Source organism: Aequorivita sp. 609 (assembly GCF_014212065.1).
Classification (GTDB): Bacteria; Bacteroidota; Bacteroidia; order Flavobacteriales; family Flavobacteriaceae; genus Aequorivita; species Aequorivita sinensis.
In genome coordinates this window covers 1-230,686 of the sequence record NZ_JACJVM010000006.1, presented here as the reverse complement: position 1 = coordinate 230,686, position 230,686 = coordinate 1, and the positions used below count along the sequence as shown (strand labels likewise).

Annotated in this window: 211 protein-coding genes, 2 tRNA genes and 1 pseudogene (1 of these 214 cut by a window edge); 95 read left to right on the top strand and 119 right to left on the bottom strand. The window is 35.0% G+C overall.

The features are described 5' to 3' along the window. The 8 genes from H4O20_RS04435 to H4O20_RS04400 all read left to right on the top strand — a co-directional run. A protein-coding gene (locus H4O20_RS04435; RefSeq protein WP_185098410.1) for a BamA/TamA family outer membrane protein crosses the window boundary here: on the top strand, positions 1-1,548 show its 3' portion. It extends 1,050 nt beyond the left edge of the window; the window shows 1,548 of its 2,598 coding nt (coding positions 1,051-2,598); its start codon lies beyond the left edge, outside the window; its stop codon occupies positions 1,546-1,548. 94 nt (positions 1,549-1,642) lie between these two features. Further along, positions 1,643-2,710: a class II fructose-bisphosphate aldolase gene (gene fbaA / locus H4O20_RS04430; protein WP_139855784.1), complete on the top strand. Its 1,068-nt coding sequence runs from the start codon at positions 1,643-1,645 to the stop codon at positions 2,708-2,710. A gap of 113 nt (positions 2,711-2,823) precedes the next feature. Beyond that, positions 2,824-3,690, top strand: a complete 867-nt coding sequence (gene accD / locus H4O20_RS04425; protein WP_139855783.1) for an acetyl-CoA carboxylase, carboxyltransferase subunit beta — start codon at positions 2,824-2,826, stop codon at positions 3,688-3,690. Between the two features lie 121 nt (positions 3,691-3,811). After that, the gene (gene rpsO, locus H4O20_RS04420) at positions 3,812-4,081 is read left to right on the top strand and encodes a 30S ribosomal protein S15 (protein WP_139855782.1); all 270 of its coding nucleotides are present in this window, start codon (positions 3,812-3,814) and stop codon (positions 4,079-4,081) included. Between the two features lie 206 nt (positions 4,082-4,287). Beyond that, complete coding sequence (locus H4O20_RS04415; RefSeq protein ID WP_139855781.1) at positions 4,288-6,531, top strand: polyribonucleotide nucleotidyltransferase; 2,244 nt, start codon at positions 4,288-4,290, stop codon at positions 6,529-6,531. A 282-nt stretch (positions 6,532-6,813) separates the two neighbouring features. Continuing rightward, positions 6,814-7,614, top strand: a complete 801-nt coding sequence (gene proC / locus H4O20_RS04410; protein ID WP_185098409.1) for a pyrroline-5-carboxylate reductase — start codon at positions 6,814-6,816, stop codon at positions 7,612-7,614. 15 nt (positions 7,615-7,629) lie between these two features. Further along, the gene (gene proB / locus H4O20_RS04405) at positions 7,630-8,400 is read left to right on the top strand and encodes a glutamate 5-kinase (RefSeq protein WP_185098408.1); all 771 of its coding nucleotides are present in this window, start codon (positions 7,630-7,632) and stop codon (positions 8,398-8,400) included. 20 nt (positions 8,401-8,420) lie between these two features. Further along, positions 8,421-9,620 carry a glutamate-5-semialdehyde dehydrogenase gene (locus H4O20_RS04400; protein ID WP_185098407.1) on the top strand — a complete coding sequence of 400 codons (1,200 nt, stop codon included), beginning with the start codon at positions 8,421-8,423 and terminating at the stop codon, positions 9,618-9,620. Positions 9,621-9,686: 66 nt separating this feature from the next. On the opposite strand, the gene H4O20_RS04395 is transcribed toward H4O20_RS04400, so the two are convergent. Together H4O20_RS04395 and H4O20_RS04390 are read right to left on the bottom strand one after the other, a co-directional pair. Further along, entirely contained in the window at positions 9,687-10,241 is a 555-nt protein-coding gene (locus tag H4O20_RS04395) for a hypothetical protein (RefSeq protein WP_185098406.1), read from the bottom strand. A gap of 78 nt (positions 10,242-10,319) precedes the next feature. Beyond that, positions 10,320-10,880: a DUF3575 domain-containing protein gene (locus tag H4O20_RS04390; RefSeq protein WP_185098405.1), complete on the bottom strand. Its 561-nt coding sequence runs from the start codon at positions 10,878-10,880 to the stop codon at positions 10,320-10,322. Positions 10,881-11,011: 131 nt separating this feature from the next. Between H4O20_RS04390 and H4O20_RS04385 the strand changes: the two genes are divergently transcribed. The 7 genes from H4O20_RS04385 to H4O20_RS04355 all read left to right on the top strand — a co-directional run bounded on the left by H4O20_RS04385 (position 11,012) and on the right by H4O20_RS04355 (position 16,514). Beyond that, positions 11,012-12,049, top strand: coding sequence for a hypothetical protein (locus H4O20_RS04385; RefSeq protein ID WP_185098404.1), 1,038 nt, complete (start codon positions 11,012-11,014; stop codon positions 12,047-12,049). Positions 12,050-12,063: 14 nt separating this feature from the next. Next, a complete protein-coding gene (locus H4O20_RS04380; RefSeq protein ID WP_185098403.1) occupies positions 12,064-12,615 on the top strand; it encodes an RNA polymerase sigma factor in 552 nt (183 codons plus the stop codon). Position 12,616: 1 nt separating this feature from the next. Continuing rightward, the gene (locus H4O20_RS04375; RefSeq protein WP_185098402.1) at positions 12,617-13,249 is read left to right on the top strand and encodes a hypothetical protein; all 633 of its coding nucleotides are present in this window, start codon (positions 12,617-12,619) and stop codon (positions 13,247-13,249) included. Between the two features lie 127 nt (positions 13,250-13,376). Beyond that, complete coding sequence (locus H4O20_RS04370) at positions 13,377-14,240, top strand: RNA polymerase sigma factor RpoD/SigA (RefSeq protein ID WP_139855772.1); 864 nt, start codon at positions 13,377-13,379, stop codon at positions 14,238-14,240. Positions 14,241-14,459: 219 nt separating this feature from the next. Continuing rightward, positions 14,460-14,858, top strand: coding sequence for a BLUF domain-containing protein (locus H4O20_RS04365; protein WP_139855771.1), 399 nt, complete (start codon positions 14,460-14,462; stop codon positions 14,856-14,858). Between the two features lie 6 nt (positions 14,859-14,864). Then, positions 14,865-15,524 carry a ribulose-phosphate 3-epimerase gene (rpe, locus tag H4O20_RS04360; RefSeq protein ID WP_185098401.1) on the top strand — a complete coding sequence of 220 codons (660 nt, stop codon included), beginning with the start codon at positions 14,865-14,867 and terminating at the stop codon, positions 15,522-15,524. 9 nt (positions 15,525-15,533) lie between these two features. Then, a complete protein-coding gene (locus H4O20_RS04355) occupies positions 15,534-16,514 on the top strand; it encodes a YpdA family putative bacillithiol disulfide reductase (RefSeq protein ID WP_185098400.1) in 981 nt (326 codons plus the stop codon). A gap of 431 nt (positions 16,515-16,945) precedes the next feature. On the opposite strand, the gene H4O20_RS04350 is transcribed toward H4O20_RS04355, so the two are convergent. From H4O20_RS04350 to xrtF, 11 genes are all read right to left on the bottom strand, one after another. Then, complete coding sequence (locus H4O20_RS04350; protein ID WP_185098399.1) at positions 16,946-18,403, bottom strand: SusD/RagB family nutrient-binding outer membrane lipoprotein; 1,458 nt, start codon at positions 18,401-18,403, stop codon at positions 16,946-16,948. An 11-nt stretch (positions 18,404-18,414) separates the two neighbouring features. Beyond that, positions 18,415-21,624 (bottom strand): SusC/RagA family TonB-linked outer membrane protein, encoded by a 3,210-nt coding sequence (locus H4O20_RS04345; protein WP_185098398.1) that lies wholly within the window; start codon positions 21,622-21,624, stop codon positions 18,415-18,417. 393 nt (positions 21,625-22,017) lie between these two features. Continuing rightward, a complete protein-coding gene (locus H4O20_RS04340) occupies positions 22,018-22,551 on the bottom strand; it encodes a hypothetical protein (protein ID WP_185098397.1) in 534 nt (177 codons plus the stop codon). Positions 22,552-22,909: 358 nt separating this feature from the next. Further along, entirely contained in the window at positions 22,910-23,230 is a 321-nt protein-coding gene (locus tag H4O20_RS04335) for a four-helix bundle copper-binding protein (protein WP_185098396.1), read from the bottom strand. 93 nt (positions 23,231-23,323) lie between these two features. After that, positions 23,324-23,677: a heavy-metal-associated domain-containing protein gene (locus H4O20_RS04330; protein WP_185098395.1), complete on the bottom strand. Its 354-nt coding sequence runs from the start codon at positions 23,675-23,677 to the stop codon at positions 23,324-23,326. A 94-nt stretch (positions 23,678-23,771) separates the two neighbouring features. Next, complete coding sequence (locus H4O20_RS04325) at positions 23,772-26,012, bottom strand: TonB-dependent receptor (protein WP_185098394.1); 2,241 nt, start codon at positions 26,010-26,012, stop codon at positions 23,772-23,774. A 91-nt stretch (positions 26,013-26,103) separates the two neighbouring features. Next, complete coding sequence (locus H4O20_RS04320; RefSeq protein WP_185098393.1) at positions 26,104-28,914, bottom strand: heavy metal translocating P-type ATPase; 2,811 nt, start codon at positions 28,912-28,914, stop codon at positions 26,104-26,106. 110 nt (positions 28,915-29,024) lie between these two features. Beyond that, positions 29,025-29,444: a hypothetical protein gene (locus H4O20_RS04315; RefSeq protein ID WP_185098392.1), complete on the bottom strand. Its 420-nt coding sequence runs from the start codon at positions 29,442-29,444 to the stop codon at positions 29,025-29,027. A gap of 56 nt (positions 29,445-29,500) precedes the next feature. Continuing rightward, the gene (locus H4O20_RS04310) at positions 29,501-30,052 is read right to left on the bottom strand and encodes a DUF3347 domain-containing protein (RefSeq protein ID WP_185098391.1); all 552 of its coding nucleotides are present in this window, start codon (positions 30,050-30,052) and stop codon (positions 29,501-29,503) included. Between the two features lie 36 nt (positions 30,053-30,088). After that, positions 30,089-30,523 (bottom strand): exosortase F system-associated protein, encoded by a 435-nt coding sequence (locus tag H4O20_RS04305; RefSeq protein ID WP_271392595.1) that lies wholly within the window; start codon positions 30,521-30,523, stop codon positions 30,089-30,091. Continuing rightward, positions 30,520-31,077 carry an exosortase family protein XrtF gene (xrtF, locus tag H4O20_RS04300; RefSeq protein ID WP_185098389.1) on the bottom strand — a complete coding sequence of 186 codons (558 nt, stop codon included), beginning with the start codon at positions 31,075-31,077 and terminating at the stop codon, positions 30,520-30,522. The genes H4O20_RS04305 and xrtF overlap by 4 nt, the downstream gene beginning before the upstream one ends. Before the next feature lie 135 nt (positions 31,078-31,212). Between xrtF and H4O20_RS04295 the strand changes: the two genes are divergently transcribed. Next, the gene (locus tag H4O20_RS04295) at positions 31,213-31,668 is read left to right on the top strand and encodes a GAF domain-containing protein (RefSeq protein WP_185098388.1); all 456 of its coding nucleotides are present in this window, start codon (positions 31,213-31,215) and stop codon (positions 31,666-31,668) included. Between the two features lie 119 nt (positions 31,669-31,787). Here H4O20_RS04295 and H4O20_RS04290 read toward each other — a convergent pair whose 3' ends face one another. Beyond that, positions 31,788-33,044 carry an ABC transporter permease gene (locus H4O20_RS04290; RefSeq protein WP_139855757.1) on the bottom strand — a complete coding sequence of 419 codons (1,257 nt, stop codon included), beginning with the start codon at positions 33,042-33,044 and terminating at the stop codon, positions 31,788-31,790. Positions 33,045-33,179: 135 nt separating this feature from the next. On the opposite strand from H4O20_RS04290, the gene purH reads away from it, so the two are divergent. The 6 genes from purH (at position 33,180) to rodA (ending at position 40,343) form a co-directional block, all read left to right on the top strand. After that, the gene (gene purH, locus H4O20_RS04285; protein ID WP_185098387.1) at positions 33,180-34,712 is read left to right on the top strand and encodes a bifunctional phosphoribosylaminoimidazolecarboxamide formyltransferase/IMP cyclohydrolase; all 1,533 of its coding nucleotides are present in this window, start codon (positions 33,180-33,182) and stop codon (positions 34,710-34,712) included. Positions 34,713-34,777: 65 nt separating this feature from the next. Next, positions 34,778-35,806: a rod shape-determining protein gene (locus H4O20_RS04280; RefSeq protein WP_185098386.1), complete on the top strand. Its 1,029-nt coding sequence runs from the start codon at positions 34,778-34,780 to the stop codon at positions 35,804-35,806. Positions 35,807-35,895: 89 nt separating this feature from the next. Beyond that, positions 35,896-36,723 carry a rod shape-determining protein MreC gene (mreC, locus tag H4O20_RS04275; protein WP_185098385.1) on the top strand — a complete coding sequence of 276 codons (828 nt, stop codon included), beginning with the start codon at positions 35,896-35,898 and terminating at the stop codon, positions 36,721-36,723. Beyond that, positions 36,713-37,222, top strand: a complete 510-nt coding sequence (locus tag H4O20_RS04270; protein WP_185098384.1) for a rod shape-determining protein MreD — start codon at positions 36,713-36,715, stop codon at positions 37,220-37,222. Before mreC ends, H4O20_RS04270 begins: the two co-directional genes overlap by 11 nt. Continuing rightward, entirely contained in the window at positions 37,219-39,087 is a 1,869-nt protein-coding gene (gene mrdA, locus H4O20_RS04265; RefSeq protein ID WP_165146848.1) for a penicillin-binding protein 2, read from the top strand. Before H4O20_RS04270 ends, mrdA begins: the two co-directional genes overlap by 4 nt. After that, positions 39,087-40,343 carry a rod shape-determining protein RodA gene (gene rodA / locus H4O20_RS04260; protein WP_185098383.1) on the top strand — a complete coding sequence of 419 codons (1,257 nt, stop codon included), beginning with the start codon at positions 39,087-39,089 and terminating at the stop codon, positions 40,341-40,343. The genes mrdA and rodA overlap by 1 nt, the downstream gene beginning before the upstream one ends. A 47-nt stretch (positions 40,344-40,390) precedes the next feature. On the opposite strand, the gene H4O20_RS04255 is transcribed toward rodA, so the two are convergent. The 3 genes from H4O20_RS04255 to H4O20_RS04245 all read right to left on the bottom strand — a co-directional run bounded on the left by H4O20_RS04255 (position 40,391) and on the right by H4O20_RS04245 (position 44,706). Beyond that, entirely contained in the window at positions 40,391-41,206 is an 816-nt protein-coding gene (locus H4O20_RS04255) for a DNA/RNA non-specific endonuclease (protein ID WP_185098382.1), read from the bottom strand. Positions 41,207-41,286: 80 nt separating this feature from the next. Further along, on the bottom strand, positions 41,287-42,390 hold the full coding sequence (locus H4O20_RS04250) for an ABC transporter permease (RefSeq protein WP_185098381.1): 1,104 nt from the start codon (positions 42,388-42,390) through the stop codon (positions 41,287-41,289). Positions 42,391-42,495: 105 nt separating this feature from the next. Further along, complete coding sequence (locus H4O20_RS04245) at positions 42,496-44,706, bottom strand: carboxy terminal-processing peptidase (protein WP_185098380.1); 2,211 nt, start codon at positions 44,704-44,706, stop codon at positions 42,496-42,498. Between the two features lie 170 nt (positions 44,707-44,876). Here H4O20_RS04245 and surE point away from each other — a divergent pair, with 170 nt between their 5' ends. The 4 genes from surE (at position 44,877) to H4O20_RS04225 (ending at position 47,690) form a co-directional block, all read left to right on the top strand. Then, positions 44,877-45,656 carry a 5'/3'-nucleotidase SurE gene (gene surE / locus H4O20_RS04240; protein WP_185098379.1) on the top strand — a complete coding sequence of 260 codons (780 nt, stop codon included), beginning with the start codon at positions 44,877-44,879 and terminating at the stop codon, positions 45,654-45,656. Positions 45,657-45,724: 68 nt separating this feature from the next. After that, positions 45,725-46,012 carry a hypothetical protein gene (locus H4O20_RS04235; RefSeq protein WP_139855746.1) on the top strand — a complete coding sequence of 96 codons (288 nt, stop codon included), beginning with the start codon at positions 45,725-45,727 and terminating at the stop codon, positions 46,010-46,012. Positions 46,013-46,081: 69 nt separating this feature from the next. Beyond that, positions 46,082-46,537 carry a pantetheine-phosphate adenylyltransferase gene (gene coaD / locus H4O20_RS04230; RefSeq protein WP_139855745.1) on the top strand — a complete coding sequence of 152 codons (456 nt, stop codon included), beginning with the start codon at positions 46,082-46,084 and terminating at the stop codon, positions 46,535-46,537. An 82-nt stretch (positions 46,538-46,619) separates the two neighbouring features. Next, positions 46,620-47,690, top strand: a complete 1,071-nt coding sequence (locus H4O20_RS04225; RefSeq protein WP_185098378.1) for a hypothetical protein — start codon at positions 46,620-46,622, stop codon at positions 47,688-47,690. Positions 47,691-47,804: 114 nt separating this feature from the next. Here the strand turns inward: H4O20_RS04225 and rpsT are convergent, their stop codons facing one another. The 3 genes from rpsT to proS all read right to left on the bottom strand — a co-directional run bounded on the left by rpsT (position 47,805) and on the right by proS (position 49,879). Continuing rightward, positions 47,805-48,056 (bottom strand): 30S ribosomal protein S20, encoded by a 252-nt coding sequence (gene rpsT, locus H4O20_RS04220; protein WP_139855298.1) that lies wholly within the window; start codon positions 48,054-48,056, stop codon positions 47,805-47,807. Between the two features lie 28 nt (positions 48,057-48,084). Next, positions 48,085-48,156, bottom strand: a tRNA-Glu gene (locus H4O20_RS04215). Between the two features lie 247 nt (positions 48,157-48,403). Next, complete coding sequence (gene proS, locus H4O20_RS04210) at positions 48,404-49,879, bottom strand: proline--tRNA ligase (RefSeq protein ID WP_185098377.1); 1,476 nt, start codon at positions 49,877-49,879, stop codon at positions 48,404-48,406. A gap of 102 nt (positions 49,880-49,981) precedes the next feature. On the opposite strand from proS, the gene H4O20_RS04205 reads away from it, so the two are divergent. Beyond that, a complete protein-coding gene (locus H4O20_RS04205) occupies positions 49,982-51,040 on the top strand; it encodes a hypothetical protein (protein WP_185098376.1) in 1,059 nt (352 codons plus the stop codon). Positions 51,041-51,222: 182 nt separating this feature from the next. Continuing rightward, on the top strand, positions 51,223-52,752 hold the full coding sequence (locus H4O20_RS04200) for an OmpP1/FadL family transporter (protein WP_185098375.1): 1,530 nt from the start codon (positions 51,223-51,225) through the stop codon (positions 52,750-52,752). A 101-nt stretch (positions 52,753-52,853) separates the two neighbouring features. Here H4O20_RS04200 and H4O20_RS04195 read toward each other — a convergent pair whose 3' ends face one another. After that, on the bottom strand, positions 52,854-58,670 hold the full coding sequence (locus tag H4O20_RS04195) for a T9SS type B sorting domain-containing protein (protein ID WP_185098374.1): 5,817 nt from the start codon (positions 58,668-58,670) through the stop codon (positions 52,854-52,856). Between the two features lie 148 nt (positions 58,671-58,818). Here H4O20_RS04195 and folE point away from each other — a divergent pair, with 148 nt between their 5' ends. The 5 genes from folE (at position 58,819) to H4O20_RS04170 (ending at position 63,119) form a co-directional block, all read left to right on the top strand. Beyond that, the gene (gene folE / locus H4O20_RS04190) at positions 58,819-59,496 is read left to right on the top strand and encodes a GTP cyclohydrolase I FolE (RefSeq protein WP_139855308.1); all 678 of its coding nucleotides are present in this window, start codon (positions 58,819-58,821) and stop codon (positions 59,494-59,496) included. A gap of 286 nt (positions 59,497-59,782) precedes the next feature. Then, a complete protein-coding gene (gene cysS / locus H4O20_RS04185; RefSeq protein WP_185098373.1) occupies positions 59,783-61,255 on the top strand; it encodes a cysteine--tRNA ligase in 1,473 nt (490 codons plus the stop codon). A gap of 25 nt (positions 61,256-61,280) precedes the next feature. Continuing rightward, positions 61,281-61,514 carry a membrane protein insertion efficiency factor YidD gene (gene yidD / locus H4O20_RS04180; RefSeq protein WP_139855312.1) on the top strand — a complete coding sequence of 78 codons (234 nt, stop codon included), beginning with the start codon at positions 61,281-61,283 and terminating at the stop codon, positions 61,512-61,514. A gap of 61 nt (positions 61,515-61,575) precedes the next feature. Then, positions 61,576-62,505: a prolipoprotein diacylglyceryl transferase gene (lgt, locus tag H4O20_RS04175; RefSeq protein WP_185098372.1), complete on the top strand. Its 930-nt coding sequence runs from the start codon at positions 61,576-61,578 to the stop codon at positions 62,503-62,505. A gap of 119 nt (positions 62,506-62,624) precedes the next feature. Continuing rightward, the gene (locus tag H4O20_RS04170; protein ID WP_139855316.1) at positions 62,625-63,119 is read left to right on the top strand and encodes a DUF192 domain-containing protein; all 495 of its coding nucleotides are present in this window, start codon (positions 62,625-62,627) and stop codon (positions 63,117-63,119) included. A gap of 145 nt (positions 63,120-63,264) precedes the next feature. On the opposite strand, the gene secDF is transcribed toward H4O20_RS04170, so the two are convergent. The 5 genes from secDF to H4O20_RS04145 all read right to left on the bottom strand — a co-directional run bounded on the left by secDF (position 63,265) and on the right by H4O20_RS04145 (position 70,543). Then, positions 63,265-66,303, bottom strand: coding sequence for a protein translocase subunit SecDF (gene secDF / locus H4O20_RS04165; RefSeq protein WP_185098371.1), 3,039 nt, complete (start codon positions 66,301-66,303; stop codon positions 63,265-63,267). Between the two features lie 196 nt (positions 66,304-66,499). Continuing rightward, positions 66,500-67,147, bottom strand: coding sequence for a hypothetical protein (locus H4O20_RS04160; protein ID WP_185098370.1), 648 nt, complete (start codon positions 67,145-67,147; stop codon positions 66,500-66,502). 62 nt (positions 67,148-67,209) lie between these two features. Then, positions 67,210-68,064, bottom strand: a complete 855-nt coding sequence (locus H4O20_RS04155) for a hypothetical protein (protein WP_185098369.1) — start codon at positions 68,062-68,064, stop codon at positions 67,210-67,212. Positions 68,065-68,084: 20 nt separating this feature from the next. Next, on the bottom strand, positions 68,085-70,121 hold the full coding sequence (locus H4O20_RS04150) for a TonB-dependent receptor (protein ID WP_185098368.1): 2,037 nt from the start codon (positions 70,119-70,121) through the stop codon (positions 68,085-68,087). Positions 70,122-70,201: 80 nt separating this feature from the next. After that, positions 70,202-70,543 carry a hypothetical protein gene (locus H4O20_RS04145; RefSeq protein ID WP_139855326.1) on the bottom strand — a complete coding sequence of 114 codons (342 nt, stop codon included), beginning with the start codon at positions 70,541-70,543 and terminating at the stop codon, positions 70,202-70,204. A 323-nt stretch (positions 70,544-70,866) separates the two neighbouring features. On the opposite strand from H4O20_RS04145, the gene H4O20_RS04140 reads away from it, so the two are divergent. Continuing rightward, positions 70,867-73,422: an adenosylcobalamin-dependent ribonucleoside-diphosphate reductase gene (locus H4O20_RS04140; RefSeq protein ID WP_185098367.1), complete on the top strand. Its 2,556-nt coding sequence runs from the start codon at positions 70,867-70,869 to the stop codon at positions 73,420-73,422. Between the two features lie 336 nt (positions 73,423-73,758). Here the strand turns inward: H4O20_RS04140 and mdh are convergent, their stop codons facing one another. Both mdh and gyrB read right to left on the bottom strand, forming a co-directional pair. Then, on the bottom strand, positions 73,759-74,685 hold the full coding sequence (gene mdh, locus H4O20_RS04135) for a malate dehydrogenase (RefSeq protein WP_185098366.1): 927 nt from the start codon (positions 74,683-74,685) through the stop codon (positions 73,759-73,761). 220 nt (positions 74,686-74,905) lie between these two features. After that, complete coding sequence (gyrB, locus tag H4O20_RS04130) at positions 74,906-76,846, bottom strand: DNA topoisomerase (ATP-hydrolyzing) subunit B (RefSeq protein WP_139855332.1); 1,941 nt, start codon at positions 76,844-76,846, stop codon at positions 74,906-74,908. Between the two features lie 310 nt (positions 76,847-77,156). Here gyrB and H4O20_RS04125 point away from each other — a divergent pair, with 310 nt between their 5' ends. Further along, positions 77,157-77,699, top strand: a complete 543-nt coding sequence (locus H4O20_RS04125) for a DUF2911 domain-containing protein (protein WP_185098365.1) — start codon at positions 77,157-77,159, stop codon at positions 77,697-77,699. Positions 77,700-77,781: 82 nt separating this feature from the next. Here the strand turns inward: H4O20_RS04125 and H4O20_RS04120 are convergent, their stop codons facing one another. Further along, positions 77,782-78,411, bottom strand: coding sequence for a 7-carboxy-7-deazaguanine synthase QueE (locus tag H4O20_RS04120; protein ID WP_185098364.1), 630 nt, complete (start codon positions 78,409-78,411; stop codon positions 77,782-77,784). Positions 78,412-78,583: 172 nt separating this feature from the next. Here H4O20_RS04120 and H4O20_RS04115 point away from each other — a divergent pair, with 172 nt between their 5' ends. The 5 genes from H4O20_RS04115 to H4O20_RS04095 all read left to right on the top strand — a co-directional run bounded on the left by H4O20_RS04115 (position 78,584) and on the right by H4O20_RS04095 (position 82,745). After that, entirely contained in the window at positions 78,584-80,113 is a 1,530-nt protein-coding gene (locus H4O20_RS04115; RefSeq protein WP_139855338.1) for a helicase HerA-like domain-containing protein, read from the top strand. Between the two features lie 58 nt (positions 80,114-80,171). Beyond that, entirely contained in the window at positions 80,172-80,738 is a 567-nt protein-coding gene (locus tag H4O20_RS04110; RefSeq protein ID WP_139855340.1) for a hypothetical protein, read from the top strand. Between the two features lie 89 nt (positions 80,739-80,827). Beyond that, entirely contained in the window at positions 80,828-81,013 is a 186-nt protein-coding gene (locus H4O20_RS04105) for a hypothetical protein (RefSeq protein WP_139855342.1), read from the top strand. Between the two features lie 150 nt (positions 81,014-81,163). After that, positions 81,164-82,213, top strand: a complete 1,050-nt coding sequence (locus H4O20_RS04100; protein WP_185098363.1) for an AI-2E family transporter — start codon at positions 81,164-81,166, stop codon at positions 82,211-82,213. 91 nt (positions 82,214-82,304) lie between these two features. Then, on the top strand, positions 82,305-82,745 hold the full coding sequence (locus tag H4O20_RS04095) for a YkvA family protein (protein WP_139855346.1): 441 nt from the start codon (positions 82,305-82,307) through the stop codon (positions 82,743-82,745). Positions 82,746-82,748: 3 nt separating this feature from the next. Here the strand turns inward: H4O20_RS04095 and H4O20_RS04090 are convergent, their stop codons facing one another. Further along, on the bottom strand, positions 82,749-83,630 hold the full coding sequence (locus H4O20_RS04090; protein WP_139855348.1) for a bifunctional 5,10-methylenetetrahydrofolate dehydrogenase/5,10-methenyltetrahydrofolate cyclohydrolase: 882 nt from the start codon (positions 83,628-83,630) through the stop codon (positions 82,749-82,751). 262 nt (positions 83,631-83,892) lie between these two features. Continuing rightward, positions 83,893-85,221 carry a signal recognition particle protein gene (gene ffh / locus H4O20_RS04085; RefSeq protein WP_139855350.1) on the bottom strand — a complete coding sequence of 443 codons (1,329 nt, stop codon included), beginning with the start codon at positions 85,219-85,221 and terminating at the stop codon, positions 83,893-83,895. Between the two features lie 268 nt (positions 85,222-85,489). On the opposite strand from ffh, the gene nhaA reads away from it, so the two are divergent. Continuing rightward, positions 85,490-86,830, top strand: a complete 1,341-nt coding sequence (gene nhaA, locus H4O20_RS04080) for a Na+/H+ antiporter NhaA (RefSeq protein WP_185098362.1) — start codon at positions 85,490-85,492, stop codon at positions 86,828-86,830. 52 nt (positions 86,831-86,882) lie between these two features. On the opposite strand, the gene H4O20_RS04075 is transcribed toward nhaA, so the two are convergent. Together H4O20_RS04075 and H4O20_RS04070 are read right to left on the bottom strand one after the other, a co-directional pair. After that, positions 86,883-87,989, bottom strand: coding sequence for a sensor histidine kinase (locus H4O20_RS04075; protein WP_185098361.1), 1,107 nt, complete (start codon positions 87,987-87,989; stop codon positions 86,883-86,885). Next, entirely contained in the window at positions 87,989-88,768 is a 780-nt protein-coding gene (locus H4O20_RS04070; RefSeq protein WP_185098360.1) for a LytTR family DNA-binding domain-containing protein, read from the bottom strand. The genes H4O20_RS04075 and H4O20_RS04070 overlap by 1 nt, the downstream gene beginning before the upstream one ends. Positions 88,769-89,122: 354 nt before the next feature. Between H4O20_RS04070 and H4O20_RS04065 the strand changes: the two genes are divergently transcribed. The 5 genes from H4O20_RS04065 to H4O20_RS04045 all read left to right on the top strand — a co-directional run bounded on the left by H4O20_RS04065 (position 89,123) and on the right by H4O20_RS04045 (position 95,284). After that, positions 89,123-90,865: an FG-GAP-like repeat-containing protein gene (locus tag H4O20_RS04065; RefSeq protein WP_185098359.1), complete on the top strand. Its 1,743-nt coding sequence runs from the start codon at positions 89,123-89,125 to the stop codon at positions 90,863-90,865. Between the two features lie 179 nt (positions 90,866-91,044). Continuing rightward, entirely contained in the window at positions 91,045-91,374 is a 330-nt protein-coding gene (locus tag H4O20_RS04060) for a helix-turn-helix transcriptional regulator (RefSeq protein ID WP_185098358.1), read from the top strand. A 34-nt stretch (positions 91,375-91,408) separates the two neighbouring features. Next, the gene (locus tag H4O20_RS04055; protein WP_185098357.1) at positions 91,409-92,299 is read left to right on the top strand and encodes an arsenite methyltransferase; all 891 of its coding nucleotides are present in this window, start codon (positions 91,409-91,411) and stop codon (positions 92,297-92,299) included. Between the two features lie 254 nt (positions 92,300-92,553). Continuing rightward, entirely contained in the window at positions 92,554-93,273 is a 720-nt protein-coding gene (locus H4O20_RS04050) for a carboxypeptidase-like regulatory domain-containing protein (protein ID WP_185098356.1), read from the top strand. A gap of 169 nt (positions 93,274-93,442) precedes the next feature. Then, positions 93,443-95,284 (top strand): PLP-dependent transferase, encoded by a 1,842-nt coding sequence (locus tag H4O20_RS04045; protein WP_185098355.1) that lies wholly within the window; start codon positions 93,443-93,445, stop codon positions 95,282-95,284. A gap of 75 nt (positions 95,285-95,359) precedes the next feature. On the opposite strand, the gene H4O20_RS15305 is transcribed toward H4O20_RS04045, so the two are convergent. From H4O20_RS15305 to H4O20_RS04030, 3 genes are all read right to left on the bottom strand, one after another. Beyond that, positions 95,360-95,830: a GtrA family protein gene (locus H4O20_RS15305; RefSeq protein WP_139855363.1), complete on the bottom strand. Its 471-nt coding sequence runs from the start codon at positions 95,828-95,830 to the stop codon at positions 95,360-95,362. A gap of 100 nt (positions 95,831-95,930) precedes the next feature. Beyond that, positions 95,931-97,199, bottom strand: a complete 1,269-nt coding sequence (locus H4O20_RS04035) for a DEAD/DEAH box helicase (RefSeq protein WP_185098354.1) — start codon at positions 97,197-97,199, stop codon at positions 95,931-95,933. Between the two features lie 275 nt (positions 97,200-97,474). After that, positions 97,475-98,152 (bottom strand): RNA polymerase sigma factor, encoded by a 678-nt coding sequence (locus H4O20_RS04030; RefSeq protein ID WP_185098353.1) that lies wholly within the window; start codon positions 98,150-98,152, stop codon positions 97,475-97,477. A gap of 104 nt (positions 98,153-98,256) precedes the next feature. Between H4O20_RS04030 and H4O20_RS04025 the strand changes: the two genes are divergently transcribed. The 12 genes from H4O20_RS04025 (at position 98,257) to H4O20_RS03970 (ending at position 110,162) form a co-directional block, all read left to right on the top strand. Then, the gene (locus tag H4O20_RS04025) at positions 98,257-98,640 is read left to right on the top strand and encodes a hypothetical protein (protein WP_185098352.1); all 384 of its coding nucleotides are present in this window, start codon (positions 98,257-98,259) and stop codon (positions 98,638-98,640) included. 185 nt (positions 98,641-98,825) lie between these two features. Continuing rightward, positions 98,826-100,712, top strand: a complete 1,887-nt coding sequence (locus H4O20_RS04020) for a tetratricopeptide repeat protein (protein ID WP_185098351.1) — start codon at positions 98,826-98,828, stop codon at positions 100,710-100,712. Continuing rightward, on the top strand, positions 100,713-101,480 hold the full coding sequence (locus H4O20_RS04015) for a LytTR family DNA-binding domain-containing protein (RefSeq protein ID WP_185098350.1): 768 nt from the start codon (positions 100,713-100,715) through the stop codon (positions 101,478-101,480). It abuts the gene before it with no gap. 170 nt (positions 101,481-101,650) lie between these two features. Continuing rightward, positions 101,651-102,178 (top strand): nuclear transport factor 2 family protein, encoded by a 528-nt coding sequence (locus H4O20_RS04010; RefSeq protein ID WP_185098349.1) that lies wholly within the window; start codon positions 101,651-101,653, stop codon positions 102,176-102,178. Between the two features lie 87 nt (positions 102,179-102,265). Then, the gene (locus H4O20_RS04005; RefSeq protein WP_185098348.1) at positions 102,266-103,204 is read left to right on the top strand and encodes an NAD-dependent epimerase/dehydratase family protein; all 939 of its coding nucleotides are present in this window, start codon (positions 102,266-102,268) and stop codon (positions 103,202-103,204) included. Between the two features lie 148 nt (positions 103,205-103,352). Continuing rightward, positions 103,353-104,174 carry a nuclear transport factor 2 family protein gene (locus H4O20_RS04000; RefSeq protein ID WP_260402632.1) on the top strand — a complete coding sequence of 274 codons (822 nt, stop codon included), beginning with the start codon at positions 103,353-103,355 and terminating at the stop codon, positions 104,172-104,174. A gap of 84 nt (positions 104,175-104,258) precedes the next feature. Continuing rightward, positions 104,259-105,029 carry a hypothetical protein gene (locus tag H4O20_RS03995; protein WP_221442707.1) on the top strand — a complete coding sequence of 257 codons (771 nt, stop codon included), beginning with the start codon at positions 104,259-104,261 and terminating at the stop codon, positions 105,027-105,029. 255 nt (positions 105,030-105,284) lie between these two features. Then, complete coding sequence (locus tag H4O20_RS03990) at positions 105,285-105,680, top strand: RidA family protein (protein WP_139855484.1); 396 nt, start codon at positions 105,285-105,287, stop codon at positions 105,678-105,680. Positions 105,681-105,786: 106 nt separating this feature from the next. Continuing rightward, positions 105,787-106,059: a DUF3764 family protein gene (locus H4O20_RS03985; protein ID WP_139855372.1), complete on the top strand. Its 273-nt coding sequence runs from the start codon at positions 105,787-105,789 to the stop codon at positions 106,057-106,059. A gap of 189 nt (positions 106,060-106,248) precedes the next feature. Continuing rightward, positions 106,249-106,374: a hypothetical protein gene (locus tag H4O20_RS15115; protein WP_260402631.1), complete on the top strand. Its 126-nt coding sequence runs from the start codon at positions 106,249-106,251 to the stop codon at positions 106,372-106,374. Between the two features lie 137 nt (positions 106,375-106,511). After that, a complete protein-coding gene (locus tag H4O20_RS03975; RefSeq protein ID WP_185098347.1) occupies positions 106,512-108,032 on the top strand; it encodes a lipopolysaccharide assembly protein LapB in 1,521 nt (506 codons plus the stop codon). Positions 108,033-108,137: 105 nt separating this feature from the next. Beyond that, on the top strand, positions 108,138-110,162 hold the full coding sequence (locus H4O20_RS03970; protein ID WP_185098346.1) for a ComEC/Rec2 family competence protein: 2,025 nt from the start codon (positions 108,138-108,140) through the stop codon (positions 110,160-110,162). Between the two features lie 26 nt (positions 110,163-110,188). Here H4O20_RS03970 and H4O20_RS03965 read toward each other — a convergent pair whose 3' ends face one another. The 5 genes from H4O20_RS03965 to H4O20_RS03945 all read right to left on the bottom strand — a co-directional run bounded on the left by H4O20_RS03965 (position 110,189) and on the right by H4O20_RS03945 (position 117,911). Beyond that, positions 110,189-110,722 (bottom strand): thioredoxin fold domain-containing protein, encoded by a 534-nt coding sequence (locus H4O20_RS03965; protein ID WP_185098345.1) that lies wholly within the window; start codon positions 110,720-110,722, stop codon positions 110,189-110,191. 85 nt (positions 110,723-110,807) lie between these two features. Next, the gene (locus H4O20_RS03960) at positions 110,808-112,592 is read right to left on the bottom strand and encodes a peptide MFS transporter (RefSeq protein WP_139855377.1); all 1,785 of its coding nucleotides are present in this window, start codon (positions 112,590-112,592) and stop codon (positions 110,808-110,810) included. A 35-nt stretch (positions 112,593-112,627) separates the two neighbouring features. Then, a complete protein-coding gene (locus H4O20_RS03955) occupies positions 112,628-114,031 on the bottom strand; it encodes a peptide MFS transporter (protein WP_185098344.1) in 1,404 nt (467 codons plus the stop codon). Between the two features lie 88 nt (positions 114,032-114,119). Then, complete coding sequence (locus tag H4O20_RS03950; RefSeq protein ID WP_185098343.1) at positions 114,120-115,709, bottom strand: peptide MFS transporter; 1,590 nt, start codon at positions 115,707-115,709, stop codon at positions 114,120-114,122. A gap of 21 nt (positions 115,710-115,730) precedes the next feature. Beyond that, the gene (locus H4O20_RS03945) at positions 115,731-117,911 is read right to left on the bottom strand and encodes a S9 family peptidase (RefSeq protein ID WP_185098342.1); all 2,181 of its coding nucleotides are present in this window, start codon (positions 117,909-117,911) and stop codon (positions 115,731-115,733) included. 354 nt (positions 117,912-118,265) lie between these two features. On the opposite strand from H4O20_RS03945, the pseudogene mgtE reads away from it, so the two are divergent. After that, positions 118,266-119,579 (top strand): annotated as a pseudogene (gene mgtE, locus H4O20_RS03940) (magnesium transporter). An 85-nt stretch (positions 119,580-119,664) separates the two neighbouring features. Here mgtE and H4O20_RS03935 read toward each other — a convergent pair. From H4O20_RS03935 to rpsL, 36 genes are all read right to left on the bottom strand, one after another. After that, a complete protein-coding gene (locus tag H4O20_RS03935; RefSeq protein WP_185098341.1) occupies positions 119,665-120,579 on the bottom strand; it encodes a dimethylarginine dimethylaminohydrolase family protein in 915 nt (304 codons plus the stop codon). 63 nt (positions 120,580-120,642) lie between these two features. Then, the gene (locus H4O20_RS03930) at positions 120,643-121,929 is read right to left on the bottom strand and encodes a citrate synthase (protein ID WP_185098340.1); all 1,287 of its coding nucleotides are present in this window, start codon (positions 121,927-121,929) and stop codon (positions 120,643-120,645) included. 180 nt (positions 121,930-122,109) lie between these two features. After that, complete coding sequence (gene eno, locus H4O20_RS03925) at positions 122,110-123,396, bottom strand: phosphopyruvate hydratase (protein ID WP_139855383.1); 1,287 nt, start codon at positions 123,394-123,396, stop codon at positions 122,110-122,112. 43 nt (positions 123,397-123,439) lie between these two features. Beyond that, complete coding sequence (gene carA / locus H4O20_RS03920; protein ID WP_185098339.1) at positions 123,440-124,549, bottom strand: glutamine-hydrolyzing carbamoyl-phosphate synthase small subunit; 1,110 nt, start codon at positions 124,547-124,549, stop codon at positions 123,440-123,442. A gap of 138 nt (positions 124,550-124,687) precedes the next feature. Next, a complete protein-coding gene (gene rplQ, locus H4O20_RS03915; protein WP_139855385.1) occupies positions 124,688-125,164 on the bottom strand; it encodes a 50S ribosomal protein L17 in 477 nt (158 codons plus the stop codon). A 143-nt stretch (positions 125,165-125,307) separates the two neighbouring features. Further along, the gene (locus H4O20_RS03910; protein WP_139855386.1) at positions 125,308-126,300 is read right to left on the bottom strand and encodes a DNA-directed RNA polymerase subunit alpha; all 993 of its coding nucleotides are present in this window, start codon (positions 126,298-126,300) and stop codon (positions 125,308-125,310) included. Between the two features lie 22 nt (positions 126,301-126,322). Beyond that, positions 126,323-126,928 (bottom strand): 30S ribosomal protein S4, encoded by a 606-nt coding sequence (gene rpsD / locus H4O20_RS03905; protein WP_139855387.1) that lies wholly within the window; start codon positions 126,926-126,928, stop codon positions 126,323-126,325. A gap of 132 nt (positions 126,929-127,060) precedes the next feature. Further along, positions 127,061-127,462, bottom strand: coding sequence for a 30S ribosomal protein S11 (gene rpsK / locus H4O20_RS03900; protein WP_139855388.1), 402 nt, complete (start codon positions 127,460-127,462; stop codon positions 127,061-127,063). 11 nt (positions 127,463-127,473) lie between these two features. Continuing rightward, a complete protein-coding gene (gene rpsM / locus H4O20_RS03895) occupies positions 127,474-127,848 on the bottom strand; it encodes a 30S ribosomal protein S13 (protein WP_139855389.1) in 375 nt (124 codons plus the stop codon). A gap of 3 nt (positions 127,849-127,851) precedes the next feature. Continuing rightward, positions 127,852-127,968 (bottom strand): type B 50S ribosomal protein L36, encoded by a 117-nt coding sequence (gene ykgO / locus H4O20_RS03890; protein ID WP_009779203.1) that lies wholly within the window; start codon positions 127,966-127,968, stop codon positions 127,852-127,854. A 48-nt stretch (positions 127,969-128,016) separates the two neighbouring features. Then, positions 128,017-128,232, bottom strand: coding sequence for a translation initiation factor IF-1 (gene infA, locus H4O20_RS03885; RefSeq protein WP_139855390.1), 216 nt, complete (start codon positions 128,230-128,232; stop codon positions 128,017-128,019). A gap of 104 nt (positions 128,233-128,336) precedes the next feature. Next, entirely contained in the window at positions 128,337-129,680 is a 1,344-nt protein-coding gene (secY, locus tag H4O20_RS03880; protein ID WP_139855391.1) for a preprotein translocase subunit SecY, read from the bottom strand. A 12-nt stretch (positions 129,681-129,692) separates the two neighbouring features. Further along, on the bottom strand, positions 129,693-130,145 hold the full coding sequence (gene rplO, locus H4O20_RS03875; protein WP_139855392.1) for a 50S ribosomal protein L15: 453 nt from the start codon (positions 130,143-130,145) through the stop codon (positions 129,693-129,695). Positions 130,146-130,159: 14 nt separating this feature from the next. Then, positions 130,160-130,339 (bottom strand): 50S ribosomal protein L30, encoded by a 180-nt coding sequence (gene rpmD / locus H4O20_RS03870; RefSeq protein ID WP_139855393.1) that lies wholly within the window; start codon positions 130,337-130,339, stop codon positions 130,160-130,162. Between the two features lie 11 nt (positions 130,340-130,350). Further along, positions 130,351-130,875, bottom strand: coding sequence for a 30S ribosomal protein S5 (rpsE, locus tag H4O20_RS03865; protein WP_139855394.1), 525 nt, complete (start codon positions 130,873-130,875; stop codon positions 130,351-130,353). Between the two features lie 8 nt (positions 130,876-130,883). Then, entirely contained in the window at positions 130,884-131,240 is a 357-nt protein-coding gene (gene rplR / locus H4O20_RS03860) for a 50S ribosomal protein L18 (RefSeq protein WP_139855395.1), read from the bottom strand. Between the two features lie 11 nt (positions 131,241-131,251). Then, on the bottom strand, positions 131,252-131,794 hold the full coding sequence (rplF, locus tag H4O20_RS03855; RefSeq protein ID WP_139855396.1) for a 50S ribosomal protein L6: 543 nt from the start codon (positions 131,792-131,794) through the stop codon (positions 131,252-131,254). A gap of 15 nt (positions 131,795-131,809) precedes the next feature. Beyond that, a complete protein-coding gene (gene rpsH, locus H4O20_RS03850; RefSeq protein ID WP_139855397.1) occupies positions 131,810-132,211 on the bottom strand; it encodes a 30S ribosomal protein S8 in 402 nt (133 codons plus the stop codon). Between the two features lie 89 nt (positions 132,212-132,300). Next, complete coding sequence (gene rpsN, locus H4O20_RS03845) at positions 132,301-132,570, bottom strand: 30S ribosomal protein S14 (protein ID WP_139855398.1); 270 nt, start codon at positions 132,568-132,570, stop codon at positions 132,301-132,303. 3 nt (positions 132,571-132,573) lie between these two features. Beyond that, the gene (gene rplE / locus H4O20_RS03840; RefSeq protein WP_139855399.1) at positions 132,574-133,125 is read right to left on the bottom strand and encodes a 50S ribosomal protein L5; all 552 of its coding nucleotides are present in this window, start codon (positions 133,123-133,125) and stop codon (positions 132,574-132,576) included. A gap of 2 nt (positions 133,126-133,127) precedes the next feature. After that, entirely contained in the window at positions 133,128-133,442 is a 315-nt protein-coding gene (gene rplX, locus H4O20_RS03835) for a 50S ribosomal protein L24 (RefSeq protein ID WP_139855400.1), read from the bottom strand. A 13-nt stretch (positions 133,443-133,455) separates the two neighbouring features. Further along, positions 133,456-133,824: a 50S ribosomal protein L14 gene (rplN, locus tag H4O20_RS03830; RefSeq protein WP_045079247.1), complete on the bottom strand. Its 369-nt coding sequence runs from the start codon at positions 133,822-133,824 to the stop codon at positions 133,456-133,458. Between the two features lie 2 nt (positions 133,825-133,826). Continuing rightward, complete coding sequence (gene rpsQ, locus H4O20_RS03825; protein WP_139855401.1) at positions 133,827-134,090, bottom strand: 30S ribosomal protein S17; 264 nt, start codon at positions 134,088-134,090, stop codon at positions 133,827-133,829. Between the two features lie 15 nt (positions 134,091-134,105). Beyond that, complete coding sequence (gene rpmC, locus H4O20_RS03820) at positions 134,106-134,297, bottom strand: 50S ribosomal protein L29 (RefSeq protein WP_139855402.1); 192 nt, start codon at positions 134,295-134,297, stop codon at positions 134,106-134,108. Between the two features lie 11 nt (positions 134,298-134,308). After that, positions 134,309-134,728: a 50S ribosomal protein L16 gene (rplP, locus tag H4O20_RS03815; protein ID WP_062622470.1), complete on the bottom strand. Its 420-nt coding sequence runs from the start codon at positions 134,726-134,728 to the stop codon at positions 134,309-134,311. 18 nt (positions 134,729-134,746) lie between these two features. After that, the gene (gene rpsC, locus H4O20_RS03810; protein ID WP_139855403.1) at positions 134,747-135,469 is read right to left on the bottom strand and encodes a 30S ribosomal protein S3; all 723 of its coding nucleotides are present in this window, start codon (positions 135,467-135,469) and stop codon (positions 134,747-134,749) included. A gap of 4 nt (positions 135,470-135,473) precedes the next feature. Next, complete coding sequence (gene rplV / locus H4O20_RS03805) at positions 135,474-135,884, bottom strand: 50S ribosomal protein L22 (RefSeq protein WP_139855404.1); 411 nt, start codon at positions 135,882-135,884, stop codon at positions 135,474-135,476. A 6-nt stretch (positions 135,885-135,890) separates the two neighbouring features. Beyond that, the gene (rpsS, locus tag H4O20_RS03800; protein WP_139855405.1) at positions 135,891-136,169 is read right to left on the bottom strand and encodes a 30S ribosomal protein S19; all 279 of its coding nucleotides are present in this window, start codon (positions 136,167-136,169) and stop codon (positions 135,891-135,893) included. 3 nt (positions 136,170-136,172) lie between these two features. After that, positions 136,173-136,997, bottom strand: coding sequence for a 50S ribosomal protein L2 (gene rplB / locus H4O20_RS03795; RefSeq protein WP_139855406.1), 825 nt, complete (start codon positions 136,995-136,997; stop codon positions 136,173-136,175). Between the two features lie 26 nt (positions 136,998-137,023). Beyond that, positions 137,024-137,314, bottom strand: a complete 291-nt coding sequence (gene rplW, locus H4O20_RS03790) for a 50S ribosomal protein L23 (RefSeq protein ID WP_185098338.1) — start codon at positions 137,312-137,314, stop codon at positions 137,024-137,026. 7 nt (positions 137,315-137,321) lie between these two features. Continuing rightward, positions 137,322-137,951 (bottom strand): 50S ribosomal protein L4, encoded by a 630-nt coding sequence (gene rplD, locus H4O20_RS03785; RefSeq protein WP_139855408.1) that lies wholly within the window; start codon positions 137,949-137,951, stop codon positions 137,322-137,324. After that, positions 137,951-138,562: a 50S ribosomal protein L3 gene (gene rplC, locus H4O20_RS03780; protein ID WP_139855409.1), complete on the bottom strand. Its 612-nt coding sequence runs from the start codon at positions 138,560-138,562 to the stop codon at positions 137,951-137,953. Before rplC ends, rplD begins: the two co-directional genes overlap by 1 nt. A gap of 207 nt (positions 138,563-138,769) precedes the next feature. Beyond that, positions 138,770-139,075 (bottom strand): 30S ribosomal protein S10, encoded by a 306-nt coding sequence (gene rpsJ, locus H4O20_RS03775; RefSeq protein ID WP_010181931.1) that lies wholly within the window; start codon positions 139,073-139,075, stop codon positions 138,770-138,772. Between the two features lie 11 nt (positions 139,076-139,086). Beyond that, a complete protein-coding gene (fusA, locus tag H4O20_RS03770) occupies positions 139,087-141,216 on the bottom strand; it encodes an elongation factor G (protein ID WP_139855410.1) in 2,130 nt (709 codons plus the stop codon). Between the two features lie 3 nt (positions 141,217-141,219). Beyond that, positions 141,220-141,696: a 30S ribosomal protein S7 gene (gene rpsG / locus H4O20_RS03765; protein WP_139855411.1), complete on the bottom strand. Its 477-nt coding sequence runs from the start codon at positions 141,694-141,696 to the stop codon at positions 141,220-141,222. An 81-nt stretch (positions 141,697-141,777) separates the two neighbouring features. After that, positions 141,778-142,152: a 30S ribosomal protein S12 gene (gene rpsL, locus H4O20_RS03760; protein ID WP_073215344.1), complete on the bottom strand. Its 375-nt coding sequence runs from the start codon at positions 142,150-142,152 to the stop codon at positions 141,778-141,780. A 423-nt stretch (positions 142,153-142,575) separates the two neighbouring features. Here rpsL and H4O20_RS03755 point away from each other — a divergent pair, with 423 nt between their 5' ends. From H4O20_RS03755 to rlmB, 5 genes are all read left to right on the top strand, one after another. After that, on the top strand, positions 142,576-144,273 hold the full coding sequence (locus tag H4O20_RS03755) for a POTRA domain-containing protein (protein ID WP_185098337.1): 1,698 nt from the start codon (positions 142,576-142,578) through the stop codon (positions 144,271-144,273). Positions 144,274-144,394: 121 nt separating this feature from the next. Next, the gene (locus tag H4O20_RS03750; RefSeq protein ID WP_185098336.1) at positions 144,395-147,466 is read left to right on the top strand and encodes a SusC/RagA family TonB-linked outer membrane protein; all 3,072 of its coding nucleotides are present in this window, start codon (positions 144,395-144,397) and stop codon (positions 147,464-147,466) included. A gap of 22 nt (positions 147,467-147,488) precedes the next feature. Then, complete coding sequence (locus H4O20_RS03745) at positions 147,489-148,919, top strand: RagB/SusD family nutrient uptake outer membrane protein (protein WP_185098335.1); 1,431 nt, start codon at positions 147,489-147,491, stop codon at positions 148,917-148,919. A 19-nt stretch (positions 148,920-148,938) separates the two neighbouring features. Beyond that, on the top strand, positions 148,939-149,367 hold the full coding sequence (locus tag H4O20_RS03740; protein ID WP_185098334.1) for a hypothetical protein: 429 nt from the start codon (positions 148,939-148,941) through the stop codon (positions 149,365-149,367). A 202-nt stretch (positions 149,368-149,569) separates the two neighbouring features. Then, positions 149,570-150,307 carry a 23S rRNA (guanosine(2251)-2'-O)-methyltransferase RlmB gene (rlmB, locus tag H4O20_RS03735; RefSeq protein WP_185098333.1) on the top strand — a complete coding sequence of 246 codons (738 nt, stop codon included), beginning with the start codon at positions 149,570-149,572 and terminating at the stop codon, positions 150,305-150,307. 138 nt (positions 150,308-150,445) lie between these two features. On the opposite strand, the gene H4O20_RS03730 is transcribed toward rlmB, so the two are convergent. After that, positions 150,446-151,225, bottom strand: coding sequence for a rhomboid family intramembrane serine protease (locus H4O20_RS03730; protein ID WP_185098332.1), 780 nt, complete (start codon positions 151,223-151,225; stop codon positions 150,446-150,448). A gap of 93 nt (positions 151,226-151,318) precedes the next feature. Between H4O20_RS03730 and H4O20_RS03725 the strand changes: the two genes are divergently transcribed. Then, positions 151,319-152,596 carry a replication-associated recombination protein A gene (locus H4O20_RS03725; RefSeq protein ID WP_185098331.1) on the top strand — a complete coding sequence of 426 codons (1,278 nt, stop codon included), beginning with the start codon at positions 151,319-151,321 and terminating at the stop codon, positions 152,594-152,596. On the opposite strand, the gene H4O20_RS03720 is transcribed toward H4O20_RS03725, so the two are convergent. The 6 genes from H4O20_RS03720 to radC are packed head-to-tail and all read right to left on the bottom strand — an operon-like array spanning position 152,593 to position 158,087. Continuing rightward, entirely contained in the window at positions 152,593-153,399 is an 807-nt protein-coding gene (locus tag H4O20_RS03720) for a hypothetical protein (protein ID WP_185098330.1), read from the bottom strand. The two genes, H4O20_RS03725 and H4O20_RS03720, sit on opposite strands and share 4 nt — an antisense overlap. Continuing rightward, positions 153,399-154,790 carry a DUF5723 family protein gene (locus H4O20_RS03715; RefSeq protein WP_185098329.1) on the bottom strand — a complete coding sequence of 464 codons (1,392 nt, stop codon included), beginning with the start codon at positions 154,788-154,790 and terminating at the stop codon, positions 153,399-153,401. Before H4O20_RS03715 ends, H4O20_RS03720 begins: the two co-directional genes overlap by 1 nt. A gap of 25 nt (positions 154,791-154,815) precedes the next feature. After that, positions 154,816-155,361: a hypothetical protein gene (locus H4O20_RS03710; RefSeq protein ID WP_185098328.1), complete on the bottom strand. Its 546-nt coding sequence runs from the start codon at positions 155,359-155,361 to the stop codon at positions 154,816-154,818. Positions 155,362-155,410: 49 nt separating this feature from the next. Continuing rightward, positions 155,411-156,100, bottom strand: coding sequence for a YjjG family noncanonical pyrimidine nucleotidase (locus H4O20_RS03705; RefSeq protein WP_139855422.1), 690 nt, complete (start codon positions 156,098-156,100; stop codon positions 155,411-155,413). Beyond that, complete coding sequence (locus tag H4O20_RS03700; protein ID WP_185098327.1) at positions 156,090-157,385, bottom strand: hypothetical protein; 1,296 nt, start codon at positions 157,383-157,385, stop codon at positions 156,090-156,092. The genes H4O20_RS03705 and H4O20_RS03700 overlap by 11 nt, the downstream gene beginning before the upstream one ends. Before the next feature lie 6 nt (positions 157,386-157,391). Continuing rightward, the gene (radC, locus tag H4O20_RS03695) at positions 157,392-158,087 is read right to left on the bottom strand and encodes a DNA repair protein RadC (RefSeq protein ID WP_139855424.1); all 696 of its coding nucleotides are present in this window, start codon (positions 158,085-158,087) and stop codon (positions 157,392-157,394) included. 353 nt (positions 158,088-158,440) lie between these two features. On the opposite strand from radC, the gene H4O20_RS03690 reads away from it, so the two are divergent. The 6 genes from H4O20_RS03690 (at position 158,441) to H4O20_RS03665 (ending at position 162,808) form a co-directional block, all read left to right on the top strand. Further along, complete coding sequence (locus H4O20_RS03690) at positions 158,441-158,953, top strand: YceI family protein (protein WP_185098533.1); 513 nt, start codon at positions 158,441-158,443, stop codon at positions 158,951-158,953. 113 nt (positions 158,954-159,066) lie between these two features. Further along, positions 159,067-159,945: a pirin family protein gene (locus H4O20_RS03685; protein ID WP_185098326.1), complete on the top strand. Its 879-nt coding sequence runs from the start codon at positions 159,067-159,069 to the stop codon at positions 159,943-159,945. Between the two features lie 54 nt (positions 159,946-159,999). After that, a complete protein-coding gene (locus tag H4O20_RS03680) occupies positions 160,000-160,977 on the top strand; it encodes a zinc-binding alcohol dehydrogenase family protein (protein ID WP_185098325.1) in 978 nt (325 codons plus the stop codon). Between the two features lie 153 nt (positions 160,978-161,130). Further along, positions 161,131-162,024 carry a pirin family protein gene (locus H4O20_RS03675; RefSeq protein ID WP_185098324.1) on the top strand — a complete coding sequence of 298 codons (894 nt, stop codon included), beginning with the start codon at positions 161,131-161,133 and terminating at the stop codon, positions 162,022-162,024. Then, positions 162,021-162,521, top strand: coding sequence for a TMEM175 family protein (locus H4O20_RS03670; protein WP_306785639.1), 501 nt, complete (start codon positions 162,021-162,023; stop codon positions 162,519-162,521). Before H4O20_RS03675 ends, H4O20_RS03670 begins: the two co-directional genes overlap by 4 nt. A gap of 80 nt (positions 162,522-162,601) precedes the next feature. Next, positions 162,602-162,808: a (4Fe-4S)-binding protein gene (locus H4O20_RS03665; protein WP_185098323.1), complete on the top strand. Its 207-nt coding sequence runs from the start codon at positions 162,602-162,604 to the stop codon at positions 162,806-162,808. A gap of 132 nt (positions 162,809-162,940) precedes the next feature. Here the strand turns inward: H4O20_RS03665 and H4O20_RS03660 are convergent. The 15 genes from H4O20_RS03660 to mraZ form a co-directional block, all read right to left on the bottom strand. Beyond that, a tRNA-Arg gene (locus tag H4O20_RS03660) sits at positions 162,941-163,014 on the bottom strand. 183 nt (positions 163,015-163,197) lie between these two features. Next, positions 163,198-163,647, bottom strand: coding sequence for a GatB/YqeY domain-containing protein (locus H4O20_RS03655; RefSeq protein WP_185098322.1), 450 nt, complete (start codon positions 163,645-163,647; stop codon positions 163,198-163,200). A 158-nt stretch (positions 163,648-163,805) separates the two neighbouring features. Next, complete coding sequence (gene ftsZ / locus H4O20_RS03650; protein ID WP_139855434.1) at positions 163,806-165,782, bottom strand: cell division protein FtsZ; 1,977 nt, start codon at positions 165,780-165,782, stop codon at positions 163,806-163,808. Between the two features lie 46 nt (positions 165,783-165,828). Next, positions 165,829-167,187 (bottom strand): cell division protein FtsA, encoded by a 1,359-nt coding sequence (ftsA, locus tag H4O20_RS03645; RefSeq protein WP_139855435.1) that lies wholly within the window; start codon positions 167,185-167,187, stop codon positions 165,829-165,831. Between the two features lie 4 nt (positions 167,188-167,191). Continuing rightward, a complete protein-coding gene (locus tag H4O20_RS03640; protein ID WP_139855436.1) occupies positions 167,192-167,908 on the bottom strand; it encodes a cell division protein FtsQ/DivIB in 717 nt (238 codons plus the stop codon). Then, positions 167,898-169,253 carry a UDP-N-acetylmuramate--L-alanine ligase gene (gene murC, locus H4O20_RS03635; protein WP_185098321.1) on the bottom strand — a complete coding sequence of 452 codons (1,356 nt, stop codon included), beginning with the start codon at positions 169,251-169,253 and terminating at the stop codon, positions 167,898-167,900. The genes H4O20_RS03640 and murC (H4O20_RS03635) overlap by 11 nt, the downstream gene beginning before the upstream one ends. After that, a complete protein-coding gene (murG, locus tag H4O20_RS03630; RefSeq protein ID WP_139855438.1) occupies positions 169,253-170,350 on the bottom strand; it encodes an undecaprenyldiphospho-muramoylpentapeptide beta-N-acetylglucosaminyltransferase in 1,098 nt (365 codons plus the stop codon). The genes murC (H4O20_RS03635) and murG overlap by 1 nt, the downstream gene beginning before the upstream one ends. A gap of 44 nt (positions 170,351-170,394) precedes the next feature. After that, on the bottom strand, positions 170,395-171,588 hold the full coding sequence (locus tag H4O20_RS03625) for an FtsW/RodA/SpoVE family cell cycle protein (RefSeq protein ID WP_139855439.1): 1,194 nt from the start codon (positions 171,586-171,588) through the stop codon (positions 170,395-170,397). Positions 171,589-171,638: 50 nt separating this feature from the next. After that, on the bottom strand, positions 171,639-172,976 hold the full coding sequence (murD, locus tag H4O20_RS03620; RefSeq protein WP_185098320.1) for a UDP-N-acetylmuramoyl-L-alanine--D-glutamate ligase: 1,338 nt from the start codon (positions 172,974-172,976) through the stop codon (positions 171,639-171,641). Between the two features lie 40 nt (positions 172,977-173,016). Continuing rightward, a complete protein-coding gene (gene mraY, locus H4O20_RS03615) occupies positions 173,017-174,249 on the bottom strand; it encodes a phospho-N-acetylmuramoyl-pentapeptide-transferase (RefSeq protein WP_185098319.1) in 1,233 nt (410 codons plus the stop codon). Positions 174,250-174,253: 4 nt separating this feature from the next. Further along, complete coding sequence (locus tag H4O20_RS03610) at positions 174,254-175,717, bottom strand: UDP-N-acetylmuramoyl-L-alanyl-D-glutamate--2,6-diaminopimelate ligase (RefSeq protein WP_185098318.1); 1,464 nt, start codon at positions 175,715-175,717, stop codon at positions 174,254-174,256. Further along, a complete protein-coding gene (locus tag H4O20_RS03605) occupies positions 175,714-177,714 on the bottom strand; it encodes a penicillin-binding protein (protein ID WP_185098317.1) in 2,001 nt (666 codons plus the stop codon). The genes H4O20_RS03610 and H4O20_RS03605 overlap by 4 nt, the downstream gene beginning before the upstream one ends. Before the next feature lie 42 nt (positions 177,715-177,756). Beyond that, positions 177,757-178,077 (bottom strand): FtsL-like putative cell division protein, encoded by a 321-nt coding sequence (locus H4O20_RS03600; protein WP_139855444.1) that lies wholly within the window; start codon positions 178,075-178,077, stop codon positions 177,757-177,759. A gap of 82 nt (positions 178,078-178,159) precedes the next feature. Beyond that, entirely contained in the window at positions 178,160-179,056 is an 897-nt protein-coding gene (gene rsmH / locus H4O20_RS03595) for a 16S rRNA (cytosine(1402)-N(4))-methyltransferase RsmH (RefSeq protein ID WP_185098532.1), read from the bottom strand. Beyond that, positions 179,043-179,516, bottom strand: a complete 474-nt coding sequence (gene mraZ / locus H4O20_RS03590) for a division/cell wall cluster transcriptional repressor MraZ (protein WP_139855445.1) — start codon at positions 179,514-179,516, stop codon at positions 179,043-179,045. The genes rsmH and mraZ overlap by 14 nt, the downstream gene beginning before the upstream one ends. Before the next feature lie 203 nt (positions 179,517-179,719). Between mraZ and H4O20_RS03585 the strand changes: the two genes are divergently transcribed. The 5 genes from H4O20_RS03585 to H4O20_RS03565 all read left to right on the top strand — a co-directional run bounded on the left by H4O20_RS03585 (position 179,720) and on the right by H4O20_RS03565 (position 183,533). Continuing rightward, positions 179,720-180,484 (top strand): alpha/beta fold hydrolase, encoded by a 765-nt coding sequence (locus H4O20_RS03585; RefSeq protein ID WP_185098316.1) that lies wholly within the window; start codon positions 179,720-179,722, stop codon positions 180,482-180,484. Between the two features lie 54 nt (positions 180,485-180,538). After that, a complete protein-coding gene (yihA, locus tag H4O20_RS03580) occupies positions 180,539-181,150 on the top strand; it encodes a ribosome biogenesis GTP-binding protein YihA/YsxC (protein WP_139855447.1) in 612 nt (203 codons plus the stop codon). 154 nt (positions 181,151-181,304) lie between these two features. Next, positions 181,305-182,099: a DUF547 domain-containing protein gene (locus H4O20_RS03575; RefSeq protein ID WP_185098315.1), complete on the top strand. Its 795-nt coding sequence runs from the start codon at positions 181,305-181,307 to the stop codon at positions 182,097-182,099. 163 nt (positions 182,100-182,262) lie between these two features. After that, on the top strand, positions 182,263-183,006 hold the full coding sequence (locus H4O20_RS03570) for a TIGR04283 family arsenosugar biosynthesis glycosyltransferase (RefSeq protein ID WP_185098314.1): 744 nt from the start codon (positions 182,263-182,265) through the stop codon (positions 183,004-183,006). 92 nt (positions 183,007-183,098) lie between these two features. Beyond that, positions 183,099-183,533: a hemerythrin domain-containing protein gene (locus H4O20_RS03565; protein ID WP_139855450.1), complete on the top strand. Its 435-nt coding sequence runs from the start codon at positions 183,099-183,101 to the stop codon at positions 183,531-183,533. Positions 183,534-183,615: 82 nt separating this feature from the next. Here H4O20_RS03565 and H4O20_RS03560 read toward each other — a convergent pair whose 3' ends face one another. Together H4O20_RS03560 and H4O20_RS03555 are read right to left on the bottom strand one after the other, a co-directional pair. Next, positions 183,616-185,217, bottom strand: a complete 1,602-nt coding sequence (locus H4O20_RS03560; protein ID WP_185098313.1) for a DUF4139 domain-containing protein — start codon at positions 185,215-185,217, stop codon at positions 183,616-183,618. Positions 185,218-185,287: 70 nt separating this feature from the next. Beyond that, positions 185,288-186,301: a glycoside hydrolase gene (locus H4O20_RS03555; protein ID WP_260402630.1), complete on the bottom strand. Its 1,014-nt coding sequence runs from the start codon at positions 186,299-186,301 to the stop codon at positions 185,288-185,290. Positions 186,302-186,462: 161 nt separating this feature from the next. Here H4O20_RS03555 and H4O20_RS03550 point away from each other — a divergent pair, with 161 nt between their 5' ends. The 4 genes from H4O20_RS03550 (at position 186,463) to H4O20_RS03535 (ending at position 191,653) form a co-directional block, all read left to right on the top strand. Next, a complete protein-coding gene (locus tag H4O20_RS03550) occupies positions 186,463-187,773 on the top strand; it encodes an NAD(P)/FAD-dependent oxidoreductase (RefSeq protein ID WP_185098311.1) in 1,311 nt (436 codons plus the stop codon). Between the two features lie 4 nt (positions 187,774-187,777). Then, entirely contained in the window at positions 187,778-189,364 is a 1,587-nt protein-coding gene (locus H4O20_RS03545; protein ID WP_185098310.1) for a 4Fe-4S dicluster domain-containing protein, read from the top strand. Between the two features lie 100 nt (positions 189,365-189,464). Next, complete coding sequence (locus H4O20_RS03540) at positions 189,465-190,166, top strand: glycosyltransferase family 2 protein (protein ID WP_139855455.1); 702 nt, start codon at positions 189,465-189,467, stop codon at positions 190,164-190,166. Then, entirely contained in the window at positions 190,163-191,653 is a 1,491-nt protein-coding gene (locus H4O20_RS03535) for a cellulose synthase family protein (RefSeq protein ID WP_185098309.1), read from the top strand. The genes H4O20_RS03540 and H4O20_RS03535 overlap by 4 nt, the downstream gene beginning before the upstream one ends. Before the next feature lie 79 nt (positions 191,654-191,732). Here the strand turns inward: H4O20_RS03535 and murC (H4O20_RS03530) are convergent, their stop codons facing one another. The 13 genes from murC (H4O20_RS03530) to H4O20_RS03470 all read right to left on the bottom strand — a co-directional run bounded on the left by murC (H4O20_RS03530) (position 191,733) and on the right by H4O20_RS03470 (position 205,950). Beyond that, positions 191,733-193,097 carry a UDP-N-acetylmuramate--L-alanine ligase gene (gene murC / locus H4O20_RS03530; RefSeq protein WP_185098308.1) on the bottom strand — a complete coding sequence of 455 codons (1,365 nt, stop codon included), beginning with the start codon at positions 193,095-193,097 and terminating at the stop codon, positions 191,733-191,735. Positions 193,098-193,181: 84 nt separating this feature from the next. Continuing rightward, positions 193,182-194,210, bottom strand: a complete 1,029-nt coding sequence (locus H4O20_RS03525; protein WP_260402629.1) for a lipopolysaccharide assembly protein LapB — start codon at positions 194,208-194,210, stop codon at positions 193,182-193,184. A gap of 52 nt (positions 194,211-194,262) precedes the next feature. Then, the gene (locus H4O20_RS03520) at positions 194,263-194,784 is read right to left on the bottom strand and encodes a DUF4136 domain-containing protein (RefSeq protein ID WP_185098307.1); all 522 of its coding nucleotides are present in this window, start codon (positions 194,782-194,784) and stop codon (positions 194,263-194,265) included. A 202-nt stretch (positions 194,785-194,986) separates the two neighbouring features. Continuing rightward, a complete protein-coding gene (gene obgE, locus H4O20_RS03515; protein WP_139855459.1) occupies positions 194,987-195,985 on the bottom strand; it encodes a GTPase ObgE in 999 nt (332 codons plus the stop codon). A gap of 54 nt (positions 195,986-196,039) precedes the next feature. Further along, on the bottom strand, positions 196,040-196,612 hold the full coding sequence (locus tag H4O20_RS03510) for an adenylate kinase (protein WP_139855460.1): 573 nt from the start codon (positions 196,610-196,612) through the stop codon (positions 196,040-196,042). 415 nt (positions 196,613-197,027) lie between these two features. Further along, a complete protein-coding gene (locus H4O20_RS03505; protein WP_139855461.1) occupies positions 197,028-198,440 on the bottom strand; it encodes a helix-turn-helix transcriptional regulator in 1,413 nt (470 codons plus the stop codon). A 140-nt stretch (positions 198,441-198,580) separates the two neighbouring features. Next, a complete protein-coding gene (locus H4O20_RS03500; RefSeq protein ID WP_185098306.1) occupies positions 198,581-200,605 on the bottom strand; it encodes a T9SS type A sorting domain-containing protein in 2,025 nt (674 codons plus the stop codon). 267 nt (positions 200,606-200,872) lie between these two features. Continuing rightward, positions 200,873-201,973, bottom strand: a complete 1,101-nt coding sequence (locus tag H4O20_RS03495) for a hypothetical protein (protein ID WP_185098305.1) — start codon at positions 201,971-201,973, stop codon at positions 200,873-200,875. A 69-nt stretch (positions 201,974-202,042) separates the two neighbouring features. Then, positions 202,043-202,591, bottom strand: coding sequence for a GNAT family N-acetyltransferase (locus tag H4O20_RS03490; protein ID WP_185098304.1), 549 nt, complete (start codon positions 202,589-202,591; stop codon positions 202,043-202,045). Between the two features lie 81 nt (positions 202,592-202,672). Then, complete coding sequence (locus H4O20_RS03485; RefSeq protein ID WP_185098303.1) at positions 202,673-203,371, bottom strand: hypothetical protein; 699 nt, start codon at positions 203,369-203,371, stop codon at positions 202,673-202,675. A gap of 490 nt (positions 203,372-203,861) precedes the next feature. Then, positions 203,862-204,770: a DMT family transporter gene (locus H4O20_RS03480; protein ID WP_185098302.1), complete on the bottom strand. Its 909-nt coding sequence runs from the start codon at positions 204,768-204,770 to the stop codon at positions 203,862-203,864. Positions 204,771-205,032: 262 nt separating this feature from the next. Beyond that, positions 205,033-205,347: a co-chaperone YbbN gene (locus H4O20_RS03475; protein ID WP_139855466.1), complete on the bottom strand. Its 315-nt coding sequence runs from the start codon at positions 205,345-205,347 to the stop codon at positions 205,033-205,035. A 159-nt stretch (positions 205,348-205,506) separates the two neighbouring features. Continuing rightward, entirely contained in the window at positions 205,507-205,950 is a 444-nt protein-coding gene (locus H4O20_RS03470) for a hotdog fold thioesterase (protein WP_185098301.1), read from the bottom strand. A 260-nt stretch (positions 205,951-206,210) separates the two neighbouring features. Here H4O20_RS03470 and purK point away from each other — a divergent pair, with 260 nt between their 5' ends. The 3 genes from purK (at position 206,211) to H4O20_RS03455 (ending at position 210,130) form a co-directional block, all read left to right on the top strand. Then, the gene (purK, locus tag H4O20_RS03465; protein ID WP_185098300.1) at positions 206,211-207,365 is read left to right on the top strand and encodes a 5-(carboxyamino)imidazole ribonucleotide synthase; all 1,155 of its coding nucleotides are present in this window, start codon (positions 206,211-206,213) and stop codon (positions 207,363-207,365) included. Between the two features lie 151 nt (positions 207,366-207,516). Continuing rightward, complete coding sequence (purE, locus tag H4O20_RS03460; protein ID WP_185098299.1) at positions 207,517-208,008, top strand: 5-(carboxyamino)imidazole ribonucleotide mutase; 492 nt, start codon at positions 207,517-207,519, stop codon at positions 208,006-208,008. A 103-nt stretch (positions 208,009-208,111) separates the two neighbouring features. Continuing rightward, positions 208,112-210,130, top strand: coding sequence for a M3 family metallopeptidase (locus H4O20_RS03455; RefSeq protein WP_139855470.1), 2,019 nt, complete (start codon positions 208,112-208,114; stop codon positions 210,128-210,130). Between the two features lie 18 nt (positions 210,131-210,148). Here H4O20_RS03455 and H4O20_RS03450 read toward each other — a convergent pair whose 3' ends face one another. Both H4O20_RS03450 and H4O20_RS03445 read right to left on the bottom strand, forming a co-directional pair. Beyond that, positions 210,149-210,634 carry a dihydrofolate reductase gene (locus H4O20_RS03450; protein WP_185098298.1) on the bottom strand — a complete coding sequence of 162 codons (486 nt, stop codon included), beginning with the start codon at positions 210,632-210,634 and terminating at the stop codon, positions 210,149-210,151. After that, positions 210,631-211,065, bottom strand: coding sequence for a 2TM domain-containing protein (locus tag H4O20_RS03445; protein WP_185098297.1), 435 nt, complete (start codon positions 211,063-211,065; stop codon positions 210,631-210,633). Before H4O20_RS03445 ends, H4O20_RS03450 begins: the two co-directional genes overlap by 4 nt. A 77-nt stretch (positions 211,066-211,142) precedes the next feature. Between H4O20_RS03445 and H4O20_RS03440 the strand changes: the two genes are divergently transcribed. From H4O20_RS03440 to H4O20_RS03405, 8 genes are all read left to right on the top strand, one after another. After that, on the top strand, positions 211,143-212,225 hold the full coding sequence (locus tag H4O20_RS03440) for an aminotransferase class V-fold PLP-dependent enzyme (protein ID WP_185098296.1): 1,083 nt from the start codon (positions 211,143-211,145) through the stop codon (positions 212,223-212,225). 127 nt (positions 212,226-212,352) lie between these two features. Beyond that, positions 212,353-212,865 carry an inorganic diphosphatase gene (locus tag H4O20_RS03435; RefSeq protein ID WP_139855474.1) on the top strand — a complete coding sequence of 171 codons (513 nt, stop codon included), beginning with the start codon at positions 212,353-212,355 and terminating at the stop codon, positions 212,863-212,865. Positions 212,866-213,066: 201 nt separating this feature from the next. Continuing rightward, complete coding sequence (locus H4O20_RS03430; RefSeq protein WP_185098295.1) at positions 213,067-214,698, top strand: lipopolysaccharide assembly protein LapB; 1,632 nt, start codon at positions 213,067-213,069, stop codon at positions 214,696-214,698. 108 nt (positions 214,699-214,806) lie between these two features. Continuing rightward, positions 214,807-217,122, top strand: coding sequence for a T9SS type A sorting domain-containing protein (locus H4O20_RS03425; RefSeq protein WP_185098294.1), 2,316 nt, complete (start codon positions 214,807-214,809; stop codon positions 217,120-217,122). A 22-nt stretch (positions 217,123-217,144) separates the two neighbouring features. Continuing rightward, positions 217,145-218,647 carry a T9SS type A sorting domain-containing protein gene (locus H4O20_RS03420; RefSeq protein WP_185098293.1) on the top strand — a complete coding sequence of 501 codons (1,503 nt, stop codon included), beginning with the start codon at positions 217,145-217,147 and terminating at the stop codon, positions 218,645-218,647. A 286-nt stretch (positions 218,648-218,933) separates the two neighbouring features. After that, a complete protein-coding gene (locus H4O20_RS03415; RefSeq protein WP_139855475.1) occupies positions 218,934-221,438 on the top strand; it encodes a sodium-translocating pyrophosphatase in 2,505 nt (834 codons plus the stop codon). 153 nt (positions 221,439-221,591) lie between these two features. Next, on the top strand, positions 221,592-222,857 hold the full coding sequence (locus H4O20_RS03410) for an MgtC/SapB family protein (RefSeq protein ID WP_139855476.1): 1,266 nt from the start codon (positions 221,592-221,594) through the stop codon (positions 222,855-222,857). Positions 222,858-222,865: 8 nt separating this feature from the next. Then, a complete protein-coding gene (locus H4O20_RS03405; RefSeq protein WP_139855477.1) occupies positions 222,866-223,861 on the top strand; it encodes an App1 family protein in 996 nt (331 codons plus the stop codon). A 9-nt stretch (positions 223,862-223,870) separates the two neighbouring features. Here the strand turns inward: H4O20_RS03405 and H4O20_RS03400 are convergent, their stop codons facing one another. Further along, positions 223,871-224,485: a deoxynucleoside kinase gene (locus H4O20_RS03400; protein WP_139855478.1), complete on the bottom strand. Its 615-nt coding sequence runs from the start codon at positions 224,483-224,485 to the stop codon at positions 223,871-223,873. Between the two features lie 5 nt (positions 224,486-224,490). After that, positions 224,491-225,288, bottom strand: coding sequence for a hypothetical protein (locus tag H4O20_RS03395; RefSeq protein WP_185098292.1), 798 nt, complete (start codon positions 225,286-225,288; stop codon positions 224,491-224,493). A gap of 174 nt (positions 225,289-225,462) precedes the next feature. Here H4O20_RS03395 and H4O20_RS03390 point away from each other — a divergent pair, with 174 nt between their 5' ends. From H4O20_RS03390 to H4O20_RS03380, 4 genes are all read left to right on the top strand, one after another. Next, positions 225,463-226,344, top strand: coding sequence for a GLPGLI family protein (locus H4O20_RS03390; protein WP_139855480.1), 882 nt, complete (start codon positions 225,463-225,465; stop codon positions 226,342-226,344). A gap of 201 nt (positions 226,345-226,545) precedes the next feature. Then, complete coding sequence (locus tag H4O20_RS03385) at positions 226,546-229,305, top strand: carboxypeptidase-like regulatory domain-containing protein (RefSeq protein WP_185098291.1); 2,760 nt, start codon at positions 226,546-226,548, stop codon at positions 229,303-229,305. 81 nt (positions 229,306-229,386) lie between these two features. Continuing rightward, positions 229,387-229,536 (top strand): hypothetical protein, encoded by a 150-nt coding sequence (locus H4O20_RS15240; protein WP_306785638.1) that lies wholly within the window; start codon positions 229,387-229,389, stop codon positions 229,534-229,536. Next, on the top strand, positions 229,509-230,000 hold the full coding sequence (locus tag H4O20_RS03380; protein ID WP_345742669.1) for a DUF4230 domain-containing protein: 492 nt from the start codon (positions 229,509-229,511) through the stop codon (positions 229,998-230,000). Before H4O20_RS15240 ends, H4O20_RS03380 begins: the two co-directional genes overlap by 28 nt. 150 nt (positions 230,001-230,150) lie before the next feature. On the opposite strand, the gene H4O20_RS03375 is transcribed toward H4O20_RS03380, so the two are convergent. Then, on the bottom strand, positions 230,151-230,549 hold the full coding sequence (locus H4O20_RS03375) for an integrase core domain-containing protein (protein WP_221442702.1): 399 nt from the start codon (positions 230,547-230,549) through the stop codon (positions 230,151-230,153). Positions 230,550-230,686 lie beyond the last annotated feature (137 nt).

Here is a 230,686-nt window from a genome sequence, read left to right as displayed (position 1 = left end):
TACAATCAGCTTAGCGATTTAAAAATTTTCAAATACCCCAACATAAACTATACCCCTGTTCCGAATGACACTACAGGCACCTTGCTTAACACCTCTATTTTATTAAGCCCTCGTGACAATAAGACCTTGGGAGTAGATTTTGATGCTTTTTTATCTACTATTCAACAATACGGGATTGGATTTAGTGGAAATATGACATTTAGAAATATTTTTAGAGGAGCAGAAATACTTCAAATTTCAGGTAAAGGAAGTTTAGGATCTTCGAAAGATGCTGCGGATAATTCAAGTAGCTTTTTTAATATTTCAGAATTTGGTGGGGATGCAAAACTGACTTTCCCGCGTATTATTTTACCATTTAACACCCAAAAGCTAATTCCAAAATATATGCTTCCAACCACAACTTTAAGTTTTGGTGCAAGTGCACAAAACAATATTGGCTTGGATCGACAGTCTTTTAACAGCTTTTACAATTACAGTTGGAAGCCTTCAAAAATCCTCAACTATCAAGTTGACGTACTTAATGTTCAATATGTGAAAAACCTCAATATTGGAAATTACTTCAATGTATACAAAAACAGTTTTGAACAACTCAATGACATAGCACAACAAACAGAATTTGCTTACCCAGGAATTATCAACCCCGAATATTATTCAATCAACAACAATAACGAACTAGTACTTGAAATTCCAAGTGGTGCAAATGGCTTTATTAGAGATGTATTAAATGGAGACATCACTCCTGTTTCAGACCAAGGAGAAGCATATCAGTTAGTTGATAATATTGATGAAAGAAAAGCAAGGCTTACCGAGAACAACTTGATTTTCGCTTCCAATATTACCCGTACAAGAGACACACGTGAAAACATTCAAGACAATAGTTTTTCACGTACAAGATTTAAACTTGAAAGTGCTGGGAATATTCTTTCTAGTGTTGCGAGCTTAATTGGCGCAAAAAAGAACGATCGAGGAAACTACGAAGTCCTTAACGTGCAATATTCTCAATACATTAAAGGTGAAGCTGAGTATATTAAACACTGGGAGCTAGACGACAATAATATTCTAGCTGTAAGAGCATTTGGCGGAATTGCTATTCCGTATGGTAATAGTAATAGTATTCCATTTACGCGAAGCTATTTTGCAGGTGGTGCAAATGACAATCGCGGATGGCGAGCATATGACTTAGGTCCGGGAAGCAGCGGCAGTAAAGATGAGTTTAACGAGGCTAACTTTAAAATAGCTTTAAACGCAGAATATAGGTTTACAATTATCGGTGCCGTAAAAGGTGCATTATTTGTGGATTCTGGAAATATCTGGAATGTTTACGACAATATACAAGATGAAGAAGCCAAATTTAACGGGTTTAAAGATTTAAAAGAGCTTGCTGTTGCTTCAGGAATAGGGCTTAGATACGATTTTGGTTTCTTCGTTATCAGATTGGATGTAGGCTTTAAAACCCATAACCCTGCACGTCCTGTAGGCGAACGTTGGTTTAAAGATTACAACTTCTCAAAAGCTGTTTACAACATAGGTATTAACTACCCCTTCTAAACCATATAAATTTGTTATTTTTGTCTGCTAATTGAGTTATCAGTTTATAGTTTCAAATAGAAGAATTTTCGATTAACATATTATCTCAAAAATTATGAGTCACGGAATTAAGCCAGGTGTTGCCACCGGAAAAGAAGTTCAAAAAATACATAAATACGCAAAAGAAAAAGGTTTTGCTATGCCTGCGGTAAACGTTGTAGGTTCAGATAGCGTTAATGCTGTAATGGAAACCGCTGCTGGATTAAATTCTCCTGTAATTATTCAATTTTCAAACGGGGGAGCTCAATTCAATGCAGGAAAAGGGCTTTCTAATGAAAATGAAAAAGCAGCAATTGCTGGTGCTATAGCTGGAGCAAAACACGTTCACGAACTTGCAGAGCTTTATGGCGCAACAGTGATTCTTCATACAGACCACTGTGCTAAAAAATTACTTCCATGGATAGATGGACTACTAGATGCTGGTGAAAAGTTTTACAAAGAAACTGGTAAACCACTATACAGCTCACATATGATCGATCTTTCTGAAGAACCTATCGAGGAGAACATCGAGATTTGTAAGCGCTATTTAGAGCGTATGAGCAAAATAGGAATGACCTTAGAAATTGAATTAGGTATTACAGGTGGTGAAGAAGATGGTGTAGATAATACAGATGTAGATTCTTCAAAACTTTACACACAACCAGACGAAGTAGCATATGCTTACGAAGAGCTTTCAAAAATAAGCGATCAATTCACAATTGCTGCAGCTTTTGGTAATGTTCACGGTGTATACAAGCCAGGAAATGTTAAGCTAACGCCTATCATCCTGAAAAATTCTCAAGAGTACGTTCAGAAAAAATTCAATACAGGTTACAACCCTATCGATTTTGTTTTTCATGGCGGAAGTGGATCTTCATTAGAAGAAATTCGCGAAGCAATAAGCTATGGAGTTGTAAAAATGAATATCGATACTGATATGCAATTCGCATTTACTGAAGGTGTGAGAGAGTATTTTGTAAAAAACCTAGATTATTTAAAAACACAAATAGGAAACCCAGAAGGTGATGACCTTCCAAATAAGAAATATTACGATCCAAGAAAATGGCTTCGCGAAGGCGAATTAACATTTAAGAAAAGATTAGAACAAGCTTTTGAAGATTTAAATAACGTAAACACGTTATAATATAATTCTCGTAACGATAGATTACAATATGCACTAAGCCATATTATCCAAATTTATTATTACTGAATTTAAAATCAACATAGTGAAACTTCAACCAATAACAACAGATGAAAATGCCTTGGTTTAAAAGAACGAAAAAAGGGATACAAACCCCAACTGAAGAGAAAAAAGACGTCCCTAAAGGGCTGTGGTACAAATCGCCTACAGGTAAAATTGTGGATAGCGAAGAGCTTGAAAGAAACTTTTATGTAAGTCCTGAAGACGGTTACCACGTACGAATAGGAAGTAAAGAGTATTTTCAAATTTTATTTGACGATAATAAGTTTAAAGAATTAGACAAAAACCTTACTTCTAAAGACCCTCTTAAGTTTGAGGATAAAAAGAAATACACAGACAGGCTAAAAGAAGCAGAAGAAAAAACAGGATTAAAAGATGCTGTTCGTTGCGCTGTTGGGAAATCGATGGGCGAAGATTTAGTTGTTGCTTGTATGGATTTTAGCTTTATTGGAGGTTCTATGGGTAGCGTTGTTGGTGAAAAAATTGCACGTGCTGCAGATTATTCTCTAAAGAAAAAAATACCACTAATGATTATTTCAAAAAGTGGTGGAGCTAGAATGATGGAAGCTGCGCTTTCGTTGATGCAACTTGCTAAAACAAGTGTAAAGCTTGCACAATTAAGTGATGCTGGTATTCCTTACATTTCTTTAGCTACAGACCCAACTACAGGAGGAACAACAGCTTCTTTTGCAATGTTGGGTGACATCAACATTAGTGAACCAGGTGCATTAATTGGTTTTGCTGGACCACGTGTTGTGAGAGATACTACAGGTAAAGAACTACCTGAAGGGTTCCAAACATCTGAATTTGTATTAGAGCACGGGTTTTTAGATTTTATCACACATCGTAAAGATTTAAAGCGAAAAGTTAACCTTTACCTAGACTTGGTTTCAAACAGACCAGTACGTAAAGAAACTGCATAAGTTTTAATAAGTAGTTATTATTCTAAAAAATAATATAGTAACTCAATAAGTTTTACTATTTTTGCAGCCTTGATTATCAAAATGGTAGTCAATACATAAAAATCATTTTAACAATATTGGCATGTATTTATCACAAGAAGCTAAAGAAAAAATTTTTGAAAAACACGGTAAATCAAAGAAAGATACTGGTTCTGCAGAGGGACAGATCGCTTTGTTTACTTACCGTATCGAGCATTTAACAAAACACCTTAAAAACAACCAAAAGGACTTCAACACTGAGCGTTCATTGGTAATGTTAGTAGGAAAAAGAAGATCTCTTTTAGATTATTTAATGAAAAAAGACATTCTTCGTTACCGTGCTATTATAAAAGAATTAGGATTACGTAAGTAATTATAAGAGGGGCGTTTTACGCCCCTTTATTTTTTATTCCAAATTTGATTTGGGGTTTTATTAGAGAAATCGATAATTTATAAAGAAGGCTACCCCCTTAGTTTTTCATTGGTCAAACCACAACAACACAACAACACTTAGCTTGAAAAACAAGCTCAGACCAAAAATTAACTGCACATATCTTTATGTGCAAAAATGAAAAACAAATGATACCTAAAGTATTTAAAGAGGTCATTGACCTTGGTGATGGAAGACAAATCACCCTTGAAACTGGAAAGTTAGCTAAACAAGCTCACGGTTCTGTAGTTGTACAATCTGGAAAATGTATGTTATTATGTACAGTAGTTTCTAACTACGACTACAAAGACTTAGATTTCCTACCACTTACAGTAGATTACCGCGAAAAGTATGCTGCTTCTGGTCGTTACCCAGGAGGTTTCTTTAAAAGAGAAGCAAGACCAAGTGATGGAGAAGTGTTAACAATGCGTCTAGTAGACCGAGTTTTACGTCCACTTTTCCCAAAAGATTACCACGCTGAAACACAAGTAATGATTCAGTTAATGAGTCACGACGACGATGTTATGCCAGATGCAATGGCAGGATTAGCAGCTTCTGCTGCAATTCAGCTATCTGATTTTCCTTTCGAATGCCCTATTTCAGAAGCACGTGTAGGAAGAATCAACGGTGAATTTATCATCAACCCAACAAGAGCACAATTACTAGAGTCTGACATCGATATGATGATTGGAGCTTCTGCTGATAGTGTAATGATGGTTGAAGGTGAAATGGACGAGATTTCTGAAGAAGAAATGACTGAAGCAATTAAGTTTGCACACGAACACATTAAAGTTCAATGTGCTGCACAAGTGAGACTTGCTGAAGCTTTTGGAAAGAAGGAAACACGTGAATACCCTGCAGAAAGAGAAGACGCAGACCTTGAAAAGAAGGTTTACGATATGGCATACGATAAAGTTTATGCTATTGCACAAGCTGGTTCTGCTAAACACGAAAGAACAACTGCTTTTGCTGAAATAAAAGAATCTATTAAAGCTACTTTTACTGAAGAAGAGTTAGAAGACTTTGGAGATCTTGTTTCAAGATATTATTACAAAGCTGAAAAAGCTGCAGTTAGAGATTTAACGCTAAACGAAGGTTTACGTTTAGATGGGCGTAAAACAAACGAAATTCGCCCTATTTGGTGTGAAGTTGATTACCTGCCATCTGTACACGGTTCTTCTATTTTTACTCGTGGAGAAACTCAAGCACTGGCAACAGTGACTTTAGGAACTTCAAGAGAAGCAAACCAAATAGACATGCCTTCATTTGAAGGTGAAGAAAAATTCTACCTACATTACAACTTCCCTCCTTTTAGTACTGGAGAAGCTAGACCAATTCGTGGTACATCTCGTCGTGAGATTGGACATGGTAACCTAGCGCAACGTGCACTTAAAGGAATGGTGCCTAGCGATTGTCCTTACACTGTACGTGTAGTTTCAGAAGTATTAGAATCTAACGGTTCTTCTTCTATGGCAACTGTTTGTGCTGGAACAATGGCAATGATGGATGCAGGAATCCAAATGATAAAACCAGTATCTGGTATTGCAATGGGATTAATCTCTGATGGTGATAGTGGTAAATACGCTGTACTTTCTGATATTCTAGGCGATGAAGATCACTTAGGTGATATGGACTTTAAAGTTACTGGAACGGCAGACGGTATTACTGCTTGCCAAATGGACATTAAAGTAAAAGGGCTAAGCTATGAGATTCTTGTAAATGCTTTAAAACAAGCAAGAGAAGGAAGACTTCATATTCTTGAAAAATTGACTGAGACTATTGCAGAGCCACGTGAAGATGTTAAGTCTTACGCTCCTAAAATGGTAACTGTTAGAATTCCTAATGAGTACATTGGTGCTTTAATTGGACCTGGAGGAAAAGTTATTCAAGAACTTCAAAAAGAAACAGGTTGTACAATTGTTATTAATGAAGATCCAGAAACTGAAGAAGGAATTGTAGAAATTCTAGGAACAGGTCAGGAAGGTATTGATGCTGTTTTAGCTAAAATAAAGTCTATAACATTTAAACCTGAAATGAATAGTGTTTACGAAGTTAAAGTAATTAAAATGCTTGACTTTGGTGCTGTTGTAGAATATTTAGAAGCTCCAGGAAATGAATCTTTATTACACGTTAGTGAACTAGCTTGGGAACGCACAGAAAACGTATCCGATGTTGTAAACATGGGAGATGTATTTGATGTAAAATACTTAGGTTTCGACCCAAGAACTAAAAAAGACAAAATTTCTAGAAAAGCTTTATTACCAAAACCAGAAGGCTACAAAGAGCGTGCTCCACGTGAAGACAGCCGAAATGGTGGACGTGACAATCGCGGACGCGATAACCGCGGACGTGATAATCGCGATAACCGTGATAGAGATAGAAAGAGAGATTAAATTTTAGTTGTGAGATTATTTTAACTCATAACCATAAACTTAAAAAAACGCCTTCAGAAATGAAGGCGTTTTTTGTTTTTATGCCATAATTTCATAAAAAGCTAAAAGTGTGCAATCCTGTCACCTTAAGATTTTCAGGTTTTTAAATAAGCTTAAAAGCACTTAAACCACCTTGTATAGTACGCTAACAGCGATTTTAATTTTAAACTTCAGAATTAAAAATTTTTATTGGCCCTCTCGCATAGTACTTGCAGCCTTATAGGCCTAACAATAAAACAAATTATGAAAGTACTAGTAATTGGCGCAGGAAATATGGGGTTGACATATGCCGAAGGCATGGCTGATTCTCCTTTATTAAATCGTAGAAAATTAATGATTTACGATGTTTCAGATGAAAAAATTTCATCTCTCGAAAAGGTTGAGAAATTTGATGTTTATAGAAATTTAGGAGACTGCCTTCCCAAAGCAGATATCGTTTTTGTAGCTGTAAAACCATACCACAGTGATGAGTTATTCCAGAGAATGAAAAGCATGATCAACGGTGATCAGGTTTTTATATCATTAATGGCTGGAGTTACTATCGAAACCATCCAAAATAGCCTAGATATTAAAAAAGTGGTTAGAGCCATGCCAAATCTCCCAGCAAAGGTTGGAATGGGAATGACATCATTTACAGCAGCCAAAGATGTTAGTCGCGTCGAACTTTTAATGGTGCGAAACCTATTAGATACAACTGGAGAAGCTATTCACGTAGAAAACGAAAATTTTATTAATGCTTCTACCGGTATTTCAGGAAGTGGCCCAGCTTACGTTTTCTACTTTATGCAATCTATGTTGGAAGCAGCATTAAAAATGGGCTTCTCACAGAATGATTCCAAAATATTGGTCACCCAAACATTTGAGGGTGCTGTAAGACTTTTCACAGAATCTGATCTTTCACCAAATAGTTGGATGAAGATGGTAGCATCCAAAGGAGGAACGACTCAAGCAGCATTAGATTCTATGGAGGATAACAATGTAAAGGAATTGATTAAAGAGGCTGCTTATGCAGCTTTTAACAGAGCTACAGAATTAGGAAAATAAAAAAAAGGAAATTATATGAAGGAAAAACGAGTGGTTATAAAAGTAGGAACCAACGTTATGACAAATAAAGACAATCGTATTGTAGGACCAATTCTCAATGAACTGGTAAGACAAATCGCTACCTTATACGAAGATGGGTACTCACCTGTTTTGGTTTCTTCAGGATCAGCAATAGCTGGTATGGAGGTTTTAGGTGAATGCAAGGCAAAGGATGACGCTACAAGAAGGCAAATATATTCTTCTGTAGGGCAACCTCGAATGATGCGACATTACTATAGCCTATTCCATGATTACGGAATGCGATGTGCTCAAATTTTAGCAACTAAACGCGATTTCACTCCAGGAAAACATCGTGAAAATATGATTAATTGCTATGAAGGTCTTTTAGCAGAAGGAATTGTTCCCATTGCAAATGAAGACGACGCAGTTTCGTTAACAATGTCTATGTTCAGTGATAATGATGAACTCGCTAGCTTAGTAGCTGAACTTATTGAAGCAGACGCTTTAGTGATCTTAACAGATACTGATGGCTTATATACAGGTCACCCAGATGATGAAGATTCTGAAAAACTGAGCAAAGTACACCCAGACCAGGCTGTGGAACAATACGTTCAAGCTTCAAAAAAAGGCGAAGGTGAAGGTCGTGGTGGGATGAAATCCAAACTTAAAATTGCCAAGCAAACGGCCAAGAAAAACATACCTACTTATATTGCTAATGGAAAACGTAAAAATGTAATTGTTGACATTTTAAACGGCCATGATTTAGGTACAAAATTTTACGCATAATTTAAAAAACAGAAGAGAATATGAAGTTGATAGAGGAAAAATTAAAAAATCAGGTTTTAAATTCGATGATAAATATTATCGATAAAAACCGTGAAGAATTATTACAAGCAAATAAAAAGGATCTACAAGCCTTTAAAAAGGATGACCAAGCACTATATGACAGATTGGTGGTAGATAACTCCAAGATTGATGGTATGATTAAAGCTATTTCTGAGGTTAAAGATCAAGAAGATCCAGTAAACCGGGAGATAAGCAGTAGGGAGCTAGAAAGTGGTCTTAAGATAATTAATAAAACTGCTCCATTTGGCACTATTATGATTATATACGAATCAAGACCAGATGTTACTATCGAAGCTGCAGTACTTGCTTTTAAAGCCAATAACAAAATTCTATTAAAAGGCGGTAAAGAAGCCTATAATAGCAATAAAATTTTGGTGAAATTCTGGCATGATGCGTTACAAGAAAACGGTCTAGAGAAAGATTGGATTACGATGCTAGAGCTAAACCGAGAAGAAACACAAGCCTTCTTAAAAAATCCTGATGAAACAATAGATTTAATCGTACCACGTGGTGGCGAACGATTAATTCAATTTGTAAAGGAAAATGCCAATTGTGCCGTTTTAGTTAGCGGTCGTGGAAACAACTTTTTGTATGTAGCTGAAGATGCCGATTGGAAAAAAACCCTTGAGGTAATTATCAATGCAAAAACCGATAAAATTTCAGGTTGCAACGCATTAGATAAAGTTTTAGTAGATAAGAACATCCCTAATTACGCAACAAAACTTCAAGAATTAAAAGAAGTGCTAGAAACTTCAAAAGTGGAAATTATTGTAGATTCTGAAGTTAAACAAACACTTTCTTCTTCAAAATTAATCGACGATGAAAATACTTGGTATGAAGAGTTTTTAGCAATGAAAATTGCAATTGGCGAAGTTGAAAACATCGACCAAGCTATTTCAAAAATAAATAAATACAGTGGTGGGCATTCAAGTGCTATTCTAACCGAAGACAATAGCAAAGCAGCTAATTTTATGGAAAACATAGACAGTGCTGCTGTTTACCATAACGCCTCTACTCGCTTCACAGATGGCGGACAAATGGGCGTTGGCGCCGAACTTGCTATTAGCACAGATAAACTACATCATCGCGGCCCCTTAGGTTTAAAGCAATTGGTGACTAATAAATACTACGTTTACGGAGATGGCCATATTCGAGCGTAGAGTTTAACATATTAAACTTTAAAAAGCCTTCTTCAATACTTTGAATGAAGGCTTTTTATTTAATACTTATTCTCGAAATCGATTCCATTGAAGTGATAAACCCAAAGCACCAATTGATTCAACAGAATTAATATTAGCAGCAAGTTTAAGCCCCATAGAGTATCGCGGACCTAGACTAAATTGCAATTTAGCGCCAATTGGAAAACCAATAGTATTTTCTGTTATATCTCCTCTTCTTCCAGTATTTGAATCTACTACTCCATAGGTATTGAAATGAAAATATCCAGCTCCCACAAAAATGTCGGTAAAAATTTTTTCACTTAATGGAAAACTCCGACCGTATAGAAAATTTACTTCGGTAAATTCATCATTACTACCAATAAAACTTCCTTCAGTACCAGCTCCAATTTCCAACCCAAAAATATTTTTCCCATAATTAAAGTTTACATCTCCACTTCCGGCAACACCCGAATTCCCTCCTACAAAAACCCCTAATGGACTAATAGAAAAAGAACGATAGGCAAACTTATTAGAGTTGGCTTCAGTTTGCGCTATAGTAGTTAATGATATTAAAAAGTATAGGAAACTTGAAATTACAAATTTGATTTTTAGATGTTTCATAATTAATAAATTAGAGGTTAATATTTTACAATTACTATACTTTGTTTATAATGCAATTTGTTATTAATTAGAATCTTCCTATAAATCCCACTGCAATGACACTCCACTTGAATAAATGGGGAATTCGAAATTGATATTAGTTTGTAGGAGTAAACCCACCGAAAACTTTTTACCCGTCATAAATCGTAATTTCGCCATTATTGGGAACCCCATAGTAGATCGGAAATTTCGTTGGTAATACGTTTGAAAAAACGAGTTGTGTTGAGGGTCTTCTAGGTACAAGTACCCCACGCCAGCGTGAGTTTCTAAAAACCATCGGTTTGAAAGTCTAAATTCTCTTCCGTAAAGTATATTAAGTTGAACGTATTTACTACTCCCCAATACCTCAAAGCCCGCAGAAGGAGCAAACGATAATAAGTTTCTTTTATAATTAAATGTAACATCAACAATTACCGCATAACCTGCAAAATAAGAATTTGTATTTCTATCAGGACGGCTCCAAAAAATATTTGTTGGAGTGATAGAGAATGATTTAATCGGGAATTTATTAGAAAGAGATTCTTCCTGAGCACATAATTTATTACTCATTAAAAAAACCAAAAGGCCAATTACGATAATCGCATACTTTGTAGCATTCATAATTTTCCTTTTAGTAAATAAGAAAAATCTAAGTTAATAGATTAATACTAAGGTAATGAATAAATCAATCCATTTAACGCAACCTTTTTAATATTATCAGACTATAGGGAAACAACTTAATCAAGCTTCTTATGAAAATATTTAAATTAGTTGCATTTATTTTCCTGATGGTCCTTTTTGGTTCTTGCGAAAATGAACCGCTCGGTAAAATCGATCCATCACAGGTTATACAAGTAAACTCTGAACTTTACAATTTAATTGAAAAGGCTGCTAACAGTGATTTTACCAATGAAATTACTTGTATAGACTTCAATTATGGATTCACTTTGATTATTTACGATGAAGACTTTGAAATTTTCGGCTATCAGGTTATAAATAGTGATAGTGAATTTAGTGACTTTTTAGACACACTCGAAGAAGGGAAGTCAATTAGCTTAAGCTATCCTATTACAAGTACTTTAAACAGTGGTGAGCCCTACACTATTAATAATAATGACGAGTTGAAAGAGGCTATAGAGAAATGTTTAGTTGCAGACGAAATTACCACATGCAACAATATTCTAACCGAAACTTCCTGTATTTGGAAAATCAGCCACATAGAAGGACCAAATAGTGAATATGATAGTTCTTATTTTGAAGTAAGCAACACTGGTAATGTAGGATTGTATTCCGATGAAAACTCATTTGCGGGGACTTGGATTACCTATTTTATAGAAGACGAACTTCATCTCAATATTTTTTTAATAGGTAATGAAGATGTAAAAGAAGCGTGGAACTACGATTGGAAAGTAATTAGCTATGACGAATCTCAGATGACCATAGAAAATGGTACCGACCGTTTTCAGTTATTAAAAGAATGTACAGAACCTTGTAAAAAATTTCTATTTGAAGAATGTGAAATTCGCCCTGGTTCAGAAAAAGCTATTTTCAATTTAGATAGTTATTTTGAGTGTTTCTTTCCTTTTACAAGAATAGACGATCCGGCAACAATTAGAACTACTTATTACGAAAACTACGAAGATATGCTTTCGGGTGTAAACCCAATAGTAAACTTACTGTATGAAAACACTATAAATCCTCAAATAATTTATGTTAGATTTGATGACATAATCACAGGAGAACTGGTAACATCTATGCCACTAGTTTTAAAAGTAATTGAATGTTCTTAAATGGATAGTTACAATTGAAAGAAGACGATTTAATAAGGAGATGTTGTAAAAACAACCGAGCAGCTCAAAGCGAACTATTCAGGAAATATAAGGATAGCCTTTTCTTTATTTCGCTGAAATATTGCCGAAACGAGGCAGATGCAGAGGATAACTTGCACGATGCTTTTATTACAATTTTTCAAAAAATAAGAACTTTTTCAAGGAAAGGATCTTTTGAAGGGTGGATGAAACGAATAACCATCTATAAGGCCATCGATAAATACAAAGAACAAATACCTTTTTCTATTGAATTTAAAAACGATATTCTAAAAGATTCAGTCGAAATTGAAGTGGAAAATGAAGACAGTCTATCTTTAAATCAGCTTTTAAAATTAATACAAGATCTTCCAGATCAATACAGACTGGTGTTTAACTTATACCAATTAGACGATTTTTCACATAAGGAAATCGCTTCGCTTTTGAATATTTCAGAAGGAACATCAAAATCAAATTATTATCGTGCAAAATTAATTTTACGCGATAAAATAAAAGAGGCACAGAAAATTCTCAGTTCAAAAGCACTTTAGAATGGAAAATAAAAAAGATATAGGAAAGCTTTTTGAAGACAAGCTCCAATTCGGAAAGAAAGAACCTAACACAAAGGTTTGGGAAAGACTAAACATCTCTTTAGATGCTGAAAAACGTAAAAGAGAGAAAATTATGTATTACTGGTTTACAACAATTGGCGTTGTTCTTTTACTTGGGGTTATCTTAATCATAAACATAGACAGTAAAGAAGAAAATAATAAGTTAACCAATCAGAAAAAAGTTAATGCTTCGGAATCAACTTTAAAAAAAGAAGTGGTAAACACAGCAAACAACCTTAAAACTTCGATAATAGACACTTTAAATAACTCTAATAAAAAAGTTGAAAGTACTTCCAATTCGAATGTTTCTGTTGAAAACTCTGAAGGTGATAAAATAGAGAATGCTAAAGAAAATATATTGAAATCTAATCAAGTTAATGGTAAAAATGAAAAAGCTACATCTAGATTTAATGAAAAAGAATTTAAGGTGTCAAAAAATTATCATTATTACAACAGCAACACAAATCAGCACTATATAACGTCTAATAAGAAGGAAATTGACAGTTTAATTTCTGAAAATAACAAATCGGCAGATTCACTAATACTTGATAAAGCAAATTATATAGAAGACTAACCATCGCATTTAGAGAGTCTAAAAAATTAATTCTGATTTTTTATTAAGTTTTTGTAACCTTTACAGGAATTCTTACGTATAACCCAATACAAAAGTTTTAAAACTTAATCTACAGGACACACCTTAAATGAGACAACTTAAAATTACAAAGCAGGTTACCAACAGGGAAACCGCTTCATTAGACAAGTACCTTCAAGAAATTGGAAAAGTTGACTTAATTACCGCAGAAGATGAAGTAGAATTGGCACAGCGCATAAAAGCGGGTGACCACGTTGCATTGGAGAAATTAACCAAAGCTAATCTACGTTTCGTTGTTTCGGTAGCAAAGCAATACCAAAATCAAGGTCTTACCCTACCCGACCTTATAAACGAAGGAAATCTTGGTTTAATTAAAGCCGCGCAACGTTTTGACGAAACCCGTGGTTTTAAATTTATATCGTATGCAGTTTGGTGGATTCGTCAATCTATCTTACAAGCTTTAGCAGAACAGTCTCGTATTGTTCGTTTACCGCTTAACAAAATTGGAAGCATCAATAAAATAAATAAGATGTATGCTTCTTTAGAGCAAGCAAACGAACGTCCACCTTCGGCTGAGGAAATTGCAAAAGAGTTGGATATGACGATTAGTGATGTAAAAGAGTCTATGAAAAACTCTGGCCGTCACGTATCTATGGACGCTCCGCTTATTGAAGGAGAAGACAGTAACCTTTACGACGTTTTACGCAGTGGTGAAAGTCCAAATCCAGACCGTGCATTACTACACGAATCTTTAAGAACAGAAATTGAGCGTGCTTTAGAAACACTTACTCCTCGTGAGGCAGATGTTATCCGTTTATACTTCGGTCTTGGCGATCAACAACCTATGACATTAGAAGAAATAGGCGAAACTTTCGATCTTACTCGTGAGCGCGTACGCCAAATAAAAGAAAAAGCTATTAGAAGATTAAAGCATACCTCAAGAAGTAAGATTTTAATGACATATTTAGGATAAACTTAAAGGTTTACCTCTAGCTAAGTCTAAACAAGACAAAAACTTTTAACGATAACCAACAGTATAATCCTAATCTAGTATTAGGGTAACAACTGTTCGTTTTTTGATTGATGAATAACCTCCGGCTGATTACCGGAGGTTTTTTCATTTAAACTATAATCCTATCTGCGGAGTCTAAAATCGCACAAACTGCAAACTAATTTGTAACTTTGCCAACCCATGAAACATACCATCTGTTATTTAAGCAAGGATCACCAACCGATGAAAAATTCGGAATTAGAGGACTTGTTCAGCCAGGTTTTAGAGTTTAATAATTCCTCAAATATTTCGGGGATATTGCTTCATAACAACCACTTTTTTCTTCAAGTTCTAGAAGGAAAAAAAGAAACAATTCAGGAGCTTTACGCCAATATACGAAAGGATAAAAGGCATAAAGACATATTAAATGTTTTGGATCAAAAAATTGAAAGCCGAATTTTCAATAATTATGACGCTAGGTTTAGTATCCTAAAAAACAAAGATGATATCGAAAAACTAAATATTTATCTGTCAAGATATAGTTTAAACAATAATTACTCAACAAACGTTAAAAGACTTTTAGAACCTTTCTTATTATAAGCTATCATGAAAAACACACTTATTGCTCCCTCTATACTTGCCGCAGATTTCGCCAACCTTCAAAGAGATATTGAAATGGTTAATGCTAGTGAAGCAGATTGGTTTCACCTCGATGTAATGGATGGTGTTTTTGTGCCGAATATCTCGTTTGGTATGCCAGTTATTAAAAGCATAGCCAAACACGCTAAAAAGCCTTTAGACGTGCATTTAATGATTATCGACCCAGACCGATACATTAAAACATTCGCCGATTTAGGGACAGATGTATTAACAGTTCACTACGAAGCTTGTACACATTTACACCGAACACTTCAAGCTATCAAAGCCGAAGGAATGCAAGCAGGGGTTGCCATAAATCCACATACTAATGTAGCTTTATTGGAAGACACAATAAAGGATATTGATTTAGTGTGCATTATGAGTGTAAATCCAGGTTTTGGCGGACAGAGCTTTATTGAAAATACTTATAAAAAAGTAAAACAACTTCGTGAAATTATAGAAGCAAATGGCGCTACTACCAAAATTGAAATAGATGGTGGTGTAACCAATAGAAACGCTAAACAACTAGTAGAAGCAGGTGCTGATGTTTTGGTTGCAGGTAGCTATGTGTTTGGTGCGAGTAACCCTACTGAAACTATTGCAGACTTAAAGAAAATTGTACTCTAGTGTTTTATTATGTCTAAAACTTCTTCAATTGAAAATATATTTGATGTATTAATTATAGGCGCAGGTCCTATTGGGATAGCTTGCGCCTTAGAATCAAAAAAAAATGGCTTAAGTTATATTGTAGTTGAAAAAGGAGCACTTACCAATTCGCTTTACAACTACCCGCTAAATATGACTTTCTTCTCTACTTCAGAGAAGCTAGAAATTGATGAGATTCCATTTATAAGCAACAACCCTAAGCCAACCCGTAATGAGGCTTTAGAATACTATCGCCGTGTAGCTACATCAAATAATCTCAATATTAATTTATATGAAAAGATTATTTCCGTTGAAAAGAATGAGGATAGTTTTAATGTTGAATCAGATAAAAATAATTACAAGGCCAAAAACATAATTGTAAGCACAGGGTTCTACGATATCCCAAACACTCTAAATATTCCTGGGGAAAACCTTCCCAAAGTGATGCATTATTACAAAGAAGCTCATCCTTTTGTAATGCAAAATGTTATTGTTGTGGGCGCTAGTAACTCCTCTGTAGATGCGGCATTAGAAATTTGGCGTAAAGGCGGAGATGTAACCATGGTAGTTCGCGGACCGGAAATTGGCGAGCGCGTAAAATACTGGGTAAAACCAGATATCGAAAACAGAATAAAAGAAGGAAGCATTAAAGCTTATTTCTATTCTGAAATAGAAGAAATTACAGAAAGCGAAGTTTTAATTAACACGCCACAAGGTAAAATAACCCTACCGAATGATTATGTAGTAGCGCTTACAGGTTACAAACCTGATTTTAATTTCTTACAAACACTAGGTGTAGAACTTTCAAATGATAAGAAAAGGCTTCCTCAATACAATTCCGACACTATGGAAACCAATGTGGAGGGGCTATATCTTGCAGGAGTAATTTGCGGTGGCATGGAAACTCACAAATGGTTTATCGAAAACTCGAGAATACACGCCAAGATTATCGTTGACCATTTAACCAGGTAGTTGGTAGTTGGTAGTTGGTAGTTGGTAGTTGTAGTTGGTAATAAAAAATCAAGGCTTAGCCTCAAAAAAGAATTAATTAAATATCTTTTTTCACATTCACAGCATTCTAAATAGTATTTCTTTTCCTTACATCTATGTTATGTGGAGGAATATTTAAAAGTCTTTTATTTACTTAAAGATTTCAAACAAGGACTTGAAGCCTTAAATCCATTTTAATTTCACTACTAATCTTCTCATTAACCCTCTTAAAAGGCTAATACAGCCTTTTTGTATGACTAATCTATGTTGCAGCGGGAATTGATTTACATTAATGATAAATACAGCATATTGAATTAAATGAAAGTGTTTAAAAATGTATACCATTAAATACATCCAAAAAAAAAATCCCCGACATTGCTGTCGGGGATTTTAGATTTATAATTATCGATTTATTAGAAATCGAAAGTATAGAATTTATCCCAGAATAATCTAGTTTCAGCAGCATCACCACCAATAGCACTTGAAGCAGCGCTCCAGTTAGCCTCGTTCAAGGTTTGTTCTCCAACTGGGTAAAGGTAACGCGTTGGGAAACCAGTTTCAGCGTCAGTAGGCTCAACTAATATAGGGTAATCCAAACGACGAATAGAGTTATAACTAGCAAAAGTTCTGTTGTAAAGACCTAGATACGCTTGCGTACCAATTACTTGTTTCCAAGCTGGGCTTGAAGAACTATTAGCAATTGCTGTATCGTAATCAACAGCAGGTGAAGCTAAGTAGTCAGATAAGCCTTCAGCACCCCAGTATTCGAAAGATGCAGTAATAGCAGCTTCGTAATGAGTTGCAGCATCGCCACCAACAGCATAACCTCTAGCAGCAGCTTCAGCTAACAAAAATCTAACTTCAGCATAAGATAAAAGTACACCTGGTTCAGCTGGATCTACCAAACGGTCAGCTACATGAGAGTGCTCTGCGTAAGCAGAAATCTCACCAATAACACCACCAATATACTCTCCATCAACAGTAGTAAAGTAAACTTCTCTTCTTGGGTCTTCCAAATCGTTCATCAAGTCGATGATTGTTTTAGCAGCAACATAGTCATTACGACCACTAAGAACTAAGTTATCGTTCATAGGGTTGTTGTTTGGAGCTGCAGGACGATACATATAACTGCCGTTATCTGCATTACTTGTGAATACACCGCTTGTGTAAGCAGACTCAACAGTAGATTGAGAAAGTGCTGGATTTACATCTGCAAGCATGATACCCATTCTTAACTTTAATGAGTTAGCAAACTTTTTCCAGTTTTCAACATTTCCTGAATACATCATGTCTTCAGTATCACTAAAACTTCCTACACTAGTATCCATACTACTAATAGCAGCATCTAAACGAGTAAGTAAGTCTTTGTAAATAGTAGCAGCATCATCATAAGCTGGCAAAAGATTTTCGATATCTAATGCTTCGCTATAAGGTACATCTCCATAAGTTTCTACTAAGTTACTGTAAGCAAATACAGTCATCACTTCTACAATCGCCAGTTTATTAGGCTTAAGAGCGTTTGTTAAATCATTATCGGTAGCTGCAATAACTCTATCAGCTTCGTTTAAATCTTTAAGTACATCGCGATACAATTCTCTCCAGTGGTTGTCAGGAATTGCACGTGTGATTTGATCGTATTGACTTTCGTCTAAATATGTAGTTTCCTGTAATTGTTGTGTCCATAACCTTAAGTTGTTAAGGTTTACGTTTGGCGTTACAAATTGATCTGCTAATTGTTTTTGAGCAGAAGCAAACAAACTCTCACCACTTACGTTAGTAGGATCTTTTATATTCTGATTCAGATCTTCTAAATTATCTGAACACGACACGGCCATAACTGCCGCGGTTAATATTAAAATTAGTTTCTTCATCTTTTTTTTTATTAAAATTGAGCTTTAATGTTAAACCCGTAATCTTGGGTAGTTGGTAATGAACCAGTAACATATCCTTGAAGGTTACCTGAACTCAAACCTGCTTCTGGATCAGCATAAGGAATATTCTTATCGATAATCCATAGGTTTGATCCTGACACGCTAAACTGTAATCCAGTCATGAATGTGTTTTCAAGGAATCTAGATGGCATAGTATAAGTAAGCGATACTTGACGTAACTTAATATAACTAGCATCGTAAACAAATGCAGCAGCTGGTAATGCCCTATATCCAAATGCACTAAAGTTGTTTGCATCAGTTCTAGTTGTGTTTGGAGAACCATCAGGGTTAACACCTGGGTTGATAAATCCACCACCATTTTCAAGTGAATTTCTCACTGGGTTTCCTAAATCGTTTGTATAAGAAGTGTTTGCATAAAGACCTGTCGCTTCACCATAGTATTGGTCAAGAGAGAAAAGGCTTCCACCTTCTTGGATATCAATTAAGAAACTAAAAGAGAAATCTTTGTAAGTAAGTGTATTTGTAATACCTGCTAACCAGTCTGGGTTAGTATCTCCAAGAATATTATTAGAGTTTGCAGACTTAAGGTATCTTCCAGAATCTGGATCAACAACTTTTTCACCGTTTAAGTAAACGAAATCTTGTCCGTAAATCACACCGTAAGGCTGTCCTAATTCAGCGTTGATAGAAACACCACCTTGGAATCTTCCTAATTGTAGGTTTTTAATTCCATCAGGTAAAGCAACTACTTCACTCTTGTTTTGAGTCCAGTTTGCATTAATTGCCCAAGTAAAGTTATCATTCTTAACTGGCATAGCGTTTAAAGATACTTCAATACCTTTGTTTTCAATTTCACCTGCATTAAGTAATTTACCAGTATAACCAGTAGAAGCTGAAATTGGAACTGTCACAATTTGGTCAATAGAGTTTGATTTGTAGTAAGATACATCAAAACCTAATCTATTGTCAGCAAATCTCATTTCTAAACCTGCCTCGTAACTCTTTGTAGTTTCTGGCTTAAGGTTGGCGTTGTTTGCTGTATTAGGAATAGAGTTTCCTATATCACCATTAATTGTATAAGTATCAACTAATCTATCAAATGGAGCTCCGTTACCTACCTCAGCGTAGTTTAATCGAAGTTTACCAAAGCTAATTGCATTTACATCTAATATTTTGCTAAATACAAAACTAGTAGATATCGATGGGTAGTAGAATGAACTATTTTCTTCTGGTAGTGTAGAGAAACGGTCTCTTCTAATAGTACCATCTAAATATACTACATTGGCGAATCCGAAAGATGCACTTGCGTAAACACCATCTACACCAACTTTCTCAGCCTGTTCAACTGGGTTAGGATTTGGAGAAGCCCCATTCTGTAATGAATAAAGTCCTGGAACTACCAATCCACCAGCAGTAGAAGATGTTAATGAATTAAATTCACTTCTTCTAATGTTAGTACCTAAGATACCAGCAAAGCTTAAGTTATCGGTAATATCTGTGTTGAAGTTGAACATTAAATCGTAGTTTGTTTCAACAGCAGTAATATCTCTTCTTAAGTAACCTGAATTAACATTTCCACGAGAAACACCAAAGTTTACAGCTCCAGAACCTACAGCTCTACGCTCTTCTTGTTGCTCATTGTAAGTATCAGTAGAAACTCTACCTGTTACATTTACCCAGTCAGCCAATTCGTAGTTTAACTCAAAGTTACCAATAAAACGGCTTCTTCCATCATTTTGGTAGTTTTCGTAACGTGTCCAGTATGGGTTATCCCAGTATAGTGGTGCTGCACCTGGAGTTGTACTATTTGGGTTCCAAGTTACGTTTCTTTTTGTAGCAAAATAAATATCTCTTTGAGCCTGCAAGTCTGTACTGTTAGACCACCACTGCTTCATCATACCAACAACGTTGTCTGTATAACCAGTAGAGTTACGTCCAAGTGCATCAGACTTAATATAGTTAGCAAAACCACTAGCAGTTAATTTTTCACTAACATCGTAAGTTCCACTAAAGATAAAGTTATGTCTATCTATCTGGCTATTTGGCATAAGACCTGATTGATCTAATTTAGTATAAGACATACGGTACGAACCACCTTCTAATCCATTAGAAATAGAGATAGAGTTAGTAAGTGTTACTGGAGTTTCAAAGAAAGTAATAGGGCCATTCTTTGCTGCAGTATAAGCAGTTTTCTTTAAATAGTTTGGTGAAGCTGGATCAAACGAATCCCACTTATAGATAAATAAGTTTGGATCGTAAGCTGGACCATAAGATGCATCATCTCCATAGTTCTCAATTTGATCATCAATACCATCACCATCAACATCACCAAAAGTGAAGTAGTCACCATATCCAGGACCATACTGTGTTTGGTATTCAGCAAAAGTACTTTTGTCGATAAAACCAACAGTTGCATTACTATTAAGAGTAACTCCTAATCCTTTTGCAGACTTACCTTTTTTAGTAGTAATAATAATTACACCGTTTGCAGCACGTGAACCGTAAAGTGCAGATGCAGCAGCACCTTTAAGTACGTTAATACTTTCGATGTCGTCTGGGTTAATATCTGCAGCAGCATTACCGTAGTCATAATAGTTACCAGATGCTTGAGTTTGTCCAGCAGAGTTGGTATTTCTGTTACTAATTGGCACACCATCAACAACGAATAAAGCTTGGTTATCTCCAGTTAAAGAAGTGTTACCTCTAATAACTACGTTAGTAGATCCACCAAAGTTGTTGTTTCTTCTAATCTGAAGACCAGAAACCTTACCAGAAAGGGCATTTGTAAAGTTATTCCCTTTTACAGTAGCAACATCGTCACCACCTACTTCCTGCGTAGAGTATCCAAGAGATTGTTTCTCACGAGATACACCAAGTGCAGTTACTACTACTTCGTCCAGAGCAGATCCGGCTTGCATAGTAACGTTCATACTATTTGAAGCCCCAACAGCTACCTCTTGGGTTTCAAAACCTACATAACTATAAACGAGTGTTTGACCAACTGCAGCCTCAATGGAGTAATTACCATCAAAATCAGACTGTGTTCCGGTACTAGTACCCTTTATAATAATGTTAACTCCTGGAAGCGGGAGACCTGTGTCATCAGTCACCGTTCCGGAAATCGATTTTTCTTGTGCAACCGCGAGCTGCACAACTAACGCTAATAATAGCGTTAAAATTCCACTAAACTTTGTTTTCATTTTTTTGTTTGTTTGAATTAGCACCTCAAAAGTGCCAATAAAATCTTACAATTCCAACTTTTAATGGATGTAGATTCACAATTATTTAACTGAAAAGAATTTTTTATCAAAGAAAAAATCATAATCAAAAACCCATTTTTTTTCACAATCATCTGATTTTGTTACGCTTCGAAGCTTGCGCGAACACTAATATTAGCTTTAATACGGAAATTATGCGGGTCAAATTATTTTCACACACATTATTAACAATTTGGTTAAAACGACGATAAATTTGATTTTTTCTGCATTTTAACATAATAACGACCTTTTTCAGAAATTAGATATTACACGAATAAAAAAACCTCAATTACTTAATGCAATAATTGAGGTTTCTAAATTTATAGGATATACAAATTATTTTGAAGCTCCTTCTCCTTTGAAATTTTGGGAGTTACTCTTAAAAAGAACATTGAAGGTTGTTAAACTTCCATAACAACGAGTGATATATTGCTGTAGGTCAATTTTTAAACTTTCATCTAATTCTTTACTAGAATTTATCTTTTGCTCCATCACTCTAAGCCTATCTCGCAACATCACTATTTTATGAAAAAAAGTGTCTATTGGAATTTCCTTAGAACTTAAATTACTATCTGCCGGTTGCAAAACCATTGTACCGCCTTTCCACTTATCAGCGATAGGAACTATTTCACTTATACCATTCCATTTTTTAAGAATTTCACGAAGACTTCTCTCTACTTCGTAAAAGCTTACAGAATCTACTTCGTCTTCGGCAGCTTCAATAATTTCAAATTCATCGTCAACACCAATTGTTTCTAGGCCATTTTCAATAAAAGTTACCCAGTACATTTTTGCAGTAACATTTGTAATAACTCCTTTTCCGTAAGTGGAGTGATTTATCCTAGAGCCTATTCCTAAAATTTGTTTCATTTATTTGTAATTAATATGTTTTATTCAACTCGTAAAATTAAAAAATTAGATCGAAATCTTTTTTATAAATAACCCGCTTAAAATTAAAATCCACTTCGTTTTCTGGAAGTGGATTTTAAAGTAATTATACCTTAATATATATAACACCTATTAAATTAATTTTATTCTTATTGATATTTGCGATAATTATAGTGCATTAATGTTTTCTAATTTCAAGTAACACCCACACGTAATCACCACACAATAAGCGCCATAAAGTTAATTTTACTCTTAAGGTCCGAAACAAAAATATCTTCAATTAAAATAAAACCTCCCTTAATAGATATAATATTAATAACCTACAATTTGAACTTTAATTCTACGCTAAATAAGCCCTGCATTCTTCTGCGCATTTTCTACAAGCTTCTGCACAATCTTTACAATGTTGTGTATCGTGTTTTGAACACTCATCTGCACACATATCACAAATTTTTGCACAATATTTTACCAAATCATCTACGTCGGTAAAATTCATTGCTAACAATTGGTTTAATGTACTACAAACTTCAGCGCAAACTCTATCCAAACGGATACAGTTTACCATCATTTTTACATTGTCTTCATCTAAACAGGCATCTGCACAATAATTACAATGATTGATACAATTGCCTAGGGCGTGGATTAGCTTTTCGTTTTTCATGGTAATTGCTTTTATAATGAAATACAATTTACTAATTCATTTAGCCTTAGTGTATTAAAGAAATAATAAAATAAAGTGAAAGTTCAAAAAGAACTATTGATGATCTTCGACAACTTTAGGATCGCGGTACTTACAGCAACCCATTAAATTTTCATAAGCTTCATCCGTAGCCGTTATTTCTTGAGTATCGTGACCACTATCGGCAATACTTTGTTGAATGGCGTTTAAATCTGTTTTCTTTTCGTTGTAAATTAAACTCAACTGATGTGTATCTACATCCCAAGTTGCCATTTTAACACCTTTAGCTTGAATTGAAGCTTTTTCAATACGCTCTTTACACATGCCACAAACTCCATCTACTTCAATAGTTGCTTTTGCGTTTTTGTTTTGAGCAAAACCTGTTGCTCCTATAAACATAACTCCTAGAATTAAAAGTATTTTTTGCATAATATTCGAATTTTAATAATTAATAAATTGTTTGTTTTTTTACTCTAAACTTTTTTAAATAATCACTTCCTTATAAAATAATAAAAGACAGCAATTAGTTAAGTCTATATCTCAAACCCGCATAATATGAACTCCCAAAAATTGGTCCATAAACATAGGTTGTATCAAAACCAGCTCCAAACGGATTGTCGCTTCCTATAATTGGATTTTCTTGTTTAACATTAGTCAAGTTTTCACCCCCTACATACAATTCAAAGCTGTTTGAAAAAACCTTAGTTATCTGTGCATTCACTGTTGAAAGACTTGAAGAAAATTCTGAAAGACCAATAGTGTTTAGATAGGTTGCAGACGAAGCAAAACGCTGTTCTCCTATATAGTTGTAAGTTGCATCAAACTTCCAGTTTCCTCCTTTTGTATTTAGTTTAGTTTCATACGAAGCATTTGCGAAAAACCTGTGATTTGGCGTTAACGGATTCTGTTTCTTTCCGCTTAAATAGGTAGTTTCTACATCGTAATACTTATAGGCTAAACGCATATCAAAGCGTTCGAACATATTATAATTAAACTCTGCTTGAAAGTTGTTGGAATAACTCTCACCATCTAAATTATAGAAATTAATTTCTGTAGGGTTTTCCCAATCGACCACTATTTGATTTTCAAAATCTGTTCTATAAAAATCAACTGTTATATCCGCTTTTCTATTGAACAAATTAAATCCTTGCATATACGAGATTCCATAATTCCAAGCAATTTCAGGGTCTAGTCCATATATTTTACCAGAATTACCTAAGACATTTAAACTACGTGAGGTAGCGAATAGACTTTGGTTTTCTGTGAAAATATTAGCACTACGTTTTCCTCTTCCCGCAGAAACACGAATAGCAGACTTATCCCAAGGTGTGTAGCGCAAGTGGAAACGAGGCGTAACAAAAGCGCCAAGTCTGTTATGAACATCTCCTCTAATCCCAAGGCTATAACTCAAGTTGCTAGAATTATCAAAGTTGTATTCAAAAAATGCACCTACTGAATTTTCAATTCGGCTGTAGTTTTCTGTTAAAACCAACTCTTCGTAACTATCATAAGTTCCGCTAAGTCCAGTTTTAATTTTATGCCTAGAATCACTTATTATTGAGTTATACGTTAATTGCGAATACAAACTGTTATGTTGAATATTGTAATCGTTTAATCCGAAATAAGATTCTTGGTCGTGATGGCTATATGCTATTTGTATCCCACCTGTACGCCAAGGTATATCGGGGTTAACAAATCCAAATTTTCCTGAAACATCAAATCGCTGTGTCTTAATTTCGCTTCCCCAAGCATTTGTTGTCCCACGGTCTATTTTGGGATCAAAATTCACCTGACCAGTTTGCTTCTCATCATTCAAATACCTTACATTAAAAAAACCAACATAGCCATTTTCCTGATCGGTATATTGCCAGCGATTCATAACGTTTACCTGCTGCATTAATGGAGCATCTATAAAGGAATCATTGTTTTTATCAAATTCATAATCACGCATATTACCGTGAATATATAATCCCGTACTCCATCTATTAGTTACTTGTGTATTTAAATGAGTATTCAACTCAAACCTTCCATTTCCAGAGCCATAGGCATTTACAAAAAGCTTATCATCTGTTAACGGTTTTTGAAGTTCAGCATTAATCTGTCCTGCAATACTTTCATAACCATTTACTACGCTTCCCGAACCTTTAGTTATTTGTATACTTTCCACCCAAGTCCCAGGGATGAAACTCAATCCATAAGCTTGAGACGCTCCACGAATACTTGGTACGTTTTCGGTTGTAATTAAAATATACGGACTTGTGAGCCCTAACATTTTAATCTGTTTTGTTCCCGAAATAGCATCTGCAAAATTTACATCTATAGAAGGGTTTGTTTCAAAACTTTCCGCAAGATTGCAACAAGCTGCTTTTAATAATTCAGCACTGCTTACATTAATCACGTTTTGAGACTGTAAAAAAGATCGTGAGCTCGCCTTTTTACGGGCTGAAACCGTTACTTCATCTAAATTTGCTTTAGAAGTAAGTGTATGCTTTATTCGTTTTGAAGAATTAACCGTAATTGTATCAGTTTTATACCCTACAAAACTCACTACCATTTTTTTGTATTCTGGCTTGTATTCAATTTCAAAATTTCCATCAAAATCTGTAACCGCACCCACCGAAGTATTTAACCAGTATACATTCGCTCCAGCCACTGGAACCTCATCATTATTGATGTTTTCGGTGATTATTCCTTTTAATTTTTCCTGTGAAAAAATTGAGAGCGGAAATAAAAGGGCTATTAATATTAATTTATAACTTTTCATATAATTTTATAAGTGTTTCTTTTAAACCTAAAACATAAGCCTACTTCTCAGTTTGATATTCGTCCTATGCTTTAAAGTTTTTTTATTTTATTTAATCAATTTTAGCAGCACGCAATCTTAAAGCATTTGTTATAACTGAAACCGAGCTAAAACTCATTGCTAAAGCCGCAATCATAGGAGACAACAAGATTCCAAAAACAGGGAACAGCACTCCTGCAGCAACTGGAACACCTAGCGTGTTGTAAATCATTGCAAAAAACAGATTCTGTTTAATGTTTCTCATCACCTTTTCACTTAGTTGAAACGCTTTTACAATTCCGTGTAAATCACCTTTAACCAAAGTAACTCCGGCGCTTTCTATAGCTACATCAGTTCCCGTTCCCATCGCAATTCCCACATCGCTTTGAGCCAAAGCAGGAGCATCGTTAATTCCGTCACCTGCCATTGCAACCTTTTTACCTTTAGCTTGTAGTTCTTCTACTGCTTTAAGCTTGTCTTGAGGAAGCATTTCTGCCTTAAAATCTTTTAGATTTAATTCCGTGGCAACCGCCTGCGCCGTATGGTGATTATCGCCAGTAAGCATAATAACCTCAATTCCTTTTTCTTGAAGATCAGCAATAGCTTTTTTACTAGTTGCCTTTATTTTATCAGAAATAACAACATAACCAACTACATTACCTTCAACGGAAAGCATTGGAACAGTTTTACCTTTTTTCTGTCCTTCTGAAATATTAGCTTGCAGAGAATTAGAAATTTTAGCACCAGCCTCTTCCATCATCTTTTCATTTCCAAGCGCCACCTTTTTACCATTGATAATTCCGGAAACACCTTTTCCTGTAACTGAATTAAAGCTTGTAGTTTTAAAACCACTTGCTACTGTGTTTACTTTTTTCTCTTTTCCATATTTAACAGTGGCATCAGCAAGAGGGTGCTCACTATTTTGATTGAGTGAAACTATATATTGAAGCACCTCATCTTCAGAATAACCTTCTGACGAACCCACTTTTTCTACCGAAGGCTTTCCTTCTGTAATTGTCCCTGTTTTATCTATGATTAACACATCAATTTTATTAAGCGCTTCAAGAGATTCGGCATTTTTAATTAGCACTCCATTTTGAGCTCCTTTCCCTACACCTACCATAACAGACATTGGCGTAGCAAGTCCTAATGCACACGGACATGCGATAATTAAAACCGCAATAGCATTTACTAACGCATACACATAAGAAGGTTCTGGACCGATTAATGCCCAAACCACAAAAGTGATTATGGCAATTAAAACAACTATTGGCACAAACCAACCCGATATTTTATCTGCTAATTTTTGAATTGGAGCACGACTCATACTGGCTTTATTAACCATATCGATAATCTGAGATAGCAAAGTATCGCTACCAATTTTTTCTGCTTTCATAACAAAGGTCTGCTTCCCATTTATAGTTCCCGAGCTTACTTGGTCACCAACTGATTTAGTTACAGGCACAGGTTCTCCGGTTATCATCGATTCGTCTATCGAGCTTTCACCTTCAATTATACTACCGTCTACAGGAATTTTCTCACCAGGTTTTACACGAAGTTTATCCCCTAATTGAATATCATCTATCGCAATTGTTTCTTCTACACCATCTACAACTCTTACAGCCTTATTAGGCGCGAGTTTCAATAATTCCTTTACTGCAGAATTTGTGCGGTTATGAGCTCGAGCTTCTAGCACCTGCCCCATTAACACCAAAGTAAGAATTACAGCAGCCGATTCGAAATAAACGTGAACACTTCCCGATTCAGTTTTAAATTGAGAAGGGAAAAAATCTGGAAACAACATTCCGAAAACACTGAAAATCCAAGCGACACCTGCACCAATACCGATTAAGGTAAACATATTTAAGTTCCAGGTTTTTATGGATCTATAGGCGCGTTCAAAAAACATCCAAGTAGCATAGAACACAACAGGAATAGACAAGACGAATTGAACCCAATTCCAATTTTTCATCGGCATCCATTCATACAACGGATTGTCAGGAATCATTTCAGACATTGCGATAATAAATATTGGAATTGTAAAAGCAACGGCTATCCAGAATTTTTTCAGCAGTAGTTTATAGCCACTGTCATCTGCCGCTTCATCTGCAGAATTACTTGCCATAGGCACTAAATCCATTCCACAAACGGGGCAATCGCCAGGCTTATCATAGGTTTTGTCACCTTCGCAGTGCATCGGGCAATAAAAAGTTCCTGATTTGCTTTGGCTTGCTCTTCTTTCTTCCTTTCGCTTTTGGTGTCTAGCAGCGGCCTCTGTATCGCCTTTTACAGCAATACTATAACTTCCTCCATCATCCTCGAAAGCCTTTTCAAAAACTTCTAAAGGAATCTGACTTTTCATTTCGATTACAGCTTCTCCTTTTTCTAAGTTTACCGACGCCTTCTCGACTCCTTTAATTTTGTTTAAAGTCTGTTCTACGTGACTTCTACAACCATCGCAAGTCATTCCGTGAATTTGATAACTCTCTTTAACAGTAGCTATTTTACTTGGCTGAGCTACTAAATGCATACCACAAACAGGGCAATCACCCGGCTTATCATATGTTTTATCACCTTCGCAGTGCATGGGGCAATAATAAACACTAGAACTGCTTTCACTGTGTTTTTGTTCCTTATCATTTTCCTTAAGCGAAGCTTCTTTCACAGTATCATCAGGTGAAGAAATTTTGTATTTACCCCCGTCTGATTTCAATGCACTCTCAAAAACTTTAAGCGGGATATGCTGCTCCATTTCAATCACTGCTTCACCTTTTTCAAGGTTTACAGATGCATTAGAAACACCTTCAACATCATTAAGTATCTTTTCCACGTGACTTCTACAACCATTACAGGTCATTCCGTCTATAGTATATTTATGTGTCATTTTTTTTTGATTTTAAATCTATAGTTAATCGAATTACTGTTCTAAAAGTTTTATACAGCAAAACCTACATTCCAAATTAATGAAATATAAGCACAAATAGATTTAAGAAATCAAATTAAGAAGGTCTCGTAGAGAATATTTAAATCCCGTTCGAGAGGTGGCGGATTGTATTCCGCATAGAAGATTTTTTGAAAAGAAGTTATATCAACTTCCTGCAGTACAAATACCGAAACAAATGTAGCGACAAAGGTTTTGTTGAACTTAACATCAAAAGATGCCTTGGTAAAATTTTCGTCGGTTTGTATTTTAGTTATATGGTCATCACAACAATCTGGGGCTTCAGAAGTTAAGTTTTCCATTTCGCAATTAGCGTCGGAAGGTTCTGCATCCATTCCGCAGGAAAGCTGTTTTTCGACTAATATAACCTCAGAAGTGATTTCCATACCCCCACAAAAATGTTGGGCATAAGCTATTCCTGAACTGCTAACGAGCATCAATATGGACAAGAATATGGATATCACTTTTTTCATTATAAAGCAAAAATACAAAAAAAAGCCTTCCGAAATATTGGAAGGCTTTTTTGTAATTAGTTAATTTCTGAATCAACCCTACCACATTTCAGCATCTTATCACCGAAATAAGGGTTTAGAATATTTTTACCACTACTAATCCAAGCAGCACCTTTATTATTAAAAGCCATTGGGCAATATTGTTTGTAAAGTGTACCAGACGCTAATGCTCCTTCTAGCATACCTTCAATCCCTGCAGTAAGAACTTCAAAATGCTCACGCTGTACATTAACATCCTCTGATGCAGCCATAGCAGCAACTGCTGTTTGAGTAGCTTCATTTACTTCTACTTCTTTAATAAGAACTTCAAGCTTAGAAGATTCTGAAGCTGTTTTTTCAGCATCAGTATTCACTAAAGCTTCTTGAACTTCAATATATTGGTCAAAAATAGCTTCTACCTTTGGGTCGTTGAATTCAGCTTCTCTTTCTGAAATTTCATAAACTTCTTTTTCAGAAGCAGTATTATCAACAGTAACTATTTCAGGCTCTTCCACCTTTTTCTCATTGTCCTTACAAGACGTAAATGCAATAGCTGTAAACGCTAAAACAACAAAAGATAACTTTTTCATAATGAATTTTAAATTTAAGTTGCAAATATATTGATTTCAATTTGAATTGTAATTATGAAAATAAAAGGCTGGAAGTAATATCAAAAGGAACAACGGTTGAATTAAAAAACGACGCACATAGAAAAGTACAAAATGACTCGATGTTCCTTCTGAGATGTAAATTATTAAACTGAATACAATCATTAGTACCACGAAAAGTATTGCATAAAGAAACAATGAAATTTTAATCACTTCCCTATTTCCAAATAGTAACGATATAATTCCTAGTGAAATAACAGAATTTAGAACAAATCGAAATGCTGTATTCACATGCAACAAATACACATCCATTTCAGGAAGAGGCGCGGTTTTATAATCGGATTTAAAAAAATTCAATAGAGGATCGTAAAAAAGAGTGTCTTCAAAAGCGCGAACTAGCACTAATAAGGAAGTGAGAATTACAACTAGTAATATTCTTATAAGATTACTCACTTTACAAGATTTGATTTCGGATTCACATTTAACATTCGCACCCATACCATCCACAGTATAAATACAAAACCATAAATTATTCCTGGAAAAACTACGGCGTGAAGCACGTTTTCATATTCAGGGAATTTATAAAGTGCTACAGTTAAAATAGCTATTCGAATAATGTTTATTATGTAAATTAACACTGCGCCTGCAAAGATGTAAAGAATAGTTTTCTTAAATTTTTCTGCAAATGCAATAATAAAGGCTACAAAAAGAATGATTACACTCACCGAGTTACAACCTTCTACAATATTTACGGTGTATCTCCCGTCTATTGTCAACAACATCCCCTCTACGGTTTGTGCTGGATTTAAATATGCAGCATAGCCAAAGGTGTTCAACACAGCATTGCTCTGCTTCGCAACAAGGTGTGTGATATAATCAGGATAAAAAGAACCGTTTTTAGATAAATTTAAATAAACTGAATACAGAATACCCAGCAACAAATACGTTCCGATAAAAAGACCTACAAAGCGCACCACTGATTTGTATTTCAACAAGAGTTCTTTCACCGATTAGTTTTTAGATATTTGAAAAGTTACAGTTTAATTTTTTGTTCAATTTTAACAAAAATACATTATTTGTTTTTGGTGCTTAATGAGCGATTTAAAATACTTTTGCCTAAACATTTTAGATACCATAAAACTATGCCTTTTTCAGAGTTAAAACCAAATATAAATACAATTCTAGCCAATGATGCTGTGAGTACAAATGAGCGCCTAAATCAAGTTTGTGAATTACTGCAAACAACTGTAAGCTATTACGATTGGGTTGGGTTTTATTTTGCAAATGAAGCAGAAAAAACACTTCACTTAAAAGCATATGCAGGCGAGCCAACAGATCATACCGTTATTCCTTTTGGGAAAGGGATTTGCGGACAAGTAGCTGTTAGCAATCAAAACTTTGTAGTACCAGATGTAAAAGCACAAGACAATTATATAGCTTGTAGCATTACTGTTAAAGCTGAAATTGTAATTCCACTTTTTAAAGATGGTAAAAACATTGGTCAGATAGATATCGACTCTAATACTGCAGATCCATTTACTGAAGCAGACGAGAAATTTTTAGAATGGGTGAACGAAAAGGTTGCGGAGATACTTTAGTGGTAACCACTGCGAAAATTCTAGAACTGAACCTTCTAATGACTAACAAATTCCAAAGACATAATAAAATGCTTTTGGAATTTTGTTTTTAATGTGATGTTTCTGCAAATCGCAATGCTTTACATTCCAGTTCTAATTGCTTCAACTGGATCTAATCTCGACGCTGAAATTGCAGGAAGTATTCCAGATATTAAACCTATAGCTGCACTTATAGCAGTGCCGATAAGCATATTCCACGGCGAAAGCACAAATTCAAAATCGCCCGTAAATTGCGATGCTAAGATTGAAACTATAAATACTAAGAACAACCCTATCAAACCGCCTATTACAGCTAAGATTACAGCTTCAAATAAAAACTGGAATAAGATAAATTTATTTTTAGCTCCTAATGATTTTTGAATTCCAATTAAATTGGTTCGTTCTTTTACACTCACAAACATAATGTTTGCAATTCCAAAGCCTCCAACCAATAATGAAAAACCACTAATTATCAACCCAATGAGGTTCATACTTCCTGTAATATTGTCTATTAAATCGGCAAAGCCTTGAAGTTGATTAATAAAAAAAGTACTAACCTCATCTGGTTTTAAACCTCGTTTTAATCGGAGTTGTTGGGTTAGCATTGCGATAAACTCGGCATTGTCAACTCCTTTTTCAGGTTTTACTACAATTTGAGGGAAAGTATTTTTGTTGTTATCTCCAAATATTCGTCTAACAATATTTACTGGAATCCAAACAGAAGTATCTTTTGAATTACCGAATAAACCAGCGCCTTCTTTTTCTAAAACCCCAATTACATTAAATCTTCGTCCGTAAATTCTCACTTCTTTTCCAATGGCATTAGCAGCATCTCCAAAAAGTTGATTCGCAATTTCGTCTCCAACAACCACAACCATTGAGCCGCTATTAGATTCTGCAGCATTAAAAAACCTTCCTTGGCCAAGCTTAAGCGCTTCAATATCGTAATAGCTTTCTGTAACTGCACCAATAGGCACATTATCCACTTGATTGCTTTCCGATTTTATACTTTCGTTTGGCACGCCTAATGTGAAAGATGCAGCTTCTAAATTTGGAGTATTTCGTTCGATGTATTGAAATTCGTCATAAGTAACATCTGGAAACTGTTGCCATTTCCAACGGGGGATTTCGGTAGGTCCAAAACTAAAACGCATTATGATGATTGTACTATTATCTAGTCCACTCATACTCCCCTCTATCTCCCGTTTTAAAGAATCTACTGCTGCAAGTACAGCTATAATCGAAAAAATTCCAATAGTTACTCCAACTAAAGACAAAAAAGTCCGCAATTTATTGTTCCGAAGTGCATTTAATGCGAAGTTGAAACTTTCCTTTAAAACGCGAAGATATATAAGCATTAAGATTTTAAATTAGCGATTGACGATTTCGTTTTCGACCTGGTTGATAAATTTATTAAATGTAAGACGTTTTCTCATTGTATATGTTACAAATTTACTATTCAATTATGTACTTTTGCACCTTAATTTTTAGCAATGAACAATTCCAAGAAAATCAAGTCAGCTTTAATCTCTGTTTTTAGCAAAGAAGGACTAGCTCCTATCGTAAAAAAATTGCATGAACAAAATGTAAAAATTTACTCAACAGGAGGCACCGAAAAATTCATAAACGATTTAGGCATCGATGTAATTGCCGTTGAAAACATTACCGATTATCCATCAATTCTAGGTGGTCGTGTAAAAACATTACACCCAAAAGTTTTTGGAGGAATTTTAAACCGACAAGATAACGAGAGTGACGTTGCGGAAATGGAAAAATTCAACATTCCACAGTTGGATGCTGTAATTGTCGATTTATACCCTTTTGAAAAAACTGTTGCTTCTGGAGCGTCAGAGGAAGATATTATTGAAAAAATTGACATAGGTGGTATTTCGTTAATTCGTGCCGCAGCTAAAAACTTTAAAGACACTATTTGTGTTTCTTCAGTTGATGATTACGCTGAGTTTTTAGAATTAATTTCAGCAAACGACGGAGAAATTTCACTTAAAGATCGCAAGCGTTTTGCTGCAAAATCATTTAATGTTTCTTCTAATTACGACACTGCTATTTTTAATTACTTCAATTCAGAAGAAAACTTACCAGCGTTTAAGATAAGTGAAACTAAAGGTCAGGAGTTACGTTACGGCGAAAACCCACACCAAAAAGGATTCTTCTTCGGAGATTTTGACGAAATGTTTACTAAACTTCACGGTAAGGAATTGAGCTACAACAACCTTCTGGATGTTGATGCCGCAGTAAACCTAATGAACGAATTTAAAGGCGAAGCACCAACTTTTGCTATTCTTAAACATAACAACGCTTGTGGAATTGCACAACGTGACACTGTAAAAGAAGCTTATTTAGATGCATTGGCAGGTGATCCTGTTTCAGCTTTCGGAGGAATTTTAATCAGTAATGTTGAAATTGACGAAGCTACAGCTATTGAAGTTCACAGTCTTTTTTGTGAAGTAGTAATTGCTCCTTCTTACTCAAAACAGGCTCAAGAAATTTTAGAAGGAAAAAAGAATAGAATTCTATTAATTCAAAAAGAAATTGAACTACCTTCAAAAACTGTAAGAACTTGTTTGAACGGAGTTTTAGTTCAAGATAAAGATAATATTACCGATACTGCTGATATTTTAACACATTCAACTAACAATAAACCTAGTTCATCTGAGTTAGAAGACTTGTTGTTTGCTTCTAAAATATGCAAGCACACTAAGAGTAATACAATTGTCCTGGCAAAAGGAAAACAACTTTGCGCTAGTGGAACCGGACAAACAAGCCGCGTAGATGCACTTAGACAGGCAATTGACAAAGCAAAGTCGTTTAACTTTGAACTTGAAGGAGCTGTAATGGCAAGTGACGCATTTTTCCCTTTCCCTGATTGTGTGGAGATTGCAGACAATGCAGGTATTACTGCAGTAATTCAGCCTGGAGGTTCTATTAAAGATCAACTAAGTATTGATTATTGCAACGAGCATAATATGGCAATGGTATTTACCGGAACACGTCATTTTAAGCATTAAAAAATCATTACTTTTGTTAATATAAATTACAACAGCTTAATATTCAACACCGCTAATTAAAAACTATGGGATTTTTTGACTTCCTAACTGAAGAAATAGCCATTGACCTTGGTACCGCGAACACACTGATAATTCATAATGACAAAGTAGTTGTGGATGCGCCATCTATAGTAGCCCGCGATCGTACTACTGGAAAAATAATTGCGGTAGGTCGTGAAGCCGCTATGATGCAGGGGAAAACTCACGAAAACATCAAGACTATTCGTCCGTTAAAGGATGGTGTAATTGCAGATTTTGACGCGAGTGAAAAGATGATAAACATGTTTATCAGTGATATTCCTGCTTTAAAAAAGAAATGGATTAAACCTTCATTGCGTATGGTTGTTTGTATTCCAAGTGGTATTACTGAAGTGGAAATGCGTGCGGTAAAAGAAAGTGCCGAAAGAGTAAACGGAAAAGAAGTTTACTTGATCCACGAACCTATGGCTGCCGCAATTGGTATTGGAGTTGATATTATGCAACCAAAAGGAAACATGGTTGTGGATATAGGAGGTGGTACAACAGAAATTGCAGTTATTGCCCTTGGTGGTATTGTTTGCGACAAATCTGTTAAAATTGCTGGTGACGTATTTACAAACGATATCGTTTATTATATGCGAACTCAGCACAACCTTTATGTAGGTGAACGCACTGCTGAAAAGATAAAAATTCAAATTGGTGCTGCAACTGAAGACCTTGAGCTTCCACCAGACGAAATGGACGTTCAAGGACGTGATTTATTAACTGGAAAACCAAAACAAGTACAAACTTCATATAGAGAAATTGCAAAAGCATTAGACAAGTCTATTCTACGTATAGAAGACGCTGTAATGGAGACATTATCACAAACTCCTCCAGAACTTGCTGCCGACATTTACAACACCGGTATTTACCTTGCAGGTGGTGGTTCAATGCTACGCGGATTAGATAAAAGACTTTCACAAAAAACTGATTTACCAGTTTATATCGCTGAAGATCCTTTACGCGCAGTAGTTCGTGGCACAGGAATATGCTTGAAGAATCTTAGTAAATACAAAAGCGTACTTATAAAATAATTTCCTAAAAGCGATTAATCAAAAACAATAGCATACTGTTTATGGCGTTGCTACCATTAGAAAGCAGAATATTTTAACCCTATTAAGCAATGCAGCAAATAATATTTTTCTTTATACGGAATAAAAACTTCCTGTTATTTGCTGTATTGTTTATTATTGCTCTTGCTTTAACGATTCAATCTCACAATTACCACAACAACAAATTTATAAGTTCCGCAAACGTTCTAACTGGTGGAGTCTATACTGTGAGAAATAATATTACAGATTATTTTACGCTAGCTAAGGAAAACGAAGATTTATTACAAGAAAATTTAATGCTCCGTAAAAAACTAAGTCAATACAATGAATTGAACTTAGCTCCTACTTTAGATAGCGGTAATATCATCAACAAATTTGAGTATTATTCTGCACGAGTAATCAACAATAACTATTCGAAAACTAAAAACCAACTTACCTTAGATAAAGGTAGAAGAGATAGCATTAAAAGAGATTATGGCGTTATTTCTTCAAAAGGTATTGTTGGGATTGTAAGCGATATATCAAACAACTATTCTACTGTTCAATCTATATTAAACACCAAAAGTAGAATTAACGCTAAATTGAAAAAATCTAGCCATTTTGGATCGCTTATCTGGAATACAAAAGACCCAAACATAGCACAGTTGATTGATATCCCAAGAATTGCAGATATTGAAAAGGGAGATACAATCATCACAGGTGGGCGATCAACTATTTTTCCCGAAGGTGTACTAATTGGAACCGTGAAGGATTTTCACCTAGACAATGACGATAATTATTATTACGTAAACATCGATTTATTTAATGATATGACTAGTCTTGAGCACGTATTTTTAATCAAAAATAATGATGCAATAGAGATCAATGAGCTAGAAAAAAGAGTGGAAGATGCAGAGTAACGATATATTAATTAATATAGTACGGTTTATAGTGCTTGTTTTTATACAAGTGCTACTGCTTAATAATATTAATTTAGGCGGTTACATCAATCCATTTCTTTATATCTATTTTATACTACTATTCCCTCTTGATGGTAATAAAAGTTTACTAATTTTTTTAAGCTTCCTTTTAGGTCTTTCTATCGATATTTTTGAAGATTCAGGTGGTGTTCACGCGGCTGCATCGGCGTTTATCGCATACGTTCGTCCGTTTGTTTTAAAGTATTCATTTGGGGTAAGCTACGAATACAAATCTGTAAAAATTAAAAAAGCAGATACAACAGAAAAAATTACTTATATCACTTCATTAGTATTAATGCATCATTTTGTTATGTTTTCACTAGAAATATTTAGTTTTAAACATATACCATTGTTATTAAAATCTACGTTATTTTCAGGAATATTCACAATAGTCTTGACAATGTGTACAATGATTTTGTTCAATAGAAAATCGAAATGAGAAAAGTTGTACTTATAGCATTAGTTTTACTAAGTGGTGTACTTTTCACGGCTAGGCTTTTTTATCTGCAAGTGTTAGATTCTTCTCCAGAATCTCTTGAGCAAAATAGCGCTATTAAAGTGATGTATGATTATCCGCAACGCGGGTATATATTTGATCGTAATGAAAACCTCTTAGTTTCCAATCAACCTTCGTATGATGTCATGGTTATCCCTAGAGATGTGAAGCCATTAGATACTTTGGAGTTTTGTAAACTTTTAAAGATTTCTAAAGAAGATTTTAAAGAAGTGTTACGTAAGGCTGAAATTTACTCTCCGAGGTTACCTTCAGTAGTGGTCCCACAACTAAACAAAGCCGACTATGCTTCACTTTCAGAAAAAATGTACAAGTATGAAGGCTTTTACATTCAGCGTCGTTCCCTTCGCGACTATCAAGTAAAACACTCTGCTAACGTTCTAGGATATATTGCTGAAGTAAACAACGCAATTATTAAAAAGAATCCCTATTACCAAATGGGGGAACTAATTGGAACCGCTGGTGTTGAAAAAGAATACGAGGAAGTTTTACGCGGCGTAAAAGGAGTAAAATACATACAAAGAGATCGCTTTAACAGAGATATTGGGCCTTATAAAGACGGAGTATTCGACACAATTCCAGAAAGAGGTAAGGATATACAACTTACTATAGATGCAGTACTTCAGGAGTATGGAGAAAAGTTAATGGTTAACAAAAGAGGTGGTATAGTTGCTATCGAACCAAGTACTGGTGAAATCCTTGCCCTTGTTACAGCGCCAAGTTACGATCCATCGCTATTGGTAGGAAGGGACAGATCGAAAAACTTTACAAAACTGTGGTATGATACCATTGCAAAGCCTTTATACGATAGAGGTTTAATGGGTGAATACCCACCAGGATCTCCCTTTAAAGCATTAACCGCACTTATTGCACTTCAAGAAAATGTAACCACAGAAGACGACCGAATAAACTGTCCTGGAGGGTACTATTACAATGGAAGACGTTTGATGAAATGTCACGGGGCTCACGGCGCCACAAGTATGGTTTATGGTATTGCAAAATCTTGTAACACTTACTTTGCAACGCTATACCGCAGATCTGTTGATAATTACTCTACCATTCAAGAAGGTACCGATAAATGGAAAGAACATTTAGCGAGTTTCGGACTTGGTAACTTCTTAGGATACGACCTACCAAGTGGAAAGAGAGGACTTATTCCAGATTCTAAATTTTATAATCGCTTTTATAATTTCCCAAAATACAGATGGTTTTCAACTGCTACCATTTCAAACTCTATTGGTCAAGGTGAAATTAACTTAACACCAATTCAAATGGCGAACTTTACAGCTGCCATTGCAAACCGAGGATGGTATTATACTCCCCACGTAATTAAAAACATAATTGGAACTGATACCATTCCACAAAAATTCAAAGAAAAACACCATACAACCATCGACCCTAAGCATTTTGAACCTGTGGTTGAAGGAATGTATCAAGTTTACGAATCGGGAACTGCATCTTATCTTAGAATACCAGGAATTGAAATATGCGGTAAAACAGGTACAGCCGAAAACTTTACCAGAATCGATGGAAAACGCGTACAACTTACCGACCACTCCATTTTTGTGGCCTTTGCACCAAAAGATAATCCTAAAATAGCTTTAGCAGTATTTGTAGAAAACGGATATTGGGGTTCTCGTTGGGCAGGTAGAATCGCTGGTTTAATGATTGAAAAATACATTAAAGGTGAAATAACTAGAAAGGATATGGAGAAATTTATCCTAGAAGGTAGTCTAGAAGATGAATATGCTAAGCCACATAGCGGAAAACCTTTTACAATTAATAGATAATGTCTGCAGCTAAATCATATATGAAATTTGACTGGTTGATGATTTTTATTTTCATCGCCTTAGTTTCTATGGGCTGGATTAATATTTACTCCGCATCGCTCAGTGATTCTGCTCAGGGATATTTTGATTTTAAGCAGATTTACGGCAAACAAATGATTTGGATAGGATTAAGTTTTATACTTATCATTTTCATATTAGCAATAGAATCAAAATTTTACGAAAATTACGCAAGTATTATTTATTTAGTCTCCTTACTTTCCCTTGCAGGGCTCTTTGTGTTTGGCCGTACTATAGCTGGAACAACTGCTTGGTATGACTTTGGTGGTTTCAGCATTCAACCCAGTGAATTTGCCAAAGCAGCTACTGGTCTAGCACTTGCGAAATACGTAAGTGACATTCAAACCAATATGCAAGAGTTAAAGCACCAAATAAGTGCATTTATTATTCTAGCTCTTCCTGTTATACTCATTATACTACAACCAGACCCTGGAAGTGTATTGGTGTATGCTGCATTTGTATTTCCATTATACAGAGAAGGATTACACGGAGTTTATTTATTACTAGGACTTTTTGCCACCGTTATTTTTGTTTCTACACTTGCGTTTGGAGCAGTTTGGGCGGCAGTAGCGGTTTTACTAATTGCTGTAATAGTTTATTACAGAAATAGAAAAAAACGCCCCAATGTTTTAAAATATATAATGATTGTTGTTGCTTGTATTGGGTTTGCATTTTCAGTGAGCTATATCTTCAACAATGTATTTAAACAACACCATAGAGACCGTTTTAATATAGTTCTTGGTAAAGAAGTTGATTCACGAGGAATTGGCTACAATACAAACCAAAGTGAAATTGCAATTTCGAATGGTGGATGGTTAGGAAAAGGCTGGACACAAGGCACACAAACGAAAGGAAATTTTGTACCTGAACAGCATACCGACTACATTTTTAGTACGGTTGGTGAAGAGTGGGGATTTGTAGGAAGTATGATTGTAGTCCTCCTATTTATTGGCCTCATTCTCAGAATTATTTATAAAGCTGAAAAACAGAAAAATCAATTCGGGAGGGTTTATGGCTATAGTGTAGCAGCAATTATCTTTCTTCACTTTTTTGTGAATATAGGGATGGTTACTGGTATATTTCCAACCGTTGGTATTCCACTCCCCTTCTTTAGTTACGGAGGATCTGGACTATGGGGCTTTACTATCTTACTTTTTATATTTGTAAAGCTAGATGCAGCCAACTATTACTACACCTAACACAGAGCTGAAATTTAGTATTTTCTGCTAACCGAAAACTTTTTTAGCTACTTCTTTCCCCAAGCTTTTAAGTCAATCATACTTTCCATTTTATCTTCGATTGAATCAGGCAAGGCAGGAAAGAAATCTATACCTGTTTTAGCTTCTATTTCGTCGATAGAAACTACATATTCATAAAAAGACTTACTACTAGGTTCGTTGGGGATTAAAAAAGCTATAGCTTTATGATTGCCATCTGTAACATCTACAACAATTTTATAAAACTCATTAGGCACAGAAACATTTTCATACCCAATAGTTTCCATATTTCCATTTAAAACACCTCCAGTTACCACATAAACTCCGTCGTATTTATTTGCCCAATACCTAACCTTTTGTTCTAAACGATTCCAAATTCCAGCATTAAATTCACGGTTTTGAGGACTAACATTACTGGTTAAAAAAGTTTCATTATAAGCTTCAAAAGACATTTTTCTATCACCAGCAGGAACTAAATGCCCGCGATCATAACCAGAGTTTTTGTAATTGCGCCAGTCTGCAGATGTTGTTGACACCTTATTGTCAATTTCAAAATAAGGTCTTTTAAATTCATTTCTAGACAAATCGCTTTTACTAAGCTCATAAGCAACCCATTCTGCCTGTTCATGATCTTCAGAATAAGAAAGTGTGAAATAGTTGTGTCTTACTATAGCTCCAGTAGTAGATTCTGGAAGAAATGAGTCATCAAATTCTTTCGAATTTCTAACAACTTGTGTTGATGTATCTGAAATAATATTATTATTCCCATTAAAGATATCGTCTGAATAGTACAATACAACGGTAAGAATAATAATAACTAAGGGATAAATGTATTTTCGATTCATAGGGTCAAAAATACTATTAACTTATAATCTTTAAAAGTTTGAAGTGTTTATTCTATGAGTTTAAGATTTAATGAATAACATTAATTTCTCACATCCATAGCATCTCTTAAAGCATTCCCGATTAGCATAAAAGCCGTAACCAAGCTCATAATTGCAAGGCCAGGAATTAAGGCTAAATAAGGTTTTCCTAAAATAATATATGCGTAGTGATCTTTTATGATTCCTCCCCAACTTGGCATTGGCGGCTGAGCACCTATCCCTAAAAACGAAAGGCCACTTTCTATTAAGATTGCTCCCGCAAAATTGGCTGCCGAAATTATAATAACTGGCGCCATACTATTAGGCAAAATATGTTTTACTATAATTCTAAAGTCATTAAAACCAAGAGCTCGAGCAGCAGTTACGTATTGCATCTGTTTCACACCCATTACCTGCCCTCTAACCACTCTTGCAACTTCTACCCACATTGTGAGCCCTACAGCGATAAAAACCTGCCAAAAACCTTTACCAAGAGCTAAGGTGATAGCTATCACTAATAGTAACGTTGGAATAGACCAAGTAACGTTAATTACCCACATAATTGCTGCATCCACTTTCCCTCCAAAATACCCAGCAATTGCGCCCATTGTAATCCCAATTACCAAGGAAATAAAGACCGCTACAAACCCTATGGCAAGCGAGATTCGGATTCCAATTAACATTCGGCTTAACAGATCACGGCCATATTTATCTGTTCCGAGATAGAATTTCTTTTCTGATATGTATTTGTTAGGAATTTCCTTCACTGAAGAAACATCAAGAAAAAGCGATACTGAATATTCCTTTTGAAGTCCATCAGTGCCCTCAGGAGTATATTCGGTTATCTCGATAGTATTAGACTTTAATGAATAATTTGAAATAGGAATTTCAGTATTTGCATTCTTTTCACCAAAAAAGAAAACCGAGATTGGGTTTTGATCTTCTATGGCAACAGGAATTGTAAGCATTTGTACCGAAAACCCAGGGTTTTTAGAATGAATTGACAAGTGCATCTGATTTGCATTTTGTGAATTATCCGGCGCCAATGCGTAAGCGAATATGGCCACTAATACACAAACCATTAAAAACCCCAAACTGAAAACGCCCCAGAAGTTCTTTTTAAACTTCTGAAGCGCTATTTGTGTTAATGAGGTTGAGTTTTTCACGTTTCAAATTTACTGAAAATTTTAGGTGAATAGCCATAAAAAAACCTACAAGGTTTTTGAAATCTTGTAGGTTTTAAATCTGTCTTCTAGAAATACTCGAAAGTACTAGTTTTTAATATCCGCTACTTTTTTAGCTTTTATATTATTAAGTTTTAAGTCTTCTAACACGTGGATAGCTTCTTCAACATAAATATCTTTACTTAAGCTTTTATGCCATCTCTTACGTTTTTCTGAAAGCGTTGTATCTTGTTTCATCAATTCAACTTCATAAGGCAAAGATTTAAAAGTTAGCTTATTGTCATACTTATCAATTGCCTCAAAACGTTTACTTATTTCTTTACGTTTTTCAATTTCGGCAGTATAATCATTAAAGTTAAGATTCACTTCCTTTTCATCTCTGCGCTCTTTAATCCACTTCGCATTTTCATCTATTAGTTGCAACTGCTCATTTTTAGCCATTCTAGCTTTACTGTTATCAATGGTTTCTTGAAAACCAATATAGCCATCCCAAATATCATACTTAGCCGCATCAATTTTATCATAAGGTAGTGGGTTTGGGTAATCACGCTCCCCTATATCGATATAACTGTAACGATCTGGCATAACAACATCACTATTTACACCTTCTAATTGTGTTGAACCACCATTAACTCGGTAGAATTTTTGTGATGTAATTTTTATAGCTCCTAAGTCTCCTATATCATTGTTTCTGACCCATTGGTTTAAATCTACAACATTTTGCACAGTACCTTTTCCGTATGTTTGTTTGCTACCAATTACAATAGCTCTTTTATAATCCTGCATAGCAGCAGCTAAAATTTCTGAGGCTGATGCAGAGAGTTCATTTACTAAAATTACTAAAGGACCGTCCCATACAATTTCGTTGCTTTCATCTTCTAAAACCTCTTTTTTACCTGCTGAAGAAACCTGAACAATTGGTCCTTTCTTAATAAATAACCCAGCAATATCCACAGCAGTTCTCAGTGATCCACCACCGTTATTTCGAAGGTCTAACACAAGTCCTTCCATTCCTTGTTCTTTTAAACGTAGAATTTCTTTTTTAACATCGGAGGCAGCATTGCGCTCTTTATAGTTCTCCATGTCGAAATAAAACTGAGGTAAATTTATAAGTCCGAATTTGCGACCGTTATTTTCTATATATGAAGATTTAGCATACGTTTCTTCAAGTTCAACTACATCGCGAGTAATAACTTTATCTGAAATAGTTCCATCAACATTCTTTACTGTAAGTGTAACTTTAGTTCCTTTTGGACCTTTAATTAGTTTTACAGCATCATCTATACGCATACCAACTATGCTTACCGATTCATTTTCTCCTTCTTGCTTTACTTTAAGGATAGCATCACCAACTTCAATTTGTTCACTTCTCCAAGCTGGTCCTCCACTTATTACCTCAATTACCGTTATGTAATCGTTTTTCTTTTGAAGTCTAGCCCCAATTCCTTCTAGTTTTCCAGACATTTGAAGGTCGAAACGATCCTTATCTGGCGGTGCGAAATAGTTGCTATGTGGGTCAAACTCTTCAACAATAGTATTTAGATAAATTGCAAAATAATCTTTACGCACAAGATCTTTTGTGAAATCGAAATATTCATCTAATGATGTCTTTGCAGTTTCTCGAGCCTTTTGCTCTAGCTCAGCCATAGATTTTGGTTCGAATGGCTCTTCAGAGGTTTCACTCGATTCTTCTTCATTTTCGTCATCATTATCTTCCACTTCAGCATTATCATCGTTATCGGTTTTATCTAAAGCTTTTTGTTTAGTTTTTTGCTCTTCAACATAGTCGTAATAGCTAGAAAGTGTTGTAAACTTTAATTGCTGTTCCCAACGAGCCTTTAAAGCTTTGGTTGACGTAGCATATTCGATATTATCGTAATCTACATTAATAGTTTCTTTTTCCTCAAAATTGAAGGGCTTGTCTAAAACTTCAGGGTAGATTTTCTTCACATCTTCCATTCGTTCTTGGAAGCGATTATATACTAAATTGAAAAAAGATAAATCTTTATTCTTTATTTGGTCGTCAATTTCAGTTTTGTACTTACTAAACTCTTCAATATCTGAAGCTAAAAAGTATCTTTTTAAAGGATCAAGGCCTTTAATGAAATTTTCAAAAACATCAGCCGAAAAAGCATCGTCGATAGCCTTTGGGTCATAGTGTCCTTTTTCAAGAACATAAGTTATAAGATCGAGTAATAATTTATCTTTATCCGGGTTTTCAAATTCTTTAGTTGTGAAACTGCAAGAAGCTACAGAAACAAAAACTGCCAAAAATAAAACTTTAAAATTCTTCTTCATTATCCGCATAGTAAGGGTGTTGATTTAAGAGTGTCTAAATTATACAAAAAACCGTGCCATTAAACTATTTTGCTACTAATATTTTGTTAAACAGCCATTATTGATTGAGAAACAAGGATTCTTATTTCAAATTTAATAAATGTACTTTTGTGTCTTCAAAATTTTAATGAATGACAAACAAAAGACCACTTATTTTAGTAACCAATGACGACGGAATTAACGCTCCTGGCATAAGAGCATTAATTGAGGTTATGAACACATTAGGGGACGTTTGTGTGGTTGCACCAGATTCTCCACAAAGTGGAATGGGACACGCTATTACCATAAACGACGCTTTGTACTGTAATCGTATAAATATAAATAAAGACGAGCCACAAGAAGAGTATAGCTGTAGCGGTACTCCTGTAGACTGTGTAAAAATTGCAGTAAATGAAATTTTAGATCGAAAACCTGATTTATGCGTTAGTGGTATTAACCACGGAAGCAATTCGTCTATCAATGTTATATACAGTGGCACTATGAGCGCAGCGGTTGAAGCTGGAACTACCGGAATTCCGTCTATTGGTTTTTCTCTTTTAGATTATTCGTTAGAAGCAAATTTTGAAGCCTCAAAAAAAATTGTAAAAGCCATTGCTGAACAAACGCTTAAAAACGGACTTCCTAATGGAGTGGTTTTAAATGTTAATATCCCAAAGCTTAATTCTTCTGAAATAAAAGGGATGAAAGTTTGCCGCCAAGCAAATGCCTATTGGCAAGAAAAATTCGACAAACGGACTAATCCCCTAGGGAGGGATTACTATTGGCTTTCTGGTGAATTTGTTAATCAAGATAAGGGACAAGATACAGATGAATGGGCTTTAGAAAATGGGTATGTTTCAATTGTACCGGTTCAATACGATTTAACAGCCCACCATGCTATTAAGGTAATTAATTCTTGGGATTTACAGTAAGATTTATTGGATGTAAAACACTAGATAATTAGTGATAATACAATTGTTATAATATTTATACACAACGAATGAAACCACACGTAAAAGAAATTTTAATAGGACTAATAATAGGCTTACTGGCAAATGTTGCAGGAACCTATCTATATATCTTCTTTTTTTCTGATTTAGAAATTGAAGATACAATCAAAGCTGCATTAGCCAATGATTTTCTAGGTAGTTTAATAGCCTTAGGAGCCGTTTTAAATTTAATAGTTTTCTTTATTTACCTTAAGAAAAACCAAGTTTATAGAGCAAGAGGAGTTGTTATGGCAACAGTAATTGCCGCATTAGTAATCTTATATACAAAGTTTCTATAAAATTATAGCTAGTTTTTCTTTAACTCATTAACTTAGTAATTCAATAACCTAAAATTAAAATACAAAAGAATGAGACGTGCAGTATTTCCTGGAACTTTCGACCCTATTACACTTGGACACTTAGACATTATTAATCGTGCACTACCCCTATTTGATGAAATAATTATTGCTATTGGTGTTAATGCCGATAAAAAAACAATGTTTACTTTGGAAGAACGCTTGAAGTTTATTGAAGACATCTTTAAATATGAAGAAAAGGTAAGCGTTGAAAGTTACTCTGGTTTAACAGCTAAATACTGTATAGAGAAGGGTGCTCAATTTATTGTTCGTGGTTTGCGAAATACTACCGATTTAAATTACGAGCAGCCAATAGCTCAAACCAATTACCAAATGGCGAATGTTGAAACTATATTTTTAATCTGCTCTCCTGAGGTTTCTAATATCTCATCTACAATAGTAAGAGATATTATGCGAAATGATGGCGAATACCAACATTTAGTACCGAATTCAGTTAAAAAAAATTAATTGCTTAATTAGATAAGTTTAATCATTTTATTTTTGCATATACAACTTATCTTCAATACCTTATAGAATCAATTTAGCTAAAATGATTGGCTATCGAATTCTATATTATTCTTTAATAGCAATGCTAATATTATCCTGTAATAAGGATGATACAGGACTATCTTCTTCTACCTCCACCAATCAAAACCCTGTAGCATTTATAGAGCCTGAACTAAAACCCTTCGTAGAGAGTTTTTATGTCGAAATGGAAGAACGTGGCATAAACTATAGGAATAGGCCGCTATCTGCAATTTTTGTAAATGAGCTTTCTGCTCCCAATAGCACTCAATTTTGTGCATATGGTTACCCAAATTTAAATGGGATAGCTACTGTAGAGGTAATTAAAAACAATGGATGCTGGTTATCAAAAAACCACACAGAGCACGAAAACTTGATCTACCATGAATTAGGTCATGCACTAATGAGCAAGGGCCATACCTACTCTTTATTCCCAAACGGCTCACCCACCTCAATTATGTGTTCTTCAGAAGTTGCCGATAATTACAGAGTTTATAACAAATATCAAAGTGATCAAAAAACATATTATTTAAACCAACTTGCTTCTGGTATTACGACGGAACCAGATTGGGCTGGTGAAAAATATTACAGTGAAACCTTGGAGATTGATACTTTTGATAATTCTATAGATGGATGGGAATCTGATACAGAGTATAGCACTAACAATTCATATACTTTTTTTATTGATGAAAATCATGCAACCTCTCCCCCTTATGCCCTTGGAATATCAAACACTGGAAGTAATAATCCTGATGCTGTAGGATATTGGTATAAGTATTATGATATAACCAACTTTAGCAATTGTTCAAATGTAGTAGTGAGTGCAGATATTATTGTGGATAATTTGACAGAGGGTTATTTCGGTTTAGTAATAGATTTTATAGAATATCCAAGCCCGGGAATTCCTTTGCGCTTTGGAAGATATTATAATTTAACCACAGAAAATTCTACAAATTTAATCTTATACGAAGACTTTAAGGCAACGGCTATTTGTTTGACAGAGGAAGTTCAAGCTCTTAAAATACATTTTTATTTAAAGAGTACAGCCCAGACATCTGTGTATTTAGATAATTTAAAAATAGATTTATATGAATAGCATACATAAAACAGAGGTTTTATTTTTAATAGCTCAATAAAACCGAAAAGTTATTCTATAAAAAAACCCTTTCAGTTTCCTGAAAGGGTTTTAAAAATTTTAATTAATCTAGAATTAAAGCGCAGCTACATGCTTAGCCATATTCGACTTCAAGTTAGAAGCTTTATTCGAATGAATAATATTCTTCTTAGCCAATTTGTCGATCATAGAAACAATTGAAGGGAACATTTTCTCAGCTTCCGACTTATCAGAAAGCTCTTGAAATCTCTTCATGGCATTACGAGCAGTTTTATGCTGATAACGGTTACGCAAGCGTTTAGCCTCGTTGCTTCTAATTCTCTTTAATGCTGACTTGTGATTTGCCATTGTATTTTTATTTAATTCTAAATTTTTGTAGTCCGTAGGGGAATCGAACCCCTGTTACCAGGATGAAAACCTGGCGTCCTAACCCCTAGACGAACGGACCATTACATTGTTTAATGCGGGTGCAAAAATACACCTTTTTTTTAATGTTCCAAATCCTTTTTAAAAAATTTTTAAAATTTTAATCAGGATTATGAAAAAGAACTTTTTTAATCAATCTCCCCTGTTCGAAAACAAAACTAATTGTCTAAAATAACCGGTTTAATCGTGCATTATATTTTCAAATGCGGGTGCAAAAATATACCTTTTTTTCAATACTCCAAAATGTTTTGAAAAATTTTTTGAAAAAATTAATATGCTTTTGCAAAAAGCACTTTTCCAGTCGATGGTTTACCTGTAACCATACAAGTTCCCGCTACCTTCTCACCATCTAAAGGAATACATCTAATTGTAGCTTTTGTTTCGTTCTTAATTTTCTCTTCAGTTTCTATAGTTCTATCCCAGTGGGCTAGTATAAAACCTCCTTTGGTCTCTAAAACCTCTTTAAACTCTCCATATGATGACACCTCGGTTGTATTCTCTGTTCTGTATGCAACAGCTTTATCAAAAAGATTTTTTTGAATTTCATCCATTAAAGACTTCACCTTTTCAACTACATTTTCATTAGAGATGAATTCTTTTGTTAGCGTATCTCTCCTTGCCAATTCTACAGTACCCTTTTCAACATCTCTAGGACCAATTGCAATACGCACAGGAACTCCTTTTAATTCGTATTCATTAAACTTCCAACCTGGCTTTTGAGTATCGCGGTTATCGTATTTTACTCTAATACCTTGCGACCTAAGTTTCTTCATTAATTCTAAAGCAACTTCGTTTACTGCTTCAAATTCTTCATCTTTTCTATAAATAGGAACGATTACAACTTGATCTGGAGCCAAATTTGGAGGCAACACCAATCCGTTGTCATCACTATGTGTCATAACTAAAGCCCCCATTAAACGTGTAGACACACCCCAAGATGTAGCCCATACGTAATCTAACGCACCATCTTTTGCGGCAAATTTCACATCAAAAGCCTTAGCAAAATTCTGACCTAAAAAGTGAGATGTTCCCGCTTGAAGCGCCTTCCCATCTTGCATTAAAGCTTCAATACAATAAGTTTCTAAAGCACCAGCAAAGCGTTCACTTTCAGTTTTAGTTCCTTTTACTACTGGTATAGCCATAAAGTTTTCAGCAAAATCCGAATATACATTCATCATTTGTTCTGCTTCTGCTATAGCTTCTTTTTTAGTGGCGTGAGCAGTATGCCCTTCTTGCCATAAAAACTCGGCAGTACGTAAAAACAAACGTGTACGCATTTCCCATCGCACCACATTTGCCCATTGGTTTATCAATAATGGTAAATCTCTATAAGATTGAATCCACTTTCTATAGGTATCCCAAATAATAGTTTCCGATGTTGGACGTACGATTAATTCCTCTTCTAGTTTAGCATCTGGATCTACAACAATTCCGCTTCCATCCTCAGCATTCTTTAATCTATAATGAGTAACAACTGCACATTCCTTAGCAAATCCGTCAACGTGACTTGCCTCTTTACTGAAATAAGATTTTGGTATAAATAAAGGGAAGTAAGCATTTTGATGTCCTGTTTCTTTAAACATTCTATCCAATTCAGCTTGCATACGCTCCCAAATTGCATATCCGTATGGTTTAATCACCATACAACCTCTCACAGCTGAGTTTTCAGCTAGGTCTGCTTTGATTACCAGTTCGTTATACCATTTCGAGTAATCTTCTTCGCGTGTAGTTAATTTCTTTGCCATAGGCCGGGTTTTGGCACAAAAGTTGCACCTATGTTAAATGATTAGTTATTGTCCGCAAAACTACTTATTTTTATAATGTCCAACAATTAAATTACCCAAGATATGTTCACTCAAAAATTCAATATAAAACGTTTCACCCCGATAGCATTTGCAGGAGCTTTAGTCCTTTTACTATCGTCCTGTGGAACTCACAATAACGGCTATTACGACTCGGATGGTATTTATGCATCGGGAAATCAATCCCGCACTGAAAGCTACGACGACAACCCATCGAGCGAAAAAGCTAATTACTACCAACAATACTTCAAAAGCAAAGCTGAATCCATTTCAGAGATGCCTGAAGAGGGCGCTATTTTTACTGATATCGAAGCCTACGCTACTACAGAGCGTTTAGACGATGAAGGATATATAGTTATTGAAGATAATTACGAAGATGAAGGTTATGGCGCTTGGGGAAGCAACACAGAAAATATTACTGTAAATATTTACAACTATGGCGGACATGGATATGGCTTTTATCATAGGCCTTACTGGTATGGTGGATATTGGGGACACTCTTATTACACACCTTTTTGGGGAATAAATTATGGTTGGGGTTATCCTTATTATGGATATGGATATGGTTACGGATATGGTTACCCGTATTATGGATATGGCTACTACCACCCGCACTATTACAACAATTATTATTACAATAACCACTATTACAATGGTGTGTCATATAATCGCGGACGAAGAAATACTGACTACAGTAGATCACAAGCTCGTGGACGATCTAACAATGTTTCAACCAGAAACTCGTCTTATAGCAGATCAGAAACTACTCGCAGAATAAATAGAAATAGTGTTCGCGCGAATTCTAATACGCGCTCATCAAACAACAGCACTATTAGAAGTGGAAACACACGTTCAAACAACACTAGGTCAACACCTGTTATTAGAAACAACAGAAATACAAAACCTAGCGCTACTCCTACAATTCGAAACACACGTACCAATAGAAATAGTAGTTACTCACAGCCTACAAGAAGTAATAGCAACACTACAAGAAATAGTACATTCTCTTCTCCTTCAAGAAGTAGTAGCTCTGGTTCTATGAGAAGTTCTGGTGGCAGCACTCGTTCTAGTGGAGGCTCAAGAAGTAGCGGCGGAAGAGGATAACATTAAACGCTATGGTTTATATAAAACTCATCGATTATAGTATTTATCACTAGCGTAGAATATCCTTAATAACGGAATATCAATTTCAAAATTCTAACAATGCCCATTAAACATTTCATCTTTATTCGAAATGCTTATTTTGGGCATTATCTTTTAATAAAATTTTAATCAATATCATCAAAATGAAAAGAATTGCATTATTAATAACATTAAGCATCTGTTTTGCAACTTCTCAAGCTCAAGACATATCAGACGGTTTGCGCTATAGCAGCAACCAAAACCTTGGAACAGCTCGATATACAGCTTTAAGTGGTTCAATGGGTGCCTTGGGTGGCGATTTTTCTGCCATCAGTTCAAATCCTGCTTCGGGAGCAGTTTTTTTAACTTCTACCCTTTCACTTTCTTCGGCTTTCAACAACATAAATAATAGCAGCAATTATTTTAACAATGAAGAAGAGGCTTCTAAAACTGATTTTTCTCTAAATCAATTAGGTGCTATTTTCGTGATAAACAATGCAAATGAAGAATCCTCCTTTAAAAAGTTTACTATTGGATTAAATTACAATCAGTCAAACAACTTTGAAAACCAGCTCTTTATTGCAGGAACTGGAAATAACACTATCGGTAATTTCTTTTTAGAACAAGCGCAAGGAATGCCTTTAAACCTATTAGACTTAAGATCTGGAGAAACAATTACAGATCTATATCAATACTTAGGTGAAACTGAAGGTAGTGCAGCACAAAATGCTTTTTTAGGCTATCAAGGTTTTCTATTTGACCCTTTAGATCCTGGTAATCCCTTAAATACTGAATACATTTCAAATATAGCCGGAGGAGTATTTAACCAGGAATACTCATATCTTTCACAGGGATACAATAGTAAGTTTACTATTAATTTTGCCACTCAGGTTACAAATAACTTATACTTTGGAGCAAATATAAACACCCACACTATTGAATACGACCAAAGTACATTTCTATTAGAAAAGAATAATAATCCGGGCTCTATTGTAAGAAGCGTAGGATTTGAGAACAACCTTTCGGTTACAGGCTCTGGTATCTCTGCTCAAATAGGTGGTATTGCTAAAGTAGCAAACAATCTTAGATTAGGATTAAGCTTCGACACTCCTACTTGGTATCAGATAGCTGAAGAAACAACTCAATCTCTTAAAAGCAGTCGTGTTTTTGAAGGAAAAACGCTTAATGAATATATAGATCCAAGAGTAATTAATGTTTATGAAGATTACAACCTTAAAACTACTGCAAAGGTTACTGCAAGTGCCGCTTATATTTTTGGTCAAAGCGGATTAATAAGCTTTGATTATTCTTATAAAGATTACTCTTCTATTAAATTTAGCCGTTTAAACAATTATTATGACCCATATTTTGATATGATGAATAACAATATTAAAAATACTTTAAAAGCAGCTTCTAAATTTAATGCTGGTGCAGAATACCGTATTAATCAATTAAGCTTACGAGGAGGGTTTCACTATGAAGAAACTCCTTATAAAAATAGTGAGGTTATGGGAGACTTAACAGGGTTTTCTTTAGGTGCAGGTTATAATTTTGGACGATTTAATGCAGACATTGCATATTCTCGATCAGAACAAGAAAGAAACCAACAATTGTATTCTATTGGATTAACTGATACCGCTTTAATAAACTCAGTTTACAACAACTTTATATTGTCATTGAGTTTTAATTTATAATTACAAAACCATTTTATAGACTAAACACATATAGTTCTTTGAAAGCAAAAAGCCTCCACATTACGTAACGTGGAGGCTTTTTGTTTATTACTCTATTATACTTATCGTTTTAAGGTGAAATGTCCTGTAAACACTTTCGGCATATCATCTTCTTTATACTCAACTCTAAACCAATAATCACTTGAAGGCATTGGTTTTCCGTTAAACGTTCCATCCCAACCTTCTCCAATTGGACTTAACTGTTTTAGAAGTTTTCCGTAACGGTCAAAGATGAAAATCTTAGCAGTAGGATCTGCAGTTCCAATTCCAATAATATTCCAAGTATCGTGGTAGCCATCTTCGTTTGGAGTAAAATATAATGGATAATCAACTACTCCAACTTCAATAGTTACGCTTCCACATCCGTTTACATCTCTTATAGTAACAGTATGTATACCTGGTGATACTCCCTCGAAAACATTATTTGTTTGGAAAGGCCCATTATCTAGTTGATATACATATTCTCCTAATCCTTCAGCAGAAACTTCAATGGCATGTGGGTTAGCAAAAGCGGACGTTATAACTTCAGCACTATAAACTAAAGGTGGAGATGAAAGGACAACAGTTGTTACAGCCGTAATTTCACATCCCGAAGCTATTTCGGTTATAATCACACTATACTCACCTGCTTCTAATGCTATTATAGAAGCTCCAGTTTCACCTGGAATCATAACACCATTCAACATCCATTGGAAGGTATAATTATTAGGATTTAGCCCCGTGTCGATTAATGGAGGAGAAGTCTGGCCATCTTCGTTTTCAATAGGATTGCCATTCTCATCTACACATAACCTGTATTCGTCTTCTAAATTTACTTTAGGTAATTCTTGTACTTTTAAAATAACCTCAACTACTTCAAAACATTTTGGGTCGTATTGGTTTTCGCTATTGGTCACTCTAGCATAAATCACCTGAGGATTGATTACGTTATAGTAAGGGAATGAAATTGCGTTTATATTATTTAAAGCATTTTCATAAGTTTCAAAATAACTAATCAAATAAATGTTTGGATCTTGTCCAGCTAATATTTGATTACGAAGCGTTACAACATCAGGATTCGTTAGGTCTTCTAAATCAAATTCGGCGATGCCATCATTTGCCTCAAAGTTGTCACACACTATAAGTGGATTAGGTGTGTTTGCAATAGCGCCTTCTTGAACAATTAATTCAAAACTTTGATTTCCACCTATAAAACAACCCGTTAGTGAATTTTCAATTCGCGTGTAAATAGTTTGTGGAGACTCTGGGTTACCAGCTAAATCTCTGTTTTGATGTGCTGTCGTATTTACAATTTGATTAATTCCGTTGGCAGCATCAGTAGCATCCAAATAAAAACTAACCATTAAATTAAAAACTGATTGCTCTCCTAATATTTCTGGAATCTTAGTGGTTAGATCGAATTCTGCTACACCATCTGTATTAATTTCACATATAATATAAGGTGAAACTATAGCACTATCATCTGGTACAGGATCCACAATCAATTCAAGTTTTACAATTTCAAAACAAGAACTATCAGGATTACTTCCTTTAACATATATAGTCTGTGGATTGCTAATATTTTGATAGCTTTCTGGGTTTGGAATTTGATCTACTCCGTTGAATGCATTGTCGTAACTTTCGTAATACGTAACATCCCATGCACCACCATTAAGAATTTCGTCTTCTCTTATAGTTAAATCAAATATTTCAACTTCATCATCAGGTCCAGGACCAACCACAATATTCTCATCACACAATCTTATAGGTTGTGGCTCAACTAAGTCTGGATTAGGCAACACTCGTAACAATAATGTAGTAAATGCAACACAGTCTGTTGAACCATCTTCTACTCTTACATATAGAGTTTGTGGGTTTACAGTGTTAACGAATGCAGTATCCGGATCAATTTTACTGGTATTATTTTGAGCATCGTTTTCATTCAAAAAATAACTAACTCCCATTCCTGGAGCACCATTAGTTATTTCAGAGTTCTTAAGCGTTAAATCAAATGTTGTAAACCCATCGTTTATAGGACCTAAATCCTCACAAAGCTCAAAAGGAGTAGGATCTACTATAGATACAGCCCTAGATACAATTAGCGTAAACTTTCCTACAGTATAGCAATCAGATCCATCGATATAAGCCAAACGAACAAAAATATCTTGTGGGTTTGTAACGTTTGTATAAGTTTCGGGTACACCAATTGGATTCAGTCCTGATTGAGCATCTTCAAGAGTCGTGTGGTACGACAATTCAAGTTGCGTAGGATCTTGTGAGCCATAAATTAAAGGTTCTTGCACCGTTAAATCAAATTCCGCAAAACCATTACCATCAGGATCACAAGCTATCAAGTCTGGTAAATCTAATGGTACTATCGGACTTGGTTTTACAATTAAATCTAATGGCACTACTTTAAAACATCCACTTGTATTTGGTGGTAAATCAAAAGAAGCTCTTGCGTAAATCGTTTGGTTAAAAGCAACAATATTTTGAAATGGAGACGCCAATGGGAAAGTTCCATTATTTGCATCGATTAAAGTTTCGTGATAAGTCACCACTATAGAAGGATCCCCTCCTGCAATTTCATCGCTTTTTAGGGTCAAATCAAATTCGGCAAAACCATCGTGGTCTACGTCACATACTTCTAATGGAGTAGGCTCTACAACTGTAGGAACAGGAAGCACCTTTAGAAGCAACTCTGTAGTTGCCACACATCCGGTTTGACCTTCTACAGCCACGTAAATTGTATAAGGTGTGATTCCAAATCCACCACCATCAACTGGGTTAGTGTAAGTTGTTGGGTTTGGAATTGGATTGTCATTTTGTAAATCAACTAAAGTTTCAAAATACTTAACAGTTAATGTAGCATCGCCATTTGTGATAAATGCGTTATTAGTTGTAAGATTGAAAGTTGAAATTCTATCCGTATCACTTCCACTTTCCAAATCATCACAAAGCTCCATTGCATCAGGATCTTGAATTATTGGGAATTCACCTAGAATCACATCAAACTCATTGATTCTTGCACAAAGAGTGATATTGTTTTCTAAGCGAACCCATATTGTTTGGCCAGAACTCGTAAAAGCATTTGGAGTTAAAATAGGATTTTGGCCGTCTATGGCTTCTTGTAAAAGGGTGTGATATGAAATAGTAAAGTCGGTCGTTGATTGAGTTCCATAAACAAAAGGAGTGTTTATAGTAAGATCAAATACTGCTTCACCACTTCCATCCTCATCACACGCAAAAAGATCTCCAAATTCCGAAGTAGGTTGATTCGGCAATGGGTTTACAATTAGTGTAAGTTCAACAACAGCGAAACAACCTGACGAAATATTTTCTACTCTAGCCCAAACGGTATCAGTATAAGGGACATTATTTAAATATGGACCAGTAATTTCACCAGCTCCACCTGCTTGGGCAAGTGCTTCCAATGGGTAATACTTAACTATTACACCTGGTTCACCTCCTATTATTTCGTCGTCTTTTAAGGTAAGGTCAAATTCTGCAAAACCATCGTTATTATCATCACATACTTCTAAAGGTGTTGGCGCAACAGGTGTAGGTAATTGATCTACTACAAGAGTTAGCGTAACTAGTTTTTTACAACCAAAACCGTTAGAAACACGAGCAATTAGAGTTTGCGGATTACTAGGGGCTGGTGGAATTGCTCTGTTTTGATATGCTTGTGGATTTGCAATTGGATTGTCTGCCAATTCATCAGCTGCAGTTTCGTACCAGGTAACAGTTACGTTAGTATTCCCCCCAGTAATTTCAAAATTTCTTGACGTTAAATCGAATGTACTAAGCTGATCGGTTGGTGTACTTCCATTTACCGTATCATCACATAAATGATAATCTTGAGGCTCTATAGCAATAGGCTCTGGATCCACAAATAATTGAAGCTCTACAATATCATAACATCCAAAACTTCCATTATTAGGTGTTGTGTTAGTAGCATTTCCTACGCCGAGAACATAAATTGTCTGAGTGTTGATTGTTTGATTTGTGAAAGCTCCTGGTGTAGCAATTGCTTGTGAGTAGTTAGGAGCAGTAAGCGCTACCTCCCCAGCATCAATTGCCTGCTGTTCATTCACATAATAATATAAATCGTATTGAGTTGGATCTAATGATCCTAAAATTTCTGAAGCTTTTGAGGTTAAATCAAAAACTGCATATCCATCTTGGTCATCATCACAAATACGATAAGGTGTTGGCACGGTTAAAATTGGACTGTCACGAACCTCTAATGGCAACTCAACAATGTTATAGCAACTTGTATTTCCACTTATTACTCGTGCATATACACGGTCGTTATAAGGGTTACGGTTTTCATAAGGGTCCATCAACTCGCCCTCATTGGTTTGCGCATCCAAATAAGTGTAGTGATAAGTAACTGTAAGTGCTGGGTCACCACCTGTAATATCGTCATCTGCATCATGAAGTGTAAACAAAGTAAACCCATCATTACCTGGGTCACAAGCTATCAAGGCATCAGGAGTAGAATTCACAGTTGGAGGACCATCCAAAATAATATCGAATTGAGTAGTTTCAAAACAAGTATTGTCGTTGTTATTTTGTACTCGAGCATATATTGTTGTAGGACTTGCTGCCACTGTATAAGGCTGCGGTAAAGAATTTGTTCCATCATTAGCCTCCCCTTGCGTACTGTGATAAGTAACTGTATAATTTAAAGGGTTCTGACCATCTAGAATTGTTGCTGAGAATACAGCTTCTAGATTAATCACTTCTTGGCCATCCTCATCTTGGTCACATAAGTAGTGTGGTGAAGTTGGTGCAGTAGCTGTAGCACCTTCGTAAGTCAATTCAAATGTATCAATTGCATAACAATTTCCTTCTTCATTTTCAATGCGAACCCATATTGTTTGATTTGTCCCCACAATAGGGTAAGCATTAGCTGGATTAATTGGATTAAGACCAGATTCTGCCTGTAATAAATTTAAATGATATGTAATTAAAAAGTTAGGGTTTTGAGCTCCCAAAACAACGTTGTTATTCTGAGTTAAATCGAAAATACCAGGTGTGGAACCATTATCACAAATTGAAAGATCCAAAGGAGGGTTGGCAATAATTGGTTGCGGATTAGTAATAATTTCAAATTCTTTAATTTGATCGGTTCCAAGAGGAAAACTTATTGTAACTCTATAATCACCCCCATCAGTAACTGTGATAGTTGGAAAATCCCCATTAAATATGGTCACAAAACCAGTTCCATCATCATATTCCCATAAATAGTTATTAGCTCCTTGTATCTCAGCATCAATAACAAATTCGTCACCCACACATCCTGTTTGCGTAGTTACAATAGAACAGTCTGTTGAACCACTATTTGGATTTCCCGCATTGGTTTGTTCTAATTTTATAAAACCTGGATTTCTATTATAATTGGTTATTACAAGTACATATATTTCACCAGGTTGGGCATTTGCAATAGTAAAATTCTCGATAGGTTGAGCTGAATAACTACAAGCTATTTCATTAAAAGCTTGAAGTTGTGTATAATCACAAAGATCATCCCCCTGCTGAAAAGGTCCCCACGCAATAAAATCAACATCTAATCCCTGGCCTATGGGGTCACCATTTGCATCAAAAGCTGTGTTCTGGACGATTTCAAAATCTAACCTTCCTGCCTGATCTACTTGTAAATAAAACCAAGCTGGATATGGCTGGGTAAACAAACATCCGTAATCTGGACCTGCCTCTGCGGTAGGATTACAATTTGGATCTTGATCATTACAATTTGGGAAAATTAACGCTTGGTCACCAGCACAAAATGGCTCGATTGTTGCACAAGTACTGCCTTGTGCAAAAGCAGACAATCCTGAAAATAAAAAGGAGATTATTAATACTAATAAATACGGGGAATTTTTCTTTATCATCTTACTAGGGTATAATGGGCGGGAAATTAAGAAAATTTTATGAAACCACCTTGTGAGTTTTATTAAAAATATAAAGACACGCTTTTCATATACAATAACCTATTGTGTATCTTTGCAACCCCAATAAAAACTTATTTTTAAAATACAAATGGGTATAGAAAAAGAACTTAGAGAAATAGAAGAAATGGGTAACGATCATATTGGCAGCTCCACAGAGACGCCTTTACGCCCAGATGCCTTCGAACTTAGCGATATAGAAAAGATTGCGAGCATTAAGAAAGATGTACACAACATCATGCAAACCTTAGGACTAGACCTAACTGATGACAGCCTAAAAGGCACCCCAAATCGAGTAGCAAAAATGTTTGTACAAGAGATTTTTGGCGGACTACATCCAGATAGAAAGCCAAAAGCATCAACTTTTGACAATAAATATAAATACCAGGAGATGCTGGTAGAGAAAAATATCACACTTTATTCTACTTGTGAGCACCACTTACTTCCAATTGTAGGGAAAGCACATATTGCTTATATTAGCAATGGTACAGTTGTAGGCTTATCAAAAATGAATAGAATTGTAGATTACTACGCAAAACGACCACAAGTTCAAGAGCGTCTTACAATTCAAATAGTTAAGGAACTTCAAAATGTTCTAAAAACTGAAGACGTAGCTTGTGTTATAGATGCAAAACATTTATGCGTGAACTCTAGAGGTATTCGCGATATCGATAGCAGCACCGTAACAAGTGAGTTTGGCGGTGCGTTTAAAAACCCTGAGACTCGTAGAGAATTTTTAGACTATATTAAATTTGACACTGAATTCTAATTATTGACAAGACACCTCTTGACTGATGTACTATTAACTAATATTACGCCAATCAGTTTTTTAAGAGGTAGAATTTTCAAGGATTTAAGCAAATCAGCAGAACTCAGACTAAGCAATTTAAAATTTACACATTTTTGCAGACCTAACTGAAGAGGTTAAAACTAAAAAGTAATTTAAATTGAAAATATATCATCTTGTAATTAAGATGGTTGTACTAAGAAATAAAATCGATTAAATTTTTGGTAACCAAATCGGTCACCTGTCATCCGTCATCTACCCTATAATTATGAATGACTTACACATATACAATTCAATTTCGAAAAAGAAGGAAAAATTCATTCCCATACACGAGGGTGCAGTAGGCATGTACGTTTGTGGACCAACAGTTTACAGCAATGTGCACTTGGGGAATTGTCGCACCTTCCTTTCTTTCGATTTAGTTTTTAGATATTTAAAGCACCTAGGCTATAAAGTACGCTATGTGCGTAACATCACAGATGCAGGACATTTAGAAAATGACGGTGAAAGCGGCGATGATCCAATTTTAAAGAAAGCACGTCTTGAGCAATTAGAACCTATGGAAGTGGTTCAAAAATACACGGTTGATTTCCATACTACAATGGCGAAATTTAACGCTTTGCCACCAAGTATCGAACCGACTGCTACAGGACATATTTATGAGCAAATTCATATTGTTGAAAAAATTATTAAAGAAGGATTTGCTTACGAAAGAAACGGCTCTGTTTATTTCGATGTATTAAAATTTAACGAAACGAACGATTACGGAAAACTAAGCGGTAGGAAGCTAGAAGACATGATAGCCAATACCCGCGAACTTGCCGCTCAAAGCGATAAGAAAAACCCACAGGATTTTGCTCTTTGGAAAAAAGCTGAGCCGCAACACATAATGCGTTGGCCATCTCCTTGGAGTGATGGATTTCCTGGCTGGCACCTAGAGTGTACCGCAATGAGCACAAAATACCTAGGCAACAATTTTGATATCCACGGAGGTGGGATGGATTTGAAATTCCCTCACCACGAATGTGAGATTGCACAAGCTGAAGCTTGCAACAACACATCTCCTGTAAATTATTGGATGCATGCCAACATGCTAACCCTTAACGGGAAAAAAATGTCCAAATCTACCGGAAACTTTATTTTACCAGACCAAATGTTTACTGGCGATAACGACATATTGAGCAAGCCATTCTCTCCTACTGTTACAAAGTTTTTTATGTATCAAGCGCACTATCGCAGCATATTAGACTTTAGTAGTGATGCACTTGAAGCTTCTGAAAAAGGATTTAACAGATTAATGGAAGCACACAGGATTCTTTTAAAATTAGAATCTTCCAATGATAAAAGTACGATTGATATTGAAGCTTGGAGAAAGTCTTGCTATGATGCTATGAATGACGACTTTAACAGTCCTATTTTAATTGCCCACCTCTTTGAAAGCATTAAGTTTGTAAACGCTCTAAAGGAAGGAAAAGAGACTATTTCTAAAGCAGATTTAGAACTTTTTAAAAAGACAATGCACGACTTTCTTTTTGAAGTTTTAGGTTTAGAAGATAATACTTCAGATAACTCTCAAGACAGTGAAAAACTTTCTGCAGCCGTAGAACTTCTTATTCAATTACGAAATGAAGCACGTGCCAATAAAGATTTCGCACTGAGTGATAAAATTCGTGATGAGCTTGCTGCAAAGGGAATTCAACTTAATGACGGGAAGGAAGGAACAACATTTTCACTGAATTAAGAGCCAAACCTTCAAAAAAAGTTTTATGAAAAAAGTCCTTATATACCCATTTGTTTTACTCATAAAAGGGTATCAAGGCTTTATTTCACCTTTGTTACCTTCAAGTTGCAGATACACTCCTACTTGTTCACATTATGCGGTTGAAGCATTGCAAACTCATGGTTTGTTAAAAGGCAGTTGGCTTGCAATAAAACGAATAGGCAGTTGTAATCCTTGGGGAGGTTCAGGCTACGATCCCGTACCACCAAAAAAGAAATAAATTAGTTCGGCGTTACTTTTTCGCTTTTGTTATCTTTACGCGACGCAATAAAATTATCCATATGCATTACTTAAGTTTTACCTGGAATCCTTCTGAAGGAATTGACCTTGGTTTTTTCATGATACGTTATTACAGCTTGATGTTTGTTGTAGCTTTTACGCTTGGTTGGATTCTAACTAAAAAAATATACGAACGTGAAGGTATAGCTCAGGAAAAACTAGATAGCCTTTTTATCTATATGGTTGCAGCTACACTAATAGGTGCACGATTAGGTCACGTTATTTTTTACCAACCAGAACTATTTGTTCAAGATCCGCTTTCAGTATTTCTACCTATTAGTACTGTGCCGGAATTTGAATTCACAGGATTTCAAGGTTTAGCAAGTCACGGGGCTGCAATCGCAATTCTAATTGCTATGTATTACTACACTAAAAATGTTGTGAAAAAGCCTTTTTTATGGGTAATGGATCGAATAGTAATTGCTGTTGCAGCAGGAGGTGTTTTTGTAAGAATTGGGAATTTTATCAATTCAGAAATAATTGGTAAACCTTCAGGCGATTTCCCTTTAGGTGTTCGATTTTTACATGAAAGCATTAGCCCACAAGAAGCCGTAAGCGTAACTGGAATACAACCTGTAAACAAGGCTTATGATGCAATCGCAAATAACCCTCAATTCGCAGAAATACTTCAATCGGTACCATTTCGTCATCCAGCACAACTATATGAAGCTGCAGGCTATGTTATTGTGTTTTTAGTATGTTGGTATTTGTACTGGAAAACTGAACGCAGAAAACAAACCGGTTACATCTTTGGGGTATTTTTAATCCTTCTATTTATGGTACGATTTTTAGCCGAGTATGTAAAGGCTAGCCAAGGTGGTTTTGAATCTGTTTTAGGACTTCTTTCAACTGGTCAATGGCTTAGCGTTCCATTTATTCTTGCAGGTATATTCATTATGTGGAAGGCTTCAAAAAAACCAATTACAGAATAACTAACAATAACAGAAACTCAATTATTAAACCAAATAAAAATCCTCCTAACTTAAGTCTTGGATGGTTGTGTTAAAACATATGATTAGAAAAATCTGTGTAAGTTAAGTATAATAATAAAATGAAAAAAATATTTATCTCTGCTGCAATTGTCGGTTCTATGTTGACCTTATACAATTGCAAAGACGCTCCAAAAACTGAAACTAAAATTCTAACCAAAGAAGTTACTTTTAAAAAAGAAGGTGAACTCGAGTTATTAAAAGCAGAAAACGATTCAGTAATCGCAAAACTAGATATCGAAATAGCTGATGACGACTATAAAACTCAAACAGGTTTAATGTATCGCCGTTCTATGGACGAAAACCACGGAATGTTATTTATATTCGACAATATGCAAATGCGATCATTTTATATGAAGAACACCGAATTTGCTCTTGATATAATATACTTTAATTCAGATATGGAGATTGTTAGCATCCAAAAAAATGCCCAACCTTTTAACGAAACTTCTCTACCATCAGAATCACCGGCGCAATACGTATTAGAAGTTAATGCAGGTCTTTCTGATAAATGGAAATTAGAGAAGGGTGATAAAATTCGATACACTAGAAATTAACTTAAAGCTTCTACCTTACGTTATTTTTAAACTTATCACTACTCTATAATTAATAACGTTTTCAAATAATATTTGCGAAACTGCTAAAATAAAAATAGCCCTTTTCTATCCGAAAAGGGCTATTTTCTTATTATTGAGATTTGAATTAAGCTTCTACAGCAGGAGCTTCTTCTTCCTCTTTTCTATCTAGTAAATCCTCAATGTTTTTACGTTTTACAGTATCATACATAATTGGAGTTGCTATAAACAATGAAGAGTATGTACCTACAAAGATACCTACAATAATTGCAAACAGTAGACCTCTAATAGACTCAGCTCCAAAGAAGAACATACACAACAATACGATAAGAGTAGTAAATGAAGTATTTAAGGTTCTTCCTAAAGTACTATTTAAAGCCACATCAATTACTCTATTCATTTTCCAGTTTGGATGCTGACCGAAGAACTCACGAATACGGTCAAACACAATTACGGTATCGTTTAGAGAGTAACCTACAACCGTAAGGATTGCCGCGATAAACGCTTGGTCAATCTCCATACTGAATGGCATAAACTTATAGGTAAGTGAGAAAACACCTAGTACAATTACCACATCGTGGAAAATTGCAGCTACCGCACCAAGTCCAAATTGCCATTTTCTAAAGCGTAATAAAATATAAAGGAAAACAACGATTAACGAACCAAATACAGCCCAGAAAGAGTCTCTCTTAATGTCGTCTGCAATGGTTGGACTTACTTTATAGTACTCCATTCTTCCAATCGATTTTCCTTCTTGATCACCCACGAATTTTTCGAAAGTCATATCTGCAGGCATATCTTTTTTCACAGTTTCAAAAAGCATACGCTCTATTTCATCATCTACTTCTGTACCAGTTTCTTCTACTTTATATTTAGTAGTAATCTTTAACTGGTTATCTCCTCCATAGGTTTTTGCCTCTGCACTTCCAAAAGTTGCAATAAGGTTGTCTTGAATTTCAGCAGAATTTACATCCTTAGCAAAACGAACAGTATAAGTACGTCCACCAACAAAATCAACACCTTGGTTAAGTCCATTAGTAAAAAGTGAGATTGCACTAATCGTAAGCATTATTGCTGAAAAGATATAGGCCATTTTACGCTTCTTCAAGAAAGCGATATTTACATTCGTAAATAGATTCTTTGTAATTGAAGTTGAACAAGGTAAATCCTTTCCATTCTTTGTATAATTATCAATAAATAATCTTGTGATAAATATTGAAGTAAACAATGCTGTTGCAATACCAATTAATAAGGTAGTAGCAAACCCTTGAATAGGTCCTGTACCAAATACTAATAGAATTAAACCGGTAAGACCAGTAGTAATGTTAGCATCTAGAATTGAAGAAAGCGCGTTGTTGAAACCATCTCTAATAGCATCTTTTTGTGCCTTACCTTTTGCTAGCTCTTCTTTAATACGCTCAAATATAAGTACGTTAGCATCCACAGACATACCTATTGTTAATACGATACCCGCAATACCAGGAAGCGTAAGTACGGCACCAAGACCTGCTAATATTCCGAATATAAATAGGATGTTTACTAATAAAGCGATATCAGCAAAGATTCCAGCTTTACCATAGTAGAAAATCATCCAAACAAGCACTATCCCTAAAGCTAATAAGAACGATAATACACCACTGTTAATTGCCTCTTGTCCTAATGTTGGTCCAACAACTTCACCTTGTACAATTTCTGCAGAAGCAGGAAGTTTACCCGCACGTAGTACGTTTGCTAAATCCTGACCTTGAGGCACAGTAAAGTTTCCAGAAATCTGGCTACGACCACCAGCAATTGGTCCTGAAGTAACACCTGGAGCAGAATATACGATATCATCAAGAACAATCGCAATCTGACTTTGGTTTTGGTATGCATTACCGGTCATTTGCTCCCATACTTTAGCACCTTGACCATTCATTTGCATAGATACAACTACGCGGCTCATTTGGTCAAACTCTTGTCTTGCATCAACAACTACACTTCCGCCAAGAGGTGGTGTATTGTTTCTGTTTCCTTTTAATACATATAATGAAGAAGTTTCTTCACCCTCTAATTGTGGATTAGCCTCTGGTAATCCCCATACGAATTTTGCAAAACGCAATTCATTTGGCAGTAATGATTTAATTTGAGGGTTGCGTAAATATCCGTTTACAACAGAAGTATCCTTTAATCTAAAAGTCGCTATTATTGGACTACCTTGACTTCCTAAAGAAACCATCTTTGAAAGAATTGGGTTCGACTTACCGTCATCTACAAGAGAATCTTTAACGTCTTGCCCACCTAGTAATTTACTTACATCATCTTCTTCTGTAGCAGTAGAATCTGTTTCTTCTTGTGTAGTTTCAACTGTATTTACAGTTTTAGATTTAGCCAATTCTATTTCACCTGCTTTTAAATCTGCAGCTTGTAGGAACCCTGCTACTTCTTCAAATTTGTATACATCCCAAAACTCAAGTTGAGCTGTACTTTGAAGTAATTTTTTTACACGATCTACATCCTTAGCACCTGGAAGTTCAACAAGAATTCTTGCAGACTTACCAATACGCTGAATGTTTGGTTGAGTAACACCAAATTTATCGATACGCTTTCTTAAAACCTCAAAAGCTGAAGTAATTGACTCATCAATTTTCTTTTCGATAATAGGCTTTACTTGAGCGTTAGTCATTCCAACCTCAATTACATCCTCTAGGTTTTTGTTGAAGAAAATATCTGGCGATGCAAGATTATTTTCACCTGGAAGTGCTTCAAACGCTTTAAAGAAAGACTCTAAGTAAGTGTCCTGGCTTGTTTTCTGAAGCTCTTTTGCATTTTCTAATGCTTGATTGAAAGCAGCGTCTTTAGTATTATTTGCAAGTCCTTGTAAGATATCTTTTACAGACACTTCAAGCATTACGTTAATACCCCCTTTAAGGTCAAGACCTTTATTCAATTCTTTTTCTTTAGCAGTTTTATAATCAACTCCTAAAAATACTGGGTTGTTTGCCACAGAATCTAGGTAACGTGCCTCTGCAACGTTTCTTTCGTGTGGTTGATCCTCAGTGAATTTGCTGTTTGCAAATTCTTTTGCACTATCTTCTACTTTACTTGTAATAAACGTAAAAGAAAGCTGATAAATACTTACCAATCCAAAGAGGATGGCAAATACCGATACTAATCCTTTGTTTTGCATAATTTGTTTTTTGGGTCAGATTTTACACTCCTATTCCGAAGTCTCGAAACAGGGCCGCAAATATATGGTTTGCGAATATATCTGACAATATGATTGTGTTTAAATAAGTTGTAGTAAACTTTAAAGGTAAAGAACCCATAAAATTTTCAGAAAAGTGAAATCTACAGGTAGACCTCAACTCTATAATGTGTAGAAATTAAGAAAAAGGACCTGCTCTTACCTCTGGTATTTTGTATGAGGTATTGTCTATTAAAAGTGAAAGTTTGCGGTAATTCTTAAAAGCAACAGCATCATATCCCGTTTTATAAATTACCTCAATTTCTGAAGCTCTTAATGATACAATGGGATTTAAGTACTGATCTTTTAAATGTTTAGTTGCAACTGGTAATCCTTGAAGACCTGAATCTGTATTAAAATCTTTTTGAATTACAACTACCTCCAACTTGTAAATCTTGGAGTCAGACGAATAAGGAAACTCAGTACGATTATCATTTTTTGTGAAATCTGTCTCGTCAATTTGAAGTTTATTTTGACTGTTAAACAGATTCTTTACTACTGCAACATCAATAGCACTGTAATATGCTACCGTTAATTTGCCATCTTGAAATTTAGATATTTGCACATCGTCAATTCCAATACTCTTAAGTTGCGAAGTAATTTCAGAAATGGCGTGATTTGCTTCATCAGAGCTAACGGAATTAGCATCAAACTGCACTACAATTTCCTGATTAGGAAGCGTAGCTTTGTCTATGCTTATTCCTAAAAAAGCAAGAGCAATTGTTATTCCAGTAAGATACCATCTCCAGTTCACGTGCCAAATATAAAAAAATAAAGACTGTATCACTACAGTCTTTAAGTTTTATAATTCCCTAATTGATTTATAGTTAAATCTTCTTGTAATTAGAATCAAAATTCTAATTCAAAGTAAAGACTACTTTCCGGATTATCTTCAGTAACATCTTCGCCTTTTAAAATTTCACCAGCTTGGTTTAACAACTTTAAATTAATTTTCCAATAACCAGTCATCGTTAATGACAGTTTTCCGTTGTACATGTTATTAACCGAATCGTACGTTAAATCTGTATTATTTGGCGAACTGTGATTTCCCATTCCAGGCATACGAGGATCAATTGTTATTTTAAAATTTTCAACAACAGGAAAATTCATCATGTCCTCCATTTTGTAGAGAACAGCTTGCATATCGTTTAAAGCTACTTCAGGATTTTGAGGCCCAACGTATGCCAAAACATATTTAACACCATCTACCCCCATAAATACTTGAGTTTTTACCATTCCGTCATTTGGTTGTAAGACTGTAATCCTTGTTACCCCTTCAACAGATTCACCATTTAAATTATAATTAAGTTTTAGCTCCCAATATTCTGTTTCATTGCTTGCCATTTGAAAAACGATATGACCTTTGTAAACTGTACTTTCTTCTGCGTTATTCAACATACTATGTGGCGCAGAATGAGTTCTATCCGTCATATTCATCATTGGCATCCAACTCAATTCAGCATCATTTATGTATTTATCTGTTGTTAAATCTTTAATTCTAATAGAGATTTCATTATAACCAATTTCAAGATTTTGTTTCTCTGAATAGATTTCAACAACGTGATTTGCAGCTGAAATTTCATAAATCTTACTTAACCCTTCAACTGGGTTAACCTCTATTGAAGTACTATCATCGTCGTCAGAACAACTTATAACTGATATTGATATTAAAAGAAATGCGAATATATATTTAAGTGTTTTCATTTTTATTAAGGTTTTTAAAATTAATTTATTGCATAAGAAATTGTTGCGTAAACATTTCTCCCCATCCTCGGAATATTATTCCAATCGGTGTAAGAAGAATAGTTTGTGTCTAAAATGTTTTGAATTCCTGCTTTTACAAAAAGATCGTTATCATTAATAAAGAAACGTTTTCCGAAGCTAGCTGATAGAGTTGCATAAGCTGCAGTTTTCGTTTCCCCGTAAGCAGGATTGTAATTACTTTGCTCACCCGCTCCTTCTATTGAAAGCGATGCCGAATATTGATTTTTATAAAAATCTAGAGCCCCACCATAAGACACCGGGCTTATTAATGGCAAGTTCTCACCATCGTCATCCACGCCTCTGTGGTATGAAATATTTCCAGATAATTTAAAAGCATTCGAGATACTATATCTTCCAAAAAGAGAAGCATTAAACAGTTGTGCAAAATCGAGGTTTGAGTAGATTTTAACCCCTGAAGCCCCAATAGTCATTGTGCTTAACGAATTTTCAAGCTGTCCAATGATATAATCGAACACGTGAAAATAATTAGCAGAAGCAGTAATTTCAAAAATCGGCTTTTTAAAAGTTATTGAAAGATTTACATCTGTCGATCTTTCAGTTTTTAAATTTGGATCTCCAATATAATCGTGGTTATCAAAACTGTTAAACAAATAGAACCCATACCCTTCCGAAACTGAAGGTGCCCGTTCACCATAAGAAATCCCACCATTTAAATGAAAATCACCCAACGCCTTATGATATTGAGATGAGAAACTTTTCAGGAAACGGCTATTAGTTCTTTCCATATTTGGATAAAAAATCTTCAAGCTATTTAATCCAAAATCATCCTCCACAGTGTTGGAATGATAAGACAACCTAGTTGAAAGTTTTAATGATGATTCGTTAAAGTCTATATGGTCTTCAGCATAAAACCCAACATTTTTAGTACGAACATCCGGCCAAGTTAGCATAAACATTGGCTGTTCATTCGGGTTAACAGGATACATCGTCATTTCGGCATATGACTTATTGTAATAGCCGTCTAACTTAAACATGAAATGATTTTTCTCTTTATTTAAGTTAGCCTGAGTATAAAATCCAGCAGTTTCACTCCAACCTGGCATATCCATATGTATTACTACATCAGGACGGGTGGTGTCATCCATCACATGCTTTATTGTGTTGTAGTAAACTTTAGATTCCCAGTTATTAAACTCACCAAATAAAGTGTCTTGATTATAACCAATAGACCCAATAACCGCGCGAGCTAAAGAAACATCCATGGTTAATGCTGGGTAACCAACATCTCTAGCTTCATCATATATTAAGGAAGCAGTTATTGATTTATCATCTGCCAATTTATAGCCCGAATTAACCGAAAAGTTATATTTCTCATATTGCGAATACTTCACCTCTTGGCCCCCTCCAGCTTTATAATTATCGGCTTTACGGTATATTACATCAGTATTGAAATAGAAATTTTCATCGGAATAATTCAACTCTCCGCCAAAAACTCGCATTTTATTGTTGGTTTCATATCCTGTTTCCAAAGAACCCGTCCAGCCAGTAGGCTTAAAATTACTTTTGTCTAATTTTAAATTTATCCCACCTCCAATTGTGTTTCCAAACGCCGCACCTTGCTGTCCCGAGCCTATTTGCGCTTCAGACAAATTAGACACATCTACATAAGAAGTTATTGGATCCATTTTATCGGTACAGGCTCCAAAAATCTGCATACCATCTATTGTAATTGCAAGACGCTCAGAGGCCATATCGTTCATGGTTGGCTCCCATGCATAAGCACCACGTTTTACCATTTTAATACTTCGAGCTGTTTCTAAAAACTCATCGAGTGTCGACAATGGTTTATGTTGCTTTTGATGATCTAATTGTTTCCCTGCCGAAATAACAACAACCTCACTTAGATTTATTAGTTTCAGGCTGTCTATAGGATATTCTTGCGCGTGCAATGGCGATAAATTTCCACATAATAATGCACCCACTAGACTACCCACAAGCATTCCCCTTGAAGGAAATACATCTATAGATAATTTCATTTTCTAATGTTTTGATAATTTATAATTGATTAATCGCTATAAAATATTCCGTCAGAAATAAAAGCGATAGCCAGTAAAAATTATCCCAACTGCGGAGGGTGGTAAATACTTGAAGTTAATAATAAGGAATTCAAATTAGGCAAATACCCGATTTCCTCAATAGAAGTATGGTCAGCTTGAAGTACAAACTCATATTCATTTACATTTTCAGAAATAATAACCTGAGGAATTTCGGTTTTTGAAGTTTTGCTGTTTAGCGGATTTTTATCATCAGCTCCCGCTTCTTTTGCAAGCTCTTTACTTAAATAACACTTTCCATCACATTCAAGCTCTGGTTTATCTATATTTTCACAAAGTACGTTAACGATGTAATCATAATTTGCAATATAATCCACTACAGGCCATAATGGCTTTGTGAACATTAAAACAGAAATTAATATGAGGATTACATTTTTCACCCTACAAATATAAGACATATAAACTCTTTCAAAACATGACTTTTATCATTGTCCTTTACCCATTTCGGATAAAAATATCATTAAAAAATAACGAATAACCACCCCAAAATTAATTTTCAAAATTTGTCAACTTTTTAATGTTAATAAATTTTTATGTCACTCTTTTTCAGTTATTTAAGTTTATTTTCATGACAACTTTATTTTTTAACCTTAAAATGAAGTAACTAATTTGTTATATTTACCTACTTTAAAACTCAATACCTACAACCTTCTAATTACCTAAATATATGTCAATTAAAACAGCCGTCCCTACCCCTAAAATTTACAGCCAAGATGAAGCTTTTAAAGCTTCTGTTGAGTACTTTAAGGGTGATGATCTTGCAGCCCGCGTTTGGGTAAATAAATACGCTCTTAAAGATTCTGATGGAAATATTTACGAAAAAACACCTAACGATATGCACCACCGTATCGCTAGTGAAATTGCCAGAGTAGAGCAACGCTATCCAAACCCTTTAACTGAAGAAGAGATTTTTGAAGCCATAAAAGACTTTAAATATATTGTCCCTCAAGGAAGTCCGATGGCTGGAATTGGCAACCCTTACCAAATTGCCTCACTTTCTAATTGTTTCGTAATTGGCAATGATGGAGACTCAGATTCCTATGGTGGAATTATGAAAATAGATCAAGAGCAAGTACAGCTAATGAAGCGTCGTGGCGGGGTTGGTCACGACCTTTCACATATACGCCCGAAGGGTTCGCCAGTTAAAAACTCTGCCCTAACCTCAACGGGTATCGTTCCGTTTATGGAGCGTTATTCAAACTCTACTCGTGAAGTTGCACAGGATGGACGTCGTGGAGCATTAATGCTTTCAGTCTCTATAAACCATCCAGATTCTGAGGAGTTTATCGACGCCAAAATGGAACAAGGCAAGGTAACTGGCGCCAACGTTTCTGTGCGAATTGACGATTCGTTTATGCAAGCTGTAAAAGATGGAAAAAACTATACACAGAAATACCCTATTTTCAGTAACAATCCAAAATACTCAAAAGAAATAGAGGCTGAAAAACTCTGGAAGAAAATTGTACACAACGCATGGAAATCTGCTGAACCTGGAATTCTTTTTTGGGATACTATTATTAACGAATCGGTGCCAGACTGTTATGCAGACCTTGGCTACAAAACTGTTTCTACAAACCCTTGTGGTGAAATCCCGCTTTGTCCTTACGATTCTTGCCGTTTATTAGCTATCAACTTATTTTCATACGTTGAAAATCCGTTTACAAAAAAGGCTGAATTCAATTTCGAGCTTTTCAAAAAACACATTGTTATCGCACAAAAAATAATGGATGACATCATCGATTTAGAACTTGAAAAAGTTGATGCTATTCTTGCAAAAATTGATGCTGATCCTCAAACTGACGAAGTAAAATCAGTTGAAAGAAATCTTTGGTTGAATATTAAAAGAAAAGCTGAGGAAGGTAGAAGAACCGGAATCGGAATTACTGCCGAAGGCGATATGCTTGCTGCTTTAGGCATCAAGTATGGAAGTAAAGAAGGAAATGACTTTTCAGTTAAAATACATAAAACCCTTGCCTTAGAAGCGTATCGAGCTTCAGTTTATACAGCAAAAGACAGAGGTGCTTTCAAAATATTTGATAGCGAAAGAGAAAAAGAAAATCCTTTTATTCTTCGCTTAAAAGATGCTGATGAGAAACTTTATTACGATATGTTGGAATTCGGGCGAAGAAATATTGCCTTACTCACCATCGCGCCTACCGGTACAACTAGCTTAATGACACAAACTAGCTCTGGAATCGAACCAGTTTTTATGCCTGTTTACAAACGAAGAAGAAAAGTAAATCCGAACGATAAAAATGTACGTGTAGATTTTGTTGATGAAGTTGGCGATAGCTGGGAAGAGTACGTTGTTTTCCACCACCGATTTAAACAATGGATGGAATTAAATGGGATTTCAACTGATAAAAATTATTCTCAAGAAGAACTAAACAATATTGTTAAGAAATCTCCATACTACAAAGCAACATCAAACGATGTGGATTGGTTGAGTAAAGTAAAAATGCAGGGCGCAGTACAAAAATGGGTAGATCATTCTATTTCTGTAACCATTAACCTTCCTAATGATGCCACTGAAGAATTAGTAGGAAAACTATATTTAGAAGCTTGGCAAGCAGGATGTAAAGGTGTTACGGTGTATCGCGACGGCTCTCGCTCTGGAGTATTAATTTCTAATGACGAAAAGAAAGAGGAAGAAGAAAATGAAACTCTTACTGCTTTTCCTACAAAACGTCCTGAAGTTTTAGAAGCTGATGTAGTACGCTTCCAAAATAACAAAGACAAATGGATTGCTTTTATTGGCCTTATAGACGGCAAACCTTATGAAATTTTCACTGGTTTTGCAGATGATGAAGATGGAATATTAATTCCGCGCTGGGTAAACAATGGTGTTATCATTAAAAACCGAAACGAAGATGGAAGCTCACGATACGACTTCCAATACAAAAATAAAAGAGGCTATAAAACGACTATTGAAGGGCTATCGCATAAATTCAACCCAGAATACTGGAATTACGCAAAATTGATTTCTAGCACACTTAGACACGGTATGCCAATTGAAAAAGCTGTGGAATTAATCAACAGTTTACAATTAGACACCGAAAGCATAAATACTTGGAAAAACGGCGTTGCTCGTGCATTAAAGCGCTACATTGTTGATGGCACAGAAGCTAGAAAGCAGAAGTGTGAAAACTGTAATAGCACATCACTTATTTACCAAGAAGGATGTTTGACCTGCAAGGATTGCGGATCGTCTAAATGTGGGTAGTTAAGGGTGAGACTTGAAACCGCTATGCTATAACACACAAGCGTAAAAACTAAACCTCAAAAGCGTCGTTCAACATTTTGAGGTTAAAGGAAAATGAAGATTAACTAAAATAAACCTGTCAGGTTTTTAAACTTTGACCGGTTTATATATTTTCAGACTAGCACAAAACAGTTGGAAACAAAGAAATTCCATAACACATTTTGATGTATTTCTTTTTCAAAAACCCTAAAACATTATTCATCTTTTGGGGTTAAATGGAATTGAATTTGCGATAAAAAAAGACCTATCAGGAATTGCTTTCCTGACAGGTCTTATATTTTTAAAGTGAAATCGGGTTTACAATTCTAACAAATCGTTAGTTTTACGTACGCCTGCAGCACTTTCCTGTATGTGTGCTTTTTCTGCATCGTTTAATTCAATTTCAACGATTTCTTCAACTCCATTACGCCCCAAAATAACCGGAGCACCAATGCAAATATCTTTCAATCCGTATTGACCATCTAGCATAACTGAGCAAGGGAACATTTTCTTTTGGTCGCAAGCAATTGCTTGAACTAAAGCAGAAACTGCAGCTCCTGGAGCGTACCACGCTGAAGTACCCAATAATTTTGTAAGTGTAGCCCCACCTACTTTAGTATCTTCTTTAACTTGGTTTAATCTTTCTTCAGAAATGAATTTAGATACAGGAACACTGTTTCTAGTAGCCAATCTAGTTAATGGCACCATACCAGTATCGCTATGACCACCAATTACCATTCCATCAACATCACTAATAGGCGCACCTAAAGCTTCAGCCAAACGGTATTTAAAACGAGCGCTATCTAGTGCACCTCCCATTCCGATAATTCTGTTTTTAGGCAATCCTGAAGTTTTATGAACTAAATAAGCCATAGTATCCATTGGATTACTAACTACTATAATAATAGTATCAGGAGAATGCTTTACAAGGTTAGAAGAAACTTCCTTTACAATTCCAGCATTAATACCAATTAATTCCTCACGAGTCATTCCTGGCTTACGTGGGATACCACTTGTAATTACGCAAATATCACTACCAGCAGTTTTAGAGTAATCGCTAGTTACACCAGTGATTTTAGTGTCAAATCCATTTAAAGAAGCTGTTTGCATAAGGTCCATCGCTTTTCCTTCAGCAAAACCTTCTTTAATGTCTAATAAAACTACTTCACTTGCAAAATCTTTAATAGCAATGTACTCCGCACAACTTGCGCCAACAGCACCTGCTCCTACAACTGTTACTTTCATATCTTTTTAATTAATCATTATGTGGTTATTGTTAATAGTGGTCAAATCGTTAAAGAAAATTATATTTTGACACCTATTTCAAAGCTCATTCTGAACTTGTCACAAAAGTACTATTATCTGCTTAAAATTATGATAACAAACGGTTAAAAACTAGAAAACCATTCCTAAAAAATTAGGAATGGGTTTTCATTATACTTACAAGATTTTGTAAACTGACAGATTATGCGTCAATATTCGCATAAATAGCATTTTTCTCGATAAACTCACGTCTTGGTGGAACCTCATCTCCCATTAGCATAGAGAAAACTCTATCTGCTTCTATTCCATTATCAATAGTTACTTGACGAAGCGTTCTAAATTCAGGATTCATAGTAGTATCCCAAAGTTGCTCAGCATTCATCTCCCCTAAACCTTTGTATCGTTGGATTGAAGCGCTACCACCAAACTTCTCGTTTAGTTCGTCGCGTTCTTTATCACTCCAAGCGTAATCTTTCTTGGCTCCTTTCTTCACTAAGTAAAGTGGTGGTGTTGCAATATATACACAACCAGCTTCAACTAGTTCTCTCATATATCGGAAGAAGAATGTAAGAATTAATGTTGCAATATGGCTACCATCCACATCCGCATCACACATAATTACTACTTTATGATAGCGTAATTTTGAAAGGTTAAGCGCTTTACTATCATCTTCAGTTCCGATAGTTACACCTAGAGCCGTGTAGATATTTCTGATTTCTTCGTTTTCAAAAACCTTGTGATGCATCGCTTTTTCAACGTTCAGAATTTTACCTCGAAGCGGAAGAATAGCTTGGAAATCACGATCACGACCTTGTTTAGCCGTACCACCTGCCGAATCTCCCTCCACAAGGAATACTTCACATTTTGTTGGATCTTGTTCAGCACAATCTGACAACTTTCCTGGTAATCCACCACCGCTCATTACAGTTTTACGCTGTACCATTTCACGAGCTTTTTTAGCTGCGTGACGAGCTTGAGCTGCTAAGATTACTTTTTGAACAATCGTTTTTGCATCGTTTGGATTTTCTTCCAAATAAATTTCAAGCATTTCAGAAACCGCCTGGCTCACTGCTGCAGTAACCTCACGGTTCCCTAATTTTGTTTTGGTCTGACCCTCAAACTGAGGTTCCTGTACTTTTACAGAAATAATCGCAGTTAATCCTTCACGGAAATCATCACCTGCAATTTCAAACTTAAGTTTGTCCAACATTCCTGAAGCATCCGCATACTTTTTCAAAGTTCGTGTTAACCCTGCACGGAAACCAGAAAGATGTGTACCCCCTTCGTGAGTATTAATATTGTTTACGTAAGAATGTAAATTCTCACTATAAGAAGTGTTATAAATCATAGCAACTTCAACAGGAATATCATTCTTTTCGCCTTCCATAGCAATCACACCACCAATAATTGGCTCACGATTTCCATCTAAGAAGCGAATAAATTCTTTTAAACCTTCTTCACTGTGGAATTTTTCTGTTTCAAATTCGCCTTTGTCATTTTTATGACGTTTATCTGTAACATAAATAGTTAAACCTCTATTTAGGAAAGCAAGCTCGCGCATTCTACTTGCAAGCGTATCATAACTATATTCAAGTGTTTGTTTGAATATATCTCCATCAGGTTTAAAGGTAACAATTGTACCACGTTGATCTGTTTCACCAACAACCTTAACAGGGTGCATTGCTTTTCCACGCTCATAAGACTGCTCGTAAATTTTACCATCGCGATAAACAGTTGCAGTTAACTTTTCAGCAAGTGCGTTTACAACAGAAACCCCAACTCCGTGAAGTCCTCCTGACACTTTATAAGAATCTTTATCGAATTTACCTCCAGCTCCAATTTTGGTCATTACAACCTCAAGTGCTGAAACTCCTTCTTTTTTATGGATATCTACTGGAATTCCACGTCCGTTATCCTCAACAGATATCGAATTATCTTCATTAATAATAACTTTTATCGTATCGCAATAGCCTCCCATTGCTTCATCAATGGAGTTATCAACCACCTCGTAAACCAAGTGGTGCAACCCTCGAACACCTACGTCCCCTATATACATCGATGGACGCATGCGCACGTGCTCCATTCCCTCTAACGCTTGAATCTGGTCGGCGCCGTAGCTACCTTTTTTCTGTTCTTCGCTCATATAATTATTTGAATGATTTTCAGTTTTTTTCGTAATGAACAAATATAACGAAATCCCCAATAAAATCAGGGGTTTACGCTAAATATATACGCTAAGTTATTAACAAATAACTGTGAAAAAACATTGTTTTTTAAATCACAATATTAAGTTTTGAATTTACCCCTAAAAATTAAACACTATTTCGGCATTATTTTACGTTTAAAACTATAATCATATTGAAAATCCGCATTTTAAACATACTTTTTATATATTATATGAAACAAATTTTTAATTCAATCGTCTAAACAGTAAGAATTCTGAAAATCAATACATGAAAAAATCACTCTTCATATTTTTTATCACCCTAACGGCATTTAGTTTTCAAAATTTAAATGCCCAAAGCTTCCCTAACCGGGATGCCTCACCAATGGACTTGGCAATTGCTAGACCATCTAAAAATGCGCCTCCGTTAGCAAGAGTTATATACAGTAGGCCAGAAAAAAACGGTAGAGATATTTTTGGAGGGCTAGTGCCTTATAATGAAGTTTGGCGTACAGGAGCAAATGAAGCAACAGAACTCACTACATACGAACCACTGATGTTCGGAAAGACTTTACTTCAACCTGGCTCATACACTCTTTATACAATTCCTAATACCGATAGTTGGACTATTATAATTAATAGCGAAACAAATGCTTGGGGTGCTTTTAACTACCAAAAAGAAAAAGATGTTGCACGAATTGAAGTTCCCTGTGTACAAGCTGTTGCTCCAATAGAGACACTTTCAATGATTTTTAAAACAGACAACAAAGGCACCACTCTACTTATAGGCTGGGATGATCATTATGTTGAGATTCCTTTTAAAAGGATTTAACCAACGCTTAATACAATATAAAAAATCGCCAAATTTCATAATTGATATTGAAATTTGGCGCTTTGCATTTATAAAATAAACCTTATGGAATATTTAAATATTTATGCGTTTGAAGTGAAACTTTCCACTGTGGATTCTGCATAACGTAATCCACAATTAATGGACTCATTTTTTCACGTTTACTCCACTCTGGTTGTAAGTAAAGAATACAATCTTTATTTACCTTAGCTGCTTGTTCTTCAGCAAATCTGAAATCATCTTTATTAAAGACAATTACTTTCAATTCGTTTGCTTTCTCATAAACCTCTTCAGTAGGCAACTTCAATTTTTTCGGTGAAAGGCAAATCCAATCCCAAGTTCCTGTGAGCTTATACGCCCCAGAAGTTTCAATGTGAATTTGCATCCCTCTTTGCTTTAACATTTCTGTTAATGGCCCCATATCCCATGTAAGCGGCTCTCCACCCGTTATCACAATAGTTTTTGAATATTTATCTGCATTTTCAACAATTGTTTCAATTGCTGTTGGCGGGTGTAAATCTGCATTCCAACTTTCCTTAACATCACACCAATGGCAACCAACATCGCAACCACCAACTCTTATAAAATAAGCAGCAGTTCCCTTGTGAAATCCTTCACCTTGAATAGTGTAGAATTCCTCCATTAAAGGAAGCATAACTCCCTTATTAACCAAATTTTGTATTTCCTTTTTCATCGCTGCAAAAATACCTTATTTGTTAGCAAAAACCCTAAAAACCAAAAATTAAAAACTTGAATTTACTAATATGAATAAATTTTAAAAGATTTTTTGAAATTTTGCACTTGGAACTAGGTGCTTTAAATGATTTGGCGCTTATATTTCTTACATTTGAACAAAATTTATGAAGATGGATAGAAAGCAAGCTTTTATAGATAGCATTAACTCTGGATACCAGACCAAAGGTGACTTTATAAACCTAGGTTCAGCGATGCTGGACGGAGAAACTATTAAAGATACTTTTATAAAAATCCCATTAAAAACACTTAACCGTCACGGGCTTATAGCTGGAGCGACGGGAACAGGAAAAACAAAAACACTTCAAATTCTCGCAGAAAATCTTTCTGAAAAAGGAATTCCTGTTTTGCTAATGGATGTTAAAGGTGATTTAAGTGGGATTGCACAACCAGGAGAAAATAATGCTAAAATTGAAGAACGCCATAATGCAATTGGCTTTCCCTACGAAGCAAAACAATTTCCTGCTGAAATTCTTTCTCTTTCAGACCAAGAAGGAGTGCGTCTACGAGCAACCGTAAGCGAATTTGGCCCTGTTTTACTATCGAGAATTTTAGACTTAACCGATACTCAGTCGGGGATTGTTTCAGTTATATTTAAGTACTGCGACGATCATAAAATGCCTCTTCTTGATTTAGAAGACTTCAAAAAAATACTGCAATACACCACCGAAGAAGGTAAAGATGAATTTAGCCAAGAGTACGGAAGAATTTCAACCGCCTCAACTGGAGCTATTCTTCGTAAAGTAATTGAACTTGAACAACAAGGAGCCGATTTGTTTTTTGGTGAAAAATCATTCGACCCACAAGATTTACTTCGTATAGATGAAAATGGTATGGGATATATCAACATTATTAGGTTGACTGATATTCAAGATCGCCCAAAATTATTTTCAACGTTTATGCTTAGTCTTCTGGCTGAAATATATGCTACATTCCCGGAACAAGGAGATAGCGGAAGACCAGAGTTAGTTATTTTTATAGATGAAGCACACTTAATTTTTAAAGAAGCAAGTAGCGCCTTACTTAATCAAATTGAAAGTATTGTTAAGTTAATTCGATCAAAAGGTGTTGGACTTTACTTTGTAACTCAAAATCCTACCGATGTACCAGACGCAGTTTTGGGTCAATTAGGATTGAAAATTCAACACGCACTTCGAGCTTTCACTGCAAAAGATAGAAAAGCTATAAAATTAACTGCTGAAAACTATCCACTTTCTGATTATTATAAAACCGATGAAGTTTTAACGGCCTTAGGAATTGGAGAAGCTTTAGTGAGTGCTTTAAATGAAAAAGGAATCCCTACTCCACTTGCGCGTACAATGCTTCGTGCTCCAATGAGTAGAATGGATATCCTTTCTGATGATGAATTAAAGAGTTTGCTGAAGAAGTCAAAACTCATCCCCAAATACAACGAAGTAATAAACAGGGAGAGTGCATACGAAATGTTGACCGAGAAAATAGAAATCGCCAACAGAGAAGAGGCAAAAGCAAAAGCAGAAAAAGAAAAGGAAGCTGCAAATAAATCTAGCAGCAGACGTTCTTCATCAAGAAGAAGTAGCTCTACAAACCCTTGGATTAAAACAATATCTAGCCCAACTGTAATAAGAAGTGTACTAGGAATTTTAAGTAAAATGATGAAATAACATCCCTTATAGGATTAAATATTAAAACAACTTATAAACCAGAATAACAAAAAAATAAATGAAAAAGACGTTAATTTTAGGTGCTGTAGCGGCATTATTATTTGTACAATGTAAAGAAGAGAAGGATCCTTACACAATTAATAAAGGAGTTATTGGGAGTTTGACAAGTGAAATTAAAATCAAGCAGATTGATTCAATTTTCGCAAATGATTCTATTGTAAAAATAAGCTCTTCTCCTAATGCTTTAGAAACTCAAGGAGAAGTAGAAATATATGAAAAGGGAGGAAAGAAATTAATGCTACTTTCACCTAAAAATGAATCTGACCCTAATTCACCAATAACTAATATTCAGGTTTTCGATTCACGTTTTAAAACAGACAAAGGATTAAATTCTGCAAGTAAGTTTAAAGATGTAAAAGCCAACTATACTGTTGAAAACATCCAAACTACCATTAATTCAATCGTTGTTTTCCTAAAAGATACCGACGTATATCTTACAATCGATAAAAAACATCTTCCTGAAGAATTGAGATACGATCCAGAAGTTAAAGTAGAAGCAACTCAAATACCAGATGATGCGCCTTTCAAATACTTTATGATTGGATGGGAACCAACTGCAGAGTAATTTATAGCTGCAAAGGTTTTGTTAAGATTCATTAAGTATTGTTTTGTTTCCTTTAATTTTAATCCGATTAACTATTAAAAAACTGAATTATGATTAAAATTTTAGGTTTTATTTTAACAATAGCAGGAGGTATTGCTCTAGTGATGGGTGTTCTTGGAGCCTTTGGCAGTCTTAATGTTGGCATGAGCCCTTGGGCCCTTATAATACTAGGAGTAGTATTCTTTCTTGCTGGAATTGGTCTTTTAAAAAACCGAAAAGATACCGATCAAACTTAAATAATAAACCTCTTGGTCATCAAGAGGTTTTCTTTTAAAACACTCCTTCTACCCAATTAATCTCTCTATATTAGTTTACAAATTCAAAATTGTAAATAAATTTAAAGTGATTAGTCTAAGCTTTAACAACCAATCCTAAGTATTTGAATAATGAAAGAAATACCGCCACAAATAATCAGACAAGTTTTCGTGATTTTACTCATTCTTTTAATGGGTACTCTTATTTTTCGTGAACTTTTACCATACCTCACAGGCGTTTTGGGAGCAATTACTATTTATGTACTTATGCGTAAATGGATGGTTAAATTGGTTAAAAAGAAAAAATGGAATCCATCATTAGCCGCTACTTTCTTAATGGTAATATCCTTTGTTGGGATTTTGATTCCCATATCGGGAATTATCTGGATGCTAACTAATAAAATAGGAAAAGCAGCGGAAAATTCAGCAGATGTAATCAACGCCCTTAAAAACCAATTAAAGGATGTAGAAGAGAGATTAGGTTACGATTTTGTTTCAAACATAGATACTTCGGCAATTACCGGATGGCTTACCGAAAACCTACAAGGGTTTGCAGGGGGTACTTTCAATGCTTTTATAGCAATTGGACTTATGTACTTTATCCTCTTTTATATGTTTACTAACCGTAGAGATTTAAAAGAATCTTTAAAGGATTATATCCCGATGGATCGTGACAACATTAAGGAAATTGGAAAAGAGATTCAGGCTATGGTACGCTCGAACGCCTTAGGCATCCCCTTGGTTGCTGTAGCACAAGGGATAGTTGCTTTAATAGGATTTCTAATCTTTGGAATTGAAGATCCCTTTTTCTGGTTCGTTATTGTAACTATCGGAAGCATGATTCCTTTCGTTGGTACTTTAGTTGGTATTTTACCCGTGTTTGTACTCACTCTTTCATCTGGAGACAACTTTCAAGCTTGGGGTATTCTTATTTATGGATTTGTAGTAGTAGGTTCTACAGACAACATTATTAGACTTTATGTTCTTAAAAAACTAGATGATGTACATCCCTTAGTTACCTTAATAGGAGTTATAGTTGGAGTACCACTCTTTGGGTTTATTGGACTAATTTTTGGCCCTCTCTTAATTAGCTTATTTATGGTGATTGTTAAGATTTACAGAAAAGAATACGGGAAATTAGATATGTCTTCTAAGCAAACTGAAGAACCACAAGAACTGTAGGGTTTAACTAATTTTCTCAATTCCTGATTTTTATAACAAAATTTTAAAACTTTCAACCTCAGCAATATTGTATCTTTAAAAGAAAAAATTTATGTCATTTAAAGGAATATTTTCAAAAAAGAACTTCAATCCAGGGAATCGAGATTCAGGTGTTACTGAAGATTATTTAGAGGAGGAAGTGGCTAAAATTAACGATGACGATGTTGAGATCGTTCTTCAAAACGAAGAAGAAATAAACAAGAAATTTAGCGGAGCTAATTCCTTATCAAAATACGCCGAACTAGGAAAGATTATGATAGGAATGCTTAAAGATATTAAGAACAGAGTCTACCCTGAAATCCCGTGGTTTACTATCGCAACAATCGTATTGGCTTTACTATATGTTCTTAACCCTTTTGATATTATTCCAGATTTTATACCAGGAATAGGGTATATAGATGATGTTTCAGTACTAGCTATAGGAACAGGTTGGATTGAAAGTGACCTACACAAATATCTTGATTGGAAAATAAAAGAAGGCAAAGGCCTTTAAGCCTTAATTATGCCTTCTTCTTTCTCTTGCTAACAATGTGTTTTTAAGCAGCATTGCAATAGTCATTGGCCCAACTCCACCAGGAACAGGTGTAATAAATGATGCTTTTTTGCTTACATTTTCAAAATCTACATCACCAGTAATTACATATCCTTTTGGCTTGCTTGGGTCTTCTACTCTTGTAATTCCCACGTCTATAATAACAGCGTCATCTTTAACCATTTCAGCTTTTAGGAAGTTAGGAACTCCAAGTGCTGAAATAATAATATCTGCTTGGGTGGTAATTTGAGAAATGTTTTTTGTATTACTGTGTGTTAGGGTAACAGTACTATTTCCTGGCCAGCCTTTACGGCTCATTAAAATACTCATAGGACGCCCTACAATATGGCTTCTTCCTATAACGACAGTGTGTTTACCTTTGGTATCAACTTTATAACGTTGAAGTAATTCAAGTATTCCAAATGGCGTAGCTGGAATAAATGTACTCATATCCAAAGCCATTTTTCCAAAGTTTTCAGGATGGAAACCATCTACATCTTTTGAAGGATCTACCGTAAGTAATACTTTTTGTGTATCAATTTGTGGAGGTAATGGAAGTTGAACTATAAATCCGTCGATATTATCGTCTTCATTTAATTCCTTAATTTTTTTCAACAACTCTAGCTCACTCGTTGTTTCAGGCATTTGTACTAGTGTAGATTCAAAACCAACACGTTCACAAGCTTTAACCTTACTGCCAACGTAAGTAAGACTCGCACCATCATTTCCTACAATGATTGCCGCTAGATGTGGAACTTTTTCGTTTTTTGCCTTCATCTTTTCAACTTCGGCAGCAATCTCATTTTTAATATCGTTACTTACTTTTTTTCCGTCTAGAATAGTCATGGTTGAATTTAATGTATTCAGCGGCTGTTGCTGTTAGTTGTAAACCACACTCCAACTTTGCCTGGTTATCAAAAAAATATAATTATATACTTACTTAGTTTTTTCACTTTTAGCTTTAAAACTGTTTTTATCTTTAAAAATCTTAGACATCTACATTATTTTCAATGGCTACAAAAAACAGTAATAATGAATTAGCAAAGCGATTAAAAAACAGTCGGAAAAACTTTTAAAAAAGTAATTCTTTCTGAAAATTTTGGAAAGCTTAACGCATTTTACTCATAGCTTGCATCATCTTTCTTCCGCCGCCACCTTGCATCATTTTCATCATTTTGCTCATCTGGTCAAACTGCTTTAGCAATTGATTTACTTGCTGAACGCTAGTTCCACTACCTTTAGCAATACGCTTTTTTCTGCTTCCGTTAATCACAGACGGCTGAGATCTTTCAGTTGGTGTCATTGAATGAATAATAGCTTCAATTCCTTTAAAAGCATCGTCATCAATATCAACATCTTTTAGGGCTTTCCCAGCTCCAGGAATCATCCCTACAAGATCCTTCATACTACCCATTTTCTTAACCTGTTGAATTTGGTTAAGGAAATCGTCAAAACCAAATTGGTTTTTAGCAATTTTCTTCTGAAGTTTTCTTGCTTCTTCTTCGTCAAATTGTTCTTGTGCTCTTTCAACTAAGGAAACAACGTCTCCCATCCCCAAGATACGATCTGCCATACGTTCCGGGTGGAAAACATCGATGGCATCCATCTTTTCACCTGTACCAATAAATTTAATTGGTTTATTTACAACACTCTTAATAGAGATGGCAGCACCTCCACGAGTATCACCATCTAATTTAGTAAGTACAACCCCATCAAAGTTTAACCTTTCGTTAAAAGCTTTAGCTGTATTTACAGCATCTTGACCTGTCATGGCATCAACAACGAAAAGGGTTTCCTGAGGATTTATTGCTTGGTGAACATTCGCGATTTCTGTCATCATCGCTTCATCTATAGCCAAACGTCCAGCAGTATCGACAATAACAACATTAAATCCGTTTGTCTTAGCATGTTCAATTGCGTTTTGCGCTATTTGAACAGGGTTTTTATTTTCAGGTTCACTATAAACCTCAACACCTATTTGGTCTCCAACTACGTGCAACTGATTAATTGCTGCAGGACGATAAACATCACAGGCAACCAATAGTGGTTTCTTAGTCTTTTTAGTTTTTAAGAAATTAGCAAGTTTTCCAGAGAATGTGGTTTTACCACTACCCTGAAGACCAGACATTAAGATAACAGTAGGCGCACCACTTAAGTTAATACCAGCAGTTTCACCACCCATCAATTGAGTAAGTTCGTCTTTTACCAACTTAACCATCAATTGACCAGGTTGAAGTGTAGTAAGTACGTCTTGACCTAATGCTTTTTCTTTTACCGTATTGGTAAATTCCTTAGCAGTTTTAAAGTTAACGTCGGCATCCAAAAGAGCGCGACGCACCTCCTTTAAAGTTTCTGCTACGTTTACTTCGGTAATACTACCGTGACCTTTTAATACGTGTAACGCTTTGTCCAGCTTATCGCTTAAATTATCGAACATATTCTTGCTTTCTTTATATTATTAACTCTTTAGCTAAAGCTATTGAATTGGAGTGCAAAGATAACACTATGGAAGGGAGTATCAAAAAAGTACACTGTATTATATGTGCCTTAAACTAGGTTTTTTACTAATTTTAAATATATTCGTGTTGTGGGGTTGTACTTAAAAAAATCATAATTTTTTCATAAATCGATTTAAAGCACCCTTCTACACATAACAAAACCACCTCGAATTTGTTATATTGCCCCCTTTACATAAGAAATAGAATATGAAAGAAGCTATACTCTCCCCTTTTCAAAAGTTTGTTAAACTCCAAAGTGCTACTGGTATCCTATTACTAGCTACTACTATAATTGCTTTAGTTTGGGCAAATAGTCCCTTTGCAGATAGTTACTCATCACTTTGGGAATATGAATTGGGTATAGTTACCGATAATTTTGAATTGAAAAAACCCTTGCTACTTTGGGTTAATGATGGGCTTATGGCCATTTTCTTTTTCTTGATTGGTCTTGAGATTAAAAGGGAATTTTTAATTGGTGAACTTAATTCCACCAAAAAAGTTATGTTCCCTTTGTTTGGGGCACTGGGAGGAATTGTATTGCCTGTATTACTGTTTATATTAATAAACCAAAACCCCGAAACCCTTAAAGGTTGGGGAATTCCTATGGCTACCGATATTGCCTTTTCGTTGGCAATCTTAAAAGTTCTTGGTGATCGCGTACCCTTAAGTTTAAAGATCTTTTTAACCGCATTTGCTATTGTTGATGACCTAGGTGCTGTACTTGTAATTGCTATCTTCTATAGTGGTAGTTTAGACCTTGTGTTATTGGGATCTGCACTTGCATTTTTGGCCTTCGTTTATTTCATTAGCTACAAAGGTTTTTACTCTAAGTATTTAACTATGCTTTTTGGATTTATAGTTTGGTTACTGTTCCTTAAAGCTGGACTACACCCAACTTTAGCAGGTATTTTAATGGCTTTTGCAGTACCGGTTCGTCAAAAAATTAGCACTCACGAATTCTCTCATCAACTTGAAGGAATTGTAAAATCTATAAAACAAAGCACCACGCTTCAGAAACCAGTACTTTCAGCTGAACAGCTAGTACTGATTGACGACTTAGAGGATTGGGCAGACAAGTACCGATCACCTTTACAGGCTTTAGAGCATGAACTTCACAATGTGGTTGCATTTATTGTAATTCCAATTTTTGCTCTTGCAAATGCTGGAGTGGCACTTTCAAGTGATACTGGACTTGAAAACACCTTGGTTATAAATATTATAATATGTTTAATTCTAGGGAAGAGTATAGGTATATCAACGACAATCTTTTTAGCTAGAAAGTTTAAAATTATCACTGTACCTAGTGATATTACAAACAAGCAAATAATTGGAGTATCTTTCCTTGCAGGTATCGGATTTACAATGGCTATTTTTATCGCCAGCTTGGCATTCAATACACATCCTGAGTATATAGATTCTGCTAAAATAGGAATCCTTATTGGCTCATTCCTTTCAGCTATTATTGGCTATGTATTACTTTACTACAAATCCCATAAAGGGCAGTTTAATCACAATCCAAACGTTGTGAAAACAACAGAAGAAAATTAAATATGAGGTCGAGCGTAAAGCGATGAAAATAAAATTTGTACTCGATTCTTAATTATATATTTAAAGGAATTCTCATAAAAGTGACGACCGTGTTGTCACTTTTATTGTTTTCCACAAAAAACTCTATTTCGTTTCCGTATAGCGTATTTAGTCTATCTTGAGTGTTTTTTAGACCAGTTCCTTTATGTAACAAAGCTTTAAAAGAATCTGTAAGTGGCTCACCATTATTTTTGATTTCAATAAAAAGATAATCAGTATTCTTATAAATTTTCAATTTTACTTTTATCTCGGTATTATTATAACCATAACCGTGCTTTATTGCATTTTCGAAAATAGGTTGTAAAAGCATATGGGGCACAAGTACATCTTGCACATCGCTATTAATATCCTTCTCCACCAATAGATGATCTGAAAATCTGATGGAAATAATTTCAATATACTTATCCAAAAGAGCGAGTTCTCTGTGAAGAGGTATCAAATTCTCATCTTTATAATCCAATATATCTCTAAAAAGATCTCCGAAATCAGCTATTAGGTTCTGAGCTTTTTCTTTGTCAATTTCTATTAATGCTGAAATACTATTAAGGGTGTTAAAAATAAAGTGAGGGTGTAGTTGCGCCTTCAACATATTGAGTTTGGCTGTTGCCAAATGCGTTTCCACCTGTGCTTTTTGGATTTCGATATTGCGAACTTTTTTAATGTAATAATAGACGTTTATTATTCCTATCATAGCAAAGTAAACTAGAAAGTTCACTTCTACTACTGAAACAAAATAATCAAAAGACAGATATCGTGATGCTTCAGAAAAAGAGGTTTCTCCAATTAATAATGATATTACAGCAGTCATAAAAAAGATGAAGTACCCAATAAAAAAGGAAAAGAAAACATGCACCCAAATAATCTTCTTCCATCCCTTAACGCCCCATTTCTCGAACATCAACTTTGTTAATATGCTAATAAAAGTCATAAACAATATAACCACAACCCAATCTATAAGAACACCGTAGTTAAAAAGTTTTCCCCAACTTAATGGACCATAACTAGTTGTACCTATAATTTTCCAATAGCTTTTTTTTAATTGTACCAATAACACAACTATGGTATAAAAAAGGGCTAGGTATTTAAGGAGATTAATATCGATGTGTTTTTTTAATCCCATTACACTCCCATGTTTTTTAATAGGTCCTTACGATAGCTTTTACTAACTCTAAAAAGTGAAGCGTCCTTCATTAGCACATCAATTTCACCAAAATTTGAATGTATTACTTTATCTAAGAAATGAGTATTTATTATAGTAGAACGGTGAATTCTAATCATTTGATTACTATTCATTTTACTCATCAAGTTTTGAAGAGAATCCCGAAGAACATGTTTTTTCTGCGCCGTACAAATTTCAACATAGCTTCCTGAAGCTAATATATATTGAATATCTAAATAATTAATAAAGGACACGGTATTGCCAATTTTTATCGGAAATTTATCCTTTAAAATATTCTTACTTTTTTGAGAACCTTCATTATCAATATATTGAAAGAGTTTTTTGAATTTGTCTTCCAAGCTGTTTTCGGTTTCTTTAAAAAATTGCTGTTTTGCTCTAGCTACAGCTTGCTGAAACCGTTCTTTTTTAAATGGTTTAAGTAAATAATCTAAAGCGAAAGCATCAAAAGCTCTTACCGCATACGCATCAAAAGCTGTGACAAAAATGACCATCGGTTTTTTTTCAGTTTTTAAATTCTTTAAAACATCAAAACCATTCATATCCTTCATTTGAATATCTAAAAAAATAATATCTGGCTGTAATTCTTCTATATTTAAAATTGCCTCCTTACCTGTTTTGCACTGCCCGAGAAGTTTTAAACCGTTCTCCTCCTCTACCATTGAAAGTAATCGCTTTCTAGCTAAAGGTTCATCATCTATTATTAAGCAGCTAATTTTCATGCGATAAGGTAGTTTTAAAATTCGATAGAAATTTTACAAAGTAAATGTAGTAAAACCTAGTTGTTATTTTAGTTGAATAAATTATTTCCACACTCAAAATTCTATACTTAAAACTCATATTTGGTTCATCTACATCAAATATTAAGCGATTCACATCTTATTATGAAAGTGCAAAAATCTTAAGCTATCATAAGATTTCAATATATGACATTTAAGTTTTTAAAACAGATTGAAGGTGGTTCAAAACAATATTCTTCTATTCACAACAAACACCTAATAGACAAGGCTTTTAAAAATTAATTTCACACCTGTAAAGTACTTGCACAATCTAAAAACTTAAAAAACCAAGCTGTTATGATTAAAACTATTATACCTTTTAGCTTTTGCTTCATTGCATTAATTTCAGAATACACCAATGCCCAATCTTTTGAAGAGACAACTCTGGACGATATTACTACAACTCCATCTGCTTCGCGAAGTGCTAACTTTGTTGATGTAAATGGAGATGGTTGGGACGACATTTTCTTTACCAACGGCCCTGCATCAGGTCAAAACAATATGCTGTACATAAATAATGGTAACGGCACTTTTACCACGGTTACAACAGACGACATAGTTTTAGACAACGACCGTTCAGATGGCGCGAGTTTCGCCGATGTTGATAATGATGGAGATTTGGATGCTTTGGTAGTAACCTATGGTAGAAATGGTGTTGGAAAGAAAAATTATTTCTATAGAAACAATGGCGATGGCACATTTAACTATGAACCGAGTAACGCTATTGGAGCGCCTTTAACCTACTCTGAAATGGCAAATTGGATAGACCTCAACAACGACCAATATATGGATGCCTATATTACAAACAGTATAGTTTCTACTAGAAACCTATACTTCGAAAATCAAGGTGATGGATCTTTTGAAGCGGTAACTGGTCTATCGATTACTAATGAAACTCTTGCTTCCCGCTCAATTAATTGGATTGATTATGATGGTGATGGCGACAGTGACTTATTCATAACCAATGAAAACAATTCTACAAATTCGCTATACAGAAATGATGGACCTAACAACTTCACACAAATCACCAATTTATCTATTACTCAAAACGGAAAAAACTCTGCTGGAAGCTCTTGGGCAGATGTAGATAATGATGGTGATTTCGACTTATTTGTTGCTAACTGGAACGGACAAGCAAACCAGTTATTTATCAATGAAAATGGCACTTTCATAGAACAAGTAAATTCTGAAATCGCTTCGGAAATTGGAAGTTCGTTTGGCTCTGCCTTTGCCGATGTTGATAATGATGGTGATTTAGATTTACTTGTTTGCAATGCATATTATACCGGACAAACTACAAATTCACTTTATATAAACGATGGTTTTGGAAATTTCACAAAAGATACAACTAGCAGTTTAGCCAACCACCAAGGAAATACTTTTGGTTGTGCTTTTGGAGACTACAATAATGACGGTTGGCTAGATGTTATTTTAGCAAACACCCTAAACGAAAACCAAAGCAATTCATTATTTAAAAATACTGGAAGTGGAAATAATTGGATTAAAATTAAATGTGTTGGAAATCCGTCTAACGGTTCAGCCATAGGTGCAAAGGTTAAAGTAAAAGCTACGATTAATGGAAATGAAATTTGGCAGATGCGTCAAATTGAAGCTGCAAGTGGATATTGTAGTCAAAATAGTTACACCAATCATTTTGGATTGGGTGATGCTACTAATATTTCTGAAATAATCATAGAATGGCCTTCAGGCGCAGTACAAACTTTTAGTGATATTAATAAAAACAAGACTTACGAAGTAGTTGAAGGAAACGATATACAATTGAGTACAAACACTCAAAATACTCTGGACTACGTAGTTTTTCCAGTGCCTGCAGATGATGTTTTAATAATACACTTCCCTATTAACACATTGAAATCGACAATCTCAATTTTTGATATAAACGGTAGAAAAGTAAAAAGTGAAATCAATAATAATCAGACTTCTACAGCTATTGAAGTAAGTGATTTAAGTGCAGGCGAATACGTTCTAAAAATATCAAATGAAGATAAAATTACATCGCAAAAAATAATTATTAAATAGAAATTTTCATTCTTCTATTTTTCTAAGCGTAAAGACGTGTAAGATTTCCTTAGCGAAATTCTACACGTTTCTTGGTTTATTAGAAATTCACTTTGCCAAATTTATTATAAAAATTAAATGCATTAATAATATTTTCATACTTTAATCGTAATATTGCAATGTATTAATTAACTCAAAAAATGGGAATCACTAAATCTGAAAAATTCACAGAACAGCAAAATCAAATTGCAAACTTTGCAAAGGCCTTTGGTCATCCAGCTCGCGTAGCTATTCTTCAGCATTTATTCAAAATCAACACCTGTATTTGTGGTGATTTGGTTGAAGAAATCGGACTAGCCCAACCTACTATTAGCCAGCATTTAAAAGAGTTGAAAAACTTAGGATTAATTAAAGGAAATATAGAAGGTACTAAGGTTTGCTATTGTATTCATAAAGAAAATTGGACCAAAATGAAGTTAGTTATGCACGAATTTTTAGACCAAGATATTCTTACAACAGAGTGCTGCTAAACAAATACGCATCATCACACATAAAACATATACTATGAAAAACGAACAAGAATTAAAAGATATCGTCAAAGAACGTTATACCAAAATCGCAGAACAAGGCAAAGCTGAAAATGCAGCTTCCTGCTGTGGCGCAACCACTCCATCAAATAAAGTTTACAACATTATGATGGACGATTACTCCAAAACTAAGGGGTACTCTGAAGATGCTGATTTAGGTTTAGGATGTGGTCTTCCTACAGAATTTGCACACATTAAAAAAGGCGATACTGTAATCGATTTAGGCTCTGGTGCTGGTAATGACTGTTTTGTTGCTAGACATGAAACAGGTGCAGAAGGAAAAGTTATTGGTATCGACTTCACTCCTATTATGATTCAAAAAGCGCGTATGAACGCTGATAAATTAGGCTATAACAACGTTGAGTTTAGAGAAGGTGATATAGACGCAATGCCGGTTGGTGACGACACCGCCGATGTAATTGTAAGTAACTGTGTATTAAACCTTGTTCCTAACAAGCAAAAAGTTATTGGTGAAATCTATAGAGTTTTAAAGCCAGGAGGACATTTCAGTATTTCTGATGTTGTATTAGTTGGCAATCTTCCTGATGCCTTAAAAGAAGACGCCGAAATGTATGCAGGATGTGTAGCTGGAGCAATTCAGAAACAAGAATACCTTCAATTTATTCAAGATGCAGGATTTGTAAATGTTCAAATTCAAAAGGAAAAACCAATTGTTATTCCAGATGATATTCTTGAAAAATATCTTTCAAATGAAGAGGTAAACGCTTTTAATAATTCAGATACAGGAATATTTAGTATTACTGTTTACGCAGAAAAAGAAGGCGAGAAATCAAACAAACCTAAATTAAAACTAGCAGACATTCAAGACAACACTTCTTGCTGTGGTCCAGCTTCAAGCTGCTGCTAATAAACAGAGATATTGCATTTAAAGCAACGCCTCTTTCCTTCTTTGGAAAGGGGCGTTTTAAGTTAATTTTGGACCGAAATAAACTTAACCTGTTATAAGTAAATACTAATTCTTAGTTAAAAGAATTAGAGTCTAAAAATCCTTACTAATTTTTGAATTAAATTCGATAACTAATCGATTTATTAATGACGGGGATTTTCAAAATTTATCACGCAACAAAAACAAAATTTTTTTTTAGATTTTTAACGGTACTATTGATAATCCTTTTCAGCAGCAGTTTATATTCTCAAAGACAACAATTAGAAGGAAATATTAATGCAGCCGACGATATTGACGTTGAAGGTGTCAATATTTTTAATGCTTCTACAAATAAAGGAACCGTTACCGATGCAAATGGGAGGTTTTTAATTTCGGTAAAAGAAAAAGATACGCTTTCTATTTCCGCTATTCATATTCAAACAAAAACATTAATTATCGGTGCCGAACAAATGACTAACAAGAAAATCATAATTCATCTTAATGAAAAGATGAACGAATTAGGCACAGTTACTTTAAGAAAACCCCTTACTGGATACATAGGTTCTGATGCTAAAATAATTCCAATACAGGAAACAATAACAGCAACTAGCATGGGAATTCCAAATGCCGATAAACCAAAACTTACTAAAACACAAAGGCAATTGTACGCAGCAAATTCTGGACCTGTAGATGCGGTGGTAAATATGATTTCAGGAAGGACTAAAATGCTAAAAAAACGTTTGGAATTCGATAAAACCGCAGCGTTAACCCTAACGCTCCTTGATAAATTTCCAGAAACCTATTTTACAGATGAATTAAATATTGAAAAACTGAAAATCTATTCTTTTATTTTCTTCTGCGAGGCTGATCCAGACTATCAAAAAACAATAAAACAAAGCACCATTGAAATTCTTGATTTTTTAAAACGAAAGAGCAGAGAGTTCAAAAACCAATAATTCCAAAAGCTAAATTTGTATTAAAAGAGCTTTCAAAAATGTATTACGGTTTTTCCTTTTTAACTTTGTTCTAGATTTAGCCTATGGCTAATCAAATTATAAATTGTGGCTAAAAGGTTTTAAAACAAATCTAGTAACCTTAAACTACTGCTTACCTAATATGAAATATATGAATAACGATAAATTATTGAATTATATAGACACCGTAATAAAAAATATGCCTGCCGACTGGTTAAAACTAACCACACATCGGCTAGATATTTATAATGAAGATTTAGCAAAAACACAGTTTTTAGAGCAGTTTGAAAACTTGTATGCTGCAAATAATGCCGATACAAAGGAACTTTCCGAATTACCTACGGCCTACGATTATATTAGATTAGGGCATCCACTATCTTGTGTTTTAGAATGGACAATTGCTAAACTTGATAACTTGAAATCTGAAAACGTAATAAGTTTTCAATCAAATACAATTCCTATATTAGCTATTCTACGAAAAAACCATTTCGATAATAAAAGCACTCAAATCATATACACAGATGAGCTTCCTAAATTTTTTAATACTGGAGTTTTGAAAGAAGTTTATGGGTATAATTTTCAGGTAAAGAAAGTAGAAAACGCAGACGATATTTCTGAATTTGACGGAAGTACAGTTTTGATTTCACATCAAGATAAAATTTCTAAAACCGACCTTAATTCAAATGTTGATTTCTATATTAATCTATACGGACATCTAGGAAGTTTGTTAATAGCAAACGGCGAAAAGAATGAAAGCTATATTTCCGATATACAGCACGTAAGAAGAAGAGAAACTGTTGCTATGACGCCGAATAATTGTTTGATAGCTTTAAAAGCAATAGTTGAAAATTCTAAAATTGAAACTATAGATATCAGTCAAACTGATAAGGAAAAAGTATTAGATTCGATTAAAGAAATTACCGGTACAACATCAAAACCTTTAGTTGCAACTAGTGGCTTATCTATTCAATATGCCATAATGATGGGGCTTGTTCACGATGCTCTTGAAAACCACAAAGGGAAAGACATCAGGTTTATTGTCCCACCAAACTGTTATGGAGGAACAAACGACCAAGCAAGACGAGTTGCTGCAATTATCAAAAATGTTGAGATTGAAGATCTCTTAGTTGATGGAGATAACGATATGGTTCAGAGTATTGACACGGTTTTGGCTAAAATTGCTAAAGAAGATGCTGTACCGTATATCATTGCTGAAATCCCTACTAACCCTAGAGTTGAAGTTCCAAACCTTCAAAAGCTAAAAGAGGTTTTAAGTAAGGAGCGCACAACTGCAAATGGCAAAGTGGCTATAGATCCTGTGTTTATATTAGATCAAACTTTTTGTCCGAACGTTCACTTCTTAGGAAAAGGTGAAATGCTTTCAACAGTAAGAACAATTTCCTTTGCTAGTGGTTCTAAATTTCCAAGTGGCGGACTTTGTACAGCAGGATATTGCGCAGGTAATGACAAAACGGAAGCTCTGATGCAGAAGATTGAAAAACATCTAAGCTTATGTGATAACGAAGCTACGCAACTTCAATATGAAATACTTGCAAAACAATTGCCGTCTATGAATCAACGAATTCACGATGCGTACGAAAACACACGCGAATTTGTAAACTTTATTCACGAAGCACTACCTGATGCTAAAATTAATTTTGTTTCAGAAGAATTGGCTGAGCAAGGTTTTACTCCTTCTGTTTTCTCATTGGATTTACCTACAAAAGGGAATTCTGCTGAAGAAAAAGAAACATATAAACGAGCTTTAAACCACAAACTCATCAATTTAATGATTACTGAAATTCCAAGCGAGAGTAAATACTGCGTGAGTTATGGGCAATTAAAAGGGTGTTACTGGACGATTCCGGCAACCTCAACTCAAGGAACAACTAAAGAAGGTGATAAAGACTATATCGCTCGTGTAGCCCTTTCTCCAAATTTAAACCTGGATCTACACAAAAAGGTGTTTTTAAAATTTGTAGACAGTATGTAATTCTAAAAATAAAGAATTGATAAAAGGCACGTTTACTTTGGTAGGCGTGCCTTTTGTATTTAGCAAAAACACTAATTAAACTACTTTAAAACTAAATTTATTTTGAAGAATGTAACTGTATGCAACGGCGATAAACACAGTGAGTATTTTTGATGGCGTAGGATAAAAACCTAGCAAATCAACAAATAACTTCATACATATATAACTAAGCACTAGCGCTCCCATGGCAACTAAGAAATACCTAAAAAACTGAACTTTCCACGGCAAATTAGACTTCTCGAAAGTGATAAATTTCTGAAGTAAAAACCCAGTCACAAAGGTTATAGGAAACACAAAAAATAAAGAAGCAATATGTGGGCTTAGCACTACAAAAAACAAATCGACATTTTGTTTTGCTACTATGAAATTGTAAAAAATAAAATATAGGAATGTATCAAACACCAAATTTCCTCCTCCACAGACCGCATACCGATATGTTTTTAAAGGAAGAAAACGCCGAAACAAAAAGTAAAAGGCGTCGATAAATTTGATAAGGCTTTCTTTCATTGCAATTAGGGCGCAAAGTTAAGATAAGAAAGCGGAAGTAACGAATTAGAATATAATGAAAAAAGGGAAGCTAAATTTAGCTTCCCTTTTTAGGTTTAATTTATCGTCTATTACTAGATCGGGTGCTCTTCCCTTTTGAAGGGGCTTTACCTCTACCAGTATTTCGACCGCGACTATGATGGGCCGCTTTCTGTCTTTTCTTTTCTGCTTCAGCTTCTTTAACATCGGCCATAGTCTCAGTAGGTTCAAAATCGGGAAGGGTTTTCGCTTGTAGGCGTTCTCCTATCAATTTTTCAATATCTTTTAAATATCCAACCTCATCAAGACTAACTAATGATAGCGCTTCTCCACTAGCTCCCGCTCTACCTGTTCTTCCTATACGGTGAACATAATCTTCAGAAACATTTGGTAATTCGTAGTTGATTACATGCGGAAGTAATGGAATATCTAGTCCTCGAGCTGCAATATCGGTAGCAACTAACACGCGAACCTTTCCTTCTTTAAATCCTGCAAGAGCTCTAGTTCTAGCTCCCTGGCTTTTATTTCCGTGGATAGCAGCTGAAGTAATTTTCGCTTTTTCAAGTTTTTCACTTAAGCGATTGGCACCGTGCTTAGTTCTTGTAAAAACTAAAACCTGTTGCCAATTTCCTTCAGAAATAAGTTTTATAATTAAATCAGTCTTAAGATTTTTATCAACTCTATAAACTGTTTGATCAATTTTCTCTACTGTAGTATTTTCTGGAGTTGCTTCTACTAAAACAGGCTGATGAAGAAATTCATTAGCAAGTTTTTTTATCTCCTTTGAAAAAGTTGCAGAGAACAAAAGATTCTGCCTTTTTGAAGGAAGTAGTGCAAGTATTTTTTTGATGTCACGAGCAAAGCCCATGTCTAACATTCTATCAGCTTCATCCAAAACTAAGACTTCAACTTTTGAAAGTGAAACCGCACGTTGATTATGAAGGTCTAAGAGTCGTCCCGGTGTTGCCACCAAAACATCTACACCATTACGCAGTGCATTAATTTGAGGATTAGCTCCTACTCCACCAAAAATAACAGTTGATCGTAGGTCTGTAAATTCGCTATAATCCTTAAATTCTTGCTGTACCTGAGCAGCTAACTCACGAGTTGGAGTAAGTATAAGCGCACGAACTGGTCGTTTGTGCAAGGTTGGTTGGTTTTGTAATATTTGTAATAATGGCAATGCAAAACCAGCAGTTTTACCGCTACCTGTTTGTGCTGAAGCCAACACATCTTTTCGTACTAAAATTAAAGGAATTGCTTTTTGTTGAATAGCCGAAGGCGTTTCATATCCTTTTTTGCTGATTGCTTTCAGCAGGGCATCGGATAGCCCAAGTGATTTAAATGTCATAAATTTATTTAAGTTGTAAGACCGCTGCGCTTGGAGATAGTATATCGCGGCGCTTTTAGAATGTGGTCTTTTCAAGAACCTTTAAAACTAAGAAGACGGTTTTAATATGCGGCGAATATACGTCTAATTTTCTCCGTGGAGGTTTTTCGCAGCTATTATCTCGATTGGAAGACTGTTTTTGTGATAACATTCACAGTTAAGCATCATAAAATCAACTTATAAACCTATGAAAACAAATAAATTCTAACTTCATAATAGTTCAAAACAAGGACTAATTATGGTAAATATTGAATGCGCTCCATGACGTGTTCTACCATTAAATCGCATTTCTTATTTCCAAATTCATAAATAGAAGAATCGAGTGTTGTTTTAAAAAGCTCATCTCTCAACATATTCTTAGCACGATGTAACCGCACTTTTATATTGCTTTCAGACAATTTTAAACAGTCGGCAATTTCAGAATTAGACAATCCTTCCACTTGATGAAGAACAAAAACAATTCTATATTTTTCTGGTAACAAATCGACAGCTTGTTCAACTAAAATGCGCGTTTCAGATTTTATGGCTTGTTTTTCTGGATTCATTGTATTGGTATCTGGCAAGTGAATTATATTTTCAAGACTTTCTGTTGAACCATAATTGGTAGACTGGCGTTTCTGTTTTCGAATAAACTGTAATGCCTCATTAATTCCAATTCTAGTTAACCAAGTTGAAAAGGAAGATTCACTTCTAAATTGATACAATTTGAGGTAAGCCTTTACGTAAGCTTCTTGCATTATATCTCGAGTGTCTGCTTCAGAATTAATATAACTTCTTATTACCCTAAAAAAACGTTGATTATAACGTCTCAATAGAATTTCATACAATTCCTTTTCACCTGCTAACACCCGATTTACAATCTGAGTATCAGATAGTTTAGTTAATGCGAATCTGTCCGTCTGAGTTGAGTTCATTGTTTCGTTTTCTTTTTAGATGCCGCAATTATTATAAAGTTACAAAATATGTAACCACTTATAGTTTATTGCATCAAAACAATAGAACATAAATCTTTAGAGCCATGGCAACAATAACAAACAACATTGAAATCAATAAGTTACAAACCTTATTAAAGTATACCTTTACAATAGTTCCTATTGTAGCTGGATTGGATAAATTTTCAAACATTTTAGTGCAGTGGGATACCTATCTTGCACCCTCGACTTTGGATATGCTCCCGTTTACCGGAGCAACATTTATGATGCTTGTAGGAGTAATTGAGATAATTGCAGGAATTATTGTTTTTACTAAAACTCAACTAGGAGCATATATCGTTTCTTTATGGCTTATACTTATAGGGTTAAGCTTACTCCTAACGTGGCATCATCCTGATGTGGCAGTTCGAGATATGGTAATGGCTATTTCTGCATACGTTTTGGCTAGATTGAGTACTTCTAAAAGCTAAAAATTACATCCTCTAATTCAGAAGAAAACCCTTCCCTTTATTTTATTAGTACAGGAAGGGTTTTTCGTATTTATTTAATAGATTTATCTGTATTTTTTTCATTTTCAACAAATTAATTGAAATAAAACAGCTTTTTCACTAATAAAAAAAATTTTCTTTGTAAATTTAAATTCTAATAACATACGATGAAACGACTATTACTTTTTATAGTATTAGCTTGCGTTTCGTGGAGTAGTCTTCCTCACACTCCTTCTCAAAACCAAGAAGACACGCTTAAAAATTCGTATTTAAACTCGGAAAAATCTATTCCGAAGAATAAAGACACGCTATCAGAATTCATTAATTTCAAGAAATCTATTGCAATTTCAACAAAAAGCAAGGATTATAAAACCCTTGCAAAATCGTTTATCGGTTTGGCAAAATGGCACGAAGACCATACCATACTCGACTCTTCAATTGTTTATTTACAAAAAGCTATTTCGGTTTACAAAAAGCAAAATATGCCAAAAGAATTGGCAGACACCTACCTACTTTTGGCAACAAATTACAGTGGAACTGCAGAGTACGACGAAGGGTCTAAAGTTGTCTTTAAAGCATTAGCTCTATATGAAGAAATAGACAATCAGCGCGGCATTGCACAGTGCTACACAAAAATAAGCGACCTACTTTATTACTCAGACAGCTATGCTGAAGGCGCAGAATACTGCAAAAAGGCAATAGCTATTCAAGAAAAACACGGTTATAAAGATGATTTACCTCTCTCCTATCGACGACTTGCGGAGAATGAATTATTTTTAGGTGACTTAGATAAAAGTCTAGGCAGTATGAATCGTGCTATCAACCTTTACAAACAATTAGGAGTTGTGGATGCCCCTCTTTTAGCTTGCTACAACGGCCGCGGAAATATTTACAAATACATGGAACGTTATGATGATGCTATTGCAGATTACAATCGTTGCTATGAGGGTGCAAAAAAAATAGGTCTGCTGCGGTATACCATGCCACCAACTGCAAATATTGGCCACGTGTATATTTTACAAGGAAAATATGCCGAAGCTCTACCCTACAACTTAAGAGCGATTGAAATAATGAAACGTATAGGCAATACCAAAAACCTTTGGGAAAACTATATGCATATTTCAAATATATATGGTGAATTAGGTGATTATAAAAACGCACTTGAATATCACGAACTTTACGAACAAGGTCATACAGAATATTTAAATACCATAATTGCACGCAAGGACAGTGAACTTCAGGTGAAATATGAAACTGCACAGAAAGACATCGAAATTTTGAGTCAGCAGGAAAAAATTACACAACAACGAATAACCCAATGGCTTTATATTGGTGTTGCAGGATTACTAGCTATAATTCTCTTTGGAATGTATTTTACCTTAAAGAATATTCGTAAAAAACGAAAGGCGCTTTCGCAATTAAACACTGAGTTGGATGCAAAGAATAAGCAAAACGAATTGTTGCTAAAAGAAATTCACCATCGTGTAAAAAACAATCTAGAATTGGTAAAAAGTCTTATCGCTTTACAATCTGCAAAATTGGAAGATGGCGCTAGTAAGGAAGCTATGCTTGCCAGCGAAAATCGCGTTCAAAGTATGGGTATTATTCACCAAAAGTTATATCAAGGAGAAAACTTAGGCAGTATAGAAATGAAAGATTATTTCATGAATTTAAGCGAAGGCGTGCTCGACACTTTTGATGCGGAAGAAAAGGTGAAAATAGAATGTGCCATGGACGATCTAAACTTAGATGTAGATACTGCCGTGCCCATAGGTTTAATTGTAAACGAACTTTTGACGAATGCATTAAAATATGCCTTCCCAGAAGGAACGAAGGGCAAAATAAAAATTAGCCTTAATAAACAAAATGAAGCATTATTTTTAAAAGTTTCAGATAACGGAATTGGTAAAGTCAAAAAAACTAAAGCAAAAGGAACTGGATTCGGCACCCAGCTTATTCAATTGCTTACGCTACAATTAAACGGAACAATTTCGGAAAACCATAAAAATGGAACTGAAGTACTTTTCAACTTTAAAAATTTCAAAATAGCCTAAATGGGAACTGCAATAAAAATATTGATAGTTGAAGATGAAATGGTTATTGCAGCCAATATCTCGTTACAACTAACCGAACTTGGTTATGAAGTTACAGGTATTTTGCCACGAGGTGAAGAAGCACTGTCACAAATAAGAATAGACAAACCAGATATTGTTTTACTGGATATTAGGTTAAAAGGGGAATTGGATGGAATACAAACCGCCCAAGAAATTCAAAAGTATTTTAGAATTCCAATTATTTATTTAACCGCGAATTCAGACGAAGCGCATTTTAATCGAGCGAAGGAAACACACCCTTATGGGTTTATTTCCAAACCATTTAAAAAACTAGACCTACAACGAGCAATCGAATTAACTGTTGATAGAATTTCAATTGAGATTGGTCCTAACAACGGTGAAACTAGCAGTACTGATTATCGTTTAAACAACGGTAATACAGGTAACACAATTTTAAACGATCGTATTTTTGTACGCCACAACGACAAAATGCTAAAAATAAATATTAAAGATATTTATTACATCGAGGCAGACCGTAACTATTGTCGCATCTTTTCGCAGGGACGAGAATATCTTTTAGTGATGACCTTAAAAGATATTGATATCAAACTTCCAGAGAAACACTTCCTCAGGATTCATCGATCCTACATTATTAATCTTTCCCAAATTGATGAAGTAGCGGGAACTCATGTAGTAATTTCAAAGAAAGCAATTCCAATGAGTAAAGCAATGCGCACCGAACTTCTTAAGCGGTTACAAACTATATAATGCTTCAGAATACTGAATTCTAAATTTAATTTTCCTTTAGCAACTAATTCTCACTCTCCGGACAGTAATAAAGACGCTTCGTCCTAAACCCCTTTTTATTTCATTTGATTGTCAGTTACTTAGATGCACACCTTGCACTATTCTAGAAACTAATATTAAAATAATCTATTATGAAAAGGATACTCTTTTTAGCACTTGTATTGATTCTTTCGTGTACTGCTTGTCAAAAACAAGATATGCGCTACACCCAGCAGTCCCCCGAAATTGACACTTATAAGAAAATAATTCATGCTTACGAGAAACAGGACTGGGATGCTCTTGCTAGTCACTACGCCGATACCGCTAAGATAATGAACAACGTCATTGAAAAAGAAGGCAAGACTATAGCCGAAGAAATAGCAATGGGCAAAGAGGATGCAGCACTCTTTAGTAGCTGGAACTATGTTGATGGCGAATCTGATTTTGAGATGGTCGTAACAGATAAAGGTAAAACTTATGTAAACTTTTGGGGTACTTGGAAGGGGACACTTGCGGCAAACAACAAAACCTACACTATACCTGCGCACATAACCGCCCAATTTGTAGATGGTAAGGTTGTAAAAGAATTTGGCTATTGGGATGTCTCCAAAATCATGCTCGATATACAATCTCTACAACAAGCTGAAACAACTGTAATGAAAGATTCAACCAGTTTATAATTTAAATATTCAAAAAGATGAATAATGATAATAAGGGCGATGAAGAGTTTATCCCAAATCAGATTTTACCTCAATAAAAAACAGAATATGAAAACAGTAGGCATCATAGGTGGTTCAGGCTTTATAGGAAGCTATACTACAAGGAAATTTTTAGAGGAAGGATTTAACGTAAAAGTATCGGTTACTGACATTAAAAAGAGTGAAAAGTATCAGCATCTTTTCAACCTTGAAAATTCAGACAATTTGAATATTAGTCCGTTAAAGGTTGAGAATTTAGAAGCTTTAAAAGATTTTATCAGCGATTGCGAAATAGTAGTTCACGGCGGCACACCTTTTCAGTTAGATGTAAAAGACCCTCAAAGCGAACTTTTTGATCCAACAATAAAAGGCACTGAAAATTTTTTAGAAGCTTTAAAAGAATCATCATTAATAGAGAAGGTTGTTTTTATTGCCTCGGTAGCTGCGTGGAACACAAACTTTCCATTGCCTTCATTTGGAAAAACAAACTCAGAAAGTTTTAATGAATCCGATAAAAAATACATCAACTCCGAAAGTCATCCTTATGCACAAGCCAAGTTTATAGCAAACCAAACGGTTGAAAAATTTATACAGGATAATCCAAATTTATCCTATGAAATCACTTCAGTTTCGCCAGTAGGAGTTATGGGGAAATCATTGTCAAAAAGAGAAGACTCCACTTCTACTGGGTTACAATTTCTTATTAAAAATAAAATAGCCCCAAACCCATTTGTTCAGATGCTTTACGATATCAATGCAGAATTCGCATTAGTAGATGTAGAGGATGTTGCTGAAGCCATCTTTAAAGCTGCAACTATTTCTGGATTACACAATAAAAACTACTTACTAAGCAGTGAAACTTATACCATTAGCGACATGAACTTGATGCTAAACCACCAACCTTCGCAGCATAAGGGGAAGATTATTTATGAAAATGCCCTCGCTAGCAAAGAATTACAAATGAAATTTAGCCCAATTCAACAAGCCTTACACGGTTATTCACAGTAAAATTAAATAGAGTATTAACCAAATAAATATATAAACCAATGAAGACAAAAATTTTAATTGTAATGATGCTAATAAGTTTCATTACCACAGCGCAAAAAAGAACGGTACTATTTACATAGACCATCCGGCAATTACAGTAGTAGAAGATATGACTAAGTCTTTCGTAGACGGTAACACCGATAAAGTTGCAAGTTATTTAGCAGAAGATTTTATGGCATATAACGGCAACAATATCAATCCTAATAATAAAGGAACTGATAAAGAGAGCTTTTCAAGTTCTGCAAAAAGTTGGAATGATGCTTTAGATTATTTTTCAATATCACGTTCTCCAGGAGCATATCCAGATGCATTAGAATATAAAGATGACAATCAAAAAAATGTTGTTTGGGTACAGACTTGGGAAGATATGAAAGGCGTTCACAAAAAAACTGGAGTAAAGATTAATCAACCCATACATCGTCTATTTATTGTTAACAAAAACAACAAAATACAAACTATCATAACCTATAACAATAACAATATTTTTAGAGAAGTGGGGCAAAGTAATAGTAACCGTACAAACGGCACTATCTATAATCACCACGAATTCATTAACACCGTTCGCAATCTAATGTATGCTTTCGAAAACAAAGATTTTGACAAAGCTTATGGTTTTTATGATGACAATGCCCGTTTCGTTAATTCAAGTTCACCAGATTTTGAGAGCATTTCACTTGCTGAGCAAAAGGAAATTGACAAAAAATTATTTGAGAAGTATGATATTAAAGATGTACAAATTGTTGGTTATCCAGACTACTTACACTATGAAATGGGAGACGCCCATGTAGTGCAATCCTGGTGGAACATTAACCTAATGCGTAAATCCGACAAAAAAGCTATTACAGTTCCTATACACTACCAAATGTATTTTAATGAAGATGGCAAAATAACTCGTGAAACAGCTTACTACAATCCAAAACTTATGGACTAAGCCTAGTGTTAAAATCAATCAAATTATTAAGAAAGGCAATTACACAATAACCAGTTCGTCAATGACGGACACAAATGAAACATTATGAAAAATTTGATATTTATAATTCTTTTATTGCCATTATTGGCAATATCACAGAACAATGCTGAATACGGCGTATTCGAAAATGCAATATTAATCCCCAATCCTACTCAAGTAACACAATTTGAAAAAGGAATAGCAGCACATAACAAAAAATTTCATGGCGAAGGACCTTATGCAGGACGAGTTTATTGGATTTCTAATGGTCCTTATACTGGAAGCTATGTTTGGGTTATGGGACCATTCCCTTGGAGTGCTTTAGATAACAGACCCGCTCAAAAAGACGGTCATGATACCGATTGGAACAACAATGTAGCTCCGTATATGACAGCAGACAGTGGTTCTCAAAGCTATTGGCGAGGACGCAATGAACTCTCTCGATTCCCAAAAGATTTTACCATAAAAAATATGGAAGTAGATTATTGGGATATAAAAAGAGGAAAGTATGAAGATGCCATGAAGTTGGTGAAAAAAGTATACGATGTATATTCTGAAAAAAGTCCAAATGACACCTATGGAATCTATACTAATGAATTTTCAAGCACCAAGGAAGGAAGAGATCTTGCGGTGATTTCATTTTTTGACAAGTCTGCTTGGCTAGGTCAAGATCGCGGATTTGTTGAGAAATACGAGATCGTTAATGGTAAAGGAAGTTGGAAAGAGTTTTTAAATGACTGGATGGCAGTTACTGAAGGCGGTGAAACCGAACTGTGGATTTTCCGTCCAGATTTAAGTGGCATAAATGGCAATGTAAAAGTTGCCGACAGAAAATAAAAACTTACGCGTCTTCTGCGCCTTTTGTGAATAACCTCTTGCAAGGGCGTAAAGTCGCTTAAATTACATTCTATGAAATCACAAATTCACAAATATCTAATCTTTCTATTTGTTTGCTTATCCAGTGTGCAAGTTCAAAGCCAAGATCCACATAGCAGTGAAGAATCCGCCATAACAGGAATCGTTTACTCAAAAGTTAAAAGGAATCTTAGTAGCTCAGAATCATTAAATAATGAACCTAGAGAATCCAAGACAATCAAAACAACTCCAGAATATTTTCACCTACGTCCCGATGTTGAGAAAGCTTATAGCTATTCACACGCCATAAAAATTGGAGATGATATAAAAATCTCTGGTGCCGTAAGTATGGACGATGATGGTAACCCAACAGCCATTGGTGATCTGGAACAACAGATGAAAAATTGTTATGCTGACTTAGAGAAAATCTTAACACATTTTGGTTGCACGTTTGACGATGTGGTTGTAGAAAATGTATTCACTATCGATATGCCAAAGTTTTTGGAAGTTGCAGGATATCGTACAAAAATCTATAAAAAGCAATTTCCAACCGGTTCTTGGCTTGGTGTAAAAGAATTGGCTATTCCAGAATTTATGATCGAGATTGAATTGGAAGTACATAAACATCAATAAAACGGGACATTATGAAAACTCTTAAAACTTTACGTTATTAAAATATAAATATCGGAGCAGCTGAAAACCGTTTAGAGTAGGCATTCATAAAATAAATCACAATACAATGAAAACAGTAATTGTTCAACACGAGGTGAAAAATTTCATCGAATGGAAAAAAATTTTTGACGCAGATCAGTCCAATCTTCTAAAAGAAGGAGTTCAACTGAAAAATCTTTACAATTCGGCTTCAAATGCAAACAATGTAACCATGATTTTCGAGATACCTGATGAACCGGGATTATTTGACAAAGTAATGAGCGACCCGCAAAGACAAGCAGCTATGAAAATTGGTGGAGTAGTAAGCAAACCTACTATATCAATATTAAACAAAGTTTAGTATCACGATACCGATAAGACATGCACTAACAATTTAAATTACAATACAAGGACAACAGTAATAGGACGCCACAAAGTAGGCGATTTTAATACATGGCTTAAAGGCCATCAAGATCGGGTAGAATTATTTTCACCCTCAGTTTCTAGTTTTAAAACTTATCAGGATACAGATGATCCTAATTCAATAGTGTTGGTACTCGAAGTAACAGACATGGAAAAATTTAAAGCCATGCTAGATCGTACAGATAGTATAGAAGCTCAGAAAAGACATACAGTATTAAAACCGATTACTGTTTCAATGCCAGTAAATCCTTAACAACAGGTTTTGAAACATGGACTCAACTTTAAAAGCAAAAGCATGGTTCAAGTAATAGTTAGTTCAAAAAAAAAGCTTGTTTAGCTAAAGAAGAAATATGAAATGACTACCTTTAAACTATCTATAAACCACTAGTTATGAAATATATAACCTATTTTTTAATTCTGTTTACAATTATTTCCTGTAAACAACAAAAGAAAGAAAACATTCGATTAGGTGTTGTTAATTTATCTGTAAGTGGTAAAGAAAGTGCTCAACCTTATTTTGAAAAAGGACTTCTATTGTTACATTCCTTTGAATATGAAGATGCCCGCGATGCTTTTATAGAAGCACAAGAGGAAGATTCAGAAATGGCAATGGCTTATTGGGGAGAAGCGATGACCTATAATCATAGTTTATGGCAAGAACAAGATTATGAGGCTGCAACAAATGCCTTAAGTAAGCTGGATAAAATTAAATTAGATAGTAATGAATACGAAATTGAACAGGATTTAATTAAAGCTGTGCGTATACTCTATGAACCAAGAATTGATAAAACACAAAGGGATATCAATTATTCGAATTATATGGAGGAACTGCACAACAAATATCCTGATAACCAAGAAGTTTCAGCCTTTTATGCTTTATCACTATTAGGTTCGGTAGCTGAGGGCAGAGATGATGTTATTTATGGAAAAGGTGCCAAAGTTGCAAAAGGTATTTTAAACGAAAATCCAAAACATCCAGGAGCATTGCATTATCTAATTCACTCCTATGACGATCCCGAGCACGCCAACCTTGCTTTAGACGCTGCTAACATATATTCAAAAGTAGCCCCAGATGCTAGTCATGCGCTACATATGCCTTCACATATTTATGTTGCCATGGGAATGTGGGATAATGTTATTTCTTCAAATATAGATTCTTATCAAGCCAGCTTGAACCGAATGGAGAAAAAGGGATTAGATAATGATGCGCGTGGATATCATGCTTTTCATTGGCTAGAGTATGGATATCTTCAAAAAGGAAATTATGAGGAAGCGAGAAAAATGGTATTAGATATGCAAAAATACGCTACCGAAAAACCATCTAAAAAGGCAAGAACTCACCTCGTATTTTTAAAAGGAACGTATCTAGCCGAAACAGATGAATGGGATAGTGATATTGCAAACATAGCATTAGATATAAACGATTTAAATATTACCATTCGTTCACAGTATCACTTTATAGAAGGAATGAAAGCATATACTAACGGCAATCTAAAAGAATTAGATAGCGTAATCGATGTTATGGAGCAAGACTATAATAGAGAGTCTTTTGTAGTTTCAAAAGGGAGTTCTAAATTGTGTTCTGCTGTTACTCGAGATGAGGCCAATGAAATGGATTTAAAAGAAGCTAAAATTAGACAAAACCAACTTCTGGCAATTCACGCCCAGCTAAAGGGTGACTCTAATCTAGCCGAACAACATTTTAAAGAATCCATTAGTATTGAAAACAGTATCAGTTACAGCTTTGGCCCGCCTACAATTCACAAGCCTACCCACGAACTTTATGCAGACTGGTTACTCTCCCAAAACCGAAATGAAGAAGCAGCAGCACATTATAACCTAGCGCTAAAAAATGGCCCGGGCAGACTACGCGTTTTAAAAGGTATTGAAAACTCAAAACAAGTTATATAAATTCGTAAACAACTGTTTTACTGAATATTGGCATTCTAAAAAATTGAATATAGCGAAACATCTTATATCTTTATAAGAATTCATTTTTACTCAAAAGCCAGGCTTATGAAATTCATAAACTTCGCAATAGTTCGGTTTTCAATTTTTCTTACAATAGGGATTCTTTCTGCACACTTCTACCCTGTTACAACATTTTTATTGCCTTATCTTTTAGCTTTTTTATTTGTTTTTGTGCTATTCTGGTTTTGGGCACGTAAACGAATTTTTCAATCTGTAGAATTAGGAATTGTAACATATTTATGTTTTTTCGCCATTGGATATGTGAGTTATCAGATGCGGTTGCCAATGTTCCAATCAAATCACTATACACATATTACAACTTCAGATATTCCTGAAATGCTTCAGTTAAAAATTACTGAAACTTTAAATGATGATAATTTTAACCATAAGTATTTGGCCGAAATTTATGAAGTAAATGGAAACAATTCAAAAGGAAAGATTTTAGTAAATGTTTCTAAAGACTCTATAGAAAGCAGGTTTTTAGTTGATGATCTTATATTAGTTTATTCAACTATTTCTGAGATCCCTAAACCTTTAAATCCACATCAATTTGACTATTCAAAATATATGAAATCACTAGGGGTTTATGGGAAATTGCATATATCTCCGAAGGAAATTATAAAACATCAAATTGGAGCCCCAACATTAAGAGGTTTTGCTCAAAATCGTCGTGCTAGAATTATAGAAAAGCTTCAGAAAACAAAATTAGAAACAGATGAACGAGCAATCATTCAAGCATTAGTTTTAGGGGAAAAGAAAGATATAGATAAAAATCTATACGAAAAATATGCAGCGGCTGGAGCGGTTCACATACTTGCTGTTTCAGGCTTACATGTAAGTATCATCTATTTTGTACTAAGCTTTTTATTAAAACCTCTTTCAAGATTTAAGTACGGTTCATTAATACAAGTAATATCTATAGTTTTATCTCTCTGGGGGTTTGCTTTACTTTCAGGTTTGTCACCGTCCGTTACAAGAGCTGTAACGATGTTTAGCTTCTTCGCCTTAGCCGAAGTATTAAACCGCGACACAAACGCTGTAAACACCTTATTCCTTTCTTATTTCACTTTATTGGTTATTAAACCGTTTTTACTATTTCAAGTTGGATTTCAACTAAGCTATTTAGCCGTTTTCTTTATAATTTGGTTACTTCCTATTTTTCAAAATATTGGTTATTCAAGATATAAAGTTGTTCGTAAGGTTTGGACATTAATTGCAGTAACTATTTGTGCCCAAATCGGAGTATTGCCATTAAGTTTATTCTACTTTAATCAGTTTCCTGGCTTATTTCTTCTTACTAATATAGTTATCCTTCCTTTTTTATCAATAATAATGTGTGGTGGCATCTTGATAGTGATTTTAGCAAGTTTTGATTTCTTGCCCAATTGGCTAGCAGAAATCTACAATTACCTAATAGAACAATTGAATTGGTTTATTAACTGGATTGCTACTCAAGAACACTTTTTACTTGGCGATATACATTTTTCTACATTAAAAACCATAAGTGCTTATTTAACAATTATAGCCTTTGTTTTATGTCTTAAAAAGTTAACCTACCCTAGGTTAATTACATCGTTAGTAACTATTGCCTTGTTAATTTCAGTATATATTTATGATGAAAATAGATATTCGAGAAGTCAATTAGTGGTATTTCAAAAAAACAGGCAAACCCTTCTAGCTTATCAAAATGGTAAAGACCTTAGCATTTTTAAAAGTGACTCAACTGAAAACTTATCTCATGATTATCCAATAAAAGCATTTAAAACCAAACAGAATATTACATCATTTTCTGAAAAGACACTTCCATTTATTTTTAAATATAACGACAAGAAAATATTGATAATCGATAGCTTAGGTGTTTACCCAAAGCACGAAAACATTCATACAATCATTTTATCCAATAGCCCGAAAATAAACCTCAACAGGCTTATCGATAGTATCAATCCAAGCCAAATTATTGCCGATGGAAGCAACTACCACAGTTATGTAGATAGATGGGAGGAAACTTGTAAATTAAAAAAGCTCCCATTTAGCCATACAGCTAAACAAGGAGCTTTCCTATTAGAATAACTCGAATATGAAACTTAGTGGTTATTCTAAAATGTATATTTAAAATTCTTTTGATATTCTTCCCAAGCAGAAGCAGTTGTTATTTTTAAATAATCATCATTTTGAATCATTTTAAGAAATATCTCCAATTGTTTAGGAGTTCTGTATCCTGGCACTGCTTGAATTAACTCACCATCTTCTTTAAAGAACACTACCGTTGGATAAGCATTAACTTTAAGAGCGTGAGCAAATAAATGCTGTGAGTTTCTACCTTTTCTATCTGGATTATAGTTTGGGTTAGTATATGTAAAATCTTTATACTTTATTTCTTCTGTACCTTCTGCATTAAACTTTACTGCATAGTAGTTTTTGTTTATATACTCAATCACACTTTTATCGCTAAATGTATTTTTGTCTAGCATTTTACAAGGACCACACCAAGTGGTATAAACATCCATAAAAATCTTTTTCGGATTTTCTTTTTGGGCTGCTAAGGCTTCATTCATTGTCATCCAGTTTATCTTTTGAGCATTAACACTACCTAGTGTAAACAGGAAAACAATTATTAAAATATTTCTCATCAAATTCATTTTAGTAATTCAAAAGTAAAGAAACAAAAAACGTTCCACAAAATGGAACGTTTTTTATAAATTAATGTAATATGCATTAACGAATTCCGTGCATTAATCTTTTTAATACTGGGTTTAAAAGCATTGCTATAAATCCAACAATAATTGGTACCACTGCAAAAATCAAGAAGAAAGTTCCTAAAGAATACTCCTCAGAAATTTTGTCAATCATACCTCCCATAGTGTTTGCAGCTTTTTGCCCTACAGCAATTGCTAAGTACCAAACTCCAAACATAAAACCTATCATTCGTGCAGGCACTAATTTACTTAAGTATGAAAGTCCTAATGGAGAAAGACAAAGCTCTCCCATAGTGTGGAATAGATATGCTAAAATTAAAAATATCATACTCACAGAAGCCGTTCTTGCTCCAGGAGGAATATCGGATGCACCATACGATAGAATAGCAAACCCAAGACCTAGTAAAACTAACCCAATTCCATACTTCATTGCAGCACTCGGATTGTATTTACTTTCCCACCATTTTGAGAATAACGGTGCTAAGGTAATAATGAAGAATGAGTTTAGAATTCCAAACCAAGTAGCATCTACTTTTAATTCTTCTGAAAAAGCTTTATCGTAAATACGATATAATACCAATGCCCAAACTAGAATAAAAGCTATTGCTAAAACAATATTAGAGGCACCAATTTTAGTAAATGTCTTTTTAAATATTAATACAATCACATACGTTATAATAATCAACGGAATGGTAGTTAATAAACCATCAATTATCTTAAAAATTATAGCTGCATTTCCTTCTAGGTTTCTATCGGTATAATCGCTCGCAAACAAGGTCATCGATCCTAAGGATTGCTCAAAGAAAGCAAAGAAAAACACTGTAAAAAGCGCAAAAATTGTAACTGCGATTAATCTATCTCTAACTATAGGTAAATAACGTGCGATACGTGTAATTAATAAAACTAAGAACATTGCCAGTGCCGCTAAAACAACCACATTTGTACCACTCATACCTCCTACTTCAAATGGAACTAAGGATTTAGAATATATCGTATCTAATGGATCATTAAACAAATACAATAAACCACCAATAGATGATAGTACTATTAACACATAATCAAATGTAGTAAATGGGTTAAGTTTTATGGCTGCTTCTACTTCCTCTTCAACTTCTTCTTTATCTGCACCTTCTTCTACATTTAAAACTATATCTTTTTTCTTTGAAGGTCTAGCTCCAACTTTCCCGAAGATTTTATGAGCTAATATAAACTGAAGCATTCCAAGGAACATAAAAATTCCTGCTAAACCAAAGCCATAAGACCATCCGTAATTTTCAGCTAAGTAACCACATAACATCATCCCGAAAAATGCACCTGCGTTTACTCCCATATAGAAAATGGTATAAGCACCATCTTTTTTGGATTCACGGGTTTTATACATTTCAGAAATAATAGAAGTAATATTCGGCTTAAAAAAACCAGTTCCAATTACTAATAGTGCCAAGCCCAAATAAAATGAAGCTGTTGTTTCCAATGCCATTGCTGCGTGACCTAGCGTCATTACAATACACCCAATTACAACGGCAATTCTATATCCTGTAAATTTATCGGCTATCCAACCTCCTATAATTGGGGTTAGGTATAATAGTGAAGCATATGTACCTATTAAAGACAGCGCGTGCTCACGAGGCCAGTCCCAACCAGGGTTATCACTCATTAAAGGAGCTGTTAGAAACAATATCAATAGAATACGCATTCCATAAAAGGAAAAACGCTCCCACATTTCAGTAAAGAATAAAATAAATAATCCAACTGGATGCCCTAAAACAGTGTCTTTAAATAAATTTTCAATATCCGTTTTCATTTGTATGTAGTTTGGTTTAATTGACTCTCTAAAAATTAATTACTTGAATTGATATCCTCATTTGCAAGTTCGTACTGTTCCTGTTCCAATATTTCACGTTCATTTTCTTCAGCACCATGAGTAAGACCTTCTAATTTTCTTCTCACTAAAAGAACCAATATACCAAATGCAACTGCGAAGATTGCTATTCCCGTAAAAACAGTATATTCTCCTAAATCTGAAGCTGATTGTCCTAAGAATCCTGCTAATAAATTTCCAAATCCGGTCATCGCGAAATAAATACCCATCATTAGCGATGCGTATTTTAATGGCGCTAATTTAGTAATGTAAGAAAGAGCAACTGGAGAAAGACAAAGTTCACCAATGGTGTGGAACAAATATGCTAATACTAACCAGTACATAGCCGAAGAACCTTCGTTGTTGTACTCACCAGCAGCAGCGGTCATAAAAAAGAAACCTAGTCCCATAATTACTAGACCAATACTCATCTTAAAGAGAGAGGATGAAATTTTCCCTTTTAATTTTCTTTTCGCCCAGTAGGCTGCAACAGCAGTACCAAATATTATAATAAACATTGCATTAAGAGACTGGAACCAAGATGCTGGTACTTCCCACCCAAGTAGGAAACGATCTGTTTTTTCAGAAGCATAAAGATTCATTAAACCACCTGCTTGTTCAAAAGCTCCCCAGAATACAATAACTAGAAGGAAAGAGATAAACAGTACTATCAATCTGTCTTTTTCTATCTTAGATAGCGGCCTTTTCATTGCAGCTTGTTCTTCCGGATCGATAGATTTATTTGTGTTGTTACCAACAAATTTTAAGTGCTTTTGTCCTACTAAATATTGAATAAGCCCCAGAGCCATTCCAATTGCAGCAAGTCCAAAACCGTAGTGCCATCCGTAAGTCTCACCTACATAACCAACTATAATACTCGACAAGAAAGCTCCTATGTTAATTCCAATATAGAAAATTGTAAATCCTTTATCTCTTCTAATATCACCGTCCTTGTATAGACCTCCAACCATTGTTGAGATATTCGGCTTAAGCATACCAACACCGGCTACAATTAGTCCAAGTCCAGAGTAAAAAGCCCACATTTCTTCAATAGAAAGTATGGCGTGACCTGCAACTAGCAGTATACCCCCAACAAGTACAGATTGTTTTTGACCTAAAAATTTATCGGCAATCCATCCACCGGGAATCGATGCTACATAAACGAACATAGTATACCATCCATAAACCGATAGTGCTTCAGCATTTGTCCAACCTAATCCTGGGTTTGCACTCGTTGTTTCTGCTACTAAATAAAGGACTAAAATAGCACGCATTCCATAATAGGAAAATCGTTCCCACATTTCGGTAAAAAACAGGATATAAAGTCCTACCGGGTGGCCAAAAATTTCCTTTTGCTTTTGATACTGTAATGCGTCTGACATAGTAATAGTTTATATTTAAAAAATTATTTCTTACTTTCTGTTTTATGTTCAGGTTTACTTAATTCAATTCATCGATATTCGAAAAGAATTAGTTTATACCATGCATCATTTTCTTTAATTTCGGGTTGAATAGCAATAATAATACTGCTGCCGCAATTGGGATAGCAGCAATTATTAAAAAGAAAGTAGACATAGAATATGTTTCCGAAATTTTATCGATATAAGAGCCTGTCATACCAGCAATAAAGTTGGCAATTGCAGAAGCTGTAAACCACAGACCAAATAATAAACCTGCTAATCGTTTAGGCGATAATTTAGAAACATAAGACAAGCCTACTGGACTTAAACAAAGCTCACCTGTTGTGTGGAAGAAATAAGCTAAGATTAGCCAAATCATACTCACTGATGCTGTTTCAGCTCCTTGAGGAATACTGTTAGCACCCACAGATAACACCACGAAACCAACTCCTACTAAAGCTAACCCCATTGCGAACTTAACTGGACCTGAAGGATTCCATATTTTTTCCCACAGCTTACTGAAAGATGAAGCTAATGTGATAATAAAAAAGGAGTTTAAGATTTGAAACCAAGATACCGTAACTTCAGTCTGCTCTAAACTGAATTCTCTATAAACTTTCCAAACCCCTAAAATCCATATAATAACGAATGATATTGCTGTAAAAGTAATAGTTAAAGGGTACGCTTTAAAGATCTTCTTACCTAAGCCATATAGTACCCAAGACACAATAATGATTGGGAAAATTGTTAAGATGGCATCCACCCATTTAAAGATGGTTCCCGCACTTCCCTCTAATACTCTTTGTGTATAGTCTTTAGCAAAAACGGTCATAGACCCTCCGGCTTGCTCAAATGCAAAGAAGAAGAACATACTTGCAACCATTAATACACCCACAACTATTAATCTATCTCTTACAATATGTGGAGCTGTTTCTTCTTCCTCATCTGCTCCACCAGCCATTGCATCTAATTCAACTTGAGTATGAGTTCCTGGTTCTTCACCTATTATTCCGAATATTTTACGTCCAAAATAAAATTGCAGCATACCGAATAGCATAAATACACCCGCTAGACCAAATCCATAATGCCAACCTACTTTTTCACCTATATATCCGCATAATAGCATTCCTAAAAATGCTCCTGCATTAATACCCATATAAAAAATGGTATATCCCGCATCTTTTTTAGTACTTGAATCTGGATATAAGTTTCCAACCATTGAAGAGATATTCGGCTTAAACATACCATTACCTACTATCATAAGCACTAGACCTATATAGAAGAATGTTGGATCTATCATTTCAAAGGCCATAGAAAGGTGACCTAAGGTCATAATTAATGCACCTAATAAAATAGCTTTTCTAAATCCAGTAAATTTATCGGCAATTATACCACCAATAAGTGGTGTTAAGTAAACTAAACCTGTGTACCAAGCATAAAGCTGCATAGCATCAGCATTCGTCCATTCCCAACCTCCTTTGGCTATTTCTGTAATTAGGAATACCGTCAATAACGCACGCATTCCGTAATAGCTAAAACGTTCCCACATCTCTGTGAAAAACAAGATGAACAATCCTGCTGGATGGCCCATCACCATTTTATTATCAACACCTTTTTTAGCTAAATGCGCTATTAACTGAGGGTCATTATCTTGGGTCATGAGATAAAACTGTTAAGTTTTTTAAAGATTATTTTTAATATATTCAGTCATTAAGGTATACAAGTGTAAACGAGTGTTTCCTCCATATATACCGTGGTTTTTATCTGGGTAAATACGCCAGTCAAATTGTTTATTGGCTTGCACCAGTTCTTCAATTAAACGCATTGCATTTTGCACGTGCACATTATCATCTGCACTTCCGTGAATTAATAAATATTTTCCTTCTAGTCCGTCTACGTGAGAAAGTGGTGAGTTATCATCATACCCTGATGCATTCTCTTGTGGAGTTTGCATATAACGCTCTGTATAGATAGAATCGTAAAATCTCCAACTTGTAACCGGGGCAACAGCAATTGCCATTTCAAATGTTTCTGGTGCCTGAAATAATGCGTTAGACGACATAAATCCACCATAGCTCCATCCCCAAATTCCAGTTCTTGAAGAATCAATGTATGGTAAACTACCTAGTTTTTTTGCTGCAGCGATCTGATCTTCAACTTCATATTTACCCAGTTCTTTTTGAGTCATTTTTTTGAAATCACGACCTTTGAAACCAGTTCCTCGCCCATCAACACAAACAACAATAATATCTAATTGATTTACTAACATTTCGTGCCAAAAGTCATTTGTGCCCATCCAACTGTTTGAAACACTTTGTGAACCTGGTCCAGAATACTGAAACATAAATAATGGATATTGCTTAGACTCGTCAAAGTCTAAAGGCTTTATCATATACATATTCAAGTCTTCACCATTCACATTGATAGTAGAGTACTCTTTTGGTGAAATTTTATAAGAGGCTAATCGATTCTTTAAACCGTTATTGTTTTTAATTTCACGTAATAGTTTGCCAGTTTTAGCTTCGTGAAGTGTATATACAAAAGGTGTTTTAGAATCTGAAAATGTATTAATAAAATAAGTAAAGTCTGAACTAAATGAAGCATTATTAGTTCCTATCTTTTGCGTTAAACGAACCTTATTTTTTCCCGATGGCAAAATAGAATATACATCGCGATTAATATTTCCATTTTCAGTACTTTGAAAATATATACGACCCGTATTTTGATCGAAACCGTAATATCTAGTGACTTCCCAAGGACCACTAGTAACTTGATGAAGAAGTTTTCCATCTTTATCATATTGATAAATATGATTCCATCCATCTTTCTCGCTAGTCCAGAAGAAACTATTGTTATTTAAAAATGTAAGGTTGTCGGTTACATCAACATAAGCATCATCTTTCTCAGCTAAAATTAATTTTGAAGTATTGTTTGACGTATTTACAAAAACCAATTCAATAACATTCTGATGGCGATTGGTAAGTTGAACACTTAAAGTATTATTGTCTTGCGTCCACAACAAACGTGGTATATAGTAACTGTTATAGCTTGAAAGATCTACTTCAGAAGTTTTTTTACTTTTAAGATCATATAGTTGTAATGAAACTTTAGAGTTTTTCTCACCCGCTTTTGGATACTTAAAAGTATTGGCAGAAGGATAAAGTTCCTTTCCGTATAAATCCATGTTGAATTGTGGAACTTCTGTTTCATCAAATTTAATGTAAGCCAATTTATCACCATTCACACTCCATTCAAAAGCACGAACAAATGCAAACTCCTCTTCATAAACCCAATCAGTAATACCGTTGATGATACTATTCTTTTTACCATCAGTAGTAATTTGAGCTGTTTCATTAGAATTCAAATCTTTTATAAAAAGATTGTTTTCAAATCCGTAAGCTATTTTATTCCCATCATTACTGAAAGTTGGCTCCTGTACTTTATTAGCAGAAACAAGGGTAAATTCTTTAGTTTTTACATCGTAAACATAATAAGTTCCCAATGTTGAACGACGATAAAGCTGTTGTAATTCTGTTGAAAAAAGAATTTTAGATTCGTCCTTACTCAATTCATAAGAAAGCACTAAATCAATTCCTTTTAAATCTTTAGTATTTAAAAGTGTACTTACTTTTTTACCACTTTTATAATCGTAAACATCGATAGATGATTCTTTAGATTGTCGGTCGTAATTAAGCACTGCATATTCCTTACCGTTCTTCAGGGAACGTAGAACGTCAAGACCTTGAGTTCGAAATGCACCACCCCAAATTTCTTCAAGGGTTATGTCTTTTTGTTGGGCAGTAATAGCAGAAAATGCTGTGAAAAACAGCATTATAAATGAAAGGGAAATTAATTTCTTCAAAGTGTTAAAATTTGATAGGCCAAGTTTACTAATTTTTTGTGAAATTGAGGGTCGTTTTTTTGTTAAATAAGCCATTATAGCTCTATTTATTTGTAATTGTAATCTGTTGTAACCCCACACAATCCAATCTACATAGAAGAAAATATATTTTAACCCCTAAAAATTAACTTTACATGGTTCCTTAAGCTTAATTAACAAGTTAATTTTATTATGTTAAAATAAATTACAGAAAAACACCATAGACTAAAAACTAATTTACACTAAAGCCCTTCTTACCTTTATTGATTATATTTACGCAAGTTCACCTTTCCTATTTCTAAAAATAACATTTCATATCATTTCAATTATTTAGTTATGGTAAATTTTCAAAATCAACATCCAGCAGACGTAGCTGAGCAATTAAGAGATATGGACAAAGACGAAAGAAACTTGTCTTTTTTAATGCTTACACCTGAAAAAAAAACTGAAGTTTTTCGTTTTTTAGAGCCATCATTTTAAATAAAGGTCATCAAAGCTCTAGGAAACCAAGAGCTATCTGATGTTTTAAAACAATCTACCTCCTGACAACAGAACTAAGCTTTTTGAAAATTTTCAAGACTATCTTATTAAGACTTCCATAAACCTTCTAAACCCTGAAGAAAGAGAGATAGCACTCAGTTTAATTGGCTATAAAAAAAATAGTATAGCGCGATTGATGACACCTCATTATATACAAACAAAAGCAGAAAAAACTGTTAGTGAAGTCTTATCATTTATAAAAAAAGAAGGAATAAAGGCAGAGACTTTAAACTTTGTTTATGTCGTTGATAATAAAAACAAACTCATTGATGACCTTAGGATAGGACAATTACTACCAGCCGATTCTAACACAAAGATATCCGAACTAATGGACCGTCACGTCTTAGCCATCACTTCTACAACGTCAGTAGAAGACGCTGTGGAAATTTTTGATAAGTACGATCGCTCGGCCTTACCGATTATCACAGAAAGTAGTGTAATAGTGGGCATAGTATCATTCGACGATATTTTATACAAGGTTCAAGAACAAACCACTGAAGAAATTCAAAAATTTGGAGGTACTAAAGGATTAGAAATGTCGTACACAGAATCAACGCTTTTTGACCTTGTAAAAAAAACAAGTTGGCTAGTGATTCTGTTTTTTGGTGAAATGCTCACCGCTTCAGCTATGGGGATTTTTGAAGGAGAAATTGAAAAAGCGGTTGTACTTGCATTATTTGTTCCTCTTATCATTTCAAGTGTGGTAACTCAGGATCTCAAGCAGCCTCATTAATTATTAGAGTTATGGTCTTAAAAGAATTAAAGCTAAGAGACTGGTGGTATGTATTGAAAAAAGAACTACTCTCTGGAGTGTTGCTTGGCGCAATTTTAGGATCTATAGGATTTTTACGAATATTATTATGGCAAAAAGTAGGATTCTATAATTACGGCGAGTTTTGGCTTAAGGTTGCATTAAGCGTTTCGGCTTGCTTAGTATTTATTGTTCTTTAGAGAACTCTTTCAGGCTCTTTAATCCCATTTATATTGAAATCATATAAAATGGACCCTGCGACGGATTCAGCTCCATTTGTGGCAACACTAGTTGATGTTACAAGGATAATTATCTTCTTTTCGATTGCAGCATTCTTCCTGGCAAGAAAATTATTTTAGCCAATTTCATTTTAAAAATAAAAAGCCATCCTCATGCGGATGGCTTTCATATATTTTTTAAACTTTTGTAAAATTCGCTGATGTATTAATCTCGAATTAAAGGCAATGTAGAGCAACGTAGCAAACCCTCTTGCTTTGCAATCTCAGCATAAGGCACTTCTTCCACAGTAAAACCTTGCTCACGCAGCCAAGTGTTTAATCTTGTAAAATTCTTTTCTGAAATAACCACATCTGGAGAAATAGAAAAAATATTGCTATTCATGTGGTACATTTCTCTCTTGCTAATATGGAAACAATTTTCTTTGCCGAAGAAATTAACGAGCCACTCGTACTCTTCGTCAACCAAAAATCCATCTTTATGGATAATTGCTTTCCCTCTACCCAATGGCTGGAAGCAGCAATCTAAATGCAGTGCATTATCTTCAGCCACAGTGTTGCTTTTTCTTAGGTTAAAAGATTTAACTGTTTTATGCGGAAACAATTTTCGAAGGTGTTCTACCCCCTTCATATTTGTTCTAGCAGTGATATAGTCTGAATAATCATCACCGTAATATGTTCCAACAAAGATGTAATCTCCCCAAGGCATTACATCTCCACCTTCTATATGTGCAGCTTCTGGGAATTCAATTATTTTTGAAGGGTCTATTTCATCAATTACCGAATGAATAGCATCTATTTCTTTACTTCTATCCTCAAGAATATTTGCTTTAAAGAACTTATCTTCAATTACGAAAGCAATATCTCTAGTAAAGATTTGATTGTAGTCTTCTATCAAATCTGGGCGGTAAACTTTTACGTTATATTTTTCAAATACCGCAGCCACTGCTTCCATTTCCTTAACCATATCTTCATCTTTAGGATAAGTACCTGCTTTTATATGTTCTGCAGATTTTGGATCGTATGCGTCTTCTAATTTAGGAACAGGACCATTACTATCTGCGCGCCCGAGTACTACGGCACGTAGTTGTGAAATTTCGTCGTTTATATTCAGCTTTATCATAATAGCAAATATAGAAAAAGCACCTCTATACCGAAGTGCTTTTAAATTTATTAGAAATAATATTTATCTTGTTTCAACTGTTTTAAATTCACGCAATTTTTCGCCGATATAAATTTGACGTGGACGTCCTATTGGCTCCTTGTTTAAACGCATCTCTCTCCATTGAGCAATCCATCCTGGCAAACGACCTAATGCAAACATTGGCGTAAACATTTCTACTGGAATTCCTAAGGCACGGTAAATAATACCTGAATAAAAGTCAACGTTAGGATATAGTTTTCTCTCTACGAAATACGGGTCTTCTAAAGCTTCTTTTTCTAATGCTTTCGCGATATCTAAAATATCATCTTGGATTCCAAGATTTTCTAAAACATCATCCGCAGCTTTCTTTATGATTTTAGCACGTGGGTCGAAATTTTTGTAAACTCTATGACCAAATCCCATCAATCTAAACGGATCGTTTTTATCTTTTGCTTTTGCCATGAACTTTTTAGTATCTCCACCATCTGCTTTTATTTCTTCAAGCATTTCAATAACAGCTTGATTTGCGCCACCGTGAAGTGGTCCCCATAAAGCTGCAATTCCAGCAGAAATAGAAACAAATAATCCAGCGTGTGAAGATCCAACAATTCTCACTGTAGATGTAGAGCAGTTTTGCTCGTGGTCTGCATGTAGAATCAACAATTTATCTAGCGCCTCTAAAACAATTTCATTAGTAGTGTAGTCACCACTTGGCTTTTTGAACATCATCTTCAAAAAGTTGTCTACATAACCAAGTGTATCCCCACCATAGTCTAATGGAAGCCCCATACGTTTTCTGTATGTCCAAGCCGTTAAAACAGGGAATTTACCAAGAATCTTAACTATAGCCTTATACATATCCTCCTCACTATCAACATTGACAGACGATGGATTAAAAGCTACTAAAGCTGAAGTTAAAGAAGACAACACGCCCATTGGGTGTGCAGCTTTTGGAAATCCATCCAAGATTCTTTTAACATCTTCGTCAACGTGTGACTGCGCTTTAATATCTTCGTGGAATTTATTAAGCTGAACTTCAGTTGGTAATTCACCAAAAATTAGCAAATAGCATACCTCTAAAAAATGTGCTTTTTCAGCAAGTTCTTCAATGGCATAACCTCGGTAACGTAACACTCCTTTTTCACCATCTAAAAATGTAATAGCACTTTCGCAAGCACCCGTATTTTTATATCCTGGATCTAAAGTTACAACACCACCGGTACTGCTCCTTAGAGTTTTTACATCTATACCAATTTCATTTTCAGTTCCTTCCACTACCGGGAATTCATATTTTTTACCTTCTATTTCGAGGGTCGCCATCTTTGCCATAAAGTATCGTGTATATTTAATTTTTTCAGAAATGCTAAATTACAAAATTTTAAGCAATTTTTTTAAGTTTTGCCTATTAAGTTAGGTTAAAAAAACCTTAATACGCAGGGCATAGACATCATTTTTATAGACATAAAAAAACCTCGTCTAAAACGAGGTTTTAATTTACTTTATAAATACCTAAATTTTAAAGGCATTTTGCTGTGGAAAGTATGCAACTTCACCCAATTGCTCCTCAATTCTAAGCAATTGATTGTATTTCGCCATTCTATCACTACGTGATGCAGAACCAGTTTTTATTTGCCCACAGTTTAATGCCACTGCAAGATCTGCAATAGTATTATCTTCTGTTTCACCACTTCTATGACTCATCACCGAAGTATATCCTGCATTATGCGCCATATTCACAGCTGCTATAGTTTCAGTTAAAGTTCCAATCTGATTAACCTTAATAAGAATTGAATTAGCAATACCTTCTGAAATACCTCTAGAAAGTCTTTCAACGTTGGTTACAAATAAATCGTCACCTACCAGCTGAACTTTATCACCAACCTTCTCAGTAAGATATTTCCAACCTTCCCAATCGTTCTCATCCATCCCATCTTCAATAGAAATAATTGGATATTTTGAACATAATTCGGCTAAATAATCTGCTTGCTCTGTAGAAGTGCGCACTTTTCCTTTCTCGCCTTCAAATTTGGTGTAATCGTATTTACCATCAACATAAAATTCTGCCGCAGCACAATCTAATGCTATCATAACATCATCACCTAATTTGTAACCAGCTTTTTCAGTAGCTTTTGCAATAGTATCTAAAGCATCTTCTGTTCCATTTAGAGTTGGAGCAAAACCACCTTCATCACCAACAGCAGTACTCAAACCACGATCGTGTAAAACTTTTTTAAGATTATGGAAAATTTCTGACCCCATTTGCATGGCATGAGCGAAATTTTTAGCCTTAACTGGCATAATCATAAATTCCTGAAATGCAATTGGCGCATCACTGTGAGAACCACCATTGATAATATTCATCATTGGCACAGGAAGTGTTTTAGCACTTACACCACCAACATATCTATATAAAGGCTGCCCTAATTCGTTTGCAGCCGCCTTAGCACAAGCCAAAGAAACCCCTAAAATAGCATTAGCCCCAAGATTTCCTTTGTTTGGAGTACCATCTAGCTCCATCATTGTTTTGTCTATGAGACCTTGTTCAAATACAGAAACACCTAATAGTGTACCTGCAATTTTTCCATTTACATTTTCAACTGCATTTAAAACGCCTTTGCCCATGTAATCTTTTCCACCGTCGCGAAGCTCTACAGCCTCGTGTTCCCCGGTTGAAGCTCCTGATGGCACAGCAGCACGGCCCATATATCCATTTTCAGTAATTACGTCAACCTCTATAGTAGGGTTTCCTCTAGAATCGAAAATCTGTCTAGCATTGATGTCGATAATGATACTCATTGCAATGTTATTAATTGTTAGTTGTTATTAGTTAAGTAAAATACTACTTGTGTTTTTCTATTACATCAATAAATTGATCAAAAAGGTATGACGCATCGTGTGGTCCAGGACTTGCTTCTGGATGATATTGTACAGAAAAAGCAGGCTTGTTTTTCAGACGAATCCCAGCTGCGGTATGATCGTTTAAGTGTTCGTGTGTTATTTCTATATTCGGATTAGCCTCAGCTTCTTCCCTATTGATTGCGAAACCATGGTTTTGAGAAGTAATTTCACCTTTACCTGTAATAAGATTCATTACTGGGTGGTTAATACCACGATGACCGTTGTGCATTTTATAAGTAGAAACTCCATTTGCCAGGGCCAACATTTGATGTCCTAAACAAATTCCAAACATTGGAAGCTCCTTATCTAGGATAGTTTTTACAACTTCAATTGCACTTTTTAACGGCTCTGGATCACCAGGACCATTTGAAATAAAGTAACCATCTGGATCAAAAGCTTCTAAATCTTCAAAACTTGAATTGTACGGGAATACTTTTATATAACAATCACGCTCGGCAAGCATTCGTAAAATATTTTTTTTAATACCAAGGTCCAAAGCTGAAACTTTATACTTAGCATTCTCATCTCCGAAGAAATAAGGTTCTTTAGTTGAAACTTTTGAAGCTAACTCTAAGCCATCCATATTGGGAACATCGGCTAATTCCTTTTTTAGGTCTTCAATATTATCTACTTCCGTAGAAATAACGGCATTCATCGCTCCGTTATCTCGTATGTAATTTACTAACGCTCGTGTATCTACATCACTAATAGCAAGTAAATTATTTCTATTTAAAAATTCTTCTAGTGAGTCGTCAGCTGCCGGACGTGAATAGTGGTAACTAAAATTACGCACCACCAAGCCTGCAATTTTAATACCTTCCGATTCTACTTCTTCTTTATTAGTACCATAATTCCCAATGTGAGCATTGGTGGCTACCATAATTTGACCAAAGTAAGAGGGGTCTGTAAAAATCTCTTGATATCCCGTCATTCCAGTATTAAAACAAACTTCACCAAAGGCCGAGCCTTCTTTGTTACCTACCGCTTTACCGTAGAACACAGTTCCATCTGCTAATAAAATAAGTGCTTTTTTTCGTGTTTGATATTTCATCTTTTGAAGGCTTTCAACCCATCGATAATCTTTGGGTGACAATTATTAGGTTTCTCAAAAATCTTTGCAAAAATAGTATAAAAAAAAGGGATAAACGAAAACGCTTATCCCTTTGTTATTTTATGAATAAAAAATCATTTATTCTTCTTCTTTTTTAGCTTGTGTAGCTTTTGCTGGAGCAGCTTTTGCAGCACCGCTTCCACGACGACTTCTACGAGTAGATTTCTTCTTGGTTGCTTTACCAACATTGTAGATTTCGTTGAAATCAACTAGCTCTATCATTGCCATATCAGCGTTATCACCTAGACGATTACCCAATTTAATAATACGAGTGTAACCACCTGGACGATCACCAACTTTTGGTGCAACAGTTCTAAAAAGCTCTACAACTGCATCTTTTTGACGCAATTTAGCCATAACCAAACGACGGTTATGAGTAGTGTCTTCTTTAGACTTAGTTACTAATGGCTCAACAAATTGCTTAAGCGCTTTTGCTTTAGCAACCGTAGTGTTAATTCTCTTGTGTTCGATAAGAGAACTTGCCATGTTAGCCAACATTGAGTGTCTGTGGGCAGTTTTTCTTCCTAAGTGATTGTGTTTTTTTCCGTGTCTCATGACATTTTAGTTTTCATCATCTTGCTACAAAATCCGTTCATCGGAGAGCAAACTATGATGGGTTAATTTTAAAGATTTGAGATAATAGACGTGAGATATGAGACTAATATCTAACATCTCACGTCTAAGGTCTCAAGTCTGTTCTAGTCTTTATCTAATTTATATTTTGCAAGGTCCATCCCGAAGTTAAGGCCTTTAACACTTACTAACTCTTCAAGCTCTGTAAGTGATTTTTTACCGAAGTTACGGAACTTCATCAAGTCATTTTTGTTGTAAGATACAAGGTCTCCCAAGGTATCAACTTCAGCAGCCTTTAAACAATTTAGCGCACGAACCGAAAGATCCATATCTACTAATTTAGTTTTTAGCAACTGACGCATATGAAGAGATTCCTCATCATAAGTCTCAGTTTGTGCAATCTCATCAGCCTCTAGAGTTATGCGCTCATCGCTGAACAACATAAAGTGGTGGATTAATGTTTTTGCAGCTTCAGTCAATGCATCTTTTGGGTGAATTGATCCGTCTGTTTGGATTTCGAAAACCAATTTTTCGTAATCTGTTTTCTGCTCTACACGGAAGTTTTCAATACTGTACTTCACATTTTTAATTGGAGTGTAGATAGAATCTGTAAAGATAGTTCCTAAAGGAGCATTGGCTTTTTTGTTCTCTTCTGCAGGAACATAACCGCGGCCTTTTTCGATAGTAATTTCGAAATTAAGGTTTACCTTCTTATCCATATTGCAAAGAACCATATCTGGGTTCAATACTTGGAAACCTGAAATAAATTTTTGGAAATCGCCAGCTTTTAACTGATCTTTTCCAGAAACTGAAATAGTAACTGTTTCGTTATCTATTTCTTCAATTTGTCTTTTGAAACGAACTTGTTTCAGGTTCAAAATAATTTCGGTAACATCTTCCACTACTCCGGCAATGGTAGAAAATTCGTGATCCACGCCTTCGATACGTACCGAAGTAATGGCGAATCCTTCCAAAGAGGATAGTAATACGCGTCTTAATGCGTTACCAATGGTAAGACCGTAACCTGGTTCCAAAGGACGAAATTCAAATTTCCCTTCGAAATCGGTAGAGTTTACCATTATAACTTTATCAGGCTTCTGAAAACTAAATACTGCCATAATTGACTTTCTGTGTTTTTTATTATTTAGAATATAATTCTACAATCAACTGTTCGTTGATGTTTTCTGGAATTTGGATACGCTCAGGAATAGAAACGAAAGTTCCTTCCTTTTTCTCTCCGTTCCAAGTGATCCACTCATAAACGTGACTTGCGTTAGCCAATGAATCGTTGATTGCTGTAAGAGATTTTGATTTCTCTCTAACTGCCACTACATCTCCAGGCTTAAGTTGGTATGATGGAATGTTTACTTTTTCACCATTTACAGTGATGTGTCTGTGAGAAACAAGTTGTCTAGCACCTGAACGTGTAGGAGAAATTCCCATTCTGTACACTACGTTGTCTAAACGAGACTCACACATTTGAAGCAATACTTGACCTGTAATTCCAGGAGCAGCATTTGCTTTCTTAAACATATTTCTGAACTGACGCTCTAAAATACCGTAAGTGTATTTTGTTTTTTGCTTTTCAGCAAGTTGAATTGCGTATTCAGATTTTTTTCCACGACGACGTGTGTTACCATGTTGTCCTGGAGGGTAATTTCTTTTTTCGAAAGATTTGTCGTCTCCGAAGATTGCTTCCCCGAATTTACGGGCGATTTTAGTTTTTGGACCAGTATATCTTGCCATTTCTAATTTAAGGTTTTGAAGAAAAACTAAATTAAGGTCGTTTTATAGAGAACACTTGGAGGCGCAATAAATTGCACCTCAAGCTCTCGATCCTTTAGTCTTTGATTCCTTCAGATTGATATTTACTATTTATTAAACTCTTCTTCTCTTTGGAGGACGGCATCCGTTGTGCGGCATTGGAGTAACATCGATAATTTCAGTTACTTCAATTCCTGCATTGTGGATAGATCTTATTGCAGATTCTCTTCCGTTTCCTGGACCTTTTACGTAAACTTTTACTTTACGTAAACCAGCGTCATGAGCAACTTTTGCACAATCTTCTGATGCCAACTGAGCAGCGTAAGGAGTATTTTTCTTAGATCCACGGAAGCCCATTTTACCGGCTGAGGACCATGAGATAACATCTCCATTCTTATTTGTTAACGAAACAATAATGTTGTTGAAGGAAGCAGTAATATGTGCCTCACCAACAGATTCAACATTAACTTTACGTTTTTTAACTTGTTTTGTAGTCTTAGACGTTGTCTTTGCCATAACTCTAGGTTTTATTTAGTTGCTTTTTTCTTGTTAGCAACAGTTTTACGTTTTCCTTTTCTAGTACGAGAGTTATTCTTAGTACGTTGTCCTCTTAATGGAAGACCTGTTCTGTGACGAATACCTCTGTAACAACCAATATCCATTAAGCGCTTAATGCTTAATTGAACTTCACTACGTAATTCACCTTCGATTTTGAACGATCCAACAGCGTCACGAATAGCACCGATTTCATCATCGTTCCATTCACTTACTTTTTTATCTTCGTCAACTCCGGCTTTGTTCAGAATATCTTGGGCACGGCTTCTACCGATTCCAAAGATATACGTTAACGCGATTACACCCCTTTTGTGCTTCGGGATATCTACACCTGCGATTCTTGCCATAACTTATCCTTGTCTTTGTTTGAACTTTGGGTTCTTTTTGTTAATTACATATAATCTACCTTTTCTGCGTACAATTTTGCAGTCGGCACTTCTCTTTTTTACGGATGCTCTTACTTTCATCTCTCTTTGATTTAATTTATTGTTCAATGAACCTGTGAGGTCCGTTGTTTAGTATCTGTATGTTATTCTCGCCTTAGTTAAATCGTAAGGGCTCATTTCAAGCTTTACTTTATCACCAGGCAACAATTTAATATAATGCATACGCATTTTTCCAGAAATGTGAGCGGTTACAATATGACCATTTTCCAATTCAACACGAAACATAGCATTTGAAAGCGCTTCAACTATACTCCCATCTTGCTCAATTGCGTTTTGTTTTGCCATTTTTTAATATAATTTAAATTAAAGGTGAATTTTAAAGAGTGCAAAAGTACGATAAACTTTTTAAAATCTCATACTTACACTTTAAATAGTTCACCCTATTACATTTAAGCTACCGCTTTTCTGTTTTTTCCTGTTTTCATTAAGCCATCGTAATGACGGTTTAATAAGTAGGAGTTTACTTGTTGCATGGTGTCGATAGCCACACCTACCATAATTAGTAGTGATGTACCACCATAGAATAATGCCCAACCTTGTTGGATCCCCATCAACTTAACTACGAATGCAGGGAAAATAGCAATAAGCGCTAAGAAGATAGAACCTGGAAAGGTAATTTGAGACATAATTCGATCTAAATATTCTGCAGTTTGACTTCCTGGCTTAATACCTGGAATAAATCCACCACTTCTTTTTAAGTCATCAGCCATTTTGTTCGTAGGAACAGTAATAGCAGTGTAGAAGTATGTGAAAATAATAATCAAGATTGCGAATACTACGTTATACCAAAGGCCAAATATATCACTAAATGTAGCTTGAACACCTTGAGCGAACTCGCTATCAGATAAACTAGCAACTGCAGATGGCACAAACATAATTGCTTGCGCAAAGATGATTGGCATTACTCCAGATGCATTTAGCTTTAATGGAATAAACTGACGAGCACCAAAAATATTCTTTTCATATCCGCCACTCGCTGTTCTTCTTGCATATTGTACTGGTATTTTACGAACAGCCATTACCAACATAATTGATAATAGAATAATCACAAACCAAATAACCAATTCAATAAGAATCATAATCAAACCTCCGTTTGATTCCATTACTCTTGAAACAAATTCTTGAGCAAACGATTGCGGCATATTTGCGATGATACCCACCATAATAAGTATGGAAATACCATTACCAACTCCTTTGTCGGTAATTTTCTCACCTAACCACATAGCGAATATTGTTCCTGTTACAAGTATAATTACAGATGAAACATAGAACATAAGGCTTTGCCCCATAACAAATGCTTCTGGTGGCACTCCCATTGCTGGAAGACCTGCAAGGTAACTCGGTGCCTGAACCAAACATATACCGATAGTTAACCATCTAGTAATTTGATTGATTTTTTTACGGCCACTTTCTCCTTCTTTCTGTAATTTCTGTAGGTATGGAACAGCAATTTGCATTAACTGTACTACAATAGAAGCTGAAATATAAGGCATAATACCTAAAGCAAAAACAGAAGCGTTGGCAAAAGCCCCTCCTGTAAATGCGTTTAGTAAACCACCAATACCGCCAGAGTCAAATTGACCTGCGAACTGTGCCAACATATCTGCATCTATCCCAGGTAATACTACTTGCGCACCAAAACGGTACACTAATAGCATTCCTAACGTAAGCAAGATGCGGTTACGAAGCTCTTCTATTTTCCAAACATTTTTTAAGGTATCGATAAATTTCATCCCTATCTTTTGTTACAATATTACTACTTCACCTCCGGCAGCTTCAATAGCTTCTTTTGCCGAGGCAGTAAACTTGTGCGCAGATACTTTCAGTTTTGCTTTTATCTCTCCTCTACCTAAAATCTTAACCATTTCATTTTTTCCAGCAAGACCTAAACCAAATAAGGTTTCAAAGTCAACGGCATCTTTTATTTTCTTGTCGTCAACCAATTGTTGTAAAGTATCGATGTTGATACCTTTATACTCCTTACGGTTGATGTTTGTAAATCCAAACTTAGGAACACGACGTTGTAATGGCATCTGACCACCTTCAAATCCAAGTTTCTTTGAATATCCTGAACGTGATTTTGCACCTTTATGTCCGCGGGTAGCAGTGCCACCTTTACCGGAACCTTGTCCGCGACCTACTCGCTTGCCTTTGTTTTTCGCCGATCCTGCGGCGGGTTGTAAGTTACTTAAATCCATTTTTTCGTGTTTCCTTATTTAGTTTCAACTGAAACTAAGTGATTAACTTTATTGATCATACCAAGTATGCTTGGCGTATCTTCGTGTTCTATGGTTTGTCCTATTTTACGTAGGCCAAGTGCTTCCATAGTTTGTTTTTGGTCTTTTGGGCGATTAATTACGCTTCTAACCTTTGTTACTTTTATTTTTGCCATCGCTTTGATATTTATCCTTTGAATACTTTTTCAAGTGAAATCCCACGTTGGTCAGCGATTGTTTGGGCGCTACGCATTTGCAATAGAGCGTCAAAAGTTGCTTTAACAACGTTATGTGGGTTTGAAGATCCTTGAGATTTTGACAATACATCGTGTACTCCAACAGCTTCAAGTACCGCACGTACAGGTCCACCAGCGATAACTCCTGTACCAGGCGCAGCTGGGATAAGGTTTACGCGAGCACCACCGTACTTACCTTTTTGCTCGTGTGGAAGCGTTACTTTGTTAAGTGGAATACGAACTAAGTTTTTCTTAGCATCTTCAATAGCTTTTGCTATTGCGCTAGCAACGTCTTTGGATTTCCCAAGACCTTGTCCAACCACTCCTTTCTCATCTCCAACAACTACAATAGCTGAAAATCCGAAGGCACGACCACCTTTGGTCACCTTGGTTACACGTTGTACACCTACCAAACGGTCTTTTAAGTCAAGACCTCCTGGTTTTACTAATTCTACGTTTTTATAATCTTGATACATAATTTTACTTAGAATTTAAGGCCACCTTCTCGTGCACCTTCAGCTAATGATTTTACTCTTCCGTGGTATAGGTAACCGCCTCTGTCGAAAGCGATCGTTTCAACACCAGCTTTAACAGCTTTTTCTGCGATTAATTTCCCAACCATTTTTGCAGCTTCAACTTTATTTGTATTTGAAGCGTCTATCTCTTTATCTCTTGAAGATGCAGCGGTAATGGTTTTCCCATTTACATCGTCAATTATTTGAGCGTATATTTCTTTGTTGCTTCTGTAAACAGCCAAACGCGGACGACTTTCAGTCCCCTCAACCGTTTTTCTGATTCGCATGCGCAAACGCTCTCTTCTTTCGTATTTTGATAATGCCATAACTCTATTTGTTATGCAGATTTACCTGCTTTTCTTCTTAATTGTTCACCTACAAACTTGATACCTTTTCCTTTGTAAGGTTCTGGCTTACGGAAACTACGAATTTTTGCAGCTACCTGTCCAACTAATTGCTTGTCGTGCGAAGTTAGTTTTACAATCGGGTTCTTACCTTTATCAGATACGGTTTCCACTTTTACTTCTGGAGCGATATCCATAACGATGTTGTGTGAAAATCCTAAAGCTAAATCTAGTTTTTGTCCTTGGTTGCTCGCGCGGTAACCCACACCAACCAATTCTAATTGTTTAGTCCAACCTTTACTTACACCCTCAATCATATTATTAACTAAAGCTCTGTATAGACCGTGTCTTGCAGTGTGATCTTTAGAGTCTGAAGGGCGTTCCACTATTACGTGGTCATCTTCTACTTTCATGGTTATATCAGAGTATTCCTGAGATAACTCACCTAATTTTCCTTTTACGGTAATTACGTTGTCTTTAATATCAACTGTAACTCCTTGTGGGATTGCTACCGGGTTTTTACCTATTCTTGACATTTCTTTGTCTATTTTTTAGTAAACGTAACACAATACTTCACCTCCTACATTCTGAGCTTTAGCTTGCTGTCCTGTCATAACTCCTGAAGAAGTTGAAACAATAGCAATTCCTAATCCGTTCAGAATACGTGGAAGTTCTGTTGAACCTGCGTATTTACGTAAACCTGGTTTACTAATTCTTTGAATTTTCTTGATCACTGGCTCTTTAGTAAGCTTATCATATTTAAGAGCGATTTTGATGATACCCTGTGGAGTACTTTCGTCATCAAATTTGTAGCTCAATATGTAACCCTGATCAAAAAGGATTTTTGTAATCTCCTTTTTAAGATTTGACGCTGGAATCTCTACTACGCGATGTCCGGCTTTTGCAGCATTTCTAACTCTAGTTAGATAATCTGAAATTGGATCTATATTCATTTATTGATATTTGCGGTTGTGGTTTTTGCACGTTAATCGAAACAAACCTTCAACCAATTTATATTAAATTTTGGAACAAATTAATGTTCTTACCAAGATGCTTTACGAACACCAGGAATAAGGCCTTGGTTAGCCAATTCACGGAATGTAACACGTGAAACTCCAAAAGTTCTCATATACCCTCTTGGTCTTCCTGTAAGTTTACAACGGTTGTGTAAACGTACTGGAGAGGCATTTTTTGGCAGTTTTTGCAAACCTTCCCAGTCACCAGCTTCTTTTAAAGCTTTGCGCTTGGCTGCATATTTTGCTACCATTTTCTGTCTCTTAACCTCACGGGCTTTCATTGATTCTTTAGCCATCTCTTAGTTCTTTTTAAAGGGTAACCCTAATTCTTGTAATAATGATTTCGCTTCTTTATCGGTTTTAGCTGAAGTAACAAATGTAATATTCATTCCTTCAATCTTCTTCACCTTATCGATATCGATTTCAGGGAAGATAATTTGCTCGGTAATTCCTAAAGAGTAATTCCCTCTTCCGTCAAAACCTGTAGCTTTAATTCCGTTAAAGTCACGTACCCTAGGCAATGCTGAAGTAACCAATCTATCAAAAAATTCGTACATGCGCTCTCCACGTAACGTAACTTTTACACCAATTGGCATACCTTTACGTAATTTGAAGTTTGCAACGTCTTTCTTAGAGATAGTTGGAACCGCTTTTTGCCCGGTTATCTTAGTAAACTCATCAACCGAATAGTCAATAAGTTTCTTATCAGCTACTGCTGCACCCACTCCGCGGGAAACAACAATACGCTCTAATTTTGGTACTTGCATGACGTTTGTGTAACCAAATTCGTCAGTAAGAGCATTGATCACTCTGCTTTTGTACTCGTCTTTAAGTCTTGGTGAATATGCCATAACTATATTGCTTGATTCGATTGTTTTGAAAACCGTACTTTTTTACCATCTTCCATTTTATATCCTACTCTTGTAGCTTTTCCAGATTTTGGATCTACTAAAGATAGGTTTGAAATATGGATAGGAGCTTCTTTCTTAACGATACCACCTTGTGGGTTAGCAGCGCTAGGCTTCTCATGTTTAGAAACCATATTTACTCCTTCTACGATTGCTTTGTTTTTGTCAAGGAATATTTTCATTACCTTACCTTCTGAACCTTTATGGTCTCCGGCAGTAACTACTACTGTATCTCCCGATTTTATTTTAAGCTTTGTCATCTTAGTTTTCATATTAAAGCACCTCTGGTGCCAATGATACTATTTTCATAAATTGCTTGTCGCGAAGTTCTCTTGCTACCGGTCCAAATACACGTGTTCCTCTCATTTCACCTTGTGGGTTTAATAAAACACATGCATTATCATCGAAACGGATGTAAGAACCATCAGGTCTTCTAATTTCCTTAACAGTACGTACTACTACTGCTGTAGAAACTGCACCTTTCTTAATGTTTCCATTAGGAGTAGCTTCTTTTACTGAAACTACTATTTTATCACCTATAGAAGCATACCTTCTTTTTGTACCGCCTAATACACGGATGCAAAGTACTTCTTTAGCACCGGTATTATCTGCGACTTTGAGTCTTGATTCTTGTTGTAACATAATTACTTCGCTCTTTCAATTATTTCTACTAATCTCCAACATTTGGTTTTACTTAAAGGTCTTGTTTCCATGATCCTTACTGTATCACCTTCATTGCAGTTGTTTGTCTCGTCGTGTGCAACGTACTTTTTCGTCTTTGTCACGAACTTTCCGTACATAGGGTGCTTTAATTTCTTAACCTCTGCAACTACAATAGACTTATCCATTTTGTTACTGGTTACCACACCGATACGTTCTTTTCTTAAATTTCTTTTAATTTCTTCCATCTTTCAGCTGTACAATTATTGCACTTCTCTATTAGTTAGTTCAGTCGCTATTCTTGCTATCACTCTTCTTTGAGATCTTAGTTGAATTGGATTTTCCAACGGTGAAATGGTGTGAGCCATTTTTAGGTCTACATAGGCTTTTTTAGTTTCAGCAAATGATTCCTGAAGTTCTGCCGTTGTTGCTTTCTTAATTTCTGATTGTTTCATCTTTCAAAAAATTATGCTTGGAAATCCCGAGACATTACAAATTTAGTTTTTACTGGAAGCTTTTGTGCTGCAAGGCGCAACGCTTCTTTAGCTGTTTCAACTGGTACACCAGATACTTCGAAAAGTATTCTACCTGGTTTTACTACAGCAGCGTAATATTCAACAGCACCCTTACCTTTACCCATACGTACTTCAAGAGGTTTTTTGGTAATTGGCTTATCTGGGAAAATCATAATCCAGATAGACCCCTCTCTTTTCATAAAACGAGTAGCAGCAATACGAGCAGCTTCAATTTGTCTAGCTGTAAGAAATTCTGATTCCAACGATTTTATACCGAAGGTTCCATACGCTAATTGATTACCACGTCCGGCATCACCTTTCATACGGCCTTTTTGATGTTTACGGTATTTTGTTCTTTTAGGTTGTAACATTTTCTTCTGTTTAAAAAATTACTTTCTGCGGCGTGCTTTGTTGCCACCGCGTCCTTGAGCACCTTTACCACCTTTTTTGCCAGTCGAAAGACCAACTAGTGGAGAAAGTTCTCGCTTTCCATATACTTCGCCTTTCATAATCCATACTTTAACACCCAATCTACCATAAGTAGTGTGTGCCTCAACTAAAGCGTAGTCAATATCGGCTCTAAAAGTTGACAATGGGATACGACCTTCTTTGTAAGATTCTGAACGAGCCATTTCTGCTCCGTTCAAACGTCCTGAAATTTGAACCTTAATACCTTCTGCATTCATACGCATTGTTGCTGCAATAGCCATTTTAATTGCACGACGGTATGAAATACGGCTTTCAATTTGGCGTGCAATACTAGCAGCTACCAAATACGCATCTAATTCAGGTCTTTTGATCTCATGAATGTTGATCTGCACCTCTTTGTCTGTAATTTTTTTAAGCTCTTCTTTTAGCTTGTCTACTTCCTGTCCACCTTTCCCGATAATAATACCAGGACGGGCAGTGGTTATAGTAACGGTTACAAGCTTAAGCGTACGCTCAATAATTACTCTACTCACACTAGCTTTACTTAAACGAGCGTGGATATATTTCCTGATCTTGTCGTCTTCGGCTAATTTGTCGCCGTAGTCGTTGCCTCCGTACCAGTTGGATTCCCAACCTCTAATGATACCTAAGCGATTTCCGATTGGATTTGTCTTCTGTCCCATTTAATTAATTGCTTTGTGTGTTATCGTTAGCTGCCAATACCAGTGTTACGTGGTTGGAGCGTTTTCTAATTCTGTGTGCACGGCCTTGTGGTGCAGGACGAAGTCTTTTTAACATCGTACCACCATCCACACGGATTTCTTTAACAAAAAGATCTGCGTCTTCAATTGAAGCATCTTCGTTCTTTTGCTGCCAGTTTGCAATAGCAGATAAAAGTAACTTCTCTAATTTACGAGAAGATTCTTTTGAACTAAATCTCAATATGTTAAGTGCTTTATCTATTTTCTCACCACGCACCAAGTCTGCCATTAAACGCATCTTTCTTGGTGAAGTGGGGCAATTGTTCAATTTAGCAAAGTATAATGTTTTCTTTGCCTCCTTGATTGCTTCTGCTCTTTCTCTTTTACGAACTCCCATGGCCTATTATTTTTTACCTTTGTTTTTAGCACCTGCATGACCACGGAATGATCTTGTAGGTGAAAATTCTCCTAGTTTATGCCCTACCATGTTTTCTGTTACATACACAGGAACAAATTGACGTCCGTTATGAACAGCAATGGTTTGACCAACAAAATCTGGAGTAATCATAGAAGCACGTGACCAAGTTTTGATAACGGTCTTCTTATTACCTTCAACATTTTGCTGAACTTTCTTGTCTAGTTTATAATGAACGTACGGTCCTTTTTTTAACGATCTTGCCATAACTTATTTCTTTCTACGTTCTAAGATATATTTATTACTTGCTTTCGTTCTAGTACGTGTTCTGTAACCTTTTGCAGGTATACCATTTCTAGAACGTGGGTGTCCTCCTGAAGCTTTACCTTCACCACCACCCATTGGGTGATCAACAGGGTTCATAACAACTGGTCTTGTACGAGGTCTTCTTCCTAACCATCTGCTTCTACCAGCTTTACCTGATACTAACAATTGATGATCGTGATTAGAAACCGCTCCAATAGTAGCTAAACAATTAGCCAATACCAATCTAGTTTCACCAGATGGTAATTTGATAGTTGCATATTTACCTTCACGAGCCATAAGCTGTGCGAAAGTACCTGCACTTCTAGCCATTACCGCGCCTTGTCCTGGACGAAGCTCGATGCAAGAAATAACTGTACCTAAAGGGATTGCCGAAAGTGGCATTGCGTTTCCAATTTCTGGAGCAACTGAGTCACCAGAAACAATATTTTGTCCAACTTGTAGTCCGCTTTGCGCAATTACATATCGCTTTTCACCATCTTGGTAATTTAAAAGCGCGATAAACGCTGTACGGTTTGGATCGTATTCAATACTAGCAACTGTAGCAGGAATTCCGGCTTTGTTGCGTTTGAAGTCGATAATTCGATATCTTCTTTTATGACCACCACCTTTGTAGCGCATGGTCATTTTTCCTTGACTGTTTCTACCACCAGATTTTTTAATCGGAGCAAGTAAAGACTTCTCCGGCTTATCGGTTGTAATGGCGTCAAAACCATTAACAACCCTAAAACGCTGACCTGGGGTGATTGGTTTTAATTTTCTTACTGACATTTTCGTCTAATTAGATCTAAGTTATCTTAGATGTTACTGTAAAAATCTATTGTATCACCTTCCGCCACCTGTACGATTGCTTTTTTGTAAGCATTCGTTTTACCAGTTTGGACACCTGTTTTTGTATAACGGGTCTTCCTATCAGGGCGGACATTTATTGTGCGAACTTTTTCAACAGAAACTCCGTAAGTGGCCTCAACCGCTTTCTTGATTTCTATCTTATTCGCCTTTAGGTTCACTACGAAACCAAAAACATTATTGTCTTCAGCATCTTTAGTAGCTTTTTCCGTAATTATAGGTTTAATTAAGATGTTCATCCTGTTTCTATTTACTTAAGTTTGTTTCAATTCCTTCCAAAGAACCTTCAAACAGCACTAAACTGTTTGCATTCATAATTTTGTATGTACTTAATTGTGAGCTAGTTACAACTTCAGTACCTTTCAAATTGCGAGAGGACAAATATACATTATTATTTAAGTCTCCCAACACAAATAAAGATTTTTTATCGTCTAGTCCTAAGTTCTTTAAAACCGACACAAAATTCTTTGTTTTAGGTGCATCAAAATTCAACTCTTCCATAACGTAGATCGCTTTGTTATTTGCCTTCATTGATAGGGCAGATTTACGAGCTAAACGCTTAAGATTTTTGTTTAATTTGAATGAGTAGTTACGTGGACGAGGTCCAAACATTCTACCACCACCTTTAAAAACACCAGACTTGATGCTACCCGCACGAGCAGTACCAGTTCCTTTTTGTTTCTTTATCTTTCTAGTAGAACCAGCGATTTCAGCGCGTTCTTTTGATTTATGCGTTCCTTGTCTTTGATTTGCAAGGTATTGCTTTACATCAAGATAAACTGCGTGATTGTTAGGCTCTATTCCGAACACATCTGCAGAAAGTTCAACTTTTCTACCTGTGTCTTTTCCGTTAATGTCTAATACAGCTACCTTCATTATTTCTCAATCATTACATAAGAGTTTTTGTGTCCTGGGATTGCTCCTTTAACAACAAGTAAGTTCTTTTCAGCAACTACTTTTAAAACTCTTAAATTTTCTACTTTTACTCTTTCGTTGCCCATTTGTCCAGCCATACGCATTCCTTTGAATACTCTCGCAGGATATGATGCAGCTCCAATAGAACCTGGTGCACGTAAACGGTTGTGCTGACCGTGTGTAGCTTGTCCTACACCGCCAAAACCGTGACGCTTAACAACTCCTTGAAAACCTTTACCTTTAGATGTACCTACTACATCAACGTACTCTCCTTCGGTAAAAAGTTCCACAGTAAGTGTGTCACCTAATTTGTAATCTTCTTCAAAATACTTGAATTCGGCGACTTTGCGTTTTGCAACGGTTCCTGCTTTTTTTGCGTGCCCTTCAGCAGCTTTAGTAGCAGTCTTCTTGTCATCGAAACCAAGTTGAAGAGCTTCGTACCCGTCAACCTCTTTGGTTCTGACTTGGGTAACAACACAGGGTCCTGCTTCAATAACGGTACACGGAATATTCTTTCCGTTCTCGTCAAAGATGCTGGTCATCCCTATCTTTCTTCCAATTAACCCAGACATATTTATTAAATTAAAAATTATGAATTCCAAATGCAGAAGTCGATTCCTACATTCTTCCTTCGATTGTTTACTATTTATTGTTTGAAAAACAAACGGGATCAAAATAAATCCGATCCCGAATGTTACTTTGTTTTCCGTTTTTCCGTCGCTAACAAGCTCGGGACATTTTAGTGATCCTGAATTCAGAAAACTGAACTCAAAATTTTATCACACTTTAATCTCTACTTCTACACCACTTGGCAACTCTAACTTCATTAGAGCGTCAATCGTTTTTGAAGAAGAACTATAGATATCCAAAAGTCTTTTGTAAGAACTTAATTGGAATTGCTCTCTACTCTTCTTGTTTACGTGTGGAGAACGTAATACTGTAAAGATTTTTTTATGTGTTGGTAAAGGAATTGGCCCTGTTACTACAGCTCCAGTACTCTTTACGGTCTTTACGATTTTTTCAGCAGATTTGTCCACCAAATTGTGATCGTAAGATTTTAGTTTAATTCTAATTTTTTGACTCATTGCTGAAATTATTATTCGTTAGCGGTTCCTCTTGCTGCTGCAATTACACTTTCTGATATGTTAGAAGGTGTTTCAGCATAATGTGAAAATTCCATTGTTGAAGTAGCACGACCTGATGACAATGTTCTTAATGTAGTTACATAACCAAACATTTCAGAAAGCGGCACCTCAGCCTTGATAACTTTAGCACCGGCACGGTCACCCATACTAGCGATTGTTCCACGACGACGGTTAAGGTCACCAACTATATCACCCATGTTTTCTTCAGGTGTAAGCACCTCAAGCTTCATAATAGGCTCAAGAATTACAGCTCCAGCTTTCTTAGCAACTTCTTTGAAACCAATTTTTGCAGCTAATTCAAAAGATAATGCATCAGAATCCACAGGGTGGAAAGATCCATCTTTTAAAGTAACTTTCATAGCATCAACCTCAAAGCCTGCAAGTGGTCCATTAACCATTGCTTGAGTGAAACCTTTTTCTACAGCTGGGATAAATTCTTTTGGTACGTTACCACCTTTAATAGCGTTAACAAATTCCAATCCAATTTTTCCTTCTTCAGCTGGCTCAAGTGTAAATACAATATCTGCGAATTTACCACGACCACCAGATTGCTTCTTGTAAACTTCTCTATGGTCTGCAACTTTAGTTACAGCTTCTTTGTACTCAACTTGTGGTTGACCTTGGCTTACTTCTACTTTAAATTCGCGACGTAAACGATCAACGATAACATCTAAGTGAAGCTCACCCATTCCAGAGATAATTGTTTGTCCAGAAGCTTCGTCAGTACGAACTTGGAATGTTGGATCTTCTTCAGCAAGCTTAGATAAAGCCATACCTAATTTATCAACATCCGCTTTTGTTTTTGGCTCTACCGCAACCCCGATTACTGGGTCTGGGAAATCCATACTTTCCAAAATAATTGGATGCTTTTCTGCTGTTAGTGTATCACCAGTTTTAATATCTTTAAAACCAACTCCTGCACCAATATCTCCAGCTTCAATAAAATCGATAGCATTTTGCTTGTTAGCGTGCATTTGGTAAATACGAGAAATACGCTCTTTATTACCAGTACGGTTATTTAGAACATATGATCCTGCATCTAAATGACCAGAGTAAGCACGGAAGAAAGCTAAACGACCTACGAATGGGTCAGTAGCAATTTTAAATGCCAGTGCCGCGAAAGGCTCTTCTACACTTGGCTTACGTAATTCTTCTTTTTCAGTATCAGGATTAACCCCTACGATACCTTCTTTATCCATTGGAGAAGGCAAGTAACGACATACAGCATCAATTAAGAACTGTACTCCTTTATTTTTAAATGAAGAACCACAAATCATTGGAATAATGCTCATATCCATTACAGCAGCACGAAGAGCAGCATGCACTTCATCCTCAGTAATAGAATCTTCATCTTCCATATATTTTTCTAGAAGGTTTTCGTCGTAAGCAGCAACTTCTTCAATTAGTTTACCGCGGTACATACGAACTTCCTCTTTCATATCTTCAGGAATTTCAACAACGTCGAAAGTTGATCCGAATGTTTCATCATGCCAAACAATAGCACGGTTTTTCACTAAATCAACAATTCCTTTAAAATCAATCTCTTCACCTAATGGCAATACGATAGGCACTGCATTAGAACCTAACATATCTTTAACCTGCTGGCACACGCCTAAGAAGTTAGACCCATTACGGTCCATCTTATTAACGAAACCAATACGAGGCACCTTATAGTTATCAGCAAGTCTCCAGTTTGTTTCAGATTGTGGCTCTACACCATCAACAGCACTAAACAAGAAAACCAACCCATCTAGTACACGCAATGAACGGTTTACCTCTACGGTAAAATCTACGTGACCAGGAGTATCGATAATATTAAAGTGGTATTCTTTAGTTTCTGGTAATGGTTGTGCATTTTCCATTGGAAATTTCCACTTACAAGTAGTAGCAGCAGAAGTAATTGTAATACCACGCTCTTGCTCTTGCTCCATCCAGTCCATAGTAGCAGACCCTTCGTGAGTTTCTCCTAACTTATGGTTTACCCCAGTGTAAAAAAGGATACGTTCTGTAGTTGTTGTTTTACCGGCATCAATATGCGCGGCGATTCCGATGTTTCTTGTGTATTTTAAATCTCTTCCCATTGTTTAGAATCTGAAATGTGAGAATGCCTTATTAGCTTCTGCCATTTTATGAGTATCCATGCGTTTTTTAACCGCAGCTCCTTCCTCCTTTGCAGCAGCAAGAATCTCAGCAGCTAATTTAGCAGCCATAGATTTCTCGTTTCTTTTTCTTGAATATGTAATTAACCATTTCATTGCTGTTGCAATTTTACGGTCTGGACGAATTTGCATAGGAATTTGGAAGGTTGCCCCACCAACTCTACGACTACGCACCTCTACGTGAGGCATAACATTAGAAAGAGCGTCTTTCCAAAGTTCTAACGCAGTTTTTTCGTCGTCTTGCTTCTTTTCTTCTACAATATCAATTGCATCGTAGAAAACTTTAAAAGCCACACTCTTTTTTCCATCCCACATCATGTTGTTTACAAAACGCGTAACCAACTGGTCGTTAAACCGTGGATCTGGTAAAAGGGGTCTTTTTTTGGCCTGTTTTTTTCTCATCTGTTGTTTTGTTAATTGTTAATCGTCAATGCTAATTATACAACCTAAGCTATAAAGCATCAGCTATTAACCGTTTTCATTTTACTTCTTTGGGCGTTTTGCTCCATACTTAGATCTACGTTGCGTGCGGCCTGCAACACCTGCGGTGTCTAAAGCTCCACGAACAATGTGGTATCTAACTCCTGGCAAATCTTTTACCCTTCCACCTCTAACCAATACTATCGAGTGCTCTTGGAGATTATGACCTTCGCCTGGGATGTATGCGTTAACTTCTTTACCATTTGTAAGCCTTACCCTTGCAACTTTACGCATTGCAGAGTTAGGTTTTTTAGGCGTAGTAGTATATACACGCGTACAAACACCACGACGTTGTGGGCATGAATCCAAAGCAACCGATTTACTCTTCTTGGTTATTCTGGTTCTTCCTTTACGTACTAATTGTGAAATTGTTGGCATATAAAATATGTATTATTACTGTTTAAAAATAAAACACCCCTATTTTTAGGGGATGCAAATGTAGAATAAATTTTTTACTAATCAAACCATACTGAATTAATTTTCAGCATACTTCCAATTTTTTTTCATAAAAGAGACGAAATAGGAAGTTGAAGCTTTAATTTTGAAGAATGCAAACTTAAACTTATTAAAATCACTCAACAACAATTAAATACCATATCACGTTTAAGGTTATTCAATAAAAAAAAGAAACTCAATATAAGTAAACACACTTTGCTTACCTAATTGTAAAGCCTACAAATACCCACTTAGCAGTATTCTTATTTATATGTAGTACAACAAAGCAACATACAGATATAAAAGAAATAACAATTTCTAAAGAAAACTAAAGTTATTCAAACACAAAGAAACTAGATTAAAAATTTGAAACAAGCTACCACACTATTTCTACTCCTTAATATATATACCTGTTGGTTCTTAGGAATAAACGCCCAGGAGCTTACACTTTCTGTAAAAACTGAAAAACCTATTTCACAAAACCTTATTGACTCGCTACAAATTCCGAAAACATTTAAAAACTATTCAGAAATTGAAAAAGAAACAGATACAATTTCACTGAAACTTCAACGAATGGGATTTATTGAAAGTGAATTTCTTCAAATAAATAAGAAAAACGATAGTAGCTATGTTGCAGCTTTTAGTCTAGGACGAAAATACAATCAAATAAAAATATATTATTCTGAAGAAAATTTCACCCGAAAAGAATTACAACGAATTTCAAACAATATTACAAATTCCTATTTTACGGTAAATTTTGAAGCCATAACAAGTTCTCTAAACAAACTAACCGCCATACGAAATCAAAAGGGAAATGCTTTTGCGCGTTTACGATTAACAGAATTTCAAATTGAAGATAACAATTTGCTCACTGCATCTCTTTTTGTAGACAACAAGGAAATAAGAACAGTCGACTCTATTATAGTAAAAGGCTATGAAAAATTTCCTGTTTCATATTTAAAACACTATGCAGGGATAAAAAAGGGCAAAGTTTTTAACAAAGTAAAACTTCTTAAACAAAACGACAATTTAAACAATCTAGGTTTTGCCTCATCCACAAAACCACCCGAAGCACTTTTTAGAAAAGACTCAACTACTGTGTATTTCTATCTAGAAAAACAAAACAACAACTTATTTGATGGAATACTTGGGTTTGCTACAGATGAGAAAACGCAAAAACTTAACTTCAATGGGTTTTTAAATCTTGAATTAAACAACAATTTGAATTACGGCGAACAATTACTCATCAATTACAAAGCTGATGGAGAAGAACAAGTGAGCTTTAGAACAAAGCTCACACTCCCCTACTTGTTCCAATCGCCTTTTGGCCTAAGCGGAGAGCTAAAAATTTTTAAAAGAGACAGTACTTTTATCACCTCGGAGCAACAAGTACGAACTACATATCAAATCAACCCCCAATCGGCTACATATATAGGATACAAAAGTTACGACTCTAGTAATCTATTAGATGAGGCTATTGCTGGCAATCCTATTGAAGATTTTAAATCTAACTTCTTTATAGCTGGCGCTTCCTACATAACCACTCAAAACAAAAAGCTTTTCCCTATAAAAAGCAAAATCACCTTAGAAGGAGGAATTGGGAATCGAAAAAAAAACAACATCAATGAAGATCAAATAGGTGTTGAAGCACTTATCAGCAACATTTTTAATTTAAACTTTAAAAACTCAATATTTATACAAAACGCCACTAACATTTTAATTAGCGATAGCTACCTAACAAATGAACTTTTCCGTTTTGGAGGCATAAATAGCATCCGGGGATTTAATGAAAATAGTATAGACGCATCATTCTTTTCCATTATTAACACCGAATATAGATATCAATTCAATGAAGAAGTATTTGTACACAGCATTATAGACTTAGGGTATTTTGAAAACCAACCTCTTACTTTAAAACAAAATCTATACAGCTTTGGTTTTGGGCTTGGCATCAACACCAACACCGGTTTGTTCAGACTAAATGTTGCAAACGGGAACACCGAAAACCAAGATTTTAATTTTTCAAACACTAAGATTCACATCAGTGTTTCGTCAAAATTTTAATAAATCCTTATAATACAAGGATTCACTTTGATAAGGAAAGTTAAAAATTGGGAGTAAATACTTGTGTAATTAACTTTTTATTGTGATTTTTGCCGTTGGCTAATTCAAATAATTTATAAAAATGAGAACAAAGTTTAGTGGAATCTTAACGCTACTACTAGCGTTAGTTGTGCAGCTTACCTTCGCACAACAAAAAACTATTACAGGTACGGTGACGGACGACACAGGTCTGCCATTGCCTGGTGCAAACGTTATAATAAAGGGTACAAGCTCTGGAACACAATCAGACTTTGATGGGTTATACTCCATCACAGCTAATGTGGGTCAAACGCTTACCTTTAGTTATGTAGGTTTTGACACCAAGGAAGTTAAAGTAGGAGCGCAAAACAGTATTAATGTTACTTTAAATCCAGGTGCAAGCCTTGAAGAAGTAGTTGTTACTGGGTATTCTACTCGAAACCAAACTGTGCAAACTTCAGCTGTTGTATCTATTTCAGCAACTGAACTTTCTCAAATGGCACCTACTACTAGCGTAGATAATATGCTACAAGGTAAAGCCGCTGGGGTGCAGGTAACTGCTGCTAACGGTAAGCCAGGACAAGGAGCTTTCGTTCGTATTCGTGGAACAGGATCTCTTGTTGCTGGTGCATCTTCTCCATTATACATAGTGGATGGCGCGCCAATTAGAGAGCAAGATCTTGCAGGTATCCCACCAGAGGATATCGAAAATATTTCGATTCTTAAAGATGCTCCAACTACAGCTAGATATGGTTCTAGAGGGGCTAACGGAGTAGTTGTAATTACTACAAAGAGCGGTAACAGAAATAGAGAAGCAAAAGTTCGCTTTAGCTCTAGATATGGTACTACTTCTAGAATTACACCAAACTTCGACATGATGAACGCTACTGAAAAGATGGCATTCGAAGCTCAAATGTATGCTATGGGTGTTGGTAACTCAACACTACCTGGTGTTGCAACAAACCCTGGGTCTCCAGAAAGAAATTTCTTATTACAAAATGAGACAGATTGGGAAGACTTAATCCTTAAGGATGGTATTATCCAAAACAACAGTGTTTCTATTTCTGGTGGAGCTGAAAAAGTAGATTACTACTTCTCTGTAACAAACGACAGAAACTCTGGTATTATTGATCAAATTGATGGTTTTGAAAGATTAGGTTCACGTTTAAACGTAAACTTTGAAGCAAAAGAATGGTTAAACGTTGGTGTAAACGTAGGTTACTCTCGCTCTATGAGTGATGAGCCACGTGACCGTAACAACGCTCAGAACCCATTCCGTGCAATGTTGGACTACAACCCATACGAAACTGAATTCTTGTTAGACGAAAATGGAGCTGTTATTTTAGATGACAACGGTAACCCAACTTACAACCCTACTCGTGGTGGTTTCCCAGTAAGAGGAGCTCTATTAACTGAGCCAGCTGAGGATATTACTAACACATTACTTGGTAGTGTAGATGCAACAGTTACTTTTAACAAGAACTGGAGCTACACTTTTGCAGTTGCAGCTAACTGGAACGCAAAAAGAAGAGAGAGCTACTCAATGCCAGGAGGTATTCTTGACGTTATCTTAGAAGGTCCTGATAACCCTACAGGTAACAAGTTTGACGATCAACAACACCGTTTGGACCTTACTGTAAGTAATAGATTGAACTATCACTTCAATAAAAACAACCACGATTTTAACATCATGGGATTATACGAATACAACATGTACGAGTTTAACCGTCAGTTTGTAAGAAGTAAAGGTTTCCCTTCTCCATTATTAACTACTCAAGCAAACGCATCTACTCTAGATGATGGTTACACAAGTAGACAAAGATTAACGCTAGTATCTTACGGAGCTTTTGCCGAGTATGATTACGATGAGCGTTATTTAGTGGGTGCTACAGTGCGTAGAGACGGATCTTCAAACTTTGGTGACGATGTAAAGTACGGTACTTTCTATAGTGGAAGTCTTGGGTGGAACATAGCAAAAGAGAACTTCTTCTCTGTAGATGCTATTAACGACCTTAAAATAAGAGCAGCTTATGGTACAGTAGGTAACAGGTTAGGAATTGCTAACTATGCATCACAAGGTACAGTAACTTTCGGTTCTTACCCTGGAGGTTCTTCAACATTACCTAATCAAGTACCGAATCCGGACCTACAGTGGGAAACTACTGAAACGATTAACTTTGGTTTAGAGTTAAACATGTTCAACAAGCGTTTACGTTTTGTATCTGACTACTTTATCCGTAACACTACTGAACTACTTTTCTTAATTCCTACTCCTGTTGAGGCCGGAATCATAAATTCGAATGGTGAAACGGGAATTGCAGGTAACTTAGGGGAGATACAAAACAAAGGTCTTGAAGTTGCATTACAAGGAGACATCGTACGTAATGATGATTTCAAATGGACTTTAGGAGGTAACATTATCTTCTTAGACAACGAAATCGTTTCTTTACCTGAGGGCAAAGATATTTCTCCTACTAATACATTTAGCATTTTATTTAGAGAAGGTGCTAAAATTAACGAGCACTACTTAGTAAGATACGCAGGAGTTGATCCACAAACTGGACAAGCGCTTTATTACGGTGCAGACGATCAAAAATACACTGCTAACAACCTTCCAGAAGGGGAAAACCGTGTGTTACAAGGTAAATCTACAATGGCTGACAAAGAAGGTGGTTTCTTTACAGACTTAAACTACAAAGGTTTCGGACTACGTGCTGATTTCATCTTCAAATACGGAAACTGGATTAACAACATTGTAAGAGCACAACGTGAAGATCCAACCGACATTGACTCTAACAGATCTACAAGTGCGTTTAACTACTGGAAAAAACCAGGTGATACAGATGTACTACCTAGCCCACGTTATGCTAACACTGATGCAGCTGTTGACTCTGATCAATACTTAGAAAAAGGTGATTACATAAGAATGAGAAACATTACTCTATCTTATACATTCCCTAATAGATTCTTAGACAAAACTCCTATTAGTAGCTTAAGAATTTATGCTCAAGGACAAAACTTATTGACATTCTCTAAATTCTGGGGAGATCCTGAAGTAGGTATTTCATCTGGTGAAACCATCTCATACGCGCAGACTGTTGCTCCAGGAGAGGTTACATTATACAGTTACCCAAACACTAAGTCATACCAGTTAGGGATAGACGTAAGTTTCTAATTTTAAAAAACAATAGCAAAAAATGAAAAAATTAATTTATAAAATAGCAGTTTTTGTTTTAGTTGTGGGAAGTTTAACTTCTTGCGATGATAAACTTGACCAAGTTCCTTTTGACGAATTTGGAACTGAGAATGCCTATAGTAGCGCAAGAGATTTTGAAAATGCCGTAAGAGGTATATACTCAACTCTTACCGCTGGAACGTTTTATGGTGGAAGTGATGCAGGTGGTATGCTAGACATGCCAGATGTACTATCAGACAACGTTACTTTAGCACAGATTGGACGTCAATCTAGAGCGAATAACCACAACTTTAGATATGAGGCATCACTACCAGCAATGTCTGGAATGTATACGAGAGCTTACATTCTTATTTTTAGAGCGAATACTCTGTTAGAAAAGGCTGCTGGCTTTGAAGGAGAAACTAAAGCGAACTTCGTTGCGGAAGCAAAGGCTTTAAGAGCTCTTGCTTACTTTGACTTAGTAAGATTCTTCGGAAAAATACCAACGCAATCAGGTGATGCTAATGGAAGTTTAGGTGTAGCTTATATTACTGAGCCTGATCCAAAAGCAACTCCAGCACGTGAAACTGTAGGATTTGTATACGATCAGATTGCTGCTGATTTAGAAGATGCTGCTGCCAACATCAATGACACTAACGGGGAAGGCCGTATGGGTAAAGATGCAGTTAACACTCTTCTTTCTAGAGTATACTTATACATGGGAAAATGGCAAGAGTCTGTTAACGCGGCAAATCGAGTTACTGCTTCTGTAGCACCTAGAGCAGATGTTCCTGGGATATGGACAGACGAAAACGAAAGTGGATTATTATTCCACATTCCAATCGAGCCACCAGTACTTTCTAATACTATTGGTGTAATGTGGAGCCAAGGAGGATTAAATTCTATTACTCCAGAATACGTAGTTTCTTACGAATTATTCCAATTATATAGTGACGACGATATCCGTAAAGAGGCTTATATTGCAGAAGGATCTAAAAGTGGAAGTGACTTTAACGTAATCTACAAATACTTTGGAAGACCAGGTGGAACTCAAGGGCAAGTAGACATCAAAATCTTAAGAGCTGAAGAAGCTATATTAAACAAAGCAGAAGCTTTATTTAACTTAGGACAAGAAGGACCAGCGAGAACTGCTTTAGATTTAATAAGAACTAATCGCTACACAACGCCTCCAAGCGGAGAAACAGGTACTGCTCTTAGAGATGCTATCCGTTTAGAGCGTAGATTAGAATTTGCATTCGAATCTCATAGATTCTTCGACATTAAGCGTTGGGGTCTTGGTGTAGACCGTGAAAGTTTTGGTGATTTAGCTGATGGTTCAGGAGCTGCATCTGATGTATTGAACTTAGCTGCTGGAAGTAATAAATTCCAAATGCCAATATCTCAAACTGCCATGGACTTAAATCCAAACTTAATTCAGAATCCTGGTTACTAATTTTTAAATACCAATACAAATGAAAAATATTAAAACAATAATCGCATTTTTATTTACAGCGGTACTATTAGTATCTTGTGAAACTTATGAAGATTACGACTCTGAGGCAACTGTTGTAGGTTTTACTAAAAATTCTAGTAACATTAACAGAGTACCAGAAGGTGGAACTAAAGAAGGTACAGTAACATTGTACGTATCTGATGTTTCTAACGCAGACAGAACTTTTACATTAGTGGATCTTCCTGCTGATGAATTCCCAACGGCAACAGATAACTACGAATACCCAAGTTCAGTTACTATTCCAGCTGGAGTTAGAGAAATTGAAGTTACTGTTACTGCTATTGACAACTCAATTTCACCAGACGACAGAACTTTCTTTATTCTTGCAGTACAAGAAGGTGAAGGTTATATAACTGGAGGTCAAGTAAAAATTGGTCTTAAAAACTAAGAACAAATAGGTTAGTACAAACCTTGAATTATATTAAACACCCTTTGGAGTTTCCAAAGGGTGTTTTTTTTATACAGCTATAACTATATCAATATATTAACTATGCCACACAAGTGTTTTTGAATTTAAAATCACAAGCATCAGTTTGTCAGTTAATTTATCTAATTTTACCATAAGCTAAAAAAATAATACTAAGAACTCAATGAGCGATAAGAACAATACTATTTTCGGTATATATCCAGTTAAAGAAGCTTTATCATCTAATGTTAATTTTGATAAAGTATTTATTCAAAAAGGAATTGAAAGCGATAAAATTGAAGGGCTAATAAAAGATCTTGAAAAGGCGAATGTTACAATAAATATAGTTCCTTTTGAAAAGTTGAATAGATTAACTCGTGGTAATCATCAAGGGATTGTGGCAGTAACATCTCCTGTTGGATTTCACAGTTTAGAAAGTGTTGTGGAGAAAACATTGGAAAGCAATAAAACTCCCCTATTTCTAATCTTAGATCAAATAACTGATGTTAGAAATTTTGGAGCAATTTTACGTACTGCAGAATGTACAGGTGTAGATGCCGTTATAATTCAAAAATCAGGAGGTGCACCAGTTTCTGGGGATACCGTAAAAACTTCCGCTGGAGCAATATTTAAAATACCTATTTGTAAAGTAGATCATATTAAAGATGCAATCTTTTACCTAAAAGGCTCAGGAATTTCCACCATTGCCGCAACTGAAAAAACTGATTCTGAAGTTTATAGCTTGGATTTAAAAAAGCCCTTAGCTATTGTAATGGGTTCTGAAGGAAAAGGAGTTTCTAAATCTGTATTAACACTAGTAGACGAACGCGCTTCCCTCCCACTACTTGGAGAGATTAATTCCTTAAATGTTTCGGTAGCTTGTGGAGCATTTTTATATGAAGTGGTGCGCCAAAGACTATAAGTAATTCTAGCTCCCTTTTAAAACTTGTTTGCATCCCAGATATAATCTATTACCACACAAATTTACATTGTTAAATTGTAAAAAAATTGATGGACTATATAATAGATTTAACCGAATATAGTTTTAATGTTCACTTGATCAGTTTTCGTCACTAATGCTATCCGAATTCTTTTTAAACGTATAAACAATTTTAACCCGTTTGGTAATTTGCTCAACGGGTTTTTCATTTTCTATAGTCTCTTCAATAACTTCTTTAGGCAGTTCAATAAAATTTCCATTTTCATCAAATTGTTTTAAAAATGGATCGTCATCAGGATTATAATCCTCTTTTTCCCATTCGTATTTTTTATTCTGAATGGGATTTGTTTTAAAAATAAAGGAAAAAACAAGACCTACTAAAAAACCTGATAGATGTCCTTCCCAGGAGATTTCAGGATTTACAGGAAATACATACCACAACAATCCACCATATAGAAAGACCACGGCTAGGGCTAAAGCGGTTAGCTGAAATTGTTTAGAGAAGATTCCTTTGAAAAATAGAAAAGCAGCTAACATATAAACAACCCCACTGGCTCCAATATGAAGCGATTCTCTCCCTATTATCCAAGTAGCAATACCTGTCAATAAAAGCCCAAATATTAAAACCTTCCACCGGATATTTCTATAGAAGTAAAACAAAGCTGAGGATAGAACAAACAATGGAATGGAATTGTTAAATAGGTGCTTTAAACTTCCGTGAATAAACGGACTAAATATGATGCCTCTTAGGCCCTCAATATTTCTTGGATATACACCAAATTTATTAAAGTTTACTCCAAAGCGAGATTCAAACCAAAATACAATCCATATCGACATTACAAACAGTAATGGATAACCAAAAACATCGGGCGTAAATTTTAATTGATTAGCGTTTTCCATAATTAAGAAGTAAGTTACAAAAAACAATCCCAAAATAAATTTATGATATAATGTCAGTGAATCCGATAGTATAAAATTGTAATTTTGAAGTCTATGAACGCACCACTTGCAGAACGAATACGCCCCACAACTCTCGAAGGATATTTAAGCCAACAACACTTAGTTGGTCCAAAGGGATCATTAACTTCGCAATTAAGCACAGGAATGATTCCATCGATGCTTTTTTGGGGTCCTCCAGGAACTGGAAAAACTACCTTAGCCAATATTATTGCCAATTATACAGATAGGCCTTTCTATACATTAAGCGCTATAGACAGTGGTGTAGCTGCAGTTCGTGAAGTAATTGAAAAAGCAAAAAAAAACGATAATTTATTTTCTACAAAAAATCCAATTCTTTTTATCGATGAGATTCATCGCTTTAGCAAGTCGCAGCAAGATTCACTGTTAGGCGCCGTAGAAAAAGGATGGATAACACTTATTGGTGCTACAACAGAAAATCCAAGTTTTGAGGTAATTCCTGCATTATTGTCTAGATGTCAGGTTTACATTTTAGAATCTTTTAGCCGTGAAGACATGGAAGCGCTTCTAAAAAGAGCTTTAGAAGAAGATGAAATTCTTTCAAAGAAAGACATAAAAATACAAGAAACTGAAGCTTTAATAAGACTTTCTGGCGGAGATGCACGAAAACTTTTAAACATTTTAGAGCTTGTTGTTCTATCAGAAAACACCGATAAGATTACAATTACCAACGATTTAGTTATGCAAAAGGCACAAAAAAACACCGTGCTTTACGACAAAACTGGCGAGCAGCATTACGATATTATTTCGGCATTTATAAAATCAATTAGAGGAAGCGACCCTAATGCAGCAGTTTATTGGCTGGCGAGAATGATTGAAGGTGGAGAAGACATAAAATTTATAGCTAGAAGGATGGTAATTTTAGCATCCGAAGATATTGGTTTGGCAAACCCAAACGCATTACTCCTTGCAAACAGTACTTTTCAAGCAGTTAATTTAATTGGCTATCCTGAAGCTCGAATTATTTTAAGTCAATGTGCCATCTATCTAGCTACCTCAGCAAAGAGCAATGCATCATATAAAGCTATAGGTGAAGCGCAGAGTTTGGTTAGACAAACTGGCGACTTATCTGTCCCTTTATCCATTAGAAACGCTCCAACAAAGCTTATGAAGCAATTAGGCTATGGCAAGGAATATGAATATGCACACAATTATGAAGGCAATTTTGTGCCTCACGAGTTTTTACCTGAAGAAATAAAAGGCACTACCTTTTATAAACCTGGAAATAATGCAAAAGAAAACTCACTTAAAACGTATTTAAAACATCTTTGGAAGGATAAATACGACTTTTAATTTTGAAGTTTATAAACTTTTAAATAAGCTCCATCGTTAATTTTAAGATCACCAGAAGCATCAAAGGCCGCCTTTCCGGTTACACCTGAAGTATCAGTATATTCTAAATGATTGTTGTTTATAACTAAAGTACCTCTTAAAAGTAGTCCATCGCTAGATTTATTAGATTCTTCATAAAGTGAAAAACCTTTATCAGTTTTACGTAGCAAGAAGGTTTTCCCTAAATAAGAATAATTTGAAAACTTAGCTTCTGGGATGTAAATCTCTTTTGTAGTATTTGTATTCTCCTTTACTGTAGATGATATTACCTCCTCTGCTTGTGTTTTATTAATAGTAACAACTTCTCTATTAACTGCAGATTTTTCACTCAAAAGAACTACATCTTTTTGCTTAACGCGAAGCGAATTAAAATTATTAAACGCTTTTCTTAATGCATCTTGATATGCTTTGTCGTATTGTTTAAACTTAGTTCTCCCTTCATGAGTTCTAAAAACCTCTTCCCCATTACAATCTCTCAACACTACTTGAAGTTTAATGCCAATTATACTTTTTAATTTTTCCACATCAGCAAAAAGACCATCGCAACGATTTGCATTTGGAGCAAGATTTGCCATATATGCATTAAATCCATTTTTTTCTAAATAGAATTCTGTCATAGAATTCAATTTATACAAATCCTTTCCGTTTAAAAAATCGAATTGCTCTGGCACTATTACATAACTGTAATCGCTCAGTGTTTTGTTCTGAGAATTCACTGAAACACTTAAAAATAATGCTGCTAAAAAAAATAATATTCTTGTCATTAATCGTCGATAATAATGTTGAAACCTAGCTGTAAAGATACACTTTTTGCCTTTGCCAAATTACCGTATTTAAGAAGGTTGTCGGCAGCCACATATAAATTTACCGACCCAACATCAGCAGAAACTCCTAAACCTACGTTTGAAAAAGAATAAGAATCTACGGTATAAGTAGCTTTTGCTGAAATAAACTCGTTTAGTCTTCTTTTGTAATAGAGCGTTCCTGCCAACTGTTGCCCTTTAGGTCGAAAAATAGAATAAAATTGAACTCCTACATTCTGTTTGTGTAAAACACCTGTATCCATATTCATGCAATCACAATCGTCTGAAGCAAAAAATCTTCCAAAACCAAAACTCAGGCCTGCATTAATTTTTACAGGTCTAAACTGAGTGTATTTATTGTGAATTGTATCGATTGGAATTTCACGTTCAAATTCATCCTCAATATCGTCATAATAAGGATAAGTAGATTCACCGTCACTTAATGCTGGAAAGATTAAATTAATTCCGTCGAGGGTATAATTTCCGTGGGCACGATAATTCTCTACATCTTTTCTATGAAAAATCGCCCCTACATCCAAGGCGCTAACCGTAAGTACAAAAGCATCGTTAATCTCATATGTAAAGCCCAAATCTACTCCTACCCCAATATTTCCACCAAATAAGGCTCTACCTAAAACTTCTTTAATTACTTCATTAGGACCATCAAGCTCCCGTAAGGAAGCATAACCAGAAGTTTCAACGCTTACATCGGCGTTTTCTACGGTATGCTCATAAATATTTTCCGAATTTTCATCACCAAGTCGGGTAACAAAGGTTCCAGTATTATTTACACTCCGATAACTAAACATACTCGAATAGAGCTTTAATCTAGCACCAACAGTAAGCTTTTCATTAATCTTTTTATTCATTCCAAAATGATAAACCGTCATAAAATCGCCAGTAGTGCTAACTTCACCTAAATCAAATTTATAGTCCAAATAATCACTGTTGCCTTCCCATGCCAATATTGCTAAATCTTTAGGAAAGTAACTTATAAAATCGAATTCTTGATAGATTCCTCCAGAAAAAAATATTTCATTCTTTGCTCTCCATCCAAAGTTTATCAACTCTAATTGCTGAGTAGCAGTAAAGAAATCGGTATTCTTCATTTCGAATATCTTTTTTGTGATTCTATCATTAATATTATCATTGCCATTTTTGAAAATATCATAAACCGAAACTCCTGAAGAACCACCGTTAATGTGAATTTGGGACAACAACGGAATACCATAATGTTTTTTGTGAATTACCTTACTTCCAGGGTTTAACATTAGAGATTGTGGGGTATCATCAAAACCATAGAGTATTTGCTTATTTTGAGAAATAGCCAATACTCCTACTAGGAATAACATTACAGTCAAAAAATTTCGCATAGTATTAATATTCCAAAAAATATGTGGTTTTGGATTTCATATTAAGCGTCCCTTGTAGGTTTTCGTTAGAAGATGGAATAGTTACTGAAACAACAACCTTATTAGCTAATGTAAGTTGCGATATAGCCTCCCCCTCAACAATATGTGTGAATTCAGTAATTACAGGCGTTAAAACTTCTCCTTGCTCTACGGCAGTCCCTGTTTCATAGGTAATATTGTTTTCTTCACTTAAAAACTCAAAGTCAACTTGAAAACTTCGCGGAATAGAATTTGTAAATTTGAAATAAAAATCAGCGCGTTTTAAACTCTCTTGTAAAGTGCTATCGTCCAAAAATTTAATTTCGGTTGTATCCCGCAATGTAAGAATGGGTGTACCATTAATTGTATCATAAAAGTCGCTTGCCTGCAGATTGAAATAGATTAAATCCAATTCCATTATTGGAGATAATGAAATATCTTCAGCTTGATCGAAATCGGTATCTCTAACGCACGCTGTAAAAAAAAGGCATAAAAAAAGACTGGAAATCGATATTACTAGCGTTCTTATCATAAGTTTCTTTAGGTTACTTATGCATAACGCCTTAAAAATTAAATTATTACTAGAGATAGTCCTTAATTTCAGATAGTTCCTTAACGGCAATAAAAGGTTTTTTCACTGCTTCATTTCGATAGTTATAAAACAATGTGTGCATCCCAGCATTTTGAGCTCCTAGGATATCGGCTTCAAAACTATCTCCAATCATTATGCTTTTGTCGGGAGTAACAGAAGCTTTTTCCATGGCGGTATAAAAAACAGTTGGATGAGGCTTTTTTAATCCAACCTCCTCCGATGTAGTTATAGTTAGGAAGTATTTTTTTAAACCGCTATTATCTATTTTTTTACGTTGAACCTCTTCAAAACCATTGGTTATAATATGAAGTCTATATTTTCCTGATAGATAATCTAAGGTTTCAAAGGTATTGCTAAACAAATAATTATCTCCAGGCAACTCATCTATATAACTATTCGCGAGTGAATCTATTAAATCTATAGTATAATCGAATGCTAATACATCAAATGTTTTTGACAATCTACCTCTTCTAAGTTCTTGTTTTGTTACGCGTTCTTCACGAAACATTCTCCAATACTCAAGATTAATTGGTTCGTAAACTTTTAAAAAATCGGAAAGTGGAATGTCTATTTCATGCTTTCTAAAAACGCGTTGGAATGCCAATCCAGAGTTTTTATCGAAATCCCAAAGTGTGTGGTCGAGGTCAAAAAATACATCCGTTATTTTCTTATTGAGCATATTCCTGTAGTTTTTCTGAAAATATTTTTCTCCATACCTTTTGATTATCTAAGGCAGAAAAGTCTTTGTTAGAGAAAGTCATTGTAAAAGTTCCATTAACGTTATCAACCGCTTTGAGCATTGTAGATACTGTTTTATCAATATCTGAAGCGTATTTCTTGTTAAATGCCAATGTAGTCATTGCTGATGGATGAATAATTAATGGAGTCTTAATTTCATAATCCAAATCATAAAAAAGAAAAGGGGTACAAGTCCCTGCTCTAAACCCAACAGTGTCACGAAAAACCATAGTGAAATCTCGTTTTACTTCAAGTTCTACTAAGTATCTATATAAATCAGGAAGATTTACAAGATACTCCGAATTCATTGAACTAGTAAGTGAGCGATTTGTAATTTCTTGCATCCTTCTTTTTTCATCTTTCAACATTTCATAATTACCCAACGCATTGAAGGAGAACATTAATCCTACCTCCTTATAGTCTGAAACATATTTTATAAGCATCTTAAACTTTTGCCGATGCGTGTTCATACTTTCGTTAAAAGACAAAGCGTCTCCTAGCATAAAAAAAACTGTAAGTTTAAAATTACTTCTCGTAGATTTATTCACCATCCACTTAAAAGTATCTAAAGGATCTCGTTTAAACCCTAAAATAACTTGGGTTCGTAAAATGATATCTCTAAATTTTGCTCGAAAAAAACTACCTAAATACCCCACAACTGTTCGGAATAAACCTTTTTGTTTATAGGCAAATGTTTGTGACGCTTCAATTACAGGGTGAATAACAATTTTCTTTTCGGGGAACTCTATTTTTGGAAAAGCCTCCAAAAGTTGTTCTTTAAATTTATATGCCCAGATATCGACAATTGGTTGTTGCAAAAAACCTTCTTTATACGCCAAACTTTCCGAGGCCATGAAACGTCCTAATTCATCTTTTACATGGGGGAGGTATTCTTCATAGCGAGTAATCATATAAAAACTAGCCGAAAAAATATCAAAGGGTAAAGAACTAATGTTCGAGACTGCAAAAAACCCAAAAGTATCATCCCACTTCTTAACCGTAATATCGGTAGCTTCAATCCCCTGTTGTTCTAATAGTCCGTGACTTTGGAAAAAAAGCTCATTCCCCATTGGTTTTTTCCCATATGAAATTTTAGCACCTTGATGTGCAATAAATTCTTCAATACCTGAAGTAAACGCAATATCGATACCTAATATCCGTAAACATATATGCTTGAATATATAGGAAATTCTAGGAGTAACTTTTTGAGTGTAGATTAACAACATAGCGCGTTAAAGCATATTTTCATCGGCAAAGCTAAAATACGCTTTTTCAGTAATTATAAGGTGATCTAGGACCTTAATGTCTAAGCTTTCTCCAGCAACTTTTAGTTTTTTTGTTAATTGTATATCTGCTTGACTTGGTTTTAAAGTGCCCGAAGGATGATTATGAGCCATAATTATTCCTACAGCTCCTATTTGCAGTGCTTCCTTAAAAGCTAAACGAATATCAACCACAGTACCTGTAATTCCACCCTTACTCAATTGAACGCTTTTTATTATTTTGTTTGAATTATTTAAGTAAAGAATCCAAAACTCCTCGTGCGGAAGATCCCCAATTATTGGTTGAACATACTCAAAAACTGATTTACTTGAAGTAATCTTTTTTCTTTCCAATGCTTCACCAGTTCTTCTACGTCTACCCAATTCCATTGCAGCAGTAATTGAAACCGCTTTAGCCTCACCTATACCTTTAAACTCCGTTAAATCGGATATCGAAAGTCTTCCTAGTTCACTTAAATTATTATTTACCGAAGCAAGTATCCGCTGACTTAAAGACACAGCACTTTCGTTTCGGCTACCCGATCCAATTAATATTGCAATAAGCTCTGCATCGCTTAGTGCAATTCTACCTTTCAACAACAACTTCTCACGGGGGCGATCGTCTTCGTTCCAGTTTTTTATAGAAAATGAATGATTTTCCTCCATAATACTGTATTTAACACCTTAAAGATAGCGATGAAAAATGAGAAAGCGAAATCAAAAAACAATCATAACAAATTGACAATCAACACGCAAAGAGCTTAGTCTTAAAAACTAAGTGCTGAAATAAATTTTGATAAGAATTTTCTTAATGACGATTTTAAATATATTTCTCACATTATGATAATTTCGGTCTCACCCAGTAGTTTTTCAGTTGTATTCGCGCTATAATCTACTAAGCTTTAATTATTTAAAACAAGAACGATATATCACTTCTTAACATACATCAATGCACAGTAGAATTATGAACCGTAATTTTGTCTCAAATAATTACGTTTAACATAAAAAAATATATAATGATGAAAACAAACTGGAAATTAGACCCGACTCACTCTGAAATCGAATTCAAAGTAAAACACATGATGATTTCAACTGTAACTGGAAGTTTTAGCGAATTTGATGCTACTGCAGAAACAGAAGATGATTCTTTTAAAAATGCAGAATTCGCTTTTAATGCAAAAGTTGATTCAATTAGCACTAAAAATGAAGATAGAGACACGCATTTAAAGTCGGATGATTTTTTTAATGCTGAGCAATTCCCACAACTTACATTTAAATCTAAGTCATTTGACGGTGAAAAAATGATTGGCGACCTAACCATTAGAGATGTAACAAAAGAAATCACTCTTGACGTAGACTTCAATGGTATAGCTGAAGACCCGTACGGACAAACTAAAGCTGGATTAGAGGCTACAGGAACAATAAACCGTAAGGACTTCAACTTAAGCTGGAGTGCAGTTACTGAAGCCGGTAATATTGTAGTGAGTGATAAAGTAAAATTGATCGCTAACCTTCAGTTTATCAAACAATAATAAAAACACTTTAGTTTTTTTCCTAAAGGTCGGTAGATTAATGCTTCAAAATCGATTATTCGATCTGAAACTTTGTACCGACCTTTATTTATTTAATTTAAAACCTGGAAATAATGAAAACAAAAACAGTAGAACTTATAGCTAGCCCAAGAGAGCCGCATTTTGTTGGCGATGGTTTTCGCGTACATAATTTTATTCCTAGCGGTTTTCGTTTAGACATGCATCGGATGAATCCATTTATAATGTTGGATTATAATTCACCTTATAATTTTCCTCCATCCGACAAACCAAAAGGTGTTGGTGTGCATCCACATAAAGGCTTTGAAACTGTAACTATAGCTTATAAAGGTAAAGTTGCGCATCACGATAGCAGTGGCGGCGGTGGTGTAATTGGGGAAGGAGATGTACAGTGGATGACCGCAGCCAATGGAGTATTACACAAGGAATATCACGAAGAAGAATGGAGTAAAAAAGGCGGTGAATTTCAGATGGTACAACTATGGGTGAATTTACCTGCAAAAGACAAAAAATCTAACCCAAAATACCAAGCGATAAAAAATCAAGATATTGCCCGTTATAATTTACCAAATAACGTAGGAGTAATTGAAGTAATTGCAGGTGAATACAAAGACACAAAAGGTTCTGCTTCTACTTTTACTCCAGTTCATTTATTCAATGCAAAACTGAAAAAAGGAGGAAAAGCAGATTTTAGTTTTCCATCACATTACAACACTGCTTTGCTAGTATTAGAAGGTAATATAGTAGTAAATGGAGAAGAAAAAACACCAACAAATCATTTTGCATTAATGGGAAATGACGGAGAAAACTTCGAAATTGAAGCTACAGATGATGCATTAGTATTAGTTTTAAGTGGAGAACCAATAAACGAACCGATTGCAGCGCAAGGTCCGTTTGTAATGAATACTAGAGAAGAATTGATTCAAGCTTTCAACGATTTTAACCTTGGTAAGTTTGGATATTTAGAAGACTAGTTTAATCTTCATTTTCTAAAAGTAAATATATTAAAAACCTCCAGACCAAAAAAAATGAAAGCAGCTATAATAGAAGAATTAGGAGAAACCCCTAAGTATAAGGATTTTCCAAATCCCAAAATAGAAAATGACGAGCAGTTATTATTAGAAGTAAAAGCGGCAGCTGTAAAAAACCTGGACAAAATCCGAGCTAGCGGCGAACACTACGCTAGTTATAAAGAAATGCCTGCTATAGTTGGAATGGATGGCGTTGGATTTTTACAAGATGGCACTCGAGTTTATGCACAAGGTATAACTGGGATGATTGCTGAAAAAGCCTTAATTAATAAAAACAGCTATACATTAATTCCCGAAAACCTCGACTTTAATACAGCAGCGGCATTACCAAATGCTGTGTTGGGAGGTGCTATGGCGCTAAAAGTTAGAGGAGAAATAAAGCCTGGATATACTGTGCTTATAAATGGCGCTACAGGGGTAACGGGACAATTAGCAGTTCAACTTGCTAAGTACTACGGAGCCAAAACCATCATTTCTACAGGACGAAATCCTGAGAGTTTAGAAAAAACAAAGCGCTTAGGAGCACATAAAATTGTTACCTTACAGCAAGATGATTCAGCCTTTATTGCCGAAATTCAAAATATCCATAAAGAAACTCCTATCGATTTGGTTATTGATTATCTATGGGGAAAGCCAATAGAATTAATAATTACTGCTTTAAAAGGTGGTGGACTTAACAATTTCACACACAAAACGCGAATTGTAACTGTAGGTTCGATGGCGGGAGAAAATATAAATTTAGCTTCAGGTATTTTAAGAAGTTCAGCTATTGAGATTTTAGGGTCAGGATTTGGAAGCCTTTCAAAAACAGATTTAGAAGGTTTTCATAAAGAAGTTCTTCCAGAAATGTTCCAGTTAGCTGCAGATGGCAAGCTAAAAATTGAATTGGTTCAAGGTAATATTAAAGACATAGAGCGTTTATGGGAACAGAAAATAGATTCAGGAAAACGCCTAGTAATTTCAATTAACCAATAGTTCTAAAGTATTAATTATTTGTTATAATTCGCTAATAATCTTGTAAGTGATAAAAACAGAAGCAATAAAATAGCACCTTGATAAATATGAGAGTTTAAGAGACGTCTTGGCTTAAACTTAAATTATAAATTCATTTAAACAAATAAATAAATTATGTCTAATACAGAATTAATTATAGAAGAACGCGCCGCCGATATTGGAAACTTTATGGTAGGACGATTATTACCTTTCAGAAAAAAACGCTCTGTAGGGCCATTTACATTTATAGACCATATGGGACCAGCAACTATGACTAAGGACCAAAACCTTGATGTTGGACCACACCCACACATTGGTTTATCTACATTAACATACCTGTTTGAAGGATCTATTCAACATAAAGACAGTCTAGGTTCAGATATCGAAATTAAGCCTGGAGCTGTTAATTGGATGACTGCAGGTAAAGGTGTGGTTCATTCTGAAAGAACACCTGATTATTTAAGAAATACCGAAAAAACGTTACACGGACTTCAAATTTGGGTAGCCTTACCTAAGCATTTAGAACAATCAGAGCCTACTTTTTTTCATATAAAAGAAGAAGATATTCCTCAATGGAAAGAACATGGCGCAAAGTTTAAATTAATTGCTGGTAAAGCTTTTGACAAAACCTCACCAGTTCCTGTACACAGTGAGTTGTATTTTATTGAAATAAAAAGCACGGATAAGCAGCAGATAACTATTGGAGAGGATCTTTATGGCGAGAGTGCTTTATATATCTTGGAAGGCAGTATCAATGCCGACGGTTACAATTACGAGCCAAAACAAATTTTAGTTGCCAAGGATAGTACATTGTGTTCCTTTGAAATGGAACCGAATACTACAGTTTATATTTTTGGTGGAATTCCTTTTGAGGAAGAACGATATATCCACTGGAACTTTGTGAACTCAGACAAAGATGTTATTGAAAAAGCTAAGAAAGATTGGAAAGAGCAAAATCTAGAAGCCTTTCCAAAAGTGGTGGGAGATGAAGACGATTATGTTCCACTTCCAGAACCACGCAGGTTATGAAAACTGGGAGATTAGAGGCCTTTAGCGACGGCGTATTAGCCATAATAATTACTATTATGGTTTTAGGCATGAGTGCTCCTGAAGGTTATACTTTTGATGCTTTAAAGCCTATACTACCTGGATTTCTTACTTATGTATTAAGCTTTGTATATGTAGGGATTTATTGGAATAATCACCATCATCTGTTACAAGCGGTGAATAGAGTAAACGGGAAAATTTTATGGGCCAACCTTAACTTATTGTTTTGGCTTTCGCTTTTCCCATTTGCCACAGATTGGATGGGTAAAAACCATTTTGAAGCAAATCCTACGGCAATCTACGGTGTAGTATTATTTATGGCTGCTGTAGCATTTAAAATAATGGTATATTGTGTAATCCTTAGCGAAGGTAAAAATTCGAACATAGGTAAGGTTTGTAGCAAGGACAAAAGAATGAATCTGTCACTTTTATTATACTTTACAGGCGTTGTCTTTTCTTTCTTTTTTCCCAATCATTAGTTTAATGATATACTTAGGAGTTGCCTTGATGTGGATAGTGCCCGACCCGAGAATTGAAAGAACTTTAAGGGATTAATACTATGGATATAAAAGAGTATACAAATGGAGAAGTAATCATTTTATGGAAAGCGGAAAAATGCATCCACTCAGGTATATGTGTAAAAACTTTACCAAAAGTCTACAATCCTAAAGAAAGGCCTTGGGTAAAACCAGAAAATGCGACATCAGAAGAGTTAATAAATCAAGTATCTAAATGCCCTTCTGGAGTTTTAAGTATAAAGCAATAAGCTAAGTTGGCAAAATAAAACAATTACTCAAATCGGTTATATTTCAATTTCATTTCAAGGCAGTATTATAAAATGAAAAAGCCATACTCAAATTCAATTTTGTTTGAATTGATGTATAGCTTTTTTTATTAGTGACCGCGGAGGGATTCAAACCCCCAACCCTCAGAGCCGAAATCTGATGCGCTATTCAGTTGCGCCACGCGGCCATTAACAATATTTAAACACGAAATAATTTTTTCTTATAAATTCATATCAATCACAGCCGAAATCTAATGCACCCAGCCCGAACGTGCCTAACGACAGTTCGGCTCGGGCGGGTATTCAGTTGCGCCACGCGGCCAATCCAGTTTTCAAAAATATCTTCTTTTGAAGAATTAATAAAATCTAATTTAAGACAACCTCGATTTTACAACTGTCGATATCGTTTTCCCATCTGCTTTTCCAGCCAGTTTTCCACTAGCAATGCCCATAACTTTTCCCATATCCGCCATAGAAGAAGCTCCAGTTTCTGTGATAATTTCATCTACTATTTTGCTTACTTCTTCAACACTTAGCTGCTTTGGCAAAAATTGCTCGATTACTTTCGCTTGAAGCAATTCTGGCTCAGCAAGATCTTCACGCCCTTGTTCCTTATAAATAGCAGCACTATCTTTTCTTTGTTTTACTTGCTTTTGAAGGATTTTAATTTCTTCTTCTTCAGATATTTCTTGTTTTGAACCTGTTTCAGTTTGAGCTAAAAGCAATGCTGATTTAACAGATCGCAAAGCTTCTAATGATTGAGTGTCCTTTGATTTCATTGCGGCTTTCATAGCCTCCATCACCTTATCTTGTAAACTCATTATAGTGTTTTTTTGTATGCACGAAGATACTTATTTAAGCTGAAATGTATCGGCTTATGGATTCACTTTTTTTAATCTTAAATATCATAAATCAAAAAGGTCCGAAACCAATTAAGATTTCGAACCTCTACTTTAAGTGGGGAGAAATATTCACTTAGTTAATCTACATTATCGTGTAAAAATGAGTTGTTTCTACGCAATTCAATTCCGTCATCTTCGATGTTTACCGAAGTCCTAGAAATTGTTGATTCTTCACTGGTATCATTAAGATCTATACCCATACGCTTATAAGCGGGTTGTCTTTCAATTTCATCAATACGTGAAGGACTGTTCTTAAACTTGTAATTAAACTCCTTCATTTTACGCTTGCGCTCTTCTGTACGATCGCTTAGTATCTTTGAAATAGGAGAGTTTAACGGGTCTTCTATTTCCTTGCTTTCGCTATCATTTGGAGATTGCTCAGTTACTGTTCTTTTTACAAATTCAATTTCGTTTTCCTCAATAGCTTCAGACTTATGGTTTGATGGTTTTGCGTTATTTAAGGTATTTTCAACCTCTTGATAGTCATCTAGACTATATCTTTTAATACCATCATCTGAAACTTCAGTTACAGGCACAACTTCTACGTGATCTTCAACCTCTATTTCTTCGAGATTAAAAATTGTTTTTTCTTCTCTATTATTTGTTTCTGCCGGCTTTCTTTCAACAGGTTTTATAGGAAGATCAAACATTAATATTTGATCGTCGTTGTCTTCACCTTCTGGCTTAGAATGTCTAACTTCTTCCGCAGAATTTTTTGTTGAAGCCTCAACAATAACAAATTCGTTTACATTAATTTTATCTACTTCTACTTGCTCAAACTCTTCAATTCTTTCAGCTTTTACCTCTTCGTATGATACTGGTAAATTCTTTAGAAGCTCTGAAGTATTTATATATCCTTGAAACGATGGTCTTTGTTCAATCTCATCATCGTCAAAAAGCGTGTGTTTAACCACAGGGGCTTCAGCTTTAGGCTGAGAAGTGATAGGAGTCTCTGGCAGTCTTACAGGTCCAGAAGTAGCTTTTGGTGTAAGATTTTGCTCCGCTTTTTGATCATCTCCAAGCGTGTGGATTATTTTTTTTGTTTCGGTGTTTACAATCTCATTTTGTTGTTCAACATTAAATCCTGTGGCGATTACAGTAATAGAAATTGATCCTTCTAAGCTCTCATCTTCACCAACACCCATAATAATATTGGCGCTGTGTCCAGCTTCATTTTGAATGTGATCACTGATTTCACCTATCTCATCGATAGTAATCTCGTCGGACCCAGAAACGATAAGCAACAATACGTTTTTGGCACCTTTGATTTTATTATCGTTAAGTAATGGAGAATCTAATGCTCTTCCTATGCCTTCTTTTGCTCTATTTGCACCAGATGCAGTAGAACTACCCATAATAGCTGTTCCACTATTAGAAAGAACTGTCTTAGCATCTCTAAGGTCAATGTTTTGAGTGTAGTGATGTGTAATAACCTCGGCTATACCACGAGCAGCGGTGGCCAAGACTTCATCAGCTTTAGAGAAACCAGCTTTAAAACCTAAGTTCCCATATACTTCACGAAGTTTATTATTATTAATTACCACTAATGAATCTACATTTTGACGTAGTTTTTCTACTCCAATTTGAGCTTGTTCATTTCTTGTTTTACCTTCAAATTGGAAAGGAATAGTAACTATACCCACAGTAAGTATATCCATATCCTTAGCCATTTTGGCGATAATTGGAGCGGCACCTGTTCCAGTACCTCCACCCATACCAGCAGTAATAAAAATCATCTTGGTATTTGTAGTTAGCATAGTTTTAATTTCTTCCATACTTTCTACAGCAGATTGTTCACCAACCATCGGATTTGCTCCTGCACCTAGACCTTCAGTTAAGGAAACCCCTAATTGAATTTTAATAGGCACTGGGCTATTTTCTAATGCCTGTGCATCTGTATTACAAATCACGAAATCTACTCCCTTTATGCCCTGACTGAACATATGGTTAATTGCATTACTACCTCCACCACCAACGCCAATAACCTTAATCACATTTGATTGGTTTTTTGGCAAGTCGAATGAAATGTTCTCAAATTCTGTGTTGCTGCTCATATTTTTGTTTTTAATTGCAATTTTTATTTTTCTTCTTTTTCCTTTATTATTCTGCGTTATCGAGGAACTCTTTAAATTTTTCGGCCCATTTGTCAAAAATACCTCGACCACGTCTAGTGCCTTTTTTTTCTTCTTCTACTTCTTCTCTTTCAGCTTCTACTTCAGGATGCTGAACGGCTTCTTGTTTGTCAGTCTCTTTAACTTCCTCTTCGGTTGGGAATGTTCTCATCAATGATGATTTCTCCTTACTTTCAAGACTATTCATCACTAACCCTACTGCTGTTGCATACATCGGACTTGTAGTTTCAGGGTCGCTATCTCCAGCTAAATGTTCGTTTGGATATCCAATTCGTGTATCCATACCTGTAGCGTACTCTACAAGCTGTTTTATATGCTGAAGCTGAGCTCCCCCACCTGTTAGCACAATACCAGCAATTAATTTCTTCTTCTGCTCTTCGTGCCCGTAGTTTTTTATTTCAATATAGGCTTGCTCAATAATCTCCATAACTCGAGCGTGAATTATTTTTGAGAGATTTTTTAAGCTAATTTCTTTTGGTTCTCTTCCTCTTAATCCTGGGATTGAAACAATTTCATTGTCTTTATTCTCTCCAGGCCAAGCAGATCCAAATTTTATTTTAAGAAGTTCAGCTTGTTTCTCGATAATCGAACAACCTTCTTTAATATCGTCTGTGATTACATTACCTCCAAAAGGAATTACTGCCGTGTGACGAATAATTCCATCTTTAAATATCGCTAAGTCAGTTGTTCCACCTCCTATATCGATTAATGCTACCCCAGCTTCTTTTTCTTCTTGACTTAATACAGCTCTTGCTGATGCTAAGGGCTCTAGAGTGATTGCTGATAGCTCTAACCCTGCACTTTTTATACAGCGTCCAACATTTCTAATTGAAGAAACCTGCCCTACAACTACGTGAAAGTTTGCTTCTAATCGCGCTCCGTACATCCCGATAGGTTCTTTAATTTCTGCTTGTCCATCAACTTTATAATCCTGTGGTAATACGTGAAGAATTTCTTCCCCAGGAAGCATTACAAGCTTATGAACTTGGTTACATAAAGCATCAATATCTTCATCTTTAATTACCTCCTCACCATCTGGTCTAGTAATGTAATCGCTATGCTGAAGGCTTCTAATATGTTGTCCTGCGATACCAACAACAACATCCTTAATCTTCATTCCTGAAGAAGTTTCTGCATCTTGTACCGCTTGTTGAATGGATTGAATGGTTTGTGTAATGTTATTCACAACACCACGATGAACGCCAAGACTTTTTGCCTTGCCTATCCCCAACACTTCCATTTTACCATAATCATTTTTTCTACCAATCATAGCTACTATCTTGGTAGTTCCTATATCCAATCCTACAGCAATATTATCGTTTTCCATGGCCTTACTTTTTTGTGGCTATCACTTGACTATCAAATTTCAAGTTCACCTTGTTGTACCCGTATAGCGTACTATCTTTTTTTGTTTTTTTATAAAATGCTTTAAAGTTTTGAAACTTCTTTTCAATGTGTACTGGTTTCCCAAAAAATACATTAAAATTTACTTTTCTCAATTCCAGTTCAATTTCTCCATCTGCCCGTTGATGCACCCCAATAACACTCCTTTTCATAAACTCATCTTCCTTTATTTTCAGCAATAAGTCGGTAAGTTCAGAGAACTCACTTTCCGAAGCACCAGTAATTATAGGCACTCTTGCTGAATACACTTCAGATAACGGCATTACCTTTCCGTCTGAATCTAAGTAATAATCTGGTGTAGCAGACACTCTACCAATGGGTTCGCGCTGTTCTATCCTTGCGCATAACTTTCCATCAATGGTTACATACACCTGAGCATCGCGAATCATAGGATTTCCTATCAATCTATACTCCATCTCTCTCAAAGCTAAGGCTTCTTTAGATATGTCCGAAACCTTCTCGTAACTTTGTATCAACAATTTATTAACGTTATCAAAAGTGATAAAAGGGCTGTTATTATCAACAAATACAACGTCTATTTTGCTAATTTTTCTAGCTTCATTTCGCTTTTTTGTAAAGCTAAAAAGGAAGCCAATTAACCCCAGCAAAAGAATAAGTTTTATGTAAATAATACTACGCCTCATCTTTAAACTTTTGGGTTAACTTATTAACTTCAGCACCAATGTCTCCGGCACCCACCAACAATTTCACTCTACAATCCGACTGTGATAAAACTTCAGCTAAATCTGATTTTGAAACCAAGATTTTATGCTGAGAATCAATCTGATTTAATAACCATTCTGAAGTAATTCCTTCAATTGCCTCTTCTCTAGCAGGATAGATATCCAGCAACACCACTTCATCAAATTGCGATAGACTTCTCGCAAAACCTTCTGCAAAATCTCTTGTTCTAGTGAAAAGATGTGGCTGAAAAACAATCTGCTTACGATTATTTGGATACATTTCTTCAACAGCTTGATGCAAAGCGTCTATTTCAGTAGGATGATGTGCATAATCATCAATTAAAACAAGTTTATCAGTTTTAATTTTATACGAGAAACGGCGTTTTACCCCTTTAAAACTCGCAATTGCGTTTTTAAGACAAGAAACAGATGCCCCAGCTAACAATGCCATTCCCATTGCCATAATAGCATTGGTAAGATTGTGATGTCCTGGTAAATTAAATGTAAGATCTTTAATAACCTCATTTGGTGTTTTCAAATCGAATAGATATGCTCCATCCTTTACCCTTACATTTTGGGCTTCATAATCTGCAGTTTCCTGAACCGCAACAGTCATTCCATTTAAAGGCAAGCCTATCTTTATTAGAACGTTTTCTTTCTTATCAACTAGTTCAGCAAAAGTTGTAAATGCATTTTCAATTTCTGAAGCGTCTCCATAAATATCTAAATGGTCAGCATCCATCGAAGTTACGCAAGATATGTCTGGACGAAGCTGAAGGAACGATCGGTCAAATTCATCTGCTTCAACCACTGTAATTTCACTTCCTTTATAAATAAAATTGGAATTGTAATTCTCCGCGATTCCTCCCAAAAATGCTGTTACTGGCATGTTACAAGCAGCCAATAAATGTCCTAAAATTGCAGATGTTGTAGTTTTTCCGTGTGTACCTGCTACAGCTAAACAAAGTGTATTTTTGGACACCTCTCCTAAAAGCTGAGCACGTTTTACAATTTGAAACTCTTCAGAAATAAAATAGTTTAAAATTGTATTGTTCTGAGGAATTGCAGGGGTGTAAACTATTAAAACATTATGCTTTACCTTCACCTCAGATTGAAGTTCTGAAATTTCATCTGTAAAAGTTACTGGTATCCCTTCTGCAACCAATTCGTCTGTTAAGTCAGTTGAAGTTTTATCGTACCCAAAAACAGCTTTGCCTTGCATTTTGAAATACCGTGCAAGAGCACTCATCCCGATGCCGCCAATACCTACGAAATAAAAGGTCGTTATGTTTTTTAGGTTATTCATTAATTGTTGTTCTTCAATAATTTCTCAATCTCTTCAACTATTTCTATTGTGGCATTTGGTTTTGCCAATGCCAATATATTTTTTGAAAGCATTTCCTGCTTTTCTATAGAGGAAAATAAATCTGAAAATTCCTTTTCAAAATTTGTATCCAACTCATTTTCTTTAATCAAAATAGCGGCATTTTTTTCCGAAATTGCCAACGCGTTTTTTGTTTGATGGTCTTCTGCAACATTTGGCGAAGGGATAAATACAACTGGTTTTCCCACCAAGCATAATTCTGAAACCGATAGCGCTCCCGCTCTTGAAATAATAAAATCTGAAGCTGCATAAGCCAAATCCATTCTGTTTAAAAAAGTATGGACTTGTACATTTTCATTTCCTTTATTTTTATAGGTTTCTTCGTAAAATTTCCCACATTGCCAGATAACTTGTAAGTTGATTCTTTCAAAAAACGGCAATGATTTTTCAATTAATTGATTTATTCTTCTAGCACCTAAACTACCTCCTAAAACCAAAAGTGTTTTTTTGTCCCTATTCAGTTTAAAGAAAGTAAGTGCTTCTTCTCTTTTTAAAGAAATATCCAACAAATCTTGTCTTACTGGATTTCCCGTTAACTTTACTTTATCAGAAGGAAAAAATTTCTCCATTCCTTCATAAGCCACACATATTTTCTGAACTTTACTACTTAGCCATTTATTGGTAATTCCTGCGTGACTATTCTGCTCTTGAATTAAACAAGGTATATTTTGCTTTGCAGCCATTCGCAATAGCGGCGCACTTGCATAACCTCCAGTTCCAATTGCAGCATCAGGTTTAAATGTTTTTAAAATAGACTTTGATTTCATTAAACTTGAAACCAGCTTTAACGGGAAAGCTAAATTTTGCAATGAAAGACTGCGTTGCAATCCAGAAATCCAAAGACCTTTTATTTTATATCCTGCTTGTGGGACTTTTTCCATCTCCATTCTGTCCTCTGCTCCCACAAATAAAAATTCAGCGTCAGGGAAACGAGTTTTCAACTCATTTGCTATAGCAATAGCTGGGTAAATATGCCCCCCAGTACCGCCTCCTGATATGATGAATTTTTTGTTTTTCAATTTTTTACTTTCTTCTATATTACACTAACAACACTTGTTGTATTCTAAATGGTTTCACTTAAAACATCAAGTGGATTTTCTTCCTCTTCTTCTTTTGCTGGGACTTCTCTTTTTGCACTCACACTCAAAATCATTCCCAACGCCAAACATGTCATCCAAATAGAGGTTCCACCACTACTGATTAAGGGTAAGTTTTGTCCAGTTACAGGAAACAATTCGACTGCCACAGCCATATTTATCATCGCCCTGAAAATAATAGGAAAACCTACTCCAATGACTAGTAGTTTGGTAAATACCGACGGTGCTTTATGAGCCACTACCACTATTCGAAATAACAAAAACAGATATATAGCCATTAAGGTTAACCCTCCAATCAAACCAAATTCTTCAACTATAACCGCATAAATAAAATCTGATGATGATTGTGGTAAGAAATTCTTCTGAACACTTTTTCCTGGACCTAATCCAGTAATACCTCCAGAGGCAATAGCAATTTTTGCTTTTTCTATTTGATAATCTGCTTCTGTATCTTCTTTATCAGCAAAATTTTCTACCCTACTTATCCAAGTATCTACGCGGTTAGGAAATACTCCAGGAAATGCCTTGGCAGTTAGGACAAACAATGTTAAAAACAGCAACCCTGCACCAAGTATAACACCAAGATATTTTAATGGATATCCTCCTACAAAAACAAGCATAACAACCATTACAAAAAATATTGCAGTGGTAGAAAAGTTAGCAGGTAGAATTAAACCAAGAACGATAAACACTGGTCCCCAAAGGAGTAAAAGTGTTTCTTTAAAAGAAACTTCTTTATCTTTAATACGAGCCAAATACCGCGCAACATATGTCATTAACACTACCCCTGCTAAAGTTGATGTCTGAAAGCTTAGCCCAACAAATGGCAACCTAATCCATCGGCTTGCGTTTGCACCCCCAATAGTTGTACCTTGTGATAGCGTAATTACTAACAGGAATACTATAATAGGCAACCCAATTATAGAGAGCCCTCCAAAGTAATTATAGGGTATTCTATGCACTGCATACAGCACAATAAAACCTAAAATTAAATGTGCTAAATGTCGCAATAGAAAAGGTAATGTATTTCCATCATTGTTATACAAATATGCAAGATTGCTACTTGCACTATAAACAGGCAGGAAAGATATAAGTGCTAGAAGCCCTACTATCCCCCAGATTGCTCTATCTCCTTTTGTATATTGGAAAATATTTATCATTTACCTTTTTCCGCTATTGGTTTATGTTTTTAATTCTTTTTTATGCCTTATTACAAGTTTCTTACAGCATCTTTAAACTGCCTTCCTCGGTCTTCGTAGTTTTCAAATAAATCGAAGCTTGCACATGCAGGAGAAAGTAGAACTGTATTATTTCTTTCGGCTACTTTATACGCAACTTGAACAGCCATTTGCATTGAATCTACTTCAACAATTGTATCTACTATATTGCCAAAAGCACTAATTATTTTTTGATTATCAACACCTAAGCAGATAATCGCTTTTACCTTTTCATTAACTAATGGAAGTAATTCGTTGTAATCATTGCCTTTATCAACACCTCCAACAATCCAAACAGTTGGATTTTCCATACTATCTAAAGCAAAATATGTAGCATTTACATTTGTTGCCTTTGAATCATTAACATACATCACATTATTGATTTTAAGCACATTTTCAAGTCTGTGTTCTACACCGTGAAACCCTTCAAGACTTTCTCTAATTGTTTGTTTACGTATTCTCAATAATGTAGCTACTGTTGATGCAGCCATTGCATTCTTTACATTGTGTTCTCCCTGTATTCCTATTGTTGCGATTGGCATAGTGAATTCTGTATTATTTATTTTAATTATTATATCGTTATCTCTTCTAAATGCTCCTTGTTTCAATTCTTTTTTTAATGAAAAAGGAAGCGGTTGTGATTTTATGGGATTCAGTGAAAGCCATTTTATGATTTCCTCATCGTCGGCATCATAAATGAAAAAATCCTGCGATGTTTGATTCAATATTATTCTGAATTTGGACTCGATATAATTTTCATATTTATAATCGTATCTATCCAAGTGATCAGGACTCAAATTGATTAATGCTGCAATGTGAGGTGAAAATGTTTCAATACCATCTAGCTGAAAACTACTTAGTTCTAATACGAAGTGATCGTATTTAGATTCTGAAACTTGTTCTGCAAAACTCTTTCCTATATTACCCCCAAGAGCAACATTTAACCCACCGTTTTTCAACACTTCATAAGTTAAACTTGCAGTTGTGGTCTTCCCATTACTTCCTGTAATTCCAACAATTGTCGCGCTTGTATATTTAGAGGCAAATTCAATTTCTGAAATCACCTTTACTTTATTTTCGCGCAACTTTCTCACTATTGAAGCAGTTTCAGGAATACCCGGACTTTTCATTACAACATCGGCAGAAAGAATTTTCTCTTCAGAATGACCTCCTTCTTCCCATTCAATCTCATTATTTAAAAGAACTTGTTTGTACTTATCTTTTATTTTTCCAAAGTCTGAAACAAACACTTCAAACTTCTGTTTCTTACCCAATATGGCCGTACCTACTCCACTTTCTCCTGCGCCAAGAATGACCAATTTTCCTTTCATGTTTACTTATATTTTCGTTAAAACGTGAAACTTCACATCTCTATCGAATTTTTAGCGTGACGATGGTTATTATCGCCAAGAATATTCCTACAATCCAAAATCGTGTTACAATTTTGCTTTCATGAAATCCTTTTATTTGATAATGGTGATGCAATGGCGACATTCTAAAAATGCGTCGACCCTCACCATATTTTTTCTTTGTGTATTTAAACCAACCTACCTGCATTACTACAGAAAGATTTTCCATTAGAAAAATTCCGCAGAGGATTGGGATTAACAACTCCTTTCTTACTGCAATTGCTATAACTGCTATAATTCCTCCAATAGTTAAACTACCAGTATCTCCCATAAATACTTGTGCAGGATAGGTGTTATACCATAAAAACCCAATAAGAGCACCAACAAAGGCAGTGATAAATATGGTCATCTCTCCCGTATTTGGGATATACATTATGTTGAGATAGTCGGAGAAAATAACGTTACCCGAAACCCAGGCAAACAATGCTAGTGTCACCCCTATTATCGCTGAAGTTCCCGCAGCAAGTCCATCTATTCCATCGGTTAAATTTGCTCCATTTGAAACTGCAGTAATTATAAAAATCACAATCGGTATAAATATCAACCACACATAGCTTTTGTAGCCCTGTCCTGCCCAACTAATTAAAGTGGCATAATCGAATTCATTTTCTTTTACAAAAGGGATAGTAGTTAACATCGACTTATCCTTTACATAAAACTGGTCTACTGGACCTTTGGCTATAATTTCGGTTTGAGCTCCTGGTGTTGTGGTATTGTGCTGCACTACGATGTCTGGATGAAAGTACATTGTAACCCCTACAAAAAGCCCTAATCCAACCTGACCAATTACCTTGAACCTCCCTGGTAATCCTTCTTTATCATTTTTAAACTTTTTGATATAATCGTCAATAAACCCAATTACTCCCATCCAAAGTGTGGTAACAATCAAGAGGATTACATAAATATTTTCAAGTTTTGCAAATAGTAAAACAGGGATTAATGTTGCTAGAATTATTATTATTCCGCCCATCGTTGGCGTTCCTGCTTTTTCATTTTGACCTTCTAAACCTAGATCGCGGATGGACTCCCCAACTTGTTTTCTTCTTAGATAGCTAATGATCTTTTTTCCATAAACGGTTGCAATAAACAGCGATAAAATAACTGCTAAACTTGCTCGGAAGGTAATGAAGTTAAATAACCCCGCTCCTGGCAAATCGTATGTTTTGTCTAAGTATTCAAAGAGATAATAGAGCATTAGATTATTTATTTAATAGCGTTAAAACTTCTTTTACAATTTTAAAATCATCAAAATCAAAACGTTCACCATTAATCTCCTGGTAAGTTTCATGACCTTTTCCAGCAATTAAAATAATGTCGTTTTCATTAGCCATTTGGCAAGCCGCTTTTATGGCTTCTTTTCTATTTGTTATAGAAATTGTTTTTTTATAATGTTCAGCAGGTACTCCTGCTTCAACCTGTTCAATAATTCTATCTGGATTTTCAGTACGAGGATTATCACTAGTAAAAACCACTTTTGTGCTTAACGTAGCGGCTATTTTCCCCATTACTGGACGCTTGGATGTATCGCGATCGCCGCCACATCCTACAACGGTTATCACTTCTTCATTTCCTGTACGAATACTATTTATTGTTTCTAATACATTCTTTAAAGCATCAGGAGTGTGCGCATAATCTACAATTGCGGTTATCTTCTTTTCTGAAATTAAATATTGAAATCTCCCATCTACACTGTCTAGAGTGCTAATTAATTGAAGAGTTTCAAGCTCTTTTAATCCTAATAACTGGGCCGTGCCATAAATTGCAAGTAGGTTATACACATTAAAGCCTCCTATCAACTTCACCCATAATTCTTGATTGTTGATTTTAATAAGTTGACCAGAAAATTGACTTTCTAAGATTTGCGCTTTAAAGTCTGCAAATGTTTTTAAAGCGTAGGTTTGTTTCTTTGCTTTAGTATTCTGAAGCATAACTGCCCCATTTTTATCGTCAGCATTCACCAAAGCAAAAGCAGTGTTTGGTAAATTATCGAAAAATGACTTTTTTACATCGCGATATTCTGCGAAATCTTTGTGGTAATCTAGATGGTCGTGAGAAAGGTTTGTGTAAACACCACCAGCAAATTTTAAAGCCTCTGTTCGTTTTTGGTGAATACCATGTGAACTCACTTCCATAAAACAGAACTCTACACCTGCATCAACCATTTTACGTAAATAACTATTTATCGTGATTGAATCTGGGGTTGTATGTGAGGTTTTATGCTCGGTATCCCCTACCATTATATTCACGGTAGAAATCAACCCAACTTCCATCCCAGCTTTTTTGAAAAGCTTGTATAAGAGTGTAGAAATTGTTGTTTTCCCATTGGTTCCCGTAATCCCAACCAGTTTTAAGTCTTCTGATGGGTTCCCATAGAAGTTCGCTGCCATAATTGCTAAGGCTTTATGCGAATCGGCCACCTGAACATAGGTAATTCCATTTACAATGTTTTCTGGTAGTGTTTCACATATTATCGCCAAAGCTCCTTGATCTGCAGCTTTTTTTATGAATTGATGCCCGTCAGAAACAGTTCCTTTTATGGCGACAAAAACATCGTTCAACGATACTTTTCTAGAATCAAATTCTAGATTGCTAACAGCCACAGAAGTACTTCCAACGACACTTTCGATGGTTACTTTATATAATATGTCCTTTAAAAGAATCACGATAATTTTAAGGTTATTAATTTGCCCTTTTCTAGGGTTTCTCCTGATTTTATGGATTGACTCGTAACCGAACCGTTACCCACAACTTGCACTCTAAGCCCAAGATTTTCTAGTATAGAAACCGCATCCATCCCCGCCATTCCAGTAACATTTGGAATAGTTTTGTGTGACTTTTGAAGCTTAGCATAATATTTTTCGAAATCTTGTTCAATTTCTGGATCTGGTGTTTCTATATTTTTTACATCATCTATGTTTCTAGATTCAGTAAATATTTTTTGAGCAATTCTTTTAAAAACAGGCCCAGAAACATCAGCTCCGTAAAATCCCTTTTTAATACTCGGCTTGTGAATTATCACTATACACGAGTACTTCGGGTTTTCAACAGGGAAAAATCCTGCGAATGATGAAATATACCGAGGATTGCTATTCCAGTCTTTGTGCCAATATTCCGTACGTGCAGTTCCGGTTTTACCCGCCATTGAAAAATCTGGAGAGTACAATGATCTACCAGTACCACGCTCGACGGTATTTTTCATAATCTCCTTAATTTGATTCAAGGTCTTATCTGAACAAATTTTAGGATTAATGATTTTTGTATCGTAAGTAGTTACTTTTTCATTCCATGCACGAACCTCTTTGATAAAACGTGGTTTTACCATAACTCCATTATTAGCGATAGCATTATAAAAAGTTAAGGTCTGCAAAGGAGTTATTTCAAGATTATACCCATAGGCTATAGAAGGAAGCGCGTTTCTACTCCATTTCTTATCCCCTGGTTCCGGAATCATAGGCTCACCTTCCCCTTTAATAGCCACACCTGTTTTTTCATTTAGGTGCCAGCTCTTTAAGCGGTTTATAAATTTGTTTGGGTTCTTTGAATACCCTTCATCAATAATTGTAGCCAATCCTATATTGGAAGAAACCTCAAGAGTTCTAGCTGCAGAAATTTCACCATACCCGCCTCTTTTAGAGTCGTGAACAGGCTTGCCGTAAAATACTTTTCTACCATTTCCGGTGTCGACTACAGTGCTTGTATCAACAACTTTGTCTTCCAAAGCTGCCATCAATGCCATTACTTTAAAAGTTGAGCCCGGTTCGTGAGATTCGCCAATAGCGTAGTTCAGTTTTTCGTAATAAGTACCATTAGATGCCACACCCAAGTTTGAGACAGCTTTAATCTCTCCAGTAGCCACCTCCATCACTATTACTGTTCCGTGTTCAGCCTGATAGTGCTCTAATTGCTTTAACAAAGCGTGATGTGCAATGTCTTGAATATTCACATTAATAGTAGATACAATATCGTAGCCGTCTTGTGGTTCTATTTCGTTTTCGTCAAAAATTGGCTTCCACTGACCTTTGGAGATTTTTTGTTTTAGTCTATGACCTTCTTTTCCTGTAAGTAAATCGTTGAATGCTCCTTCAAGACCAACAGCATAATAACCTGGGCGATTATAAGCTTCATTACCTACAGTACGCTGGGCTATTTTTCCTATTGGGTGTTCACGAACCGTACGTTGCTCTACTATAATCCCACCTCTATTTGGTCCTTTATTAAAAAGAGGTAGATTTCTCACCTTAATATAATCAGAGTACCCAAGGTTTTTTACTACAGATACGTACCTGTTTTTATTAGCTTTAGCCTTTCTAAACTTGTTTTGATAATAAGAAACTGGTTTCCCAAACATTTTACTAAGACCTTCAGAAAGCGGCTTAATATTTTCATTAAAATCCTTATCTTCTGGAGCTAAAGCGTCAAAACGTATATCGTATTTGGGAACTGAAGTAGCTAACAAACTACCATCATCAGCATACACATTTCCTCTATTAGCAGGTATTATAAAATTTTTGGTAGTATTTTGTTTAGCGAGTTCACGATACTCATCTCCATCAACAAATTGAATATTTATTAACTTTATGCTTATGGCAAAAGCAAACAACAACATACACCCTGCAACGATGTATAGTCTGTTTAATATGTTTCTTTCGTCAAATGCCATTTTTTCTTTATCAGTATTCTTTTTTAATGTTTTATAGTATTCTTACTCCTCTTCACTAACAATTCTTATACGTTTAGGAGGAGTTGTTGAAGGCTGCAAGCCTTGATCTTCCATTGCAGCAATTATTTTACTTTCCATTCTAGTTTGCATCAACTGCATTCGCACATCTACATACTCGCTTTTCAACTCTTTTACCTGTGCATTTAAACCTGATATTTCGTGCACTTTTTTGTCTGCGTTATGTGAAGATGCAATCATTATCAGAGCTAAAAGAGAAAGAAATATGATGAAGCGCCAATTCTTTAACGCCTCGTCACTTACCAAGAATTTCCCTTTTACTATGTTATAAAAGCTTTCCTTCAAAACTTACGATTAGAGATTTATTAATTATCGAAATACCCGCTTCTACTTCCTTTTAACCCAAAATTTATTGAACCACGTCTTCTTACAACTTCTCAGCAATACGAAGTTTTGCACTTCTAGCTCGATTGTTCATTTTTATCTCCTCCTTGGTAGGAACGATAAATTTTCCAACGGCTTTAAATGGAACTTCAAAATTTCCAAACACATCTTTTTCAGGCTCACCCTCAAACAATCCATTACGGATATACCTTTTAACCAACCTATCTTCCAAAGAATGGTAACTTATTAAGCTTATACGCCCACCGGGCTTTAAAACCTCGTTGGTCTGTAATAAAAACTCCTTAAGAGCTTCTAATTCTTGATTCACTTCTATTCTAATAGCTTGATAAATCTGTGCTAGAATTTTATTTTCTTTATGTGCTGGCAAAAACCTACTCAGCACTTTTTTAAGCTGCTCGCTTGTTTTAATTTTTTCTTCTTCCCTAGCCGCAACTATCACTCTTGCCATTGCTGGTGCACTTCTTAACTCACCATAGTTTGCAAGCACATCTCGCAATTGCTCCTCCTCATATTTATTAACAACTGTATAAGCCGAGAAATTTGTTTCGCGATTCATTCGCATATCCAAATCCGCTTCAAAACGAGTTGAAAAACCTCTTTCTGCAACATCAAACTGATGTGAAGAAACCCCAAAGTCTCCAAGTATTCCATCTACTGTTCGAAATCCGTGAAACCGTAAAAACTTCTTTAGAAATCGAAAATTCTGATTTATCAACAAAAACCGCTCATCATCAATCGCATTAACCAAAGCATCTTTATCTTGATCAAATCCAATCAGCTTTCCCTCTGGCCCTAACATGCTTAATATTTCACGAGAATGTCCGCCACCACCGAAAGTAACATCAACATAAACTCCGTCTGGCTTAATATTTAAACCATCCACAGTTTCCTTCAATAAGACTGGATTATGATAGTCCATTTTCTTCTTCAAAATTTTTACCCATTACTTCTTCGGCTAAATCAGCAAAATCTTCTGGCGAAACAGAAATAGATTCCTCGTACTTGTCTTTATCCCAAATTTCTAATTTCTCTATCGCTGAAGAAACAACCAATTCTTTATCTATTCCCGCAAAAGACATCAAATCCCTCGGTATTAACAATCTACCGGCAGCATCAAGCTCTACCACCTTAACTCCTGCTGTAAACATTCTAATAAAATCGTTGTTTTTCCTTGTAAACCGGTTAAGCTTACTCATCTTCTTCATCATCTCCTCCCATTCTTTCATAGGATATAATTCCAAACACGGTTGAAAAACCGCTCTTTTAATCACAAACCCTTCTTGCACCACCGAAGCCAACTGCTTTTTAAGCGGCGCAGGCACCATGACACGTCCTTTTGCGTCTGCCTTACATTCGTATGAGCCTATTATATTGAGCATTACGGAAAATTCCTGTTTGTGATTTGTAGATTCAAATATATATATATTTTACCACTTTTTACCACATTATACCACATTGTTAATAAATTTTACCACATTGAAGTCATTGCTTCACCAACATTTGAAAACAAAGGCTAATTTTAAGTAGAGTGTATGAAAAATTTTTGTTTACTTTTGTTTCTAATAAATTGCACCAACCAAGTATGACTAACAACTTAAAGAAAGAAGGAAAATTTTCATATTTAGAAATAGGTGAAGGGACGCCAATCATAATACTTCATGGCCTTATGGGTGGATTAAGCAATTTTGATGGAGTTGCAAATTTCTTTCCTCCGAAGGGTTACAAAGTTCTTATTCCCGAATTACCCATTTACAAAATGACCTTATTGCGAACAAATGTGAAAACTTTCGCCAAGTATGTTGGTGATTTTATAGACCATTTAGGTTACGGTGAAGTTATTTTACTTGGAAACTCCTTAGGCGGGCACATAGGCTTGCTTTGCACCAAATTATATCCTGAAAAAGTTAAGGCCTTAGTTATCACTGGAAGTTCCGGTTTATACGAAAGTGCCATGGGAGAAAGTTACCCAAAACGCGGGGATTACGAGTACATAAAGAAAAAAGCTGAAAACGTATTTTACGATCCAGCGGTAGCAACAAAAGAAATTGTTGACGATGTATTTGAAACCGTAAACGACAGAAATAAGTTAATTAGAACTCTTGCCATTGCCAAAAGTGCCATTAGACACAATATGGCAAAGGATTTACCGAAAATGCATACTCCCACCTGTATTATTTGGGGAAGAAATGACAATGTTACACCTCCTGAGGTTGCTATTGAATTTGACGAACTTCTTCCAGATTCGGAACTTTTTTGGATAGATAAATGTGGGCACGCTGCTATGATGGAACACCCTGATGAGTTTAATGAAATACTTTACGCTTGGTTACAAAAACGTAAATTTTAATTGTTCCTAGTTTTATAAAAACTTATTTCTCTATTAAATCCTAAATAAAAATAAATGCACATTAAATCGGCAGAATTTGTAATGAGCAATAGCGATGTGGACAAATGTCCAAAAGATCGCTTGCCTGAATATGCATTTATTGGGCGAAGTAATGTTGGTAAGTCTTCTCTTATCAATATGTTGATGCTTCGTAAAAATTTAGCAAAAACCTCTGGACGACCAGGAAAGACTCAGCTTATCAACCACTTTTTAGTTAATAAAAATTGGTATTTAGTCGATTTACCTGGATACGGGTATGCGCGAGTTTCGAAAAGCAGCAAAAAAACATTTCAAAAATTTATTACTGATTATTTTGCTAAAAGAGAGCAAATGATTCTCGCATTTGTACTTGTAGACTGCCGTCACGAACCTCAACCTATCGATTTAGAGTTTATGACTTGGCTAGGCGAGAATGGTATTCCTTTCAATATTATCTTTACAAAAGCAGACAAATTAAAACCAATGGCATTGGAACGCAACCTAAAAGCATATACAGACAAAATGCTGGAAACTTGGGTAGAAATGCCAAAGTACTTTGTGACCTCAGCCAGTAGTTCAGTAGGAAGAGATGAGCTTTTAAATTATATAGATGAATTAAATTCAAATATAAATCGCACTGAATTTTAATCATCTTTACTTCAGGTAAAACTTCTCGTTAAAAAAGATTCTCACAGTTTATTCAGCTTTTAATTGGAATAACCTCCACATCTCCATAACTTCGTTTATATTGGAACAGATTTTTGCTTTAATCTGAATCATTACCACAAATAAACCTAAGATTATGAAGAACTTACCCGGCCTTACCACAATTCTTTTTCTTCTATTTTCTTTTAATAGCTGCGCTACATTTTCATCGGTAGGATTAGATAATCACTATATCATGGATGGAAATTTTGATTTAACATCAACAGACAATTCTACGATAAAAATTAACCACAACACTTGGAATGCACTTCTCAAAAAACACGTACAAAACAACGGATTAGTCGATTACAAAGGGTTTATAAAGGATGAAGCTAAATTAAACGACTACTTAAAAATGCTTTCTCTTAATCAACCTAATAGCACTTGGAGTAAGCCTAAAATATTAGCCTATTACATTAACCTGTACAACGCTGCCACTGTTAAACTTATAATTGAAAATTATCCTGTAAAAAGCATTAAAGACATAAGTCGTCCTTGGTCTAAAAACAGAGTTTTAATAGGGAATGAAATGATTTCCCTAAACAATATTGAACATGGAATTCTGCGAAAGATGAACGAGCCTAGAATTCATTTCGCGTTAAATTGTGCTTCTATCTCCTGCCCTAAACTTCTAAATGAAGCTTTTACTGCAGATAAAATAGAACAGCAGCTAGAACGAGTTACAAATGAATTCATCAACAGTAAAGAAAATAACATTTCGATTTCTGAAGCTATGATTTCATCTATATTTAAATGGTACAAAAAGGATTTCTTAGTTAACGAGAAGAAAGATTTAATTGGTTTTATAAACCAATATTCGAAAGTCAAAATAAATTCAAATACGACAATTTCATATTTGGATTACAACTGGAATTTGAATGAAACAATCTGAAATAACTAATAAGCCATTTTATTCCGAGTTGGTATAATCACTTCAAATAGTTCAGGTTTACGAAGCTATTATTAGCAATCATCAGAAAACTATCCTAGTGGCTTTTTCATCCATAATATTCGACATTTAGTAATTTGTATATTCGCATAAATAAATCAGCATAATGCTTTCCATTATAATCCCAGTATTAAATGAAGATCAAATCATCGAAAAGTTACTTTTTCATTTAAAGGAAAATAGTTCAGGTGAAAATGATATTGAAGTAATAATAGTAGATGGTGGAAGCACGGATAATATTAGGGATTTAATTAAAGACTTCAGCAAACAAACCTCGACCCCTGAGAAGTCTCAAAACGTAAAAAAAAGAATTTCCTTTCAGCTTTTTACTTCAGAAAAAGGACGGGCTAAACAAATGAATTATGGGGCAAAACAAGCTTCTTCCGAATCCCTTTACTTTCTCCACGCCGATTCTTTCCCGCCAAAAAATTATGATACGTTTATTTTATCTGAAATAAACAAAGGCAATATTGCTGGATGTTTTAGAATGAAGTTTGACAGTAATCATTGGTGGTTAAAACTTGCTGGATGGTTAACGAGATTTAAATGGAAGGGATGCAGAGGCGGAGATCAAAGCCTTTTTATTTCTAAAAAACTTTTTAATGAAATCGGTGGATTTGATGAGAGCTATATTATTTACGAAGACAATGTTTTAATTAACGAACTATACAAAAGAAAGTCTTTCATTGTTATTCCACATTCCCTAACAACCTCTGCTAGACGTTATAAAGAATTTGGAATTTGGCGTTTGCAATATCATTTTTGGGCAATTCATTTAAAGAAATGGTTAGGTGCAAATGCAGATGGATTATATGCATACTATTCAAAAAATATTTCCAAGACACAATAACACACCATTAGGTAAATATCAGAAATACTGCAGTTTAGTTTAATATCGCTTTATTTTTTTCGATATTGTAGTAAATTTTAAAGATAAACTATATGAATATTTTTGAGGCAATTAGAAAAGATCACGATATACAACGCGAACTTTGTCGCTTGGTTACTTCAACCTCTGGCGATTCAAAAGAGAGAAAGCAAAAGTGGCAAGAGTTAAAACACGAATTGCAAATTCACGCAGATGCTGAAGAACGGACTTTTTACGCACCGTTAATTCACAATGATATGATGCAAGAGCACGCACGTCATGGAATTGCTGAGCACCACGAAATGGATGAACTTATTGAAAAAATTGACGATACCGATATGGATTCACCTGCATGGCTAGTTTACGCCAAACAACTATGTGAAAAAGTTGAACATCATCTAGAAGATGAAGAACACAGCTTCTTTCAATTAGCAGGAAAAGTGTTTACCGAATCTCAAAAAACAGATATCGCAAAAGATTATTTAAAGCAAATGAAAGAGAACAGGTAAATTCAATAATTTGATGTTCTAGAACTCCCGCTAACATAAATCAAACCTAACAAGTTTTAAAAACCTGTTAGGTTATTTTGTTTTACATTCCAGATATCACCTTATCCTTAGGAAGTTTTACAGAATAAGAAAATTTCAACTTCTTAGTTTCTCCAGCTTTTAAGTTTAAACTCCAAGTAAGCTCTCCTCTATCGGTATTCACATCTGCATTAGAAGTATCAACAAGCTTGATTTCTATATCTTTTTCAGTTGATAGCGGGAACTGTTCTTTTACATCAATTTTCACCGATTCACTACGAGTGTTTTTAACAGAAATCTCATAAGTATAAACTCGTTTTTGAGAATTGCCAAAGAAAGAAGTACTCCCTTCCTCATTCACTCTTTCACGCTTTGTAACAATACGTTCGTCTCTCCCTAAACTTAAGGTTAATTTTTCTTCAGTTGAATTGGGATTAATATATGAGCTACCAGCAAAATTATTATCGATAATCAAATTCGCACTACCTGGCAAAAGGTTAAGCTTACTCCAATTTGAAATTTTTGCAATTAAGAAAGCTGTTTCGTCCAATCGAGGTGCAGTAAGATAGGAGTATTCTGCAGGCAAGTCATATTTCTTTAATCTAACTGCCTGTGGTTTTTGATTCGAATAAATATCATAAGGTGTATTTATTACAAATGAAGTTGACAGTTGACTCTCCTCAACTACTGCCATCTCATTTCTAGTGGCTCCATCTTCCATTACTTCCACTTGTACTCCGGCAATTTTACCTTGTAGTCTCTGAGGGAGCGGAGCAGCAGGTTGATAAAAACCTACCCACCACGGATTTAATTGTGGCGCATTGTTATTGCGTTTCGGATTTCCACTTGAAAAAGCCAATTTCACTTGCTTCCAATCAATTCCTGTAGCTTGTGAAACATTAGCGTTGTATACTAACTGTACAGGCTCATTTAGGTTATCTACTCTTACTTCATAAAAAGGTGTCCAAGACACATTATTCGTAAAATAATGGATGTCAAAATTTGTTTTCACAGCTCTATTAGAATTCAATCGAACAACTAATTGCCCTGCATTTTGTCCATTACCACCAGCTTCTTGTAACTGATTATTTAACTTATTAACTATCTTTTGTTGTTCTGCTTCTTTACTTTTCAAGTCCAAAATATTTGCAGAAAGGGTTTTATATTCTTCTCTGTAATATTTTATCATTGTAGCCATACTCGTCGGGGACACTCCATTTTGCCCACCAAACTTTCTATTTTCTTCCAATAATGCTAAAGTGCTTTCCTCACCTTTTCGGGAAGTTATTATTTCGTCTAAAGTGTTTTTAGCTTTGTCGTATTTACGCTTTACCTCTAAATATTGAGCGCTTTGATTTTCCCCTTTTACCAAATAATCTCTTTCAAAAGATACCGAAAGAATTGTTATTTGGCTATTATCACTTGTAATACGAATACTATTGGGATCAACATTTTGTGCAATCTGACTAATTACAAGTTCAGAACTTCCATTAGGCACAAAAAATTGACTAATTGTATGATGCATACTTGCTCCACGCCCATATATTGTTACATCTTCTAAAGAAGCTGTAGTTACTAATGTGTTTTGTGCAAACCCTATTTGTGTTGTTATCGTCAAAACAAGAAATACTATTGGAAGTGGAAAAAGTTGTATAAGAGTTTTCATAAGCAATTTGTTTTTTATCGATATATCCAATATTTGTGCCGAGCTCGAATAACCTTAAAATTATTCCTAATTATTTGGAGTAGTATTTTTTCACCACAGTTTCGGCCGACTTGTTTTGAGGGGTAAATTGACTATCATTATTACCACCTACTTTATCGTGTGCGATAAACCATTTCCAAAGAAAACCTCCTGCAAACCAATTTTCATCCCAAATAGATTGGTATAGTCCTTCTAATAAATTAGATTGAGCTTGTAAATTCACCGAATTCATAGACCTATCACTTTTCCAAGGTTCTTTTCCACTATAATCTACACTTCGATACCCATATTCTGTAAAAAGAATTTTTTTACCTTTTTCCTCTGAAAGGGCTTTCAACTCAATTTGCCATTTCTCAAAACCCGATTTTATTTCAGCAATAGTTGGAGTCTGACTATTAGAAACAGGGAAATACGCATCAACCCCAATATAGTCTAAAACATCCCAAAAAGGAACTCTTTTATATTCGTCCCAATTGGCTGCATAAGTAAGTTTTCCACTATAAACTACGCGAACTTCTGTAACTAATTCACGCCAGTAATCGGGCCTGTGAATTATAAAATTTTCCAATTCGGTACCAATACAGAATATTTCAACATCTTTCCGTTCAGCTAATCGAGCATAATCTAATATGAAGTTTTTATAGGAGCTTTCTAAACTCAACCAATCTTCTTCAGAGTTCATCTTAATTCCACCCGTGAATTCTCCCCGCCAAACCCATATTTGGGGCTTTATCATTACCTTAATACCATTCTTCTGAAGTGTATTTACATATTGCTCAACACCAATTATAGTTTCTCCAAACCATTGCCTTTCTGAATTATATATTAACTCTGGATGTTCAACATTTTTGATAAATCCAAAAGGCATAATTGCAGCGTAATTAGCATTGATACTTAATAAAGGTTCGATATTTTTTTGTTTAACCGAATCGCTAGAAGACACCAAGCTTACTCCATTAATTTTTGTTATATTTTCTATTTTCGACTCTTCGTGTTTTGCTAAATCTTTCTTTTGCACACAACTAACAAACTGTGTAAAAAGCATAATGTAAATTAAAAAAGTGTATCGTTTTATCATAGTATCTTCTGTAGCCTATGAAATTAAGTTAATAATTCAAAAACTAAAAAATAAATCTACACTTTTAAATATGCTCTAATTGTAATTGTGTAGTTTTATAAATAATCGAATAAGATTATAATCAAACTATGGAGCACGTTGTTATTATAGGTAATGGAATAGCAGGAATCACTGCTGCTAGGCATATTCGAAAGCTTTCAGACAAAAAGATAACTATACTATCTGCAGAAACAGAGTATTTCTTTTCTCGCACGGCATTGATGTATGTGTATATGGGGCATATGCGATGGCAAGACATAGAGCCTTACGAAAGTTGGTTTTGGGAAAAAAATCGATTAGAACTCAAAAAAGCCTATGTAGAAAGAGTAGATACAGACAACAAAACTTTATTCTTTAAAGAAGGTGGTTCTATTAGTTACGACAAATTAATTATAGCTAGTGGATCTGTTACAAATACCTTTGGTTGGGAGGGTTTAGATTTAAATGGTGTTCAAGGTTTAGTAAACAAGCAAGACTTAGAAACTTTAGAAAAAAATGCTCCCAATAATAAGGCATGTCCTCACGCAGTGATAATTGGCGGTGGATTAATTGGTGTTGAATTGGCCGAAATGCTTCGCACTAGGGATATAAAAGTTACAATGCTGGTTCGAGAGGAAGGCTTTTGGGCAAATGTGCTTCCATTGCCAGAAGCAGAAATGATTTCACAACATATAATCTCACATGGTGTAAACCTAAAACACCTCAGCAATCTCGAAAAAATTATTGGTGATGCAGATGGAAATGTTAAGGCTGTAATCACAAAAGAAGGGGAAGAAATCCCTTGTTCTATTGTGGGAATAACCACTGGAGTAAAACCTAATATTTCGTTTTTGAAAAATTCAAAAATTGAAACTGACAGGGGGATTTTAGTCAACAGAAAATTAGAAACAAACATTAAAGATGTTTACGCTATAGGAGATTGTGCTCAACAACGAGAACCCATTGGTCTTCGACCTGCAATTGAAGCGGTTTGGTATACAGGTAGAATGATGGGAGAAGCTCTTGCTCAAACTATTTGTGGTAATCATTTTGAATACAACCCGGGAAATTGGTTTAACAGTGCTAAATTTTTCGACATAGAGTATCAAACTTACGGATGGGTATTTTCAGAAGAAAGACGAAAGGATTACGAGGAGCAGTTTCACTGGAAATGCAGAAGCAATTTACGAGCTGTAACTGTATCTTATCATAAAGAAACTCGAGAATTTTTAGGAATAAATACTTTTGGAATTAGAATGCGACACGAAGTTTTTGATAGGTGGTTAAATGAAAAACGCGGTGTTGAATATGTTATAAAAAATCTTAGCCAGGCTAATTTTGATCCCGAATTTTTCAGTAGATATGAAAAAGAAATTGCGAATGAATTTTCATCAATTACCCAATTAGCTACATCTGAATAAAATTATGAGTACAGTTCAAAGAAATATGTCCCTTACAGGAGAACCGCCAAAAACCATAAACGGTCAACAAAAAATCGCATCTGCTATTGGGTTGATTGGCTTATTGATTTTGGCATTAGCTCTTTTTAATGTGGATTTTCCCAAAAAATCGGTTTGGCTAACAGCTTCCCTAACTGCAATTGGAGGAGGAACTATTTGGTTTTCTATTGCGGCGTATAGCAATAAGCACGAAGGCATAAAAAACGACGGTATATATTTTAAGTCGTTAACCTCAAAAGGTTTTTGGGGATGGATTTTAGGGATTTCCCTAACTTTATTCTATGTATTACTCTATTGGTTTCCACAATATCTAGGATATGTGCAGGGTGGAGATAACAAAGGTGTTGTTGCTCTTTTTGATCCATTAAGCAAATTTTTAAATGGTGGACCTGCAAGCCAATGGTTTCTATATGGCACACTTTATACCTTGGCAATTTTAGCCTTCGGAATAAAATTTATTTTAAAATACAGACATAATAAATACGAAAAGTTAAGAACATACTCTGTAATGTTTTTTCAGTTAGGGTTTGCCTTTATTATACCTGAATTAATGCAACGCCTAAATAGCGAAACCTTTTCATTACCGTATTACGACTTAAAGAATATTTGGCCTCTAAACCACTATAACTTCGAACAATATAGAGTTGATGATTTTATTTCTGCAGGTAATATCGGAATTGGACTATTAATATTTGGTATTGCTTCCATATTTATAATCACTCCTATCCTAACGTATAAATACGGAAAGCGTTGGTATTGTTCATGGGTTTGTGGTTGTGGTGGTCTTGCTGAAACCGCTGGAGATCCTTTCCGTCATTTAAGTGATAAAACGCAGGTGGCTTGGAAAGTTGAAAGATGGGTAATTCACAGTGTATTAGTTTTTGTAGTATTAATGACCACAGCAGTTGTGCACTCTTATTTAGGTGACGATACTTCCAAATATTGGCTTACAAAAGATGTTTTCCTCATAAGTGTCGGTGTATTTTTAACCTTGGTTTTTACAGGGGTTTGGGTTTTTAAAAGAGAAGAAATTCAAAAAGACGCTCGCATTGGGTCTATAGCATACTTTGTAATTATCATCACCTTGATAGCCCTGCATTTCACGACTGGAAAAACTTTATTCCTTTTTGATGCTGAAACGCTGCGTTCAACTTATGGATTTCTTATTGGTGCTGTTTTTAGCGGGGTAATTGGCGTTGGCTTCTACCCTATTTTTGGCAGTCGAGTTTGGTGTCGCTTTGGTTGTCCTATGGCAGCGATATTAGGATTTCAACAACGTTTATTTTCAAGATTTAGAATTACTACCAATGGAGGCCAATGTATTAGTTGCGGAAATTGTTCTACATATTGCGAAATGGGAATAGACGTTCGTGCTTATGCCCAAAAAGGAGAAAACATTGTTCGCTCTAGCTGTGTAGGCTGTGGAATATGTTCGGCTGTTTGCCCTCGTGGTGTTTTAAAACTTGAAAACGGGCCATTAGAAAAAAGAATTAATCCTAATGAAATACTACTAGGAAATGATTTAGACCTAATGAACTATGTAAACAAATAATCCATATTTAGTCTTAGATTCCTACTAGGTTTGTATCCACATTCAAGTGATTGTCAGATATTTTTCTGAAATTCGCAATTTTAAAATTCTAAAGCATTTAATGTCCAACAACATCAAAGTAATTATTCCGGCCTTCAATGAAGAAGACGCTATTGCTAAAGTAATTGCGGAAATTCCAGAAATTGTTTCAGAAGTAGTTGTTGTAAATAATAATTCTACAGACAATACTGCAAAAGTTGCTGAGGACTCAGGCGCCACAGTATTACTAGAACCAAAAGCGGGATATGGTTATGCATGCTTAAAAGGAATGGAATATATTGCTAATCTAGAAAAAGCTAAACAACCAGATATTATCGTTTTTCTAGATGGTGACTATAGCGATTACCCTTCAGAATTAACTAGAATTGTAGCACCTATTATCGAAGATGATGTAGATTTTGTTGTAGGCGCTAGAGTAAAAGAACTTATGGAAAATGGTTCTATGACCTTACCTCAACGCTTCGGAAATGCTCTTGCAACCAGGCTTATGAAGCTTTTCTTCAATTCAACTTTTACAGATTTAGGGCCCTTTAGAGCTATTAAATACGATAAGTTACTAGCTTTGCAAATGGAGGATAAAACCTACGGATGGACAGTTGAAATGCAACTTAAAGCATTGAAAAAGAAGTACACTTATGTTGAAATCCCTGTTAAATATAGAAATCGAATAGGTGTCTCAAAAGTTTCAGGTACGGTAAAAGGTGCTATATTTGCAGGCGTAAAAATTCTAACCTGGATTTTTAAATACAGTTTCAAAAAATGATTCTTGAATCAATAATCATTGCAATATATTCCATTGCCCTTCTCCTCATTTTCATGTACGCGTTGGCGCAACTTAACTTGCTATTCAATTATCTTAACGCAAGAAAAAAACATAAAGAATCTCCTACGTTCAATTTTTCAAACGCCGAGGAAATCCCTTTTGTAACCATTCAGCTTCCAGTTTATAATGAGCTGTATGTTATGAAACGCCTACTAGACAATATTGCTCTTATAGACTATCCTCCCGACAAATTAGAGATTCAAGTTTTAGACGATAGTACAGATGAATCTTTTGAAACAACCGCCAAACACATTCTCGAACTAAAAAAAACAGGTCTCAATATTCAGCATATTTCTCGCGAAAAAAGAGTTGGATTTAAAGCTGGAGCGTTGAAAGAAGGTTTAAATATTGCAAAAGGTGAGTATATAGCCATATTTGATGCAGATTTTCTTCCACAAAAAGATTGGTTAAAAAAGACAATCCCTTACTTTAAAGATCCTGAAATTGGCGTGGTTCAAACTCGCTGGGGACATATAAATCGAGATTATTCTATTCTTACCCGTGTTCAGGCTTTTGCTTTAGATGCACACTTTACTCTTGAGCAGGTAGGCAGAAACAGTAAAGGTCACTTTATCAACTTTAATGGTACCGCGGGTGTTTGGCGAAAAGAATGTATTCTTGATGCGGGAAATTGGGAAGGGGACACACTAACTGAAGATTTAGACCTTAGCTACCGCGCACAACTAAAAAAATGGAAATTTAAATATCTGGAAGAAGTAGAAACACCTGCCGAGCTTCCCGTAGTAATTAGTGCTGCACGTTCGCAACAATTCAGGTGGAATAAAGGAGGGGCTGAAAACTTCCAAAAAATGGCTAAGCGAGTTTTAAAGAGTGATAACATTTCAAATAAAACAAAAGTTCACAGTTTATTGCATTTGCTAAATAGCACTATGTTTTTAAACATTTTGATAGTTGCTATCTTAAGCATTCCGATGCTTTACATTAAGAATGAGTACGAGCATCTAAAGGTATATTTCTATGTAATGAGCTTTTTTGTAATAAGTACCATTATATTTTTTGTGTGTTACTGGTTTACTTTTAAAAGCATTTATGGCGGTGGATTTAAGCGATTTTTGAAGTACACAGCGATGTTTTTTACTTTTTTCTCAATAGCCATGGGCTTTTCCGTACATAATTCTATCGCTGTTTTAGAAGGACATTTCGGTAAAAAAAGTGACTTTATTCGAACACCAAAATTCAATATTAGCAATTTGAAAGAGGGATGGAAGGGAAATAAATATATTGCTAAAAATATATCTCCAAATGTAATTATTGAAGGTGTATTAATGATCTATTTCGCCTTTGGAATGTACAGTGCTTTTATTGTAGGAGACCAGGGCGGCGACTTCGGACTTTTCCCTTTTCACCTAATGCTATTTCTAGGATTCGGATTTGTATTTTTTAAATCATTAACATCGAAGGCATAAGGTATAAACGTATATCGGAAAGAAATTGGACTTAAAACTTTCACTATCACGAAAAGTCCTAAGTCCTACATCTTATCTTTTATTGAATTTTTTCTACATACCCCTTAACCTCCTGAAAATCCAAACCGCCATAATTCCCACTACTCATTAAGAGTAAGCTTGTGTTCTCGTAATCCTGAGAGAAAAGATAAGTCTTGAAATCCGCCGGATTTGTGAAAACGACTAAATCTTTACGATCGAAAGCCCCTTCAATCTGTTCCCTTTTTATTGCCTCCAACTTTTTTATCATTACAGCGTGAGGTGAATAGAAAACTACCGCACTATCTGCTGCATCTAGCGCTCCTTTATATTCCTTTAAAAACTCTGGATTAAGACTACTATAGGTGTGTAATTCTAAACAAGCAATCAATTTTCTATCTGGGTATTGATTTTTTACTGCTTGAGTTGTAGCCTTTACCTTGCTAGGGGAATGCGCATAATCTTTGTAAGCAACAGCAGTAGCTGTTTCAGCTATCTTTTCTAAACGCTTGCTTGCGCCTTTAAATGTCGCAATGGCTTCGTAAAAGCCTTTTGCATCTATTCCCATTAATTGACAAACGCCTCTTGCGCCTGCTAAGTTGTTTAAATTGTGCTTTCCAAAGATTTCAACAGCCAACGAGCCTTCTGATGTATTTAGAATTGTTGTTCCGCCTTGAACCTTATAATCAGGTGTTTTATAAGGATATTTCTTAATTGTATTAGTTGTCGCTTCAACTACGCGTTTTACCTCGGCATCTTCTTCACTGTAAACTATAGCGCCGTCTGCTGTGATTTCATTTAAAAATATTTCAAACTGCTCTACATAGTTTTCGTAAGTTGGAAATACATTGATGTGGTCCCAAGCAATTCCACTTAACAGGGCTATATTCGGTTTGTAAAGGTGAAACTTTGGTCTTCGATCTATAGGTGAAGAGAGATATTCATCTCCTTCTATTACCATAAATTCATTATCATGAGTGATTTTAACCATAGTGTCAAACCCCTCTAATTGCGCTCCAACCATATAATCAACATCTTTTCCGTGGTAATTCATCACGTGTAAAATCATAGAAGTAATCGTGGTTTTACCGTGAGAGCCACCAATTACAACACGTGTTTTATTCTTAGATTGTTCGTATAAAAACTCCGGATAACTGAAGATTTTTAATCCGAGTTCCTTTGCCTTTAAAAGCTCAGGGTTATCTGCTTTAGCGTGCATTCCGAGGATTACAGCGTCTATATCTGAAGTTATCTTTTCTGGAAACCAACCTACATTTTCTGGCAACAATCCTTTCGCTTTCAATCTACTTTTTGAAGGTTCGAAAATTTCATCATCACTTCCAGTTACGTTTTCTCCTTTTTGATTTAATGCCAATGCTAAATTGTGCATTGCACTACCGCCAATGGCTATAAAGTGTATTCTCATACTTAAGTTGAATAATTTATGAGTTTAAAGTTTAAGTGTAAAGATACTTTTTCTAATTCTGAATTCTTAATTCACAATTCAGAATTATAGTGCGAGAATGATTGATTTCTCTTTAAGAGCCTCCTTAAAATCTACTTGTACTAGCAATGCTTTATTTATCCAAGTAAGTGCAATTTCCTTTTCCCGTAGGTTTTTATAAATCTGAGCCAATCGATAGTAAGCCCATTTCTTAGATATATCATCTTTTATTGAATGATTAGCTAAAAACTCACTTAAAGAATCTATTCCAATTTGTGAATCAAGATTATACTGCGCCGAAATCTCTCCTATTCGGTAATTTAAATGATTGTGTTTATGTTTTCGTATAGAGGTAGATGCAATTTCTATAGCTTTTTGGGGATAATCATTTTTTTCATATAGATTTATAAGTTTTTCATAGGTATGAGGTGATCCTCCTACTTCAATTGCCATTTTATAATTGTATTCTGCATCCTCAATCTTTTTATTAAATTCAGCAATATGCCCCAAAGCTAGGTAGCCATCCACTTTTGAAATCGCTTCTAACTCACTTGCATAAGAAATGGCTTTTTTCTCACTTCCACCAAAGAAAACTGGCAATTGTATATAAAGTTCTATCAACGCCCAACGCGCTTCTATATGTTGCCGGTTTAATTCAATAGCACGTTCAAGATGATATTTTATTTCTGATAGATATGTTACCGCCCGAAGCCGACTAACAGTCATTGCTTTCATTCCTAAAGCACCACCGTATTTAAAATGATAATTAGCGTTGGATTCATCATCTGCTACCAAATTTTTATAATAAGAAAGTGCTGTATCCCACTCCTTACTATAACCAGCTATATCTCCTAAGTATTCTCGAGTTTTTATATGACCAGGATGTAATTTTAGATATTCTTCAAAAATAGGCTTTGCCTTGATGAAATTTTCTTGTTTGAAATATTCTTCAGCCTGTTTGTAATTGGTTTGGGCGTTTATAAATACAGGAAATAATATAAAGAAAATGAAAAACAGTAAAAACATCCGTCCCCTTACTGCCCCTCCCCTCACATTTAAGAATTTATAACTTTTATTATAATTTAAAATTTGCAATTTATACTTTCTTCTTAGAGTTCGGAATTTGGAATTTGGGATTTAGGATTTGTTATTTTTTAGAAGGTGGATATTTCCTCAAAATTTTCTGAATAACCGATAAGTAGTAGGCTTCCTTTTCCTCTGGCTTTGACCTCTCTTTCATTTCACCCTCTGCAACAGCTTGCCACACTAAGTCATCTTTAACAACATCAATAAAGTCAATTGTAAGTCTTTGGTTTACTACTTTTCCGCCAATAGGAATTCCACCACTTACGCCTACACCAACATTACGTCCGCTACCGCCAACGCCAATACCGATAGTATTTCGTGAATTCGAAATGTTTTCACGCGCATAAAAATTAATGTACAATTGAGGCGTTTCACTTTTCACGAATCCTCGTTGATGCATAAGACTATCCGTAATCTGAATAATACGTTTATCATCCAATTCATTTAGACCTGAGTCTATTGTAGGGAAGTAATTATAGGAAGTGTATTTTGTGAAGTCTGCCTGCTTATCATAATCTACCGCTACAGAAGCTCCACAAGAAGTTAAAACTGTTGTGACTAAAAGTATCCAGAAGTATTTCATTGCGTTTTCTTTTCAATAAAAATACGCAAAAAAGAAAGTTTGTGATTCGCTAGCTTGTTCTTTAACAGTTTGTTTCAATGCTAAATTGAATTAATATTAAAAATAGCCGATCATTTTCTTACTTCGGCTCCGCTCGCCAAACTAGAATTGCTGAGTTATAATTAGATTTCTAAAAAATATTAGGTAAGCTTGGTGGCTGGAATTAATTAAGCATTTTCCATAGTTTATCCTTCAACTCAGTAAGCCCTTGTTGTGCAACTGCTGAGATAAATAAATATGGAATTCCCTTAAACTCTTTATCCAGAACCTTTTTCATTTCAGCTTTAAGTTCGTCGTCTAGCATATCGCTTTTGCTAATTGCCAAAAGACGTTCTTTATCTAAAAGTTGTGGATTGTAACGGCGTAATTCATCAACAAGAATATCGTACTGCTCTTTAATATCCGGCGCATCGGCTGGAATTAAAAACAGCAAAGTAGAGTTTCTCTCAATATGACGTAAAAATCGATGCCCAATACCTTTTCCTTCTGCTGCACCTTCAATAATACCTGGAATATCTGCAACTACAAATGTTTGGAAGTCGCGGTATTCTACAATACCTAGGTTTGGTTTTAAGGTTGTAAACTCGTAGTTGGCAATTTTCGGCTTAGCAGCAGTAATTACTGAGAGTAAAGTTGACTTTCCTGCATTAGGAAAACCTACTAAACCTACATCAGCAAGAATTTTTAGCTCAATAATGATATCTACCTCTTCTCCTTCTTCACCTGGTTGAGCGTATCTTGGAGTTTGATTTGTAGACGATTTAAAGTGTGCATTTCCAAGACCGCCACGACCGCCTTTTGCTACAACTTTTTCTTCGCCATCTTCAAGGAGTTCGAAGAGAATTTCTTCAGTTTCCTTATCGCGAACAACTGTTCCTATCGGAACTTCAATATACACATCTGCACCATCGGCACCTGTACTGGTTTGCTTACTACCAGCTTGCCCGTGTTCTGCTCTAAAGTGTCGTTTAAATTTAAGATGATATAGCGTCCAAAGGTTTTTATTGGCTTTTACAATTACGTGTCCACCACGACCACCATCCCCTCCATCGGGGCCTCCTTTAGGAATATACTTTTCCCGTCGCATGTGTTTACTGCCTTGCCCTCCCTTTCCGGAAGTAACATGAACTTTAACGTAATCTACAAAATTGCCTTCAGTCACTTTATTTTTCTGTTTGTTGTTTGTTCTTTATTATTGGACAATCCAATATATAAACTACAAAGTATCAATTACTTTACTTAATCTTTCAGTTATTTCTTCAATACTTCCTTCACCATTAACACCGTAATACATTCCTCTCTTCTCGTAATAATCTTTTAAGATAGCGGTTTCATTGTAGTAAACCTTAATGCGATTACGGATAATACTTTCATCAGCATCATCTGCACGACCACTAGTTTTTCCTCTTTCTAAAAGACGTTGAACTAAAACCTCATCATCAACTTCCAAAGCTACCATTGCATTTATTTGAGAATCTTTATCATCCATTAGATGTCCTAAAGCCTCTGCTTGAGCTTCAGTTCTTGGGAAACCGTCAAATATAAAGCCGTTAGAACCGCAGTTTTTATCAACTTCATTACTTAACATATCAATGGTAATTTCATCTGGCACTAACTTTCCTTTAGACATGAACGACTTGGCTAAATCACCAAGTTCTGTTTTGTTTTTAATATTGTATCTAAATACATCTCCAGTTGAAATATGAACTAGATTATACTTTTCTTTTAGAAAATTAGCTTGAGTACCTTTTCCTGCTCCTGGAGGGCCAAATAAAATAATATTGGTCATGGGTGTTTTTTAATGGTTGTAAAAAATGAAGTTGCAAATTTACGAAATTTCAGGCAGTTGCGGTTATGACCATAAAGAAATATAATTACATCAAGTTTCCATCTTAGAGGCAAAAACAACAAAAAAACAGTGTAAACACCTAATTACAAATTGATTAAATAAAATAAAAATAAAAAAACTATCCTAATGCAGCTAGCATTAAAAGACGATTTTAGTGAATTTTTTAGAAAATTAAGCGTAAAATTAAAGCGAAATCCTCTTATTTATGAAGTTGGAAACATACTTTTTAAGCTAACACTCTGACAATGTTGACTGTGGTTGATGTAGTTTTAAAATTTTTGACAGCTCAATAATAGGTTGTTAAAAGTTATCGTCTTCAGTTTATACCTAAAAAAACCTAGCAACTTGACTAAAACTAGTCAGATATATTTTTAATGTACGCTGAAGGTGTGCTACCGGTAATTTCTTTAAATGCGGTAGTAAAACTACTTTGTGAGACAAATCCGCTTTCCTCTGCCAAATAGCTTATTTTGTAAGATCGATATTTTGCATCGGAATTAAGCTTATCTACTATATATTGAATCCTTAACGAATTGATATACGCATTGAAACTTTTATTCTTAGATGCATTTATTATAGAAGACAAGTAACGCGTGTTGGTGCCCAATTGTTTGGCTAAGCTTGCGATACGCAACTGTTTATCTAAATAAAGTTTAGAGTTTTCAAATTTTCGAAGTTTTTCTAAAATTTCTTCCTCCGTTTTATCCGAGATTACAGTGCCTTTTGAATTATCAATATCAACACTTTTATCAGCCCTAATTCTGGTGTAGTATTTATTCCCGAAATAGATTAATAACAATAAACAAAGTAATCCGATGGAAACATATAACTGTCTATTTCTTACAATTATTTTATATGCAGCCTCTGTTTGCTTTTTACGATACAATCCTTCTATTAAGGCAACCTTTGCTTTACGAGTACTTTGTTGAGTTTTGAAAAAATGATTTTGAAGTCTTTTTTCATAAAACAATAAGCTATCTTCATTTCCTTTATTACTCCAGTATTTAATCGCTTCGTTTAATAAAACAGGCTCAAGTTCAACATCAAATAAATTAACAACCACTTTTGGGTTTTCTACACTATCTGTATGAATCAGGTTTAAATACGTTCTTGAAGCCTGACTTAAAGGCTTAACATTAAAATCTTGAATTACTTTATTAAAATAGAGGCTAGAAGAGTCATTTTGGTGCGGGTAATACAATTTTGCAATTTGAAACTGAATAAAAGGCTTTCTTTCATCCTTTTCATCCATTTTATCAAGTATCTCTTTTAAACCTGATATTTTATTTTCTGTTTGTTGGGCTTTTAAATACTTAACTTTAAGTAACGCTAAATCAACCGCATATTTTTTCTTTATGTTAGAATTCAGGTTGTTGTAACTTTTTAATGCTTTCTCATAAACAGTGTTACCTTCTCCCTCTAAGTTAAGATCTTTATAAAGAGTAGCTAGCTCACGCCAATATTCAAATTGTAAATCCGTACTTGGGGAATTAGCGATACTGCTTTCGATTTTTTGTGAAATTGCAACTGCTTCTTCATACTCACCAAGCAACCTATTTATTTGTAATTTCTTGATTTCAATAGCAACAGATTCTTCCTTATTGGTGTTTTTAAGTAAGTAATCGTAGAGTTTAAGTGATTTATAAGGATCGTTAAATCGACTTTCGATTGCTTCAATAAATAACTTTTCTTCTTCCGAATTTTGTGCTTTAAGAAGCTGAGCGCCTAAAACCACAAATAATACGCTAAAAAAAAGATTAAGTTTCATAAAACCTCATTGTTCTGAAGTACAAAACTACATCATTTTACTAACCTTATAGATTCGTATTTTAATAAAAAAAACTCCTCAACTATTTAATAATTGAGGAGTAGTACAAACAAAAGAAAGAAATCACCAATAATCCTAAATTACTTTTTTATGAACTTCAACTGCTTTAAAGTTCCATTATTCAAAGTAACCTTAGCAATATATAAACCACTAGTTAAACTAGAAACATTTATGGAGCCCTGAGTATCTTTCATAGGTTCATTCATTAAAAGATTCCCTGAAATATTGTAAATCTGAATAGATTCTATTGAGACTCCTGCCTTAACATTTAACATTTCGGATGTTGGATTAGGATATAATGAAAACTGTGTTACCTCATTGTTTTCAACACCCAAAATAGATTCAAATGGAAGTCTGTAAAAGTCCGTCTGCATTTGGTAATTGCCTGTTTCGTACTGAACAGTCATTTTATTAAATGCACCATTTCCATCGGTAAGAAAGTTAGACCCGATAACGTTTCCTATACCTGTATCACCTCTAAATTCTACTAGCTTATCTTCATTGCTCTTTGAAACCACTAAATTGTTGAAATTAGAACCATCTGTGGCCATTTGCTTATAGATGTACATGAAGTATAACTCACTATCATCTACAAATAAATTAGGAATAAGAGCAAACCTCGTTAATATAGGTTGGAAAAGAACTACATCTTCAGGTAAAAGAAATCTATGCCTTTTAAAAAGCGAACCATCTCTCTCATACTCATTTACAACTCCAAAAATATTTCCATTTTCTTCATCTGGTTCGCCTAATCCAACTAGATAGTTATAAGAATACCCTTTTTGAATTCTATTGAAATCAGCAGAAATTTGATCACCATTGTGATTTGCATCCAAAATCAACTCGAAAGACCAGCTTTCTATATTAAAAAAACCAAGGTTAGTAGCCATGCCATCAGCTCCCATCAAAAAGCCTAACTGATTGTCATGACCATCAACACTATTAATCTCCATAAAACTGTCAATAACGTATTCATTAAGCTCGTGAATCATTTCACCATCTTCGTTTGCAACCATATATGTATTCCACTCATTATCCGCAATCATATCGTAATAAGTTATACCATAAACCACCTCTAACTTACTATCCGAATTAAAAATATCACTCGAAATATCATAGGTTTGGTCTCTATAGAACACTCCAAATTGACCCATTGGGATTACAAATTGTCCTGCATTTGGATACCTTGTTTCGATGTCTAAATACATTGTTTTCACCTCTTCTAAATTAAAATCTAATAACTTAATAACTAGATTATTATCTGGAAATACCTCTAAGGTTGCATTATCCATAAACAAATGCTTATAATGTGCCAAAGCAACATATTCTACACCGTCAATAGTTATAAAGTTGAAAGGAGAACCCATTAAAAAGTTTATCAATTCTGAATTATAAACATAGCTATTATCTAACTCCCAAGTAGCAGCATTAAAAGCTTTAATAGTTACATCACTATCATCGGCCATATAAGTAAATACCTTATGATTACCAGCAGCATCAATTTTAGTTTCAGCTGAATATCCGTCAAGCTGTTGCAATATTTCACCTTCGTTATTTACTACCCAAACTTCCCAAACTTGATCGTCTGGACCTGGATCTACACCTTCAAAATAATGAAGGAAAATCATAAATTCGTTATTGCTATCAGCGTTAAAAAAGTTTGATGAATAATGATTTACCACCTCTATTTGATTTGCCGATTCTGGCACTTCAATAGTAAAATCATCAACTATTTCGATATCATCATTATAAGTTTTTACCGTGTAGTTATTCCCAATTCGTTCTGAGGAATAAAGTATTTCACCGCCGTTCTCAACTTTGTTAATCACCCCCCATCTAAGCACATCTATTTGTGCATAAGGCTCGAATTCTGAAGTTGTGCGATTTGAACTATTTGCAACGGCTCCACCCTGCGAATCATTTTTAAAAGGAGAAGTTACAATTTCTGGCCTATTAAATTCCGTTAGGTTATAATGCTTAAAAGCTCGAGTTTCTTTTTTGCGCATTTCAATAGTGTGACCATTGGAAGTTGAAGATTGTGGAATTTGCGCAATTGCTGCTACTGAAATTAACATCAGCAATACAAGTGTAGTTTTAAATTTCATTAGAAATAATTTTATGTGAAGTAAAATTTGAAGAGAACAAAACAACTAAAAAGATACCTCAACAAAAAATTGAAAACCACTGAATTTAACGAAAATTACGTAAATTCATCAAAACAAAAACAAATTCAAAAAACTAATAACCAACACTTTATATTCACATTAAAAGATTTTAGACAAATTAGAAGAATTCTTTGAAAACTGCACAAGAATACACGATTGAAAAAGGTAACACACGTTGAATGTTTAGAATTTTAAAGGTTAGCATCGTTATTTATTTTTAATCCAATTCCACAGTTGCCAAGCTGAAATCATCATTGCAATTACCAAAAGCCCATATAGAATGTAATCTAAAAACTTTAAACTTTTATCTGTTTCAAGAGGCTGCTCTTCGACAAACTGAAATACATTTTCAAATTGTCTATCCTCGAGTTTCTCAATTTCTTTAGCTGAGCTACTATATTTTTTTCGATATAATTCATATTTGTTTTTGTCGCCTAAAGCCAAATAATTCTCTTTCAAAAGAAGGTATAATTCTGATTTAATTTTTGGATTTTGTGTAGTATCGATAATATTTAGAATTTGCACCACACTATCTTTTGCTGCAACAACATTTCCTTCTCGAGTAGATACTTTAGCAAGACCAATATTAGCCTTATGCATATATTCTTCTAGGTCGTTTTGAACAGCAATAAAATAAGCCTTTTGAAAATTTGTTTTCGCTAGTTTTAAATCGTTGAGTTCTAACAAGCAATTTCCTTTCTCTAGAAATACTAAAGCCAGATTGTTAAGCGAAACAGAGTTTTCTGGAATTGTTTGATAAGAAGCTATGGATAAATTGTAATTTTTGATAGCGTATTCACAATCTATCTCATCTTTATACCCATTCCCTTTTATTGCGTAGATATTACCACGAGAAACCGCCATTGCTTCTTTAGACAGATTAGAGCTTTCTATAAGCTCTTCTGCTCTATCCAAATATTCTCTAGAAATAGCATTTAAATGAGATAATTGATATTGTTCTGCCAATAATCCTAAAGCCCATATTTTATATTGAGTATTACCCGAACTTTCTGCCAATTCCCAAGTTTTTGAAGCATATTTCAAAGATTTTCCATTTTGATTGAGAGCTGTATAACCGTTAACCATAGTCACCAGAGCATAAATCTTTGTTTCCAATAGTTCTGCTTTTTGGTAAACCATTGTACTTAAAGCCACAGCTTTTTGAGCATCTTGATAAACACTTAAATTTGCCTCTTCAAGTTCTTTAGCAAATTCTTTTTGGGATTGGGCACTACATAATTGTGGCACAAATAAGCAAGAAAAAAGCCATATTATGGTTAAAATAAAAAGTGATTTATAAGAATGCATGCCTATTTGCAATTTAGGGAATTGGGGATTTACAAATATAATCTATACATTTTTGTATAACGATTAGTATCACCCTCGATTTTGAAGCTTTTGCCACTCCGTTTTTGTCAAGGTATAGAAATTGTGAAGCACTTCTTCATAGGAAAATTCATTTCGTTTAATAAGTCCCGATTTTGCCAAGATAAAATTTGAAGCAGAATGATTTACGTCTGCGATTCCTACAATCTCATCAAAACCTAAATTTTGAAATCCGTGATTTAATGAGGCTATAGCCGCTTCTGAAGCATATCCTTGGCCCCAATATTTTTTCAGAAATCGATATCCTAAATCATAGTAATTAGTCTTGTCGTTTACCACATCGGTAATTAACCTAAATCCACTCCACCCGATAAAAGCTCCACTTTCTTTTTCAACTACTGCCCATCTGCCTATTCCGTTGTCACGGTATTGCTGTTGTATATTATTAATTATTTTTGTTGCTTCCTCCATGGTAGAAATCGGTTTATTTCCTAGAAAAACATGAACATCTGGATCTGAATCCATAGCGAACATCGCCTGAACATCGGAATCCATTATATCGCGCATAAGTAAGCGCTCGGTTACTAGGTGGATTTTCATAATAAATAGTCTTTAAAAGAAAAAAAGCTTGCAGATTTATAATGAATCTACAAGCTTTTTTTATCGGTTATAAAAATAAATTTACTTTCTCATTTCTAATACTAACTTTTCAGTAGCATCTTTAATGAAAAGCTCTAACTCATCTCTCTCAACTCCTTCGTAAGCCTTAACACCTTCCTTCAACTTATTTTTTCTTTCTTTACGATATTCGCTTAATGACTTTGAAATCACACATCCACTAACACAAGGAGTGTAATTAAATTTATAAACGCCTGCAAATTCATTAGAGTTAATCATTACAACTTTAAATTCTACCGAGGCTCCATATTTTTTATATGTAAAGGCATTCTCTACTTTTTCCCTATCATTTTTATCATAATATTTATTGGTTTCATATAAAATTTGTGGGTTTAATTTTACCAATTCAATAATTAAATCAGTATCAGACTTCTCCTTTAATTTTTGATAGTCGATGTTATTTTCATCATTGGCTATAATTTGATTAAATAGTTGTCTATCCCTAACTATAAATCCACTTGCCAGTAACTGATTTTCAATTGCATTGTATATATAATCATTGTTTTCACCTTCAGTAACTGTCATTGAAGATTCATTGACTCTTAATACAACTTTTGGCTTTTTATTCTCAGTCAAAAATTGTTTTAAAGACTCTGTTTTAACAATATCATCTGATTTTTGAGTAAACTTTAGTGTTTTAGTTGTTGAGCAACTAGTTACAAATAAACTTGTAACGAATAAAAGAGTGTAAATTTTTTTCATATTATATAGATTTAAATTAAAGTTATTCTTTTAACATCAAACAAAGCATTTGTATAAATTTTAATTCGTAATACTATTTTAAAAAATAGAATTACTCGAAAAATAAATATCAAAAATATTTTAAATGTAGGATTTTTTTAATTGGGGAGAAAAGTCAAATATAGCTTAAAATTCCAAATTAAGAAATTCATTTATTAACTTAATGTATTAAACACCTTTTAGAATTTTAATTAAATAATCCAAAAATTTCACATTTAAAAATCGAAATAATTATTATAAATTAATTTAAAATAGATAAATTTAGCTTTTATCGTTTTTTAATTTATGTAGTATTTTTTGTTCCAAAAGAACAATTTCTATGAATTTTAAGTAATGTAAAAATTGAAAACGAGTTGTGATTTCTCAAAATACATGATGGGAATTAAAATTAGTTACAGATAAAAAACTAACCTCTATCTCCTATAAACTAAACCTAAACCTTCAATTTCCATTAAGCCTGCTTTCCACCTTTAAAGCGCAACTGTCTAAAACTTATCTTATCGAAAGTTAGTCCACCTACAATTAGAAAGAGTCCGATGATAGTTGGAAACCTAATAGGTTCTTCCAACACAAAATAAATTACTACTAAGGATAAAAAGGGTACTAAGTAAACAAGATTACTCACTTTGGCTGCAGTGATAGATTTTTTAAGTGCGATAGACCATATTACGAAAGTAATCCCCATTTCAAATAAGCCGACATATACCGCACCTCCAAATGATTTGATATCTACAAATACTATTTCCGAAGTGAGCAACAAGGCGATGAGGATATAAATAAATCCGAAGAAAAAGTTTAGGAACAACTTACTTAGCTCATCGCGTTCGTCTTTAATATTAAAAATCCAAAACAAAGCCCAAATAACTGCAGAAGCTAGGCCGAAGAGCACGCCTTGCCCATTGGTAAACGACAAGTTAATTAAATTACCACCAGTAGCGATAATAAGCACACCTATAAAACTTATACCAATTGCAATTAAGTTTTTTAAACCTATTTTTTGTTTGAGTAAAGGCACAGCTAATAAGCTTAGCATAATAGGCCATGTGTAATTAAGTGCTTGTGCCTCTTGGGCAGGCAAAAGCTCATAAGCTTTAAACAAAACGATATAATACAAAAACGGATTTATAGCACCGTAAAAGGCCGATCTTAAAAATGCTTTTGAAGGGAGTTTGGCGAGGTTACCAAATTTCTTGGTTACAAGCATAAGGATACTCAGGGTTAATAATGCTGTGGCCGATGACCAAAATAACAACTGTAAAAAGCTATAGCTCTGTAGCGCTATTTTCATACTAGTTGCAACCGTACTCCACAACAGCACCGCTATACCTGCATAAATATATGCCTGTTTCTGATTTTTCATTTAAAACCTTATTTGGATGTTTAAAAGTATGATTTTTTTTAGTCGTGACCGACTAAGATTTGAAATAGCTCCGTTAAAGAATATAAGACGCAGAACTTGTTCCAAATAAATTAATAGTTAAATCATATTCATTTAATAGATTTTTTTAGTTTTTTAGCCCTCCAAGCGAGCTGTTATTCAATGAAAATGATAAAATCGCGGTTTTGATTCGTACTATAATTTTTTTAGATAAATGGAAGGTTCATCTGAATAATCGTCAAAATCAAAACAACATCTTATACGGACGTTCAATTTTCTCCTGCAATTCTTGAATACTCATCAATCTAACTTTTCTTAAAAATTCTTTTCCTTCAAAAAACACTAATAATGTGGGAGCCGAAAAAACTCCCAACTCTCCAGAAATACCAGGGGATTTATCTATTTCTACGTGAATGAATTTTACTGCGGGGAAATCTTCAGAAAACAACTCTTCTACTTTTGGCCTTAGCGCATGGCAAACTCCACAATTAGGCGCAGAAAAGTAAACCGCAACTGCAGCTTCAGTTTCTACCAAATTATTTAATGTTTCTACATCCATATTTTATGAATTTATTGTTTTCAATTAGAATTACAGACTTTAAGGGTAAGTTCCATTACCAAGTCTTACTCGTTAGATTGCATTTAGTCTTAAGTCCTAAAGCAAAGCAATCTTATGTCTGAGCGACGATAGATTGTCTTTAAATCAAAATCTTAATTTTTAAGAATTTTCATTGTTAGCCTTGTTCATTCTCACAAAGTTATAAACTCCTTTTCCTTCCGCTATCAATTTTTCATTTTGAAACGCTTTCATTCTAGCTACAAGAATTCTATTTCCAAATCTTATTATTTTACCTTCTACCATAATAGCTTCGGGTTCTGCACCTCTAAGATAATCCACTCTTAAATCGATAGTAGAAATTTTATCTTGTAGTGAAGTAAAGTGCATAGCACCAATTACACCGCCCACAGAATCCATAACGGTAGCAATAACGCCTCCGTGCCATCTGTTATTTCTAAAATCGCCTACCAATTCTTTTCTAAATGGAACGCTAATTCTCACAAAATTCTTTTCGAGCAAGTCTATTTTCAATCCCAAAAACTTATGCATTGGGATACTTTTTTCAAAGGTGGCTTTAATAAGTTCTGTATTATCGAGGAGCATATTTTTTAATTATTTTCTAAAATCAACTTTTACAAATCACGTGATTTTATAAAGGCTGACATTATATTCTTAATTCCTTCAAATGTAAAAATAAACCTGCAGAACAGATGCCAAATAAATACAAATGAATTTTATGAATTATTATTATTGATATCAATCAATGTAGAATCTAAATAATCAATTAGCAAATCTATAATGCAAAGTCTAGTCAAAGTATCGAAATAACTATCTTTGCAAATTATAAAAAACCAATAATCAATATGAACTACTTCTCCACCAACTTCACCCTCGGCATTCTTGGCGGCGGACAATTGGGAAAAATGATGTTATACGAAACCCGAAAGTGGGACATTCGCACACACGTTCTCGACCCAAGCATTGAAGCTCCCTCCAAAATTGCGACAGATTACTTTCAACAAGGTGATTTAATGGACTTTGAAACCGTTTATAACTTCGGAAAAAAAGTAGATGTACTTACTTTTGAAATTGAAGGTGTAAATGTGGAAGCCTTGGAAAAGCTGGAAAACGAAGGTGTGAAAGTTTATCCTAGTGCTGCAACCTTGCGAAATATTCAGGATAAAGGAGTGCAGAAGCAGTTTTATAAGGAACATAAAATCCCTACTTCTCCTTTCAAAATTTACAAGGATAAAAATGAGCTAAATGAAGCCATTGTAAGAAAGGAGCTGCATTTCCCATTTGTATGGAAAAGTTGTACTGGCGGTTATGATGGAAAAGGCGTAAGCGTTATCAGAAATGCTGAAGATATTATCCCACTATCCTCCGATACTTGTATAGCTGAAAAGCTAATTCCATTTAAAAATGAACTTGCTGTAATTGTTGCAAGAAATCCTTCAGGGGAAGTAAAAACGTATCCAGTTGTTGAAATGGAGTTTCATCCAGAAGCCAATCAAGTAGAATACGTGATATGTCCCGCGAGAATAGACGAAGCTGTTGCCAATAAAGCAAGAGCTTTAGCTGAAAAAGTATCGGATTCGTTTAAACACGTCGGACTTTTGGCAGTAGAAATGTTCCAAACCGAAGACGATGAAGTTTTAGTAAACGAAGTAGCGCCAAGACCACACAATAGCGGTCATTACAGTATTGAAGCTAGCTACACCAACCAATTTGAACAACAGATTAGAGCTATTTTAGACTTACCTTTAGGTAATACCGAAAGTAAGGTAGGTGGAATTATGGTTAATTTAGTTGGTTCAGAAGGACATACGGGTCAGGTTGTCTATAAAAACATAGAAAAAATACTAGCGATGGAAGGAGTAACGCCTCACATTTACGGTAAAAAAGAAACGCGTCCATTTAGAAAGATGGGCCACGTAACCATAGTAAATAAAGATCTTGACAAAGCACGAAAAATAGCGGAAGAAGTTAAGAAAACAATTGAGGTTGTTAGTGAGTAAATTATAGATCTCTCATGCACTCCAGCAAATAAATAATATTAATTAAAAATCACTTTGTCCCCTCGAGCGCAGTCGAGAGGTCAATACTAAGCAAGATTCGTCTTAACAAGTAGGTCTCGACTGCGCTCGACCTGACACAGAACTAAAAAACATGAGCAAAGTAGCAATAATAATGGGAAGTAATAGCGATCTGCCAGTGATGCAGGACGCTGTAGATATTTTAGAAGAATTCAACATTGAAGTGGAAGTAGATATAGTATCTGCTCACCGCACACCAGAAAAGCTTTTTGATTACGGTAAAAACGCTCATACCCGCGGAATTTCGGTAATTATTGCTGGTGCTGGAGGCGCTGCCCATCTACCTGGAATGATTGCTTCACTTTCACCCTTACCAGTTATCGGTGTTCCGGTGAAATCTAGTAACTCAATCGATGGTTGGGATAGCGTATTGTCTATTTTACAAATGCCAGGCGGTGTTCCTGTAGCTACAGTTGCACTTAATGGCGCTAAAAATGCAGGTATTTTAGCCGCACAAATCATAGGATCGTCAGATAAATCGGTTTTGGATAAAATTCTAGCCTACAAAGAAAGCCTTAAAGTAAAAGTAGAAGAAGGCGCGAAAGAAGTTCGTAGTGGTAAGTGATGAATGGTGAGTGGTGAGTGGTGAGTGGCTAAAATTAATTAATCGATTTTGACTCACCTTTTTTGAGTCGAAAAATCTAACGTCTAAAATCTAAAAACTTTCAATGAATCCTTTATTACAATCTTATAACACAGCCCCATTTTCAAAGATTGAAAACAAGCATTTTCTTCCTGCAATTACAAAGTTAATTGAAGAAACAAAAGCTGAAATTGATGCTATAACTTCAAATTCTGACGCTCCTACTTTTGAAAACACAATTGAAGCATTAGAATTTAGTGGTGAAAAGTTAGACCGAGCTACAAGTATTTTCTTCAACCTAAACAGTGCAGAAACAAACGATGAAATTCAGAAATTAGCCCAGGAAATCTCCCCTATGCTAACCGAATTCGGCAATGATATGTTGTTGAATGAAGCCCTTTTTGAAAGAGTAAAAGCTGTATATAATCAAAAGGACACATTAGACCTTAATGAAGAACAACAAATGTTGCTCGATAAAAAGTACAAAGGTTTTTCAAGAAATGGAGCCAATCTTTCAGAAGAAAAGAAAAAAAAACTTAGAAAAATAGACACCGAACTTTCTAAGTTAAAACTCACTTTTGGAGAAAATGTACTAGCAGAAACTAACAAGTTTGAACTTCATATTACCGATGAAAAGGATTTAAGTGGTTTACCTGAAGGGGTAATTGAAGCTGCTTCTCAAACTGCAGAAGAAAAAGGAAAAGAAGGTTGGGTTTTCACTTTGGACTACCCTAGCTATGTTCCATTTTTAACCTATGCCGACAATCGTGAATTGCGTAAAAAAATGGCAATTGCATTTGGTGCAAAAGGGTTTAATAATGACGAATTTGACAATCAGAAAAATGTACTTCAGATTGCTCAATTACGTTATAAAAGGGCAAATTTATTGGGGTATAAAAGTCACGCACAATTTGTTCTTGAAGAGCGAATGGCAGAAACTCCTGAAAAAGTAAAGTCTTTTTTAAACGAATTACTGGAAAAAGCAAAACCTGCAGCTAAAAAAGAATTTGATGAATTAACCGCTTTCGCAAAAGAACTAGATGGAATAGATCATCTCGAAAAATGGGATGGCGCTTATTATTCAGAAAAGTTGAAACAAAAACTTTTCAACCTTGACGACGAAAAGCTAAAACCATACTTCGAATTAAAAAATGTAATAAACGGAGTTTTTACCGTTACACAAAAGCTGTATGGACTACACTTTAAAGAAGTTCAAAATATAGACAAATATCATCCAGAGGTAAAAACTTACGAGGTAAAAGATGACGAAGGAGAATTAGTTGCACTATTTTATGCAGACTTCCATCCACGTGCAGGCAAGCGCAATGGAGCTTGGATGACTTCGTATAAACCTCAGCAAACAAAAAACGGTACAAACGATAGGCCTCATGTTTCTAACGTTTGTAATTTCACCAAGCCTACTGCCAGTAAACCTTCACTTCTTACATTTAACGAAGTAACCACCCTCTTCCACGAGTTTGGTCACGCCTTACACGGCATGCTTGCAAACACCCAATACCCTAGCCTATCAGGAACTAGTGTTTATTGGGATTTTGTGGAATTACCAAGTCAGATTTTAGAGAATTGGTGCTACGAAAAAGAGACTTTAGAACTCTTTGCTACACATTACAAAACCGGAGAGGTAATTCCGATGGAGTATGTGGAGAAAATAAAAGAATCAGCTACTTTCCTTGAAGGGATGGCAACACTTCGCCAATTGAGTTTCGGAATGTTAGACATGGCTTGGCACAGCCAAGACCCAAGTGGAATTAACGAAGTAAAAGCCTTTGAGTTTGCTGCATTTGAAGACACTCAGTTATATCCGGATGTAAAAGAAAATTGTATGAGCACTTCGTTCTCACATATTTTTCAAGGCGGTTATTCGGCAGGATATTACAGTTATAAATGGGCGGAAGTGTTAGATGCAGATGCATTTGCATATTTCCAACAAGAAGGGATTTTTAGTAAAAAAGTAGCTGATAAGTTTAAAAACTTCGTGCTTTCACAAGGAGGAACTATGGATCCAATGGAATTATACATTAAATTCCGCGGACAGAAACCAGACCCAGAAGCGTTATTAAAGCGTGCTGGATTGTTGAAGTAAAAACTAAAGCGAAATTAATTAACGACGAACCCAAGTTTGATAGGTGAAAGCATATTTATGCTTTTCATCTATCTCATGACGGGTTTCCGATTCCAATTTCCATTCGTCGGTAGAAAATTCAGGGAAAAATGTATCGGCATTAGCAAAAGTTCCGTGAACACGAGTTAGCTCAATTTTGTCAGCAAGGGACAATCCTATTTTATAAATTTCACCGCCACCAATAATAAAGGGTTGAGAGTCATTTTTTGCGATTTCTAATGCTTCTTCCAAACTTTGCACACTCACTGCACCCAACTTCTCATAATTTTTATCACGTGTAATTACAACATTAGTTCTATTGGGAAGCGGCTTGTCTAAAGATTCAAATGTTTTACGCCCCATAATTACGTGATGACCACTGGTAAGCTTCTTAAAACGTTTAAAATCGTCAGGCAGGTGCCAAATCATTCCATTTTTTGCTCCTAATTCGTTGTTTTCGGCCGAGGCAGCAATCATTGTTATCATTGTACGTCTGGAGGTAAAAGGTTGTCTGCTTCGTTTTTTTTTGTGAAATCGTCAGTTTTTGGCAATTGCAATTCGCTATCAATTTGCTTTTGAAGTTCTGCAATTTTCTCTGCTTGTCTTGCTTTTAACTTTTCAAGTTGTCTGTCTTCCCATTCCTTATCCATAAATTTATTCATCACAAAAACATTGAAAAGATGAATCAAAAAGATAAAAGTCCAAATTAGAATAGCCCATATAAACCAATCTTTTATCAATGTTTCATTACCATAACCCAATACAGGATTTATAATAATAAGGACAATGGAACCCACTAGAAACAAAATAAAGTGACGCATTAAGTTTTTTTTCTGCTTAATTCGCCTACGTGCATATTCATATTGCTCACGCTGCTCAGCGTCTATTCTGTCGGTTTTTTTAGTTTTTGAGAACATAGTTAGTTACTTTCGTTACACAATCACGATAACTTTCTGTAAAAATACCTAAATTTCGCAGTAATGGCATAATTCATATGAAAGAAATAAGAAAACACTTTCCCTGCCTTAACACCACAGTGTATCTCGATACCGCTGCAAATGGTTTAATTCCGAAACCTGTGATAGACTGGAGACGAATTCAGGATGATGACCTGCTAAACAATCCTGTAGCTTTTCGCGCGAAACATCAAGAAATTATTGAAGACACAAAATTTGAAATTTCACGATTCTTTAGAGCTTCGCTCAATTCAATTGCTTTAATCCCAAATTTCTCATTTGGGATAAATAGTGTTTTGGAAGGCCTTCCTAAAAATCAGAAAATACTATTATTAAATAATGATTACCCTTCAGTAAATTGGCCTGTTGAAAGTAGAGAGTTCAATGTGTGTTATGCTGAAATAGATGAAAATCTTGAAAAAAACATTGAAACATCCATTGAAAAGCACAAACCTGAAGTGTTTATTTTCAGTATTGTACAGTGGCTAAGTGGAATTAAAATAGACTTTAACTTCTTAAAACAACTAAAAGATAAATACCCTAACTTACTGTTAATAGCTGATGGCACGCAGTATCTAGGTACAGAAGTTTTCAATTTTGAAGATAGTCCTATTGATGTATTAGCCACAAGTTGTTATAAGTGGCTTACATCTGGATTCGGAAATGGAATATTATTTATTAAAGAAACTGCTCAACACCGAATATCGCCTAAAACTATAGGATTTAACTCTGCAGCTACGTTTGAAAGTTCAGCCTCAGACACGGCTTTTATAAAACATTTTGAACCTGGCCATCAAGACACTCTAAATTATGGAAGTATAACACAAGCCATTAAGTTTCAAGAACAATTTGGCCGAGATGTGTTGTATCAACAGATAAAATTAATTTCGGAGCTAGCCAAAGAAAGCTTTACCGAACTTGGATTACTCTCAAACAAAACACTAGGTCGTCGAAACCACTCTTCTATTTTCAACTTACAATGCGATAAGGATGTTTTTAAAAGACTAAGAGAAAACAATATTGCGTGTTCTTTACGAGGAAACGGTATAAGAGTAGGGTTTCATTATTACAACACTAAAGAGGATTTAGAACATTTACTTCAAGTTCTTAAGCAAGGCTAGATCAACTTTTCATTATAAAAAAACATAAGTTTCTATTAAGTAGTGGAAAACACTGTGCAACTACTTTCCCATTAAGAAGGAAAGCAGTACTTTTGCACCCTCAAAATAAATTACTTAAAAAATTATCATGAATAAGACATTCGACGTACTAATAGAAATTCCAAAAGGAAGCCGTAACAAATATGAATACGACTTTGAGTTAAAGAAAATTCGTTTCGACCGTATGCTTTTTAGCAGTATGATGTATCCTGCCGATTATGGTTTTATTCCAGAGACATACGCAAAAGATGGTGATCCTTTGGACGTACTAGTGTTAGGTCATGAGCCTACATTCCCAATGTGTGTGATGGAAGTTAAGGCTATTGGAGTTTTCCATATGGCTGATGAAAAAGGACAAGATGAAAAAATTATCTGTGTACCTGTATCAGACCCAATCTGGAGCCAGTTAAACGATTTAGAAGACCTTAATCCTCACTTGAAAAAAGAAATTGAGCATTTCTTTAAAGTATATAAGGATCTTGAAAAGAAACGTGTAGATGTAGGTGGATGGGGCGATGCTGCTGAAGCAAAAGAAATTTACGAGCAGTGCATTAAGCGTTACGAAGAGACTCCTGAAGTACACGGAAAATTCAGTATCTAAGAGACTCTCTTAAGCAAACAATACATTTCATATTAAGGACGTAAAACTCAAGACTATAAGGTCTTTTGTTTTTACGTCCTTTTCCTTTTTAGGCACATTTTCAAGAAACTTCAATTTCTACTTTACTCTTAATTTCATTAATATAATTTTAGAATTACCTTAAAAAAATGATTTTTTCTAAATTCGCTCCAAAGTCAAAATATGAAGTCACTAAAAAAGCATTTTTTTGCTTTGCTATTCATTCTTTCCCCTTGCTTATTTAGTCAATCCATAAGCTTGAAGGAATGCGAAAACATGATTGAAAATGGAGTTAAAATGATGTTTGAAAAACAACATATTCAATCTCTTGAATTGTTGATACAAGCAGCTTCAATTGCAGATGAAAACCAATGGCATAAGCAAAAATTTAGAGCTCTTTTAAATACTGGATCCAATTATTACTTGATGTCTGATTTTGGTGAAGCTTTAGAGTATTATCTTGGAGCATATGAGGTTGCTACAATGCATTTGGAGCCAAAAGACAAACTTACAGTCCTTAACAATATAGGCATCCTATACTTTCAAGATGAAAATCTCACTAAGGCTAAAGAATATTTCAGTAAGGCATATGAACTTAGTTTTAATCAAAAAAACAACAGTAAACGCGGATACTATGCTATCAATCTTGCCTTAGTCTTAAATAAAATGAATCAACCTGATGAAGCTAGGAACTTAATTCAAGAGGCTATACCATTAGTGAAAAACCAGCCTGAAATTGAAGTTATGGCTAAAATGGCAGAGGCTGAAAATTATTTCATTCAAAAAGAATATAACAGATCTAAGGAACTTGCTCAAGCGCTTTTACCACTACTAAAAGGTGAGGCTCAAGCAGATAATAAAGTATTTCTATTATTACTTCTTTCAAAAATACATCAAAACAACAAGGACTATTACGCTGCTCTTAAATATGCAAAATTGGCAAGGATTGACTCGAAAGTCTTAGAAAACAGAGAAGATGTATATGATGCTCTATCTAAAGCTTATAGTTCTATAAATGATTATGACAAGGCACTAATCTATAAAGACAGTATGATTTTTGCCCTTGATACTATTCAAAAAATCAGAAATAACGCACTTTATGAAAACAATAAAATAAAATTTGAATTACAAAATTACACACATGAATTAAACGAGAGTCGTTTGCTTTTACAAAAGGAACGACGATTTTTTTATACAATTACATCAGGTGTCGTTTTACTTTTAATATTAATTATTTGGCTATTTAGAAATTACCTAACAAGGCAAAAACAAAAAAAGAAAATTATTGCCTTAGAATTAGAACATGAAAAAAACAAAAGATTAGTAGCAGAAAAGCAAATGCGCGAGCAAGACGCGATTTTAAAATTAGAGCAAGAGAAACTAAAAAATGAAATAGACGCAAAAAACAGAAAACTTACTTCAAAGGCCCTGTATCTTTCAAGTAGAAATGAGCTAATCAAAGAAATTATACAAACATTATCAGAAAATCCTCAAGTAAAAAGCAAACCAAATTTATTAATACAAATTAAAGAGCTCAGCAAACATTTAAAAAATGACCCACAACTCGAAAGCTTCTTCAGGCATTTTGAAGATGTAAATCCTGGATTTTCTGCTCGTCTATTAAAGCTAAATCCAAAAATAACTCAACAAGATGTTCGCTTTATTATTTATTTACGAATGAATTTAAGTAATAATGAAATTGCATCATTACTAAATATAACATCACAATCTTGTAGAAAGCGTAAAGAGAGAATAAGAAAAAAATTAAACCTCCCTAACGACACCACATTAGCTTCTTACATAGCCAACATTTGAGGCTATGTCACAGTTTATTACCGCTATTGTCACAAAATGTCACGCTTAGTTTTACGTGGTAAATATGTATAAACCTATATTTACGCTATAACTAAAACTCCAAATTTTATGAAAAAAATCTTCATTCTTATTACACTATTATTCTTAACATTTTCGCAAGTTGCAAACTCTCAAATAAGTTTTTCAGCAAATGAAGAGTACGGTCAAATATATGATGTGATATTTGACCCAATAGTGGAAGGCACAATTTACGCTAGAACAGTCGGCAATCACATTTTAAAATCAGAGGATAACGCTACAAGTTGGGATATACTTTATAGCGACCCAATGGATAAACATTGCACCTTAAGTAACTTAAAACTCCTTAATAACGGACAAAATTTAAGCTTCATTGTAAAAGCTGAGGGTACAGATTACAATAAAGTGATTGTTATTAAAAATACCGATGGAACAATAGAAAAAGTATACAATGTTCCAAATCCTCAAGAATCGGATGTGCTAATTGCAAGTTATGATATCTATGAAGCCGATAATGATATTTCAATTATTCATACAACCTATACTGAGAATTTCGGATTTAAAAATGAAGTATTTAGAACTATAGATGGTGGTGCAAGCTGGCAAAGCATCTATTATAGTGGAGATAACAGGGAAGTTGCTATAAATAACATTGCAATATCTCCAGATAATCCTAACAAAATATTTTTAATGCGTGGTGTTTCTACGGGTAGTGATATAGGAGGATTGTTTATAAGTGAAGATGGTGGGGTGAACTGGGAAGAAAAAATCCCTGGAAACACTTATAGTGCAATCGAATTTAATCCAAATGACCCTAATGATATTTTACTAGGAACTTTTTATGGATATGGCACACACACAGAAAATTTATATCGATCGCTTGACGGTGGTGATACTTGGAATATACTTCCTATAACTTATAATAGTATGTCCAATAACAACATAAACTATATTAAGTTTAATCCACAAAACACTGACAATATTCTTGTTTTAGAAGAAAACGAAATAATCATAAGTAATGACAATGGAATCACATGGCATAATGAAGTATTCACAGAAATTGATCCAGAAAACTATTACTTTGGTTTAACAGCCTCATTTAATCCTTTTGAAACAAATGAGATAATTATTTCTGCAAACTTCTATCCATTTCGATCAACAGATGGAGGATACACACTTGAAAAGCTTACTAATCAATTTGTAAATAGCACCGGACGTATTGACTCTTATTTTAAAGGCGGAGAAAACCATCTTTATTATGGCATACGAAATGGTTTTATACATAGAAATGTAGATTCAAATATTGAAAACGGTTATAGAATGCGTCCTTTAAATAACACTTTTGGATCAACCACTTTCCCTTATTCAGACAAAGAAGTAGCAGGTCGAATTTTCAATAGTAGCAGAGCTGGAATGAATTCATATTTAGAAATGAGTACAGATCATGGTGAAAATTATGAAACTATATTAACTAGTATGATGTTTCTAAATATTTATACCCTTGCTACAGACCCAAATAATACAAGTTTAATTTGGTTTTCATTTGGAGAAAATATTTTTACTATAGATGTATCAGACTCTACTTCACCAATTATTAACGAAATTAGTATGCCAAATACTGATTTAAGTTATGGCATTATAATAGACCCTGATGATAGCCAGCAAGTATTAATCACTAAAGGAGTAAACACTTATAAAACAATTGATGGAGGTAGCAATTGGGAAGAAAGCTCAAATGGACTAGAAGCACTCATTCCAGGTCAGGATATGATTTTAGATGCTTCAGTTAATCCATTAAATTCAGAAGAATATCTTTTAGCCACTACTAAAGGAATTTACTTATCTAGTGATAAAGGAGATACTTGGATTCAAATTTTTGATGAGTTTGTAGAAAAAGTTTATTTTTCAGACAAAACATCGGGTCAAATAGTAGCACTCAACTATTATTCTGATGGTTTTCTATACCCTGAATCATCATCAAGAATTATCTACTCAACTGATAATGGTCTAAACTGGGAGATAATTTCATCAGAAGCTTTAGAATATCTTAATACAAACTCCTCTACTATTCAATTCTTTGAAGAAAGTGCAAATATATATTTCGGTACATTTGACCTAGGTTTGGTTGAATACACAATTGACCTCTCTGTCTTGGGAAATCAAAACAATCAAATAAAATCACAAGACATAATAATATTCCCTAATCCTACGACTCATACATTTACCGTTGAAAGTGTTGAGCAGAAAATAAAGGATATTGCTGTTTACACTTCAACAGGAAAGCAAGTTTTAAAAAGCACTAATAGTATAGATAAAATAGATGTTTCAAATCTAACACATGGATTGTACTTAGTTAAAATAACAACTAACAATGGAGCTTACTTCAAGCGCCTATTAAAAAAATAATATAATTTAAAAAGCATTTAATATGGAATCATATTTAAATTTTAAAAAGATCATTTTATATAGCTTTCTCTTATATGGAGCTGTTTCAATGGCTCAGTTCTCACAAAAAGACAAAGTAGTAAGTCAAAATAGAGAAAGTCGCGCAGAATTTGGCACATCAGTAGCTATCAAAGATAATTTTGCAATTGTTGGCGCCTCTAGAGAATCTTATGCAGAAGGTGCAGCCTATATTTATACCAAAGACAGTCAAGGAAATTGGAGTTTTACTCAAAGGATAGCAGCCAATGACCCAAATGAAGGCGCAGAATATGGAGGTGGAGTAAAAATTTCAGATGACTTTTTAGTCGTAGCTGCCGGTAGAGCCGATATAGAATCTACAGTAAGAGCTGGAGCACTTTATATTTATGACTTTCAAAATAATAATTGGGAATTTAACACAAAATTGGTTGCATCAGATTTGAGCGGAGACGCTAAGTTAGGAATGAATCCAACTTCAATTGATGTTCAGAATGAAACAATTATTGCAGGCGCACCAGGTGAAGACTCTTGGACTGGTTCAGTTTATGTGTTTAATAGAATTAATGGAAACTGGTCTGAAACTCAAAAAATAATGAGTCCTACCCCTATGGTTAATGACGCTTTTGGAATTGGAGTATCTATATCAGGTGATTATCTACTAATAGGAGCTCAGGGAGTTAACAACAGTGAAGGTTCTGCTTATTTATATATTAAAAACAACGATGGAGTTTGGGAATATGACCAAACTATTACAGCATCAGATAGTTCAAATGACAGTTATTTTGGCAGTTCCGTTAGTGTTAGTGAAAACATTATGGTTATAGGGTCATATGGTGTTAATTCAGAAAAAGGTGCTGCATATGTGTATGAGAAAAATAATCAAGGGATTTGGGAAGAGGTTCAAATATTAATCAGCAACCCTTCTAATGACTATGTTCAATTTGGATGGGATACAGCTATTCTACAAGATTATATTATTATCGCAGCTCCTCATATTTATGGTAACGAAAAAGGTGAAGTTTACTTTTATAATAAAGAAAATACAGGGTTATGGGTAGAAAACCAAATAATTCAAGGAAATGATACAGAAAGTGAAGACTTTTATGGGTGGAGCATCGCATCAAACGGCAGTGACCTAATAATTGGTTCACCTAGAGAGGATCATGATATTAATGGAAGCAACCCTATAGACGATGCTGGTTCAGCATACATTTTTGAAAACCCAAATATACTAGGTGGGTTAACAAATCTTGAAAATTATAAAAACAGCATTCGCTATTACCCAAACCCTATTCTAAATGTTTTAAAAATCAATAGTAGTACTAAGTTAATATCTAGTATCAAGTTATTTACAATAAATGGTTCGTTATTAATTGAGAAAAATGAAATTAACAACAATCTATTTAACATTGATTTCAGCAATTACAGCAATGGTTTTTATCTAATTAATGTTCTATTTGAAGATGGTACTTCTACTTATGAAAAATTAATTAAAACAAATTATTAAGCAAACAATACATTTCATATTAAGGACGTAAAACTCAAGACTATAAGGTCTTTTGTTTTTACGTCCTTTTCCTTTTTAGGCACATTTTCAAGAAACTTCAATTTCAACTTTCCATCACTTCCAGCAATTATACAAATACATAACTTTAACAGTATCAGTGAAAAAACCATAATTTTTCCATTTTATTTTTGATTTTTATACCACAAAAATAGCTGTTTTATATCCCAATCCATTTTCCTATTTTTGAGAGTAACATAATAACAACCAACCTTAAACTAAATTTTTTATGGAATCATTGATGATTTATGCGCCTATAGTTATGGCGTTATTAGGCCTTTTATTTATGGCCGTAAAACGTTCTTGGGTAATGAAACAAAACCCTGGAGATGGTAAAATGAAAGAAATAAGCGACCACATTTACGAGGGTGCTTTAGCTTTCTTAAATGCCGAATATAGATTACTCGCTGTCTTTGTTATAATAGTAAGTATCGCTTTGGCAGTTGTTTCATTCGTTGTTCCTACTACAGATATATTAATTGTTGTAGCCTTTATTTTTGGAGCTGTGTTTTCTGCTTTAGCCGGGAATATGGGAATGAAAATAGCCACAAAAACAAACGTTCGTACTACCCAAGCAGCTAAAACAAGTTTACCTAATGCGCTTAAAATATCTTTCGGCGGTGGTACAGTAATGGGACTTGGAGTTGCAGGTCTAGCGGTATTAGGACTTACCGCATTTTTCATCTTCTTCTTCCATTACTTTATGGGAGGTGTTTGGACGAACACTATGGATATGACAATTGTTCTTGAAACATTAGCTGGATTCTCTCTAGGAGCTGAATCTATCGCATTGTTTGCAAGAGTTGGTGGTGGTATTTACACAAAAGCTGCCGATGTTGGCGCCGACCTTGTTGGTAAAGTAGAAGCTGGAATCCCAGAAGATGATCCACGTAACCCAGCCACAATTGCTGATAACGTAGGTGATAACGTAGGTGACGTTGCAGGTATGGGTGCCGATTTATTTGGTAGCTATGTAGCAACAGTTCTTGCTGCTATGGTTTTAGGAAACTACGTAATAAAAGATATGGGTGGAGCTATCACCGATGCATTTGGTGGTATAGGACCAATTTTACTTCCAATGGCAATTGCAGGAGTTGGAATTATCATATCGGTTATAGGTACTATGCTAGTGAAAATAAAAAGCAATGACGCTAAGGAAGCTCAAGTTATGGGTGCCTTAAATATTGGAAACTGGGTTTCTATTATTCTTGTTGCTGTTTCGTGCTATGTTCTAGTGTTATGGATGCTTCCTGAAACTATGAATATGAGTTTCTTCGGAGAAGGACTTCAAGAAATTTCTTCAATGAGAGTATTTTATGCCACACTAGTTGGTTTAGTTGTAGGAGCAGTGATTTCATCCATTACTGAATATTACACAGGATTGGGAAAGAAACCTATTCTAAAAATAGTACAACAATCCTCAACTGGTGCAGGAACTAATATTATTGCAGGTTTAGCAACGGGAATGATTTCAACATTTCCTTCTGTAATACTTTTCGCAGGAGCAATTTGGGCTTCTTATGCATTTGCTGGTTTTTACGGAGTTGCCCTAGCTGCTTCGGCAATGATGGCTACTACCGCAATGCAGTTAGCAATTGATGCTTTTGGTCCTATTAGTGACAACGCAGGAGGTATTGCCGAAATGAGCGAGCAAGACCCTATTGTTAGAGAGCGTACCGATATTCTAGACTCAGTAGGAAATACCACTGCTGCAACCGGAAAAGGGTTTGCAATTGCTTCGGCAGCACTTACATCTTTAGCGCTATTTGCAGCCTATGTAACTTTTACAGGAATTGATGGTATTAACATCTTTAAAGCACCTGTGCTAGCGATGCTTTTTGTGGGAGGTATGATTCCAGTTGTTTTTTCGGCTTTAGCAATGAATGCAGTTGGAAAAGCAGCAATGCAAATGGTAAATGAAGTAAGACGTCAGTTTAGAGAAATTCCAGGAATTATGGAAGGTACTGGAAAACCTGAATACGACAAATGTGTGGCTATTTCAACCAAGGCTTCTTTAAGAGAAATGCTATTACCTGGTATTATGACTATTGGTTTCCCTATTGCAATTGCTTTTATTCCGATGATCTTTGGAATGAACAATATGGCGATTGCAGAAATGCTTGGTGGATATATGGCTGGAGTAACCGTAAGCGGTGTACTTTGGGCAATCTTCCAAAACAACGCTGGTGGAGCTTGGGACAATGCTAAAAAATCTTTTGAAGCAGGCGTTATGATTGACGGTAAAATGACTTACAAAGGTAGTGACGCCCATAAAGCTGCTGTAACTGGTGATACTGTAGGTGATCCATTCAAAGATACTTCAGGACCTTCTATGAATATTTTAATAAAACTAACTTGTTTAATCGGACTGGTTATCGCACCAATTCTAGGAAACCACGACAACAATGTTATTACCGCTGAAACATCGACAGAAGAGGTTTACATTATAGATGCTGAAGGCAACAAAACTGTATTAACCGATAAGCAAATAAAGTATATTGAAACAGGAAAAACCATCACTGAAGGTGACAACTTAAGAAACAAAACTGAAACGATGGTTGAGTGGTTGAAAAACGACAACAACGACCAGGTTACAGCAAATGTTACAATTACAAGAACTGTTGACGGGATAGAAAGCATAGAAACTAAAACTTTTACAGGTACTGAAGAAGAAGTTCGTTCACAATTAAAAGATGTAGATGGAATGAAAATAAAAGTGAAAGACAAAGAGTAAACCGTAACATATCATAATTAAAACGGATAATATTTTTAAAGCCTGCTAAGTTTATACGTCTTGCAGGCTTTTTTTACTCAAGCAATATTAATTTTATATTTCTGAAATCTATTTTCGGAATCCCTGATTAACTTTTATTACTTTAGTACTTATATGAATTACGAGGACATTATAACTTTAGCCATTGGGTTTGGATTAGGAATGCTTGTTGGTCTTCAACGCCAAAAAAGCGATCACGAAATGGCAGGGGTTAGAACATTTACACTCATTTCGCTAATGGGTGTTGTTTCAGCCTTTTTAGCTCGAGATTTTAACAATCCATTTATTCTTCCTGTTTTAGGAATCTGTCTTACAGCCTTATTAGTAACAGCCAATGTTATTAAGCTAAAAAAGTCTAATGAAACAGATATAGGGCAAACCACAGAGGTAGCAGCGCTACTTATGTTTGCTGTTGGAGCTTATTTAGTAATGGGTGATCGGGTAATTGCCGTTATCGTGGGCGGTTCTATAGCTATTCTACTTTACTTAAAAGAACACCTACATGGTTTTATAGAAAAACTAGAAGAAAAAGACCTTGCCGCTATAATGACTTTTGCGGGAATTTCCCTCGTAATCCTCCCTCTCCTACCCGATAAAACTTTTGGCCCTCTAGATGTTTTAAACCCAAGAAATATCTGGTTAATGGTAACCTTAATTGTAGGGATAAGTGTAATAGGCTATTTCATCTATAAATTTGTTGGTAAGAAAGTCGGCATAATCTCTAATGGAATCTTAGGAGGACTAATTAGCAGCACAGCCACAACTGTTAGTTACGCGCGAAAAACTAAAGAGACAAAATCCATTAACAAACTAGCAGCATTTGTTATTTCAGCAGCCTCTGCAGTTGCGATGGTAAGAGTATTAGTAGAAGTTGGTGTAGTTGTCCCAGAAAAATTTTCAGAACTTTTCCTACCACTTATTGCTGTATTCGTTGTTATGGCTATTATTTGTGTAGGTCTGTTTTATATCATCAGTAAAAACGGTGGAGATGATAAAATGCCTGAACCTGAAAATCCAGCACAGTTTAAAAGTGCCTTGATTTTTGGATTGCTATATGGTGCTATTCTTTTAGCTGTGGCATTCACTAAACAAGAATTTGGAAATGATGCGCTCTATGTGGTGGCTATAATTAGTGGACTTACTGATGTTGACGCGATAACATTATCTTTATCTCAAATGATGAAATCTGGAGGATTAAACACCTCTACTGGTTGGCGTTTAATATTGTTAGCTTCACTTTCTAACTTAGCTTTTAAAGGAGTTATGGCAGCAGTTTTAGGCACACGTCAATTGGCAAAATGGATAGGAATTTCCTTTGGAATCACAATTGCTTTTGGTTTAACCATAATGTGGTTATGGCCTGATACTTGGCATTTTTAAAAAAGACTATGTTTAAAAAAGACCCAATTCAGATTGTTACCTTTCGCAGTTATGGCACTGCTAACCACCTTTATGCCAAGGGTCGATCTATTCAAGATGAGGATATAGACCTAAACCAAACAGGTTTATTCAACTTATTAAGAAATAGTTGGAAGCGATTTATTACCGACAAAGTAACGAATGCCAAACTCACACTCACACTCCCTGACAATAGAACAATTTCAACTGTAACGGACAGCCAAGGTTATTTCTTAATTGATGAAACCATAGAAAATCTACTTCCCTTAACAGATGAAGAAGGTTGGATGCAATTTTCAATTTCTTTTACCGAAAATAAAAGCGGAAGAAAAATACAACAAGACAACAAGTTTAAAGGTGAAATTCTTATTCCAAAAAACACAGCGAAATACGGAGTAATTAGTGATATTGATGACACCATTCTTCACACTGGACTTACCTCTCGATTAAAATGGGCTGTAATAAAAAACACATTTTTTAAAAGTGCTGATAAGCGAATTCCGTTAAAAGGTGCCGCAGATTTTTACCAAAAATTACACGACGGAAAATCTGGAAATGATTGTAACCCTATTTTTTACGTAAGTCATAGTCCTTGGAATTTATACAATTATTTAGAAGTTTTTCTAGAGGTCAACAACTTCCATAAAGGGCCTATTCTACTGCGAGATTTTGTAAATCCTTTCGCTAAAAAATACAAAGCTGAGAAACCTCAAAAGCAAACTGAAATTATTAATATCTTAAAAACTTACCCCAAATTGCCATTTATATTAATAGGTGATAGCGGACAACACGACCCTGATATCTACCAAGAAATCACCGAGTCATATCCTGGGCGAATTTTAGCTATCTATTTAAGAGATGTAAATCGAAGGAAGAAAATGGAACGTGTAAAAAACCTTTATAAAAATTACACAAGAGTGCCTGTACTTTTAGTGGACGACACCGAAGCCGCAATTAATCACGCAAAAGATCAAGGGTTTATATAAATCTTAATTTTAAAATAAGCCGTGTAGTTCAGCATCGATTTTATTAATCACCTCTCCAAGATGTTCCTGATTATCTACAAAGTCTAAATCATCAACATCTAATATAATAAGATTTCCCTTATCATAACCGTGAATCCAAGCTTCATAGCGCTCGTTTAACCGGCTTAAATAATCTATGCTAATTGAATTTTCATAATCACGACCGCGTTTGTGAATTTGTTTCACAAGGTTTGGAATACTACTACGCAGATATATCAATAAATCTGGCCCTTCGGTAACACTCTCCATAAGTTCAAAAAGCGATCTGTAATTTTCGTAATCACGATTAGTCATTAAGCCCATCGCGTGAAGGTTGGGTGCAAAAATATATGCATCCTCATAAATAGTTCTATCTTGAATTACACTCTTTCCCTTTTCACGAATATCTAATATTTGGCGAAAACGACTATTCAAAAAGTAGATTTGAAGATTAAAAGACCAACGCTCCATCTGATTGTAAAAATCATCTAAATACGGATTGTCTTCCACATCTTCATAATGGGGTTGCCACTTGTAATGTTTTGACAATAACCTTGTAAGCGTAGTTTTACCTGAACCTATATTTCCTGCAATTGCAACGTGCATATTATTTAATTCTTTGGGATAGTTAGTGAAAAGATGTGCAAATATTTGCCGTCATAAATATAAAGCAAATCATTAGTAAGCTGCAAGTCTTTAATATTCATTTCTGCCACATCTAACTTTACGGTTTCTCGTGGTTTATCACCATTCCTTTTTGCAAAATCGGGAATGTAATAAAGCGTATTCTCCTTTAGTGCAATCAAGTTTTCATTTTGTTGAACGATTTTTTCATATTCTTCTGAAGGAGCTTCATTGAGAATACTTCCGTATATATTAAAAGCGCGTAATTTCTTTTCGGTTAAAGTGAAACAATAATTAAAATTACTCGCCTGAGACACTAGTTTTCCAGGAAAAGGTTGTGATACCACAGTTTGCATTTTAGAACCGTAATTGTACAGCTCAAGTTGCTGCGTATCTACATTAAAAACCCACAAACTATTGCTACCTGCATTTGTAGCAGTACTAACATTCAAAAATTGCGGCAAATTATTAAAACTAATTCTTTGAATTTCACTTAACTTATTATCGAGTAAAACCACTGTATTGGTGTCTTGAAAAAACACAACAACTTTTAAAGGGTTTATAATATCAACTGATGTAATTCTCCCCAACTGAAGATCGTTGAACTTAAAATTCCCATCAGCTCCCCTCTTGTTTAGAACACGATCTTTAATAAAATAGGTATTCTTGTAGTTGTCTACTCCAATAAACCTATCAGCACCTAACGGAGTCTTACTCTCTAAGTTTAAACTTTGAGCAATACTAAATTGACCAATTAGTAAAAAGAATATTAGAAGTGGTTTCATAAAGTTGGCAAGTTACAAAATGTGGTGATACCCTAAAACGTAAAATTATGTAACACATTATACATTCACTCGTCTTAGTATTAGTGAACTATAGTTTGTTGTATTTAAATATATTATTTTTAAGCAATTTACTTCATGTTCATTAACTTTAAACTTACCCTTAATTACAATTTTATGATACGATATATTTTAATTTTTCTCCTTTTATTTTCGGTTTCTTTAAACGCACAAAGTATAAGTGGGCAAGCTTTTTACGAATCTAAAACAACTGTAGACTTAGATGAAATGGGAGCTGGCAGACGCGAAATGACTGAGGAAATGAAAAAAATGGTTTCTCAGATGATGAAAAGCGCATTAGAGAAAACCTACATCCTCACTTTTACAAAAGACGAATCTATTTATAAAGAAGAAGAAAAACTTGATGCAACACCAATTAACCCAGGCTTCAGAATGATGATGAATAGCTTTACTCCTGGAAGTCAATACAAAAACCTAAAAACAGGACAAATTGTAGAGGAAAATGAATTCTTTGGAAAACAATTTTTAGTGACAGACTCTATAAAATCGTTGGATTGGCAGATGACGAAGGATACTAAGCAAATAGGACAGTACACCGTATTTAAAGCTATTGCCATGAAAAAAGTTGACCCAACCGATTTTAGTATGGCTCGTCCAAAACGCGACAGAAAAGGTAAAGATGAAAAGGAAAATACTGAAGTTGAAAAAGATTCTACAAATTTTGACGACCCAATGGATATGATTGAAATTCCTGAAGAAATCGAGGTTACTGCTTGGTTTACACCACAAATCCCTGTAAGTAATGGCCCTGGAGAGTTTGGAGGATTACCTGGCTTAATTATGGAGTTGAACGTTTATAGAACCACATTGCTATGTTCAAAAGTTGTAATAAACCCAAAATCTGCCGAAAAAATTGAAGCTCCTAAAAAAGGAAAGAAAGTAACTCGTGAAGAATACATCAAAATTGTACAGGAAAAAACTGAAGAGTTGCGTGAAAATTTCCAAAACAGAGGTGGAAGACGTGGCGGTGGATTCTAGGAGAAAACGTAATTGAAATCGAAATCGAAATTGAAAATCTGTTTCACGCGGAGAGCGCAAAATTTTTCGCAGAGCACTTATAGAGATAACGATTTCTCTGCGTTCTAAGCGATAAACACTGCGGCCTCTGCGAGAAAAAACAAGCAAAATTGAACTTTAGAATTATTAAAATTACTGTCGAAAACAGTATAAAACCAACCAATGAACAAAATCTTCACCTTCATTTTAATAATGCTCTCCATTTCACTTTCAGCGCAAAGCATCAAAGTAAAAGGAACCATTAAAGATAGCCTTGGCAATCCCTTGGAATTTGCAAATGTAATTGCTAGTGTTAAAACTACAGGTGAAACAGAGTCCTATGGAATTACAAATCATCAAGGTCGCTACCAACTCGATCTTCCAAAAGGAAATACTTACACTTTAACCGCAAGCTTTTTAGGATATGAAACCAAAAAACAAACAGTTTCCGTTCCTTCTGAATCAGAAAACATCGATTTAAATTTTATTTTAAATCCGCAGGAAAATCAGTTGGACGATGTAGAAATTGTTTACGAAATGCCTGTAACTGTAAAAGGCGATACCATCGTTTACAACGCAGATAGTTTCACAAATGGCAATGAACGCAAGCTCGGAGATGTCATGAAAAAACTTCCCGGTGTGGAGGTTAATGATGATGGCGAAATTCAGGTAGAAGGAAAAACTGTTACCAAAGTAATGGTTGAAGGAAAAGATTTTTTTGACGGCGATAGTAAACTAGCTACCAAAAACATTCCGGCCGATGCTGTAGACAAAGTAGAAGTACTTCGAAATTACAATGAAGTGGACCAAATGCGTGGACTTGGGAACGATCGAGATAATGTTGCGATTAACATAAAATTAAAAGAAGGAAAGAAAAACTTTTGGTTTGGAGAAGTCACTGCAGGTGCAGGAATTGCTGATGAATACGGTGAAGATAGCGGCCGTTATTTGGTTCATCCAAAATTATTTTACTACAGTCCCAAATACAGTATTAACCTAATTACCGATTTTAATAATATTGGAGAAGTTCCTTTTACCTTTCGCGACTACTTCAATTTTACTGGCGGTTTTAAAAATTTCAACCGAGGAGGTGGAACTAGTTTTAGAATTAGCGATAGCGACTTAGGTTTTGCTGTTTCTCAAAACGACAGAGCTAAAGCTATAGACGCCAAGTTTGTAGCTGGAAATTTCAGTTATGCTGTAAATGATAAATTAGACATCAGTGGTTTCGGGATTCTAAGTGACAATAAAACGAATATTGTAAATAATAGCATCAGCCAGTACATTCTTACTGGAATTACCGAAAATACAAATACCAATAACGATCAACGCAATCAATTGGCTATGCTAAAACTGAGTAGTGTTTATAAACCTAATACAAATTTTCAGATGGATTATGACGCCTTGGTAAAAACTTCAAAACAAACGCAAGACGACGCAACGCTTTCAATAGTTGGCGGTAACCAAAATGATATTTCTGAAGCAAAAGAAAACAAGCCTTTCTCAATAAATCAAAACGCGAATGCTTATTTCACTTTAAATGATAAAAACATATTTGCTGCAGAAGTTCAACATTTATATCAAAATGAAGATCCATTTTATCAAGCAGTTCAGGATTCAATTCCATTTCGAGGGGTATTTACTACTATTAATCCACTAGACCCTTTTAATAGTGATGCCGATACATTCAATCCTTTGGAACAATCGGAACGCTACAACATTAACCAAAACAAAACTGTAAAAAGTCATAAGCTCGATGCAAAAATTGATTATTACTATGTTTTGAACAATGTCAGCAACCTCAACTTCACCCTTGGAACCACTTATAGCAATCAGAAATTTAACTCAGATATTTTTCAAATTTTAGATAATGGAAATCAAAATAATTTCACTGAAAACGATTTTAATAACGATGTAAACTATACTTTCTCAGATGTATTTTTCGGACTTCATTATAAATTAAAATCGGGGAAGTTTATTTTCACACCTGGGATTACATTTCATAATTACAACTTGAAAAACGAGCAATTAGGAACAACCTCAACTCAAAATGACTGGATGGTATTACCAGATGTAAATGTTGTTTTAGAACTTAAGAAAAGTGAGAATATACGTTTTAACTATGCGATCACTTCAGAATATAGCGATGTGAATAATTACGCACAAGCCTACGTTTTTAACAATTACAATAGACTTTTCCGCGGAAATAGAGAGCTAGAAAACTCATTATCGCATAGTTATAATTTAACATATTTTAGCTTCAATCTTTTTAATTACACAAATATTGGTGGGAATTTAAGCTATACTCGACGTATTGATGCTATAAAAACCAGCACTCAACTAGCAGGAATTAATCAAGTAAGTAGCCCAGTTAATTTTGATAGTAATTTTCCAGATGAAACTTTTTCAGCCGTTGGTAGGTTTAGCAAAAGAGTAAAGAAAATTCAATTTAAATTGGATGCTGCATTATTCTTAACCAAAACAAACAACACCATCAACAATGGAATTCAAGAAAGTCAGAGTTTTACTCAAAATTACAACATAAGTGCGTTGAGTAATTTTAAGAGTTTTCCAAATTTTGAAGTTGGTTATCGTTTCATTAAAAACGATTATGACAATGGAGGAATTGAACAAACATTCTTCACCAACAAACCTTATGCAAATGTAAACCTCCGATTTTTAAAAGACTTCAACTTTTTTGCGGAATGGGATTACTACAATTACACCAACGATGCCAAAACTATTGAAAACAGTTATTCGTTTTTTAATGCTAATTTATATTACAAACACGGTGAAAGCCCTTGGGAGTTTTCTGTACAAGCAACAAATATTTTAGACACAAAATCTATTAATAATGATAGCTTTAATGATCAATTCAATACAACTTCGCAGTATTTTGTAATGCCTAGAATTGTTATGCTTGTAATTAAATACGATTTGTAATAATTAATTTTCAGTTAAACTAAAGGTTACAATTATTAACTGACACCCAATTTTTATATCTTTCCTGTAAAAATTATTTCTATGCGAAACATTCTCCTCGGTATTATCATTGCTTTTGTTATAATATTTAGTGTGCGATATTGTGATGACCGAAAGGACAATCGCGAAACCCTGCAAGCTAATACTGCACTTATTGAGAAGGAATTAAAAAATGTGGCAAACTTATTGTAACCGAAGGAAGTTACGCTCAAGTTTTTAGTTATAATGCTAGTAGAGATTTAATGTACGGCCTATTCGACGCTCGTAAAAAAGCATTGATTGTAGTAAATGCTAAAGCTAGCATAGCCTACGATTTAAGCAAAATAACATCTGAAGTTAACGAAGCGACAAAAACTGTTACTATCACGAGTATTCCCGAGCCTGAGTTATCAATAAATCCAAATATCGAATACTATGATGTAACTCAAGATTATTTAAATCAATTTACAGCTTCGGATTACAACAAAATAAAACAACGTGTAGAGAAATCGCTACGTAAGAAAATTGAAGCTTCAGAATTGCGAACAAATGCTGAAAACAGATTAATTTCTGAACTTTCGAAAATTTACATTCTTACCAATTCAATGGGGTGGACTTTGAAATACAATCAAACAGTAGTTGAAGAGGAAGAGGACCTACAACGAATCAAACTCTGACGAAATCCAATAAGAAATCGAAATTGAAATCGAAACCTGTCCGAAGGAGGATTGAAACTGGCCACAGGAGATTGAGATCAAAATTGAATAACGATTATTAACTCCCTTACGCGCCATTGTATATCCCTGATTAGTGTTGACCGTTATTTATTAATTTAGATTATCAAAAATAGTCATCAATTTTCTTTCTTGAGGCCTCAAGAAAGAAAATTGATTTATGAACTTCTCAGGGCTCATTCTGTCGTTATTGTTATGTAATCTTTTACTGTTGTAATTCTTGACCGCTTTTGCCGTCATTCTTTTTAACTGGATAAATGTCTGTGGCTTCCAATGATCAAGATATTCCTCTTTTATGGTTCTATTGATACGTTCAGCATAGGCATTGTCATGGGCTGAGAGTGCCATACTTATTTGGCTTCCATTTTCCCTTAAAAGATCAATATATCCCTTGTAGGTATACTGACTCCCCCGATCACTGTGGTGTACCAGAGGGGCGTCGTTTTCTTTCAATGCCATATTCAATGCATCCATATTTGCCTGTGCCCTCATATTATCAGAGACTTTTTATCCTACGATCTTCTTGGTATAGACATCTATTATAAAAACTGCATAATAATGCTTGTTGCCAATAGGTATGTAAGTAATATCAGACTGCCATACCATTGATGGTCGGTCAACCTCCATCC

What these genes read in the sequence shown, in the direction of transcription:
- rpsG (WP_139855411.1), bottom strand. Translation starts at nt 141,696, where the DNA reads ATGAGAAAAAAACAGGCCAAAAAAAGACCCCTTTTACCAGATCCACGG.
- H4O20_RS03655 (WP_185098322.1), bottom strand. Translation starts at nt 163,647, where the DNA reads ATGAGTTTACAAGATAAGGTGATGGAGGCTATGAAAGCCGCAATGAAA.
- radC (WP_139855424.1), bottom strand. Translation starts at nt 158,087, where the DNA reads ATGGAGGAAAATCATTCATTTTCTATAAAAAACTGGAACGAAGACGAT.
- H4O20_RS03500 (WP_185098306.1), bottom strand. Translation starts at nt 200,605, where the DNA reads ATGAAATTTAAAACTACACTTGTATTGCTGATGTTAATTTCAGTAGCA.
- rpmD (WP_139855393.1), bottom strand. Translation starts at nt 130,339, where the DNA reads ATGGCAAAAATAAAAGTAACAAAGGTTAGAAGCGTAATTAATCGCCCA.
- ykgO (WP_009779203.1), bottom strand. Translation starts at nt 127,968, where the DNA reads ATGAAAGTAAGAGCATCCGTAAAAAAGAGAAGTGCCGACTGCAAAATT.
- H4O20_RS04295 (WP_185098388.1), top strand. Translation starts at nt 31,213, where the DNA reads ATGCCTTTTTCAGAGTTAAAACCAAATATAAATACAATTCTAGCCAAT.
- rpsC (WP_139855403.1), bottom strand. Translation starts at nt 135,469, where the DNA reads ATGGGACAGAAGACAAATCCAATCGGAAATCGCTTAGGTATCATTAGA.
- H4O20_RS03520 (WP_185098307.1), bottom strand. Translation starts at nt 194,784, where the DNA reads ATGAAATACTTCTGGATACTTTTAGTCACAACAGTTTTAACTTCTTGT.
- H4O20_RS03405 (WP_139855477.1), top strand. Translation starts at nt 222,866, where the DNA reads ATGTTTAAAAAAGACCCAATTCAGATTGTTACCTTTCGCAGTTATGGC.
- H4O20_RS04140 (WP_185098367.1), top strand. Translation starts at nt 70,867, where the DNA reads ATGTCAATTAAAACAGCCGTCCCTACCCCTAAAATTTACAGCCAAGAT.
- H4O20_RS04235 (WP_139855746.1), top strand. Translation starts at nt 45,725, where the DNA reads ATGAAACCACACGTAAAAGAAATTTTAATAGGACTAATAATAGGCTTA.
- H4O20_RS15240 (WP_306785638.1), top strand. Translation starts at nt 229,387, where the DNA reads ATGCGAAACATTCTCCTCGGTATTATCATTGCTTTTGTTATAATATTT.
- H4O20_RS03485 (WP_185098303.1), bottom strand. Translation starts at nt 203,371, where the DNA reads ATGAAAAAAATTTACACTCTTTTATTCGTTACAAGTTTATTTGTAACT.
- H4O20_RS04090 (WP_139855348.1), bottom strand. Translation starts at nt 83,630, where the DNA reads ATGACTATTCTAGACGGAAAAAAAGTAAGTAACGATATTAAAAATGAG.
- rpsD (WP_139855387.1), bottom strand. Translation starts at nt 126,928, where the DNA reads ATGGCAAGATATACTGGTCCAAAAACTAAAATCGCCCGTAAATTCGGG.
- H4O20_RS03545 (WP_185098310.1), top strand. Translation starts at nt 187,778, where the DNA reads ATGAGTACAGTTCAAAGAAATATGTCCCTTACAGGAGAACCGCCAAAA.
- H4O20_RS04150 (WP_185098368.1), bottom strand. Translation starts at nt 70,121, where the DNA reads ATGAAATTATCTATAGATGTATTTCCTTCAAGGGGAATGCTTGTGGGT.
- rplD (WP_139855408.1), bottom strand. Translation starts at nt 137,951, where the DNA reads ATGAAGGTAGCTGTATTAGACATTAACGGAAAAGACACAGGTAGAAAA.
- H4O20_RS04280 (WP_185098386.1), top strand. Translation starts at nt 34,778, where the DNA reads ATGGGATTTTTTGACTTCCTAACTGAAGAAATAGCCATTGACCTTGGT.
- H4O20_RS04375 (WP_185098402.1), top strand. Translation starts at nt 12,617, where the DNA reads ATGGAAAATAAAAAAGATATAGGAAAGCTTTTTGAAGACAAGCTCCAA.
- H4O20_RS03450 (WP_185098298.1), bottom strand. Translation starts at nt 210,634, where the DNA reads ATGATAACAATGATTGCTGCCTCGGCCGAAAACAACGAATTAGGAGCA.
- H4O20_RS04205 (WP_185098376.1), top strand. Translation starts at nt 49,982, where the DNA reads ATGTTCACTCAAAAATTCAATATAAAACGTTTCACCCCGATAGCATTT.
- proB (WP_185098408.1), top strand. Translation starts at nt 7,630, where the DNA reads ATGAAGGAAAAACGAGTGGTTATAAAAGTAGGAACCAACGTTATGACA.
- H4O20_RS03420 (WP_185098293.1), top strand. Translation starts at nt 217,145, where the DNA reads ATGGAATCATATTTAAATTTTAAAAAGATCATTTTATATAGCTTTCTC.
- H4O20_RS04195 (WP_185098374.1), bottom strand. Translation starts at nt 58,670, where the DNA reads ATGATAAAGAAAAATTCCCCGTATTTATTAGTATTAATAATCTCCTTT.
- rpsQ (WP_139855401.1), bottom strand. Translation starts at nt 134,090, where the DNA reads ATGGAAGAAATTAAAAGAAATTTAAGAAAAGAACGTATCGGTGTGGTA.
- H4O20_RS04055 (WP_185098357.1), top strand. Translation starts at nt 91,409, where the DNA reads ATGAAAAACGAACAAGAATTAAAAGATATCGTCAAAGAACGTTATACC.
- H4O20_RS04225 (WP_185098378.1), top strand. Translation starts at nt 46,620, where the DNA reads ATGATTGGCTATCGAATTCTATATTATTCTTTAATAGCAATGCTAATA.
- rpsT (WP_139855298.1), bottom strand. Translation starts at nt 48,056, where the DNA reads ATGGCAAATCACAAGTCAGCATTAAAGAGAATTAGAAGCAACGAGGCT.
- H4O20_RS04020 (WP_185098351.1), top strand. Translation starts at nt 98,826, where the DNA reads ATGAAACGACTATTACTTTTTATAGTATTAGCTTGCGTTTCGTGGAGT.
- H4O20_RS03565 (WP_139855450.1), top strand. Translation starts at nt 183,099, where the DNA reads ATGAATATTTTTGAGGCAATTAGAAAAGATCACGATATACAACGCGAA.
- H4O20_RS04350 (WP_185098399.1), bottom strand. Translation starts at nt 18,403, where the DNA reads ATGAAGAAACTAATTTTAATATTAACCGCGGCAGTTATGGCCGTGTCG.
- rplV (WP_139855404.1), bottom strand. Translation starts at nt 135,884, where the DNA reads ATGGGAGTTCGTAAAAGAGAAAGAGCAGAAGCAATCAAGGAGGCAAAG.
- H4O20_RS04310 (WP_185098391.1), bottom strand. Translation starts at nt 30,052, where the DNA reads ATGAAAAAGTTATCTTTTGTTGTTTTAGCGTTTACAGCTATTGCATTT.
- H4O20_RS03385 (WP_185098291.1), top strand. Translation starts at nt 226,546, where the DNA reads ATGAACAAAATCTTCACCTTCATTTTAATAATGCTCTCCATTTCACTT.
- cysS (WP_185098373.1), top strand. Translation starts at nt 59,783, where the DNA reads ATGAATGACTTACACATATACAATTCAATTTCGAAAAAGAAGGAAAAA.
- H4O20_RS04385 (WP_185098404.1), top strand. Translation starts at nt 11,012, where the DNA reads ATGAAAATATTTAAATTAGTTGCATTTATTTTCCTGATGGTCCTTTTT.
- H4O20_RS03410 (WP_139855476.1), top strand. Translation starts at nt 221,592, where the DNA reads ATGAATTACGAGGACATTATAACTTTAGCCATTGGGTTTGGATTAGGA.
- H4O20_RS03495 (WP_185098305.1), bottom strand. Translation starts at nt 201,973, where the DNA reads ATGCATTCTTATAAATCACTTTTTATTTTAACCATAATATGGCTTTTT.
- H4O20_RS03730 (WP_185098332.1), bottom strand. Translation starts at nt 151,225, where the DNA reads ATGGAAAACGCTAATCAATTAAAATTTACGCCCGATGTTTTTGGTTAT.
- nhaA (WP_185098362.1), top strand. Translation starts at nt 85,490, where the DNA reads ATGAAAGAAGCTATACTCTCCCCTTTTCAAAAGTTTGTTAAACTCCAA.
- H4O20_RS04345 (WP_185098398.1), bottom strand. Translation starts at nt 21,624, where the DNA reads ATGAAAACAAAGTTTAGTGGAATTTTAACGCTATTATTAGCGTTAGTT.
- secDF (WP_185098371.1), bottom strand. Translation starts at nt 66,303, where the DNA reads ATGCAAAACAAAGGATTAGTATCGGTATTTGCCATCCTCTTTGGATTG.
- rpsE (WP_139855394.1), bottom strand. Translation starts at nt 130,875, where the DNA reads ATGTATCAAGATTATAAAAACGTAGAATTAGTAAAACCAGGAGGTCTT.
- H4O20_RS04155 (WP_185098369.1), bottom strand. Translation starts at nt 68,064, where the DNA reads ATGAAAACACTTAAATATATATTCGCATTTCTTTTAATATCAATATCA.
- H4O20_RS03640 (WP_139855436.1), bottom strand. Translation starts at nt 167,908, where the DNA reads ATGAGGCGTAGTATTATTTACATAAAACTTATTCTTTTGCTGGGGTTA.
- H4O20_RS04270 (WP_185098384.1), top strand. Translation starts at nt 36,713, where the DNA reads ATGCAGAGTAACGATATATTAATTAATATAGTACGGTTTATAGTGCTT.
- rplO (WP_139855392.1), bottom strand. Translation starts at nt 130,145, where the DNA reads ATGGATTTAAGTAACTTACAACCCGCCGCAGGATCGGCGAAAAACAAA.
- H4O20_RS03575 (WP_185098315.1), top strand. Translation starts at nt 181,305, where the DNA reads ATGAAGAACTTACCCGGCCTTACCACAATTCTTTTTCTTCTATTTTCT.
- H4O20_RS03560 (WP_185098313.1), bottom strand. Translation starts at nt 185,217, where the DNA reads ATGAAAACTCTTATACAACTTTTTCCACTTCCAATAGTATTTCTTGTT.
- rplB (WP_139855406.1), bottom strand. Translation starts at nt 136,997, where the DNA reads ATGTCAGTAAGAAAATTAAAACCAATCACCCCAGGTCAGCGTTTTAGG.
- rplN (WP_045079247.1), bottom strand. Translation starts at nt 133,824, where the DNA reads ATGTTACAACAAGAATCAAGACTCAAAGTCGCAGATAATACCGGTGCT.
- accD (WP_139855783.1), top strand. Translation starts at nt 2,824, where the DNA reads ATGCCTTGGTTTAAAAGAACGAAAAAAGGGATACAAACCCCAACTGAA.
- H4O20_RS03725 (WP_185098331.1), top strand. Translation starts at nt 151,319, where the DNA reads ATGAACGCACCACTTGCAGAACGAATACGCCCCACAACTCTCGAAGGA.
- H4O20_RS04115 (WP_139855338.1), top strand. Translation starts at nt 78,584, where the DNA reads ATGGATAGAAAGCAAGCTTTTATAGATAGCATTAACTCTGGATACCAG.
- H4O20_RS03570 (WP_185098314.1), top strand. Translation starts at nt 182,263, where the DNA reads ATGCTTTCCATTATAATCCCAGTATTAAATGAAGATCAAATCATCGAA.
- eno (WP_139855383.1), bottom strand. Translation starts at nt 123,396, where the DNA reads ATGAGTATCATTATCGACATCAATGCTAGACAGATTTTCGATTCTAGA.
- infA (WP_139855390.1), bottom strand. Translation starts at nt 128,232, where the DNA reads ATGGCAAAACAAAACGCAATTGAGCAAGATGGGAGTATAGTTGAAGCG.
- H4O20_RS04355 (WP_185098400.1), top strand. Translation starts at nt 15,534, where the DNA reads ATGTCTAAAACTTCTTCAATTGAAAATATATTTGATGTATTAATTATA.
- H4O20_RS03605 (WP_185098317.1), bottom strand. Translation starts at nt 177,714, where the DNA reads ATGGCATTTGACGAAAGAAACATATTAAACAGACTATACATCGTTGCA.
- H4O20_RS03390 (WP_139855480.1), top strand. Translation starts at nt 225,463, where the DNA reads ATGATACGATATATTTTAATTTTTCTCCTTTTATTTTCGGTTTCTTTA.
- H4O20_RS04255 (WP_185098382.1), bottom strand. Translation starts at nt 41,206, where the DNA reads ATGAATCGAAAATACATTTATCCCTTAGTTATTATTATTCTTACCGTT.
- carA (WP_185098339.1), bottom strand. Translation starts at nt 124,549, where the DNA reads ATGAAATATCAAACACGAAAAAAAGCACTTATTTTATTAGCAGATGGA.
- H4O20_RS03670 (WP_306785639.1), top strand. Translation starts at nt 162,021, where the DNA reads ATGAAAACTGGGAGATTAGAGGCCTTTAGCGACGGCGTATTAGCCATA.
- H4O20_RS03550 (WP_185098311.1), top strand. Translation starts at nt 186,463, where the DNA reads ATGGAGCACGTTGTTATTATAGGTAATGGAATAGCAGGAATCACTGCT.
- rpsJ (WP_010181931.1), bottom strand. Translation starts at nt 139,075, where the DNA reads ATGAGTCAAAAAATTAGAATTAAACTAAAATCTTACGATCACAATTTG.
- H4O20_RS04075 (WP_185098361.1), bottom strand. Translation starts at nt 87,989, where the DNA reads ATGGGATTAAAAAAACACATCGATATTAATCTCCTTAAATACCTAGCC.
- H4O20_RS03415 (WP_139855475.1), top strand. Translation starts at nt 218,934, where the DNA reads ATGGAATCATTGATGATTTATGCGCCTATAGTTATGGCGTTATTAGGC.
- H4O20_RS03480 (WP_185098302.1), bottom strand. Translation starts at nt 204,770, where the DNA reads ATGAAAAATCAGAAACAGGCATATATTTATGCAGGTATAGCGGTGCTG.
- H4O20_RS03555 (WP_260402630.1), bottom strand. Translation starts at nt 186,301, where the DNA reads ATGCTTTTTACACAGTTTGTTAGTTGTGTGCAAAAGAAAGATTTAGCA.
- mrdA (WP_165146848.1), top strand. Translation starts at nt 37,219, where the DNA reads ATGAGAAAAGTTGTACTTATAGCATTAGTTTTACTAAGTGGTGTACTT.
- lgt (WP_185098372.1), top strand. Translation starts at nt 61,576, where the DNA reads ATGCATTACTTAAGTTTTACCTGGAATCCTTCTGAAGGAATTGACCTT.
- rpsK (WP_139855388.1), bottom strand. Translation starts at nt 127,462, where the DNA reads ATGGCAAAGACAACGTCTAAGACTACAAAACAAGTTAAAAAACGTAAA.
- fusA (WP_139855410.1), bottom strand. Translation starts at nt 141,216, where the DNA reads ATGGGAAGAGATTTAAAATACACAAGAAACATCGGAATCGCCGCGCAT.
- gyrB (WP_139855332.1), bottom strand. Translation starts at nt 76,846, where the DNA reads ATGAGCGAAGAACAGAAAAAAGGTAGCTACGGCGCCGACCAGATTCAA.
- H4O20_RS04110 (WP_139855340.1), top strand. Translation starts at nt 80,172, where the DNA reads ATGAAAAAGACGTTAATTTTAGGTGCTGTAGCGGCATTATTATTTGTA.
- H4O20_RS04000 (WP_260402632.1), top strand. Translation starts at nt 103,353, where the DNA reads ATGACTAAGTCTTTCGTAGACGGTAACACCGATAAAGTTGCAAGTTAT.
- H4O20_RS03585 (WP_185098316.1), top strand. Translation starts at nt 179,720, where the DNA reads ATGACTAACAACTTAAAGAAAGAAGGAAAATTTTCATATTTAGAAATA.
- mdh (WP_185098366.1), bottom strand. Translation starts at nt 74,685, where the DNA reads ATGAAAGTAACAGTTGTAGGAGCAGGTGCTGTTGGCGCAAGTTGTGCG.
- H4O20_RS03540 (WP_139855455.1), top strand. Translation starts at nt 189,465, where the DNA reads ATGTCCAACAACATCAAAGTAATTATTCCGGCCTTCAATGAAGAAGAC.
- H4O20_RS03400 (WP_139855478.1), bottom strand. Translation starts at nt 224,485, where the DNA reads ATGCACGTTGCAATTGCAGGAAATATAGGTTCAGGTAAAACTACGCTT.
- yidD (WP_139855312.1), top strand. Translation starts at nt 61,281, where the DNA reads ATGAAAAAAGTCCTTATATACCCATTTGTTTTACTCATAAAAGGGTAT.
- H4O20_RS04330 (WP_185098395.1), bottom strand. Translation starts at nt 23,677, where the DNA reads ATGCAAAAAATACTTTTAATTCTAGGAGTTATGTTTATAGGAGCAACA.
- H4O20_RS04120 (WP_185098364.1), bottom strand. Translation starts at nt 78,411, where the DNA reads ATGAAAAAGGAAATACAAAATTTGGTTAATAAGGGAGTTATGCTTCCT.
- H4O20_RS04010 (WP_185098349.1), top strand. Translation starts at nt 101,651, where the DNA reads ATGAAAAGGATACTCTTTTTAGCACTTGTATTGATTCTTTCGTGTACT.
- rpsH (WP_139855397.1), bottom strand. Translation starts at nt 132,211, where the DNA reads ATGAATATAGATCCAATTTCAGATTATCTAACTAGAGTTAGAAATGCT.
- H4O20_RS04320 (WP_185098393.1), bottom strand. Translation starts at nt 28,914, where the DNA reads ATGACACATAAATATACTATAGACGGAATGACCTGTAATGGTTGTAGA.
- H4O20_RS03435 (WP_139855474.1), top strand. Translation starts at nt 212,353, where the DNA reads ATGAATAAGACATTCGACGTACTAATAGAAATTCCAAAAGGAAGCCGT.
- H4O20_RS04145 (WP_139855326.1), bottom strand. Translation starts at nt 70,543, where the DNA reads ATGTTCACAAAGCCATTATGGCCTGTAGTGGATTATATTGCAAATTAT.
- H4O20_RS04370 (WP_139855772.1), top strand. Translation starts at nt 13,377, where the DNA reads ATGAGACAACTTAAAATTACAAAGCAGGTTACCAACAGGGAAACCGCT.
- rodA (WP_185098383.1), top strand. Translation starts at nt 39,087, where the DNA reads ATGTCTGCAGCTAAATCATATATGAAATTTGACTGGTTGATGATTTTT.
- H4O20_RS03675 (WP_185098324.1), top strand. Translation starts at nt 161,131, where the DNA reads ATGTCTAATACAGAATTAATTATAGAAGAACGCGCCGCCGATATTGGA.
- H4O20_RS03375 (WP_221442702.1), bottom strand. Translation starts at nt 230,549, where the DNA reads ATGAGGGCACAGGCAAATATGGATGCATTGAATATGGCATTGAAAGAA.
- H4O20_RS03470 (WP_185098301.1), bottom strand. Translation starts at nt 205,950, where the DNA reads ATGCTCCTCGATAATACAGAACTTATTAAAGCCACCTTTGAAAAAAGT.
- H4O20_RS04100 (WP_185098363.1), top strand. Translation starts at nt 81,164, where the DNA reads ATGAAAGAAATACCGCCACAAATAATCAGACAAGTTTTCGTGATTTTA.
- H4O20_RS03430 (WP_185098295.1), top strand. Translation starts at nt 213,067, where the DNA reads ATGAAGTCACTAAAAAAGCATTTTTTTGCTTTGCTATTCATTCTTTCC.
- H4O20_RS03745 (WP_185098335.1), top strand. Translation starts at nt 147,489, where the DNA reads ATGAAAAAATTAATTTATAAAATAGCAGTTTTTGTTTTAGTTGTGGGA.
- ffh (WP_139855350.1), bottom strand. Translation starts at nt 85,221, where the DNA reads ATGTTCGATAATTTAAGCGATAAGCTGGACAAAGCGTTACACGTATTA.
- H4O20_RS03445 (WP_185098297.1), bottom strand. Translation starts at nt 211,065, where the DNA reads ATGTTCTCAAAAACTAAAAAAACCGACAGAATAGACGCTGAGCAGCGT.
- H4O20_RS04415 (WP_139855781.1), top strand. Translation starts at nt 4,288, where the DNA reads ATGATACCTAAAGTATTTAAAGAGGTCATTGACCTTGGTGATGGAAGA.
- H4O20_RS04060 (WP_185098358.1), top strand. Translation starts at nt 91,045, where the DNA reads ATGGGAATCACTAAATCTGAAAAATTCACAGAACAGCAAAATCAAATT.
- coaD (WP_139855745.1), top strand. Translation starts at nt 46,082, where the DNA reads ATGAGACGTGCAGTATTTCCTGGAACTTTCGACCCTATTACACTTGGA.
- H4O20_RS03690 (WP_185098533.1), top strand. Translation starts at nt 158,441, where the DNA reads ATGAAAACAAACTGGAAATTAGACCCGACTCACTCTGAAATCGAATTC.
- H4O20_RS03935 (WP_185098341.1), bottom strand. Translation starts at nt 120,579, where the DNA reads ATGATAAAGCTGAATATAAACGACGAAATTTCACAACTACGTGCCGTA.
- purH (WP_185098387.1), top strand. Translation starts at nt 33,180, where the DNA reads ATGAACAATTCCAAGAAAATCAAGTCAGCTTTAATCTCTGTTTTTAGC.
- purK (WP_185098300.1), top strand. Translation starts at nt 206,211, where the DNA reads ATGAACTACTTCTCCACCAACTTCACCCTCGGCATTCTTGGCGGCGGA.
- rplW (WP_185098338.1), bottom strand. Translation starts at nt 137,314, where the DNA reads ATGAACATCTTAATTAAACCTATAATTACGGAAAAAGCTACTAAAGAT.
- rpe (WP_185098401.1), top strand. Translation starts at nt 14,865, where the DNA reads ATGAAAAACACACTTATTGCTCCCTCTATACTTGCCGCAGATTTCGCC.
- H4O20_RS04365 (WP_139855771.1), top strand. Translation starts at nt 14,460, where the DNA reads ATGAAACATACCATCTGTTATTTAAGCAAGGATCACCAACCGATGAAA.
- mreC (WP_185098385.1), top strand. Translation starts at nt 35,896, where the DNA reads ATGCAGCAAATAATATTTTTCTTTATACGGAATAAAAACTTCCTGTTA.
- H4O20_RS04395 (WP_185098406.1), bottom strand. Translation starts at nt 10,241, where the DNA reads ATGAAACATCTAAAAATCAAATTTGTAATTTCAAGTTTCCTATACTTT.
- proC (WP_185098409.1), top strand. Translation starts at nt 6,814, where the DNA reads ATGAAAGTACTAGTAATTGGCGCAGGAAATATGGGGTTGACATATGCC.
- H4O20_RS04390 (WP_185098405.1), bottom strand. Translation starts at nt 10,880, where the DNA reads ATGAATGCTACAAAGTATGCGATTATCGTAATTGGCCTTTTGGTTTTT.
- H4O20_RS15305 (WP_139855363.1), bottom strand. Translation starts at nt 95,830, where the DNA reads ATGAAAGAAAGCCTTATCAAATTTATCGACGCCTTTTACTTTTTGTTT.
- H4O20_RS03720 (WP_185098330.1), bottom strand. Translation starts at nt 153,399, where the DNA reads ATGACAAGAATATTATTTTTTTTAGCAGCATTATTTTTAAGTGTTTCA.
- H4O20_RS04005 (WP_185098348.1), top strand. Translation starts at nt 102,266, where the DNA reads ATGAAAACAGTAGGCATCATAGGTGGTTCAGGCTTTATAGGAAGCTAT.
- rpsN (WP_139855398.1), bottom strand. Translation starts at nt 132,570, where the DNA reads ATGGCTAAAGAATCAATGAAAGCCCGTGAGGTTAAGAGACAGAAAATG.
- H4O20_RS04095 (WP_139855346.1), top strand. Translation starts at nt 82,305, where the DNA reads ATGTCATTTAAAGGAATATTTTCAAAAAAGAACTTCAATCCAGGGAAT.
- H4O20_RS03680 (WP_185098325.1), top strand. Translation starts at nt 160,000, where the DNA reads ATGAAAGCAGCTATAATAGAAGAATTAGGAGAAACCCCTAAGTATAAG.
- mraZ (WP_139855445.1), bottom strand. Translation starts at nt 179,516, where the DNA reads ATGCTCAATATAATAGGCTCATACGAATGTAAGGCAGACGCAAAAGGA.
- H4O20_RS03705 (WP_139855422.1), bottom strand. Translation starts at nt 156,100, where the DNA reads ATGCTCAATAAGAAAATAACGGATGTATTTTTTGACCTCGACCACACA.
- H4O20_RS04070 (WP_185098360.1), bottom strand. Translation starts at nt 88,768, where the DNA reads ATGAAAATTAGCTGCTTAATAATAGATGATGAACCTTTAGCTAGAAAG.
- H4O20_RS03975 (WP_185098347.1), top strand. Translation starts at nt 106,512, where the DNA reads ATGAAATATATAACCTATTTTTTAATTCTGTTTACAATTATTTCCTGT.
- rpsS (WP_139855405.1), bottom strand. Translation starts at nt 136,169, where the DNA reads ATGGCAAGATCGTTAAAAAAAGGACCGTACGTTCATTATAAACTAGAC.
- H4O20_RS03985 (WP_139855372.1), top strand. Translation starts at nt 105,787, where the DNA reads ATGAAAACAGTAATTGTTCAACACGAGGTGAAAAATTTCATCGAATGG.
- H4O20_RS04170 (WP_139855316.1), top strand. Translation starts at nt 62,625, where the DNA reads ATGAAAAAAATATTTATCTCTGCTGCAATTGTCGGTTCTATGTTGACC.
- H4O20_RS04400 (WP_185098407.1), top strand. Translation starts at nt 8,421, where the DNA reads ATGAAGTTGATAGAGGAAAAATTAAAAAATCAGGTTTTAAATTCGATG.
- H4O20_RS04340 (WP_185098397.1), bottom strand. Translation starts at nt 22,551, where the DNA reads ATGAAACAAATTTTAGGAATAGGCTCTAGGATAAATCACTCCACTTAC.
- H4O20_RS03490 (WP_185098304.1), bottom strand. Translation starts at nt 202,591, where the DNA reads ATGAAAATCCACCTAGTAACCGAGCGCTTACTTATGCGCGATATAATG.
- H4O20_RS04325 (WP_185098394.1), bottom strand. Translation starts at nt 26,012, where the DNA reads ATGAAAAGTTATAAATTAATATTAATAGCCCTTTTATTTCCGCTCTCA.
- H4O20_RS03535 (WP_185098309.1), top strand. Translation starts at nt 190,163, where the DNA reads ATGATTCTTGAATCAATAATCATTGCAATATATTCCATTGCCCTTCTC.
- rpmC (WP_139855402.1), bottom strand. Translation starts at nt 134,297, where the DNA reads ATGAAACAATCAGAAATTAAGAAAGCAACAACGGCAGAACTTCAGGAA.
- rplE (WP_139855399.1), bottom strand. Translation starts at nt 133,125, where the DNA reads ATGGCATATTCACCAAGACTTAAAGACGAGTACAAAAGCAGAGTGATC.
- rplP (WP_062622470.1), bottom strand. Translation starts at nt 134,728, where the DNA reads ATGTTACAACCTAAAAGAACAAAATACCGTAAACATCAAAAAGGCCGT.
- folE (WP_139855308.1), top strand. Translation starts at nt 58,819, where the DNA reads ATGGGTATAGAAAAAGAACTTAGAGAAATAGAAGAAATGGGTAACGAT.
- H4O20_RS03970 (WP_185098346.1), top strand. Translation starts at nt 108,138, where the DNA reads ATGAAATTCATAAACTTCGCAATAGTTCGGTTTTCAATTTTTCTTACA.
- rplR (WP_139855395.1), bottom strand. Translation starts at nt 131,240, where the DNA reads ATGGCATTATCAAAATACGAAAGAAGAGAGCGTTTGCGCATGCGAATC.
- secY (WP_139855391.1), bottom strand. Translation starts at nt 129,680, where the DNA reads ATGAAATTTATCGATACCTTAAAAAATGTTTGGAAAATAGAAGAGCTT.
- H4O20_RS04045 (WP_185098355.1), top strand. Translation starts at nt 93,443, where the DNA reads ATGAATAACGATAAATTATTGAATTATATAGACACCGTAATAAAAAAT.
- murD (WP_185098320.1), bottom strand. Translation starts at nt 172,976, where the DNA reads ATGAAAGGAAAATTGGTCATTCTTGGCGCAGGAGAAAGTGGAGTAGGT.
- purE (WP_185098299.1), top strand. Translation starts at nt 207,517, where the DNA reads ATGAGCAAAGTAGCAATAATAATGGGAAGTAATAGCGATCTGCCAGTG.
- murC (WP_185098321.1), bottom strand. Translation starts at nt 169,253, where the DNA reads ATGAATAACCTAAAAAACATAACGACCTTTTATTTCGTAGGTATTGGC.
- ftsZ (WP_139855434.1), bottom strand. Translation starts at nt 165,782, where the DNA reads ATGAGCAGCAACACAGAATTTGAGAACATTTCATTCGACTTGCCAAAA.
- H4O20_RS03930 (WP_185098340.1), bottom strand. Translation starts at nt 121,929, where the DNA reads ATGGCAAAGATGGCGACCCTCGAAATAGAAGGTAAAAAATATGAATTC.
- rpsL (WP_073215344.1), bottom strand. Translation starts at nt 142,152, where the DNA reads ATGCCAACAATTTCACAATTAGTACGTAAAGGAAGAACCAGAATAACC.
- H4O20_RS03740 (WP_185098334.1), top strand. Translation starts at nt 148,939, where the DNA reads ATGAAAAATATTAAAACAATAATCGCATTTTTATTTACAGCGGTACTA.
- surE (WP_185098379.1), top strand. Translation starts at nt 44,877, where the DNA reads ATGACAAACAAAAGACCACTTATTTTAGTAACCAATGACGACGGAATT.
- yihA (WP_139855447.1), top strand. Translation starts at nt 180,539, where the DNA reads ATGCACATTAAATCGGCAGAATTTGTAATGAGCAATAGCGATGTGGAC.
- H4O20_RS04200 (WP_185098375.1), top strand. Translation starts at nt 51,223, where the DNA reads ATGAAAAGAATTGCATTATTAATAACATTAAGCATCTGTTTTGCAACT.
- H4O20_RS04335 (WP_185098396.1), bottom strand. Translation starts at nt 23,230, where the DNA reads ATGAAAAACGAAAAGCTAATCCACGCCCTAGGCAATTGTATCAATCAT.
- H4O20_RS04015 (WP_185098350.1), top strand. Translation starts at nt 100,713, where the DNA reads ATGGGAACTGCAATAAAAATATTGATAGTTGAAGATGAAATGGTTATT.
- fbaA (WP_139855784.1), top strand. Translation starts at nt 1,643, where the DNA reads ATGAGTCACGGAATTAAGCCAGGTGTTGCCACCGGAAAAGAAGTTCAA.
- rpsO (WP_139855782.1), top strand. Translation starts at nt 3,812, where the DNA reads ATGTATTTATCACAAGAAGCTAAAGAAAAAATTTTTGAAAAACACGGT.
- H4O20_RS03965 (WP_185098345.1), bottom strand. Translation starts at nt 110,722, where the DNA reads ATGAGAAATATTTTAATAATTGTTTTCCTGTTTACACTAGGTAGTGTT.
- H4O20_RS04025 (WP_185098352.1), top strand. Translation starts at nt 98,257, where the DNA reads ATGGCAACAATAACAAACAACATTGAAATCAATAAGTTACAAACCTTA.
- H4O20_RS03425 (WP_185098294.1), top strand. Translation starts at nt 214,807, where the DNA reads ATGAAAAAAATCTTCATTCTTATTACACTATTATTCTTAACATTTTCG.
- H4O20_RS04030 (WP_185098353.1), bottom strand. Translation starts at nt 98,152, where the DNA reads ATGAACTCAACTCAGACGGACAGATTCGCATTAACTAAACTATCTGAT.
- H4O20_RS03715 (WP_185098329.1), bottom strand. Translation starts at nt 154,790, where the DNA reads ATGTTATTCCTAGTAGGAGTATTGGCTATTTCTCAAAATAAGCAAATA.
- rsmH (WP_185098532.1), bottom strand. Translation starts at nt 179,056, where the DNA reads ATGGACTATCATAATCCAGTCTTATTGAAGGAAACTGTGGATGGTTTA.
- H4O20_RS03710 (WP_185098328.1), bottom strand. Translation starts at nt 155,361, where the DNA reads ATGATAAGAACGCTAGTAATATCGATTTCCAGTCTTTTTTTATGCCTT.
- rplC (WP_139855409.1), bottom strand. Translation starts at nt 138,562, where the DNA reads ATGTCTGGGTTAATTGGAAGAAAGATAGGGATGACCAGCATCTTTGAC.
- H4O20_RS03395 (WP_185098292.1), bottom strand. Translation starts at nt 225,288, where the DNA reads ATGAAACCACTTCTAATATTCTTTTTACTAATTGGTCAATTTAGTATT.
- H4O20_RS03685 (WP_185098326.1), top strand. Translation starts at nt 159,067, where the DNA reads ATGAAAACAAAAACAGTAGAACTTATAGCTAGCCCAAGAGAGCCGCAT.
- rlmB (WP_185098333.1), top strand. Translation starts at nt 149,570, where the DNA reads ATGAGCGATAAGAACAATACTATTTTCGGTATATATCCAGTTAAAGAA.
- murC (WP_185098308.1), bottom strand. Translation starts at nt 193,097, where the DNA reads ATGAGAATACACTTTATAGCCATTGGCGGTAGTGCAATGCACAATTTA.
- rplQ (WP_139855385.1), bottom strand. Translation starts at nt 125,164, where the DNA reads ATGAGACACGGAAAAAAACACAATCACTTAGGAAGAAAAACTGCCCAC.
- H4O20_RS03665 (WP_185098323.1), top strand. Translation starts at nt 162,602, where the DNA reads ATGGATATAAAAGAGTATACAAATGGAGAAGTAATCATTTTATGGAAA.
- H4O20_RS03960 (WP_139855377.1), bottom strand. Translation starts at nt 112,592, where the DNA reads ATGAAAACGGATATTGAAAATTTATTTAAAGACACTGTTTTAGGGCAT.
- rpsM (WP_139855389.1), bottom strand. Translation starts at nt 127,848, where the DNA reads ATGGCAAGAATCGCAGGTGTAGATATCCCGAAGCACAAAAGGGGTGTA.
- H4O20_RS04245 (WP_185098380.1), bottom strand. Translation starts at nt 44,706, where the DNA reads ATGAAGAAGAATTTTAAAGTTTTATTTTTGGCAGTTTTTGTTTCTGTA.
- H4O20_RS04065 (WP_185098359.1), top strand. Translation starts at nt 89,123, where the DNA reads ATGATTAAAACTATTATACCTTTTAGCTTTTGCTTCATTGCATTAATT.
- rplX (WP_139855400.1), bottom strand. Translation starts at nt 133,442, where the DNA reads ATGACAAAGCTTAAAATAAAATCGGGAGATACAGTAGTAGTTACTGCC.
- H4O20_RS03995 (WP_221442707.1), top strand. Translation starts at nt 104,259, where the DNA reads ATGAAAAATTTGATATTTATAATTCTTTTATTGCCATTATTGGCAATA.
- H4O20_RS03955 (WP_185098344.1), bottom strand. Translation starts at nt 114,031, where the DNA reads ATGTCAGACGCATTACAGTATCAAAAGCAAAAGGAAATTTTTGGCCAC.
- H4O20_RS03505 (WP_139855461.1), bottom strand. Translation starts at nt 198,440, where the DNA reads ATGAAACTTAATCTTTTTTTTAGCGTATTATTTGTGGTTTTAGGCGCT.
- H4O20_RS03440 (WP_185098296.1), top strand. Translation starts at nt 211,143, where the DNA reads ATGAAAGAAATAAGAAAACACTTTCCCTGCCTTAACACCACAGTGTAT.
- H4O20_RS03700 (WP_185098327.1), bottom strand. Translation starts at nt 157,385, where the DNA reads ATGTTGTTAATCTACACTCAAAAAGTTACTCCTAGAATTTCCTATATA.
- H4O20_RS04125 (WP_185098365.1), top strand. Translation starts at nt 77,157, where the DNA reads ATGAAAAAATCACTCTTCATATTTTTTATCACCCTAACGGCATTTAGT.
- H4O20_RS04105 (WP_139855342.1), top strand. Translation starts at nt 80,828, where the DNA reads ATGATTAAAATTTTAGGTTTTATTTTAACAATAGCAGGAGGTATTGCT.
- mraY (WP_185098319.1), bottom strand. Translation starts at nt 174,249, where the DNA reads ATGCTCTATTATCTCTTTGAATACTTAGACAAAACATACGATTTGCCA.
- proS (WP_185098377.1), bottom strand. Translation starts at nt 49,879, where the DNA reads ATGGCAAAGAAATTAACTACACGCGAAGAAGATTACTCGAAATGGTAT.
- H4O20_RS03455 (WP_139855470.1), top strand. Translation starts at nt 208,112, where the DNA reads ATGAATCCTTTATTACAATCTTATAACACAGCCCCATTTTCAAAGATT.
- H4O20_RS03950 (WP_185098343.1), bottom strand. Translation starts at nt 115,709, where the DNA reads ATGACCCAAGATAATGACCCTCAGTTAATAGCGCATTTAGCTAAAAAA.
- H4O20_RS04035 (WP_185098354.1), bottom strand. Translation starts at nt 97,199, where the DNA reads ATGACATTTAAATCACTTGGGCTATCCGATGCCCTGCTGAAAGCAATC.
- H4O20_RS04290 (WP_139855757.1), bottom strand. Translation starts at nt 33,044, where the DNA reads ATGCTTATATATCTTCGCGTTTTAAAGGAAAGTTTCAACTTCGCATTA.
- H4O20_RS03475 (WP_139855466.1), bottom strand. Translation starts at nt 205,347, where the DNA reads ATGGATGTAGAAACATTAAATAATTTGGTAGAAACTGAAGCTGCAGTT.
- H4O20_RS03510 (WP_139855460.1), bottom strand. Translation starts at nt 196,612, where the DNA reads ATGACCAATATTATTTTATTTGGCCCTCCAGGAGCAGGAAAAGGTACT.
- H4O20_RS04315 (WP_185098392.1), bottom strand. Translation starts at nt 29,444, where the DNA reads ATGAAAAAAGTGATATCCATATTCTTGTCCATATTGATGCTCGTTAGC.
- ftsA (WP_139855435.1), bottom strand. Translation starts at nt 167,187, where the DNA reads ATGGAAAACGATAATATTGCTGTAGGATTGGATATAGGAACTACCAAG.
- H4O20_RS03910 (WP_139855386.1), bottom strand. Translation starts at nt 126,300, where the DNA reads ATGGCAGTATTTAGTTTTCAGAAGCCTGATAAAGTTATAATGGTAAAC.
- H4O20_RS03625 (WP_139855439.1), bottom strand. Translation starts at nt 171,588, where the DNA reads ATGATAAATATTTTCCAATATACAAAAGGAGATAGAGCAATCTGGGGG.
- H4O20_RS03750 (WP_185098336.1), top strand. Translation starts at nt 144,395, where the DNA reads ATGAGAACAAAGTTTAGTGGAATCTTAACGCTACTACTAGCGTTAGTT.
- rplF (WP_139855396.1), bottom strand. Translation starts at nt 131,794, where the DNA reads ATGTCAAGAATAGGTAAAAACCCGGTAGCAATCCCACAAGGAGTTACA.